The sequence below is a fragment of the Lysinibacillus sp. FSL W7-1291 genome (genome assembly GCF_038593415.1).
GTDB lineage: Bacteria > Bacillota > Bacilli > Bacillales_A > Planococcaceae > Lysinibacillus > Lysinibacillus fusiformis_D.
The window spans coordinates 1,672,472-1,903,157 of sequence record NZ_CP151994.1; the positions used below are offsets into that span (position 1 = coordinate 1,672,472).

226 protein-coding genes, 3 pseudogenes and 2 riboswitches (2 of these 231 cut by a window edge) are annotated in these 230,686 nt (G+C 39.1%); of the genes and pseudogenes, 158 read left to right on the plus strand and 71 right to left on the minus strand.

The genetic code is table 11. The features are described from left to right. Positions 1–22, minus strand: the 5' portion of a protein-coding gene (locus tag NST76_RS07965; protein WP_342545255.1) for a chemotaxis protein CheX. The gene continues 437 nt to the left of window position 1, outside the view; 22 of the gene's 459 nt are visible here — the first part of the coding sequence; its start codon is at positions 20–22; its stop codon lies beyond the left edge, outside the window. A 418-nt stretch (positions 23–440) separates the two neighbouring features. On the opposite strand from NST76_RS07965, the gene pcp reads away from it, so the two are divergent. The 4 genes from pcp to NST76_RS07985 are packed head-to-tail and all read left to right on the plus strand — an operon-like array spanning position 441 to position 3,332. Continuing rightward, the gene (pcp, locus tag NST76_RS07970) at positions 441–1,055 is read left to right on the plus strand and encodes a pyroglutamyl-peptidase I (protein ID WP_342503981.1); all 615 of its coding nucleotides are present in this window, start codon (positions 441–443) and stop codon (positions 1,053–1,055) included. Continuing rightward, positions 1,039–1,734, plus strand: a complete 696-nt coding sequence (gene pxpB, locus NST76_RS07975; protein WP_058845109.1) for a 5-oxoprolinase subunit PxpB — start codon at positions 1,039–1,041, stop codon at positions 1,732–1,734. Before pcp ends, pxpB begins: the two co-directional genes overlap by 17 nt. Before the next feature lie 3 nt (positions 1,735–1,737). Further along, positions 1,738–2,610 carry a biotin-dependent carboxyltransferase family protein gene (locus tag NST76_RS07980; RefSeq protein WP_342544931.1) on the plus strand — a complete coding sequence of 291 codons (873 nt, stop codon included), beginning with the start codon at positions 1,738–1,740 and terminating at the stop codon, positions 2,608–2,610. Next, a complete protein-coding gene (locus tag NST76_RS07985; RefSeq protein ID WP_342544933.1) occupies positions 2,601–3,332 on the plus strand; it encodes a 5-oxoprolinase subunit PxpA in 732 nt (243 codons plus the stop codon). Before NST76_RS07980 ends, NST76_RS07985 begins: the two co-directional genes overlap by 10 nt. A 158-nt stretch (positions 3,333–3,490) precedes the next feature. On the opposite strand, the gene NST76_RS07990 is transcribed toward NST76_RS07985, so the two are convergent. From NST76_RS07990 to NST76_RS08015, 6 genes are all read right to left on the minus strand, one after another. After that, a complete protein-coding gene (locus NST76_RS07990) occupies positions 3,491–4,045 on the minus strand; it encodes a phosphatase PAP2 family protein (protein WP_058845111.1) in 555 nt (184 codons plus the stop codon). Positions 4,046–4,052: 7 nt separating this feature from the next. Then, positions 4,053–5,012, minus strand: a complete 960-nt coding sequence (locus NST76_RS07995) for an LCP family protein (protein WP_338653553.1) — start codon at positions 5,010–5,012, stop codon at positions 4,053–4,055. A gap of 19 nt (positions 5,013–5,031) precedes the next feature. Further along, positions 5,032–5,679, minus strand: coding sequence for a helix-turn-helix domain-containing protein (locus tag NST76_RS08000; RefSeq protein ID WP_036118291.1), 648 nt, complete (start codon positions 5,677–5,679; stop codon positions 5,032–5,034). A 99-nt stretch (positions 5,680–5,778) separates the two neighbouring features. Then, a complete protein-coding gene (gene ytaF / locus NST76_RS08005; protein ID WP_342544934.1) occupies positions 5,779–6,399 on the minus strand; it encodes a sporulation membrane protein YtaF in 621 nt (206 codons plus the stop codon). 635 nt (positions 6,400–7,034) lie between these two features. Further along, positions 7,035–7,355, minus strand: coding sequence for a DUF4183 domain-containing protein (locus NST76_RS08010; protein WP_036118284.1), 321 nt, complete (start codon positions 7,353–7,355; stop codon positions 7,035–7,037). 24 nt (positions 7,356–7,379) lie between these two features. Continuing rightward, the gene (locus tag NST76_RS08015; RefSeq protein WP_230593753.1) at positions 7,380–7,664 is read right to left on the minus strand and encodes a DUF4183 domain-containing protein; all 285 of its coding nucleotides are present in this window, start codon (positions 7,662–7,664) and stop codon (positions 7,380–7,382) included. Positions 7,665–8,065: 401 nt separating this feature from the next. Here NST76_RS08015 and NST76_RS08020 point away from each other — a divergent pair, with 401 nt between their 5' ends. The 5 genes from NST76_RS08020 (at position 8,066) to menE (ending at position 16,415) form a co-directional block, all read left to right on the plus strand. Next, entirely contained in the window at positions 8,066–11,677 is a 3,612-nt protein-coding gene (locus NST76_RS08020) for a dynamin family protein (RefSeq protein WP_342544936.1), read from the plus strand. A gap of 10 nt (positions 11,678–11,687) precedes the next feature. Further along, positions 11,688–12,497, plus strand: coding sequence for a sulfurtransferase (locus tag NST76_RS08025; protein ID WP_342535500.1), 810 nt, complete (start codon positions 11,688–11,690; stop codon positions 12,495–12,497). A 592-nt stretch (positions 12,498–13,089) separates the two neighbouring features. Beyond that, the gene (locus tag NST76_RS08030) at positions 13,090–13,221 is read left to right on the plus strand and encodes a hypothetical protein (RefSeq protein WP_342535501.1); all 132 of its coding nucleotides are present in this window, start codon (positions 13,090–13,092) and stop codon (positions 13,219–13,221) included. 83 nt (positions 13,222–13,304) lie between these two features. After that, on the plus strand, positions 13,305–14,879 hold the full coding sequence (locus NST76_RS08035; RefSeq protein WP_342545256.1) for an acyl-CoA dehydrogenase family protein: 1,575 nt from the start codon (positions 13,305–13,307) through the stop codon (positions 14,877–14,879). Positions 14,880–14,912: 33 nt separating this feature from the next. Then, on the plus strand, positions 14,913–16,415 hold the full coding sequence (gene menE, locus NST76_RS08040) for an o-succinylbenzoate--CoA ligase (protein ID WP_249646000.1): 1,503 nt from the start codon (positions 14,913–14,915) through the stop codon (positions 16,413–16,415). 18 nt (positions 16,416–16,433) lie between these two features. On the opposite strand, the gene NST76_RS08045 is transcribed toward menE, so the two are convergent. Further along, positions 16,434–17,045, minus strand: coding sequence for a TetR/AcrR family transcriptional regulator (locus tag NST76_RS08045; RefSeq protein ID WP_058844658.1), 612 nt, complete (start codon positions 17,043–17,045; stop codon positions 16,434–16,436). A gap of 392 nt (positions 17,046–17,437) precedes the next feature. Between NST76_RS08045 and NST76_RS08050 the strand changes: the two genes are divergently transcribed. The 3 genes from NST76_RS08050 (at position 17,438) to NST76_RS08060 (ending at position 21,874) form a co-directional block, all read left to right on the plus strand. After that, a complete protein-coding gene (locus tag NST76_RS08050) occupies positions 17,438–18,271 on the plus strand; it encodes an MBL fold metallo-hydrolase (protein WP_340808756.1) in 834 nt (277 codons plus the stop codon). A 410-nt stretch (positions 18,272–18,681) separates the two neighbouring features. Next, positions 18,682–19,884: a malic enzyme-like NAD(P)-binding protein gene (locus NST76_RS08055; protein ID WP_342544938.1), complete on the plus strand. Its 1,203-nt coding sequence runs from the start codon at positions 18,682–18,684 to the stop codon at positions 19,882–19,884. Between the two features lie 241 nt (positions 19,885–20,125). After that, positions 20,126–21,874, plus strand: coding sequence for a methyl-accepting chemotaxis protein (locus NST76_RS08060; RefSeq protein WP_036118264.1), 1,749 nt, complete (start codon positions 20,126–20,128; stop codon positions 21,872–21,874). 39 nt (positions 21,875–21,913) lie between these two features. Here NST76_RS08060 and NST76_RS08065 read toward each other — a convergent pair whose 3' ends face one another. From NST76_RS08065 to gdhA, 3 genes are all read right to left on the minus strand, one after another. Further along, positions 21,914–22,567: a Yip1 family protein gene (locus NST76_RS08065; protein ID WP_036118261.1), complete on the minus strand. Its 654-nt coding sequence runs from the start codon at positions 22,565–22,567 to the stop codon at positions 21,914–21,916. Between the two features lie 125 nt (positions 22,568–22,692). Next, the gene (locus tag NST76_RS08070; protein ID WP_340808760.1) at positions 22,693–23,379 is read right to left on the minus strand and encodes a phosphoribosylaminoimidazolesuccinocarboxamide synthase; all 687 of its coding nucleotides are present in this window, start codon (positions 23,377–23,379) and stop codon (positions 22,693–22,695) included. A gap of 215 nt (positions 23,380–23,594) precedes the next feature. Beyond that, on the minus strand, positions 23,595–24,968 hold the full coding sequence (gene gdhA, locus NST76_RS08075) for an NADP-specific glutamate dehydrogenase (protein WP_342544940.1): 1,374 nt from the start codon (positions 24,966–24,968) through the stop codon (positions 23,595–23,597). A gap of 175 nt (positions 24,969–25,143) precedes the next feature. Here gdhA and NST76_RS08080 point away from each other — a divergent pair, with 175 nt between their 5' ends. Together NST76_RS08080 and NST76_RS08085 are read left to right on the plus strand one after the other, a co-directional pair. Continuing rightward, the gene (locus tag NST76_RS08080; protein WP_036118254.1) at positions 25,144–25,617 is read left to right on the plus strand and encodes a YaiI/YqxD family protein; all 474 of its coding nucleotides are present in this window, start codon (positions 25,144–25,146) and stop codon (positions 25,615–25,617) included. Beyond that, entirely contained in the window at positions 25,607–26,935 is a 1,329-nt protein-coding gene (locus NST76_RS08085; RefSeq protein ID WP_342544942.1) for a D-serine ammonia-lyase, read from the plus strand. The genes NST76_RS08080 and NST76_RS08085 overlap by 11 nt, the downstream gene beginning before the upstream one ends. 296 nt (positions 26,936–27,231) lie before the next feature. On the opposite strand, the gene NST76_RS08090 is transcribed toward NST76_RS08085, so the two are convergent. Next, positions 27,232–28,401 carry an alanine--glyoxylate aminotransferase family protein gene (locus NST76_RS08090; protein WP_342503971.1) on the minus strand — a complete coding sequence of 390 codons (1,170 nt, stop codon included), beginning with the start codon at positions 28,399–28,401 and terminating at the stop codon, positions 27,232–27,234. A 138-nt stretch (positions 28,402–28,539) separates the two neighbouring features. On the opposite strand from NST76_RS08090, the gene NST76_RS08095 reads away from it, so the two are divergent. Then, on the plus strand, positions 28,540–29,595 hold the full coding sequence (locus tag NST76_RS08095) for a DUF1835 domain-containing protein (protein WP_340810832.1): 1,056 nt from the start codon (positions 28,540–28,542) through the stop codon (positions 29,593–29,595). Between the two features lie 27 nt (positions 29,596–29,622). Here NST76_RS08095 and NST76_RS08100 read toward each other — a convergent pair whose 3' ends face one another. Both NST76_RS08100 and NST76_RS08105 read right to left on the minus strand, forming a co-directional pair. Further along, positions 29,623–30,120: a hypothetical protein gene (locus tag NST76_RS08100; protein ID WP_230593752.1), complete on the minus strand. Its 498-nt coding sequence runs from the start codon at positions 30,118–30,120 to the stop codon at positions 29,623–29,625. Between the two features lie 342 nt (positions 30,121–30,462). Continuing rightward, a complete protein-coding gene (locus NST76_RS08105; protein WP_036118238.1) occupies positions 30,463–31,089 on the minus strand; it encodes a nitroreductase family protein in 627 nt (208 codons plus the stop codon). A gap of 215 nt (positions 31,090–31,304) precedes the next feature. On the opposite strand from NST76_RS08105, the gene NST76_RS08110 reads away from it, so the two are divergent. Then, positions 31,305–33,335, plus strand: a complete 2,031-nt coding sequence (locus NST76_RS08110) for a methyl-accepting chemotaxis protein (RefSeq protein WP_342544944.1) — start codon at positions 31,305–31,307, stop codon at positions 33,333–33,335. A 37-nt stretch (positions 33,336–33,372) separates the two neighbouring features. Here NST76_RS08110 and NST76_RS08115 read toward each other — a convergent pair whose 3' ends face one another. Continuing rightward, positions 33,373–34,473 carry a ferric reductase-like transmembrane domain-containing protein gene (locus NST76_RS08115; protein ID WP_271912891.1) on the minus strand — a complete coding sequence of 367 codons (1,101 nt, stop codon included), beginning with the start codon at positions 34,471–34,473 and terminating at the stop codon, positions 33,373–33,375. A gap of 294 nt (positions 34,474–34,767) precedes the next feature. Here NST76_RS08115 and NST76_RS08120 point away from each other — a divergent pair, with 294 nt between their 5' ends. Beyond that, the gene (locus NST76_RS08120) at positions 34,768–35,256 is read left to right on the plus strand and encodes a metal-dependent hydrolase (RefSeq protein WP_101966840.1); all 489 of its coding nucleotides are present in this window, start codon (positions 34,768–34,770) and stop codon (positions 35,254–35,256) included. Positions 35,257–35,298: 42 nt separating this feature from the next. Here NST76_RS08120 and NST76_RS08125 read toward each other — a convergent pair whose 3' ends face one another. Then, positions 35,299–36,120, minus strand: coding sequence for a squalene/phytoene synthase family protein (locus tag NST76_RS08125; protein ID WP_089932545.1), 822 nt, complete (start codon positions 36,118–36,120; stop codon positions 35,299–35,301). 229 nt (positions 36,121–36,349) lie between these two features. On the opposite strand from NST76_RS08125, the gene NST76_RS08130 reads away from it, so the two are divergent. Further along, the gene (locus NST76_RS08130; protein WP_036118224.1) at positions 36,350–37,084 is read left to right on the plus strand and encodes an SDR family oxidoreductase; all 735 of its coding nucleotides are present in this window, start codon (positions 36,350–36,352) and stop codon (positions 37,082–37,084) included. A 415-nt stretch (positions 37,085–37,499) separates the two neighbouring features. Next, positions 37,500–38,336 carry a type II pantothenate kinase gene (gene coaW, locus NST76_RS08135; RefSeq protein ID WP_036118221.1) on the plus strand — a complete coding sequence of 279 codons (837 nt, stop codon included), beginning with the start codon at positions 37,500–37,502 and terminating at the stop codon, positions 38,334–38,336. A 55-nt stretch (positions 38,337–38,391) separates the two neighbouring features. On the opposite strand, the gene NST76_RS08140 is transcribed toward coaW, so the two are convergent. Next, entirely contained in the window at positions 38,392–39,042 is a 651-nt protein-coding gene (locus tag NST76_RS08140) for a DUF3885 domain-containing protein (protein ID WP_342544946.1), read from the minus strand. A gap of 625 nt (positions 39,043–39,667) precedes the next feature. On the opposite strand from NST76_RS08140, the gene NST76_RS08145 reads away from it, so the two are divergent. The 3 genes from NST76_RS08145 to NST76_RS08155 all read left to right on the plus strand — a co-directional run bounded on the left by NST76_RS08145 (position 39,668) and on the right by NST76_RS08155 (position 40,448). Beyond that, positions 39,668–39,892: a hypothetical protein gene (locus tag NST76_RS08145; RefSeq protein ID WP_004269369.1), complete on the plus strand. Its 225-nt coding sequence runs from the start codon at positions 39,668–39,670 to the stop codon at positions 39,890–39,892. A 14-nt stretch (positions 39,893–39,906) separates the two neighbouring features. Further along, on the plus strand, positions 39,907–40,038 hold the full coding sequence (locus NST76_RS08150) for a hypothetical protein (RefSeq protein WP_255358822.1): 132 nt from the start codon (positions 39,907–39,909) through the stop codon (positions 40,036–40,038). A gap of 83 nt (positions 40,039–40,121) precedes the next feature. Beyond that, the gene (locus NST76_RS08155) at positions 40,122–40,448 is read left to right on the plus strand and encodes a DUF3889 domain-containing protein (RefSeq protein ID WP_036118210.1); all 327 of its coding nucleotides are present in this window, start codon (positions 40,122–40,124) and stop codon (positions 40,446–40,448) included. A gap of 34 nt (positions 40,449–40,482) precedes the next feature. Here NST76_RS08155 and NST76_RS08160 read toward each other — a convergent pair whose 3' ends face one another. Then, positions 40,483–41,037 (minus strand): DJ-1/PfpI family protein, encoded by a 555-nt coding sequence (locus NST76_RS08160; protein WP_036118205.1) that lies wholly within the window; start codon positions 41,035–41,037, stop codon positions 40,483–40,485. A 168-nt stretch (positions 41,038–41,205) separates the two neighbouring features. Here NST76_RS08160 and NST76_RS08165 point away from each other — a divergent pair, with 168 nt between their 5' ends. The 7 genes and pseudogenes from NST76_RS08165 to NST76_RS08195 all read left to right on the plus strand — a co-directional run bounded on the left by NST76_RS08165 (position 41,206) and on the right by NST76_RS08195 (position 49,430). Continuing rightward, positions 41,206–41,604 carry a MarR family transcriptional regulator gene (locus NST76_RS08165; protein WP_036118202.1) on the plus strand — a complete coding sequence of 133 codons (399 nt, stop codon included), beginning with the start codon at positions 41,206–41,208 and terminating at the stop codon, positions 41,602–41,604. Next, positions 41,604–42,800 (plus strand): MFS transporter, encoded by a 1,197-nt coding sequence (locus NST76_RS08170; protein ID WP_089932579.1) that lies wholly within the window; start codon positions 41,604–41,606, stop codon positions 42,798–42,800. The genes NST76_RS08165 and NST76_RS08170 overlap by 1 nt, the downstream gene beginning before the upstream one ends. A 530-nt stretch (positions 42,801–43,330) precedes the next feature. Beyond that, entirely contained in the window at positions 43,331–44,026 is a 696-nt protein-coding gene (locus tag NST76_RS08175) for a response regulator transcription factor (RefSeq protein ID WP_036118196.1), read from the plus strand. Continuing rightward, the gene (locus NST76_RS08180) at positions 44,004–46,064 is read left to right on the plus strand and encodes a HAMP domain-containing sensor histidine kinase (protein ID WP_342544949.1); all 2,061 of its coding nucleotides are present in this window, start codon (positions 44,004–44,006) and stop codon (positions 46,062–46,064) included. The genes NST76_RS08175 and NST76_RS08180 overlap by 23 nt, the downstream gene beginning before the upstream one ends. Before the next feature lie 178 nt (positions 46,065–46,242). Beyond that, positions 46,243–46,541 (plus strand): annotated as a pseudogene (locus NST76_RS08185) (IS5/IS1182 family transposase); the annotation flags it as partial. A gap of 99 nt (positions 46,542–46,640) precedes the next feature. After that, positions 46,641–47,405, plus strand: a complete 765-nt coding sequence (locus NST76_RS08190; RefSeq protein WP_271912902.1) for an SDR family oxidoreductase — start codon at positions 46,641–46,643, stop codon at positions 47,403–47,405. A gap of 771 nt (positions 47,406–48,176) precedes the next feature. After that, entirely contained in the window at positions 48,177–49,430 is a 1,254-nt protein-coding gene (locus NST76_RS08195) for an S-layer homology domain-containing protein (protein WP_342544950.1), read from the plus strand. A gap of 184 nt (positions 49,431–49,614) precedes the next feature. Here the strand turns inward: NST76_RS08195 and NST76_RS08200 are convergent, their stop codons facing one another. From NST76_RS08200 to NST76_RS08215, 4 genes are all read right to left on the minus strand, one after another. Further along, a complete protein-coding gene (locus tag NST76_RS08200; RefSeq protein WP_036127795.1) occupies positions 49,615–50,358 on the minus strand; it encodes an amino acid ABC transporter ATP-binding protein in 744 nt (247 codons plus the stop codon). An 11-nt stretch (positions 50,359–50,369) separates the two neighbouring features. Next, positions 50,370–51,026, minus strand: coding sequence for an amino acid ABC transporter permease (locus tag NST76_RS08205; protein ID WP_036127793.1), 657 nt, complete (start codon positions 51,024–51,026; stop codon positions 50,370–50,372). A gap of 67 nt (positions 51,027–51,093) precedes the next feature. Beyond that, entirely contained in the window at positions 51,094–51,891 is a 798-nt protein-coding gene (locus NST76_RS08210) for an amino acid ABC transporter substrate-binding protein (RefSeq protein ID WP_342544951.1), read from the minus strand. 243 nt (positions 51,892–52,134) lie between these two features. Continuing rightward, positions 52,135–52,527 carry a ribonuclease HI family protein gene (locus NST76_RS08215; RefSeq protein ID WP_058844683.1) on the minus strand — a complete coding sequence of 131 codons (393 nt, stop codon included), beginning with the start codon at positions 52,525–52,527 and terminating at the stop codon, positions 52,135–52,137. Positions 52,528–52,687: 160 nt separating this feature from the next. Here NST76_RS08215 and NST76_RS08220 point away from each other — a divergent pair, with 160 nt between their 5' ends. Next, positions 52,688–52,879, plus strand: coding sequence for a zinc-finger domain-containing protein (locus NST76_RS08220; protein WP_036127782.1), 192 nt, complete (start codon positions 52,688–52,690; stop codon positions 52,877–52,879). Positions 52,880–52,953: 74 nt separating this feature from the next. On the opposite strand, the gene NST76_RS08225 is transcribed toward NST76_RS08220, so the two are convergent. Both NST76_RS08225 and pepF read right to left on the minus strand, forming a co-directional pair. Then, positions 52,954–53,937 (minus strand): SEC-C domain-containing protein, encoded by a 984-nt coding sequence (locus NST76_RS08225; protein WP_058844684.1) that lies wholly within the window; start codon positions 53,935–53,937, stop codon positions 52,954–52,956. Positions 53,938–54,164: 227 nt separating this feature from the next. Next, positions 54,165–55,979 carry an oligoendopeptidase F gene (gene pepF, locus NST76_RS08230; RefSeq protein WP_342544953.1) on the minus strand — a complete coding sequence of 605 codons (1,815 nt, stop codon included), beginning with the start codon at positions 55,977–55,979 and terminating at the stop codon, positions 54,165–54,167. Between the two features lie 216 nt (positions 55,980–56,195). Here pepF and NST76_RS08235 point away from each other — a divergent pair, with 216 nt between their 5' ends. Both NST76_RS08235 and NST76_RS08240 read left to right on the plus strand, forming a co-directional pair. After that, positions 56,196–56,636: a DNA starvation/stationary phase protection protein gene (locus NST76_RS08235; RefSeq protein ID WP_036122990.1), complete on the plus strand. Its 441-nt coding sequence runs from the start codon at positions 56,196–56,198 to the stop codon at positions 56,634–56,636. A gap of 191 nt (positions 56,637–56,827) precedes the next feature. Beyond that, a complete protein-coding gene (locus NST76_RS08240; protein ID WP_342544954.1) occupies positions 56,828–57,265 on the plus strand; it encodes a general stress protein in 438 nt (145 codons plus the stop codon). A 100-nt stretch (positions 57,266–57,365) separates the two neighbouring features. On the opposite strand, the gene NST76_RS08245 is transcribed toward NST76_RS08240, so the two are convergent. Together NST76_RS08245 and NST76_RS08250 are read right to left on the minus strand one after the other, a co-directional pair. After that, positions 57,366–57,734: a hypothetical protein gene (locus NST76_RS08245; protein ID WP_058844686.1), complete on the minus strand. Its 369-nt coding sequence runs from the start codon at positions 57,732–57,734 to the stop codon at positions 57,366–57,368. Positions 57,735–57,896: 162 nt separating this feature from the next. Beyond that, positions 57,897–58,796: a DMT family transporter gene (locus NST76_RS08250; protein WP_342544955.1), complete on the minus strand. Its 900-nt coding sequence runs from the start codon at positions 58,794–58,796 to the stop codon at positions 57,897–57,899. A gap of 134 nt (positions 58,797–58,930) precedes the next feature. On the opposite strand from NST76_RS08250, the gene NST76_RS08255 reads away from it, so the two are divergent. From NST76_RS08255 to NST76_RS08265, 3 genes are all read left to right on the plus strand, one after another. Continuing rightward, on the plus strand, positions 58,931–59,809 hold the full coding sequence (locus NST76_RS08255; RefSeq protein ID WP_036123002.1) for a LysR family transcriptional regulator: 879 nt from the start codon (positions 58,931–58,933) through the stop codon (positions 59,807–59,809). 74 nt (positions 59,810–59,883) lie between these two features. After that, positions 59,884–60,558 (plus strand): phosphopantothenoylcysteine decarboxylase, encoded by a 675-nt coding sequence (locus tag NST76_RS08260; protein WP_036123004.1) that lies wholly within the window; start codon positions 59,884–59,886, stop codon positions 60,556–60,558. Between the two features lie 209 nt (positions 60,559–60,767). Further along, a riboswitch (SAM riboswitch) is annotated at positions 60,768–60,864 on the plus strand. A 69-nt stretch (positions 60,865–60,933) separates the two neighbouring features. Next, on the plus strand, positions 60,934–61,089 hold the full coding sequence (locus NST76_RS08265; RefSeq protein WP_080717081.1) for a YezD family protein: 156 nt from the start codon (positions 60,934–60,936) through the stop codon (positions 61,087–61,089). An 82-nt stretch (positions 61,090–61,171) separates the two neighbouring features. On the opposite strand, the gene NST76_RS08270 is transcribed toward NST76_RS08265, so the two are convergent. Further along, entirely contained in the window at positions 61,172–61,657 is a 486-nt protein-coding gene (locus NST76_RS08270) for a flavin reductase family protein (protein WP_036123007.1), read from the minus strand. 158 nt (positions 61,658–61,815) lie between these two features. Here NST76_RS08270 and NST76_RS08275 point away from each other — a divergent pair, with 158 nt between their 5' ends. Continuing rightward, the gene (locus tag NST76_RS08275) at positions 61,816–62,601 is read left to right on the plus strand and encodes a VOC family protein (protein WP_036123010.1); all 786 of its coding nucleotides are present in this window, start codon (positions 61,816–61,818) and stop codon (positions 62,599–62,601) included. A gap of 104 nt (positions 62,602–62,705) precedes the next feature. Here the strand turns inward: NST76_RS08275 and NST76_RS08280 are convergent, their stop codons facing one another. Further along, on the minus strand, positions 62,706–62,906 hold the full coding sequence (locus NST76_RS08280) for a cold-shock protein (protein ID WP_004269397.1): 201 nt from the start codon (positions 62,904–62,906) through the stop codon (positions 62,706–62,708). A gap of 212 nt (positions 62,907–63,118) precedes the next feature. On the opposite strand from NST76_RS08280, the gene NST76_RS08285 reads away from it, so the two are divergent. The 7 genes from NST76_RS08285 to NST76_RS08315 all read left to right on the plus strand — a co-directional run bounded on the left by NST76_RS08285 (position 63,119) and on the right by NST76_RS08315 (position 73,745). Next, the gene (locus NST76_RS08285; protein WP_089932530.1) at positions 63,119–64,798 is read left to right on the plus strand and encodes a formate--tetrahydrofolate ligase; all 1,680 of its coding nucleotides are present in this window, start codon (positions 63,119–63,121) and stop codon (positions 64,796–64,798) included. A gap of 491 nt (positions 64,799–65,289) precedes the next feature. Then, positions 65,290–67,326, plus strand: a complete 2,037-nt coding sequence (locus NST76_RS08290; RefSeq protein WP_342544957.1) for a hydantoinase/oxoprolinase family protein — start codon at positions 65,290–65,292, stop codon at positions 67,324–67,326. A gap of 3 nt (positions 67,327–67,329) precedes the next feature. Continuing rightward, positions 67,330–69,006 (plus strand): hydantoinase B/oxoprolinase family protein, encoded by a 1,677-nt coding sequence (locus NST76_RS08295; protein WP_342544959.1) that lies wholly within the window; start codon positions 67,330–67,332, stop codon positions 69,004–69,006. 11 nt (positions 69,007–69,017) lie between these two features. Beyond that, the gene (locus tag NST76_RS08300) at positions 69,018–69,770 is read left to right on the plus strand and encodes an IclR family transcriptional regulator (RefSeq protein ID WP_036123024.1); all 753 of its coding nucleotides are present in this window, start codon (positions 69,018–69,020) and stop codon (positions 69,768–69,770) included. Positions 69,771–69,792: 22 nt separating this feature from the next. After that, entirely contained in the window at positions 69,793–71,367 is a 1,575-nt protein-coding gene (locus tag NST76_RS08305) for an OPT/YSL family transporter (protein ID WP_036123027.1), read from the plus strand. A 14-nt stretch (positions 71,368–71,381) separates the two neighbouring features. After that, positions 71,382–72,425 carry a DUF917 family protein gene (locus NST76_RS08310; RefSeq protein ID WP_342544960.1) on the plus strand — a complete coding sequence of 348 codons (1,044 nt, stop codon included), beginning with the start codon at positions 71,382–71,384 and terminating at the stop codon, positions 72,423–72,425. Between the two features lie 705 nt (positions 72,426–73,130). Next, a complete protein-coding gene (locus tag NST76_RS08315; protein ID WP_036121558.1) occupies positions 73,131–73,745 on the plus strand; it encodes an HD domain-containing protein in 615 nt (204 codons plus the stop codon). Positions 73,746–74,039: 294 nt separating this feature from the next. On the opposite strand, the gene NST76_RS08320 is transcribed toward NST76_RS08315, so the two are convergent. The 3 genes from NST76_RS08320 to NST76_RS08330 form a co-directional block, all read right to left on the minus strand. Beyond that, positions 74,040–74,378, minus strand: coding sequence for a hypothetical protein (locus NST76_RS08320; protein WP_271912919.1), 339 nt, complete (start codon positions 74,376–74,378; stop codon positions 74,040–74,042). A gap of 113 nt (positions 74,379–74,491) precedes the next feature. Then, a complete protein-coding gene (locus NST76_RS08325) occupies positions 74,492–74,650 on the minus strand; it encodes a hypothetical protein (protein ID WP_155273184.1) in 159 nt (52 codons plus the stop codon). 8 nt (positions 74,651–74,658) lie between these two features. Then, positions 74,659–74,979 carry a transposase gene (locus NST76_RS08330; protein ID WP_342544963.1) on the minus strand — a complete coding sequence of 107 codons (321 nt, stop codon included), beginning with the start codon at positions 74,977–74,979 and terminating at the stop codon, positions 74,659–74,661. Between the two features lie 700 nt (positions 74,980–75,679). On the opposite strand from NST76_RS08330, the gene NST76_RS08335 reads away from it, so the two are divergent. After that, complete coding sequence (locus NST76_RS08335) at positions 75,680–76,396, plus strand: hypothetical protein (RefSeq protein WP_036121539.1); 717 nt, start codon at positions 75,680–75,682, stop codon at positions 76,394–76,396. 370 nt (positions 76,397–76,766) lie between these two features. Here the strand turns inward: NST76_RS08335 and NST76_RS08340 are convergent, their stop codons facing one another. Next, positions 76,767–77,072: a hypothetical protein gene (locus tag NST76_RS08340; protein WP_145991324.1), complete on the minus strand. Its 306-nt coding sequence runs from the start codon at positions 77,070–77,072 to the stop codon at positions 76,767–76,769. An 18-nt stretch (positions 77,073–77,090) separates the two neighbouring features. Next, on the minus strand, positions 77,091–77,303 hold the full coding sequence (locus NST76_RS08345) for a hypothetical protein (protein ID WP_036121542.1): 213 nt from the start codon (positions 77,301–77,303) through the stop codon (positions 77,091–77,093). Positions 77,304–77,646: 343 nt separating this feature from the next. Between NST76_RS08345 and NST76_RS08350 the strand changes: the two genes are divergently transcribed. The 12 genes from NST76_RS08350 to NST76_RS08405 all read left to right on the plus strand — a co-directional run bounded on the left by NST76_RS08350 (position 77,647) and on the right by NST76_RS08405 (position 91,968). Further along, entirely contained in the window at positions 77,647–79,533 is a 1,887-nt protein-coding gene (locus NST76_RS08350; protein ID WP_036121545.1) for an ABC-F family ATP-binding cassette domain-containing protein, read from the plus strand. Positions 79,534–79,545: 12 nt separating this feature from the next. Continuing rightward, on the plus strand, positions 79,546–80,673 hold the full coding sequence (locus NST76_RS08355; RefSeq protein ID WP_330493837.1) for a virulence factor: 1,128 nt from the start codon (positions 79,546–79,548) through the stop codon (positions 80,671–80,673). Positions 80,674–81,059: 386 nt separating this feature from the next. Then, complete coding sequence (locus NST76_RS08360; protein WP_342544965.1) at positions 81,060–82,292, plus strand: M20 family metallopeptidase; 1,233 nt, start codon at positions 81,060–81,062, stop codon at positions 82,290–82,292. After that, entirely contained in the window at positions 82,289–83,377 is a 1,089-nt protein-coding gene (locus tag NST76_RS08365) for a tartrate dehydrogenase (RefSeq protein WP_058844696.1), read from the plus strand. The genes NST76_RS08360 and NST76_RS08365 overlap by 4 nt, the downstream gene beginning before the upstream one ends. 1 nt (position 83,378) lies before the next feature. Then, positions 83,379–84,125, plus strand: a complete 747-nt coding sequence (locus NST76_RS08370; protein WP_036127354.1) for a glucose 1-dehydrogenase — start codon at positions 83,379–83,381, stop codon at positions 84,123–84,125. Between the two features lie 10 nt (positions 84,126–84,135). Then, positions 84,136–85,590: an aldehyde dehydrogenase family protein gene (locus tag NST76_RS08375; RefSeq protein ID WP_058844697.1), complete on the plus strand. Its 1,455-nt coding sequence runs from the start codon at positions 84,136–84,138 to the stop codon at positions 85,588–85,590. 15 nt (positions 85,591–85,605) lie between these two features. After that, positions 85,606–86,640: an ABC transporter ATP-binding protein gene (locus tag NST76_RS08380; protein ID WP_036123040.1), complete on the plus strand. Its 1,035-nt coding sequence runs from the start codon at positions 85,606–85,608 to the stop codon at positions 86,638–86,640. Next, positions 86,609–87,586, plus strand: coding sequence for a dipeptide ABC transporter ATP-binding protein (locus tag NST76_RS08385; protein ID WP_036123042.1), 978 nt, complete (start codon positions 86,609–86,611; stop codon positions 87,584–87,586). Before NST76_RS08380 ends, NST76_RS08385 begins: the two co-directional genes overlap by 32 nt. 39 nt (positions 87,587–87,625) lie before the next feature. Further along, positions 87,626–88,588 (plus strand): P1 family peptidase, encoded by a 963-nt coding sequence (locus NST76_RS08390; RefSeq protein ID WP_036123045.1) that lies wholly within the window; start codon positions 87,626–87,628, stop codon positions 88,586–88,588. A 25-nt stretch (positions 88,589–88,613) separates the two neighbouring features. Beyond that, the gene (locus NST76_RS08395) at positions 88,614–90,170 is read left to right on the plus strand and encodes an ABC transporter substrate-binding protein (RefSeq protein WP_089932510.1); all 1,557 of its coding nucleotides are present in this window, start codon (positions 88,614–88,616) and stop codon (positions 90,168–90,170) included. A 16-nt stretch (positions 90,171–90,186) separates the two neighbouring features. Beyond that, the gene (locus NST76_RS08400; protein ID WP_342544966.1) at positions 90,187–91,128 is read left to right on the plus strand and encodes an ABC transporter permease; all 942 of its coding nucleotides are present in this window, start codon (positions 90,187–90,189) and stop codon (positions 91,126–91,128) included. 12 nt (positions 91,129–91,140) lie between these two features. After that, positions 91,141–91,968, plus strand: coding sequence for an ABC transporter permease (locus NST76_RS08405; RefSeq protein ID WP_249646014.1), 828 nt, complete (start codon positions 91,141–91,143; stop codon positions 91,966–91,968). On the opposite strand, the gene NST76_RS08410 is transcribed toward NST76_RS08405, so the two are convergent. Next, a complete protein-coding gene (locus NST76_RS08410) occupies positions 91,957–93,594 on the minus strand; it encodes a PucR family transcriptional regulator ligand-binding domain-containing protein (RefSeq protein WP_058844699.1) in 1,638 nt (545 codons plus the stop codon). The two genes, NST76_RS08405 and NST76_RS08410, sit on opposite strands and share 12 nt — an antisense overlap. A 139-nt stretch (positions 93,595–93,733) precedes the next feature. Here NST76_RS08410 and NST76_RS08415 point away from each other — a divergent pair, with 139 nt between their 5' ends. Further along, a complete protein-coding gene (locus NST76_RS08415; RefSeq protein WP_249646016.1) occupies positions 93,734–95,089 on the plus strand; it encodes an aspartate aminotransferase family protein in 1,356 nt (451 codons plus the stop codon). Between the two features lie 42 nt (positions 95,090–95,131). Here NST76_RS08415 and NST76_RS08420 read toward each other — a convergent pair whose 3' ends face one another. Beyond that, positions 95,132–95,584 carry a MarR family transcriptional regulator gene (locus tag NST76_RS08420; protein ID WP_342544967.1) on the minus strand — a complete coding sequence of 151 codons (453 nt, stop codon included), beginning with the start codon at positions 95,582–95,584 and terminating at the stop codon, positions 95,132–95,134. Positions 95,585–95,708: 124 nt separating this feature from the next. Between NST76_RS08420 and NST76_RS08425 the strand changes: the two genes are divergently transcribed. Beyond that, complete coding sequence (locus tag NST76_RS08425; protein ID WP_036126584.1) at positions 95,709–96,140, plus strand: GNAT family N-acetyltransferase; 432 nt, start codon at positions 95,709–95,711, stop codon at positions 96,138–96,140. 239 nt (positions 96,141–96,379) lie between these two features. On the opposite strand, the gene NST76_RS08430 is transcribed toward NST76_RS08425, so the two are convergent. From NST76_RS08430 to NST76_RS08455, 6 genes are all read right to left on the minus strand, one after another. Then, positions 96,380–96,769, minus strand: coding sequence for an RDD family protein (locus tag NST76_RS08430; protein ID WP_036126586.1), 390 nt, complete (start codon positions 96,767–96,769; stop codon positions 96,380–96,382). Between the two features lie 63 nt (positions 96,770–96,832). Continuing rightward, positions 96,833–97,795, minus strand: coding sequence for a carbohydrate kinase (locus tag NST76_RS08435; protein WP_058844703.1), 963 nt, complete (start codon positions 97,793–97,795; stop codon positions 96,833–96,835). Beyond that, a complete protein-coding gene (locus NST76_RS08440; protein ID WP_058844704.1) occupies positions 97,792–98,679 on the minus strand; it encodes a DMT family transporter in 888 nt (295 codons plus the stop codon). Before NST76_RS08440 ends, NST76_RS08435 begins: the two co-directional genes overlap by 4 nt. A gap of 63 nt (positions 98,680–98,742) precedes the next feature. Then, complete coding sequence (locus NST76_RS08445; RefSeq protein ID WP_101966826.1) at positions 98,743–99,993, minus strand: glutamate-5-semialdehyde dehydrogenase; 1,251 nt, start codon at positions 99,991–99,993, stop codon at positions 98,743–98,745. After that, on the minus strand, positions 99,983–101,101 hold the full coding sequence (proB, locus tag NST76_RS08450) for a glutamate 5-kinase (protein WP_340833954.1): 1,119 nt from the start codon (positions 101,099–101,101) through the stop codon (positions 99,983–99,985). Before proB ends, NST76_RS08445 begins: the two co-directional genes overlap by 11 nt. 466 nt (positions 101,102–101,567) lie before the next feature. After that, on the minus strand, positions 101,568–101,951 hold the full coding sequence (locus NST76_RS08455; RefSeq protein WP_036126554.1) for a hypothetical protein: 384 nt from the start codon (positions 101,949–101,951) through the stop codon (positions 101,568–101,570). A 215-nt stretch (positions 101,952–102,166) separates the two neighbouring features. On the opposite strand from NST76_RS08455, the gene NST76_RS08460 reads away from it, so the two are divergent. Continuing rightward, on the plus strand, positions 102,167–102,790 hold the full coding sequence (locus NST76_RS08460) for a LysE family translocator (protein ID WP_249646018.1): 624 nt from the start codon (positions 102,167–102,169) through the stop codon (positions 102,788–102,790). 11 nt (positions 102,791–102,801) lie between these two features. Beyond that, positions 102,802–103,593 carry a DUF1835 domain-containing protein gene (locus NST76_RS08465; RefSeq protein WP_058844708.1) on the plus strand — a complete coding sequence of 264 codons (792 nt, stop codon included), beginning with the start codon at positions 102,802–102,804 and terminating at the stop codon, positions 103,591–103,593. 132 nt (positions 103,594–103,725) lie between these two features. On the opposite strand, the gene NST76_RS08470 is transcribed toward NST76_RS08465, so the two are convergent. After that, complete coding sequence (locus NST76_RS08470) at positions 103,726–104,310, minus strand: DUF5412 family protein (protein ID WP_342544970.1); 585 nt, start codon at positions 104,308–104,310, stop codon at positions 103,726–103,728. Positions 104,311–104,477: 167 nt separating this feature from the next. Further along, positions 104,478–105,359: a LysR family transcriptional regulator gene (locus NST76_RS08475; protein WP_089932495.1), complete on the minus strand. Its 882-nt coding sequence runs from the start codon at positions 105,357–105,359 to the stop codon at positions 104,478–104,480. A 283-nt stretch (positions 105,360–105,642) separates the two neighbouring features. On the opposite strand from NST76_RS08475, the gene NST76_RS08480 reads away from it, so the two are divergent. Both NST76_RS08480 and brnQ read left to right on the plus strand, forming a co-directional pair. Next, positions 105,643–106,395, plus strand: coding sequence for an alpha/beta fold hydrolase (locus NST76_RS08480; protein WP_036129148.1), 753 nt, complete (start codon positions 105,643–105,645; stop codon positions 106,393–106,395). A 185-nt stretch (positions 106,396–106,580) separates the two neighbouring features. Next, the gene (gene brnQ / locus NST76_RS08485) at positions 106,581–107,921 is read left to right on the plus strand and encodes a branched-chain amino acid transport system II carrier protein (protein ID WP_058844710.1); all 1,341 of its coding nucleotides are present in this window, start codon (positions 106,581–106,583) and stop codon (positions 107,919–107,921) included. A gap of 51 nt (positions 107,922–107,972) precedes the next feature. On the opposite strand, the gene NST76_RS08490 is transcribed toward brnQ, so the two are convergent. Further along, positions 107,973–108,731 (minus strand): SDR family oxidoreductase, encoded by a 759-nt coding sequence (locus NST76_RS08490; protein ID WP_058844711.1) that lies wholly within the window; start codon positions 108,729–108,731, stop codon positions 107,973–107,975. A gap of 153 nt (positions 108,732–108,884) precedes the next feature. Here NST76_RS08490 and NST76_RS08495 point away from each other — a divergent pair, with 153 nt between their 5' ends. The 11 genes from NST76_RS08495 to NST76_RS08545 all read left to right on the plus strand — a co-directional run bounded on the left by NST76_RS08495 (position 108,885) and on the right by NST76_RS08545 (position 119,589). Beyond that, complete coding sequence (locus NST76_RS08495) at positions 108,885–109,466, plus strand: TetR/AcrR family transcriptional regulator (protein WP_036129161.1); 582 nt, start codon at positions 108,885–108,887, stop codon at positions 109,464–109,466. 571 nt (positions 109,467–110,037) lie between these two features. After that, the gene (locus NST76_RS08500) at positions 110,038–110,352 is read left to right on the plus strand and encodes a helix-turn-helix transcriptional regulator (RefSeq protein ID WP_036129164.1); all 315 of its coding nucleotides are present in this window, start codon (positions 110,038–110,040) and stop codon (positions 110,350–110,352) included. A 1-nt stretch (position 110,353) separates the two neighbouring features. Continuing rightward, a complete protein-coding gene (locus NST76_RS08505) occupies positions 110,354–110,890 on the plus strand; it encodes a DUF2812 domain-containing protein (protein WP_058844712.1) in 537 nt (178 codons plus the stop codon). Positions 110,891–110,966: 76 nt separating this feature from the next. Further along, positions 110,967–111,497 (plus strand): DUF2812 domain-containing protein, encoded by a 531-nt coding sequence (locus NST76_RS08510; RefSeq protein WP_036129170.1) that lies wholly within the window; start codon positions 110,967–110,969, stop codon positions 111,495–111,497. Between the two features lie 13 nt (positions 111,498–111,510). Next, positions 111,511–112,416 carry an ABC transporter ATP-binding protein gene (locus tag NST76_RS08515; protein WP_141903045.1) on the plus strand — a complete coding sequence of 302 codons (906 nt, stop codon included), beginning with the start codon at positions 111,511–111,513 and terminating at the stop codon, positions 112,414–112,416. After that, entirely contained in the window at positions 112,400–113,644 is a 1,245-nt protein-coding gene (locus tag NST76_RS08520) for an ABC transporter permease (protein ID WP_080717166.1), read from the plus strand. Before NST76_RS08515 ends, NST76_RS08520 begins: the two co-directional genes overlap by 17 nt. Before the next feature lie 144 nt (positions 113,645–113,788). Continuing rightward, entirely contained in the window at positions 113,789–114,046 is a 258-nt protein-coding gene (locus NST76_RS08525) for a hypothetical protein (RefSeq protein ID WP_058844714.1), read from the plus strand. Between the two features lie 68 nt (positions 114,047–114,114). Further along, positions 114,115–115,284 carry a toxic anion resistance protein gene (locus tag NST76_RS08530; protein WP_058844715.1) on the plus strand — a complete coding sequence of 390 codons (1,170 nt, stop codon included), beginning with the start codon at positions 114,115–114,117 and terminating at the stop codon, positions 115,282–115,284. A 232-nt stretch (positions 115,285–115,516) separates the two neighbouring features. Continuing rightward, complete coding sequence (locus tag NST76_RS08535; RefSeq protein WP_036129188.1) at positions 115,517–116,053, plus strand: hypothetical protein; 537 nt, start codon at positions 115,517–115,519, stop codon at positions 116,051–116,053. A gap of 135 nt (positions 116,054–116,188) precedes the next feature. Next, positions 116,189–117,097, plus strand: a complete 909-nt coding sequence (gene rarD, locus NST76_RS08540; RefSeq protein WP_058844716.1) for an EamA family transporter RarD — start codon at positions 116,189–116,191, stop codon at positions 117,095–117,097. Between the two features lie 590 nt (positions 117,098–117,687). Further along, positions 117,688–119,589, plus strand: coding sequence for an endonuclease MutS2 (locus NST76_RS08545; RefSeq protein WP_342544973.1), 1,902 nt, complete (start codon positions 117,688–117,690; stop codon positions 119,587–119,589). Between the two features lie 41 nt (positions 119,590–119,630). Here NST76_RS08545 and NST76_RS08550 read toward each other — a convergent pair whose 3' ends face one another. After that, on the minus strand, positions 119,631–120,881 hold the full coding sequence (locus NST76_RS08550) for a helix-turn-helix transcriptional regulator (RefSeq protein WP_342544975.1): 1,251 nt from the start codon (positions 120,879–120,881) through the stop codon (positions 119,631–119,633). A gap of 124 nt (positions 120,882–121,005) precedes the next feature. Between NST76_RS08550 and NST76_RS08555 the strand changes: the two genes are divergently transcribed. Beyond that, positions 121,006–122,301, plus strand: coding sequence for an MFS transporter (locus NST76_RS08555; RefSeq protein ID WP_330493829.1), 1,296 nt, complete (start codon positions 121,006–121,008; stop codon positions 122,299–122,301). Positions 122,302–122,379: 78 nt separating this feature from the next. On the opposite strand, the gene NST76_RS08560 is transcribed toward NST76_RS08555, so the two are convergent. The 4 genes from NST76_RS08560 to NST76_RS08575 all read right to left on the minus strand — a co-directional run bounded on the left by NST76_RS08560 (position 122,380) and on the right by NST76_RS08575 (position 126,128). Continuing rightward, positions 122,380–123,096, minus strand: a complete 717-nt coding sequence (locus NST76_RS08560) for a lactate utilization protein C (RefSeq protein WP_342544976.1) — start codon at positions 123,094–123,096, stop codon at positions 122,380–122,382. Beyond that, the gene (locus NST76_RS08565; protein WP_342544979.1) at positions 123,093–124,523 is read right to left on the minus strand and encodes a LutB/LldF family L-lactate oxidation iron-sulfur protein; all 1,431 of its coding nucleotides are present in this window, start codon (positions 124,521–124,523) and stop codon (positions 123,093–123,095) included. Before NST76_RS08565 ends, NST76_RS08560 begins: the two co-directional genes overlap by 4 nt. A 15-nt stretch (positions 124,524–124,538) precedes the next feature. After that, complete coding sequence (locus NST76_RS08570) at positions 124,539–125,255, minus strand: (Fe-S)-binding protein (protein WP_089932483.1); 717 nt, start codon at positions 125,253–125,255, stop codon at positions 124,539–124,541. Positions 125,256–125,399: 144 nt separating this feature from the next. Then, on the minus strand, positions 125,400–126,128 hold the full coding sequence (locus tag NST76_RS08575) for a FadR/GntR family transcriptional regulator (RefSeq protein ID WP_036129236.1): 729 nt from the start codon (positions 126,126–126,128) through the stop codon (positions 125,400–125,402). Between the two features lie 499 nt (positions 126,129–126,627). On the opposite strand from NST76_RS08575, the gene NST76_RS08580 reads away from it, so the two are divergent. Genes NST76_RS08580 through NST76_RS08590 form a run of 3 tightly spaced genes read left to right on the plus strand, consistent with a single transcriptional unit; the run spans position 126,628 to position 128,276 of the window. After that, complete coding sequence (locus tag NST76_RS08580) at positions 126,628–127,338, plus strand: cytochrome c biogenesis protein CcdA (protein ID WP_058844721.1); 711 nt, start codon at positions 126,628–126,630, stop codon at positions 127,336–127,338. 51 nt (positions 127,339–127,389) lie between these two features. Next, on the plus strand, positions 127,390–127,758 hold the full coding sequence (locus NST76_RS08585) for a response regulator (protein WP_036129242.1): 369 nt from the start codon (positions 127,390–127,392) through the stop codon (positions 127,756–127,758). A 23-nt stretch (positions 127,759–127,781) separates the two neighbouring features. Next, positions 127,782–128,276: a cytochrome c biogenesis protein CcdC gene (locus NST76_RS08590; protein WP_141903053.1), complete on the plus strand. Its 495-nt coding sequence runs from the start codon at positions 127,782–127,784 to the stop codon at positions 128,274–128,276. 500 nt (positions 128,277–128,776) lie between these two features. Here NST76_RS08590 and NST76_RS08595 read toward each other — a convergent pair whose 3' ends face one another. After that, on the minus strand, positions 128,777–129,205 hold the full coding sequence (locus NST76_RS08595; RefSeq protein WP_141903346.1) for a DUF2621 domain-containing protein: 429 nt from the start codon (positions 129,203–129,205) through the stop codon (positions 128,777–128,779). A gap of 122 nt (positions 129,206–129,327) precedes the next feature. Between NST76_RS08595 and NST76_RS08600 the strand changes: the two genes are divergently transcribed. The 7 genes from NST76_RS08600 to NST76_RS08630 all read left to right on the plus strand — a co-directional run bounded on the left by NST76_RS08600 (position 129,328) and on the right by NST76_RS08630 (position 132,798). Beyond that, a complete protein-coding gene (locus NST76_RS08600) occupies positions 129,328–129,543 on the plus strand; it encodes a DUF1659 domain-containing protein (protein ID WP_058844042.1) in 216 nt (71 codons plus the stop codon). A 13-nt stretch (positions 129,544–129,556) separates the two neighbouring features. Beyond that, on the plus strand, positions 129,557–129,781 hold the full coding sequence (locus NST76_RS08605; protein WP_141903056.1) for a DUF2922 domain-containing protein: 225 nt from the start codon (positions 129,557–129,559) through the stop codon (positions 129,779–129,781). A 66-nt stretch (positions 129,782–129,847) separates the two neighbouring features. Further along, the gene (locus NST76_RS08610) at positions 129,848–129,970 is read left to right on the plus strand and encodes a YvrJ family protein (protein WP_080717186.1); all 123 of its coding nucleotides are present in this window, start codon (positions 129,848–129,850) and stop codon (positions 129,968–129,970) included. Between the two features lie 104 nt (positions 129,971–130,074). Next, a complete protein-coding gene (locus NST76_RS08615; protein WP_036129262.1) occupies positions 130,075–130,683 on the plus strand; it encodes an SCO family protein in 609 nt (202 codons plus the stop codon). A gap of 114 nt (positions 130,684–130,797) precedes the next feature. Beyond that, positions 130,798–131,313, plus strand: coding sequence for a sigma-70 family RNA polymerase sigma factor (locus tag NST76_RS08620; RefSeq protein WP_342544981.1), 516 nt, complete (start codon positions 130,798–130,800; stop codon positions 131,311–131,313). Further along, positions 131,306–132,193, plus strand: a complete 888-nt coding sequence (locus tag NST76_RS08625) for a hypothetical protein (RefSeq protein WP_342544982.1) — start codon at positions 131,306–131,308, stop codon at positions 132,191–132,193. The genes NST76_RS08620 and NST76_RS08625 overlap by 8 nt, the downstream gene beginning before the upstream one ends. 68 nt (positions 132,194–132,261) lie before the next feature. Then, on the plus strand, positions 132,262–132,798 hold the full coding sequence (locus NST76_RS08630; RefSeq protein WP_036129271.1) for a DUF1572 family protein: 537 nt from the start codon (positions 132,262–132,264) through the stop codon (positions 132,796–132,798). Between the two features lie 40 nt (positions 132,799–132,838). Here the strand turns inward: NST76_RS08630 and NST76_RS08635 are convergent, their stop codons facing one another. Continuing rightward, positions 132,839–133,393 carry a hypothetical protein gene (locus tag NST76_RS08635; RefSeq protein ID WP_058844044.1) on the minus strand — a complete coding sequence of 185 codons (555 nt, stop codon included), beginning with the start codon at positions 133,391–133,393 and terminating at the stop codon, positions 132,839–132,841. Between the two features lie 103 nt (positions 133,394–133,496). Between NST76_RS08635 and NST76_RS08640 the strand changes: the two genes are divergently transcribed. The 3 genes from NST76_RS08640 (at position 133,497) to NST76_RS08650 (ending at position 138,329) form a co-directional block, all read left to right on the plus strand. Beyond that, positions 133,497–134,330, plus strand: coding sequence for a hypothetical protein (locus NST76_RS08640; RefSeq protein WP_249646023.1), 834 nt, complete (start codon positions 133,497–133,499; stop codon positions 134,328–134,330). A gap of 155 nt (positions 134,331–134,485) precedes the next feature. Continuing rightward, positions 134,486–136,165: a methyl-accepting chemotaxis protein gene (locus tag NST76_RS08645; RefSeq protein ID WP_058844046.1), complete on the plus strand. Its 1,680-nt coding sequence runs from the start codon at positions 134,486–134,488 to the stop codon at positions 136,163–136,165. 202 nt (positions 136,166–136,367) lie between these two features. After that, positions 136,368–138,329: a methyl-accepting chemotaxis protein gene (locus NST76_RS08650; RefSeq protein WP_342544983.1), complete on the plus strand. Its 1,962-nt coding sequence runs from the start codon at positions 136,368–136,370 to the stop codon at positions 138,327–138,329. A gap of 42 nt (positions 138,330–138,371) precedes the next feature. On the opposite strand, the gene NST76_RS08655 is transcribed toward NST76_RS08650, so the two are convergent. Continuing rightward, positions 138,372–139,766, minus strand: a complete 1,395-nt coding sequence (locus tag NST76_RS08655) for an alanine/glycine:cation symporter family protein (RefSeq protein ID WP_271912976.1) — start codon at positions 139,764–139,766, stop codon at positions 138,372–138,374. Between the two features lie 240 nt (positions 139,767–140,006). On the opposite strand from NST76_RS08655, the gene NST76_RS08660 reads away from it, so the two are divergent. From NST76_RS08660 to NST76_RS08715, 12 genes are all read left to right on the plus strand, one after another. Then, complete coding sequence (locus NST76_RS08660) at positions 140,007–140,705, plus strand: aspartate/glutamate racemase family protein (protein ID WP_342544986.1); 699 nt, start codon at positions 140,007–140,009, stop codon at positions 140,703–140,705. Between the two features lies 1 nt (position 140,706). After that, on the plus strand, positions 140,707–141,765 hold the full coding sequence (locus NST76_RS08665) for a P1 family peptidase (protein WP_342544988.1): 1,059 nt from the start codon (positions 140,707–140,709) through the stop codon (positions 141,763–141,765). A 382-nt stretch (positions 141,766–142,147) separates the two neighbouring features. After that, positions 142,148–142,762, plus strand: a complete 615-nt coding sequence (locus NST76_RS08670; protein ID WP_340808789.1) for a M15 family metallopeptidase — start codon at positions 142,148–142,150, stop codon at positions 142,760–142,762. Continuing rightward, on the plus strand, positions 142,759–143,553 hold the full coding sequence (locus NST76_RS08675; RefSeq protein WP_058844953.1) for a M55 family metallopeptidase: 795 nt from the start codon (positions 142,759–142,761) through the stop codon (positions 143,551–143,553). Before NST76_RS08670 ends, NST76_RS08675 begins: the two co-directional genes overlap by 4 nt. 447 nt (positions 143,554–144,000) lie before the next feature. Continuing rightward, complete coding sequence (locus NST76_RS08680; RefSeq protein ID WP_058844952.1) at positions 144,001–145,824, plus strand: peptide ABC transporter substrate-binding protein; 1,824 nt, start codon at positions 144,001–144,003, stop codon at positions 145,822–145,824. Between the two features lie 81 nt (positions 145,825–145,905). Beyond that, entirely contained in the window at positions 145,906–146,850 is a 945-nt protein-coding gene (locus NST76_RS08685) for an ABC transporter permease (protein ID WP_058844951.1), read from the plus strand. Next, positions 146,850–147,824 carry an ABC transporter permease gene (locus tag NST76_RS08690; protein WP_089932473.1) on the plus strand — a complete coding sequence of 325 codons (975 nt, stop codon included), beginning with the start codon at positions 146,850–146,852 and terminating at the stop codon, positions 147,822–147,824. Before NST76_RS08685 ends, NST76_RS08690 begins: the two co-directional genes overlap by 1 nt. A 13-nt stretch (positions 147,825–147,837) precedes the next feature. After that, the gene (locus tag NST76_RS08695; RefSeq protein WP_082673764.1) at positions 147,838–148,893 is read left to right on the plus strand and encodes an ABC transporter ATP-binding protein; all 1,056 of its coding nucleotides are present in this window, start codon (positions 147,838–147,840) and stop codon (positions 148,891–148,893) included. Further along, a complete protein-coding gene (locus tag NST76_RS08700) occupies positions 148,883–149,830 on the plus strand; it encodes an ATP-binding cassette domain-containing protein (RefSeq protein WP_342544994.1) in 948 nt (315 codons plus the stop codon). Before NST76_RS08695 ends, NST76_RS08700 begins: the two co-directional genes overlap by 11 nt. Beyond that, positions 149,827–150,759 (plus strand): LD-carboxypeptidase, encoded by a 933-nt coding sequence (locus NST76_RS08705; RefSeq protein ID WP_342544995.1) that lies wholly within the window; start codon positions 149,827–149,829, stop codon positions 150,757–150,759. Before NST76_RS08700 ends, NST76_RS08705 begins: the two co-directional genes overlap by 4 nt. 7 nt (positions 150,760–150,766) lie before the next feature. Next, on the plus strand, positions 150,767–151,552 hold the full coding sequence (locus tag NST76_RS08710) for a serine hydrolase (RefSeq protein WP_036116855.1): 786 nt from the start codon (positions 150,767–150,769) through the stop codon (positions 151,550–151,552). Then, positions 151,549–152,379, plus strand: a complete 831-nt coding sequence (locus NST76_RS08715) for an SH3 domain-containing C40 family peptidase (protein WP_342544998.1) — start codon at positions 151,549–151,551, stop codon at positions 152,377–152,379. The genes NST76_RS08710 and NST76_RS08715 overlap by 4 nt, the downstream gene beginning before the upstream one ends. A gap of 50 nt (positions 152,380–152,429) precedes the next feature. Here the strand turns inward: NST76_RS08715 and NST76_RS08720 are convergent, their stop codons facing one another. From NST76_RS08720 to NST76_RS08730, 3 genes are all read right to left on the minus strand, one after another. Beyond that, positions 152,430–152,867, minus strand: coding sequence for a hypothetical protein (locus NST76_RS08720; RefSeq protein ID WP_058844946.1), 438 nt, complete (start codon positions 152,865–152,867; stop codon positions 152,430–152,432). A 118-nt stretch (positions 152,868–152,985) separates the two neighbouring features. Then, positions 152,986–153,711: a glucosaminidase domain-containing protein gene (locus NST76_RS08725; protein WP_230593731.1), complete on the minus strand. Its 726-nt coding sequence runs from the start codon at positions 153,709–153,711 to the stop codon at positions 152,986–152,988. Positions 153,712–153,910: 199 nt separating this feature from the next. After that, positions 153,911–155,290 carry a hypothetical protein gene (locus NST76_RS08730; protein ID WP_342544999.1) on the minus strand — a complete coding sequence of 460 codons (1,380 nt, stop codon included), beginning with the start codon at positions 155,288–155,290 and terminating at the stop codon, positions 153,911–153,913. Between the two features lie 146 nt (positions 155,291–155,436). Here NST76_RS08730 and NST76_RS08735 point away from each other — a divergent pair, with 146 nt between their 5' ends. The 10 genes from NST76_RS08735 (at position 155,437) to NST76_RS08780 (ending at position 165,913) form a co-directional block, all read left to right on the plus strand. Beyond that, entirely contained in the window at positions 155,437–156,495 is a 1,059-nt protein-coding gene (locus tag NST76_RS08735) for a MoxR family ATPase (RefSeq protein ID WP_342545002.1), read from the plus strand. Between the two features lie 3 nt (positions 156,496–156,498). Then, positions 156,499–158,295, plus strand: coding sequence for a peptidase (locus NST76_RS08740; RefSeq protein ID WP_342545005.1), 1,797 nt, complete (start codon positions 156,499–156,501; stop codon positions 158,293–158,295). Positions 158,296–158,392: 97 nt separating this feature from the next. Beyond that, positions 158,393–159,349 (plus strand): ABC transporter ATP-binding protein, encoded by a 957-nt coding sequence (locus NST76_RS08745; protein ID WP_036116868.1) that lies wholly within the window; start codon positions 158,393–158,395, stop codon positions 159,347–159,349. Continuing rightward, entirely contained in the window at positions 159,342–160,859 is a 1,518-nt protein-coding gene (locus NST76_RS08750) for an ABC transporter permease/substrate-binding protein (RefSeq protein WP_342545007.1), read from the plus strand. The genes NST76_RS08745 and NST76_RS08750 overlap by 8 nt, the downstream gene beginning before the upstream one ends. A 77-nt stretch (positions 160,860–160,936) precedes the next feature. Further along, positions 160,937–161,071 (plus strand): hypothetical protein, encoded by a 135-nt coding sequence (locus NST76_RS08755; RefSeq protein WP_256375522.1) that lies wholly within the window; start codon positions 160,937–160,939, stop codon positions 161,069–161,071. A gap of 415 nt (positions 161,072–161,486) precedes the next feature. Continuing rightward, complete coding sequence (locus tag NST76_RS08760) at positions 161,487–161,810, plus strand: multidrug efflux SMR transporter (RefSeq protein ID WP_342545008.1); 324 nt, start codon at positions 161,487–161,489, stop codon at positions 161,808–161,810. A gap of 13 nt (positions 161,811–161,823) precedes the next feature. Beyond that, complete coding sequence (locus NST76_RS08765; RefSeq protein ID WP_036116874.1) at positions 161,824–162,174, plus strand: multidrug efflux SMR transporter; 351 nt, start codon at positions 161,824–161,826, stop codon at positions 162,172–162,174. Positions 162,175–162,399: 225 nt separating this feature from the next. Continuing rightward, entirely contained in the window at positions 162,400–163,059 is a 660-nt protein-coding gene (locus NST76_RS08770) for an HAD family hydrolase (RefSeq protein WP_342545010.1), read from the plus strand. A 150-nt stretch (positions 163,060–163,209) separates the two neighbouring features. Further along, the gene (locus tag NST76_RS08775) at positions 163,210–163,641 is read left to right on the plus strand and encodes a hypothetical protein (protein ID WP_036116879.1); all 432 of its coding nucleotides are present in this window, start codon (positions 163,210–163,212) and stop codon (positions 163,639–163,641) included. 97 nt (positions 163,642–163,738) lie between these two features. Next, on the plus strand, positions 163,739–165,913 hold the full coding sequence (locus NST76_RS08780) for a YheC/YheD family protein (protein WP_342545011.1): 2,175 nt from the start codon (positions 163,739–163,741) through the stop codon (positions 165,911–165,913). Positions 165,914–166,100: 187 nt separating this feature from the next. Here the strand turns inward: NST76_RS08780 and NST76_RS08785 are convergent, their stop codons facing one another. Next, positions 166,101–167,312: an ATP-grasp domain-containing protein gene (locus NST76_RS08785; protein ID WP_036116881.1), complete on the minus strand. Its 1,212-nt coding sequence runs from the start codon at positions 167,310–167,312 to the stop codon at positions 166,101–166,103. Positions 167,313–167,452: 140 nt separating this feature from the next. Here NST76_RS08785 and murF (NST76_RS08790) point away from each other — a divergent pair, with 140 nt between their 5' ends. Then, positions 167,453–168,847, plus strand: coding sequence for a UDP-N-acetylmuramoyl-tripeptide--D-alanyl-D-alanine ligase (gene murF, locus NST76_RS08790; RefSeq protein ID WP_036116883.1), 1,395 nt, complete (start codon positions 167,453–167,455; stop codon positions 168,845–168,847). Positions 168,848–168,993: 146 nt separating this feature from the next. Beyond that, positions 168,994–170,382, plus strand: coding sequence for a UDP-N-acetylmuramoyl-tripeptide--D-alanyl-D-alanine ligase (gene murF / locus NST76_RS08795; RefSeq protein ID WP_036116886.1), 1,389 nt, complete (start codon positions 168,994–168,996; stop codon positions 170,380–170,382). A gap of 42 nt (positions 170,383–170,424) precedes the next feature. Here murF (NST76_RS08795) and NST76_RS08800 read toward each other — a convergent pair whose 3' ends face one another. The 3 genes from NST76_RS08800 to NST76_RS08810 all read right to left on the minus strand — a co-directional run bounded on the left by NST76_RS08800 (position 170,425) and on the right by NST76_RS08810 (position 173,912). After that, entirely contained in the window at positions 170,425–171,780 is a 1,356-nt protein-coding gene (locus tag NST76_RS08800) for an NlpC/P60 family protein (protein ID WP_058844939.1), read from the minus strand. A gap of 242 nt (positions 171,781–172,022) precedes the next feature. Next, entirely contained in the window at positions 172,023–172,388 is a 366-nt protein-coding gene (locus NST76_RS08805; RefSeq protein ID WP_036117818.1) for a VOC family protein, read from the minus strand. Between the two features lie 978 nt (positions 172,389–173,366). After that, on the minus strand, positions 173,367–173,912 hold the full coding sequence (locus NST76_RS08810; protein WP_036117815.1) for a hypothetical protein: 546 nt from the start codon (positions 173,910–173,912) through the stop codon (positions 173,367–173,369). 162 nt (positions 173,913–174,074) lie between these two features. Further along, a riboswitch (cobalamin riboswitch) is annotated at positions 174,075–174,267 on the plus strand. 29 nt (positions 174,268–174,296) lie between these two features. Here NST76_RS08810 and NST76_RS08815 point away from each other — a divergent pair. From NST76_RS08815 to NST76_RS08855, 9 genes and pseudogenes are all read left to right on the plus strand, one after another. Continuing rightward, on the plus strand, positions 174,297–174,419 hold the full coding sequence (locus NST76_RS08815; RefSeq protein ID WP_255358843.1) for a hypothetical protein: 123 nt from the start codon (positions 174,297–174,299) through the stop codon (positions 174,417–174,419). 63 nt (positions 174,420–174,482) lie between these two features. Further along, on the plus strand, positions 174,483–174,659 hold the full coding sequence (locus NST76_RS08820; protein WP_170829809.1) for a hypothetical protein: 177 nt from the start codon (positions 174,483–174,485) through the stop codon (positions 174,657–174,659). Between the two features lie 87 nt (positions 174,660–174,746). Then, entirely contained in the window at positions 174,747–175,391 is a 645-nt protein-coding gene (locus NST76_RS08825; protein ID WP_230593747.1) for a TetR/AcrR family transcriptional regulator, read from the plus strand. Between the two features lie 16 nt (positions 175,392–175,407). Next, positions 175,408–176,427: a 2,3-butanediol dehydrogenase gene (locus NST76_RS08830; protein ID WP_342545015.1), complete on the plus strand. Its 1,020-nt coding sequence runs from the start codon at positions 175,408–175,410 to the stop codon at positions 176,425–176,427. Between the two features lie 190 nt (positions 176,428–176,617). After that, positions 176,618–177,979 (plus strand): PepSY domain-containing protein, encoded by a 1,362-nt coding sequence (locus tag NST76_RS08835; RefSeq protein ID WP_342545016.1) that lies wholly within the window; start codon positions 176,618–176,620, stop codon positions 177,977–177,979. Positions 177,980–178,157: 178 nt separating this feature from the next. Beyond that, positions 178,158–179,636, plus strand: coding sequence for a HAMP domain-containing sensor histidine kinase (locus tag NST76_RS08840; protein ID WP_036117805.1), 1,479 nt, complete (start codon positions 178,158–178,160; stop codon positions 179,634–179,636). Next, positions 179,614–180,300 carry a response regulator transcription factor gene (locus tag NST76_RS08845; RefSeq protein WP_089932460.1) on the plus strand — a complete coding sequence of 229 codons (687 nt, stop codon included), beginning with the start codon at positions 179,614–179,616 and terminating at the stop codon, positions 180,298–180,300. The genes NST76_RS08840 and NST76_RS08845 overlap by 23 nt, the downstream gene beginning before the upstream one ends. Positions 180,301–180,442: 142 nt before the next feature. Next, positions 180,443–181,153, plus strand: a pseudogene (locus NST76_RS08850) (ankyrin repeat domain-containing protein). Positions 181,154–181,334: 181 nt separating this feature from the next. Then, positions 181,335–181,799 (plus strand): hypothetical protein, encoded by a 465-nt coding sequence (locus tag NST76_RS08855; RefSeq protein WP_342545020.1) that lies wholly within the window; start codon positions 181,335–181,337, stop codon positions 181,797–181,799. A gap of 162 nt (positions 181,800–181,961) precedes the next feature. Here the strand turns inward: NST76_RS08855 and NST76_RS08860 are convergent, their stop codons facing one another. From NST76_RS08860 to NST76_RS08875, 4 genes are all read right to left on the minus strand, one after another. Next, complete coding sequence (locus NST76_RS08860; protein ID WP_058845269.1) at positions 181,962–182,567, minus strand: response regulator transcription factor; 606 nt, start codon at positions 182,565–182,567, stop codon at positions 181,962–181,964. Then, positions 182,564–183,556: a sensor histidine kinase gene (locus NST76_RS08865; RefSeq protein WP_342545021.1), complete on the minus strand. Its 993-nt coding sequence runs from the start codon at positions 183,554–183,556 to the stop codon at positions 182,564–182,566. The genes NST76_RS08860 and NST76_RS08865 overlap by 4 nt, the downstream gene beginning before the upstream one ends. A 91-nt stretch (positions 183,557–183,647) precedes the next feature. Further along, entirely contained in the window at positions 183,648–184,817 is a 1,170-nt protein-coding gene (locus tag NST76_RS08870; protein WP_089932455.1) for a DUF418 domain-containing protein, read from the minus strand. 153 nt (positions 184,818–184,970) lie between these two features. Further along, the gene (locus NST76_RS08875) at positions 184,971–185,678 is read right to left on the minus strand and encodes a class I SAM-dependent methyltransferase (protein ID WP_342545023.1); all 708 of its coding nucleotides are present in this window, start codon (positions 185,676–185,678) and stop codon (positions 184,971–184,973) included. A gap of 157 nt (positions 185,679–185,835) precedes the next feature. Here NST76_RS08875 and NST76_RS08880 point away from each other — a divergent pair, with 157 nt between their 5' ends. Next, complete coding sequence (locus NST76_RS08880) at positions 185,836–186,078, plus strand: hypothetical protein (protein ID WP_036117161.1); 243 nt, start codon at positions 185,836–185,838, stop codon at positions 186,076–186,078. 49 nt (positions 186,079–186,127) lie between these two features. On the opposite strand, the gene NST76_RS08885 is transcribed toward NST76_RS08880, so the two are convergent. Continuing rightward, positions 186,128–187,177 carry an NAD(P)/FAD-dependent oxidoreductase gene (locus tag NST76_RS08885; protein WP_036117163.1) on the minus strand — a complete coding sequence of 350 codons (1,050 nt, stop codon included), beginning with the start codon at positions 187,175–187,177 and terminating at the stop codon, positions 186,128–186,130. Between the two features lie 145 nt (positions 187,178–187,322). On the opposite strand from NST76_RS08885, the gene NST76_RS08890 reads away from it, so the two are divergent. The 7 genes from NST76_RS08890 (at position 187,323) to NST76_RS08920 (ending at position 194,850) form a co-directional block, all read left to right on the plus strand. Further along, complete coding sequence (locus NST76_RS08890; protein WP_157492985.1) at positions 187,323–187,460, plus strand: hypothetical protein; 138 nt, start codon at positions 187,323–187,325, stop codon at positions 187,458–187,460. Between the two features lie 157 nt (positions 187,461–187,617). Next, complete coding sequence (locus tag NST76_RS08895) at positions 187,618–188,559, plus strand: NERD domain-containing protein (RefSeq protein WP_089932453.1); 942 nt, start codon at positions 187,618–187,620, stop codon at positions 188,557–188,559. A gap of 672 nt (positions 188,560–189,231) precedes the next feature. Next, positions 189,232–189,648 carry a MarR family transcriptional regulator gene (locus tag NST76_RS08900; RefSeq protein WP_036117167.1) on the plus strand — a complete coding sequence of 139 codons (417 nt, stop codon included), beginning with the start codon at positions 189,232–189,234 and terminating at the stop codon, positions 189,646–189,648. Between the two features lie 14 nt (positions 189,649–189,662). Next, positions 189,663–190,862: an MFS transporter gene (locus NST76_RS08905; RefSeq protein ID WP_089932451.1), complete on the plus strand. Its 1,200-nt coding sequence runs from the start codon at positions 189,663–189,665 to the stop codon at positions 190,860–190,862. A gap of 163 nt (positions 190,863–191,025) precedes the next feature. Beyond that, positions 191,026–191,895 (plus strand): iron uptake system protein EfeO, encoded by an 870-nt coding sequence (gene efeO, locus NST76_RS08910; RefSeq protein WP_036117171.1) that lies wholly within the window; start codon positions 191,026–191,028, stop codon positions 191,893–191,895. Between the two features lie 5 nt (positions 191,896–191,900). Continuing rightward, on the plus strand, positions 191,901–193,160 hold the full coding sequence (gene efeB, locus NST76_RS08915; RefSeq protein ID WP_036117173.1) for an iron uptake transporter deferrochelatase/peroxidase subunit: 1,260 nt from the start codon (positions 191,901–191,903) through the stop codon (positions 193,158–193,160). Then, entirely contained in the window at positions 193,135–194,850 is a 1,716-nt protein-coding gene (locus NST76_RS08920) for an FTR1 family protein (protein WP_342545025.1), read from the plus strand. Before efeB ends, NST76_RS08920 begins: the two co-directional genes overlap by 26 nt. 35 nt (positions 194,851–194,885) lie before the next feature. On the opposite strand, the gene NST76_RS08925 is transcribed toward NST76_RS08920, so the two are convergent. Beyond that, positions 194,886–195,749, minus strand: a complete 864-nt coding sequence (locus tag NST76_RS08925) for a pentapeptide repeat-containing protein (RefSeq protein ID WP_342545026.1) — start codon at positions 195,747–195,749, stop codon at positions 194,886–194,888. Positions 195,750–195,890: 141 nt separating this feature from the next. On the opposite strand from NST76_RS08925, the gene NST76_RS08930 reads away from it, so the two are divergent. The 4 genes from NST76_RS08930 to NST76_RS08945 all read left to right on the plus strand — a co-directional run bounded on the left by NST76_RS08930 (position 195,891) and on the right by NST76_RS08945 (position 201,543). Then, complete coding sequence (locus NST76_RS08930) at positions 195,891–197,495, plus strand: PucR family transcriptional regulator (protein ID WP_036117176.1); 1,605 nt, start codon at positions 195,891–195,893, stop codon at positions 197,493–197,495. A 136-nt stretch (positions 197,496–197,631) separates the two neighbouring features. Continuing rightward, positions 197,632–198,900, plus strand: coding sequence for a cytosine permease (locus tag NST76_RS08935; RefSeq protein WP_058843740.1), 1,269 nt, complete (start codon positions 197,632–197,634; stop codon positions 198,898–198,900). Further along, on the plus strand, positions 198,897–200,000 hold the full coding sequence (locus NST76_RS08940) for a DUF917 domain-containing protein (protein WP_058843739.1): 1,104 nt from the start codon (positions 198,897–198,899) through the stop codon (positions 199,998–200,000). Before NST76_RS08935 ends, NST76_RS08940 begins: the two co-directional genes overlap by 4 nt. Continuing rightward, positions 199,993–201,543 carry a hydantoinase/oxoprolinase family protein gene (locus tag NST76_RS08945; protein ID WP_342545028.1) on the plus strand — a complete coding sequence of 517 codons (1,551 nt, stop codon included), beginning with the start codon at positions 199,993–199,995 and terminating at the stop codon, positions 201,541–201,543. The genes NST76_RS08940 and NST76_RS08945 overlap by 8 nt, the downstream gene beginning before the upstream one ends. A 17-nt stretch (positions 201,544–201,560) precedes the next feature. Here NST76_RS08945 and NST76_RS08950 read toward each other — a convergent pair. Further along, positions 201,561–201,995, minus strand: a pseudogene (locus NST76_RS08950) (HAD-IA family hydrolase); the annotation flags it as partial. 497 nt (positions 201,996–202,492) lie between these two features. On the opposite strand from NST76_RS08950, the gene NST76_RS08955 reads away from it, so the two are divergent. The 4 genes from NST76_RS08955 (at position 202,493) to NST76_RS08970 (ending at position 205,999) form a co-directional block, all read left to right on the plus strand. Continuing rightward, on the plus strand, positions 202,493–202,888 hold the full coding sequence (locus NST76_RS08955) for a hypothetical protein (RefSeq protein WP_051891561.1): 396 nt from the start codon (positions 202,493–202,495) through the stop codon (positions 202,886–202,888). Between the two features lie 229 nt (positions 202,889–203,117). Continuing rightward, entirely contained in the window at positions 203,118–203,900 is a 783-nt protein-coding gene (locus tag NST76_RS08960) for a hypothetical protein (RefSeq protein WP_036117185.1), read from the plus strand. A 41-nt stretch (positions 203,901–203,941) separates the two neighbouring features. Next, a complete protein-coding gene (locus NST76_RS08965) occupies positions 203,942–205,357 on the plus strand; it encodes a hypothetical protein (RefSeq protein WP_155273167.1) in 1,416 nt (471 codons plus the stop codon). A 6-nt stretch (positions 205,358–205,363) separates the two neighbouring features. Next, complete coding sequence (locus NST76_RS08970; protein ID WP_058843737.1) at positions 205,364–205,999, plus strand: ATP-binding cassette domain-containing protein; 636 nt, start codon at positions 205,364–205,366, stop codon at positions 205,997–205,999. Between the two features lie 337 nt (positions 206,000–206,336). Here the strand turns inward: NST76_RS08970 and NST76_RS08975 are convergent, their stop codons facing one another. Further along, positions 206,337–206,558: a hypothetical protein gene (locus NST76_RS08975; RefSeq protein ID WP_036117191.1), complete on the minus strand. Its 222-nt coding sequence runs from the start codon at positions 206,556–206,558 to the stop codon at positions 206,337–206,339. A gap of 282 nt (positions 206,559–206,840) precedes the next feature. Here NST76_RS08975 and NST76_RS08980 point away from each other — a divergent pair, with 282 nt between their 5' ends. The 11 genes from NST76_RS08980 (at position 206,841) to ptsP (ending at position 217,575) form a co-directional block, all read left to right on the plus strand. After that, a complete protein-coding gene (locus NST76_RS08980) occupies positions 206,841–207,626 on the plus strand; it encodes a hypothetical protein (protein ID WP_244504810.1) in 786 nt (261 codons plus the stop codon). Further along, on the plus strand, positions 207,623–207,979 hold the full coding sequence (locus NST76_RS08985; protein WP_036117195.1) for a GntR family transcriptional regulator: 357 nt from the start codon (positions 207,623–207,625) through the stop codon (positions 207,977–207,979). Before NST76_RS08980 ends, NST76_RS08985 begins: the two co-directional genes overlap by 4 nt. Before the next feature lie 10 nt (positions 207,980–207,989). Next, positions 207,990–208,682 carry an ABC transporter ATP-binding protein gene (locus tag NST76_RS08990; RefSeq protein ID WP_036117197.1) on the plus strand — a complete coding sequence of 231 codons (693 nt, stop codon included), beginning with the start codon at positions 207,990–207,992 and terminating at the stop codon, positions 208,680–208,682. 193 nt (positions 208,683–208,875) lie between these two features. Further along, entirely contained in the window at positions 208,876–209,796 is a 921-nt protein-coding gene (locus NST76_RS08995; protein ID WP_342535542.1) for an ABC transporter ATP-binding protein, read from the plus strand. Continuing rightward, positions 209,774–210,715 (plus strand): ABC transporter permease, encoded by a 942-nt coding sequence (locus tag NST76_RS09000; protein WP_342545031.1) that lies wholly within the window; start codon positions 209,774–209,776, stop codon positions 210,713–210,715. Before NST76_RS08995 ends, NST76_RS09000 begins: the two co-directional genes overlap by 23 nt. Before the next feature lie 177 nt (positions 210,716–210,892). Beyond that, positions 210,893–212,839 carry an N-acetylglucosamine-specific PTS transporter subunit IIBC gene (gene nagE, locus NST76_RS09005; protein ID WP_342545033.1) on the plus strand — a complete coding sequence of 649 codons (1,947 nt, stop codon included), beginning with the start codon at positions 210,893–210,895 and terminating at the stop codon, positions 212,837–212,839. Between the two features lie 100 nt (positions 212,840–212,939). Beyond that, positions 212,940–214,091, plus strand: a complete 1,152-nt coding sequence (gene nagA, locus NST76_RS09010; protein WP_342545035.1) for an N-acetylglucosamine-6-phosphate deacetylase — start codon at positions 212,940–212,942, stop codon at positions 214,089–214,091. Positions 214,092–214,163: 72 nt separating this feature from the next. After that, positions 214,164–214,874 (plus strand): SIS domain-containing protein, encoded by a 711-nt coding sequence (locus tag NST76_RS09015; RefSeq protein WP_342545036.1) that lies wholly within the window; start codon positions 214,164–214,166, stop codon positions 214,872–214,874. A 24-nt stretch (positions 214,875–214,898) separates the two neighbouring features. Then, entirely contained in the window at positions 214,899–215,600 is a 702-nt protein-coding gene (locus NST76_RS09020; RefSeq protein WP_089932438.1) for a glucosamine-6-phosphate deaminase, read from the plus strand. Beyond that, complete coding sequence (locus NST76_RS09025; protein ID WP_036117208.1) at positions 215,600–215,866, plus strand: HPr family phosphocarrier protein; 267 nt, start codon at positions 215,600–215,602, stop codon at positions 215,864–215,866. The genes NST76_RS09020 and NST76_RS09025 overlap by 1 nt, the downstream gene beginning before the upstream one ends. Beyond that, entirely contained in the window at positions 215,863–217,575 is a 1,713-nt protein-coding gene (ptsP, locus tag NST76_RS09030) for a phosphoenolpyruvate--protein phosphotransferase (RefSeq protein WP_342545038.1), read from the plus strand. Before NST76_RS09025 ends, ptsP begins: the two co-directional genes overlap by 4 nt. A gap of 302 nt (positions 217,576–217,877) precedes the next feature. On the opposite strand, the gene NST76_RS09035 is transcribed toward ptsP, so the two are convergent. Beyond that, positions 217,878–218,645, minus strand: coding sequence for a sporulation protein (locus NST76_RS09035; RefSeq protein ID WP_036117212.1), 768 nt, complete (start codon positions 218,643–218,645; stop codon positions 217,878–217,880). Positions 218,646–218,875: 230 nt separating this feature from the next. Here NST76_RS09035 and NST76_RS09040 point away from each other — a divergent pair, with 230 nt between their 5' ends. Together NST76_RS09040 and NST76_RS09045 are read left to right on the plus strand one after the other, a co-directional pair. After that, a complete protein-coding gene (locus tag NST76_RS09040) occupies positions 218,876–219,610 on the plus strand; it encodes a sulfite exporter TauE/SafE family protein (RefSeq protein WP_036117214.1) in 735 nt (244 codons plus the stop codon). Between the two features lie 258 nt (positions 219,611–219,868). After that, positions 219,869–220,309: a PH domain-containing protein gene (locus NST76_RS09045; protein WP_342545039.1), complete on the plus strand. Its 441-nt coding sequence runs from the start codon at positions 219,869–219,871 to the stop codon at positions 220,307–220,309. A 50-nt stretch (positions 220,310–220,359) separates the two neighbouring features. Here the strand turns inward: NST76_RS09045 and nhaC are convergent, their stop codons facing one another. Next, complete coding sequence (gene nhaC, locus NST76_RS09050; RefSeq protein ID WP_058843728.1) at positions 220,360–221,742, minus strand: Na+/H+ antiporter NhaC; 1,383 nt, start codon at positions 221,740–221,742, stop codon at positions 220,360–220,362. 528 nt (positions 221,743–222,270) lie between these two features. On the opposite strand from nhaC, the gene NST76_RS09055 reads away from it, so the two are divergent. From NST76_RS09055 to NST76_RS09085, 7 genes are all read left to right on the plus strand, one after another. Continuing rightward, positions 222,271–222,891, plus strand: a complete 621-nt coding sequence (locus tag NST76_RS09055; protein ID WP_004229078.1) for a DUF47 family protein — start codon at positions 222,271–222,273, stop codon at positions 222,889–222,891. Between the two features lie 15 nt (positions 222,892–222,906). Next, positions 222,907–223,923, plus strand: coding sequence for an inorganic phosphate transporter (locus tag NST76_RS09060; RefSeq protein WP_058843727.1), 1,017 nt, complete (start codon positions 222,907–222,909; stop codon positions 223,921–223,923). Positions 223,924–224,038: 115 nt separating this feature from the next. Then, the gene (locus tag NST76_RS09065) at positions 224,039–224,494 is read left to right on the plus strand and encodes a hypothetical protein (RefSeq protein ID WP_342545041.1); all 456 of its coding nucleotides are present in this window, start codon (positions 224,039–224,041) and stop codon (positions 224,492–224,494) included. A 76-nt stretch (positions 224,495–224,570) separates the two neighbouring features. Continuing rightward, a complete protein-coding gene (locus NST76_RS09070; protein WP_036117256.1) occupies positions 224,571–225,269 on the plus strand; it encodes a response regulator transcription factor in 699 nt (232 codons plus the stop codon). Beyond that, positions 225,266–226,768: a HAMP domain-containing sensor histidine kinase gene (locus NST76_RS09075; RefSeq protein ID WP_330494081.1), complete on the plus strand. Its 1,503-nt coding sequence runs from the start codon at positions 225,266–225,268 to the stop codon at positions 226,766–226,768. Before NST76_RS09070 ends, NST76_RS09075 begins: the two co-directional genes overlap by 4 nt. After that, positions 226,713–227,783, plus strand: a complete 1,071-nt coding sequence (locus NST76_RS09080; protein ID WP_340810910.1) for an outer membrane lipoprotein-sorting protein — start codon at positions 226,713–226,715, stop codon at positions 227,781–227,783. The genes NST76_RS09075 and NST76_RS09080 overlap by 56 nt, the downstream gene beginning before the upstream one ends. Positions 227,784–227,792: 9 nt before the next feature. Continuing rightward, positions 227,793–228,014, plus strand: a complete 222-nt coding sequence (locus NST76_RS09085) for a hypothetical protein (protein ID WP_036117260.1) — start codon at positions 227,793–227,795, stop codon at positions 228,012–228,014. Positions 228,015–228,423: 409 nt separating this feature from the next. Here NST76_RS09085 and NST76_RS09090 read toward each other — a convergent pair whose 3' ends face one another. Further along, the gene (locus NST76_RS09090; protein ID WP_230593744.1) at positions 228,424–228,780 is read right to left on the minus strand and encodes a DUF4260 domain-containing protein; all 357 of its coding nucleotides are present in this window, start codon (positions 228,778–228,780) and stop codon (positions 228,424–228,426) included. Next, on the minus strand, positions 228,777–229,205 hold the full coding sequence (locus tag NST76_RS09095) for a MerR family transcriptional regulator (protein WP_089932420.1): 429 nt from the start codon (positions 229,203–229,205) through the stop codon (positions 228,777–228,779). The genes NST76_RS09090 and NST76_RS09095 overlap by 4 nt, the downstream gene beginning before the upstream one ends. Before the next feature lie 124 nt (positions 229,206–229,329). On the opposite strand from NST76_RS09095, the gene NST76_RS09100 reads away from it, so the two are divergent. After that, entirely contained in the window at positions 229,330–229,836 is a 507-nt protein-coding gene (locus NST76_RS09100) for a sigma-70 family RNA polymerase sigma factor (RefSeq protein ID WP_342545042.1), read from the plus strand. Beyond that, positions 229,829–230,686 carry the 5' portion of a hypothetical protein gene (locus tag NST76_RS09105; RefSeq protein WP_342545043.1) on the plus strand. It continues 333 nt past the right edge of the window, so only the first 858 of its 1,191 coding nucleotides appear in the window; it begins with the start codon at positions 229,829–229,831; the stop codon falls past the right edge of the window. The genes NST76_RS09100 and NST76_RS09105 overlap by 8 nt, the downstream gene beginning before the upstream one ends.

Here is a 230,686-nt window from a genome sequence, read left to right on the forward strand (position 1 = left end):
GAAAGTACTTCGAATTACTCATCATTACCGCATCCTTTTTCCGACTTTTCTACATCTTACCATGTAAAAAGGGTAAGATGAAAGTATGTCTTGACGAATTAACGTGAAATTTATAATATAATAATGAGAATGATTTTCAAATTCAATGAGATGGTCTGAAAGCCTAATAAAAAAATACATAATTTATATGAAAAGGAGCGGTTAGCAATGACATTCGTATTGATTGGAGCAGCTGTAGTGATCTATATTGGTGTTGGGAAATACGTCATGAAACAGGCGACTGCACATTTGAAATAATTACAGCCAAAAGAGTATGGAGCATCAGCGCTTCATACTCTTTTTACTTGCCCAAATGAAGAGAAATATTTATTTTTTCAGAAAATTGTTGTAAAATAAAGCCAATCCTTTAGGGTTATACATAAAGAAATCAGGTGACTAACATGACAAAACTATTAGTAACAGGGTTTGAGCCATTTCTTCATTATAAAATAAATCCAACGATGCAAATTGTCGCAAATTTAGATGGAGAAACAATAGGAGACTATCGCATTGTTGGACGAATTCTCTCTGTAGATTTTCAGCAATCGGCGGAACAATTAAAGCAGTATCTAGAGGAAGTAAAGCCACAAATTATTATTTCTTTAGGATTAGCAGGAGGGCGTTTTAAAATAACGCCAGAGCGCATTGCCATTAATGTGAAAGATGGCGAGCCTGATAATAATGGCTACACGCCGGTCGATGAAAGCATTGATAAGGATGGAGCGGATGCTTATTTAACGAATTTACCGATTCGCAATATGGTGAATCGCTTACAGGCAGCGGGGTATCCAGCAGAAATTTCAAATACTGCAGGTACGTACTTATGCAATAATATTATGTATGAAGGACTTGTTTATGCACAGCAACACGAAGGGGTTCGTGCTGGCTTTATTCATATTCCAGCATCATTTGACCTGGCCATCCAACATGGCAAAATTCCTGGCTGGCATATCCGAGATTTAATAGCTGCGGTAAAGCTTTGTATTGAGGAGAGCATACGTGCAACCAATCATTGAATTTCCTCATGCGATGTGGATTAGCCAACATACTATTCGCTTTGCATTCAAGGAGGAAATCTCCCACGCCAACTTTCAGGCAGTCCAAGCATTTAATCGGTTTCTGAAACAGCAGCTACAGCATAATCTCGTCGAAAGTGTTGCAAGCTATCATACTGTTACAGCCTATGTCAAACAGCCTCTAGATGTTGGTTCATTGAGAGGGGATTGGCTAGAGATGCAAACTCTCACAGCAATGGCAGAAGGAACGAAGAAAATTTTAAGAATACCCATTTGCTATGATGAGGAATTTGCCTTAGATAAGCAGCGAGTCATGAACTATACAGGTTTATCATTTGAAGACTTTAAAACATTACACTTATCGAAAAGCTATTATGTTTATGTTATGGGCTTTTTACCAGGTTTTCCTTATTTAGGTGAATTAGATACTAAGTTGTGTGTACCACGCTTAAAGAAGCCACGAGCTACTGTTTCAGCTAGTTCTGTTGGTATAGGCGGTAGGCAAACAGGCATCTACCCTGTTGAGTCACCAGGTGGCTGGAATATTATCGGGAAAACTCCTCTAGATTTATTTAATGTTGATCGCCAAGAGCCATTTTTATTGGCTCTTGGCGATGAAGTTCAATTTTATGAAATAACTAAACAACAGTTTTGGGAAATGAAAAGCAAAGGAGTGTAGCGATTGAAGCCACTTCTGCTCGTCACCAAACAAGGTGTCTATGGTAGCCTACAGGACCAAGGTAGATTTGGCTATCGGGCATTTGGTATTCCGTTATCTGGACCGATGGACAAAGTATCGTTTCAAGCAGCACAGCTAATCTTACAAAATCCTCATGACCAAACATCCTTTGAAATGTTTGTGGGTGGCTTTGAATTTGAGGCATTGGCAGATGGAGTCTATGTATTAACAGGTGGACATTGTACATGCTTGGTCAATAATACACCGATAGAGATGTGGAAAACTTTCCACTTAATGAATGGCGATCGGTTGGTGATTAGACATGTGAATCAAGGCGCGATTGTTTATTTGACACCTCTTGGCGGGTTTACTTCACAAGTTAAGCTTGGTAGTCGCTCAAACCTGTCACTTGGTCAACTAGGAACAAACATCACAAAAGGTAGCATTTTGTATGGGCAAGACTCAGCGCCATTCCATTATAATCGAGGTCTTTATGCGCCATATCGTCCAACTTTTGATCGTGCTATTTCAGTTAGAGTACTGAAAGGCCCTCATTTTCATTTATTTAGGGAAGAGAGTCAACGCCATTTTTTACAAAATGCTTTTCAATTTATTGGTGGTAATCGCATGGGCTATTACGTAAAGGGAACTGTTTTACAGCTGCAAGAAATGCAAGATATTTTGTCAGAGGCGACCCAGTTCGGCACCATTCAAGTGCCGCCAAGCGGTCATCCTATCATTTTAATGGCCGATGCCCAAACGGTAGGGGGTTATCCTATTATTGCGACGGTACATGAAGACGATTTACATAAAGTGGCTCAAATGCGTATGTTTAACACGATACGATTTGCACTGGAGGTAAGAGGATGCCAATAGATATTAACTGTGATTTAGCTGAATATGATGATGCTTTTCTAACAGGAAAAGAGGAAGAAATATTGGACTATGTCACATCCATTAATATAGCATGCGGCTATCATGCGGGGCATCATACGTTGATGCATCAAACTGTTCGCAGTGCCATTCGTAAAAATGTTCATATTGGTGCACATCCAGGTTATCCTGATCGAGAGGGCTTTGGTCGTCGAAACATGGCATTTAGCGCAGCAGAAATTTATGATATGATGGTCTATCAGATTGGTGCATTACAAGCCTTCGTTCAAATTGAAAAAGGCATGCTCCATCATATAAAGCCACATGGCGCACTCTATAATCAATGCGTAAATGATCGGGAAAAAGCGTTAGCTGTCGTCGATGCAGTCTATGATCTTAATCCACAGCTTATTTTATATTGTTTATCTGGTAGCCAAATCGTAGAGATTGCAAGAGGCAAAGGGCTTCAAGTATATGAGGAAGTTTTTTCGGATCGACGTTATAACGATGATGGCACTTTAGTGGATAGACAGGAGCCTAATGCCTTAATACAAACAGAGCAAGAAATGCTGATACATGTAAAAGGTATTTTAACGGCCAATGAAGTCTTGTCTGTGCAATCTAAAAAAATAAAAGTCGCTGCTCAAACTCTATGTATTCATGGAGATGGCCCCCGTGCGCTAGACTATGCAAAAAAAATTGCCGCGCTCAGACAGCAACTATAATAGTAAAATGGATGTCCTAAGGAGAGTTTAGGGCATCCATTTTATTTAGATAGTTTGCAGCTTCAAACACAATAATTGCAGCGGGGTTTTTTATGCAATGATGGTTGGGGCATATAAAAGTTCGCATCCATTGCGAACTTTTTAAATCTAAAGACCTCTTACTTTGCATATATTTTCTTGCGTAGCAAGGTAGATTCAAAAAGACGACCTAGTAACATAACTATGTAAGTTACCCCTAATCCAATACATGCGCCTGCTAACACATCTAGAAAGTAGTGCACACCAATAAAAATTCTTGAAATGGCCATTAAGCAGGCCAGCAGGATGAGTACAGTGCCCATTTTTCTTCGTTTCCAAAACAAAGCGAATGCCAGGGCAAATGAACCAGCAGCATGATTACTTGGAAATGAAGGGTCCAGAGTTGATTTTTCGAGTAATAATGTTACGCTATGATTGACAAATGGGCGAGGTCGAAAATACGCCATTTCTATAATTTTATCTATACCAAGTGTAAGAATAACAATCGTTAATGCATATAATACTATTTTTCTATTTTCCTGCTGATTTTGGGATTTTGAAAACCATAGCCATATAAATACCAGTCCAAATAGAATGGGTCCATACTTTGAAAACAAGAGGACAAGTTGATCTAAAATCGGATATTTTCCTGCAAACTGGTTTAGTAGTTTGAATAGTTGATAATCTATATTCATATTCTCTCTAAGATGAAACTCCTTCTAATTTAGTCACTTGTACATTGTCCTCTGATGATAAAAACTCTTCTAATGCACTTTTGTTCTTTTCCAAATCAATATCTAGCACTGCGCCTACATTTACATGTTTGTTGTCAAAAGAACTGGCGACAGGAATTCGTAAAGTATCCACACCATTAGATTTCCCATCCATTAAACCTTTCCCAATTGCAAGAATGGTTTTATTGTCAATATTAGTGTCGATATATGCCTCAGCAACACCAAGTATTTTGGGTAAATTTATTAAACTTTGAAAGCTAATTTGTTCTTTGACCTTTGTCATAACTTCCTGTTGACGTTCAACTCGCCCGAAATCACTTAAACGATCGTGGCGGAATCGTACATAAGCTAATAACTGGTCACCGTGTAAAGTTTGTTCTCCAGGAAATAATGTCATACCAATTCCATATGACATTTCATAAGGGATATCAACTTCAATCCCATTCGGTGCTAGAAGATCCACAATTTTGGGGAATCCTTCAAAATCAACGATAGCGTAGTAATTGACATCAATATCAAAATTCTGCTTAATTGATTTCCTTACAAGTTCCGGGCCTCCAAAAGCAAATGCAGCGTTGATTTTATTCATCCCGTAATCTGGGATGTCAACATACGTATCTCTCATAATCGAAACGATTTTTACATTATTCGTAGTTTGATTATAGTGTGCAATCATTAAAGCATCAGATCTACCTTCGTCTCCTCTAGAGTCACTGCCTATCAATAGCACATTAATCTCACCAAATTGCGGGTCTACACCTTTGAATGGCTCAAAAGTCTCTTCATCTTCTTTATTGATATCGTCTTCTGCCATAGCCAATCCACTATTGTACTGATATATCCAATAAACAATCCCTATTGAGATGATCAATGCAAATGCTAAAAACGAATTTCTTAGCCATCTACGGCTCGTTTTACTATGTTTCATAAATTAATTAATCCACCTATCAGTTATTTTTTAACAAACCTTTTGCAGTAAGTTGTACAGCTATCGCATCGTCCAAATAACCAATAGGAAATAGATAATCCGGAATGACATCCACTGGAATAATAAAATACAATAATGTACTTCCAATTATTGTTAATTCAAATAGTGTACCCTTATTTGTTGTAAATTTTTCATATAACTCTTTCAACTTGCTAATAAATGGTCCAACGCTACCTACACTCTGAATCTTTTCGTTAAAACTCTTATGAATTGTATTTTTTCCTTCTTCTGTTTGAGCAAATAATCCATAATCGTCTAATTTTTTTTCAACATCTTGCACTGAAAATTGATTGTCATAAACATTAGAAGCCTTAAGAAAAGTCTGTATTGCATCAACAGAAGTATGAATATCTGATTGAGACTCTTCATGTCTCTGTTCGATAGGATACCCTGCAGCTTCAACAAGATTAATGAAAGGAATACCAAGACATTCAGCGAATTTTTCTAAATGTTGAGGTGTTGCCTTTCGTTTATTATTGATAATCCGTGAAATCGTAGCTGTATCGACTCCTGTAAGTTCACTAAACTTCCGCATGGATAATGAGCGTTCTTTTAGTAATTCTTTCAACAATAAACCTAGAGTAGTACTTTCTCTATTTTCCGCCATATTCGATTCTCCCTTCTAATAGTTCCTTAATAATTGCCTAATGGAAAATTACTGTTGTACAGAAGTGTAATATTGTGTTGACGAAATGTCAACACAATATTAATAGAATGCTGCAAAAGCAAGCAGTAACATCAACAAACCACTAATTACTGTGCCAAATTGCCCTATAGTAAATGAACTAACCTGAACATCAGCGACCTTACTTCCTAATTTGACTCCTGCCCAAACAGTAATTAAGCTCCCGATTGCAGCTGTTAACGAAATGACAACAGGTGAAAGTCCGAGTAGGCCAGCGCCCACACCATTTGTAAGTGCATTTGCTGATAATGCAATACCAAGAAGTATAGATTCTCCCCAGCCGATTTCATCAGACTTATTAAAATCAGCTTCCTCAGGGTTTTTAAAAATACTTTGCCCATTTTTGGGCTGTAACGCCTCTTTTGAAGGTTCATTTTTACGTGGTTTAGCTAAAAGAATGATGCGAATGCCAATGATAAATAACAATAAGGCTCCAAAGATTACAGGAAGCATACCTGGAAGAATAGTCGAGAGCCAAACCCCGAACGTAATACCTCCCATACTCATAACAAAGCATATAATTGCTATTAATAAATTTTTCCCAAAACTAACATGTATCTTTCGAATCCCGTAAGAGAGCCCTACGCCTAAATTATCTATACTTGATGAAAGCGTAAAAGCTAAAATGATTAACCAAGTCACAGCTTACACCCCTTATTTTTTTATATCATATTATTTATGTTGACAATTGGTGCCTGTTTTCCTAAATTTGTTGACAAAAAAGCAACAGTTATGCCACTTAAAAAAACTCGTCCATTATTGAGCACTATTGTTTTGTTTCATGTACTTACAATGTATTAATTAAGTGTCCTTCGATTTTGGAATAAAAAAAGACCCAATACAAGCCTAATAGACAAAGAATCGGAGTTTTCGGTTTTCATTATTTTTTTACTTATTTTAACAGGGGAATCCAAACTACCACCTTGTACAATTTTCCGAACAGTTTCCATTTTTGTTAGAAGTATTGGTTCGAAGTCTATTTCCTGTAAATTTTTTCTTCAAGTGACTTAGATTTCTGTGAATCAATGGACAGAGCAGAAGTACCTGTTACATTAACATGACTATTGATAATGGAAAGTACCACCGATTTACGCCCTTTAGGGTCTTTATTTCATGGTGAAGCCTGTCTGTGCAATCTAAAAAATAAAAGTGGCTGCTTAAACTCTATGTATTCATGGAAATAGGCGTCATGAGCTAGACTATTGTAAGGTTCAGAGAGCTACTACAATTGTAAAATAGATGCCCTAAGAGAGTTTAGAGCATCTATTTTAGTTAGGTTAGGTAGTTGTGACTAATTCAACAGCTTCAAGCACAATTGGTGTACCAGCAGAAAGTGATGCTGTAACAGTGTTGAATGTAACTTCAGTTGCAGAAACTGTATAAGCATCACCCTCCTGTAGAACGCCATTGATATATAAATTATAGTAGCCGTTTGTAACTACTGGAAATGCAGTTGCCGCTGTACCGCTATCATCTAAAAACGTTGTAGCAGCGACTGTAGTACCATCTGTAATGGCAAGAGGTGCAGCTAAAACGTTAAAAAATCGTGTAGATGTACCTGTGACATTGACATGAATATTAATAATGGAAAGTGCCATATGATTCACCTCCTTTCTTGGATATTAATTTGTCATAAAGCCAAGCGATTCAATGATAATGGGTGTTCCTCGATACAAAGTGGCATTGTAGGGTACGATTGTTAAGGCGGCTGGTGTTATGGTGTAAATGCCACCTTCTTGCATCACCGCATTAATATAAAGATTGACGTAACCGTTTGGCGAGAAGAGGGTAAACTCTGTAATATTGTCAGCATTATCATTCCAGAAGAGAGTCGCTGGCAGCGTGACCCCATTTGTTAGATCAAGATCGGCTGTGACGATATAAAAATAGCGGTGGATAATCGGCAAAATAGTGCCCTCTGGAACGATAGGAGGAGGGACGATGGGCGTGCCGTTTGTTGCTTTGATACGGGGCCAGAAAAATCGATCCTCACAGTGACACGGACAACTTTTTTCTATGATTCGATGAGACTTAGGATTCAGCATGTGCGATCACACTCCATTCTTAAAAAATAACCTTTGCCCCGAATACATTTACTATAAAATATGAAGAAAATAGCAAGAGAACTAGTTGACCATCTATCATTTGAGGAAGATTATTTCGGATCATCAACATTTTATGATGGGACTTATTAGGATAGAAACGTTGGCATACATGCTTTTTACCGTAAATTAGTGTTATACTTTGCTAGTTGAATAAGGTAGAATACTAATTATGAATAATTAACGAAAAAGGGGTAACTGGTTTCATGAAAGATTTTGAACAACAATTGGAGGAGCTATTAAAGCAAGCTTCTTTGCAATACATAATCTATCAGCATAATGGTGATACAGAACGCATGGATAAAACCTCTCTTTTTGCTCGAAAAATTCAGCAAAAAGAGTATGTGATTGGCTTTGCGGGTCATTTCTCTGCTGGGAAGTCGAGTATGATTAATGCGCTGTCTGGTGAAAACTTACTGGCATCTAGTCCAATTCCAACAAGTGCGAATATCGTAAAAGTGCATAAATCAGAGGAAGATTTTGCAATTGTCTATATGCACAATGAGAAGCCTGTGAAATTTGAGGCAGGCTATGATTTTAAAACAGTAAAAGAGCTTAGTAAGAATGGGGATTTAGTGTCACAAATCGAAATTGGGCACAGTGCCTCTACACTACCACTAGGTGTTACTGTCATGGATACGCCAGGAGTAGACTCCACAGATGATGCACACCGTATGTCAACGGAATCGGCGCTCCATATTGCAGATATCGTATTTTATACAATGGATTATAACCATGTGCAGTCGGAACTGAATTTCCAATTTACAAAGCAATTAATGAAATACAATCCAAACGTTTATTTAATTGTCAATATGATTGATAAGCATAAAGATAATGAATTGAGCTTTGAAGACTTTAAAGCAACGGTCCATCAATCCTTTGCCGCATGGGGCGTTGTGCCGAAGGGTGTATTTTTCACATCATTGAGAGAGCCTGAACATCCACATAATGATTTTGAAGTCGTAAAGAAAATCGTGATGGACAGTATGAATGATTGGCAGGAGCAGCTTGTACAAACGGCAACGAATACATTGCGTTTACTGCAAAGTGAGCATGACAATTATTTAATGGAAGAAAGACAGGATCGTTTAACTATTGATGAAGAAATTTTAAGTGCGGACGACTGGGCACACCATCAAGATATTTTGGAGCAATACAATAAATTAAATCGTCAAGTTGAATTATTCTCCGTAGAGGCATGGAACGAAACATTTGAGGAGCAACGGAAGGAACTACTAGCCAATGCAGCCATCATGCCAGCTGATGTACGTGATCGCCTCCGCCTTTATTTAGAAAGTGTGCAGGAGGGCTTTAAAGTAGGGGGACTCTTTACAGCGAAGAAAAAAACAGAGGAAGAACGTAACCGTCGTAAAGAGGATGCATATAGTGCCTATCAAAACGTCGTTCAAGCACAAATTACTGGGCATTTAAAAGGACTTATGAAAAAAGCATTAAAAGATGTAGGTGCATTAAATGAAGAGCGTGCCTCCGTCATTGATGCCTATGTATTTGACTTACCCTTTTCATTGATTGAGCAGCAAGTTCAAACTGGTGCCCTGTTAACAGGTGATGCTGTGTTAAACTTCGCCAACCGTGTCGCGGAGGCAACGAAGCGCTACTTTATTCAGGAAACAGATAGCTGGAAAAATGCGCAAGCAACAACGCTTGAAGCTGTGGCAACAGAAACGGCTGCACCATCAAAATTAAAAATGGCGGGTATGCAAGACAAAGTGGATGCAATTAAGGCAGTGCTTGAAATCGAAGGTTATCAGCAATATAGTGCAAGCATTATGCATCAAGCGAGCAATGAAATCCGTAAAGTTGCAAATCAGCAGCTAGCCAATTGGGCACAGTCATTTAAGCAAGATTTAGCCGATATTCGTTTGTTTGATGAGTCCATGCTGAAGCCAAAAGAGCAGGTCATCGAACAAGAGGAAACGCAGCAAGCCATCAGTGCAACGACTCTCCCAATCGATGGTGTGATTAATCGCGCACTGTATACAGCCAATGCAGTCAAAGAGGTTCAAGGCTTTGCAGAAGTTGCCCATTACCTTGAAAATAAAGTGGAACGTTTACAGAAAAAAGATTTTACGATTGCTTTGTTTGGCGCATTTAGTGCAGGGAAATCATCCTTCTCTAATGCCTTAATGGGAGCAAAGGTGTTACCTGTATCACCGAACCCAACAACAGCAGCCATCAATAAAATTCGTCCAGTAACACCAGAGCATCCACATGAAACGGCCGATGTACAGCTTAAAACAGCCGAGCAAATGCTAGAGGATATTCAAGGCTCGTATGCGGCAATTGGCTTGTCTGTAGCTTCGTTGGAGGAAGCCTATAATCGTGCTGATGAAGGGCTTGCCGTTCAGTTAACGGATGAACGTTTAAATGTTCATAAGTCATTTATTCGTGCCTATAAGGAAGGCTATCCAACATTTAAATCTGAGCTTGGTACGATCATTCGTGTAGGCCGTGAAGAATTTGAAAAATTTGTGGCGCAAGAAAACAAATCATGCTTTGTTGATAATATTGATTTCTATTACGATAGCCCATTGACACGCATGGGTGTGACACTTGTTGACACACCAGGAGCGGATTCGATTAATGCTCGTCATACAGGTGTAGCCTTTGAATATATTCGCAATGCTGATGCCATCCTATTTATTACGTACTATAACCATGCCTTTGCTAAAGCGGACCGTGAGTTTTTAATTCAGCTTGGTCGTGTCAAGGATGCATTTGAACTTGATAAAATGTTCTTTATTGTAAATGCCATTGATTTAGCAACAACAGAAGAAGAACAGGAAGACGTAAAAGGCTATGTTCGCTCAGAGTTACAACGTTTTGGCATTCGTTTCCCACGACTGTATGGGGTATCAAGTCTTTTAGCATTAAAAGAAAAAGTAGAAGGTGCCGATTTAACATCTGGCATGCCACCATTCGAAAGCGACTTCCATACATTCTTAAATGATGAATTAAGTGCCTTAGCAGTACAGGCTCTTGCAGAAGAAGTCGATAAAACAGAGCAACGTTTAGCCGATTTAATCGCACAAACGGAGGAAAACTTAAAACGTAAAGATGAACGTTTAGAGGAATTAACAACACTTGAACAACATATCCAATCGAAGTTCAGCGTGCTCAATACAAGCATGCTAGAGAGTGAAACAAAGCAAGAGCTTGATGAGCTCCTGTATTATGTTCTCCAACGTGTCTATTATCGTTATCCTGAGTTCTTTAAGGAAGGTTATAATCCTTCGACATTTGCTGCGATGCCAGCACAGCAAGCATTGGAGCATGCACTGAAGGAAGTGATGCAAAGCTTGCGTTTTGATTTTACACAAGAAATGCGTGTCACAAACTTCCGTTTATCACAGTTCATAAGCAAGAAAATGCAGCAACGCTTTAAAGATGAGGTGCGTGAGCTGAAAGAGTTGAATAGAAGCTTCTCGTTCCTAACATTTGAATCTTCAGAGCCAAATTTACTGGATTTTGAAGGGCCATTCACAGATATTTCAAAATATACTAGCGTAAAATCTCACTTCCGCAATCAAAAAGCTTTCTTTGAGAAGAATGAAAAAATAAAGTTGAGCGAGGCGCTGGAAGCTGTAACAAAACCAGATGCACAAGATTATTTAGATGCACAGAAAGTTTCTCTTATGACATGGGCCATTACGTTTATTGCAGAGGAAGCCGAAAAATTACGTTTATATATTTATCATCAAGCGCTTGAACAAATTGAGACAGAAAGACTTGCCTTACAAGAAGAGAGCCGTTTAGCTTCTTGGAAAGCAATTTACGCACAATTACAATACGCATGAGGTGATTTATATGGGAAAAGTATTCAAATCAGTGGATGAAATACAGTTTGATGGCGTCCGTTTTATCGATGCTCGCTTCGATCTTCTGGACAAAGAAGCTGGAAAAAAAGCATTTGAAGAAGGACATGCAACTGGTGCTATTTATATTGATTTAGAACAACAGTTATCAGATATGGACAGTAAGGACGGCCGTCACCCGATGCCGAGCAAAGAAAAGTTGACTTCCGTATTTCAAGAATTAGGTTTACGCTATGAAGATCAAATTGTTGTCTACGACCAGGGAGCAGCCCCGTTCGCTCCGCGCGCCTGGTGGATGCTGACATACGCTGGTTTCCCAAATGTAGTGATTGTCAATGGCGGTGCCCCTGCGCTAGAGGCAAAAATTCCGTTCACCAAGGATATTATAAAATATCCCCCAACGATCATAGAATTTGATTGGAAGGATGAACTATATGCGCCACGCCAAGCGGTAAAGGCAATAGTAGACGGCGAAGTACAAGCAACCTTGCTCGATGCACGTGCAGCTGAACGTTATCGTGGCGAAATGGAACCACTGGATAAGGTAGCAGGCCATATTCCAACCGCAAAAAACTTTGACTGGGAGCAATTAAAGACAGACGGCCAATTAAAAGCGAACGACGCATTACGCCAAAAAGTTACGCCTGATGAGCAGATTGTCGTCTACTGTGGTAGCGGCGTGACAGCCTCACCGTTATATGCAGTGCTAGCAGATGAAGGCTATGAAAACATCCAATTATATGTAGGCAGCTTCAGTGATTGGATTACCGCGTATGATGTGGAAAAAGGCACAAATGAATAATTAAATTAAAACGCTCACTTCGGTGGGCGTTTTTTTAGCGCTTAGAGAAGTGGATAGAATGCATAAATTGATGGATAGAACAGAAAAAGAGGTGGATAGAAAGCTTAAAGTAAAGGATAGGCTCCATCGAGGTGGATAGAATGTGCAAAGTGAAGGATAGAACAGAAAAAGAGGTGGATAGAAAGCTCAAAGTGAAGGATAGGCTCCATCGAAGTGGATAGAAAGCATAAATTGAAGGATAGAACAGAAAAAGAGGTGGATAGAAAGCTCAAAGTGAAGGATAGGCTCCATCGAAGTGGATAGAATGTGCAAAGTGATGGATAGAACAGAAAAAGTAGTGGATAGAAAGCTCAAAGTGAAGGATAGGCTCCATCGAGGTGGATAGAATGTGCAAAGTGATGGATAGAACAGAAAAAGAGGTGGATAGAAAGCTTAAAATAAAGGATAGGCTTCATCGAGGTGGATAGAATGTGCAAAGTGATGGATAGAACAGAAAAAGAGGTGGATAGAAAGCTCAAAGTGAAGGATAGGCTCCATCGAAGTGGATAGAATGTGCAAAGTGATGGATAGAACAGAAAAAGAGGTGGATAGAATGTACAAAGTAATGGATAGAACAGAAAAAGTAGTGGATAGAACGTGCAAAGTGATGGATAAAACAGAAAAAGAGGTGGATAGACTGCTCGAAGTATCAGATAGCACGATTAAAATAGAAAAACGTACCTAGAGAATTAAAAATGAACACTGTTTACTTTTTAAATTTAAGATGATAAAATATTCTTAAAATTTAGAAAAGGAGTGTGTGTATTGGTGCATGTTGGAGAAAAAACATATAGTTTTCGAGAATTTATTGACAAAAGAGATGCTGTGAATGATTTAGATAATCCTTTTTTATTACAAGTTTTGCAACAGTTTTGTCATGAAACATGGGATGAGATGCTGCCGAGACTGGAGCCTTTTGTGGAAAAAGGATCATCGGACTGGCGGGCAATAGCTGCTGAAAGTGCACGTCCGGAAAATCAGCCTAAAATAAGACATTACAATGCATATAATGAGCGCATTGATCGCATTATTCGTTCAAACCAGATGCAACAAATGGAGAAAGACATATTTGGACAGGGTCTATTTTCTAAGGAACAGTTGAAAAATGAAGGGATCATTAAGCGCTTTTTTTTACATGGTAATGGAGAAGCTGGTATTACTTGTCCACTAGCATGTACAGACGGACTAGTTGCTTTAATCGATCATTTCGAGGAGGAGGTTCCTGATGAAGTAAAGCGTATATATGAGCATGTGACAGAAGGCTATGAGGGACATTTTGGCATCGGTGCACAGTATATGTCAGAGATTCAAGGGGGATCAAACATTCCAGCGAATGTACTAATGGCTAAGCCTGAGGGTGATCATTATCGGTTATTTGGCAATAAATTTTTCTGCTCAGCGGTGCATGCCGATTATGCTGTAGTGACTGCGCGCATCGAGCACACTGATGATATTGCGGTGTTTATTGTACCTACTTGGCTTCAAGGGGATAAGGAAAAAGAGAAAAGAAATCATCACGTGATCAATCGTTTGAAATGGAAAATTGGTACTGCAGAGTTACCATCAGCAGAAATCGATTATCAAGGAGCTATTGCTTATCGCGTAGGCCCACAAAATAGAGGTGTTGCTCTTGCTGTTAGTATTGTTTTAACCCGCTCAAGGTTGGATATCGGATTTGCTAGTGGTGCTTTTTTAATGAGAGCAGCACAAGAAGCTAAGCTATACGCAAGCTTTAGATCAGTATTTGATCGGCGCATTGATGAATTTCCAATGGCTGCAGCACAGCTTGAGGATTTAGAATATGCTGCTAAACGTATTGTAGGCTCAGCCTTTTATATTTACCAAGCGTTTCTTCAAACACAACAAGAACCTAATACTCTTGAAGCGTTCGTTGTGCGTGAATTAATTTTATTGCAAAAAATTTATGCTTCTAAAGAAGCTGTAGATAAGCTAAGGTTGGCTATTTCTATTTTTGGTGGACATGGGGCGATTGAAGATTTTTCAGTCATTCCAAGATTGTTTAGAGATAGTCTAGTGAATGAATTATGGGAGGGGCCAAGAAATGTTTTATTATCTCAGATATATAGAGATCTTGTGAAGATGAGACCGCAAATTTCTATTTATGATTTAATTGCTAGTATTCTTGTAGATAGCTCGGAGAAGGAAGTAAAGCGGTTTGCAGAGCAAATTGAACAATTAATGCAGGTGAATTTAACCGCGTTACCAAACTTTGAAAATCGACAAGCAGCAAGGAAATGGGAACAAATCTGGGAAGAGATATTTACCTTATTCCAGGAGCAAACGATAAAGGATATAAAGGATTTACCAATTGCACTAGATTAGTATGTGGACAAAAATTGTTTAGGGGTGACAATTATGAACATTAATATTGGTAAGTTATTACGGGATCGTGCAGTTTTAATGGGGGAGAAGGAGGCTTTTATTCACAAAGACAAGCGGTGGACATTTCAACAAATGAATGCGAGGGCCAATGGCTTTGCTCATTTTTTAAAGAAGCAAGGTTTTGCTAAAGGGGATCGTCTAGCGATTTTATCCAAAAACAATGAGGATTTCATTGCAGTGTTAATGGGAGCAGCGAAAATTGGTGTCATCACCGTTGTTTTAAATTGGCGTTTACAAGTGCCGGAGCTTCAATATATTGTGGAGAATAGTAAAGTAAAACTCATTGTTTATGATGTTGATTTTGCGTCAATGATGCAAGCATTACAAGTACAAGGTGTCAATACTGACATTCTATCACATGCAACTGTCCCTTCCTTGCAAGCTATTTTTGAAGAGAACAGTCAAGAACCTGTTTATGATGCAAGTAATGATGACGTAGCGCTTATTATGTATACATCGGGTACAACAGGTAAGCCAAAGGGAGCGATGATTTCCCATAATAATTTATTGGCTGCTGGGATGGGGTTATCGCAAACCATCGATTGGTGGGAGGATGATCGTTTTTTAATGGTGGCACCATTTTTTCACATAGGTGGCATCGCTCCGCTCATCACAAATATTCTGTGTGGTTGTACAATGGTACTCATGGAAGCGTTTGAACCTATGGCAGCTTGGAAAATTGTCGAACAAGAAAAGATTACGACCATGATGACAGTACCAACAATGTTAGCATACTTATTAAAAACGTATGAGGTTGCTAACGCTGACTCATCTTCTATTCGTAACATTACCTGTGGTGCTTCATCTGTGCCTGTGCCACTTATTTTAGGATTTCGTCAACTAGGTATTCCGATTCAGCAGGTATATGGTATTACGGAATACACAGGGGCAGTGACAATGTGGAAGGAGCAGATGAATAAAGATAAGTATGATTCTATGGGCAAATCGATGATGCATGGTGAAATAGCCGTAGTTGATGTGAAATCAGGCGAAGTGTTACCTGCAGGTGAGGTAGGAGAAATCCGCTTACGTGGCCCACAAGTGTTTGTTGGCTATTTCGAAAATAGGGAAGCGACAAAGCAAGTATTAAAGAATGGTTGGTACCATACTGGAGATGTTGGTTATATAGATCGTGATGGCTACTTATATGTTGTTGATCGAATAAAAGATATGATTATTAGTGGCGGAGAAAATATTTATTCTGCAGAATTAGAATTAGCTCTTGCCAACCATCCAGCTGTTGCTGATGTAGCGGTGATTGGCATGCCGGATGAAAAGTGGGGCGAGATTCCAAAAGCTTATATAGTGGTAAAACCAAACATATCGATAACAGAAGCGGACATAATGGCGTTTTGTAAAGAAAATTTAGCTTCTTATAAAGCAGTGAAAGAAGTAGAGTTTGTTGAACAGCTTCCTCGCAATGCTGTTGGAAAATTACTCAAGCATCAGTTAAAGCAGGTAGTCAAACAACCATAAAAAAATAAAAGGCAGGTATTATTTTTCCTGCCTTTTTATTGTATGGACCAAAAGATTTGTTAGTTGCTTAATATGTTGCAAATTGGAGTCTGATGAACGACCAGGTAAATTTTTATAGGTAATTAATAGGCCATTTAACGATGCGAAAAAAAGTTGAACAGTATGTTTAAGATGGTCATCAGGGAGATGTTGTCTTAAAGCTTCTCTGAAAAGTGAAAATAACTCATCGATTATGTCATGTAGCTCTTGTGAGACATTGCCATGTTGTTCGTTTTCTAGCATGAAATAGGTCATCATATGATATAAATTATCGTGCATATACATGTATTCTATATATTTTGTTGCCAGTAATTCGAGTTGATGATCTTGTCCCTCGACGGTTTGGTGCAATACGTTTAAAAGGCTGGAGCTTTCAATTTTAAATGCCGTCATAAATAAATGTTGTTGATCATCAAAATATTGATAGATTAGACCTGGAGAAACGTTTGCATGTTTAGCGATAGCCCGCATGCTCACCTCAGCAAATGACTTTGAACTAAATAATTCGATAGCGGCATTAATAATATTTTCTCTATTGATCGTTTTCTTCTGTTGTCGCTTGGATACATGCTGAACCTCTTTTGTCTCCATAAGTATTGCTCCTTTACACTTTATATAAATAAGATTCTATAAAAAACATCAGATATTGACAATCAAATTACGTGATACTCAGTGTAATAAAATTGTATTTTTTAAGATAAATGGATTTTTTTGTGTTAGCAGGGAGGTAAGCAAGCCCAGTAAACACGCAACTGTAAGAGCGTTAAAAACTTTTCATCATTGTTAGTTAGAAATTTTTACAAATGACTGGCAGGTAGTCATACATTGCTTTTGCTGACTGTCAATATATGTTTATTTCTTTATGTGTTAGCATTTCGGAAAACATGTAAAGAAAAATTCCGTTGTTGTTACCTATTCGCAAAAATGACTCGCCATTCATTATATGCTACACTTTTTTGTACAAGGGGCAAAGGGGGAAGAGGATGTTTACACGTGAGAAAAGTATAGAGATTGAACAGCATCGTGATGTACGATGTGCACATGGTAAAGTAGCAGTTCAGGGGATTGGCATGAGTGTGTACAGTTTTTTTGTGGATGGGTTACTGATTGATACAGGCTCCTATTCGCTGTCGCAGGAATTCCAATCCTTTTTTAATGAAATACCGATAGAGCAATTGGCCTTAACGCATTCTCATGAGGATCATGTAGGCAATGCTGCATGGATTCAACACCATCATAAAAATGTACCTATCTATATACACCGAGATTCAGTCAGCATTTGTGCAGTGGATGGAGATTATCCGCTTTATCGTCAGGCACTGTGGGGGGAACGACCGGCGTTTGTTGCCCAAGCAATTGGCGATACTATTCAAACGAAATCAGCTACATGGGATGTCATTGAAACACCTGGGCATACAACAGATCATTTGTCGTTTTACAATCGGGAAACAGGTGCTATGTTTACAGGAGATTTGTTTATCCAGCCAAAGACGAAGGTTGTGCTTGATGAAGAAAACATCGTACATACCTTGGCGTCTTTGAGGAAAATAGTCAACTACGATTTCGATGTCGTCTATTGCTGTCATGCGGGCTTTATAGCAGATGGGCGAACAAAAATACAGGAAAAAATTTCTTATTTAGAAGACATGGAGGGAAAAGTAAAGCAATTGTTTATGCAAGGTTATACGATTGAAGAAATGACCAAAACAATTTTTCCTCGTGATTATCCGATTACGAAAGTATCTGGGGAACAATGGTCTTCCAAGCATATTATCACGGCTTTTATCCATCACTTTACGCAGGAGTCCTTAACATAAGGGCTCTTTTTTTGTTGGTTAGCTGTGACTTACATAAATACTTTGAGATACATAATAAAAAACTTTGTGAAAAAATGTGAATAAATTGTGACAAACTCAATTAAGACAATGGATGCGCTTACATAAGTTTGTGAAAAAATTCTCATTTACATAAGAAAAATACTATGTGAAAAGATGAACAGGTGAAAAGGCTACAGTTGTACATTTTATGCGACGTAATATAGAACATTAATTATCTCGAAATAATTGATTGTGAAGTGTTTAATTTGACAGAAAAATATATTCAAAGGCATTAAATACTGTATTTTTGAAGGATAAAATAAATTGACAGAAAATTTGTTGACTATGTTTTCACAAAGTATTATGATTCTGAAATATAATGAAAAACAAAGGGAAAAGGATGGGATGGAATGGACGTAATGAAAAAAGCATTAGAAATGCATGCACACTATAGCGGAAAATTAGAGGTTATTTCGAAGGTGCCAGTACAGGATTCTTATGATCTTAGTTTGGCTTATTCACCTGGAGTAGCAGCTCCATGTGTGGAGATTGAGAAAAACCCATCACTTGTCTATGACTATACGATGAAAGGCAATATGGTAGCTGTTGTTTCGGATGGCACGGCAGTTTTAGGCTTAGGGGATATTGGACCTAAAGCGGCATTACCAGTAATGGAAGGGAAGGCGATTTTACTAAAGCGTTTTGCCAATGTTGATGCTTTTCCAATCTGTTTAGATACGAAAAATACGGATGAAATCGTCAGTATTGTGAAGGCGCTTGCCCCGACATTTGGTGCTGTGAACTTAGAGGATATTTCAGCCCCTAGATGCTTTGAAATTGAAGATCGCCTACGTCAGGAATGTGATATTCCAGTATTTCATGACGATCAGCATGGAACAGCGATTGTTGTAGGAGCAGCCATGATTAATGCCAACCGTATTGTGAAGAAGGATGTTGCAACGATGAAGGTTGTGATAAATGGTGCTGGTGCTGCGGGGATTGCGATTTTACGAATTCTTGTACAAATGGGCTACAAAAATATTTATATGTGCGATACAAAAGGCATTATTTATGAGGGACGTACAGAAGGGATGAATCAGATTAAAGAAGCAGTAGCTCATTTAACTAATCCAGAAAAACTGCATGGCACACTGGAAGATGCGCTAACAGGTGCGGATGTCTTTATTGGGGTTTCTGTCGCAAATTTATTAACAGAGGCACACATTGCATCCATGAATGAAAATCCAGTCGTCTTTGCCCTAGCCAATCCAAATCCTGAAATTACCTATGAAAATGCTAAAGCTTGGGGTGTGCGTATTATGGGCACGGGTCGTTCAGATTATCCAAATCAAATTAATAATGTTCTAGCATTCCCTGGTATTTTCCGTGGGGCCTTAGATGTGCGAGCAACGGATATTAATGAGACGATGAAATTAGCGGCAGTTGAAGCCATTGCTTCTCTTGTAAGTGACGCCGAATTAACAGAGGAATATATTGTACCGAAATCTTTAGATGAGCGTGTTGTGGCAATCGTTTCACGAGCTGTAAGTGGCGCTGCTGTTGAATCGGGCGTATCGGAACTATTCCAACAAAGTACAGCTCTATCTGTCTAGTGAATAACCCCTTTCTAAACAGATAAAGAAAAGTGATAAACTTTTCTTTATCTGTTTTTTTTGTGATTTAATGGCGAATATGCTCGAAAAATGTTGTTGTTTGATTTTTTATGTAATAAAATGAATATGAATAATGTAATAATTTACATTTTCTGTTTTAGAGGAATAACTGCTTAATTTTTCAATTTTATTGTGAAAATTAGGTCTAAAGTACATATAAAATGAAAGAGGTGTTGGCCATATGAAATCATTATTTCAATTTCGATCCATTAAGGCGAAGCTGATTGCTTTCTCTTTGCTGCTTTTATTGATTCCCCTTATTATTCTTGGCTTTTCAAGCTATCAACAAAGTAAAGCAAATTTAGAGACAGTAGGAAAAGAGAATTTACGAAACAGTGTAGAAATGACCATTGCCATGATTGAGCAATTCAATCAACAGGTAGAGGCAGGCAATCTATCCTTAGAGGAAGCGCAAGAAAAAGTAAAGATTGCGATTTTAGGTGAGAAGGATAGCGAAGGAAAACGACCGATTAATAAAGAGATTAAGCTAGGCGATAACGGCTATATATTCGTCGTAGACCAAAAAGGGAACTCCATCGCACACCCTAACATAGAGGGCTCCAATGTCTGGGATGAGCAGGATGATAGTGGCTTTAAATATATGCAAGAAATCATTGCCGTTGGGAATGATGGTGGTGGCTTTGTAAGCTATGAATGGGCATTACCAAATACAGATCAATTGGAAGAAAAGGGTGTTTATACAGAAACAGACCCTTATTGGGGATGGGTCATTGGTGCGAGTACTTATTTAATGGATTTCAATAAACCAGCAGAAAGTATTTTAAAATTAACAATCATTGTGATTGCTATTGCGGTTATTGTGGGCATATTTGTGATTTGGCAATATGCAAGTAGTATGGCAAAACCGATTAACCGAGTGGCTCAAGCTATGGAACAGTTTGCGCAGGGTGATTTATCTCAAGACAGCATATCTATTCGATCAAAGGATGAAATAGGCAAGCTGGCAAATGCAATGAATCAAATGCAACAGAAATTGAAGGATATGATTCATAATATCGCGCAAGCTTCTGATTTGATTAATACTTCTAGTAAAGAACTGACACAATCAGCAAATGAAGTGAATATGGGAGCGGAGCAAGTGGCGATTACGATGCATGAATTAGCATCAGGTGCAGAAGGACAAGCTCATCATTCGAATGAATTAACATCCTTGATGGAACGCTTCACGGCGGATTTACAGGAAACGAATCAGCATGGTGCTCATATTCATCAATCCTCTGTGGAAGTATTAGCATTAACAAATGAAGGAAGTCAGCTAATGACATCCTCCAATTCTCAAATGGTGAAGATTGATAGCATTGTGCAAAATGCGGTAGAGAAAGTGAAAAATTTAGATGCCCAAGCTCAGGAAATTTCAAAGCTGGTCGTTGTTATTAAAGATATAGCAGATCAAACGAACCTGCTGGCTTTGAATGCTGCCATTGAAGCGGCTAGAGCTGGTGAGCAGGGCAAAGGATTTGCAGTGGTGGCAGATGAAGTACGCAAGCTGGCAGAACAAGTAGCGTTTTCAGTTAACGACATTACATCAATTGTCACGAACATTCAGCAGGATTTTGATGTTGTCACAACCTCTTTAGAGGATGGTTATCAAGAGGTTAAAGAAGGAACGAATCAAATAAAAGCTACTAGCGAAACGTTTAATACAATTAGTTATTCCATCAATGATGTAGTAGAAAGTGTTAAACTAATTTCAACGAATTTATCGAAGGTTACAGAAGACGGCCGTAAAATGAACAACTCGATTCAGGAGATTGCTGCGGTAGCAGAGGAATCTGCTGCAGGTGTTGAGCAGACAACGGCTACAACGGAAGAGACAAGTAGCTCTATGGATGATATGGCAGGAAAATCTGCCCAATTATCAGAGTTAGCCTTACAATTGAAAGCGTTGATTGCCCAATTCAAACTATAGCCAAAAATCTCCCGCTCTCTTCAGAGAGGGGAGATTTTTTTAAATCATACCAACACCGATAATGCCGATGAGAATGATAAAGAAAAGAACAAACAATACAACGAAAAGAATAATTCCTGGAATAAAAATAGTGAAGAAGGCCATCCAGTTAGAGATTTGATGTGCTTCGGCAACAACACCTACTGAAATAACAAAAGACCAGATACTAACAACGATGGTTACTAAAATAGTTGGCCAAAAAATCCACGGCAATGAACCGATAAAGTTTGGGTCTAATAAAGAATCTGGGGAAGTTATTAACCAAATTAAATAAAGTGGGATTAGTACAATAAATGGAATGGCTGTAAGGCTCAATCCTTTAAATAAGTCCGAATAAGTACCAGTGCCTTTGAATAATTTACCAAATAGCCATGAAATGAGGGCGGAAAAAGCCGTACCAATAATCCCAGCGATTGGCGCAAAAATAACACATAATAAGGCTAAAATCCATGGTGAGAGATTAGGGAATAATTCCGAATCAATCAGCCCTGACATAAGAGAGCCGATATAACCAATAGACAAAACCAAAATGGCAAAGCCAATCGATTTTTCATTAATCATATAACGAGCTGCTTGTTTTGGATGCATCCAAACTGCTAAAAACGGATTTAGTTTAGGCCTCTCTTCTTTCGGTGTCTCCGTATAGTTTTCCATTAAACTACCTCCAAAATTATAGAATAATTGCTTATTACAATAGTTAATATACGAGTGGTGGAAGGAAAAGTTTCGTCAAAAATAAAAAAAGAGCCGCAGCCGACTCTTTTTCATAATTGCTTCTATTATTCAGCTAACATCATTTTTTCAAGCTCTAACGGTTCAATATATTCTTCGCCTTTGTAAGCACGCATATTACCGCCAGAAATTTCATCAATTAATAAAATATCATTTGTTTTAGCATCACGACCGAATTCTAATTTAATGTCATACAGTGTTAAGCCTTTTTTAGCAAGCTCTGCCGCCACAAATTTTGAAATTTCAATTGTACGTTGTTTTAAAATGGCGTATTCTTCGTGAGTTAACAGGTTTAACATAGCTAAAGCATCTTCAGAAATAGGGGGGTCTAAACGATCATCATCTTTAATCGTTACTTCCACAAAAGAGTCCAGCTCCTGTCCTTCCTTTACATAAGCACCATAACGGCGTAGGAATGAACCGACTGCCTTGAAGCGGCAAATGACCTCTAAACCTTTCCCAAAAACAGTTGCTGGTTTCACGGTCATAGTGGCATCCTCAAAGTTTGCGTCAACATAGTGCGTAGGTACACCTTGTTGATTTAATTTCGAATAGAAATAAGAAGTTAAGCGCAAAGCAGCTAAGCCCGCACCGTCAATCGTTAAACCAACAGTATTAGCACCTGGGTCAAACACACCATTTTCTCCTGTAACATCATCTTTAAATTTTAATAAATAATGGCCGTCTTCTAATTTGAACACATTTTTTGTTTTACCTGTATACAATAATTCCACAAAAAAACCTCCAATATTTCATAGTACTCCAAAATTATAACACGAATATTTCAAATGTTTAATAATAAAAACGTTCGTTTAAAACGTTTATTTATATGTTTTATAACGAAATTTCTAATAAAAAATAAGATGATAACGAATGTTCGTTACCATCTTGCGTGAAATTAAGAATATTCCCAATTCAAATGTTAGGAAACTGTTAAAAAAGAATGTTATTAATAGACACCTTCAGTAAGCATGCCATCTGCTACTTTGATAAAGCCAGCGATGTTTGCACCAACTACTAAGTTCCCTGGGAAGCCATATTTTTCAGCTGCTGCTTTACTGTCTGTATAAATATTTTTCATAATTTGGTGAAGTTTCGCATCTACTTCTTCAAATGACCAAAATACGCGACTTGAATCTTGTGCCATTTCAAGAGCAGATACAGCAACTCCACCAGCATTCGCCGCTTTTGCAGGACCAAATAAAACCCCTGCATTTAGGAATTCATTGATGGCTTCAAGGTCTGATGGCATATTTGCACCTTCACCAATTGCTTTAACACCATTTGAAATTAATGTACGAGCTGACTCTCCGTTAATTTCATTTTGCGTAGCACATGGTAGGGCAATGTCACAAGGAATTGTCCAAATACCTGTACAACCTTCTGTAAAAGTAGCATTTGGTCGGTAATTAACGTAAGTTGAAATACGGTCACCTTTAACTTCTTTGATTTCTTTAATAGCTTCTAGATCTAAGCCCTCTGGGTCAAAGATATAGCCTGAAGAATCCGAACAAGCAACCACTTTTGCACCATATTGTTGTGCTTTTTCAATCGCATAAGTAGAAACGTTACCAGAACCAGAAACAACTACTGTTTTTCCTTGGAATGAATCGTTCGCATCTTTTAGCATTTCATTAACAAAATAAACCGTGCCGTAACCTGTTGCTTCTTTACGTGCTAAAGAGCCACCATAGCCAGGCGTTTTACCCGTTAATACACCAGATTCATTTGCTTTTGTTAAACGTTTATATTGGCCCCATAAATAACCTACTTCACGAGCACCAACACCAATATCACCAGCAGGAACATCGACATCTGGACCAATATGACGGTATAATTCAGTCATGAATGCTTGGCAGAAACGCATAATTTCTGAGTCTGATTTGCCTTTCGGATCGAAGTTTGAACCTCCTTTACCACCACCGATTGGTTGCCCTGTTAAAGCATTTTTAAAGATTTGCTCAAAGCCTAGGAACTTAATGATGGATTCATTCACGGAAGGGTGGAAACGAAGACCGCCTTTGTAAGGTCCCATTACATTGCTGTATTGAACGCGATAACCACGATTTACCTGTACTTGGTTGTGATCATCTTGCCATGCTACACGGAAAGAAATAATGCGATCTGGCTCCACGATACGAGATAAAATATTGGCCTTGATATATTCAGGATGCTGTGTGAATACAGGTACTAATGAGATGAAAATTTCTTCAGCTGCTTGTAAAAATTCCGCTTGATGACTGTTCTGTTGTTTAAGTTGCTCAAATACGCCATCTACGTATTCTTTTGCTAATTGCTCGTTGCTAACAGTTGTCATTGTCATAGTTAAAACCCCCATTTAGTTGATAGGTGTATCGTATATCTATTTTTCAAACTATTCAATAAAATACTTTTTAAGTTTGTGAAAAATTGAGCAAGAGAGGTTGCGAAAATAATATATTAAAATAATTTTATTTAAAGTGATTTATCTAATTATGAGAAAGGAATGATGCTTTATTGTGAAGGTTCTAATTGACGCAGATGCTTGTCCAGTCGTGGATTTGGCGCTATCTATATCATCTGAATTTGAGATTGAAACTATCTTGTTTTGCGATACATCCCATCGGGTGGAACGTGATAATGTAATAACAATTATTGTACCCAAAGGTCCAGATTCAGTTGATTTTACGCTAGTGAACGCGCTTTCAAAACACGATATTGTTATAACACAGGATTACGGATTAGCTGCAATGGTTTTAGCAAGAGGAGGCTATCCAATTGATCAAAATGGACGAGAAATGTCTGATGAAAATATCGAACGTTTGCTCGATATGCGTCATGTTGGTCAAAAAATTAGACGGGCAGGAGGAAGAACAAAGGGACCTAAAAAAAGGACACAAGAAAACAATAATTCGTTTGAAATGAAATTTCGACAAATTTGTGAACGAGCAATTTTAGCTCATAAAATGGAGGAATCTACAGGTGAAAAATGAACGTAAACGCGAACTATTTCAGCAATATCCACAGCTAAAGGAAATAGCAAATAAGGGCACTGTATTGTGGGAAAATACAAATTGGATGGAAAAACCAGAAACAAGACTCTTTACTATGGCCGAAGTCGAGGATGCGGAAAACACACTACAACGATTTTCTTCTTATTTAAAAGTGGCATTTCCTGAGCTCGTAGAAAGTGATGGCCTAATTGAATCCACGATTCAGGAGATTCCAGCGATGAAAAAGGCACTTGAACAAAAATACGGTGTGTCTATACCAGGTCACCTGCTATTAAAATGCGATCATGCGCTACCCATCTCAGGCTCAATCAAAGCACGAGGTGGGATTTATGAAGTATTAAAACATGCAGAAAGGCTAGCGGTGGCAAGTGGAAGGCTCAAAGTAGAGGATGATTATGCACTTTTAGCAACAGAGGCATTCCAGTCGTTTTTCCAGCAATACACGATTGCAGTAGGCTCCACAGGAAATTTAGGTTTAAGTATCGGCATTATGGGCAAGAAGCTCGGCTTTAATGTCGTTGTACATATGTCGAGTGATGCCAAGGAATGGAAAAAAGCCTTGCTCCGAGAGAAGGGAGCTACTGTAATTGAATATGAGGCTGATTACAGTGTAGCCGTAGAACAGGGTCGACAAGAAGCTGAGCAAGATCCGATGTGTCATTTTATTGATGATGAAAATTCAAAGGATTTATTTGCAGGCTATGCAGTAGCCGCAAAACGATTAAAAGACCAGTTAGAAAAGACGAATATTACAGTCCATGAAGAGCAGCCATTGTTCGTCTATTTACCATGTGGTGTCGGTGGAGGACCAGGGGGGGTGGCCTATGGATTACGGGAAATATTCGGCGAGCATGTGCATATTTTCTTTGCTGAGCCAGTCGCCTCTCCTTGTATGACGATTGGTCTAATGACTGGTTTACATGATGCCATTAGTGTGGAGGATATTGGCCTTGACAATAAAACAGAAGCAGACGGTCTAGCTGTTGGTCGTGCATCCAAGTTTGTTGGCAAAGTGATGGAAACCTATATAAGTGGCTGCTATACAGTGTCAGATCAAGAATTATTTACATCATTAGGGTTAGCTATGGACAGCGAAGCATTGTTTTTAGAACCATCGGCAAATGCCGGAATGTTTGGCGCTATCCGCTTACTCCAAAAAGGTTCGTCCTATTTCGAAAAGCACAACCTCGTCAGCCACCTATCGCAAGCCACACATCTTGTGTGGGCAACAGGTGGCAGTATGGTCCCTGCCACAATGCGTGCCGCTTATTTGGCGAAGAGCAGGGAGTTGGATTAAAGGCAGTGCTTTGTTTTTATTGGGGGGATGATGGTAGTAGATTCGCTCCATTTTGATGGAGGAAGTGGGAATGCCTGTAAAATGTACTGGACCCGCTCAAGAGGAGAGTCAAGTGCTCAAGAAGTATACTGAACCGCTCAAAAAGAAGGTCACAATGCTCGCCAAGATGTTACCTCACTCAAAAAAGGAAAAGCCCTCACCAAGTATAACTAGAACACCGCTCACTGCAATTTCAAAATAATTTTGAACCTAACCAAAAAACAGGTGGAGAAATTTTTCTCCACCTGTTGGTTGTTTTAACGTTGCAGTGCTTTGCGTTGTGCTGCTAGAAATACTTCGTGTGCAGCAAGGACGCCTGCCCCTGGCTCAAAATCGTAGGAGAAGTCTTGGAGGGCAGCTTCCATTAGGGAAACGGCTTGTAAAATGTCACTTGGGAAGCAGTAGCCCATATGACCGAATCTGAAAATTTTCCCTTGTAGATGACCAAGCCCGCCAGCAAAATCTAGATGATAGTGCTGTTTCAGATGGGCTAAAAATTCGCCAAGATCGATTCCTTGAGGGGCCTTGATTGCTGTAATGGTTGGTGACGCGTATTGGTCCTCTGTTAATAGCTCAATGTGTAAGGCTTTCATAGCGCTACGTACCATATTTTTCATAAGTTCATGACGATCTACAGTTTGCGCAAAGCCGCCTTCCTGCTCAATCAGTTGACATACTTCGTGCAATCCATAGATCAGTGTGATGGCTGGGGTATTTGGCGTCATGCCCTTTTCGGCCCAGCTTCGATAGCTTAATAAGTTTAAATAGTAAGCGGGTGTTTGATTGTCCTCGATGACTTTCCAAGCTCTTTCGCTGACGCTGATAAGGGAAAGTCCTGGAGGTAGCATCATAGCCTTTTGAGAGCCTGTCACCAAAATGTCGATGCCCCAAGCATCCATTTCAGCAGGGGCACCACCAATACAGCTTACGCCATCTACAATAACAAGGGCATCTGTTTCGTCGCGGATTACCTGCGCTAAGTCAGCAACGGGGTTTATAATGCCTGTAGATGTTTCATTGTACGTAACAAAAACGGCTTTAACGTTGTGCAATGGCTGTAAAAATGCTCGTAGTTCCTCGGCTGTGCAAGCTTGTCCCCATTCTTTTTCAAGCTTATGTACATGGAAGCCATATTGCTCACAAATGGACACGAAATAGTCACCAAATGCTCCAACGGTAATGACCACAACTTCATCACCCGCAGTGACGGTATTGACTGCCGCAGCCTCCAAGGCAGCTGTTCCACCTGATGGCAAAAGTAAGATGTCTTGTGTCGTACCAAAAACAGGTTTTACTAATTCGATTGTTTCTCGGTATAACGTTACAAATTCTTGACTCCGATGACTAAAAATATCCCGATTCATCGCCAACTGAACCCTTTTTGGTATCGGCGTTGGCCCTGGGTGTCTTAAAATATTTTCATACACATTCATCAATCCCTTTCGTTGTGAATTCGAAATTTTCTAACTATAATAATACCATATTTATGATGATAGCTAGCTGCTATTTTAAAAAATGTTGGAAGAGATTAACATTAAGATGCAATAAAAAAGGGGACTGAACAGATGGAAACAATCATGCATTATCCATATATTTATTTTTTGTACAAACCAAATCAGGTATTGGTATATAAAATTCAAACATTTGAATATATCAAGCTAGCGGATGTGATGGAAAAGGGTGAATGGACGAGCTATGCACTGCAGCCATCTGAATCATTTACAGCTTTTCACCATGAACAACGTCAGCTGCAGGAGGGTTGGACCTTTTGGATGGAGCAGGAACAGCTTTATTTTTTGGTAGAAATGATTAATGACTATATTCAGCAGGTCATGATCACAACTACTGCACAAGCGGTACATATTGTTTGCTCTGAAGCTGTAGCTGGCTCTTTACGAGGGGCCCTTGCTCCACCGAAATATGTTATCGGGTTTCCAGAGGATTTGTCGATCGGCCCTCTCTGGAAACTCGATGAAGAAAGAGGACAGGCATTTCGTCATGAATGGTTAAGGGAAAATATAAATGATGGGTTGGACGATTTTGTCAATGACAATCATTTTAAGAATACGATAAGAGAAATACAGGATATTCCAAGTCATCTACCCATCTATATTTGGTATGGACATAATGCAGAAGAACAATGTGGCCTTCGTTTTTTCCTTTGTTTATTGCGCGATAAAAGCAATGACATCATGCTCATTAACACGGGTGAACAGAATGTGATTAATCGTCAATGGGACATAGCGCTATATGACAACAAGCCATTGACTACTAAAGAACACCTGATGTTTCAACAGCAATGGCAAGATTTGGCCCAAACAAAGGATGTATGCCGTTTATGGCGGCATCAGCGAATACAAGGAGTGTCAGAGAATCACTATGATTCCGTCATTATTTCGATGCTAGGACAACTTCATCATGAACAAGGAAGTATCGATTTTATACAAACAGGCGTATTCCTTTCAGAGCTACTTGTAAGAATGGAAGAACCACCAAATATCTTCTTTTTAGAGTATAGAATTCGAACTTTAGTCTATAGTGGGGAGTTTGAATTAAAGGGGATTCCTAAATCCATGCGACATTATCAGGTGAGATTACGTCAAAAAACCTCTTTAGCCTGAAGGCATAAAGAGGTTTAACAAGTTGTATTAAGCGGCAACGAATGGTTTGTTCATACGCATTAAACCGTAAATGGCAAAGAATAATCCGCCCGTAATAACCGTTAAAATTGTGTATAGTACAGCCTTACCTGTTTCGCCACACCAGCGATAGAATAGACGATACATGAAATAAATTGAAAAGCCTACCATACCTAGAGAAGCGAGTATGCCGAGAAATGGAATAAACGAAACGATGAACATGCCCGCATAAATAAGCGTATTTTTTAACGCTGTGGCACGTACCGTTTCCCGATTATCCCCACCAGCAGTCAGTAGGAAAAGACTGTATACATTAATAATAGGAATCCAAGCGATATAGGCTACATCTCCAAAACCATTTGTTTTAGACGTCATAAAATAAATGAGTGCACTAATAATGTAGGCGATTAAACCAAGAACAAGAGCTGCTAAAATAAGTATTATAAACAGACCACCCATAGCTGCATCCCAATCATTAGAGTAATAAGAACTATCGTAATTATACATCAGTGAAACCTCCCTTCATTTGAAAATACCAACTAATCATAACAAGCCTAGCCTGTTTAAGCTACAACGAATTTAATGTAATATTTAGTAGAAATCGCACGAATGTACTAGAATATAATTTATTTTTAAGTCTTTGATGATGATTTTTTGAGTAATAAATACAAAAAAAGCAAAAAATATCCTTGTGAAAATTATTGTGCTAGTTTTGGAGAACCATTTTTAGTGTTTTTCATTTGCTTTATACAAAACATTACTATCCTATGATGATAGAAGGTCAGAACATGCCATTGAATTCTAAAAAAAGCCATCCTACTAAAATATAGGGTGGCATTTTTACTTGGATTAAATGAATTTAGCGATATGCTCTAGCTCAATACGAGAAGAATTATATGCAGGAGCTGCTGCTTTACCAATCGCAATTAAAATGACGGGTACGATATGGTCTTCTAATGCAAAGTGTTGAGCGAAGGCTTCTTTATTAAATCCGCCCATTGGGACTGTATCATAGCCCATGTCTTTTGCTAAAAGCATAATTTGCATAGAAATTAGACCAGCATCAAATGTAACGATATTCTTTAACACTTCTTGTGGAAGCTGAGAATATAAGTTTATCGAGTTATTGATCATTAAATCTTTGGTTGCTTCATCAATATAACCAAGATCAAAGTTTTTCGTATAAACAGCCTCGGCATTTTCGTACATTTTTGTATCGCCTAAAACGGCAATAATCGCTGAGGATGTTTCGATTTGTTCTTGATTGTTTGCGATGGCACGTAATTCTTTTTTGATTGCCTCGTCTTGAATTACTAAAAAGCGCCAAGGTTGTAGGTTGCTAGATGATGGAGCAGAAGTCGCTTCTACAAGTAATTGTTCTAATTGCTCTTGTGGAATTTTATAGTTTTCGTCGTATTTACGAACAGATTTACGTTCATGCATAATTTTATTTAAAGAACTTTTTGTCACTGTCATAATTTTTTGTCTCCTTCATTATATGATGCGTTTTTTACTATACGATAAACGCATTCATTTTCCAAGTAAATTGCTCGAATTAAAGAGTCTTGAAAACAGGATTTATTATCTGCCTATCATTTAAAAAGTTACAAAAAAATATATTTTTATAGAGGTAATCCATTTATACTAGAAGGTAAATAGAGCAAAAATAACAGGTATGGAGTGACAGACAGATGAAAAAACTATTGGGAAATTTAAAGATTATGGCAAAAATAGGGATACTTATTCCTATTATTATTGTTTTTCTAGGTGGTATGTCCTTCCTTAATTATTTGAGTGTATCACATGAACTTGAAAGCTCTATTGAAAATGAAATGTCTTTACTGGCAGATGATGTAACGGGCTCTGTTGAGAGCAAATTACATGCGCATATTCAGTTGATTTATAGTGCAAAGACAACGATAGAATCAGCTGACAGTATGATGACGAGAGAGCAATTTATTCGCTATGTACAGCAGCTATTGCCATACAATAAGGAAACTTATGGTATGGGGTTATGGCTAGAGGAGGATGTGGCAAAGGGGGAAATTTTTGGCCCGTATGCCTATAAAGAAGGAGAAAAAATTGTCTCTACGGATACGTATGAAGATCCAGCCTATCATTTTCATGAGCAGGAATGGTACCGCAACAGCATCCACTCGAATAGCATTGTCCATACAACACCTTATTTTGATGAGGCTTTAGGAGAAATGTTTATTTCATTTGGCACACAAATTGTGAAAGATTCTAAGCCAGTGGGGGTTATTACAGGGGATTATGTGTTAGATTCTATCCAATCCATTGTCTCTGATGTGCAAATTCGACAGAGTGGCTATGCCTTTTTAATAGATGATAGTGGGAATTTTTTAACGCATCCTGATGTAGATAAAGTAAATAAAGAGACGATTCAGCAATTTTTAAATATTCCTGTTGAGCAGCTAGCTGAGCAGAAAAAGCTAATACAGACAACGATTGATGGGAATGACTTTACGCTACAATATCAGCAAATTCAGAACATGCCGTGGAAATTGGTTTTACTTGTTCCTACAGATGAGCTTTACAGTGAGGTACAGGCGATGCTTCAGCAGCAAATCGTGATTAGTGTGGTGCTTATTGCCCTGATCACCATCATTATTTATTTCCTTGCTCGCTATATACGTACGGAAGTGAAAACGATGAATACATATTTAGGCTACCTTGCTACGGGTGATTTAACGAAACAAATGGCCATTCATACAAAGGATGAATTTGGTGAAATGGCACAGTACTATAATGAGTCTGTGGAAGGGTTAGGGTCTATGATACAGCGCATTGTTGCTGAAACGGAGACAGTTGCCTCCACTGCCGAAGAATTAACAGCCAGTGTACAAGAGGTCAATAAAACCGTGACGGAAGTAGCTGTTTCTATGCAAAATGTGGCTGAAAATACGAGTTCACAGCAGCAGGTGAGTGGTCAATTAACAGGTGTCACAACACAATTAGGTGATGACATGAAGACTGCCATGGACGATTTACAAGAGGCAGTGCAACAGTCGGTAACAACCTCTCATCTAGCTACAGGGGGCTCGCAAAAAATACGGGCTTTTGTGGATGACATTGTCCAGCTTCATGCACAGGTAGACAGCAGTGCTAATCTGGTGAGTAGCCTGAAGGTGCAATCCGCTCAAATTGAGCAAATGAGTCAGCTTATTTCTGCTATTACTGACCAAACCAATTTATTATCTCTCAATGCGGCTATAGAGGCGGCACGAGCAGGCGAGGCAGGAAAAGGTTTTGCCGTTGTAGCTGGTGAGGTTAAAGCACTTGCTGAACAGACAAGTAGAGCCTCTTTAGACATTGCGAAGGTCGTGCTGACGATTCAGGACCAAATGAATGAGGCGGTGGACATGATGGAGCAAAGTCGAAAAATTGCTCACCAAGGTATTGGTTCTGTCCAGCAAGCAGGTACTACCTTTGATACGATTGCTAGTGCCATTGAAGGGCTCCAGATGACGATACGAGAAACGAGTAATACAACAGCAGATGCTTTTAAAAACTTGCAGGAAGTGACAGCACAAGTGCAGATGATTAACCAACAGGCGATGGCAACAAATGATCATACATTAAATGTTTCGGCCATCACTGAGGAACAAGCCTCCACCATGAATGAAATGGCTGTAGCCTCTGAGCAGTTAGCACAGCTTGCTCAAAATTTGCAGGAAGAAACAGCTGAATTTACTGTCTAATAGTAGGGCGTACATCGATAGGAAGATGTACGCCTTTTTAGGATCTAAATGAAAAAGCTTCCCACTCCACGCTTTTTGTAGGCAGAGCCGATTTGAATTGTTTAATCATTTTTGGGGGTCCACAAATATAAACACTTGTTTCAGCAGATAGTGACAGCTGATGGAAGGATAGCTTTTCTTCATGAGCTGTATTAATAAAGGTGACAGTGAAATGATCGTTCATTCGAGCATAGCTCTGTAGAAAATCTTTGTAGATGGCATTGTCTTGACCATGGAAGGAATAATACAAGTCAATTTTCTTATCAGGCTTTGTTTGTAAATAGGCAAGAAAAGGTGTAATGCCCATGCCACCAGCAATCCAAATTTGCTGATTGGCCACTCGATCAAAGTCAAAATGACCATATGGCCCAGCTATGGCAACTGGTGTATTGAATTGAAGATCGTTGTAGAGCTGTTTCGTATAATCTCCAATGGCTTTGATTGTTACCGTGATTTGTTCGCCATTACCACCAGTAATAGAGAAGGGGTGTGGCGCTTTTTCGATACCCTCTTGAAAAATTTTTAAAAAGAGAAATTGTCCTGGTCGATAGTCGAGTTTTTTTGTGAGTGTCAGTTCAACTTCAATCACATGGGCGTTCAGCTTTTGAATGGCTGAAACATGACCTGTATATGGAAAGAACATATCTTGATACATTGTCAACATATACAGAGCAGACATAAAACCAATCGTTGTTGTCAGTGCTGTGAAAATGCCTAAAGGAGAAGGCTGTAATAAATCATATTGGCTAGAAAAATAAGCATGATAAATACCGAAAGTATAAGGTACAAGTAGTAAACGATGTAGCCAGCGCCAATGCTCATACTTTAAAAACTTTGCAATGAACGCTAGGACAATCAGGGCAATAAAGCCATATTGGGCAAGCTCACCAAGGTCATTAGCGAAGTCTTTTAGTGAGGTTTCTTGTATGACTGCCTCATTAGGAATCATTTTTTGCAACTGACCATGCAAGAGGATGAATCCAAGTGAAAGGATTGCGAGTAATTTATGATAAAAATAAACATGCTCAAGACTAGAAAACCAACGCTCTAACAGTTTCATTCTGGTAGCTAATAAGAACACAAGAAATAAACTAGTCATGGCTAAGCCTCCAATGAGATGGCTTAGTATGTTCAATGGGTGGATGGGCTCCATAGGTGTAGCGGCATACCAAAGGAAAGCACTAGTGCCCATTATGCAAAAGATAAGAAGTAGTCCTTTATAAGCTCTCATATATAACCTCCATCCCTATTTTTATCCATATTCTATATCGCTATACAAATAATGAGTTGAAAAATATTTTCGAGCGTATGTTCGGAATGTACGTTCCCTTTCGGGCGGAATTATGGTACAGTAAGAAGGAAAAAATAGAGAGAGAAGGAGTGGAAGTAATTTATGCAAGGGAACACCCATATTGTTGGGGGCATCACAGCAAGTCTCGCCTTTGCACAGTTTTCAAATGATAACCCACTTGTCTTAGTAGGGGCAGGTGTTATCGGTGCATTACTTCCAGATATATGTCATAGAGGTAGTAAAATCGGTCGAACATTTCCCATCCTAGCGAAGCTGGTTAATACAGTGTTTGGACATCGTTCCTTTACACATAGTTTGCTTTTCCTATTGTTCGTTATGGTGGCGTTACATACTTTAGTTCCTTACAAAGCAATTTCCATTGGGATTATTATAGGGATGGCTAGTCATATCCTGCTTGATATGTGTACAAAAAAGGGCGTTAAACTATTTTTCCCAGCGACTGTATCCATTCGTTTTCCACTTACAACGAAAACGGGTAGCAAGGTGGAAGGGATCGTACTTATGTTGCTTTCGATGCTGTCCATCTATTTGAGCTATGAATTGATTGTCAAATTTATAGATTCGATATAAATTAAGAAGAGCCCCAGTATTGGTTTACTGGGGCTTTTGATGTTAGTCAGCTTGTACCTCTTCCACAGTCTGCTCTACTTCGGCGCGCGTCATTTTTTCTCGACCTTCTTGCATCGCCTTCAACGTTTTGTGGGCTAAGGCAAGTGGTAGGCGGCAAAACAGCAGAATGGTACGTTTATTAATATCTTTCATATAGAGGTCTGCTTTGGCTAAATTTTCTTCAGCATAGACAAACAAATCTTCGCGTGTCCAGCCATCAGGCACGAAGTTGACACCACGTTCATCTAAATCCTCATGCTGATTACGTAAGATGTTGACAGCCTGGAGTCCACGACCATAGCCTATTGCTAGCTCACGATCAGTTTGAACGTTGGCACCCCACGCCCAAAGCTCAGACAGCATCGTCCCTACAAGCCCTGCCACGTAGTATGTATAATCATCCAAATCCTCGCGTGTATGCACCTGCCAATTGGCCTTTGCCCATTTGGCCATACCAAAAGCCATTTCGCTTGTGGAAGCCTGAACAATTTTTCGCGATTCCTCAGGACAAAATGTTAGCCAATCTGCTAATCGAAGGGATACTTCTGGCAGTTGATCGGCATAAGGTGCTAATAATGCTTGATAAGCTTCTTTATTAAATGTGTCCTTTAATAATTCACTTGTTGCGGACAATAAATTAAATTTCACATCATTCGAAAGCTGTTCATGATCTTCAATTTCATCAATGGCACGCATGGCTAAATAGGCAGCAGCCACCGATATCTTTAAATCATTTTTTAAAAAAGTAATAGGTATATAAAACGTGCGGCTTGTATCTTTTAAAACCTGCATCGCTTCTTTGTAAAGTCTTTTTTGTTCGTTCACTTGTATTCCTCCGTTCAAATGGTTCCATATCTATAGTATATCGTATCGTAAAAAAAGGGAAAGATAAAACAGATTGTTCATATTTAGAGAGATATTCTTTGAAAACGATTACTACAAATGATATAGTTTAATAATAAACTATTTAAATCTATACTTTTATGGTGGTCAATAAGAGTGGATTTATACTAGTATAGCTACATCAATTTCAAATGAGAGGAAGTTTAATGAAATGGGACGTTTAAATAATAAAATTGCTATGATTACAGGCGGCGCTTCTGGTATGGGTGCAGCGATGGCTAAACTGTTTGCACAAGAAGGTGCTACAGTAATTGCAGCTGATATTAATGAAGAAAACTTAGCAAAAATTTCTGAGCTAGAAAATGTAGAGGGAATGAAATTAGATGTTTCCTCTGACGAAAACTGGGCAGATGTAACAAAAGCAATTGTTGAAAAATATGGTCGCATTGATATTTTAATTAACAATGCGGGTATTTCATCAGAAAAAGGACCCGATCAAATTACACAGGCAGACTGGTCAATTATGCATAATATCAATGCATTTGGACCATTTCTTGGCATTAAACATGCTGCGCACTATATGAAAGAAGCAGGCAAAGGCTCCATTGTTAATACATCGTCTTACACAGCGATTATTGGGGCAGGCTTTAATGCCTATACAGCCTCTAAAGGTTCTTTACGTGCGATTGCTCGTGCAGCAGCTTCAGAGCTTGGTGCTTTCAATGTCCGTGTGAACACGGTATTCCCTGGTGTCATCGAAACACCAATGACAGCCAAATTATCAGAAGCAAAAGAGGCAATGGATATGTTAGTAAGAGCTACACCAATGGGGCGTCTTGGTCAACCAGAGGAAGTAGCAAATGCTATTTTATTTTTAGCATCAGACGAGGCTTCTTACATTACGGGTGCCGAGCTTGTCATTGATGGTGGCTATTCAGCACGCTAGTTAAATATAGTAATTGAAAAGTGGAAATGCCTGTTCAAGCAGTGCATTTTCACTTTTTTTGTTTTTTTAGTAGAATGATGATAAAGCTTTAGAAATTCGTCAAAAAACAGCTATTGATTAGATAAATTTTGATATTTTTCGTGATTTTTTCAAGAAAGTGTACGAAGTTATTGCACAATCATTTCAACAGCGTTAAAGTTTAGAAAGGGCAAAATGTCATTACACGATTTGGGGGACTGTACTGAGCGTTTAGCTTTTGTACGAACAAAATCAGGAGTCAGGATTTTGGCATACATAACTCCTTGCAAAATCCTGGATACCAAAGAGGGCATGAATTTGATGAATTGCCTGAATCATAGCGTAAACCGTCATCATAGTATGAGAAAATTACGTAATAAAAACAAAGGAGAATTGTATGCCAAAGGCTATAGGTATTGATGCAGGCGGCACATTGACAAAGGTTGCTTATTTAGATCAAGACAATGAACTTGTGTTAACAACCTTTCCGTCGAATGATTTGCAATCTGTCACAAAATGGATTATTGATCATCCAGATATTGAGGATATTGGTGTTACGGGGGGACGTACAGAGCAATTACTTGATGTCATTAAAACAATGAAATCGATTCATTATATAGTGGAATTTGAAGCTACATTAAAGGGTGTCCGATTTTTGCTTAATAAAGAAGGCTACTTTTTTGAGCGCAGTATGATTACCAATATTGGGACAGGTACGTCCATTCATTATATGGAAGGTAATACACATATTCGCGTTGGTGGGACAGGCGTTGGTGGTGGGACACTAATTGGTTTGTCAGCGCTTACAACGGGCATTACAGATTACAATGAAATCCGTGAAATGGCTGCCAATGGCAATCGTGAAGGAATCGATTTATTGGTCAAGGATATTTATCAAGGCATGGATACACCGATTGACGGTCATTTAACGGCTAGTAATTTTGGGAAAGTAGGCATTACAAAGTCGATAAAGCATCCTGCTGAGGATATTATTGCGACCGTTCAAGGACTAGTAGGCGAAGTCATTACAACACTCAGCATTCAATATGCGGAGGAAAAAAATGCACAGCATATCGTTTATATTGGCTCCACATTAAGCAATAATGATCATCTTACCCGAGTGATTGCAAATTATACACGCACGAAAAAGCATACACCTGTCTTTATTAATGACCATGGCTTTTCTGGTGCTGTCGGAGCATTACTTAATATTACAGAATATACAATTGTCTAACGATTTAAGGACATAACATATTGTATGACAACTAGTTATGTCCTTTGTTATTCAACTACAATAAGAAGTTATTTAAACACTTTATTTTGTCTTTATCATAATCTAATATCCAGTCATTGTATGTATAATAAATGTCTCGTATAGATTCAGGTGAGGTAGCAAGTAAATCACAGCCTCTATCATCGTAAACGTGAAAAATGGTTTTCTTTTTGATATTTAAAAAATATATCCTATGAAAAATACTTGGTTGGATTCCTAAATCTTGATTACATACTGCTTTTAACAATGGAATGTACTTCAAATCAGATGTTTTACATGCAAGTGTAAACCTATGTGTTTTATATTTTCCGTCCTCATCATCTTCGGGGAAAATAGAAGACATTTCTGTATGCTTCAATTTATATAAGACTGATTTATCATAGATATATGGAGAAAAAATTCTCGCTTTGTGCTGATAGGTTTTTCTACCTCCAAGATCATTGATATCTACTACCATAAAAATTTCCTCGTCTTGTAAATGTAGTGCTTCAAACAGCGTGACAGCCCTTTTATAAACCTCCTGTATATAAAGACGATCTTCATAATCGTATTCTCTAGCTCGCTCTACCCCTAGTTCGAACCGTATGCCAATTTCCCAGTTATAAAACAAAGGTGGTCTAAGAAGTAAGGAAGGAAAATTTTCATTCATATAGTCATTTAAAAGCATATTTGCACCTCAACTTTATTTTTAAAATTTTACCTTTAACAAACCGCCAGAATAATAGTCAAAGAAGAAAATGACTCTACCCATTAATTTAGAAATTATATTTCGCTTTCGTTACTGCATTGGGGTAGATGATCAATTTGCCAGTTAGCATCTACAAATTCAATATTACTAATATATATAAGCATTTATCAATTTTGTTTTACCTGAACCTATTCCACCATTTAAAAATTGAACTAAGAAAGTATTGATAACGCCTCCGTAAGCTACTATTAACAGCTTCCATGCTACTAACGATTTTTACATAATCCATTCATAACACCATCATTTAATCCAAACGCTTGTAAATACATAACCATGAGAAATCTCACCATTGGGATTTTTAAGATAATCAATTGGTGTCGAAGAATTAATTGGTATTATATACCATTCGTCATAACTCATTCCTGTTGTAGTTTTAAACCTTACTTCTCCTTTTGTTCTCCTGTATTATACATAATATTCCGATTATTCTATATATATTTAACATCAAATTGATCATGTTCATTTTTTTTACAAATAGCGAAGAAACTTACCTACATGAAAACATCTCGAACTGAACAAATTAGGTAGTAGGAGGTGAAGCTACGTGGGAAAGCGTAATAATCGAAACAACAGTAAAACCATGAATATGAGAACACATAATCCTTTTGGCACTTACAAAAGCAAAGACCTCGATCGAAGTAATAGCAATAATAACAACCCAAATGATAACTTGAATGAAGAGTTCGCGGCAGAATTTGATGCAAAGGCTAAAAATAAAAACAATAAAACGAATCATGATAAAAACCAACAGTCGAATAAAACAAAATAGTGGAGGTACAAATCATGGCAAAAAAGAATAAGACAAGCTTTAAAAAGAAAAAGAAGGAAGATACACACAAAAAGAATGATCGTGAGGAATATTCAGCAGAATTTAATCAGGTCATTCATAATAATCCCCAACAGCCAAAGCAATAAACACAAGCTGCTCCAAAGTCTTTTGGAGCTCTTATTTTTTACTGTTTGTGCTGCTTTATACAGTCAAAAAGGGAGTGATTCAAGTGAGAAAATTTTATTTACTTGGGCTTCTTTTTGTTTCTCTAGCTATGTTTATACAAATACCAGTGGTTGCCAATGCACAACAAGAAACACCAGCTTATGCAAAATGGGGACAGCTGGCTATCAAAGAGGTAAAGGCGAAATATCCTACGGCTAAAATTGTGGATTATTTGCATGAGGGCAAGGAAGTACAGGGGGCATCAACCATTGAGAAATTTAAGCTTTGGCTCAAGCAGCCTGACAAGGAATTTGGTGTTCATGTCAGAATCAGCTACCAAACGACAACGCAGGAAGTAGAAAAAATTGAATTTCAAGAAAGTACTTCATAAAATAAGGATGCCCTATTTTAGGCATCCTTGTTCTTTAACCCTCTAGCTTTTGAATAAATGCACGCATTAAGCCTGGTAAATCAGGCCATGCATGCCCACTTATTAAATTACCATCTGTGTGAAGGTTGGCATCAATGTAAGTTGCTCCTGCCACCTGCACCTCAGGCTTGCAGGCAATATAGGCTGTTAGCTCACGCCCTTTTAGCACTTCAGGAATGGTCGCGAAAATTTGCGCTGCATGACAAACGGCTGCAATTGGTTTATTCGTTTCAAAGAAGTGGCTTACTAGTGCTGGGACATGCTCATTCAAACGAATGTATTCAGGTGCACGTCCACCAGGAATAATGAGCCCATCGAATTGTGTTGGATCAATAGCAGCAAAAGCAGCGTGGGCCTCTAATCCATAAGCAGGACGCTCGATATATGTATCGACACCCTCTACAAAGTCGTGTAATACGGTTTGTAATTTCTTAGCGGATGGTGCTGCAATTGTGACATCATACCCTGCTTCAAGACAACGATAATAAGGATAAAAAATCTCTAAAGCCTCTACTGCATCTCCTGCGAGTATTAAAACCTTTTTCCCCATGCTTCCATCTCCTTTACATTGTAAATCTACTAAGTTTTATTCGACACTTGCAAAAAATTTCCTGCTTACAGTAGGGTTACCTTTCCAAATTCCTTGCTTTACAAAGAAAAAAATGAAGCGTATAGTATTTATTTAACTAGGTAAATAAATTCGCAGGAGGTAAACAATATGAATCCAATATTTCATGCTTTATTCCAAAAAAGTCGGTATTTAACGAACTGCTTAAATGAAGTATTAAAGCAACATCATTTATATAGCTCCCAATGGGCCATTTTATATTGCTTACATAAAAACGGGCCAATGACCTTAACACAAATTTGGAAATATTTAAATGTGGAAGCGCCCAGTATTACAAGAGCTATTACACGACTAGAAACATTGGGCTGGGTCCAACGATTAGATGGAGAGGATAAGCGAGAAAAAATTGTGACTCTTTCCGCTCTAGGGGAGGAGCGCTTACCAGCGATCACCGTAACCATATTAGCATTTGAGGAAGAAATGGTGGGCTCTTTAACTGTTGAGGAGCAGCAGCAATTTCTGAAGTTATTGGAAAAAATGAAAGGTTGATGGACATGCAGCAAGAAGAAAATACACAAATATGGACGAAGCGTTTCATTAGCCTCTTTTTAACGAATATCTCTGTATTTTTTGTTTTTTATGGACTTGTAACGACTTTACCACTCTATGCGATTGGTGAACTACATCAGACAGATAAGGAAGCGGGCCTATTATTGTCAGGCTTTTTATTGTCAGCTATTATTGTACGCCCGTTTTCAGGTAAGTTATTAGATGTTTTTGGCAAGAAAAAACTGTTAGTCCTATCTATAGTGGGCTATTTTATCTGTACCGTTTTATATTTATTTATTCATCCGTTTGGACTTTTACTTGGTCTTCGCTTTATTCAAGGGATTTTCTTTAGTATTATCACAACAGCTGCAGGATCTTTAGCGGCTGATATCGTTCCTGCTAAACGAAAAGGGGCAGGGCTAGGCTACTTTACGATGTCTACGAATCTAGCTGTCGTCATTGGACCATTTATCGGCTTATTATTAATTCAATATAGTACCTTTAATGTCTTATTCATAGTCATGAGTATATGTATTCTAGCAGGAGGGATTTTAGCATTAACGGTCAATACAGATGATTTACCGAAGCCAGTGCATGAAGGAAAACTAACTTTTAAATTGAATGATTTATTTGAGCGTAAGGCGCTTCCTGTTGCAGCAATTGCCAGCCTCGTCGCTTTTTCGTATGCCAGTGTGCTATCCTTTTTATCGGTCTATGCACAGCAAAAGGATTTAATGGCTGTAGCTAGTCTCTTTTATGCAGTATTTGCAGCGGCAATGCTCATTACACGTCCATATACAGGAAAACTTTACGATACGAAGGGACCGCAATTTGTCATTATTCCTGGCATTATTTCCTTTGCCATCGGTCTAGTCATGCTAGCATTTGTTGAAGGACCAATGTTATTTTTAAGTGCTGCTATTTTTATAGGCTTTGGCTATGGAGCTGTAACGACTAGCTTGCAAGCATTAGCAGTTCAATCCACTGCCATTCAACGAAGCGGCTATGCAACAGCAACCTATTTTACCATGTTTGACCTGGGTATCGCACTAGGTTCGTATATTTTAGGAATGGTAGCTGTACAGGCAGGCTATGCTTCTGTCTATTTATCGGGGGCAGGCTTACTGGGGGTTGTCTTTATTATTTATCTATTACGCCTTGCAAAGATGAAACCGAAAAAAGTAGTGCATATATAGTCAAACAGTTGGGGTTGTGCCCAACTGTTTTTATAATTGTCCCAGACTCATCAAAATAAATTTTGTTCATTTATAAGAAAGATACGATTTATAAAAAGTTTTAATGAGCTCTTTTTCAAAATGAGTATTACTTTTGTCCTTTTTAAATCTAACGAAAACTACTTTTTGTTTACTTATCTTTAATAATGTTGACAATTGTCGGAAATTCTAATCGATTTCTTAAAACGCAGTACTGGTATTGGATTCATGATAAAAATTATATAATAGACGATTAAAGGAGAGCCACCCAAGCATGCTCTCCATTTTTATATTCTTATTTCTTTATCCTAGTCCAACATTAAAGCCTGCAGCTTAACTAAATTTTTCATTTCAAGCTTTTGTATTTAGCATAAAGAATGCATAGAGAAAAACACTAAGAAAATCTTAAGAATTGATGTCGGAGTTTGTTAAGATTTAATTAGTATTATATCCTTATACGAATCCTATAGGGGTGATGACATGAACCTAAAGTGGTGGAGGAGTGAATGTAGTTGAACATTTTGATTTGTGATGATGATAAAGAAATTGTTAGGGCGATTAGCATTTATTTAGAAAATGAGGGCTATCATGTATTCAAAGCTTACAATGGTATAGAGGCAATCGATCTTATTCGGGATCACGTTATTCATCTTATTATTATGGATATTATGATGCCAAAAATGGATGGGATTACGGCGACGATGAAGATTAGGCAAGATAATATGATTCCGTTAATAATGCTTTCTGCTAAATCGGAGGATTATGACAAAATACTCGGATTAAATATTGGAGCAGATGATTATATGGCTAAGCCGTTTAATCCATTAGAACTTGTGGCTAGAGTGAAATCACAGCTAAGAAGGTATACGACATTTGGGAGCCTCGAGATGAGCAGTTCTGTATTTCAAACGGGCGGGCTTGTGATTGATGATGAACAAAAAGTCATTACTGTTGATAAACAAGAGGTTCATTTAACACCAGTGCAATATAAAATCTTAAAGCTTCTGACAGCCAATGCTGGTAGGGTGTTCACGATTGAAGAGATTTATGAAAAGGTATGGAATGTCAGGGCTATTAATCCTGAAAATACGGTTTCGGTTCATATTCGAAAGATTCGAGAAAAAATTGAAATTAATCCAAAAGAGCCAAAGTATTTAAAAGTTGTATGGGGAGTTGGGTATAAGGTTGAGAAAGTTGAGAAGTATTAGTCATGCACTTATAACGAAAATAGTTGTGTTTCTAATTGCCATCGCTTGTTTAATTGGTATAGCGAGGGTAATGATCGACATGGAATTTAATGGAATTCATCTTAGTAGTTTAAATCAAGATAATTATTTTGAAAGCCGAGCATTCGCTGATGAAAGTTACAGCATTATGGCTCCTTTAGCGCAATTAATCGGGAAATATAAAAGTGAAGAATATATTTTAAGTGGTAAAACACTAACAGAAGAGGATAATAGAAGAATCGAAGAGGAATTATATTATGATTTTCGTAATTCTTACAGATATAATTCGAATTTGAGTGAAGAGGAAAATAAGCATATCTATCAAGAAAAATATGCAAATGACATTGCTAGAACAAAAGATGAAAGCATAAATGAACAGGTAAGAAATTTTTATCAGTTACGTAGTACGTTAGAAGCTTATGAAGGAATTGTGTTTTATGCGAGTGACGGTGAACATGAATTTTCCAATAGTGATCTCAAGAAGAAAGAACAATTTAAATCCTTTGATGCATATATGCTATTTGAGGATTACCAACAAAAGCTTTATCCAAATGAAATGAAAGAAAGTCAATACTTGGGTTACATTACACACGAAGTTGACACGTTGAACCCACAGACAGATGTTATGTATGTGGCGTTTAAAGATTCTTTCTTACAACAAAAAATGGCGGAATGGGAAAAAGATAAAGAGAATGCCCAAAGTTTTCTGAATGAATTCATGGTATTTTTAGCAGGGTTTATTTTATCTTTTGTTTATTTAATCATAGTTATTGGAAGAAGGTCATTTAAAGATAAAGAAATTCATTTCCATGTCATAGATAAACTCTATAATGATTTCAATATTGTGCTAGTTGGTTGCTTAACAGCGATGTGGATCACCATGATTGTTGAAGTGTTCCATGATATGTACATGTTCTTCACCGTGCCTATTTTTATCATTGCCTTACTATTGATTTTATCGCTCGTAAAGCATATTAAAAATAGATCGTTATTTCAGCATACACTGCTCTATCAAGTTTTCAAAAAGCTATTTATTTGGGTGAAACATGTTTTTAACAGTGGTAGTACAGGCGTGAAAATTGTGCTACTAGTCATTGGCTATCCATTAGTTGTAGCGGCAACATTTTTTATATTTCCCATTACGATAGGTGTAGCTGCCTGGTTGGCGATGCGAAAGGTGAAGTCATTTAATCGCATTAAAGAGGGCGTAGAGCAAATTAAGAATGGGGATCTTCATCATCGAATTGAAGTCGATGGAAAAGGGGAGTTTAGTCAACTTGCAGAAAATATTAATCGTATTACAGATGGGTTAAAAAAGGCAGTGGATAGTGAAATCAAGAGTGAGCGTTTAAAAACAGAGCTTATTACGAATGTTTCGCATGATATCAGAACGCCTTTAACATCAATTATTACGTATGTCGATTTATTAAAATTAGAAAACGATCCTGAAATGATTGCTGAATATGTAGACGTGTTAGATCAAAAGTCGAAAAGACTCCAGCACTTAACGGATGATTTATTTGAAGCGGCTAAAGCATCAAGTGGTAGTATACCTGTCCAGTTAGAGCGGATTGATATCGTATCATTACTAACACAAGGAATCGGAGAAATGGATGAAAAAATTGAAGCCTCGTCATTAGATTTTAAGTTAGCCCATCCAACAGAAAAGGTGTATGTGAAGGCTGATGGTAAACTTCTATGGCGTTCCATCGAAAACTTATTCTCGAATATTTTTAAATACGCACAGCCTACATCAAGGGTATATATTAGTGTTGAAGATTTAGGGAATGAAATACTTGTGACATTTAAAAATATTTCAGCATACGAATTAAATATCACAGTCGATGAGCTAATGGAACGTTTTAAACGAGGAGATGAATCGAGATCAAGTCAAGGTAGCGGATTAGGGTTATCGATTGCTGAAAGCCTTATTCACATCCAGAACGGCAAGTTCTTAGTTCAAGTAGATGGCGATTTATTTAAGGTCATGATTTATCTACCGAAATTTCCAAATGAATAATGTCCTATTCCTTTATGACTGTAGACAAACTCAACGAATTTTGAGTTTGCTTACAGTCTTTTTTCTTTTACAATGAAATAAAGTAAAGCCGTTGATTTCCACTACGGGCGGGGTCGAGCTGCTTCCCTCGCTTCGTTACTGTCGCTTCGCTTTCGTACAGAAAACATCCGCTCAGTCCATTTTCTATCGTATATTAAAAGAGATTATGCATCAGAGACTCCTCCTGCAGACCATCTATTTATGGATTCTACGCATGTGAAAGCGAGTGCGAATAAACGGAAGTATGATAAAAAGGTTGTGCGAAAAGAAACACAGGCTTATGAAGAGAAGCTTCAATTAGAGTTAAATATGGATCGTGAAGAACACGGAAAAAAGCCCTTTCCCCCAGAGAAGTTTGAAAAGGAAGAATAGAAAGAAATAAAGGAAAGCACGACAGATTCTGAAAGTGGCTATTACGTGAAGGATGAACGAACGAAACACCTCCTTGAAACCGAATAAGAGAGCAACATTTCAAATGATGTTCCTTGATATAATTCTCTATGTAATATAACTATGTTTGAACAAGGAGATGGAAGCATGAGTAAGTTAACAGGGAAAATCGCTTTAGTTACAGGATCAAGTCGAGGAATTGGCCGCAGTATTGCACTGCGTCTGGCACAAGAGGGAGCCTTTGTCGTCGTCCATTACGGGAAAAGACGTAATGAGGCAGAAGCAGTTGTTCACCAGATCGAACAAAGTGGAGGAAATGCTTGCGTGATTGGTGCTGACCTTAGTACCTTAGATGGTATTCAAGATTTATTTACTACTTTGGATGATACTATTCGGGAATATATGGGCGGTGGCGGATTCGATATTCTTGTCAACAATGCTGGAATTGGTCAAATTATTAGTTTAGAAGAGACGACGGAAGAATCATTTGATGAGGTAATGAAGATTAATGTTAAAGCACCACTTTTTGTTACTCAGCAAGCTTTGCCACGTTTAAAAGATGGAGGACGTATTATTAATATTTCATCTTTTGTGACTCGTGCAGCCTCGCCAAGTGTCTTCACGTACAGTATATCCAAAGGTGCTATCGACACATTTACGCGACTTCTAGCCAAACAACTAGGGAGCCGTAATATTACGGTAAATGCCATCCAGCCTGGAATTATTAACACAGAGATGAATGCTGAGACATTGGAAAATCTTGATGGACAAAAATATGCTGCTGGTCTTTCCATTTTCAACAGATGGGGTGAACCCGAGGATGTGGCAGATATTGCCGCCTTTCTTGCTTCCTCAGACAGCCGTTGGGTAACAGGTCAGCTGCTTGATGCAAGTGGAGGATCTCATCTATAACAAATTTATAAGGAACTTCAAATGAAGTGACCCCAAAAAGTTAGACACATATTTTAAACAGTTATTGAGGAATGAACTCTGTATTGGGCAGGTCTCATTCCTTTTTGCGATAAATTTCTCAACACGTATTGTTTCTGTGCTTGCATTGTTATTTACTTTTGCACAAGAAAGTAAATAACAATGCCTCGCCAGCATGTAAGATGGTTTACTTTCATCACTTGGCAAATCGCCTTTGAAGCAATTCGTATTTACTTATATACATGGATAAACGTTTTTTTAAATATTGTAAATTTAATAACTCTGGATAGAAACAACGAGTAAAAGAGTTCAGCTATTTAAGAAGTATATTCAAAAATGCTTATTAGTTATATGAAAGAGGAGCCCTCATTGAAATCTAAGAACATTGTCAATATAACAATTCTTTTTCAACAGCTTAATTACAAAGCTTTCAATATCCCCTTTGATTACGTTACTTATCTTTAATACCACCGAACTTATTATATTTTTTCTAATCAAGATTGTTTAATTTTAAAAATTATGAAAGCATAGTAGTAATTTAAATAATGGGAAGAACCCGCTTCAAAAATCACTATTTGTCGTAACTATTTTGTTATGGCTACTTGATGGTGTTTTGAAGCGGGTTCTTTCATTTTATTAAAATCTTTTTCAGGAATGAGGGGACTAACTAATGACCTTCGGGAGTTTGATAGATCCTCTAAAAATAGTAAAATTAGATTATACAAGAATCTAATTCATTTGGAGGGAATAAATATGAAACGTGGTACTTTTAGAAAGAACTCAAACAAATTATTACTTGCGACTTTAGCTCTAGCTGTGGCGACTCCCGTGTATGCTATATCTGCTACTTATACTGTTGCAGAAGCGGCAACGAAAACGACATTTAAAGATGTCCCTAAATCGCATTGGGCATATGAGTCAATTAAACAAGTAGCAGAAAAAGGGCTTGTGGCAGGCTACAGTGACGGTACATACAAACCATCTGCACAGGTAACACGAGCAGAGTTTGCAACATTCCTATCACGCGTATACGACGGAAACGACCGTACACCATCTAAATTTTCAGATGTTGGAGCTTCACATTGGGCAAATGACGCTATTCAAGAAGGACTAGCAGTTGGATTCATTAAAGCTAGTGATTTCTCAAATAACAAATTTGAACCAAACAAAGCAATGACTCGCGGTGAAATGTCTCGTTGGTTAGCAAATGGTTTAGCACATGCGAACGCTGATTATGGTAAAGCGATTGAAGAAATGGCAAATTCAAGCCTTACAATTATTCCGATTCCAGAATTTTATGGTGGAGGGGTTAATAAGAAGGATCTTCCGTATATTGGGGTAGCACTTGGTACTGGCTTGCTATCAGGCTATGAAGATTTCACATTCAAGCCAAATGGCAATACAACACGTGCAGAGGTAGCAACCATCCTTATCCGCTTCATGGATGCAATGAAGAAAGCACCATCCGACTTCACAGGGTTAAAAGAACTTCGTGAGGTTTCTGAAACAGGAACAAACATTTTAACTATTTCTAACTTCAAGAAATCAAAATATGGTGGATATGAAGATATTCTTGGTAAATCTCATACGTATTTAAATAACACAGGTGTCGCTACAATTGAACATGCCATTTTTGTGGATACGACAGGCACTAAACCAAAAGGTATTTTTAAAGATATGTTTTTTAATGAAAAAGGTGAAGATAAAATTCTACTGAATAAAGGGATTTATGCAATCTACTATGAATACACATTCAAGCCAAGTAGGGACGTAAGTGTTCAAAGTGTTAAGAATGGCTCTGATATGAACTTTGCTTCAAACTTATTAGTTGATAAAAGTAAAATTGCGCTGTTTAATTTATCATCCCCAAAAAGTACATCTAAAAATGAATTTTTAAAGGGTGAAACATATCGCTATTGGGCATCTAACGGAGTATTGCCTAAACCTGGTGAAATGTTTGGTAGCAGAACAGATGATGATAGCATGTTCTATTATGAACTGAAATAGGAGTTGATAATTTAATTGAAACTATTAAAAAAAGGTACGATTGTGATCGTATCTTTTTATAGGTCTTTACATGTCAGTAGGGAAATATAGGGATTTTAAAAAACTTAACGAGTTTATAAACAATTTATTTCGAAGCATACACAAGGAAGAAAAATAAAAAGTAGAGCGACATAAACACGCTCTACTAAAGATTCTTCTGTAAAAATGCCTTGGTGCGGTCGTTTTGTGGGTTTGTAAAAAAGTTGTCTGGATGATTAGATTCAATGATCTGACCATCATCCATAAAGACGACCTTGTTCGCTACCTCACGCGCAAAGCCCATTTCATGTGTGACGACAATCATCGTCATATGGTCTTCAGCTAAGCTTTTCATGACCTTTAAGACTTCTCCTGTCAGTTCAGGGTCTAGGGCAGAGGTTGGTTCGTCAAATAATAAAATTTGAGGATTCATCATCAAGGCACGGGCAATGGCTACACGCTGCTTTTGACCCCCAGATAGATTGGCAGGATAGGCCTTTGCTTTGTCGGCAAGTCCAATTTTCTGCAGTAAATCCTGACAGCGGCTCGTAATAGCCTCCGCTGATTCTGTTTTTAATAAGCTCGGCGCCATTTCGAGGTTTTGCTGGACTGTTAAGTGGGGAAACAGATTGAAGTGTTGAAAGACCATCCCCATTTTAGCTGTTATCGCTTTGATGTGCTGTGGTTTAGCATACTGACCGTTTTGAACAAGAAAATCGCCATCAATCACTATACTGCCACCTTCAATTTCTTCTAAATGTATTAAGCTGCGAAGCATGGTACTTTTCCCAGAGCCAGACGGGCCGATGACAGCAATGACATCGTTTTTCTCCACTGTAAATGTAATTTGTTTCAGCACTTCCACCTGATCAAAAGATTTCTTTAAGTTTGTTACTTGCATCAATGCCATATGTGTCACCTCTATTCAAATGTAAAACGTTTTTCAAGCCATTTAAAGAACATCGTCAAGACAAGCGTCATAACTAAATAAATAGCACCCGCGATAAAGAACGGCGTAATCGTGAAGTCACGATTTACGGCTGTTTGCGCAAAATGGAGTAATTCAGGCACAGCTACTGCATAGAGTAGGGCTGTATCCTTAATAAGTGTAACGGATTCATTTGATAATGCGGGTAATGCGACGCGGAACATTTGTGGCAAAATTACACGCGTCGTCGTTTGCCACTTGGATAAGCCAAGTACCTGAGCTGCCTCATATTGTCCTTTATCAATGGCAAGAAGACCGCCACGGAATATTTCTGCAAAGTAGGCAGCATAATTTAAAATAAAGCCAAGGCAAGCGGCCACAAAACGATCAAGTACTAAGTATTCACCGATTACTGGCAGCATAGGTAAACCAAAGCAAATTAATAATAATTGTAGTAATAGTGGTGTACCACGCATGATATAAATATACGTATGTGCAAGCCAAGAGATTGGTTGAATGCGACTTTTTACTGCGAGTGTTAGTAAAAAGCCTAATGGAATCGAAACCAGAATAGCGATGAAAAACAGTAACACTGTCGTTTTCGCACCTTCTAGCATCGGCCATATCATAGTTTGCCAGTAATCCGCCATAAAGATGTCCCTCCAAAAAGAGTAAGAGTTTCACAAAGGAAACTCTTACAAATGATGTGTCCTGTCATTACTTTAATACTTTATCTTCACCGAACCATTTGGTAGAAATTTCAGCAGCTGTACCATCTTCGTTCATTTTGTCTAATGCGGCTTGTAATTTGTCCAATAGGGCTTCATTGCCTGGTTTCACGCCAATTCCATACTGTTCTGGTGCAAGTGATTCCTCTAATAATTTAAATGTATCAGGCTCCTGTGTCATATAATATTCTGCAACAACCGCATCGATAACAACGGCATCAACACGACCTGTTTTTAAGTCGGATAAAGCTAAAACATTATCCGCAAACTCTGTAATTTTTTTCACTTCTTTATGAATTGGATGCCCGTTTAGTGCATCTGCCGCAGAAGAAAGAGATTGAATACCTACTTCTTGTCCAGCTAAATCACTTAGTTTCAAAATCTTTGAATCTGCTTTTGTCATGACAACTTGAGCGTTTTCAAGATAAGGCTTTGTAAATAGTACTTTTTCTTTACGCTCATCTGTAATGGTATAACCGTTCCAAATTAAATCAATTCGCCCACTTAGTAATTCTGCCTCTTTTGTTTTCCAATCGATTGGTTGAAATTCTGCTTCGACGCCCATATGCTCAGCTGCCGCACGGGCTAAATCGATATCGAACCCAACGATGTTGTTCTTGTCATCACGGAAGCCCATTGGCGCAAATTTATCGTCAATGCCAATAATCATTCTTTCTACATCAGCAGCTTTGTCATCTTTCTTTGCTGCATTTTCTTTCGATGTACCACACGCTGCTAAAACGATCACAGCTGTCAGCATCATGAATAAAGTCAATACTCGTTTCATTTTGTTTCCCCCTATAATCTATCGCTTTCGTTTGCTAAACTACTAATGTGTTAAAGGATATCATCGTGATCTAACAATGTCAATATCGTTTTGGATTAATCAGAAAATTAGCTGCATTTCCTAGCATTTTTTGAATGAAGCTTATTTTCATAAAAAGTTTGAATAGGGGGAATAGTAAACAACGGGAGAAAAAGGGGAAAAGAAAACGAGACTGTACATGACGGACAGTCCCATGAAATAGGATTAAGTATTTTTACTTTGAATTGCTTTTCGAGCCAAAGCATCGGCAGCTTTATTTTGTGAGTCGGGCACCCATTTAATAAAGAATAAATCAAAGCTAGTGGCTAGGGCTAAAGCTTTTTCAAGATAAGGTTTAAATTCCTCGTTTTTAACATATTCTTTTTCCATAGAAGCGACAACGATTTTAGAATCCGAGCGTACGGATACTAGTGTTGAGCCTAGCTTTTGTGCTTCTTCAAGACCGCGAACTAATGCAGTGAATTCAGCGATATGATTATTTGTTTCGCCAATATACTCACTAATTTGGATATGATGGCCTTCACCTTTAATAAATAGCCCGATCCCACTTGGACCAGGATTTCCTGCACTGGCAGCGTCTATATAAACTTCTAACATACCATCCCTACTTTGCAATGTGACTTCTCTATAATTGTACAACAAGGATCAGAATCATAGTCTGTAAAAAATGGAACAAACAAAATAGTTGCTTGTTCAAATTGAACGCTTCATAATAATAAGAAGTGAATTTTGGACGTGAAAGGAGCGGGGGCTCAACATGGATAAAGTGACGGTTATGAGGGATATTGACGAACTGCATGATACGTATTGTGCGGATTGCTTGGTGATTAAGCAATTACGTAAAGAACGTGGTAAACCAGGAGCTCACCGTTTCTGTATTGAGGCGTGTTCAGTTGGAGAAAAGTTACAGTTTTTGGGAGAAGAGCTTTTGAAAGTGTATAGTAAATAAAATACGAACCTCATGAGAAAAAGCTACATTGATTAGCAATCCGCTGGTCAATGTAGCTTCTTTCATTATTACTTTTATTTTGTTTCAGCATAACTGCTTAGGTCTTGATAATATTTTGTCAGAGACGAAGCAGAAATATCAAAAGTTGCAGCAATTTCCTTTACGGTCATGGATAGGGACTCGAATAGCTCTTTTTCCTGACCATAACGAATCGCACCAGCTGCAATAGCCGCTTCTTTGCGAGCAGTCGGTTGTCCTTCGATTAAATAGTCCTCTAAAAGTTCAAGCATCGGAGCTGATTCACGCTCATTTTGCTCTAAGAAATCTTTTACTTGTGTCAGGACATTGCTTTCGAAGTTTGAAAACTCCTCACCTTTATAGCCATTCGATACTAATAGTTCCCAGAATGTTAGATGCTCTTCTTTTAAGAATGAGCTTACCTTCTTCTCGGATGCCTCATAGTTTTTCTTAAATTCTTCAAATACTTTTGCATGATCCTCAGGGAAGAAAATTAGGGTAGACACAGCTAAATAATGTGTCGATTTCTTCGTTCCATCTGGTAAGATAAAGGCAAATACATGCATACCTTCAGGAATCGGTTTATTATTTTCACGACGAATAGAAAGCTCTTCATTCGTAAGTAAATGATTAGCCTTGAAATATTTTTCCTCAACAACAGACACCGTACCAATAAATAAAGCCGGCTGAGACCAGTCTTCAAGTACCTTGACAGTAGATGGTCTTACTGCCTTTTTCTTCGTTTTCTTTAAGTAACTTTTCCAAATAGATGGCTCTTGATGGAAGAAAAAGTCGTCTAAAGCGATTGCTTCAATGAGCTCACGCTGTAGCACACTCTCTAATTTAGGCTGCCATGTGCCGACATGCTCAATATATGCACGAACATCTTTACGTTCGGGATATTCTAAGTAAAAAGTTTGTAGCACACGCTCTAATTCTTCGATTTGTACTGTTTCCACTGTTACTTGCTGTTTGCCTTCACAACATTTTTTATATTTTTTGCCGCTACCGCATGGGCATGGATCATTACGTTTTACCATAATTAGAACACTTCCTTTAATAATTGTTAATCGTATATTGCTAAATAATTTGCGTACTCTTAATAATAACGGTACTTTTGTATGAAGAAAAATGATTGTCTATTTTGAAATATCTAAAAAATGTAGAGGGACGCCCTGATTCTATTATATGTACGTATTTTTCCACTTAGAACTAAAAAAAGAAAACGATCTGCACCTTTAGCATGCAGGACCGTTTTCTTGCTAGATTATTGCTGAACCGCTTCAATTTCCAAAGTTAGGCGTTCAAGCTCATCAATCAAATGACCGATATAGGCAATCGTATCACGAAGCGGTTGGTCTGTTGTAATATCGACACCAGCCATTTGTGCTAACTCTACTGGTGATTTTGTGCCACCAGCCTGTAAGACAGCTAACCATTCTTCAACAGCTGTGTCACCCTCTTTTAAAATACGTTGAGACACTTGTGTAGAGATGGTTAACCCAGCACTATATGTGTATGGGTAAAGACCCATATAATAGTGAGGTTGACGCATCCATGTAAGTTCTGCACCTTCAGAAATGTCGACTGTATCACCCCAGAAATCTTCTAGCACAGAGCGTTTTAATTGATTTAAAATTGTTGCATTAACAGCTTCACCAGCATCAATTAATCCATACACTTTACGTTGATAGGCTGCTTCTAGTAAATGAGTGACAAAGTTATGATAATACGTTTTCGACACAATATTTGAAATCACCCAACGTTTAAACCGTAAATCATCGTTATGTGTTAGTAAATAATTCGCTAACAGCATTTCATTCATTGTTGATGGTGCTTCAATAAAGTATAGAGAAGGTCGGCTATTAAGATAAGATTGATGTTCATGCGTATTCGCAAAATGCCCTGCATGACCAAGCTCATGAATAAGAGTAAAGACTTCATTCATGCGTTCGTTCCATGACATTAAAATATAAGGATGGCTACCATACGGACTTGAGCAAAATGCCCCTGTAGATTTTCCTTTGTTTGGTGCATAGTCAATCCAACGTTCATTGAAGGCTCTATCCATTAAATGATTATAGTCTTCCCCCATAACAGCTAATGCTTTTTCAACATATTCTTTCGCCTCAGCCATCGATAATTTTGGATCATAATCAGAATCAAGCGCTATTTTTAAATCTGCAAATGTCATTTTATCGATATCGTTCGCTTTTTGAATTAAAGCTGCATAACGACGCATATGTGGGGCAAGCTCTGTCGTAATTAAATCAATTTGACGATTATAGAGCGAACGATCGACGTCCTGATCAAAGAGTAGATAATCAATGACCGAGTTAAAGCCTCGTAGGTCTGCCATTGTTTTTTCCTGCTGAATATGCGTGTTATACACTTGTGCTGTTGTATGCTGGTAATCGCGTAGCTTGCTTGAAAAGGCTTTAAAGGCAGCGCGGCGTATTTCTGTATTCGCTTCAAACTCCCAGTCATTTTCGTAAAGGACGAAGCTAAGTGGATGCTTTTCACCATTGGCTTCAAATTGACCAAAGTTCATGTCTACTAATTTCGTCGTATTGTATATTTCATATGGTGCATCGAATGTAGCACTAAATGCGGCCAATGCTTTTTCGACTTCAGGATGTAGCTGGTGAGGCTTTTGCTTTAACAGTTCCTCTAGATAACGTTTGTAAAGAGGGCTTGATGCTGCCGCTTCTTGTAAAATAGCTTCATCCAACGCTAGTAACTCACTGCGCACGAAGGAGAGAGCGCTGCTTACCTTTCCAATAGCTGTAGCAAATTTTGCAGCCCGCATTTGCGCTCCATCATTTGTACGATCTGTTTCAAGGTTTAAGCTGGCATACGTGCCAATCGGAACAAACCTTTTCTGTAGCTCTTCAAAAGCAGATAGCACGTCAATAACTTTTTGTGCATCTGTAATCGTTCCTTGGTATTGCTGCTCGAAGCTAAGTGCGTCTTCCACCAATTGTGCTAAAGTAGGTTCAAAATCAGCATCATGGCTCAATAAATCTGTTAAATCCCAAGTTTCTTCTACTGCTACATCTTTTCGTAATGGTAAAACTTCCATTCATAGACACCCCTTTACATGTAAGTGATTTCATTATAACGAAACTATTTCGGAAAGTGAAATAATTTCATAGAATAGTTGCAATATTCTTAATGTATATCGTTTGTCGAAGACATGTTTGAAATATTGTCGGGCGGGAACAATAGATGTATAGCCGACATCATTTGTTACACATATTAAAGGCTAGAACAAGACATATTGGAGGAGAAAGTGATTATGACACAAAACTTAAACAAACAATTAAATAAGCTAGTGGCTACATGGTCTGTACTTTATACAAAGCTGCACAATTATCATTGGTATGTGACAGGACACTCATTCTTTACACTGCATGCAAAATTTGAAGAGTTGTATAATGAAACAACCTTGAATTTAGATGAAATTGCAGAGCGTATTCTTTCAAAGGATGGCAAGCCAGTCGCAACATTAAAAGAACATCTAGAGCTTTCCTATGTAGAGGAGGCGGCAGGAAATGAGACGACAGAGGAAATGGTCGCTACGATAATTTCGGATTTCCAAAAGCTCATGAAAGCATTAAATGCCACAATGGAGCTAGCAGCAGAAGAAGGGGACGATCGTACAGAGGATTTACTTAACGCCATGTACCAATCTCTTGAAAAGCATACATGGATGTTAAAAGCCTTTCTTGACAAGTAAAAACGACAGTTACAGCATGTTGGAGATATTAAGTACTCTGGCATGCTTTTTTTCTGCAATTAATGCTTGATGTCAAAGCCATAACATGTATTAAGGGTTCATAACAATTATGACAGTTTGGTAAAAAGCGTTTGCTTGTGTACAGCAAGGGTAATTATCTAGTAAGCCATATAAATTAGGAGGAATTGAACATGATGAATGAACAAAACCCACAAATTGAGGTGGCCCATACGAGGGATGAAATGCTTCACATTTTAGAAAGTATGCGGTTAGAAGGTTATCAACAAGAGGATATTCATATTATTGCGAAAGATTCCGAACAGTTTGAGGATGTAAAATGGGATGCTGATGTCCAAACACATGAGGCTGGTAATTGGGTGGACCAATTTAAGTCTTGGTTTACAGGTGACTCGGCTGTGACAGAGGGCTTAAAACGATTTAATCTATCAGAGGGACAAATCGCTTATTATGCACATCTTGTGGAGCAAGGTAGTATCGTCTTATATGCGGAACGTGAGGATGATGTAGATCAGCTACAAGCACATTCTGAGACAGTTGCCGAGCAAGAGGCACGTTTAAAACAGCAAGAGCGTATGATAGAGGCAGAGCAATATAGAAGGTTTTTATAATGATCAAACCAGTGAGATATGGCTCTGGCTTGCTGGTTAAAATATAGACAAAGTCGTTTTATTCGACTTTGTCTATTATTTTATTTAATATTGTTGTCCTTTAAATCCCATATCTATATTTAGCAATGTTATCCTTCGCATTTAAAATCGAAAGTATCGGGTCACTTGTAGGCTTTTCAAATGGCTGCTTAAACAGGTTATGAGGCATAGTATGTAAATGGCTAGCTTCTTTATTGTCATGGCTTTGTTTAGTTTCCATCAGGAGTACTCTTTGTCCATTTGGTTTAACAAGATATTGACGCACATAGCCATTTTCGTGTCTGACTTCAATTTTCGATTTGTTCTTTTTGGCGTCTTCCTCTTCACTGCCATCCACATATTTAAGTAAATCCAATAGGTTTTCTGTTTTAATAGGTTGATTGACCTTAGCTGGTAAATAGTATGATGTATTTCGGGGTTGAATTTGCATAGATGACTCTCCTCCAATTAGTTTCTGTAAAAAATAGACTGTATAGTAAACTATTTTACATGTAGTGATGCTATAAATTCAATACATAGTAGAAAAGGAAGCTTGAGATATAACTCTCAGCTTCCTTTTTCATTCGTAAATGAAGTGACATGACACACTATTTTATTGTATGACTTTTTCCTGTGCTTCTTTTTTAATAAAACGTAACGCATGGAAGTGCTCTAATTGAGCCACTAAATTACCAATAAGGATAAAGCTACCGCCAATCACTAATTTCACTGTTAAACTTTCACCAATAAACATCATGGCAAACATGGCTGCAAAAATTGGTTCTAATGAAAAAATAAGTCCTGTATGTGTAGCAGAAGTATACTGTTGTGCAACAGTTTGCCCAACAAAGCAAAATGCACTACAAATGATACCGAGCCCTAAAATAGCCAGCCAGGATGACATTGAATTTGGCAATGTCGGTGTTTCAAATATAAATGTTAAGACAAGGGCATAGATACCAGCAAAGCCGAGCTGATAAATTCCGTATGAAATGGATTCAACATTTCGTGTAAATGAGCTATTCAGTAGTAAATAAATGGAATAGCATAGTGCTGCAATGGCTACTAATAAATCCCCTTTATGGAAGGTGAATGAGCCATGTGCTGTTAAGACTGTAATACCAATCATCGTGCAAATGACCGCAAAGCTAACGGCTCTCGATGGTAATTTTTTTTCAATGAAACTGCTGAAAATCGGCACTAATACTACGGTTAGGCTTAAAATAAAGCCTGCATTTGAGGCAGAAGTAGACTGTAAACCAAATAAACTTAACGCGAACACAATGAATAATAAAAATCCTTGAATAGCCGCATATTTTAATGTTTTACCATTTACTTTGATTATCCGTTTATAAAAAATAAGTCCTGCTACGAAAAATGCAATGATACAACGCAATGCCACCACATTATAAACTGCCAATGTTTCAAGCCCCATGACCATAAAGGTATAAGATAGTCCCCAAAACATTGTGACAATAACCATCAATACATTTGCTTTTCCTTGGATACTCATTATGTTCACCTACCATCTGTGTACTAAAACAGTTTTTATACTAAAATTTACTATATATCTTGTATTGTGATTAGTAAAACGAATGTTTATAATGAATAGGATTAAAAAAATTCATGTATATAGAGGGATGACGGATGAGCTTAGTTAAATATGAGATTTTAACAAAGGTGGCAGAGGTAGCAAGCTTTACAAAAGCAGCGGATGCACTAGGACTAACGCAGTCTGCTGTGAGCCATGCCGTGTCTAGTTTAGAAAAAGAATTTGGCTTTGCTCTCATTCATCGAAGTCGTGCAGGTGTAACACTGACGAGTGAGGGGCAGACCATGCTAAGGGCGATGCGTCAGGTTCTGGATGCCCAGGAATTATTGCAGCAGGAAGCGGCCCATATACTGGGTGTAACACGCGGGAAAGTTCGAATTGGCGTTATTTCAAGTATTTCCTCGAATTGGATGCCAGAAATTGTTCGTATTATGGATCATCAATTTCCAGGTATACAAGTAGAGTTACGAGAGGGAGATTATTACGAAATTGAACAATGGCTGTTAAGTGGGGAAGTCGAAGTAGGATTCTTGAATGGTCAAAAATCAGAGCAATATCAATTTATGGAATTACAACAAGACCCTTTATTATGTATTGTTTCAGATAAAAGCCCTTTATTTCATAAGACAGAAATTGATATTGTTGACCTAGAAGATATGCCTTTTATCATGACTTCCTATAAAGGGACAAATGATGTAAAGGTACTGTTGGAGCAATATCATGTAAAGCCCCATATTCGCTTTGAGCTTTCTGAGGAGGTAGGGATTCTTTCAATGATTTCCCATCATTTAGGCATTAGTATTTTGCCTCAATTGGTCATTCAACATTTACCATCAACGTTAAAAGCAATCCCGCTAAAGCAAGGAGGCTACCGTACCATTGGAATTGCGATGAAGCACCACGCTTCCCCTGTTACTAAGAAATTTGCGGAAATATTAAGTGCTTGGTTAAAAGAGCAAAATAGTACGCTATGATTGTGGCTATTGAAGCACATCCTTACATTACGTTAAAATAGTATTTGTATATATTGTAGAAAATAGGTGAGTGTATGGGGACATTACAAGGCAAAACCGTACTCATTACAAGTGGGGGAACACTTGAAAAATGGGATCGTGTACGAGGGCACACGAATTTATCAAAAGGGACAATGGGCTGTTATTTAGCAGAGGCCGCATTGGCTAAGGGTGCGAATGTAATATATATGCATGGCTACTTTGCACAGCTTCCAGCAAATCACGACAAAATGACATTGGTAAAATTTGAAGGTATTGAGGATTTAGGAGAAAAGGTACGTCATGCGGTTCAGCTACAACAAGTCGATATTGTTATTATGGCTGCTGCTGGCTCCGATTGGGTTATTGACAAGGTTTATGATCAATCCGGTAATTTAATGGAGGAAGCGGGGAAAATGCCTTCTGACGAACCACCTATTATCCATTTTAAAAAGGCACCAAAAGTATTAGGGCAAATCAAGGGCTGGCAACCGAATGTAACGCTAGTGGGCTTTAAGCTAGAAGCTACAAATGATGAGGATTTTTTACTCGCTCGTGCAAGACTGCGTATGGAAGCCGCGCATGCTCAATTTATGGTTGCAAATAGCTCGCAGTCTTTATATGGCGGGGATGAGCCTCATTGGATCGTGCCTGCTGAGGGACAACCAATTAAGGTGATGGGCAAGCAACAGACAGCACAAACTTTAATGGAATGTTTGCATAGGGAATAACGTGATGAACTGTGGAGAAGGTCATACTTCTACACAGTTTTTTCTTTGCCATTGTGGTTAGATAGACTGACATAGCATACAATACGATAGGATTATGAGTGAATTGTAACAGAGAGGATGCTATTACAAAGTATTCAACTAGGTTTTCTAATATTTTATATTGACATTCGGTTAACAGAATTATAGAATTATTTTCAAGAAACGCAGTACTCTTATCAAGAGAGGTGGAGGGACTTGGCCCCATGAAGCCTCGGCAACCGAGAAGATAGGTGCCAAGTCCAACAGATGGTGTCTGAGAGATAGGAGGGGCTATCAATCGGTTTGATGCGTTGGCCTCTTTTGTACAACTAGGAGAATAAAGAGGGGGTGTATCGTATGGCTCAATCGGCAAAGGTAGATGATAAAAAATTAGAGGCAATTGCTAAGGCAATTCAAAATCTTGAATTTGGTGAAGTGAATATTACGATTCAAGATGGTGTGATTGTGCAAATTAATAGGCTTGAAAAGCAGAGATTTCCACAGAAGAAATAATGCTCATTTCAGTTGAACGATGTGAAAAGGCCACTAATAAGCATGGTTTCCATTGCTTACAAGTGGCTCTTTTTTATGGAAATTAGCTATAAAAGCTTTTTGGAATTGGACCGATATGACGACGATGATAGAGAAGGGGTTCTTTTTGAGAATTTGTAATGTCTAGCACTTGCCCAATAAAAATAGTATGATCGCCTGCATCTATTTGCTGAAATGATTTACATTGTAAAATAGCTGCTGTATCATGTAAAATCGGTAGCCCAAAAGTAGAAGTAGACCATTTAGCTTGAGCAAAGCGATCCGGGACTTTACTTGCAAATAATGTACATAAATGCTCTTGATTACTCGCTAAAATATTGACAGCGAATTTTTCCGCACCCATAAAGTAAGAATGGAGCTGAGATTTTTTATCAAGTGACCATAAAATAAGTAGTGGGTCAATGGAAACAGATGCAAAAGAATTGACTGTTAAGCCAATTGGATTCGTTTCATGACATGCTGTCACAACCGTTACACCTGTAGGATAGTTACCTAATGCCAATTTAAAAGCAGCTACTTGATCTGTCATTCAAATCACCTCTTTATAGTTAGTCATAAATTAGTTAACGGAGTTAGTAGGTAAATTGCACTTTTTTTCATACCATATAGTAACTCCTTTTCTTAAGTAAATTTTAAATCAATTAAACATCCAGGTAAAGCTAATGGGGGAAAGAAAGGGGAATTGCCATGACTTTATATTTTGATCATCTGGTACATCAAGTAGAATCACCAGAAAATATAAAGGTTTTCTTCAATAAACGAAATGTCCGTACAGTGAACGGTGGTCAACACACGATGTGGGGGACTTATAATACGCTAAGCTATTTTGGCTTAAGCTATATTGAACAAATCGCTATTTATGATCGTGATTTATTTGAGCAAGCGGCTTTGTACCCTTATTCCCTACATTATACGTTTAAACGTGATCGTGAGCGCCAAGGATTTTCACGAATTGCCTTGCGCACCAAAAATATTGAAGACGAGGGTCAACGATTGCGTGCATTGGGCTTTGAAGTATATGGTCCCGATGCTTGTAGCCGAACAAGACCAGATGGCACGACACTAGAATGGAAGCTATTGCATTTTGGCATGCCCAATCTTTCATTGGATTTTCCATTCTTAATTGAATGGGCAGATGAAGATGAGGAACGTTTGGCACAATTAAAAGCTAGTGGTGCAATCGATGAAAATCAAGCCATCACAATGGAATCTATTCAGTTTTTTGTCAAGGATGTGGAGGAGACGGTTCAGCTTTGGCAAAAGGTATTACAGCTACCTGATTCTGAGCAGCATGAGCAATTTGTGTCACTACAGCTACCAAATATGCGCTTGGATTTTTATGAGGAGGCGGCAGCATCTGCCATGACGCTAGGGCATTTAAAAGAAGGACCCATCGGTGTAACATTGAAAGATCCACACCGAACAAAGGAAACATTAGTTTGTCCAGGTGCTTTTTATTGGATTAATAGATAAATTAAAAATCCACTTCAACAGTTGAAGTGGATTTTTATGTGCAAACATGTCAAAAAGCGGATTGAGCACTATTCATCTACCTCATCCACTTTCAATTTTGGAGCTTATAATTTTACAACATTTGATGCCTGGGGTCCTCGATTGCCTTCCACAACATCAAATGACACCTTCTGACCTTCTTCAAGTGTACGGAAGCCTTCCTCCTGGATGCCCGTAAAATGTACAAATACATCTTCTCCATCATCACATTCAATAAAGCCATAACCCTTTTCATTATTGAACCACTTTACGATCCCCTGTTGCATAAGCATTCGCCTCCAATGCGCTTGAATGTAAAATAAAGTTAACTAAGTTGTGCTATCATTGAGAAAATGTGAAAAATTGCATTTTCTCTTAGAACATACATGAATTGAACAAAGATGTCAATTGATTGTCGAAATGCTTGTGTATCTGGCTTTCTTTTTTTTCACAATTAAGACTATAATGGAAATGAACAACATAGAAAGTAGGATGCCAAATGACAACGAAAAATCAACCATTATCAGATTTAGAAATCGCTAGTCAAGCAGTAATCAAACCGATTACGGAAATTGCCAATGCTGCGGGTATTCCAGAGGATGCTCTTGAGCAGTATGGACGCTACAAAGCAAAAATTGATCCTTTAAAAATTACAGCTCAGGGTGAGGACGCAAAGGTTGTGCTAGTTTCAGCTATTAGTCCAACACCAGCAGGTGAAGGGAAGTCGACGGTTACTGTAGGACTAGCAGATGCTCTTCATCAATTAAATAAGAAAGTAATGGTCGCTTTACGTGAACCGTCATTGGGTCCAGTTATGGGCGTAAAAGGCGGGGCAACTGGCGGCGGCTACGCACAGGTTGTACCAATGGAGGATATTAATTTACATTTCACTGGCGACCTTCATGCGATTACAACAGCCAACAATGCTTTATCCGCATTCATTGATAATCATATCCATCAAGGAAATGCATTAAACATTGATCCACGACGCATTATTTGGAAGCGTGTGATGGACTTAAATGATCGTGCCCTTCGTAAAGTAGTTGTGGGATTAGGTGGCCCTGTTCAGGGCATGCCGCGCGAGGACGGCTTTGATATTACAGTGGCCTCCGAAATTATGGCGGTGTTCTGTTTAGCGACAAGTATTGAGGATTTACGTGAACGCATAGCTAGTATCGTGGTTGGCTATACATTTGAGCGTGAGCCTGTCTTTGTACGTGATTTACAAGTAGAAGGTGCCTTAACATTATTATTGAAAGATGCCTTCAAGCCAAACTTAGTTCAAACATTAGAAGGAACACCAGCTATTATACATGGTGGTCCATTTGCTAATATTGCCCACGGCTGTAATTCCATTATGGCGACACAAACTGCTCGCAAGCTAGCGGACATTGTCGTAACAGAAGCGGGCTTTGGCTCCGATTTAGGTGCTGAAAAATTTATGAATATTAAAGCACGTAAAGCGGGCTTTAAACCAAGTGCAGTCGTTATCGTAGCAACGATTCGTGCCTTAAAAATGCATGGTGGTGTACCGAAAACGGCACTTGTTGACGAAAATGTGAATGCCCTGCTACAAGGAATTGAAAACTTAGCTAAGCATGTTGATACGGTACGTACATTTGGTGTTGAACCGATTATTGCGTTAAATCGTTTTATTACAGACTCAGAGGCGGAGCTAGAGGCTGTTCTGAACTGGTGTCAGGAAAATCAAGTTCGTATTGCCCGTACAAATGTCTGGGAAGAGGGCGGGAAAGGCGGATTAGCGCTAGCTGAACAAGTATTAGCTGTGCTTGAAGAAGAAAACAACTTCTCTCCTTTATATGATGTAACGGAGTCCATTGAAGAAAAAGTGCGTACGATTGTGCAAAAGGTATATGGCGGAAAAGATGTACAATTCACTGATCAAGCCAAAAAACAAATTGCTCAAATCGAAAAATTTGGCTGGGACTCTCTGCCAGTTTGTATGGCGAAAACACAGTATTCTTTATCCGACCAACCAAGTTTACTCGGTCGACCAGAAGGCTTTACGATCACAATTCGTGAAGTTATTCCAAAGCTTGGTGCAGGCTTCCTCGTTTGTCTGACAGGCGATATTATGACCATGCCAGGACTACCTAAAACTCCAGCTGCCCTTCGCATGAATGTTGATAATGAAGGCCATGCGGTAGGATTATTCTAATAACTTCTTTAAAGCTGCCCAACTTAAATGGGCAGCTTTTTTTAATGGATAAAGGGGAAAACTTGGTTCCTAGATGCTCTCTGCATAATTTGGAAGAGAACTACTATTTATTTTCCGCACGACTCATCGTCTATCTATAATTCAAGCATGGCATAAATGTGAAATTTTAGTTGATTTCTTCATCTACTACATGAGTGAAAATTCATAAAAATTAATTTTTTTTAAAAGATTTTAAGATTCTAGTGAAAACTAGGATCTTTTTTATGTTGCAAAAAAATCATGAGAACTTTCCTTATATAAATGTGTTTGGCATTTTTTATTAATAGTTCTCTGATTTTGGAAAGATAGAGCGGATTTTTACAACGCAGATTAATTGTCAAATGAATTTTTATTTAAAAAATACATTGAATTTTCTTTTTCTTTTAAATATAATTTACTTAATTCTAATTCGGAACACTGTTCCGATAATAGGAACACGGAGGGATGCAGTCTTGAAAATCGCAACAGATATTGGCGGTACTTTTACCGACTTAGTTTTCACAGATGAAAAAGGAAATCTTCATTTTGATAAGGGACATACAACACCTGGTCACTTTGAGGATGGCATATTAAATGTATTAGGACGACATGTTACAGAAGAATCTCTGATTGAATCATTTATTCATGGTTCAACGGTTATTATCAATACATTAACGGAAAGAAAAGGGGGCGTAGTTGGGTTAATTACAACTAAAGGCTTCCGTGACGTCATAGAAATTGCACGTGGGAATCGACCGGACTTATATAACTTTAAATATAAAAAGCCACAACCATTTGTAGAACGTTACTTACGACAGGAAATGGATGAACGCATCGATTTTAAAGGAAATATTATGAAAGCGCTTAACACCGAAGAAGTCGATGAAATCGTTCGTAAATTTAAAAAATTGGGTGTTGAGGCGATTGCCATTTCATTCATTCACGGCTATAAAAACCCTATTCATGAACAACAGCTAAAAGAGGAAATTTTAAAAATTTGGCCTGAGGTGTATATCACACTTTCAAGTGAAACCATTAAAGAATATCGTGAGTATGAAAGAACGAATACAACGGTGTTGAATTCTTATGTAAAGCCGATTGCCCATGCCTATTTAAAAAGCTTAAAAGAAAAATTAAGTACGATCGGTATTACAGACCATTTAAAAATTATGCAATCAAATGGTGGGACGACAAGCTTTGATAAAGCAATGGAGCTACCGATCAATTTAGTGGAATCTGGTCCTGTTGCGGGGATGTTTGGGGCAGCCAAATTAGGGCAGCTACTCAATGAATCGAATATTATTGCGTTCGATGTTGGTGGGACGACGGCAAAATGCTCCCTTATTACAGATGGCAAAGTAAATGTGACAACAGATTACTATATCGAAAGAAATGAAAAATTTGCGGGTTATCCAATTAAAACGCCTGTAGTGGATATTGTTGAAATCGGTAATGGCGGCGGTTCCATTGCACGTGTAGATCCATTTGGCTCGTTAAAGGTTGGTCCAGATTCTGCTGGTGCAAATCCAGGGCCAGTGGCATATGGCTTAGGCAATACACAGCCGACGATTACCGATGCAAATGTGTATTTAGGAAGATTATCATTAGAAAACTTTGATAATCCAGTATCCATTGACAAAGTAGAGGAGGCTCTAGTGGAAGCCATTGCGAAACCGTTTAATGTAACGGCAGAAGAAGCGGCTCAAGGTATTTTAGATATTGCGAACTCTAATATGTTAAATGCACTGAAGTTGATTTCGATTCGTAAAGGCTATGATCCAGAAGACTTCACAATGGTAGCATTCGGTGGTGGTGGCCCACTACATGCGATTAACCTAGCAGAAGAATTAGGTATGAAAAAAGTGATTATTCCATATGGTTCTTCCGTCTTTTCAGCATTAGGTATGATGATGACAGAATACCGACAAGATTATATTCAAACAAGTTTAATGAGCTTTGATGCCAACCATCTTGCGGCAATTCAAGAAAATATTGATCAGGCGATTGCCAATGCCTATGCGGATGCCCCTTTATCAAAGGATCATTATTATTTTGAGATTAATTATGATTTACGATACAAAGGACAAGAGCATGCAGTGAAATTGAACGCATCGACTAGCACGATTACAGAAGAGGGGCTACGCGAATTAGCGGAGGATTTCCATGTTAAACATAAACAAGAGTTTTCATTTGATTTACCAGCTACGCCCATTGAGTTAGTCAATTTACATCTTACAATCTACGGAAAAGATGAGGCAGTTCAGTTTAAGGAACTAGACTTCTCACAGGTCGACGCTTCCACATGTATCAAAGCACAGCGTAATTTATATGTGAAGGGAACAGGTTGGGTAGAGGTCAATGTCTACGATCAACAAAAGCTCGTACCAGGTTATGTCATTGCAGGTCCTGCTATTGTGGAAAATCCAACATCTACGGTCGTAATCAATGACAAGCAATCCATTGAAATTGATAAATATGGCAATTTGATTGTAGAGATGGAGGGGAAATAAAACATGAAAAAAGACGTTTTTGCAGTAGAAATTATTCAAGATTCATTGCTAGCCATAGGGGACGAAATGTTTGTGGCTCTAGCACGTTCATCCATGAGCCCAGTTATTTATGAAGTATTAGACTACGCTTGTGGTTTAACGGATGCCAAAGGTAATTTAATTAGCCAAGGGAATGGTGTCACAAGCTTTATTGGGATGCTAAGTCCAATGGTGCAACGTGTTATTGAAAAATTCGATAATGGAAAGTTGCATGAAGGCGATGTCATTATTATTAACGACCCATATGTTGGGGGTGGATCGCATTTATCGGATGTGGGCTTAGTATTACCGATTTTTTATAAAGGTGAAATTATTGCTTACTCTGCCAATAAAGCACACTGGACAGAGGTAGGAGGGATGGACCCAGGTTCGTTTACAAGTAATTCTAATGAAATCTATCAGGAAGGTTTACAGCTACCGGGTGTCAAACTTTATCATAAAGGGGAGTTGAACGAGGCGGTCTATGAAATTATAGCAACGAACGTTCGTTTACCAGAGCTTTCAATTGGCGATATGTTTGCACAAGTGGCAGCCTTAAAAACAGGTGAAAAACGCATTGCAGAGCTTTGTCAGAAGTTTGGTGCTGAATCGGTGAAATTGTCCATTCAAAGATTATTGGACAAGGGGGAGAAAATTGTAGAGCTTGAGCTTCAACATTTACCAAAAGGTGAATTTTATGCGGAAGACTTTATTGAAGGGGATCCATTAAAGGGCGGACCCTATCCAATTAAAGTGAAAGTAACGATTAGTGATGAAGAATTTATTTGTGATTTTAGAGGCTCGCATCCTGCGGTCAATGTGCCAGTGAACTGTTCACAATTTGGTTTAATGGCAAGTGTGCGCGTTATGTTCTTAGCTTTACTTGGCGATATTGATGTAATTAACGAGGGTGTCTTTAAACGCTTAACGATTATCACAGATGAAAATTCGATTGTTTCCGCTAAACGTCCACATCCTGTATCCATGAACTTTGAGGCGCGTATTGGGGCTGCGGATTTAATTTGGAAAGCTCTTGCACCGCATTTGCCAGAAAGATTATCGGCAGGGCATTTACAGTCCGTTTGTACATTTATCTTAACAGGTAAAAACCCTGAAAATGATGAGTCGTTCCTAATTGTTGAACCATCTGTTGGTGGTTGGGGAGCAGCAAATGATGATGATGGTCAAAGTGGGCAATACTGCATGGGAGATGGTGAAACCTATAACCTTCCTGTGGAAATTGCAGAAACAAAATACGGTATTCAAATTGACGAATATAGTTTAAACTGCGATGGTGCTGGTGTCGGTCAATTTAGGGGTGGCTTAGGTGTACGTCGTGTCTATACAGTCAATCATGATGGTCAAAAGGTTTCTGTGAACCTAGGCAGACATCAATTTGCGCCATTCGGTTTAAATGGTGGTGGGGAAGGCTCTCACAACTATTTAATCGTTCATAAAAAGGATGGAACGAAGGTTGGACCAGTAGGTGTACTTGCCAATTATGAATTGCAAAAAGGAGACCGTATTGAGCTTGTTACAGCAACTGGCGGTGGTTACGGCAATCCATTAGAAAGAAGCACGGAAGCCATTGAACGTGATTTATTAAATGAATATATTTCTGAAGAAGTGGCGAGAAAGCAATACGCTTATCAAAACGCTTAAGGGAGAAATAAATGACTGTCAAGACATTAAAAAACTCATTGGATATACTAGAATGCTTTGCTACGACAGAAAACGCATTAGGTGTTCGTGAAATTTCACGCATGATGAAGTTGCCGACAAGTGTTGTGCAAAGAACCATTAATACATTTACAGAAGCGGGTTATTTAATACAGGATGAATACACTAAAAAATATAAATTAGGTTACAAAATGTACCTTTTTTATGATGTGCTATCGAATTCAAAAGACCCACACTCGACCATTTATGAATTAATGCAAAATCTTGCTAGTGAAATGAATGAATCAGTATTTCTTACTTATATGGACAATGAATATGGTGTCACAACAAAAATAGCCGAAAGCAATAAAAATGTAAAGTATGCGGTGTCTTTAGGAACGAAGACACCCCTTTACATCGGTGCCTCCTGTAAGGTGATGTTTGCCTATTTAGAGGAGAACAGACAGCTCGAATTAATAGCCTTCTTTCAAGAGGAACAATCGAAAGAAGAACATAAGTCCTACCTTGAATCATTAAAGGGAGAGCTGCAGCAAATCCGTCGCAACAACTGGTGTGGAACGGTTGGGGAGTATAATGAACATGCATTTGGCATCAGTGTACCATTATTTAACTATAAAAAAGAAATCATCGCATCTCTTACAATTTCTGGTTTGGTATATGATTTAAATGATCAAAGGGAGAAATATATGCTTGAACAGTTAGTGAAAGTAGCTCAGCAAATACAATCACACATTTCAAAACTATAACAACAATAGGGGAGCTGTCACTATGAATAATAAAGTATTACATCCTAGGGCTTTAGAGCCTGTAACGTTACTAATGATCGTCTTAACATCTGTCGTTGGGGCTATTATTGGGATTCAACTGATTACAACTTTAGGGATTTCTGCTAATACATCGATCGTTGGGGCAATATTTGCGATGATTCTCGGAAGAATACCAATAGGAAAGCTCATTGCATTCAAATCCGTGCACAGACAAAATATTATTCAAACGGCGATTTCATCGGCTACATTTAGTGCAGCAAGTAGCTTAATGCTGCCAATCGGTATTCCATACGTTTTAGGTTATGAAAATTTAGTTTTACCATTATTTATCGGTGTTATTTTAGCGATGTTTGTTGATGCTTTATTATTATATAAATTTTTTGATACAAAGATTTTCCCCGCAGCAGGTACTTGGCCACCAGGGATTGCAACTGCTGAAGCTATTAAAGCTGGCGATAAAGGCGGTAAAAATGCAAAGGTATTAGTTGGTGGTGTATTAATCGGTATCGTGGGAGCTGTTCTTAAAATTCCAATGTCAGCTTTTGGGGTGGCGTTCATCGGCAATATTTGGGCGCTGACGATGTTTGGAATTGGTCTTTTACTAAGAGGCTATTCTGTTCAATTATTTAATGTTGATTTAAATGCCTATTATATTCCACATGGTATTATGATTGGTGCCGGAATTGTGGCTCTTTTCCAAGTAGCATTTACGTTAATGAATAAACGCTCTGCTAAAAAGTCAGAAGAGTTAAGCTATTCAAAAGATGCTAAAGAAATTCGCCAAGGTTTTGGTGTAGGTTTTATTGCTTATTTAGTCATTGCATTATTAATCGCCCTTTTAGGCGGAATAATTACACATATGTCATTCGGTATGTTAATAGGCTTCATCATTTTCGCAACAATTGCAGCATTTGTCCATGAGCTAATCGTTGGTATTGCAGCGATGCATGCAGGTTGGTTCCCAGCATTTGCAGTGGCATTTATTACACTAATTGTTGGTATTTTAATAGGTTTCCCAGCACCAGCACTTGCTTTATTAGCAGGCTATAGTGCCGCTACGGGGGTAGCATTTGCCGATATGGGCTATGATTTGAAAACAGGTTTCATTTTACGTGGAAATGGTAGTGACCCAGCTTTAGAAAAAGAAGGACGCAAGCAGCAAATGATTGCGGGTATGTTAGCCTTCTCGATTTCAGCAGTAGTTGTTCTACTTTCCTATAAATCTTATTTTGCACAAGGTTTAGTAGCACCTGTGAATCATGTCTATGCAGCGACAATTCAATCAGGTGTTACAGGCGATGTAGCGAAACAATTAATGATTTGGGCGATTCCTGGTGCATTGATTCAATTAATAGGTGGTTCAAAACGACAAATGGGTATCCTGTTTGCTACTGGTTTATTACTGATTAACCCGATTGCTGGTTGGGCTGTATTAGTGGGTATCTTGCTTCGTGTTATTTTCACGTATATGACGAAAGGCAAGAGAGAATCTGAAATGACGGTCTTTGCAGCGGGTGTCATTGCTGGAGATGCGTTGTATAGCTTCTTCTCTTCTATTCTAAAAATAGGGAAATAGAAAGGAGTAAGGAAATGGCAAAAGTATTATCATATGAGGATGGGATTGCTGCAGTTTATGGAGGAGCAATCCTTGGTGGTGGCGGAGGTGGTCTCCTAGAGGAAGGGCTCAAGCTAGTGGAGGAAATCTTTGCTGCTGGGACACCTCAATTAATGGATATCTCTGAATTAAATCATGAGGACTTAGTGGCATGTGTAGCAATGGTCGGCGCACCATCAGCAGCCGATCAATACATTTCTAGCGAGCAGCTTTGTTGGAGCTACCATAGTATGAATCACTATTGCGATCAACGTCTGAAGGGCATCATTACGAATGAAAATGGTGCCAATACGTCGATTAATGGCTGGTTACAGTCGGTCCTATTAAATGTCCCAGTCGTTGACGCTCCTTGTAATGGTCGAGCACATCCGACAGGTATTATGGGTTCTTTAAATCTACATGAACAACCAAATTATCAATCCGTACAATTTTACGCAGGAGGAAAAGCTCATTTTGCAGTTCAAGGCTTTGTGGAAGGAACTTTACACAATACGGCAAAAACAGCACGTCAAGCCTCTATTTTAGCGGGTGGGCTTGTAGGCGTAACAAGAAATCCAGTGACGATTGACTATCTACAGAAGCATGGTGCACCAAATGCCATCACAATGGCCATTGAGCTTGGCTATGGCTTTTTAAAGGGACAAACTTTTGAAGAAAAATTAGCTCATGTTTTACAGCAATTGAATGGGGTACACATCGTTTCAGGTACAGTAAAGAAATATTCATTAACGAAGGAAAATGGCTTTGATGTTGGGAAATTAGCAGTTGGTGATTATCACCTAACTTTCTGGAATGAATATATGACGTTATCGAAGGAAGGACAGGTGCAATCGAAATTTCCAGATCTCATTATGACATTCGATATCGAAAAAATGATTCCTGTGCCAAGCGCAAGTATTCAAGAGGGGATGCATGTAGCAGTAATCCACGTAGACCAAGCTAATTTGAAATTAAGTTCAACGATGCAAAATGAAGCCCTTTTACAGGAAATTGATGCAATCATTCAAGACGTACTGTAAAGAAAAAAGACAAAACAGTAAAAGCTGCCATCATCTACTTGATTGTAAGATGGGCAGCTTTTATTTGTCCTTCAGCGGGAGGGTCATACTTTTTATCAAAATTGTTCCTACTTCCTTTATCGCTTCATACATTTATGGCTTACATGTTTTTCATTCTAATGAGCACAACTCATTGAACATGGTGTTCACAAGCTGTAAACAAGGATCGTGCACGATTTTCATTAATGGGAGGAGCTACGTTCATACATACTCAAATAATTGACTAGAAGAAGGTAACAACCATTAATAAAAAACAATTCACTTTTGCTACATCTAGTGAAATCCTTTTGGTCATGCATCAAACTAACTTGTTGTTCATATTTTTTGGCATGTACATATGGCTATGCGGGTTAAACAAAGAATTTCTAAGGGAAAGTGTTCACTTTTATTTGTTTAGATGATTGGTTTTCAATACGCACGTCATCTTTAAAACAGGTTATTCAATTGTAAGCCCGCTGAAGTTGATGTTCCATTTGTCAAACACATAGCTGTTGTACACGACTAAAAAAATATGAGATACAGAACAAATAGATTGTTCTGTACGTTTATCATATAATATTCAGAAAAATTTGTCAATTGAAATGATGTTGTTTTTTTATTTTACTACATTACCTTTTACTCGAAAAAGTACAGTATAATCTTATAGGAAAGGAATGAGAGTACATGATGGATCATTTAATGAATAAAGTACGTGAAGTCTATGCACAATTTGATGCTAGTCATGATTTTCAACATATTGAACGCGTTTATCAAAACGCATTAGCTATCTTACATACCGAGCCTACAGCAGATGTTGAGGTGGTCAAAATAGCGGTGCTTTTGCATGATGTTAGTGACAAAAAGTATACTGATAGCAAGGAACAGGAAGAACAGCTTATTGCAGAGTTACCTGTTAGCGAGGAAAAAAAGCGGCATATTCGAGACTGTATCGCACAAGTGTCGTTTAATGGTGGAAATGAGCTAGAAGCAACCTCATTGGAAGCAAAAATTGTTCGAGATGCTGATCGTTTAGATGCGATTGGGGCTATTGGCATCGCTAGAACATTTGCTTACGGTGGAGCAAAAGGTCGCAAGCTATATGATAAGGACGAAGATGCACGTACAAATATGTCTGAGTCAGAATATCGTCAAAAAAATACTGCATCTGTTACGCATTTTTATGAGAAATTACTACTACTAAAAGATTTAATGGTGACAGAAAAGGGCAAGCAAATGGCCTTAGAGCGTCATCAATTTATGGAAAGCTTTTTAAAGCAATTACAGCACGAAATCGGTCAATAGCACAAAGAACCGCCTTTGAATTTACCCCTGTCAAGTAGACTGTTTTAAAAAGACTAAGCAGCTATCTGATGTCGATATTCTATCGGTGTCAGATGGTTGAGTAGTTTTTGGAAGCGTTTATAGTTATACTGTTCAACAGCTCGGATCATTTCCTCTTCAGAATGATCTTGTAAAAGATACAAACATTCTCTTTTAAAGTGTGAGAAGAATGATTCAATGCAGGTGTTATCGTGGCAATTACCTTTGCGGGAATGGCTGCCAATCATGCCAAGTTGTTCAATTGTTTGATGATATTTAAGGGATGTGTATTGAAAGCCTTGATCTGAGTGGATGATGCTTCGATAACACATTTCTTTTTGTTGTTAACCCGCTTAATGTGTCCATCATCAGCTGTAAATCATTCCATTTGCCTACTTGCCAAGCCACAATTTCGTTGTTGTTTAAATCTTGAATGGCAGACAGATATAGAAAGCCTGTTTCTGTCGGTAAATACGTAATGTCTGTGACGAATACTTCATTCTTTGCACGGTCTTTAAATTGGCGTTCTAACACATTGTCAAATGTACGTGATACTTGATTTTTCCACACGCGACGTTTCTTACGGATGATGGATTGGATGCCTAATTCGCTCATTAATCGATACACTTTTTGTGATTCACCTTAAATCCTTTATCACGTAAAGCGATTTTTATGCGTGGATAACCATACATTTTATTTGTTTGATGAATGGTTAAAATGTGTTCTTTTCAGAGGATATCATCCTGTTTCCGCAACGATACCTTGCTATTTTTCAACCACTTATAATAGCCGGAACGTTGGATTTTCGCCATTTCTGCAAGCCACGTAATCGGATAACGGTCTTTCATTTCTTCAATTATTTGATAACGATCTGGATAAGTGGGCATTCCTCCATTTACAGATTTGGGTACTGCTTTTTTAAGTATTCTATCTGTGCCTTGTAGTAGTCACGTTCTTCTTCTATATCCTTGAAGTGAATCCGTTTGCCTTTGAACGGATTTTTTACGTCTTTTGCCCCTGACCCTGAAGATGGAAGACGGTTAAACGCTTCAATCGATTCTACTTCTTTAAATTTTCTCAACCATACCTTTACTTGTGAAACATTACGAATCTCGTATTTTTCCACAACCTTTTGCATACTTTCTTCTCCCGCCATATAAGCCTGTGCTACTTCTAATTTCAACTCATTTGAATACGTATTATTTTTTCTCGACATAGAAAAACCCCCTTAAAGTAAACTGTTATCTACAGCGTACTGTAGTTTTTTTAACATTGTCTACCTAAAGGGGATAATATCACCTTAGAAATTATTGAAATTAGCCATTATGGTTTTCAACATAGTATCACTTTTATTTGCCATTCCTAAAATTTTTATCAGTTCATTATTCCTATTTTATATTTAGTTATTTATAACCACTTTACTTACAGATATTGATAATAAAATTTATATTATCACATTTGAATCAGGAGGCAAAGCGCTACTGTTAGACCACACCCTATTGGTAGGAAATGGAGTTACCACAATTCTATAAATCCATCTTTTTTAAGTTCTTAGACTTCCTTTAGTATTAAATATATTATAAACAGTAATAAAGTTACTATGCCAATTTCATATACTATTCTCACAATATCAAGCTCATAAATTGGATAATAATCATCAACTTGGAGTTCCTTAGATTGTAATTGCCATAAAGGAACATACCTTTTATCATAAAATTCAAGTTGAGGCCCCCACTTTAATGATACTGGTACAAATAATATGCCAATGCAGGAAATTATTACGAAATATACAGAGAGTAAAAATTTTTTCAACAATACCAAATCCTTTCTAATAAATGCATTATTTACATATTTTACTTTAAAAGTATATATATATGCATTATAATATGAGTGAATTACAAAAAGGAGGTAATAAAATGTTTGAAAAAGCTTTTGGTTCATTATTTTTAGCGTCAATTTTTTGTTTTTCAATAGTTCCAACATCTTTTGCGAGTACCTCTTCATCCGATTGTAAGGTAGATGGTATGAAGATTGAAAGCGAAGATACTATGACTTCAAAAATACCCATTAGCCTAGAGATGCAAACGCAATTACAGTCCTCTGAAGGTGTATCATCTGTAATTATTACAGATAAGTCAGTATTGGAAGAAATTGCAGTAGAACAAGGTTTAGAAGAAGTTCCTGTTAGAATTGAATATGAATATACACCTTCAGAAACAGACTTTAGTAAACCAGACCAAGAAGTTACTCCGTATGCGAAGGGCGAAATATGTTATGTAAAAGACTTAGGGTCTGGCTGGTATAACGAAAATTACCCATATAAAACCTTCTTTATAGATGGTCCAGATACCTTTAAAATATCAGAAAAGAAAAGTTTTAAATCAACTTTTGACGGAACTTTTGGTGCCTCTAAAGCTGGTCTCGAAGCTAAAATCGGATTTAAGTTGGAGCAGGATTTCACTGTTGAGTTCACAAGTAATACACCAATCAAAGCAGATGAAAGCATCTATTTCGAACTTTTCACAACTCACCACAAAGTTCAGTATGCTGTAGATACTGGTTCTACATGTAATTTCGGACATGCTTATAAACCAGATGGTACTTTCATTAAAAAAACCGTTTATAAAAAATAAGATTAATCACCACAAAACACAAAATCCCATGGGAAAGCAGACAGGTTTGCTTTTCCGTGGGATTCTTTTATCATTGTTTGACTAAACTTAACTTTTTTGAAACATAAATATGAGCACTAGCGTCGCATTAAAATAAATCAACGCTTTTTTAAAAAGTAAACTCGAATAAAAATTTTTTGGACTTACCCCTGTCAAGTAGACTGTTTTAAAAAGACTACGCAGTAATTTTACCCCTTAATGCATGACGATTATTGATGTTTTTTTCTAAAATGAACACAAAGTTAGCAATAGTTAAAACTAAATTTTTGACGACTGCTAACTCCATAAAAAAACCCCATTAAAAAATAGGATAGTTGTTGACATAACCCTGTTATTGTAATAAATTAGTTGAAATTTTTTTAATAAAATCGGCCGTACTTGCATATTGAGCAATTTCAGCACCCGTAAAATGTATCGAATTATCTGAACTCTCTTCTATAAAGCTGTATCGTTTTTCAAATAGCATAAATATCGTGTTGAACTCTTCTTCTAGGTGGCTATTTGCCTGTGTTAAGCTATGGTCCTTGAAATAGATTTGGACAAATATATTCGTGCATTTGCCCTTGTCATTTGTTGCTCTACATTTGAACCAATAATCATTGTATTTTGAATCAAACGTAAAACGGCGATTTTGCACTTTTTCTTTTTCTGCAACTCATTTTTTATTTTCATAAAAACTAGCAACTTCCCAATTTGATTTCTTGATTGAAACTAATAATTCTTCCTTTATGTCTATGCTCTCAGCAAGCATCATATCAAAGCCAATAGCAGTACTTTGGCTAACTTCTTTCCTATCTGTTACGTTTACATGGTCAATGTTTGCCCCACTCTGTTTGACTAACTTTAGTAATTCAAAAAAACGATCCAAGTCTTGTTCCTCAAAATACGCAATGTCTAACGCAGTAAGGGAATAAAGATTTGCCCAAATATTTTTATCAGAAATAAATAGTAATTCATCATCGGTAGAAACGGCAAACCATTGCTTGTATTACATTCGTATCTAAAACCACAGGACATAGAACAAGGAATCATCAAGCTTTGTCAGCTTATGCACACGAATTTACAGGACATTCACCCATCGTAAGTACGGGTTGTTGTTCTTTGTTTACCTGTCAAATGATGTTATGATGAATAATGGATATCAATAATCGTCTACATAAAAATCGTGTGGGCATGAACAATACCTAACATGAAAGAGATGGAATAGTGGAATGAGTCATTTAATCGTACAAAATCTAACCAAAACGGTGGGCGATAAAACGCTTTTTCAAAATATTGAATTTACCATTTATGAAGGAGAGCGAGCAGGCTTAATCGGTATTAATGGAACGGGCAAATCAACCCTGTTATCCATTTTAGCTGGAGATATAGAAGCAGACATGATAACAGTCGATCGTCCGAATAAATACCGTGTTGCCTATTTGCCACAGGAGCCGACATTTAATGCTGGAGAAACGGTTTTACAGGCTGTCTTTGCAGGCGATTCACCGATTTTACAACTCAATCGCCAATATGAAGATACAGTAGCTGCACTAGCTGTCAACCCAACATCCGAAAGTTTACAAAAGACATTGTTTAGTCTGCAACAGCGCATGGATGAAGAGCAGGCATGGGATGTTAATGCCCTTGCGAAAACGGCATTAACGAAGCTAGGCATCGAAACATTCGATAAAGAGGTGTTAACGCTATCAGGTGGTCAGCAAAAACGAGTTGCCTTAGCCAAAGTGTTAATTGAGCCTGCAGATCTTTATTTATTGGATGAGCCTACCAACCATTTAGATGTGGAGTCAACGGAGTGGCTTCAAGAAATGGTGCTACGTCTAAAGGGTGCAGTCATTTTCATCACCCATGATCGTTATTTCCTCGATGAATTATCGACACATATTTACGAGCTTGCAGATCAAACGTTGTATCGTCATACAGGAAATTATGGTGATTATTTAGAGTCACGTGCTATTCGTGAGGAAATGAAGGCTGCCTCTGCCCAAAAGGATCGCAACCGTTATCGTTCAGAGTTGAAATGGATTCGTCGTGGTGCGAAGGCACGTTCAACTAAGCAAAAAGCGCGTATTCAACGCTTTGAAAAGCTGGAGGATAACCTAGAGCGCAAATCAGAGGATGTTTCATTGGAATTGGGCCTTGCAACTACACGCCTTGGTCGAAAAGTACTGGAGGCTGAAAATATTTCGAAAGCCTTCGGACAGCAAAAAATTCTTGAACACTTTTCATTTTTACTACAGCAGGGGGACCGTATCGGCATTATTGGTGCGAATGGTGTAGGAAAATCAACTTTATTGAACATGCTGGCAGGGGAGCTAACACCCGATCAAGGTGAAATTCTTGTAGGGTCAACAGTGAAGCTGGCACATTTCAAGCAAACATTGCCGAAAATGAATGAAAATGAGCGTATGATTGAATATATACGTGAGGCTTCTAATGATATTACCGATGCAGAGGGCGTTCGCTATTCAGCGGCTCAAATGTTAGAGCGCTTTTTATTCCCGCTGCACGCCCATGGTACACCAATTGGAAAATTATCTGGTGGTGAGCGCAAACGTCTTCATTTATTACGTTTATTAATGGAGCAACCAAATGTTTTATTACTTGATGAGCCAACCAATGACCTGGATATTGAAACATTGGGTGTGTTAGAGGATTTCATTGAGCATTTCCCTGGCGTTGTCATCACGATTTCCCATGACCGTTTCTTCCTAGACCGAATTGCGAAAAAGTTATGGATATTGGATGGACAAGGACAGGTAGAGGAAACGCTGGATCTATACAGTGAGTATTTAGAGAAGCGCGAGCAGGCAGCTACTGTCAAAGCAGAGGCGCCAAAAGTCGAAAAGGCGAAGACCGAAAAGCCAAAATCAGACAAGAAAAAGCTATCGTTTAAAGAGCAAAAGGAATGGGAAACGATTGCAGATGACATTGAAAAGACGGAAACAGCCATTATGGAGACCGAAGACGGAATCGCGAATGCGGGCTCAGATTTCACGAAATTACAGGAATTAACAGCTAAGTTGGATGAGCTAAATGCTCACTATGAGCATCTGATTGAAAGATGGTCTTATTTAGATGAAATTGTCAACGGATAAGGAGCGATAGACATGAAGATTATTACAATTGAACCGACGCCAAGTCCCAATTCGATGAAGATTGTCGTTGATACAGAGCTACCGTTCGGGAAAAGCTATAATTTTACAAAGGATAATAAAGACGAGGCAACTGGCGAGGCTGCAGCCATTTTAGCTATTGAAGGGGTAAAGGGCGTTTACCACGTAGCCGATTTCTTTGCTGTTGAGCGTAATGCCAAATATGCATGGGAAGGTATTCTCGCAAGCATTCGTCAAGTGTTAGGGGAAGATGTTCAAACACAGGATGAAACCGTTGTAGCCAATGAATTTTATGGTGAGGTTTATGTGCATGTACAGTTTTACAAGCAGGTGCCACTACAAGTAAAAGCTTTTGATAATCAGCGCGAACATCGTGTTAGCTGTGGCGACCGCTTTGTTGATGCCTTTAATCAAATTATTGAGTCGGCAGTAGATGAAAACTATATTTTCCAACGCAAATGGATTGATTATGGTGTACGCTATGGCGAGCTTGAGGATATAGCAGAAACAGTCAAGCAGGAGATCGATGTCACGTATTCTGCGGAGCGTTTAGCAGAAATTGTCACAGCTATTAATAATGATGATGAAAAAGCAGCTATTAAAACAGCTAAAATAAAAGTGACAGTGGAGCAGTTCAATCAACCAGAATGGGAGAAACGCTTCCAGTTGCTCGACCAAATGGCTGATCCAGAGCTAGATGATTTACCATTACTTGATTTAGCCTTACAGGATGAACAGATGTCCATTCGTCGACTAGCGACTGTCTACTTAGGCATGATTGAAGATGTGGCTGTTGTGCCTTATTTAGAAAGAGCCTTACAGGATAAAAGTGCAGCAGTACGTCGAACAGCAGGCGACTGTATGAGTGATCTTGGCCTTGTAGAATTTGAAGAAGCCATGCAGCAAGCCTTGCAAGATAAAAACAAATTGGTTCGCTGGCGTGCAGCGATGTATTTATATGAGGTCGGCACGGAGCAATCTTTACCAGCACTAAAAGCGGCTGAGGATGATAAAGAATTCGAAGTGAAATTACAAGTGAAAATGGCTATTGCTCGTATCGAACAAGGTGAGGAAGCAAAAGGCTCGGTCTGGAAGCAAATGACCGAATCCCGTCAACAATAAACAGGAAAAAACCAGCAGCTGCTGGTTTTTTTCGTTTTAGGAGGGGATAGGGTGGTTGTTCGCTCTCAAATAAAAGAAAAGGTCGCTCATAAGTAGCGTGAGGCTCAGCTCTAAAAGGAGAACAAGTCTTTCAAAAGTAGGATGCACCGACTCACTCACTATAAAATCAAGCACCCCAAAATCGAACCATAAACTCTTCTTTATTCAAAAAATCTATCAAAAATTCACGTAAAACAGAATAATTTGTCATTTTCTAGCGTTTTATTGCTAAACAAAAAGTTAAGGTCATTCTAGGAATCATTAACATATTGTCTAGTTTCATAGAGAAAGGACAATGATAAAATAACATAAATTCAGAATATTCTCTAAAAATAGGGGGCCTTTGCATGACAGTAACTAGTTTGAAAGCAACGAAATCGTATGTGCGTGATCGTGAGGCGGTCATTGCATTAACACAGAAGCTTGTGCGAATTGAAAGCGTTTACCGTGAGAACGATCCGAAGGGTAATGAGCAAGAGGTGGCAACTTTTGTAGCCTCTTATTTACGAGATATTGGCATCGAAACGCATGTAGAGGAAGTTGTGCCAGGGCGACCGAATGTAATTGGCATTATTGATTCGGGCAAGCCTGGGAAAACATTACTTTTCGAAGGACATACAGATGTCGTGACAGAGGGCAATCGAGAGGCTTGGGCTTATGATCCATTTGGAGCAGAGATTGTGGATGGGCGTATGTATGGCAGGGGAACGAATGATACAAAGGGGAATCTGGCTTGTATGATTACGGCTTGCCAGTCATTGCTGCTAGATCGAGAGGAGTTTACTGGCAAGATTATTTTATGTATTCCTTGTGATGAAGAGGGGCTAATGCTTGGCATTAAGCATTTTATTAAAAATGGCTGGGCTGATGGAGTGGATGGCGCGATTATCTGTGAGCCACAGGAAAATAATGTATGTATTGCACAGCGTGGGGCCATACGTTTACAAGTAGATATTTTCGGTAAAATGGCGCATGGTGCTATTTCGTGGAGCGGTATAAATCCAAACTGGCGCATGGCGCGTTTTATCGTAGAACTTGAAAAATTGGAAAAAGAGGAGCAAGCACGATTAGGGCGTGATCCGATGCTGAATTGGCCATCTATCACACCAACGATTTTACGTGCGCCGGTTAAAGGTGATGCACAAATCAATGTCATTCCAGATCATTGTATGACGACGCTCGACATCCGCACAGTGCCTGCTCAGGATCATGATGAGCTATTAGGCAAAATCGAGGCCATTATTAAACGGTTACAAGCAGATGACCCTGATTTTAAAGTCGAACTAACGGTGCTTGATAATCGGCCGGCTACTGCAACGGCTAAGGAAGATCCTGTGGTACAGGCTATTTATGAGGCGGTGGCAGAGGTGACGGAGAAAGAACCGAAATATAATGGTGTTCCGGGTGCGACAGATGGTACGTTTCTTCATGTTCATGGCATCCCGATTGTGACGGTCGGTGCTGGAGATCGCGAAATCCCTCATCAAATCAATGAATATGTAGAGCTTGAAGAATTAGCAGAAACAACGGCTATTTACCGTTTAGCAGCATTAAAATTTTTGGCGGGTGATGAACAATGACGTCAATAAAAATGGCCGTCATACCAGGGGATGGCATAGGAAAAGAGGTAATGCAGGAAGCATTAAAGGTGCTGACATGTTTGCAGGAACAGGACAGTTCCTTACACATTGAAACGACCATTTTTCCTTGGAGCTCTGATTATTATGTGCAGCACGGCTGTATGATGCCCGAGAATGCATTGGAAACACTTCAAACATATGATGCGATTTTATTTGGTGCAATTGGCGATGCTCGTGTGCCAGATGATGTCACGGTTTGGCAATTAATTATGCCTATTCGGAAACATTTCCAGCAGTATGTGAATTTCCGTCCTATTAAATCGTTGCCAGGGATAGCATCTCCTTTAACGAATGGTAAAGACATTGACTTTGTCATCTTCCGTGAAAATGCGGAGGGCGAATATTCGGATAGTGGTGGTCGACTGTATCAGCAGCAGCCACAGGAAATGACCATTCAAAATACCATTATGACGCGGATTGGCATTGAAAAAATTGTCCGAGCTGCCTGTAATTATGCCAAGCAACATGGTAAAACCAATATCACCAGTGCGACAAAATCGAATGCCATTATTCATTCGATGAAATTTTGGGATGAACAGACAAAAAAAACGGTGGCACAAAGCTCATCAGACCTACAGTTGAAATCCATTTATATTGATGCTTTGGTAGCCTATTTTGTCGAACGTCCACAGGATTTCGAGGTGGTTGTGGCGTCCAATTTATTCGGCGATATTTTATCCGATTTAGGCTCAGCTATTGTCGGGGGACTTGGTCTGTCTCCATCGGCAAACCTGAATCCAGAAAAGGATTTTCCATCGATGTTTGAGCCTGTTCATGGGTCTGCACCAGATATTGCTGGTAAGGGCATTGCTAACCCCATTGCACAAATTTGGTCGCTTGCCTTACTTCTTGGACATCAAGGTAGAAGCGATTTAGAACAGCTCATTGTTAAGGCGATTACAACAGTGCTACAGGAAGGTATCGTAAAGACAGCAGATATTGGTGGACAAGCGACAACGGCACAAATGGGCGATGCAATTTGTCAGGAAATCATTAATAGGACTTTAACAGCAGGAGGTGTTTAGGATGGCAATCGAGCAAAAGGTGGTCGTAGTTACAGGTGCAGGAGGCGGTATGGGAAAAGCGATTATTCAAGAGCAGCTAAAGCAGGGTAATCAGGTTGTAGGGCTTGATTTATCAATAGATGCACTATCAGATATCGCCCATGATTCATTACAATGTGTTGAAGTCAATGTATTGCAGGAGGAACGTGTTCAAAGCATTTGCCAACAGGTTTTTGACAAGTATGGCAGAATAGATGGCCTTGTCAATGCACTAGGAATTGCCCAGTCAGCGACACCGATTGAGCAGGTCACGATGGATGAGTGGAACCGTTTAATGGATGTCAATGTAAAAAGCTTGTTTATCACGACAAAAGCAGTTGTTCCTTTTATGAAAAAACAGCAAGGGGGCTCCATTATTACAATAGCCTCTATTTCTGCCGTGCGTCCTAGACCAGGCTTACAGGCTTATATTGCCTCAAAGGGGGCGGCAGAAAGCTTTACAAGAGGGCTTGCAATTGAACTTGCATCAAGCCAAATTCGCGTTAATACGATTCATCCAGGCCCAGCTGACACACAAATGCTTGGTCAATTTGCTGCACAGGATGCTGATATAGAGCAAACGAAGCAAAATGTGTTTGTGCAGTCTGTCCCACTTGGGCGCTTAGTACAGCCAGCGGATATAGCAGGGGCAGTCAGCTATTTATTGTCTGATGCGGCAAGTATGGTCACTGGAACGACATTGCATGTAGATGGTGGTCGTGGATTATAGGAGGGGTACGATGAGAAAAATTCCTATGTTAATTAATGGGGAGTGGGTTCATGGTGAAGAAGAGACACACCTAGAAGTTAAAAATCCCTCGACAGGGGAAGTGATTGCACAAATTAGCAATGCAAGTAAAGCGCATGTGGAACAAGCAGTACATTCAGCCCGTCTAGCGTTTGAAGGACAAGACTGGCGTCAATGGAAGGCCTATGAACGGGGGCAGTTATTAATTGAATTTGCCCATTATATTCGACAGCATGCAGAGGAATGGAGTTTACTAGAATGTCGAGACGTAGGAAAGCCCTTATCACAGGCAAGAGCAGATATTGAAGCAGCGGCTCGCTATTTTGAATTTTATGGTGGTGCAGCGGATAAGGTGATGGGGGATACCATTCCGATTGAGGATGGACTATTAAATGCGGTAGTGCTAGAGCCAGTTGGCATTACGGTACATATTGTGCCATGGAATTATCCGATTCAAATTACGGCAAGAAGTGTCGCAGCGGCTATAGCAACTGGTAATGCTGTGATTGTGAAAAGTGCAGAGGATACACCCCTGACAACACATGCCATCGCTGAATGGTTTGCCAATAAAGTGCCGAAAGGGATTTTCCAGCATATTACAGGATTGGGGCGAGAGGTTGGGCTCTATTTAACGTCACATCCCGATATTAATCATATTACGTTTACGGGTTCTGTGCCGACAGGGATAGCGGTGATGAAGGCAGCAGCAGAAAATGTTGTGCCTGTGACATTAGAGCTTGGAGGAAAATCGCCTAATATTGTGTTTGCAGATGCCGATATGGAGCAAGCATTAGAGGGGGTTGTACGTGCCATTATTCAAAATGCCGGTCAAACTTGCTCTGCAGGGGCACGTTTACTCATTGAAGAAAGTATTAAAGATACATTCATTGCACAACTAGCACAAAAATTTCAAGCGATACAAGTTGGACCTGGGGAAGCGGATATGGATATGGGACCGCTATTAAATGAACGCCAATATACGAAAATCACGGCATTATTACAACAAGCAAAGACAGATGGCTATGTGATTACGGGTGGCGAACCAGTGACGATAAAAGGCTATGAAAAGGGCTTTTATGTACAGCCAACTATACTGGATGGCGTTGATCCAAATGATCCATTAGCGCAGGAAGAAATTTTCGGCCCTGTCTTAACCGTCCTGCCATTTTCCAGCGCAGACGAGGCTATTGCATTAGCCAATAGCACTGACTACGGCTTAGTTGCTGGTGTTTGGTCACAGCATATTGATACGGCTCATTATGTGGCAAGTCGTGTGCAGGCTGGCCAAGTATTTGTCAATAATTATGGGGCTGCTGGAGGTATTCAAATGCCATTTGGCGGCTATAAAAAAAGCGGAATTGGTCGAGAGAAGGGCTTTGTTGCACTGCGAAACTATACGCAAATGAAAAACATCGCTATACGCTATGCACCACCTAATCAACAGTGAGATGGAGGGACGCATATGGAACAGCCAAAAGAAAAAGAAGTGCTTTTAGAGGTCAATCAATTATCCATCCAATTCCAGTTGAAAAATGGCAAAGAGGCGAAGGTTGTTGAAGATGTAAACTTTACTATTCATAAAGGAGAAACCGTTGCACTGGTAGGTGAATCAGGAAGCGGCAAAAGTATCACATCCTTAGCGATTATGCGTTTACTGCCCATACCACCAGGTGAAATTACAGCAGGTTCCATTGCCTTAAACGGTAAAAATCTACTCGCCTATAAACAGAAAGAGATGAGCCGTATTCGTGGTAATGAAATTAGTATGATTTTTCAAGAGCCTATGACCTCTTTAGATCCCGTCTTTACGATTGGCAATCAAATGATTGAGGGCATTCGCAGACATCAAAAGGTATCGAGAAAAGAGGCATGGAAGAAAGCATTACTACTTTTACAGGAGGTAGGGATTGCCAATGCAGAAAAGGTGATTGCTGAATATCCTCATCAACTATCAGGGGGAATGCGGCAACGTGTCATGATTGCTATTGCGATGTCTAATAATCCGCAGCTATTGATTGCAGATGAACCAACCACAGCACTGGATGTGACGGTACAGGCACAAATTTTAAAGCTGATGCTGAAAATGAAGAAAGAGCATCAGTCGGCCATCTTATTTATTACACATGATATGAGTGTTGTTGCAGAAACAGCCGATCGTGTCATGGTGATGTATGCAGGGCAAATTGTCGAGGAAGCTCCAGTGAGAGAGCTCTTTTTAAATCCGCAGCATCCTTATACAACTGCTCTCTTAAAAACGATGCCTAGCCTTGATTCAGATGTCAAAAGGCTGCCGTCGATCCCTGGCACCGTACCACCAGCGTATGCATTGCCTGATGGCTGTCGCTTTGCCCCACGCTGTCCACATGCGATGGCACATTGTCATGTGGAGCAACCGGCTATCCATTACATTCAAGAGGCACATAAAGTACGCTGTCATTTATTCACAGAGAAAGGGGAGCTGGCTCATGATGGAGAAAGAAGTTTTGCTGGAAATTAATCATTTAAAAGCCTACTTTCCTGTGAAACGCAAATCGATGAAGGAAGAAAAAAAGGTCATCAAGGCGGTTGACGATATTTCAATAGAGATTTTTAGAGGAGAAACATTGGGCATTGTAGGAGAATCAGGCTCAGGCAAATCAACCTTTGGGCGAACGATTTTAAAGCTCGTTGAACCAACAGCAGGGGAAGTATTGTATAAAGGGCAGCCAATCCAGCATTTAAAGGGCAGTAAGCTACAAAGTTATCGCAATCAAATGCAAATGATTTTTCAAGATCCCTTTTCCTCCCTTAATCCTCGGATGCGGGTCGGCTCTATTATCGAGGAACCGATGAAACTGCAATTAACATTGACGAAGGAACAACGAAAAGAGCGTGTGAAGGAGCTCTTACAAAAGGTAGGGCTACCTGAGGATGCCATGCATAAGTTTCCGCATGAATTTTCTGGTGGGCAGCGACAACGAATTGGTATTGCCCGAGCATTAGCGATACACCCAGAATTCATTATTGCTGATGAGCCGGTATCTGCTCTGGATGTGTCGGTGCAATCGCAAGTTCTTAATCTCATGATGGATTTACAAGATGAATTTCAATTAACCTATTTATTTATTTCACATGACTTAAGTGTTGTGAAGCATATTAGTGACCGTGTGGCAGTGCTGTATTTAGGAAGAGTTGTGGAGATTGGGACAAAGAAGGAGCTCTACGCCAATCCATTACATCCCTACACACAAGCATTGCTATCTGCTATACCAGTCGTTAATTTTGATGAGCCGAAACAAGAAATACTTTTACAAGGTGAATTACCAAGTCCAATGAATCCACCTGTTGGCTGTGTCTTTCATACCCGTTGTCCATTTGTGATGGAAAGATGTCATCAGGAAAGACCGATGCTTCAACATGAAAATAATCATCAACGAGTGGCTTGCTTTTTATATGATAAATAATCAGAAAATTAAATTTATTTTGGAGTGGAGGTGTTGCAGATGTTTGGCAATATAACGGATGTGCCAGGTGTCAAAGTCGGACATCGTGAAAATAAGGAAGGGATTACAGGCTGCACGGTGCTATTAGTAGGAAGTGGGGCGGTGTGTGGAGTGGATGTTCGAGGCTCTGCACCAGGCACTCGTGAAACAGATGCATTAGACCCTATTAATGAAATTGATCGAGTCCACGCCATCTGTTTAGCTGGGGGCAGCGCCTTCGGATTAGATGCTGCCACAGGTGTCATGCAATTTTTAGCCGAGCAAGGAATTGGCGTTGATGCAGGTGTGGCAAAAATACCGATTGTGCCGAGTGCTGTTCTCTTTGACTTATTTATCGGTGATCCTCATGCTCGACCTACTGCGCAAATGGGCTATGAAGCGGCACAAGCAGCACAAGTTGGCCCATTTACCAATGGCAATATAGGTGCTGGCTATGGCGCAACTATTGGCAAACTAGCAGGACCTAATTTTGCGATGAAGGGTGGGCTTGGTAGTGCTTCCTATGCGGGGAAAGATGGTCTCGTAGCAGGAGCCATCGTGGCAGTGAATGCCGTGGGAGATATCAAGGACCCTGCTACACGGCAAATTTTAGCAGGAGCCAGAGATGCGCATTCTGGTCAGTGGGTGGATTGCTGTGCCTATTTAGAGCAGCATGCACAATCAGAGGCATTAGCTGGCACTAATACAACGATCGGTGTGGTAGCAGTGAATGCCAAGTTAACGAAGGCAGAGGCTAAAAAAATTGCACAGCTTACGCAAAATGCTTTAGCACGAACGATTTATCCCGTTCATACCATGCTGGATGGCGATACGATTTTTGTGCTAGGGACAGGCGATCAACCTTATGCACTTGATTATCTAGGACATTTAGCAACAAAGGTAATGGAGGAAGCCATTCTCGCTGGCATTAAAGGCGCTGATAAATTGGCAGATGTTGAAAGCTATACAAGCATTCAAAGATAGGCATATGGGAAAAGGGGGAACGACTATGCAATGGAAAAAAAGAGGACTGATGCTCGTGACATTGTTATTAGCAATTATCATGACAGCATGTTCAGGTGATGGAAAGAAAAATACGACAGGTTCAAGTTCTACAGATGGTCAAACAGTAGCCGATGTTCCACAGGAAATCGTTGTACGTGTCAATGACGATCCAGATTTTTTAGATCCACATAAGGCTACAGCGTCTATTTCCTATCAAATGATACTTAATCTGTTTGAAGGGCTTATGGCACCTGAAACGGATGGTTCCTTGAAAGAGGGGCTTGCAGAGAGCTACGACATCTCGGAGGATGGTTTAACGTATACGTTTAAAATACGCCAAGGTGTGAAGTTTCATAATGGTGATGATTTAACGATGGAGGATATCCAATATTCCTTTGACCGTTTAATGGGGAAAAATGGTGGGGAGAAAATGTCTAATAACTTTGATAATGTAGCATCTACAGAGGCACCTGATGCGACTACATTTATTATCAAGTTAAAAGAGCCGAACTCTAATTTCTTGTATTCATTAACAGCAAGACAATCAGCTATTATTCCTAAAAGTAATGATGGTAAGCATAATGAAAACCCAATTGGGACAGGACCATTTGCCTTTGTAAAATACGCACCTGGCACCAATTTAGAGCTCAAGAAAAATGAGCAGTATTGGCAGGAAGGATTGCCTTATTTGAATAAAGTAACCTTTGCCTTCCAATCAGATGATCAGGCAGCCATTATGAGCTTGATGGCGAATGAGGTAGATTTAACGAGTGTTCCTTGGCATCGTGTTGGTGAGGTAGAGGGTAGCTATAATTTATCCCATCAAAATAATAACTCATCATTAATCGTTACTTTTAACGAAACAAAGGCACCTTTTGATAATGTGAAGGTTCGTCAAGCGATCAATTACGCCATTAGTAAATCCGATATTATTGATTCTGTATTTGCGGGCTATGCTGTTCCTCTTGGATCTAATATGAGTCCAGCAATGGGAGACTTCCAAAAGAAGGGCTTAGAAAGCATGTATGAGCGAGATGTGGAAAAAGCGAAAGCCTTATTAGCGGAAGCGGGTTATCCTGATGGCTTTAAAACAAAAATAACGGTGTCTTCACATAATGATATTTACTCAAATATTGCCCAAATTGTAGTGGCTAATTTGCAGGAAATTGGCATTGATGTAGAAATTGAAGTAGTTGAATGGGGTATCTGGCTAGATCGTGTGTACTTTGGTCGCGACTATGAGATGACAACGATTGATTTAACAGGTCGTGCATCTGCCTTTGAAATTTTGAATGACTATATCTCCACAAATGATAGTGAAAACTTCTTCCTGTTTAAAAACGAAGAATACGACAAAATTATGGCTGATGTCTTGAAGGAAACTGATCAAGCTAAACAAATCGACTACTACCATCGTGCACAGGAAATTTTAGCAGAGCAAGCTACTGCGGTTTACATTGCTGATTATCAAATCGTGTGGGGTACTGACAAACAAGTGACGGGGCTTAAGAGTTATCCATTCTGGTTCCATGATATGTCTGAGGTTAAGTTTTCAAACTAGAAAGGGATGAATGCTTATGATGTATATCCTACGTCGAATCATCCTGTTAATAATCACCATCCTTCTAGTATCCATCATTACATTTGGCGTTTTTCAAATATTACCTGGTGATCCGGTTCGCACGATGTTAGGGACGGAGGCGGATCCCACACAAATTGAAAATTTACGATCTGAGCTCGGCTTGGATCGTCCTCTTTATGAACAATATGTAGATTGGATGAAGGGCTTATTGACAGGGCAATTAGGGAATTCCATTCGATTTTCCATGCCAGTAAAAGAATTATTATTTGATCGACTTCCTGTCACCATGTCATTAGCAGGGCTTACCCTTATTATGGTCTTAATCATTTCCTTACCTTTAGGGATGTTTGCTGCAAGAAGACAAAATAAATTAAGTGATGTGTCATTATCCACTATGACGCAAATTGGGATGGCAGTACCATCCTTTTGGCTAGGGATGATGCTTATTCTTTACATTGGCTTACAGTTTAGCTTCTTTAAAATTAGTGGCTATATTCCTTGGACCCAAAGTATAGCAGGAGCACTTAGCACGCTTATTCTTCCAGCTTTAACGATTGCCATTCCACAAATTGCGGTGAATTTCCGTTATGTCCGTACAGCTATTCTAGAACAAGTCCAACTCGATTATGTCCGTACAATTCGCAGTAAAGGGATGTCTGAACAAAATGTAATGTATAAGCATGTATTAAAAAATTCGATGATCCCGATTTTAACGGTTTTTGGTTTGATCATGGCAGAGGTAATAGCAGGAACGATTATTGTGGAGCAGGTGTTTTCCTTGCCAGGTATCGGTCAGCTACTAATTACGGCTATTAGTAATCGTGATTTTCCACTTGTGCAGGGGATTGTCATGTATATTACAGTAGCTGTCGTCATGATTAATTTTATCGTTGATGTTTTATATTCTGTGTTGGACCCTAGAATTCGATTACGTTAAGAGGTGGCTATCATGAAACAACTACAGCGCTATACTAAAAAAATCAATTTAGTCATTGGTCTCCTCGTTATTGTCGGCTTTTTGCTCGTCATGCTTGTTAGTTTCTTTTATACACCACATGATGTCAATGCGATGAATATACCTGAAAAATTGCGTGGACCTGGTGGTGCCTATATGTTTGGAACAGATGAATTCGGGCGTGATATTTTTAGCCGCATTATGAAGGGGACACAAACAGCCTTTGCTGTGGGTCTATTAACCGTGGCAATTGGAACGGTGTTTGGCATTCTTATCGGTGGTATTGCGGGCTATATTGGTGGCTGGATCGATGAAATCTTTATGCGGACGATGGACGCTTTAATGGCTTTTCCAGGCATTATTTTAGCCTTAATGCTTGTAGCAGTATTCGGTCCAGGGATTACAAATACCGCTATAGCGCTTGGCATTATCGCTATTCCAGCTATTGCAAGGATTGCACGTAGTGGCTTTGTGCAGCAACGTGACTCGGAATATGTACTGGCAGCGAAATTAATCGGGGTCAAGCCTTATAGCATTATGTTCCGCCATATTTTACCGAACATTTCGTCGCAAATTATTGTGGCTGCAACCGTGACATTTGCGACGGCGATGCTAGCCGAGGCAGCACTAAGCTATTTAGGGCTTGGAGTACAACCACCAAACCCTAGCTGGGGCAGAATGTTAAAAGATTCACAAGCCTATTTAATCGGTGCCCCTTGGTATACGTATGCGCCAGGAGGAGCCATTACCATTCTTGTTCTTGGTTTATATATGCTCAGTAATGCTTTACGAGATTTTATGGACCCACGTTCAAAATCGTAACACATCAGGTGCTGTTTTTTGTAAGAGTTCATATGCCTTAACAGCCATTTCAATATTGAGGCGATGGGGAGCTTGTAAAAAATCAGCACCTAATATACTTTCTAGCCGTTCAATTCGTTTATAGAGTGTTTGACGGACGATAAACAGCTGTTCTGCTGTATCATTTTTAGCCCCGTTACAGGCCAAATAAACAGCTAATGTTTGAAATAAATCAAGGCTACTTTTTTGATCTAATAACAATATCTCTTGTAAATAATCTTTCACAAATTGTAGGAGAGCTGTCTGATCCTGCTGTAATAATAATCGATAGACACCTAGATCCTTATAGTAGATGGAGCTAGCCAATTGCTGATGTTGCATTTGAATGGCCGATTTCGCCTCTTTATAGCCAAGATGAACACTTTCAATCGACTGATAGACATTGCTAATGCCACAGCTAAGGATAAGCTGTTCAAAAAACTGTGCTGCTTTTCTCGCTATAATCTGTGAAATGGCTTGATCGAAGGAATCACGATTGTCTTTCATATAATCTGCGGCAATAAAAAAGGCTAAAATAATAATCTCATGCTGTCGTACCGAAACAGTAGGGAAAAATCCGAGCTTTTTTAAAATTGAGCGAATATACATGGCATTTTGGAGCTGTATTTCCTGCCACTCTTCTTCAGACACTGTATTAGCTTTATCATGAAGATTGAATACGACGACTCGGTAAAATAAATTACGACTCTCGATTGGCAAATAGCTTTGATAGTATGGTATATCAACGGGCTGTCCTTGAATTAAGGCAAGGATAAATTCATCCTCACGGCTTTGCTGTCGCTCCTGCAGCATGCGATTACGCATTAAAATATGGGCTATTGACATCGTAGCCCGTTCTAGATTCAACAAGGTGTAATCACTCGGCTTTGGCAGTCCAGAATGCATACATAAATAGCCCCAAACTTGTCCAAGTCCATTCACAGGGATGATGACAAAATGATCCTTATCAATGGATAAAAGGTGTAGAGGCTCTTGTATTTCTAACTGCTGACAATGCTCCTCCATAACACGCAAGTATTTTTTAGCCTCCACAGGATAATAAAAGCTTTTTGTATCTTCTGAGACAAATAAAAAGGGCGCATCCGTATCTTGGTGGAGAACTTGTAATATTTTTAAAATTCCATTTGGCATTAACGATAATTCCATAAATGTTTTGGAGAGTGTATCTAGCTGTGTTAGTGCCTGCTGGTGTTGATTAATTATGTACGTGTGTAAATCTTGCGTAATATCGATAAATCGTACAATGTCTTCAAAAATAATAATTGGGAAATGATGGGCGTTCGCCATAGCAATCAATTCTACAGGGACATGATCGAAATAGTCTCCAATTTCTATACAAAGACCAGCAGCTTCATTGCGAATAAGGTTTTGTAAGTAGGCGATTTGTGTTTCACGTTCGAGCTGTAAACCAACACCAGTAGTTAAAATCAATTCACCACCATTAATTAATGTATCAAAATCTTTGATTTCTAATATATGTGTCCATAAAACTTGGCGATCAAGACCATGCTGCCCAGCGATAAGCTTCGCTGATTCAAAATGCTTGCGCTTGAGGACATCACGTACGAGTAGAGGATGTTTCGCCATCAATTAGCACCTGCCCTTCGAATGTACAATGTCTATTTCATTATGTTAGAGAAATCAGAAAATTTCAATATTAACTAGTTTAATAGGGAAAATGGTGATAGATAAAAAGACATCGATGATCACGATTGGAGGTCATGATATGGAGCAGAACGATCAATTCACACATGATTTACAGCAAAAAGACCATGAAAATGTTTGGCATCATATGTCTATGTACAATGACAATGCGCCCCCTATTATTGAACAGGGAGAAGGAGCATGGATTACCGATAGTTTAGGCAACCGCTTTTTAGATGGCATGTCAGGCTTATGGGCAGTGAACGTAGGCTATGGCCGTGAGCGTCTTGCTAAAGTTGCGTATGAGCAACTGAAAAAGCTATGCTATGCCCCTTTAACCCAAAGTCATGAACCGGCCATCAGACTCGCTGAAAAAATGAACAGCTTACTAGAAGATGACTATATGATGTTTTATTCCAATAGCAGTTCGGACGCGAATGAAGTAGCCTTTAAGCTAATACGTCAATACCATCAACAAAATGGGGAAGGAACTCGTTATAAAATCATTGCTCGTTATCGAGGTTATCATGGCAGTTCACTGGGGGCATTGGCAGCCACAGGACAGGCCTTACGTAAATATAAATATGAACCCTTAACACCAGGCTTTTTGCATGTTGCCCCACCTGATCATTATCGTCGACCAAAAGGGCAGCCCGTGGAGGCGTATAGTTTAGCATGTGCTCGTGAAATCGAGGAAAAGATCATTTGGGAGCAAAAAGAAACAATAGCGGCCGTTATTATGGAGCCACTGATTACTGGTGGTGGCGTTCTTATTCCACACCCTACTTATGTTAAGGAAGTCGAGCGCATTTGTAGACGACATGGGGTATTACTTATCATTGATGAAGTCATATGTGGCTTTGGACGAACAGGGATGCTATTTGGTCATCAGCATTTTGACATTCGACCAGATGTCATTACTATGGGAAAGGGGTTAACAAGTGCCTACCTACCGTTATCCATCACGGCTGTACGCAAAGACATTTATGAAAAATTTAAAGAGATGGACGGCTATAGTCATTTTCGGCATATTAATACGTTTGGTGGTAATCCAGCAGCCTGTGCAGTGGCTTTAGAAAATATAAAAATCATAGAAGAAGAAGGGCTCGTACAGCGCGCAAGAGATTTGGGTATACAATTGCTACATGATTTGCAAGACTTATTGGAGCTACCCTTTGTTGGAGATATACGAGGGCTTGGGTTGCTCATAGGCATCGAGCTTGTCGAAGATAAACCATCACAAGCACCCGCAAAGCCAGAGCGAATAGCGAAAATTATAGCTGATTGTCAAGCAAACGGGTTAATTGTTGGGAGAAATGGCGAAACAGTAGAGGGCTATCATCATATCATTATATTAAGTCCGCCACTTTGCTGTACTGATGAAGATCTTGATTTTATGGTAGCCGTGTTAAAAAGAGTATTGGCAGCCAATGTTTAGTACGTGGCGATTCCAAACATGTGGAAATACAAGGAATCGCCTTTAATAGTGTCGTTTATGCCCCTTTTTTACATCCTCCCAGTCAATCTCGATGTTATGCAAAACACGCGTTAGTAGATTGTTGATGCTGTCAATCTCTTCAGTGGAAAAACCTGCAAGTGCACGAGCATTGGAATATTCGCCCTCTCGTTTCAAGAAAGGATAAATCTCTAAGCTTTTTGCTGTCGGGAAGAGCAATTTATTTTTTTTATTTCCTTGTTCAATACGCTTTTCAATAAAGCCCTTGGTCTCTAATTTTTGAATAGCCCGTGAAGCAGTCGTACGATCCACCTTTAATAGCTCTGCAACTTTTTCTTGAATGATACCAGGATTTTCACAAATTCGGATGACATATAAATATTGTCCCTTTGTTAAATCCAACTCCTTAAATTCAATATTACTAATTGAGTCTAATGCCCGTGCAATAGCACCTATTTCACGTAAAATTTCTTTCATGGTCGATCCTCCTGAAATTTTTATTGTATTTGCAATAAAAATTATTCTATACTAATAGTATCATCTTCGAAGTGAAATTGCACCTAGTGAAGATGGTCAATAGGAGAAACTAGGAGGAATATTCATGAGCATAAAAAAAGTGACAACTGAAGAAGAATTACAAACAGCGTTCGATTTTCGTCGACATGTTTTTATTGAAGAACAACAAGTACCTGAGGTAGAAGAGTACGATGAATTTGATTCGCTCGATGCACCATGTGATCATATTCTTGTGTATTACAAGGAGCAACCTGTTGGAACAGGCAGGCTTCGCATTGTGGAGGGCTATGGCAAACTAGAACGTATTTGTATATTGGAACAATACCGTAAATTTGGCCTGGGGAAAGAAATCATTATGGGCTTAGAGCAAATCGCTCGAGACAAAGGCTTAACAAAAGCAAAGCTGAATGCCCAGTCCTATGCAGAAGGTTTTTATGAAAAATTAGGCTACCAGCGTGAAGGCGAAGAATTCATGGATTGTGGCATCCCACATATTTTAATGAAAAAATATTGGTAGTGGACGAAAGCGTCTTTTCAATAACCTTCCTCATTAGTGCTAGATTTTGTCACTTAGTATTCGTTTGCAGGGAGAAGAGGGAAGATCTGCTTTCGATAAAGTATACAATTCGATGGCACTACTTATGTTTAGCTGCCATTAGAAAGGCTCCTCCTTAGCTAAGGGGAGCCATTTTTTGCACGACGGATTCTAGTTTCAATTAAAAACTACCTTCATAAAGAAAGTTGGGCAGCTTTCAATTATTTTTCTTTGACAATCGTACCTGCGAAATTGTCATGAGGTAGACATTGTCCATGCTGTTGCTCAAAGGTCTGGCGATTTTTTAGATAATCAAACGTACTGAGGGTGTCTCGATAAGCCATTCGTTTAATTATTTGACCGTCTGATAGTGGATGGCCATCTTCATTTTCAAGTGCCAGTTTCATTGCTTTGTAGCCAATGGTTTGTCCATTTTGACGGAGCTGTGCATATTCTAGTGCCCATAGCACGGCTGTTGGCGTAACGAGCGCATGAACGACTTCGTTTTTCACTTTTTTTCGTAGGAAATATTCAACACCCAACGTGACTGCGGTTGATATCGCTGTATCGATTAAAAATGCTGCTGTTCGTCTTTTTGTGATCGACTCCATGTATGTCCTCCTTTATTACTCTGTCACTAGTACATACGAAACATAAGGACAAGAAGTTTCGCGTTAATCTTGATTTATTTCCAATGGCAATACGGGATAAGAGGGAATGGCCCCATGCTTCGTTGTCGAAATCCCTGCATAACGGTTTGCAAAAGTGAGCAGGGACATCGCATGCTGTTCGCAATAGGCTTCAACATCAGCTACTGCTAGTTGATGTTGAAGGAATTTACTTAAAACAGCCCCAATAAATGCATCTCCAGCCCCTGTTGTATCGACAGTTTGTACCTCCTTAGCAGGAGCCTTTACATGGAGCTTTTTCGTATATAAAGTAGCCCCAGCAGCGCCATGTGTAATGATGATGACGGCTACATGCCCCTGAAATAATGCTTGGACGGCCGCCTGTTCCTCCTCTAATGCTGTTAAAAACAATAGCTCCTCCTCTGAAAGCTTCACAATATGTGCTTTAGGTAGAAAGGCGAGGATGGTTGCCCGACACGCAGTCTCATCCTGCCATAAAGGTAAGCGCACATTCGGATCAAAGGAAACAAGACTACCTGCTTGATGTGCCTGTTCAATAAAAGCAAGATGTGCTTGCTTCATAGGGCTTTCCACAAGATTAACAGAGCAAAAATGAACGATATCTTGTGCAGTGAGTAATTGTAAGGGGAGATAGTCTTGCTTGTACAATAAGTCCGCTGCATGTCGGCGATAAAATTGAAAATCACGCTCACCGTGACCATTTAATGAGACAAAAGCAAGACTTGTTTCTCCATCAGTTGTTTGGCGAATGTACTGCGTGTTTACACCTGTTTGCTGTAACGTTTTTATTAGGAAATCGCCAAAGGCATCCTGACCGACCTGTGTTAGAAGAGCTGCCTGCTGACCTAGCTTTGCACAGACCGCAGCTACATTTGCAGGTGCACCACCCGCATGCTTAGTAAAGTGCTCGATATCGGCAAGGGAGCCATGCTGCTCTGTTGGCGTAAAATCAATTAGTAATTCCCCTATAGTAAAGAGCTTGCTCATGAGGATGCCTCCTGTGGCAGCCGCTTTTTCTTCGGAATGTAAACTGTATAGAAAATACCTCCGAAAATAAGCAGGATACCTAACGTTTGCATAATGCTTGGCATAAAATCAAGCAACAGCATATCCAGTAAAATCGCGACAACAGGGTCAACGAACACTAATACGGATACAAGAATGGTTGTAAGGTTGCGAATACTATCAAAAAATAAATAGTAAACAAATCCTGTATGAATAAAGCCTGTGCCCAAAATATAAAACCAATTGGAAGTGGTTAATCCTTCAAACAAGGAGAAGTCGATGAAAGGCAGTAGTATGACGATACCAACCGTTGTTTGAATATAGGTTAACGCATAGGAGCTAAGCTTCGTAATGGTTTTGCTTGTTAGCATGGTAAGGGCATAAAATACCGCTGACAGTAATGCCCACACAAAACCAGATTGCATAAACTCTGAGAAAGACACAAAATTATGGAGACCAATGATGAAAATACTACCGATAAAGCAAGTGATGGTTGCTACAAGTGCTTGAATGGTCATTTTTTCCTTTAAAAAGATAGCGCCTAAAATTAAGACAAAAATAGGGGCTAAATTATAGATGGAAATGGCAATCGAAATCGACATTTCTTCAAAGGCTTTAAATAAAAATACCCAGTTTAAAACGATAAAGACGCCACAAATAATTGTTTGGAGAATTTCCTTCTTATCCCAAACCTCTGATTTATGCCCCCCTGTAATAAGCCACATTCCTCCTAGAAAGAGGGTGGCACAAATGCATCGAACAAAGACAAGCTCTGTAGCAGGAACACCAGTATGAACCGTAAAAAAGCCTATGGAACCAAACAGTGCCATGGAGACGGTTAGTTTAATCATTGCGGAGATGTTCATACGACACCTTCTTTCTATTTTTTGTAAAATTATTAAAGCAAATAAGTAACGCGCGGCTTCCTTTTATTCACGAATTTGGCCGTTGCCATATATGAAATATTTAGTTGAGGTTAACGCGGGCAAGCCCATTGGCCCACGAGCATGTAGTTTTTGCGTACTAATGCCAATTTCTGCACCATAGCCAAATTCAAAGCCATCCGTGAAGCGGGTAGAGGCATTATGATAAACAGCGGCTGCATCGACATTATTTAAAAATGTTTCTGCGACCAATTGATCTTCTGTAATGATCGCTTCAGAATGATGTGTGCCAAAGCGATGAATATGCTCAATTGCTTCATAGACATTTTCCACCAATTTAACACTTATTGTTAAATCAAGATATTCCATCGCATAGTCTTCCTCCGTAGCTGGAAGAGCAGCCTCAAATAGCTGACATACTTGTTCATCACCGATGATGGTCACACCTGCGTCATGTAGTGCTGTTAACAGTTGCATACCATGAGACTTAAACCAAATAGGATGAATGAGTAAGCTTTCTGCTGCATTGCAAACAGAAGGGCGCTGCGTTTTAGCATTCAGGCAAATTTTTTCTGCTTTTATGTAATCCGCCATTTGATCCACGTAAATGTGACAGTTGCCCGCACCTGTTTCAAGTACAGGGACAGTTGCTTCCTTCACAACTAAATCAATAAGCGCTTTGCCGCCACGAGGAATTAATACATCTAAGTACTCTTTTAAATGAAATAATTCTTTCACCGTTTCACGACTTGTATCCTCAATTAATTGCACAGCCTCTATAGGAATAGATGTTTTAGCAAGTGCACGGTGGATACTTGCCACTAGGGCGGTATTTGAAAATTTAGCTGAGGAGCTGCCACGTAAAATGACGGCATTGCCTGTTTTCAGAGAGAGAGTCGCTGCATCTACTGTGACATTTGGGCGTGCCTCATAAATCATACCAATGACCCCAAGTGGTACAATCCGCTTTTCGATGTGTAAGCCATTCTCTTTATCAATCTGCTCAATAACTGTGCCTACTGGATCTTGTAGGGAGACAAGTAAATGAATGGCATCGGCCATTGCCATTATACGTTCTTCATTGAGCATCATTCGATCTAGTGTAGAAGCAGGCAAGCTCTGTTTCTCACCCAGTGCTAAATCTTTGGCATTTTCAGCCATAATAGTATGCTGGTCAATGATTAACTGTTCTGCAATTTTTGTTAGCGCCTCATTCTTTTCACAGGTCGTTTTAATATTTAATATGTAGCTGGCAGCCTTTGCCCGTTGTCCTTTTCCTTGAATTTCACTTGTCATTCGTCATTCCTCCCTCATTCGTTTGAATTTTCAGCCATTTATCTCTGTGTATCACCTCAATAGGGCATTTCGACAATGTATCCGTCCGTTTTCCCATTGCTACAGTTAACTCTAGGGAAGAGTACAGTACTTCGCCACGTCCTAATAAACCTTGTTCACTATAAACTTCTACAACATCCCCATTGTCAAAATCACCTTCTACACGATATACGCCAGCGGGTAATAAGCTTTTGCCATTGTCCATTAACGCCTTTTCGGCACCACTATCTATAAAAATTTTACCAGAAACTTCCGTAAGTGCAATCCACTGTTTATGATTTGTTAAAATCGCAAGTTCATCATGCTCGACATAGGTGCCATCCCCATGGCCTGCTAAAATAGCAAGTAGTTTATGTGCACCTTGACCTGTTCCGATAAATACTTTCACACCTGCACGTAGCGCTGTTCGGGCTGCCAATAGCTTAGATGCCATGCCACCCGTGCCAACCTTTGAACCTGTACCATCAGCAAAGCTTAACATGTCATCGGTAATAGCTGTTAACCGATCAATACGTTCCGCCTGCGGATTTTTAGCAGGATTGGCATTATATAAGCCATTGATGTCTGTTAAAATGATGAGCTGATCTGCATGGACAAGACCACTTACAAGTGCGGACAGCATATCATTATCCCCAAATGTCAATTCACTAATAGATACTGTATCGTTTTCATTAATAATTGGTAGCATGGAACGTTCTAATAATTCCTCGAAAGTAGCATAGGCATTTTTATAGCATTCTTTTTTAGAAAAATCTGTGCGTGTCAGTAAAATTTGAGCAGGCGTTATATCGTAAATGCTAAATAAGGCACTGTATGTTTGGATCAGTAAGCTCTGTCCAACAGCTGCCGCGGCCTGTTTTCCTTTTACCGTTACAGGACGAGCAGGGTAGCCAAGTTGTTTAAAACCAGCGGCTACTGCACCCGATGATACAAGCAAAACTTCATGACCCTGCCTCTTTAATTCGGCGATTGCCTGCACATGATCCATTAAACGAACTTTATCGATTTCGCCTTTTGCATTTGTTAAAGAGCTACTGCCAATCTTCACAACAATCCTTTTTCTCTCCATCACACTACCTCCAATTGTCTTATGTTCGTCATTGCTTTGTTAAATAGAGCAATGACGTTTCATCTTTGACACCAAAATTTTGCTGAATCAAGATAAAAAAAGCCTTTTCATCCTAAAAATTAGGACGAAAAGACTTGCCTTCCGTGGTACCACCTACATTGAACATCATGCGACATTCCACTTTTCTCATAACGCTAGAGACTGCGCCTAGTTTGGCCAGGACGTTTTACGAAGTAGGTTCATCAGTCTTCCTTGTACAATGCCTTACAGCCGATGGGCATTGCTCTCTTTTCAAGCAGTGGCTAACTACTAGTCTCCGTTCGTTTTCTCATCATGGAGTTGGTAACTATTGACTAAAGAATGCACTACTTCCTAAAGTCTGTCAAGCTGAATAGTGAAATTACTTGAAAGTTTTGATAAATTAAGAAGGAGAGATTCAAAAATGCTAAAGAGGCAACCTATTCGATTATTTAAACCACCAAATGGCAATGAACAGGGGAAGCATAGCTAAAACAATGACAAAAAAACTCCAAATAACTTGTTTACCTGTTGACATATTTCTTGGTTTAATACTCATTTGTTCATAAAGCTGGTTAATGGCACGTTGCTCTTTCGAATAAAGCATTGCTTGAAATTCTTCGTAATCTTGAATATAGCTGGAGGGGGGACGTGGACTAAAGCGTAAATTTCGAATGGAGTCCGTAATCTCTTGATCGCCCATCCAATAGGTGATCACTGGAGCGAGACCTGCGTTTTGTGCGGCCTTGACGTCAATGTCATGTGATTTCATTTTATAGTAAATCTGTCCATGCTCATCCTCATACTGCGTAACAATATCACTTACTGCCATTAACAATCACCTCTTATGGAAGTTATCTATTTTTTCATGAGTTTCTACTATTATAATGGATTAGGGGAGAAAAGTATCGCATGAACGAGCAGAATTTGTGAAATGAAAATTTGTGAAAAGTTTTTGATAAAGTCATAAACTTACAGCTAATGAGTACAACGTCATGTAGTATAATGTAAATAGTTTTTTAAAAGAAGTTGAAAGAAGGGAAAGTTTTGGAAATTTCAACGTTATTCGCGTTTTTAGGGGCTGCTATTATTTTAACCATTATGCCAGGGCCAGATAATTTATTTGTACTTGCCCAAAGCATTACACAAGATAAAAAGGCTGGTATTGCTACATCCCTTGGTCTATGTACAGGGCTCCTTGTCCATATTAGTGCAGCAGTACTTGGTATATCTGCGATTATTTATCAATCCACAATCATTTTTTCAATTGTCAAATTTGCTGGAGCAGCCTATCTATTATATTTAGCTTGGCAATCATTTCGAGCCAAGGGAGATCCATTTACCTTACAGCAGCAAAATACACAAGCTTATATTACATTATATAAAAAAGGAATTTTAATGAATATTTTAAATCCAAAAGTATCATTATTTTTCTTAGCGTTATTACCACAGTTTGTGAATCCCGCACAGGGACATGTTGCGTTTCAAATGCTTATTTTGGGTATAGTATTTTTAGTGCAAGCACTCGTATTATTTTCGTTATTTAGTATATTTGCAGGGAAAGTCAGAAAACTCATTATTGGTCAACCTGCAATTGCCAAGCGATTAAATATGATTCAAGGTATCCTCTTCACATTTATCGGGATACAAATTGCCATCAGCAAACAGTAGGAGGAATGGTCATGGCTATTTTACATATTACCTTTAGCTTAGCAACGCAGGGCTCCCTGAAGTTTGCAATTCGTCAGCATCATTTGCAGCGTAATGAAACGGTTTTAAGTGTCCATGATGATTTCTCAATTGGACCACTTCAACATTTAGAAGAACGTAAAACTTGGTTAAACACTCATATTTTTAAGGATAATGAAGATCAGCAATTGTATGATGATATGTATGAGAACTGGATGAAAAAAATCGCAAGTTTACCTTGTGATTTGGATGTATGGATTTGGTATAGTCAAAACACACACGAACAAATTGGCCTGCGCTGTGTGATGAGTGAGTTGATTCATAAATGTAGTATGGTTTATGGAATTGATACAACTGAGGGTTTGAAACGATTGCAGCCTAATATGAGTATTCGTCATACAGGGGAGCTTTCCTCCAATATGCTCATGAAGCTTCGTCCTGAGGCCAAACGATTTTCTGTCCAAGCATGCCAACAACTCGCGAAGGAATGGGAAGATATCAAAAAACAGCCAAGTACGTTGCGATTGTGGAAAAATGAGCTAGTGCATGTAGAGGAAGATGCGCTGGATGCACTCATTATGGCTAGTGCAAAAGAGTTGCAGATCCAGTACAAGGAAGAATGGCTGATGCCTACACATATTTTGGCTCAAACATTTGGGGCAATTGATCATTATGTCGGGGATGAATTTGTAGAGTATCGCTTAAGGACCCTCGTCGAGCAAGGATTGTTTGAGATTCAAGGTGATATAACGGACATCTTTTCATATCAGGTTAAAGTACGTTAGGATATGGAAAATAACAACACAACTAAATGAACGAGCAATAAAAAAGATCAGGAGCGCAAAGCCTGATCTTTTCTATTGCTTCAAATTCATGAAGCAGTTGTTCTATGCATAACAGGATATTTAAGTCTCTATCTAGTTATACGAAGTGCTTTCATGTTGATAGCACGTTACATATTCATCTTTCATTAACAAACTTTTACAAGCCAAACCATTTTCGTGATAAATCTCTTTATCCACATTTAATTCTATACTTCTATTTGAATTTGTATACTTAGACTCATGATTAACAATAGATAATTTAACCTCGTCTAGCCATTCCATTGAAAATTGACTTTTTGCAGCTGCATAATAGATGGTTTTGATTGTATGATTCTCGTTATTTGAAATTTCTACCCATACATTGACACCACTACTTGGACCTGCACCACCATAGGGTTCATAATAAGCGTTCGCTGTGTATTTTCCAGAAGGGGATGATACAGATTCGGGTCCTTTTTGTATCAGTTTTTTATCTATAGTTCTAAATGTAAAAAAGTATTGGATAGATATAAATAGGCCAAAAAACAGGACTAAACCCGCCACAAATGCTGTTAATGTTTTTTTAGGGAAATGATTCCGCTTAAAAAAGAAAATGATTAATTTGCTAACAAAAATGAAAAATAATAGCAATGTAAATAAAAATACAAAGAAGCCAATCGTGTTAAGGTATAAATGCAAATTATTACCTCCTTAGTATGATGAACAGGTTAATAGATTGTATAGTTGTAATTAGAAATTTAACATGTTTTTCTACAGTTATCGTTAAAAATCTTTATGTTCAAACCAAAAATCAAAATAAAGCGAGTAACATTGACACCGAGGTGATGTTGTTACTCGCTCTTTTTCTATTTTTTTTCATAAAAATCGAAGACAAACTGTTTAAATTGGCGTGCAGAGGGGGGGAGATAGCGATTGTCAATCCAAGCCATGCCGATAATTCGTTCACATACCATATCCTCAACATGGATTTTAACGATTTTCTTCGGATTTAAATCCTCATCATCTGGAAGTAAGGAAACGCCCAGCCCCGCACCTACAAAACCAGCAATGGTCGATACTTCGTCCCCTTCATAAGAAATTTTAGGCTTTATGCCAGCAGCATTTAACAATCGATCAGCAGAGCGGCGCAGTGCATAGCCCTTTTTCATGAGCACAAAGTTTTCATGCTCCAGCTCTTTCATTTTAATGCTTTTACGATGTGCAAGCGGATGATCAATCGGTACCATAATAAAAAGCTCATCTCGCCATAATTCCTTCCAACATACTGGCGGCTCTGTATCAATGGCTGCCAATAAGCAAAGGTCTAATTCACCAGCCAACAATTGTTTTAATTGTGAGTGAGAGTAGTTTTGCGTGAAATGAAAACGGATATGGGGGTGTTTCTGACGAAAAGCACGAATCAAGTCTGGTACGATACTCGTTCCAAGCGTATGTAAAAAACCGAGTGATACATCGCCGAGCTCTGGATTATTAAGCTCTTGTAATTCTAAAACTGCCTTTTCATATTCTTTGCGCATTCGCAGTACACGATATAAAAACAGTTCACCATATCGGTTAAGCATAATTGAGCGCCCTTGTCTGTCGAAAAGCGGTACACCTAATTCTTCTTCCAGCTTTGAAATAGAACGACTAAGTGCTGGTTGTGAAATCGCTAATGCTTCAGCAGCTCGTGTCATATGCTCTAACTTTGCCACGGTTACAAAATATTCTAATTGTTGCCACTCCATTTTTTCACCTCTTTTCTCGTTATTTTTAAGTTATCTGCATTATAACGGGAAACAGAGTGGAAGTATAGGTTGCAAATTATTTTTAAAAGGACGTTGTATTTTATTAGCAGAATGGAAAAGTTAAGTAGCAAAAGTGTGATAGCACAGCGGTTAAGTTGACATCATTCATGCATGGTACACATTGATTTGATAAAAACTATAAATTATACATTATGAATAAAGGGTGGTAAGATAGACACATAAAATACACAATTATAAATTTCCGTGAAGGGGATATCATAAAATGAAGTTAACTAAGCCACAACCTCTAACTATTGAGGGAGGCAAAAAAGCCGTACTATTACTGCATGGATTCACAGGTAGCACAAAAGATGTGAAAAAACTAGGAGAATTTTTATCTCAACGAGGTTATACCGTTCATGCACCAATTTATAGTGGGCATGGTGTAGAACCAGAAGCATTATTAGAAACAAAACCAGAGGACTGGTGGAACGATGTAGTGGAAGGATATAACTTCCTCCAAGAGAATGGCTATGAAGAAATCGCCGTTGTTGGGATTTCACTTGGTGGCGTCTTCTCATTAAAAGTAGCAGAGACGTTTCCAGTGAAAGCGTGTGTAGCGATGTGTGCACCAATTACACGTGATAATTCAAAAGGCTTATTTACACGTTTGTACCATTATGCTCGTTTATATAAACACTTTGAAAATAAATCAAAAGATCAAATCATTTCAGAATTACATGAATTACGCATTACACCAAAAGATTCTTTGGATGGCGTAACACGTTTAACAACTGAAACTCGTGAGGAATTATCAACGATCAAAGCACCTACACTTGTGTTACAAGGTTCACTAGATGATGACCTATACCAAGAAAGCGCACCTTTCATTTTAAATACAGTAGAAACAGACGACAAAGAAATCATTTGGTATGAAAATTCTGGTCACATTATTACATTAGATAAAGAACGTGATAAAGTGTATGAAGATGTTTATAAATTTTTAGATCATATTGAATGGTCAGTTGCAAACTAAGGAGGGGCTGTCAGCAGGCAGCTCTTTTTTTGTTCAATCAACTGAACTTTGTAGCATTCATCTAGATAAACGAAAAAACTATTGTAATTATAATAAATGCTTGATAACATGATGAAATTATAGTGAAAAATCATTCGATTAAAATAATTTGCTATGGTCTAAAACTTCTAAGGAGCACATCAATTATGCAACAAAAAATACCTTTTTCAACCTATGCAGTCATCGGAACAATGTTATTTGGACTGTATTTTGGAGCAGGGAACCTCATTTTTCCTATTCAAATGGGCCAATTTGCTGGAACTAATTTTTGGTTTGGGTTAATCGGATTTTTAGTTACTGCCATCGGGCTACCATTCCTCGGAATTTTAGCGATTGGTTTATCAGGTAGTAATGGTTTACGTGATTTAGCGAACCGTGTTCATCCTATATTTGGCATTGTTTTTTCATTGGCACTGTATTTAACAATCGGTCCGTTTTTTGCCATTCCACGTACAGCAACCGTACCATTTGTTGTAGGCTTTGAGCCATACATTCAACCACAACATGCAACGCTGCTACTAGCAGTATTTAGCTTTGTATTTTTTGCCGTTGTCTATTATTTCTCTTTAAATCCAGCAAAAATTATGGATTACATCGGTAAATATTTAACGCCTGCTTTTTTAGTCGTCTTATTTATTATAATTATCACAAGCATCATCAAACCAATGGGTGATTTCCAGCAGCCAGTCGGTGATTATTTGGATGCTGCTTTTATGACGGGCTTTAAAGAGGGCTATAATACGATGGATGCCCTAGCATCGCTGGCATTCGGGATTGTTGTTATCAATGCTATTAAAAGTGCAGGAATTACAGATCGCAAGGAAATAGCCAAGGCTACATGGACATCGGGTATTTTTGCGATGGCTTTAATGACACTTATTTACGGCTTAATTACGTATATGGGAGCTTCTAGTATTGATGCTGTTGGTACTTTTGACAATGGTGGTTTAATTTTTGCCGCAGTAGCAGATCACTATTTTGGCTCTTTTGGGGCCATTTTATTGGCGCTTATTATTGTCCTCGCTTGTTTAAAGACAAGTATAGGGTTAATTACGTCCTGTAGTGAATTTTTCCACGAAGTGTTTCCAAAAATCAGCTATAAATGGTTTGTGTTTTTACTTTGTCTTGTGTCCTTTACGATTGCAAACTTCGGCTTAAACAATATCATCCAATTTGCGATCCCTGTTTTAATGTTCTTATATCCACTAGCCATTGTATTAATTTTGCTTGCTCTTTGCTCATCCTTCTTTAAGAATAAGCAAACAGTTTATGCCATTGCGATGATTTTTACATTTTTCATCAGTTTAATTGATGGCTATAAAGCCTTGGTGGAAAGTGTGCCAGGAGCGAACTTAGGCGTTTTGGACGCAGTGGAGAAGCTGTATTCAACGATCCTTCCTTTTTATGACATCGGATTAGGTTGGATACTACCAGCTCTTGTAGGAGCAGTGATTGGGAGCTTGTTCCCGTCTAGAAAAGTCATATAAATGAATAACCACGCACAGACATAATTCACTGTGCGTGGTTTTTTTTATGGCTTAATAAGCTGTCCAGCCACCATCCACCGCAATCACTTGTCCATTCACAAAGCTTGCTTCGTCTGAACCAAGAAAAATAGCTAATTGTGCGATTTCTTCTGGTTGACCAGCACGAGGATTAATCGATAGTCCAAGTGATTGGCGTGCAGCACCCGCTTCACTCATACTAGTCATAGAAGAGGCGATATTAGTCATAACTGCTCCTGGTGCAATCCCATTACAACGAATATTTTTATCAGCATACATAAACGCTGTGTTTTTTGTTAAACCGACAACGGCATGCTTCGAAGCTGTATAGGCTGCCCCTGCGCGTGCCCCGTATAAGCCACCAGCAGAAATATTATTCACAAAGACACCATGCCCTTGCGCAAGGAAAATTTCTGTAGCCATACGCATAGAGCGCATAACGGCTGTAGTATTCACGGCGAATACTCGATCCCAACGTTCATCAGAAATTTCACCAACTGGCTCCATCCCATCCATAATGCCCGCATTGTTCACTAAAATATCTAATTGACCGTAGTTCGTGTTCGTTTCGTCAAATAAACGTTGTAAGTCTTCTGTTGATGCGACATTTGTTTGAATGGCAAATGCTGTACCCCCAGCTGCTTGAATACCGTCCACAACTGCTTGGGCACCCTCTAAATTTAAGTCTGAAACGACAACCTTAGCGCCCTCTTTTGCATATCCTTCAGCAATGGCTTTCCCCATGCCTGAAGCTGCACCTGTCACAATGGCTACTTTACCTTCTAATCTCATCTCAAAGACCTCCTCATGTATGTCGATAGTTATTGAACATCTGTTCATTAAAATCATATAATAAATATGAAAGCGATTTCAATATGCAAATTATCATGATGTGTTGAGTATTCAACACTTTTGGAAAAACTGTTGAATAAGGAGCTGAAAAAATTGCGTACAACCGATTTACGGATTATTAAAACGAAACAAGCCCTGCACAACGCCTTATTGACCTTGCTCAGTCAAAAGCCATTGGAGCAAATATCGATTGCAGAAATTTGTAGAGAGGCGAAGATTAATCGAGGAACATTCTATTTACATTACGAGCAAAAAGAGGGGCTCTTTGAAGAATACTTTCAGGAAATTATGGAGGATTTATATCAATCCTATGAAGAACCCTACCGTGCCGTCCCAACCTTGGACACCCATCAACTCGATCCAACAACCATTCGGATTTTTCATCATATTGAACGCTTTAAAATGTTTTATCGTATCGTATTTTCTAAAAATGTCCCGTTGACCTACTATTACATGCTATTTGACGGGATTTATTCACTGTTAAAGCGAGACATTACTACACACCATGAGCATCAAATAGCGGACCATATTTCGATCGACTATTATAGTGCCTATCAAGCGAACGCCATCATCGGACTCATCATCCAATGGTATCGCGGCGATTTTAGCGACAGTGTAACAGTTCTAAACCAGCAACTAGCTTCGATTTTAAAAAATGTTCGGAGTGAAGGGTAGAGAGACAAGTGTAGGATAGAACAAGAAAAGCGAAGGATAGCCTGCTGAAAGTGTAGGATAGGAAAGGAAAAGCGGTGGATAGAACGCTCGAAGTGAAGGATAGGGAGAGAAGCGAAGGATAGCCTGTTAAAAGTGGAGGATAGGAAAGGAAAAGCGGAGGATAGAATGCTAAAAATGAAGGATAGAGAGAGAAGTGTAGGATAAAACCGGAAAAGCAGAGGATACTCTGCTCAAAACGAAGGATAGCTTATCTCTTTCAAAGTGATAAAGCGATGGGCTACTAGCAACGTAGCCCATCGCTTATTTGAATTATGGAATTGGAGCAGGTTTCAGAGCGACAACGATTGTCACAAGGATGATGAGCTGTATAGCCCTTTTCACTTATCAATTGTAGAGCAGCTTCGATAATTCGTTGTGCAGTTCCTTTCGTGCAAGTAATTACTTACATGCTAACGAAGTATATTTTTATTTGCAACATAATGGAAGAGCATTGACAACTATATCGACTGCTGATATATTTTAATTGTATCGACTGACGATATATTGATGGGCGATATAAGGGGGGATTTAGATGACACAGGAACATCCGCCATTAACAGAGGGCGTTTATTATATTTTATTAGCATTATACGAGGCTAGGCATGGCTATGGCATTATGCAATTAGTGGAGGAAATGAGCAATGGGCGAGTGCGTTTAGGCGCAGGTACCATTTATGGTGCGATTAAAACATTGCTAGAACGAGGCTGGATAGAGGCGCTTGATGAAGATGGGCGAAAGAAAGAATATATCATTACCGCTACTGGAAAAACGGTCATTGAATATGAAATTTTAAGATTAAGGGAACTTTTTGACAATGGTATCCGTATAACGAAAGGAGTTGAATAATATGCATAAATATCGCTTGATGATTAATCCCTATGCAATAGAGAAGTGGGTTAATGACATGGCTTGTCAGGGCTGGCATTTAAAAAAATTCACATGGATTCGGTTTACGTTTGAACGAGGAGAACCAGGTCGCTATATTTATCGCCACGATGAATTGGAGCGATTTGGCAGTCACTATGAAGAGGACTACCTGGAATTTCTTCAATCCTCTGGCATTGAACAGGTTGATCGCTCTGGCAATTTTGTGTTTTTTAGAAAAGTAGCACAGGAAGGTCCATTTGAACTCTATACAGATAAAAAAACCAAAATTGGCAACTTGTCAAAAAAGATGACACTGTTATTTTCCCTTATTCTACTTAATTTGTTCATTGGTATCATCGGTTTAATGGGCGATTTTTCGGAGCAAACGACTGACTGGGTTGGTTTCACATTGAATACGTTGAATCTAGTTGTTGTCGTATTATTCTCTCTCCCACTCTATAAGCTTATGCGTGTACGTAATCGATTAAAGAGAGAATTAAATGTATTTTCAGATTAAAAAGCGAGCATTATTTTCCGGGAAATCAGAAAATAATGAAAATTTAAGCATGACTTCATAGTAGAGGTGAGATTAGATGAAAAAAAGGATGTATCGTTTTTTTATGGATTACGAAAAGGAAGAACGATGGGTCAATGATATGGCGGATCGGGGGTGGAATCTAAAAAAAACAGTGGCAGGTTACTTTGTATTTGAAAAAGGCACACCAGAACTATATATTTATCGAAATGAATTTGTGAATAGAAAATCAAAGGATTATTTTGAGTTTCTAGACGCGATGAATATTGAGTGTGTGTCCAAATTTGGTGGATGGGCCTATTATCGAAAACTAAAATCAGAGGGACCCTTTGAAATATTTACAGATACCACTTCCAAATTTAACTATATAAAATCAATGAATCGCTTTTTTATACTCGTGTTACTGTTAAATTTAATGACTGGTATTTATAATATAGCGCTAGGTTTATGGGAATCTGCTGCAGGACTAGTGAATACTAGTGTAGGATGCATGAGCTTGATCGTAGCCTTACTGCTGGTCATTCCTATTGTGAAAAATGAAAACCGCAAAAAGGGCTTAAAACAAGACTTACATATATTTGAAGGATAAGGAGGATGACAACATGACATTACAGTTACAGCGTGTTACAAAGAAGTACAAGGATTTTACAGCTGTGGATGATTTGAATTTTACCATTGAAAAAGGTGAAATTTTTGGTCTGATTGGACAAAACGGTGCAGGGAAGACAACGACATTCCGAATGATTTTAGATTTACAGGAAACGACGGCGGGTACAATTACTTGGAGTGGTCAGCCAGTCAATGCCATTAACCGAGATATCCTTGGCTATTTACCCGAGGAGCGGGGTATTTTCCCAACGATGAAGGTAGAGGAGCAGTTGTACTTTTTTGGTGAGCTACGTGGTATGAAAAAAGCAGCGCTAAAAAAAGAAATAGATTTTTGGATTCAACGCTTTGAACTGGAAGAAAAACGTAAAGATAAGGCAGAAACATTATCAAAGGGGAACCAGCAAAAGGTTCAGCTCATTGCAAGCTTTATCCATAAACCAGCGTTTTTAATTTTAGATGAACCATTTAGTGGACTAGATCCCGTTAATAAAGATTTACTGAAGGATGCGATTTTACTATTAAAAGAGCAGGGTACAACCATTTTATTCTCCAGTCACCAAATGGATAATGTGGAGGAGCTTTGTGATCATTTGTGCTTATTAAAACGAGGTGTCTCTTTATTTTCTGGAAGCTTACTAGATTTAAAGAAACAATATGGTAAAACAAAGCTTGCAGTTCGTACGGATTGGTCAACGACACAGCTATTGGCACTAGAAGGCGTCAAGGATGTGCGTGTAGAGAAGGAGCAAACGGTTCTTACATTAGCAGACGAAAGCTTTGCCCAAAGTATTTTTGAGCAGCTGTCCAATGGGAAATATATTGAAAAATTCAGCTTGGATTATTTATCGTTAGATGAAATCTTTAAAGACAAGGTAGGTGGCCATGTTGTCGAAGTTTAGTTTACTAATGAAGCAATTATATAAATCTAAAATCAAGTCCAAATCGTTTATCTTAATGACCTGTTTATATGTCCTTGTCATGTCTGTAGCTGTATTCTGGTCAGAAATTAAAGAGCTATTTACGGGTGATGATGAAGCACAGCAAATCGCCATTATTAATGAAACTTCTGCAGATTTAAGTGGAATCTTTGTCTCCAATGGGGATATGGCCTTTATTCAGGATGAACAGGATGTTTCAAAACTTGAAAAAAAAGTAAAGGATGGCAAGCTTGATGCGATTGTGACGATTAACGATCAAGATGGTCAGCTACAAGCAGAAATAGCGACGTTCACACCATTGAAATTGAACGATCAATCCACATTGTCATCCTTATTGCAGTATGCTGGTCAGCATTATGCCGTACAGCAATTATCGTTATCACCTGAGCAAGCAGCACAAATTATGGCAGCTCAAACAACGATTTCAACGAAAAACTTAAATGAGGAATCAGCAGGTGGGAAAAGTGAGGAAGAAAAGCAATCAGGGTTAGTTGTTTCCTATGCTGTCGGCATTTTAATCTATTTCTTCATTTCTACATTCCTATCGATGATTACGACTGAAATTGCCTCTGAAAAAGGCTCACGAGCAATGGAAATGCTCCTAGTAAGTGTCAAACCAGCGACACATTTTAAAGCGAAAATTGCTGGTGTATTATTGCTGGCTTTAACACAGATGGGTATTATTGCAGCAGTTTTCCTCATCTATGCGAAATTTATTAAAGGTGGCATGGTATGGGATGCGGCTGCTAGCATTATCAAGGAGTTATCTATTGGCTATGTAATCTATGCTATCGTATTCCTGTTGTTAACGGTCATTCTGTATTTAATCATTGGTGCATTATTTGGTTCATTGGTATCAAAGGTAGAAGAAGCGGGTCAAGTTTTAATGCCAGCGATGATTATTACGATCATTGGCTTCTATGTCATGCTTACAGGCATGGGGAATCCGGATACATTAATCATTAAAATTTTTTCTTATATCCCGTTAACTTCTGGTATGATCATGCCAATGCGAATTGGTGCTACAGATATCGGAGGTATTGTTCCACTATTATCCTTAGGTATTTTAATCGCAACGATTGTTGTCGTGTACCTATTTAGTTTATCGTTCTATAAACGCAGTGTATTGACATATAGCTCTGGTGGTGTCATTCAAAAAATTAAAACGGTATTAAAGGTAACAACATAACACAAGACCAAAAGCAGCTACATGGATGATGTAGCTGTTTTTTTGGTCATTAGATGCCATTGCTAGCAAACAATGCAAAGGAATTTACGGAATCAGTCGAATTTTGTATAGAAAGAAGCTATAATTTAAAAAAGGGGTGAGACTATGTTAACTAAATCAGAGGTGGACGCGCTTCTTGCCCTAAAGCCAAAGTGTCGTTTAACAACACCTGAGGAAAAAGCTCAGTTCTTTCAAAAACTTCAACAGCGATGTCCCATCAATAAAGAAATGGAAGACATTCTCCTTCATCGTGCCCAGATAGAGGTTTTTATTCATAATGCTCACCCTAACCAATATAGCTTACAATATGGGCTTCACCAGAATGACTATAATGTAACAAACTCGTATTTTTTCATACTGTAGGAAATGAAACTTTTTTACATGGTAATCGTAAGTAATTTAGTAGAGATAAATTGCAGGGGGTAAAACGTATGTCTGAATTCAACAATGATCTTTTAAAATCCAAGGACCCATTCGCTTCAGAAAATCCTTTATTACAGCCAAATCCACTAGTTCAACAGGCATCTGAGCAAAAGCCGGTACTTGTGTCAGAGCAGGAGTTATCGCAAATTGCACAAAATCAGCTGGTGTTAAAGCAAGATCCTGAGGTTCATGCACTGGCACAAAAAATTGATGTGAAAGATCAAATTGCTATGCTTGAGCTTGGTAAAGAAACAGCAAGTGGCATTTCTACCTTTTCAGATAAAATGCTCGCAACGATGAAAGCCAGTAAGCTGGAAGAGTCGAGTGTGCTATTAAATAATCTTAATAAAATTATGGATAAGTTCGATCCACAAGATTTTGCGGAAGAGAAAAAGGGCGGTTTCATCTCCAAGCTCTTTAATAAAGGGAAAGAGCAATTGGAAAGGTTCTTATCTAAATATGACAGCATGAACAAAGAAGTAGATGTTATTTATCGTGAAATTCAAAAGTATGAAGGTGAAATGAAGCGTAATACCATCGACCTTGAAAATCTGTATGACCAAAATTTAAACTACTTCCAGTCATTAAGTAAATTTGTTGCAGCGATTGAAGTAAAAACAGAAGAGGTTCGCGCATCATTACCTGCACTTGAGCAAAAGGCACAAACAGGTGATCAACTGGCAGCAATGGAATATGAAACAATGCTACGCGCTGTAGAATTATTAGAGCAACGTCGCTATGATTTAGAAATGGCACAGCAAGTATCATTCCAATCAGCACCTCAAATTCGCTTAATGCAGCAGGGGAATAACCATTTAATTGGTAAGATTAACTCTGCCTTTGTAACGACGATTCCCATTTTTAAACAAGGGTTAATTCATGCAGTCACATTGAAACGCCAAAAGCTAATTTCCGATTCGATGGTTGAACTGGACCGTCGTACAAACGAAATGCTTGTTCGCAATGCTGAAAATATTAGTAAAAACAGTGTGAATATTGCACGTCAAGCTGGTAGCCCGAGCATTAAAATCGAAACGATTGAAACAACATGGCAAACGATTATGGCTGGTATTCAAGAAACGAAGCAAATACAAGCAGAAACAGCTAGAAACCGTGAAGAAGGTCGTAAACGAATTGAACGTTTGCAATTGGAATATGAAAAACTGAAAAAAATGTAAGTCTAAAGCTTCCTGCAATCATTTTGCAGGAAGCTTTTTCTATGCCATGTATGACGTGACTCTGTCTCAAATGGAAGTATTACGCCAAGTGAAAATTGTTTTTTGACAAAAAGCAAAATACTGATTATGATAAAATTAAATGAGAATGATTATCAAATGAAAAAGGAAGCGGATAAATGTTACTTCAAGCAATAGGATTACATGAATTGATTCGTGGAGGAGTGAAAAACGAATGCCAAATAAACTAAAGCCCTCTACATTGTCGTATGAGCCTTTTAAAGATGGCACGATTGCTCTCTATACGACAGATAGCTTAATGATCGTTCCGCAAAGCCGCTATTTAGAATTGTTGCATATGGAAGAACTGTACAATACTATGCATACAGATTTAGATAACAAGCAAACAAGTTTAGAACGAGAACGAAAAATGCTAAAAAAACAAAATGCTCAGCTTACAGAGGATTTGCAAAAGGTCAAGCAGCAAAATATGGTGCTACAGAAAAAGGTAACCGAATACAATTGTGTGATAGAGGAGATGAAGGTGCTCCGCCAACAAAATACGGAGCTACTGATTGAATTAAGTAAATATACAGCTATGTCTAGAGAGTCACTGACGGGTCCTTTGAAGTCGATGATTCGAGATATGCGTGAACAAGGGGTTGGAATTAAAGAAATCCATATTCGCATCAAACGCCAGATCAATCCAGATATTAGCTATAGCACCGTGCGAAGATACATTTCCGAGCTAGAATCTGAGCCAAAAGGCTAACAGCTATTGTCAGGCACTTGAAATTTGGCATTTACAGTTGCCGCACAAAGTCCTATAATGGGTCTATTCTTTAACTAGTTTAAGAGTATGTGAAGTCGTTCATCGATTTCAATAAGAGTAGGAGCGTTATTGGCCATGTCAAATGAGAAAAAAGGGGTTTTGGCTGCTATTTTAGCCTATGCCTTTTGGGGAGCATTCCCTTTATATTGGAAACTACTTGAACATGTACCAAGTATGGAAATTTTATTATCCCGTGTCATTTGGTCTTTTGTCTTTACAGTACTGGCTGTCATCGTCTTTCGAATGCGGAAGGATCTTGTTGCAGATTTAAAATATTTATGGTCTCATCAAAAGCATTTTTGGCAGCTTGCGGGTGCATCCTTTGTTATTTCAATGAACTGGTATTTGTATATTTGGGCAGTCACACATAACCATTTAATTGAAACGAGCTTAGGCTATTATATTAATCCGCTCTTGTCTGTTATTTTTGGGGTGATTTTCTTTAAAGAATCGCTAAGTCGTGCACAATGGGTAGCGACGGGAATTGCTTTTATTGCGGTAATTATTTTAACGATTAATTATGGCTCTGTGCCATGGGTAGCATTGTTGATCGCGCTATCTTTCGCTATTTACGGTGTACTGAAAAAGAAAATTACACTGGACCCTACAAGGGGATTAGCGATTGAAACATTATTGATTTTACCGTTTGCATTAGGCTATTACATTTATCTGTTTACAACCCATCAAGCCTCATTTTTACATGTCGATGTCAAAACAGACATTTTGATGATCTTCAGTGGGTTAGTCACAGCTGTGCCGCTTATTTTATTTGCGAAGGGCGCACAAAATATTCCTTTATATTTACTAGGCTTTATTCAATATGTGGCGCCAACCATTGTCTTGATTTTAGGCATCGTGCTATACAAAGAGCCGTTTAGTCAAGTAGAGTTCCTCGCATTCAGCATTATTTGGGCGGCTTTACTACTATTCTCAGGGTCTAAAATCATAGAAACAAGGAAGGCCCATCATAAATCCGTTTCGTAAAAGACTTGTAGAGTTTCTACAGGTCTTTTTTGTGATGGAATTATGACGTCCACGATAACAATAATGGAGAAGTAGAAAAAGAGGTGTTTTAAATTGGAGGAACTTTTCCTTTTCAACCTTTACTTCCATGCTAGCATATAGTAAAATGTCAATAATTAGATAACAATGATAATTTAATGCGAGGTGCATGTTTGTGAGTGCGGTAGGTTCTAACTAGGTAAAAATTGAATGAAATAAAGGCTATGACGACAGGGGATATATGTCATGAACACACCCCTTAATTTGTCATGGATTTATTTCAAAAACCTATGTAGATACCTACAATACTTTATGAAGCGTGGCACACATGCTTGGAACTTCAATTAGATGAGGTTTTATTTGTGATGCTAAAAAACTCGCCTTTTAAAGATGAAGCTGTGGGGAATCCTCACAGCTTTTTTATGTTGCTGTACCCATATGCTTTTGTGCCGAAAGTGAAGCGTCCATTACTTAGAGACGCAATTGCTATGTTTAAAAAACCATCATTGCTATCTAATATTGGGTAGGTATCTTCATGTATGATAAAACATTACAATGAGGAGCATAAACAAATGAATAGTATGACTCTTGATAAATTACAATATGATGAATTAAAAGATATCGTTAAATCCTACTGTGTTAGCGGATTAGGAAAACAACTTTTAGATAAATTAATGCCCAGCTCAAGCTTAAAGGTAGTCAAAACGCGCTTGAATGAAACAACAGAGGCTCGTGCGATTTTAGATGCAGAGGGTCATGTACCCTTTTTAGGGGTATCGAATATAGAGCATTTGATGACGAAGCTTGAAAAGGGCATGATTTTAGATCCAAGTGAGCTAGTCAGTATGTCAGACTTTTTACGAGGCTGTCGTAACATCAAAAAATTCATGCTGGATAAGGAATTTTTTGCACCAGTTCTTTCATCTTATGCCCATTCCATGGCTGAATTTAAAAGCGTTGAAGAAGAAATTAATTTTGCAATCAAAGCCAATCGTGTGGATTCGGCTGCTAGTCGCGAATTAAAGCGTATTCGCCATCATATGGAGACGACAGAGGAAAAAATGAAAGAACGCTTAACGAAATTTTTGAATAACAGTGCCAATAAAACATACATTCAGGAGTTTTTTATTAGTCAAAAAGATGATCGTTATACGATTCCGATAAAGGCTTCTTATAAAAACCATGTACAGGGGACAGTAGTGGAAATTTCCTCAAAAGGGGCAACCGTTTTTATGGAGCCGAGTGTAGTGGCTAAATTAAATGTAGAATTGGCGACCTTAAAAGCCGAGGAAGCGGTAGAGGAGTATCAAATTTTAGCAACTTTATCTGGGCTTTTAATGGAACATCTACAAGCCATCCATATTAACATGGAGTTAATTAGCCAGTATGATATGGTCTTTGCCAAGGCAAAGTTCAGTAGACAAATTGGTGGTATGGAGCCACGTATTAATGATTATGGCTTTATCCAATTAATCAATGGCAAGCATCCTTTACTACCAGGAAATGCAGTACCTCTACAGTTTTCTATCGCGAGGGACTACCGTAGCTTAATTATCACAGGACCAAATGCTGGAGGGAAAACGGTCGTGTTGAAAACAATTGGTCTCTTAACATTAGCTACGATGTCAGGCTTTCATATCGTGGCGGATAAAGGAACTGAAATGGCGATATTTGATCATATCTTTGTTGATATTGGCGACAATCAAAGTATAGAAAATGCCTTAAGTACGTTTTCGTCCCATATGAAAAATCTGTCCGACATTATGAGCGCAGCAAATAATCATACACTTTTACTGTTCGATGAAATAGGCAGTGGAACAGAACCAAATGAAGGAGCTGCACTGGCAATTGCAATGCTAGAGGAATTTTACCAGATGGGCTGTATCACCGTAGCGACAACACATTATGGCGAAATTAAACGATTTTCAGAGATGCATCCTGATTTTATGAATGCGGCAATGCGCTTTAATAGTGAAACACTAGAGCCTTTGTATCAATTACTAATTGGCACGTCTGGAGAGAGTAATGCCCTATGGATTTCTAAAAAAATGAATGTCCGTGAAACGGTTTTACAAAGGGCAAAGGATTATTTGAATAATAAGGATTATCAGCTAATGCTTGTTCAAGACAGCAAAATTCGTAAGCCACAAGCAGAGAAAACGAGCATGGGGGCGACGTATGCCTTTGCCAAAGGCGACCGTGTAAAATTATTGGATTATGATGATGTAGGCATTGTCTACGAAGAAATGAATCCATACAATAATGTCAGCGTATTCTATAAGAGGCAAATGCTAGAGGTGCATGTCAAACGACTTACCTTGGAATTACCAGCAGAGGAGCTATATCCTGAGGGGTATGATCTCGAGACATTATTTGTAGACTATCATGAACGCAAGCTTCAGCATGATATCCAACGAGGCTCCAAAAAGGCGTTGCGTAAAATCCATAAACAAATGAAGAACGATCGTCAGTAGTAAAAATAAGGGATTGCACGAGGCTGTGCAATCCCTTTATTTTAGGATATGGAATCAATTTGTGCCTTAATCGTCCGATAGACTTCCTCAATTTTGTGTTTATAGGGTAAATCAACTAATTCCAGTGAATCCGTGTAGGCCATTTTCGCAATGTCATAGGCTGTTGTCAGCTCCCCAAAATGGGCATAGCAAAGGGCTTTATAGGAAAAGCACTCATTTAAAGCTAGGATGTCATACGGATGGCTAATAAAGATCGGTTTTTTTGTAAAGTGTTCAAATGCGGCCTTCGCTTCCTCATAATGACCAAGTAAATAGCAGGACTTTCCTTTTTCAGCATAATAATAGTTTGCATCCAAAATTTCAAAATCTTCATGTATGAGCTCATTAAAACGCTCTATTTCTATCAGAGCCTGCTCATAATTAAGTTTGTAATTATTATAATAATGTGCTCGTAAAATAAAAATTAAAGCATCTACTTGAACACGTTCGGCAAATGCCCGATACTGTTCCAACTTCATAAACATATGCTCCGCTTGTTCAAAGTCATGGTCAATCATGGCACAATACGCACCAATACGATACATATCATCAATTTTATAGAACAGTTGGTTTTTATGTGCGTTGGCAATTGTCTCGTTTATTAACTTTTTCCCTTCCTCATGCTCCCCAATGGCAAGCTGTAAAACGCTTGAATAATAAGTCATTAACAGGGCATCCCGTGAATCAAGCTGATAGTCCTCTTGTTCAATGATTTCTTTTGCCTGTAAAATACAGCTATAAGCCAATTTATATTGACGTTTTTCAGCGAAAATGGTCATTTGTAGAACGAAGGTTTTAAACCAATGGCTCAGTAAATTAATTTCTTTAAAGATGATACGTGCTTGTTGAAGTGGGGATTCCCATGTCGTTAATCCCGCTTCATACTGTGCATCAGCGTAAATATACAATAAACGGCCTGCTTCATAACTAAGCAGAAGCCCCTCTATAGACGGCCTAATCAAATCTACAATTTTTTGATGATGGTCTGCATCACCACGTTTTACTTCTGCAAATAAAATTTCAACCTGCTCTAAAAGCTGGCGAATGGAGGATGAGGTTACTTCTTCCAGTAACTCACTAGCCTTTACACCTAAACGCTCAGCAATATAGTCAAGGCTTTCCATTGAAGGCTTGGCCTTATCATTTTCTATTTGACTTAGCATTCCTTTTGTTAGACGGTCACCAGCAAGTGCTTCTAATGTTAATTTTTGTTCTTTCCTTAATTTGCGAATGCGTGTGCCTAAAGAGTCCATTGCCTCGCCTCCTTTTGTTTAATTATATTAAACTTTTTATTGCGTGAAAAGGGGAAGTTGTGGTATATTTTGTTTAATATAATTAAACTTTTTTAATTTAGTTAAAAAACGGAGGGATTTATGGATGAATGAAGCGGATAAATTAAAGAAGGCGACCTACCATTTATGGACATTCACGGCAAGCAAAATGATTGCCATGCTAGGAGCGAATGTCATGGCGTTTGGCTTCAGCTTGTATATTTTAGCGATGACAGGATCGGCGATGAGCTTTGCAACGAATATGATTTGTTCTGTATTACCACGTGCACTTGTAGCCCCTTTAGCAGGCTATGTTGCGGATAACTTTTCGAAAAAACGAACGATTTTAATCGCACAGGCAGGGACTATTTTGACCGTAGGGGGTTTGCTGCTCTATACAGAAACAGTAGGAATGTCTGTTTATGCCATTTACATAGCTACTGTTTTTAATACGATTTGCTCAGCATTTTCTGGTGTAACGTTCTCATCTGCCATTGCAACGCTAGTCAATCCAGAGCGTTTACAGCGTGCGATGTCCTTTAATCAATTGTCGATGTCTGTGGCTGCGATTGGGGGACCAGTCATCGGTGGTATGATGTATGGATTTTTTAACATGGATGTATTTTTAATGGTCAATATGGTGGCCTATACGATTGCCTTTTGTTTAGAGGCTACGATGGATTTTAATCTTTATAGTACAAGAGGGGCAGATGTGATAAAAGAAAAGATGTGGGATGGACTGAAAAATGGGTTTCATTACATCAAGCAACGTACAGTTATTAAAACCATTATGTGGGTGGCATTATGGATTAATTTGTTCTTTTCTGCTATCGCTGTAGGGGGAACATACATTATTATTGAATTGCTAAAAGTAAAATCCATGCATTTTGGTTTTATTGAGGCTTCAGGAGCAGCGGGTATGCTTGTGGCATCCCTTTATTTCGCAACAAGACCAGAAGTGAAGGTGCCGTTACGCTTTTCGAAAATGAGCTTATTGCTATTGGCTGGAAGTGTTGCCTTAGCAATTATCCCATTACTCACAAGCTTTTCCTATATAGCCATCATCATCTTTTATTTAATCATCTACTTTATTTTCGCAATTTTCGAAATGGGCATTAATATGCCGATTGGGGTGTATATGCAAAAAATTATTTCAGAGGAGTATCGTGGGCGTGTCTTTGGCTTAATGGAGACAATGGCGATGTCCATGATGCCAATTGGTATGGTGGTCTATGGAATGTTATATGATACATTACCAGCAACTATTATTTTACCAGTAACAAGCATCATTATTATTATCCTTTCGCTAGCACTGCTACGTCCATCTATCTTGAAGGAAGCACATCCAGAGTATTATGAAAAAGAAAACTCAAGTGAAAACGTTCCAAATACAACAACATAGCTCGAGGAATTGAAAACCCAAACAATCAAAAACACTTCAGCGTTTTGTAGATCGTTTGGGTTTTTTGATGAAGCCATTTCAACGATCCTCAATAACCAAATAAGTAGCTTGAATAGGGCCATGTACACCAACGATGAGAATCATTTCAATATCTGCTGAGTTGCTGGGACCTGTTATAAAGTTAATGCAGGAAGGAATGTTGTCACCACGACGGATTTTTTCGCTAATCCAACGTGCCGCTTGTGTCATACGAGGGACAATCGTACTTTTTGGGATTAAAATAATCGATTTTTCTGGTAAAAAGCTAACGCTTCTCCCTCGATTCTTACTACTAAAAAGCACAGCAGTTCCTGATTCCGCCAAAGTCATTTCACTTATCGTAATGCCAATATTTGCTTTTTCTGCTTGCCTAATATTTTCCTCAGGTTGCTGTGCATTCCATTCATAGAGTTCGATATTGGCTTGTGGCCATTGTTCGGTCATTAGTGGAGATAGTCCATAATCTTTCCATCTTTCGTCCTTCCATGTAATGACGGACTGACCACCATAATGGTCAACAATAGCTTGTAAATCCTGGGGAAGTGTGGACGTACTAGATATTTTAATATCCGTATGAATGTTAGCACATTGCTTGATTAAAACCTCTACTAATTCATCCTGTGTCGCCTCCTTGAGCACACGATCTTGTGGCTGATACTGCCAAGTTGGGCGTGGAAGTTCTGTGTTAGGAGAACGTCCAAGCTGTTTAGCAATGTTAGCTAAAAAGCTCTCTCGGTGTTGAATCATACTTGTCATTCGTGCTTACCTCCTTTTGTACGCTGCTGCATCCAATCTCGGAAACTATCTTTATTTGGTGCTGGGAAATCCCTTGCTTCAGTCCAAGCCTTTAATGGGCCTGGCCCCTTTGAAATGGTATGGTCCTTCGTAAAAGGGGACATAGCTGGAGCAGCTATTTTTGTTGCCATTTTATAGAGAGTAGGGGAGGAAGCCCCTAAACCGAAAGCCTTCATTAAAAGCTTTTCAGACATGGGTGCTTTGCCTTCATTCTCTACAATAACTTGACGATGTCGATGAATCAGCTGATGTAAAGGAATTTTAACAGGGCATGCATCCGTGCAAGCACCACACAATGTAGAAGCGTATGGCAGTTCTTTAAAATCATCATAGCCTCCTAATAACGGAGACAGGACAACCCCAACAGGACCAGAATAGATAGAGCCATACGTATGCCCGCCAACATGTCGATAGACTGGACAAGCATTGACACAGGCAGCACAGCGAATGCATTGTAAAATAGGTTGAAATTCGCCACCTAAAATCGCAGAGCGCCCATTATCAACTATGACTAAATGGAATTCCTCAGGTCCATCCGTTTCGCCCTCGCCTTTAATCCCTGTTAGTGTGGTAATATAGCTTGTTAGCTTTTGACCAACCGCACTTCTAGTCAGTAAGCTAACAAGGACCTCCATATCTTCAAATGTAGGAACAATTCTTTCCATCCCCATGACTGTGATTTGCGTTTTCGGCAGCGCTGTTACTAAATCCGCGTTGCCCTCATTTGTGACGAGTGTAATCGAACCACTTTCTGCGATAGCAAAGTTGCAGCCTGTAATACCGATATCTGCGGTTAAATATTCCTGTCTTAATTTTTCCCGCACATAGAGAGCAAGCTCCTCAGGCTTCTCGGTTTGACGATAGCCTTGTTTTTCTTTAAAAACATCGCGAATTTGTTCCTTATTTTTATGCAAGGCTGGCGCCACAATATGGGATGGCGGCTCGTGATCTGCGACCTGCAAAATATATTCGCCTAAGTCTGTCTCAATCACTTCACAACCAAGCGCCTCTAAAGCCGTGTTTAAGTTAATTTCTTCTGTCACCATGGATTTTGACTTCACAATTTTTGTCGCATTCTTTTGTTTCGCAATACTTTGAATGTACGCTGTTGCTTCTTGTGCGGTTTGGGCAAATAAAACATGTCCACCTCTTTTAGCAACATTTTCACTTAATTGATAGAGGTAATAATCTAAATTAGCTAAAACATGCTTGCGAATTTCCTCACCATGCGAGCGCCATTCTTCCCAATGTCCCAATTCTCTTGTTTGTTGAAGGCGGCGTGTTTGGAAACGTTCTTGGGCACTCGAAACAGCATGACGCATAAATTGATTTTCCAGCTCTTTCGTTACACGTTGATGAAAGCGATCATCACTTGTTTTCATAGCCATTCTAATTTCCCCCTCTTAACGGCAGTTTAAGACTTCTGCAATATGCATCACTTTAATCGGCTTGCCTTGACGGTGAATGCGGCCACCAATATTCATTAAACAGCCAGCATCTGCCCCAATTAAAATATTTGCCCCTGTTTCTTCCACATTGTGTACTTTTTCATTGACCATTTCTCCAGAAATATTGCCCATTTTGACTGAGAATGTACCACCAAACCCACAGCATCGATCTTTGCCAGGGAGGTCCACATAGTGTAAGCCCTTGACATTTTTTAATAATTGAAAAGGTGCATCTGTTACACCAAGCAATCGTGTCATATGACAGGATGTGTGATAAGTAGCTTTGCCTTCTAAATGAGCTCCGACATCGTTTATCTTTAAAACGTTGACAATAAACTCTGTAAATTCATAGGTTTTATCTGCTAATGCTTGTGCCTTTGTTGCCCAGATCAGGTCTTCTTTAAAAACCTCAGGATATTCTTTTAACATATAAGCACAAGAACCTGAGGGGGAGACGACGTATTCAGCATGCTCAAAGGCTGTAATCATTTTTTTCATCGCATTTTTCGATTCCTTCACATAGCCGCTATTGTAGGCAGGCTGACCACAGCAAATTTGATCCTCTGGAAAATCAATCTCACAGCCAAGTCTCTCTAACACCTCAACAACGGCTTTCCCTACATCCCCTTGAAACAAATCCACTAGGCAAGTGGCAAATAGTGTGACTTTCATCTTTATCGCTCCTTTTAAAAAACAACTGGTCATCTGATGACTTGTCGATGATTTTATCATACAACAAATTTTACAGAGAATAAAACTATTTTTCATGAATTTTCGGAAAATAAAAAAACTACCTAGTGAGTGCTAGGCAGTTTACTATGATTGAGACTCAGTTGTTTCAAAATATTGTAAGAGCACTTTTTCAACATTGCTTAAATGAGACGCCATGGCATGTTTGGCTAGCTCCTCATTTTGTTGTTTAATTGCGAGGAAGATTTGCATATGTTCGTCATATAATTGTTCACTCGTTGTTTTCTGGGAGTACAACCATATTCGTCGCGTTTCTTTCATCGTGTCTATCATTAGGCCAGAAATTTGATCTAAGATTGTAGCGAGTAGAGGGTTTTGTGAGGCAGTGGAAATAGCTGCATGGAATTGATAATCTACTTTTTCACCGAGTTCACCATCCCCATGTGCTTGCTTCATGTTCTCTAAAATTTGTAACATCGCTTGTACATCCTGTTCTGAACGATGGATTGCTGCACTTGCTGCTGCTCCTACTTCAATTATTTTACGCACCTCTAATAAATGCGCAATATCCTGTTTATTTGTTAACATGGCAGTGGATAAAGGAAAATCAAGTTGCTTGGCTGGTACACTTTTGACAAAAGTTCCAGAGCCTTGCTTGATTTCAATTAACCCCATAGCTTTTAATGCAGAAAGCGCTTCTCGAACGGCGGATCGACTCACTTGTAATTGTTCGGCAAGCTGTTCTACAGAGTCCAGTCGATCGCCTGGTTTTAGGACACCAGCCCTGATTTTTTCATGCAGGATTTCGGATACTTCTTCATAAATCTTTTTTGGTTTAATTTTTCTTAATTTCAAGGGCTACACCTCTTTTTTTCGATCCATTGCACATCGGTTATCAATATTATACATGAAAAGTAGTCATATACTCATGGTTAACATGAACACTTTGTGGAGTAGGGGATACTTGTCGAAATGTAAGATAATAATATTGTTAATGTTACCTTATAATATGGTCATCTGATGACTTGGTGTTATGATGAATCTGTTCGTCTGAATAGTTTCTTACAATAATTATGAGGGTTTCACTACTAAAGCCTCTTTCAACAATAACGGCAAGCAATCGACAATGTCAAGGCTAGAGGAAAGGAGTGAGCGATAACCTCTATAATAGGGTAGAAGAATGGCGGATTATGTTGACAGAAAATCAAGAGGAGGGCATAATGCAGAAGGAGCTTGATGGAACTTCTTAAAAACCTCATTATTTTGCCATGAAACGTTCACAAACAGAAAGGACGCTTTTTAGCCTTTTTTTTGGTACGATGAATGCAGTAACTGTAAGGAGCGATTAAAAAATATGGGATCTGATATTAACGTATTTTTAGCTTTTGGTGCAGGGTTTTTAAGTTTTATTTCACCATGTACTCTTCCACTATATCCAGCATTTTTATCGTACATAACGGGTATGACACTAGATGAGCTAAAATCAGAAAAAGGCATGCTTCAAAAACGTGCCATTTTCCACACATTATTCTTTTTACTAGGATTTTCAATTATCTTTATCATTATTGGACTAAGCGCTTCATTTGCGGCAGAGTTTTTCCTAAATTATCAAACTTTATTACGACAGGTTGGCGCTATTTTAATTGTAGTATTCGGTTTAATGATTGTCGGATTATTGCAAGTAGACTTCTTAATGAAGGATCGAAAGTTCCAATTTAAAAATAGACCGTCTGGCTATTTTGGATCTGTCTTAATTGGTATTGCCTTTGCGGCAGGTTGGACACCATGTACGGGACCAATCCTTGCGTCTATTATTATGTTAGCTAGTACAAATCCTGGTGCGGGCTTTAGCTATATGCTTGCGTATTATTTAGGATTTGCGATTCCATTCTTCGTGCTATCTTTCTTTATTTCACGTATGACATGGATTCGTACACACAGCCAAAAAATTGTGAAAATCGGTGGTTATGTCATGATTGCCGTGGGGATTTTATTATTCTTTGACGGCTTAACGTATATTACCCGCGTTTTACAGCCTATTTTCGGTGGATTTACAGGCTTTTAATTTGTTAAACTAAAAGGCATACCGAACTTTAACGCGGAGGGAGATGAACATGTGCCTACAGTTTTAGTAGTGGATGATACGCTATTCATGCGTGTTGCAATCAGTAATATGTTTTCAGAATGGGGTTATGAGGTAGTCGGTAAAGCAGCAAATGGCAAAGAAGCTGTGGCGATGTATCGTGATTTACAACCAGATTTAGTCACAATGGATGTAACGATGCCCGTTATGACCGGTATTGCGGCAGTAAAAAAAATCGTCCCAGAATTTCCAAATGCAAAAATTATTATGGTGACAGCATTAGGTCAGCAAAAATTAATCGTAGAAGCGATTGAAAGCGGCGCCAAGGATTTTATCACAAAACCTTTCGAGCCAGAAAGATTAAAGGCTGTCGCCGATCAATTACTTGGTCAAAATTGCTAATTAGACATTAGAGGAGGATTTTTATGTTGAGCAGTATCCCTTCTCACTATTATGTTATAGGGTCAACTATCATGGCCATTCTTATGGGCGGCTTTGTGATGATCATACGAATGAGAGCTTCCAAAAAGCCGACAAATGAGAAGAAAATTATTATCCCGCCAATTGCCATGTCTTCTGGCGCACTCATGTTTTTATTTGAGCAATTCCGCGTGCCAGCCATGCAAATTTTAGAAGCAGCCGCGGTGGGCATGTTGTTCTCGACAATCTTAATTGCTACTTCAAAATTTGAAGTAAAGGGACGAGACATCTATTTAAAACGTTCCAAAGCCTTCGTTTTTATTTTATTCGGTCTGTTAATATTCCGAGTCGTAGCGAAAATGATTTTAAGTAATTCCATCGATGTCGGTGAATTAGCAGGTATGTTCTGGATACTAGCCTTCGCCATGCTATTACCTTGGCGAATCGCTATGCTGATCCAGTTTAAAAGAGTCAAAAAAACAATCCCACAACTACACTAGTGCAGAAGCTAGTGTAGTTTTTTTGTGCTTGAATAGCAAAAGTGTGGATAGAAGCTTAAAAGAAGAGGATAGAATTTTGAAGTGTGGATAGAAGCTCAGAAGTGGTGGATAAAACAGCAAAAGTAGCGGATAGAATGAGGAAAGCGAAGGATAGCTTTGCGAAAGAAGAGGATAGAACCTAGAGCGTGGATAGAAGCTCAGAAGTGGTGGATAAAATAGCAAAAGTAGCGGATAGAATGAGGAAAGTGAAGGATAGCTTTGCGAAAGAAGAGGATAGAACCTAGAGCGTGGATAGAAGCTCAGAAGTGGTGGATAAAACAGCAAAAGTAGCGGATAGAATGAGGAAAGCGAAGGATAGCTTTGCGAAAGAAGAGGATAGAACCTAGAGCGTGGATAGAAGCTCAAAAGCGAAGGATAGCCTTTCAAAAGCAGCGGATAGCCACGAACACCCACATTATAAATAAGAAAAAACGCTGCACATAGCTTCGTGCAGCGTTTTTTTAATCAAATAAATGTTCGTAGGGGGCGATGTCAATGTGCATTTGTTCTAATTTTTTGCGTAAAAATTTGTGATCGCGTTTTGGTGTGGCCTGGATATATCCACGAATAATAAGGTCATTATTGATGGCAGCAGCTTTTTCTTCTAATGCGAGCTCGCCAATTTTTCCTGCAATTTTTTCCTTTGCTACTTGTCTAAAGAGCTCAGGTACAGGGCTTACTAGCTCATAGAGTAAGTCTTTTTCAGCTTGTCCCCATAAGTGAATCGTTCTATCTAAATAATATTCTTGCCAATCTAAATCTGATTTTCCATCTTGTTTAGGGAGTGCCTTTAAAAATTTTCGGAACATGAAGAATCCGCCAATAGCCATCAATGAAATGAGGACGACAACCCAAAATAAAATAAACCATAAAAACCAACCTTGTAACAAATCGTTCACCTCTTTGCCTTCTCTCATTCTATTATAAGAGCTTCCGAAAAAAAATTCATCCTATAATGTCCCTTTTTTAGCAATTCGCCATTATATAGTGTGCAGAAGGGAGGTGAGACTCGATGGTAGACGTTCACTTTTTAAATGCAACACTGCGTCTTAAGTATGTGACGGGCTATGATGAACAAAATGAACCAATATTCATCACAAAATCATATCGAAATATTAGCCCCTCGCATAATGAGGGCGACTTAGTAGCGGTTGCACATGTCATTGCTAGTCTTTCATCACAGACATTGGCTAGTATTGTCAAGCAAGAAACAAACGAGTTATCTTAAGGAGGAATCAAACATGACACAAGTTTTAGAGTTACTCTTTGCAACGACTGATGGGAAAACGACAACACTTACAATTGATGCACCAAAGCCGCATATCACAGCGGCTGAAATACAGCAGGCTATGACATCGATCATAGGTAAAAATGTCTTTGCTGGACAGACTGGTGCTTTATCTTCCATCAAGGGTGCACGCATGGTAGATCGCCAAGTAACAGAATTTGATGTAGCAACAGAATAATTCAAAACTGGTCTTTGCAATGAAACCGCAAAGACCTGTTTTACTGTAGGAGAGAGGGGGAGACAAATGGAACCGTGGCTGAACATGATATCCGATATCGGTTTTCCGATTTTAGTGTCATTTTATTTATTGCACCGTGTGGAAGTAAAGCTCGATGCGATTCATGCGGCGCTCGTTTCGTTAAAATGAAATTTATTTCACAAAGATGTACGAAAGCTGTCACGTAGAAGTTCTTGTCAACGTTTACAACCTACGGTAGGATGAGGGTAGTGTAGGTTAGGGAGAGTGTTGACATGAAACGTAAGTTAATAGGGCTAGTTCTACTTTTAGCCTGTGCATCTGTGCTTGGCGCATGTGGAAATTCAAAATTTAAAGCAGACTACAGCCTCGAAATACCCGATTTTGAACATATTAATCAACGTGGTGAAACCGTTTCGCTCGAAAGTTTAAAAGGTAAGCCTTGGATCGGTATGTATATTTTCACGAACTGTATATCGATTTGCCCGCCGATGTCATTGAACATGGCACAAGTGCAGGAAAAGCTCCAGAAAAAAGGAGTAGAGGATTATCACATCGTTGCCTTTTCAGTAGATCCAGACGTTGATAAACCAGAAGTGTTAGCTAATTATATCAGTAAATACAATGTGCCAGATGAATCTAAGTGGAATCTTCTGACAGGCTATTCACAAAAATATATTGAACAGTTTGCAGTGAAAAATACAAAGATATTAGTGAAAAACGACCCTAACAGTGACCAAGTCATTCATGGCAATCAATTTTTCTTAGTGGACAAAGATGGTGTAATGGTCAAAATGTATAATGGCTTTGCTGAAAATATTGAAGATGTACCAATTGATACGATAGCTTCCGATATCGAAACATATATTGATGAAAATTTATAAAGAAGCAATAAACCGTCTCGAATTTTAGAGGCGGTTTTTTTATGTCATTTTAAGCTGGAAAAATAATCTTTTTCTGGTTGGGAATCGTTTATAGTGTGGAAGGAGGGAAATTACATGTCAAATAACGAAAAATTAGAGCAGCTAATGGCTATACACACGGAGCAAATGTTTCGAATTGCTTATTACTATACGAAGGATTTACAAATAGCCGAAGATATTGTGCAGGACGTATTTATTAAATTTTATCATCAAAAGGATTATGAAGAGAGAGGGGAGATGAAAGCATATCTTGCCCGCATGACAATCAATAAATGTAAGGATTACTTAAAAAGCTGGGCATACAGAAAAATTACAATGCAGCATAGATTTTTTACAAAGCAAAAAATGGTCTTACAGGACACACTGATTCGTCAAGATGAGCAAGCCTTACTAGATGAAGCGATTTTACGCTTACCAATCAAGCAACGCGAAGCAATCGTTTATTTTTATTTAGAGGAGATGACGATTAAAGAGATTGCGGAATTACTTACAATTCCTGAAGGTACTGTGAAATCTCGTTTAAAGAAGGGGAAGGAGCTATTAAAAATAGATTTGCAACATATTGAATGGGAGGTACTTTTCCATGGATAAGCATACAATGCAGGCGTTACAAGATGTTTCAGCACATAAAGAAGCAATCATACATAAGGTTCGCCAACAAATTCAGCAAGAGCCTTATCCGTCCAAACCAAAGTGGACGTATCGTGCAGTTACCATCATGATGACATGCTCTATTTTATTTTTCATTGCCTGGCAAGCAGCCAAACCGTCTAATCAACTGACGACACAGGTAATGAATGAAGAAGAAAAACCTCCTTTTACGGATTTGTTTCAAACAGAAGTGGAAGGAACAGATACAACATACAGTCAGTTTTTCCCGCTAGCCAATTTTTTAAGTCAGGCAAAAAATATCAAATATTATGCACCACTTCAGGGTTTCGTGGCTATGCAATCAGTAGCAACCTCACTGGGCAATGTCGTTCATCTTACTACACCGGAAGAGTTGCCATTTCAACCAAATATTCAGGAGGTCTATGCGGTATCATCCAAAATGGATGATGGCAGTCAACAAACGCAATTTCAATTTAGCTATAAAGAAAAATCCTCCACTGGCAGGGATCTACAATACATTAATTTCTCAGTGACAAATGTAGATCGTAATCCCTTATCAACATATATTAAATCGAAAGATATTGAGGAAACTTTAGGGATTAAAGTTTCAAATGTAGGTTTAAATTTTATGAATCCTTTATATTATCGGGAGATGACACCAGATCGAGGTTTTGTTTACATTTACTATAATTACGATGAAACAGATAAGCGGATCTTTCAAATGACTACAAATGCCAATGAATTTTATACGTACTATAACGGCTATGTCTATCATATTGGTTATCAATTAGATGGCGACCCACAAGAAGTCCAAGAAAAAATGGCGACCATTGTAAGAGCGTTTATTCTTGGCGATTAGTAAAGCACAGATGAGACAATCCCTTTGAACTATTATAGAATGATAGAAAAGAGGGGATGGGTACAATCATGACAATCGCACACACTTATTTACAAGTTGTTCAAAAAAGATTTAACAATGTGAAAGAGCAAGGGGATAAGGCGCTTGCCCAATTAGAAGAGGCACAGTTACATTGGGCGTATAATGAGGAATCCAATAGTATCGCAGTTATTGTGAAGCATGTTAGTGGCAATATGATTTCACGCTGGACAGATTTTTTAACGACGGATGGTGAGAAGTCTACGCGTAATCGAGATGATGAGTTTATGGATAGTCTTCACACGAAAGAGGCCATGCTCGTAGCTTGGGAAAAGGGTTGGCAAGTGTTTTTAGACGCCTTAGCGAGTTTAACAGAATCTGATTTGCAGCGATATGTCACAATTAGAGGAGAGCAGCTAGCAGTCATTGATGCCATTGAAAGACAGATGGCGCATTATGCACAGCATGTCGGTCAAATTATTTATATTGCGAAACAAGTTAAGGGCTCTGCTTGGCAAACGCTTAGTATTCCAAAAGGACAGTCACAGGCTTTTACAGAATCCATGCTAGATAAACAGCAACGTTAATAAAGAAAGATCGTAGCCAATAACATGTGCTACGATCTTTTTATGTTAAATATAGCTTGTACATGGCCGTTTCTGCATCAATAGCTTGGGCGAGTTCGAATGCTTCCTGCTGATTTCTTTGATTCGTGATGATCTCATAGAAAAAGCGAATAAGAAACATGAGATTCGCGTTACCTTCTATATAATCATCGGGTGCTAAATAGGAGTGACAGCCACTTTCTAAAAAGGCTGTCGCTAGCTGTTGCCAGCCTAATGTACAGCCAGCTGCTATCACCTTGACATCCTGTAGCTGACAATAGGATAGGACATCCTGTCGTTCAAAGTAGATACTTTTAGGTTCATTGTCTTCATATACATCTTCGCCTAACTCGGGTAAACAAAAGCGTCCCTCATTACCGTGGAAGTTTAAAATAAGATAGTCCATTTTGCTTGGTAGATCCTCTCCAGACAAGACATCAATCAAATCATTTGGTCTTCCGATTAAATGAATTGTCACCCGTGCATCAAAGGATTCTAGTGCCGCTCTGATGGCCATGGATTCGAAATCACAATCAGGTCCAATGACTAAATGTACGTATAATGCTGGTTTACTCATATTTGCTTCACCTCTATTATTAATATAGATGAAACTTATTGGGAGTGTAAACCGTATATTACAATAATTACTATATATAAAAGTCTGTAAAGGAGGCGTAGGGATGCACAAGGGAGGCCATATTTATACACTGTTACTAGGCATTATTCTTAGTATAAGTACACTTCTACTTTTCAGTTACAATGAAAGGCAGCGAGAGGAGCTAGTATCCCTGCATCATAGTGAATTTCAAACAATTCAAGAGGCTTGGTATTTGTCTGGAAGTGATAGCAAGGAGCAATATTTGTATCCATTAAAGCAAGTGTTCTACATCAACCGTTATGAGGTGAAAGACAAGGAACATCTCCAACAAGCATTACAGTCCCAAAAAAATCCGGTTAGTCGACCAGCTAATGCTACTACGGTAAGCGACTTATATATACGTCTTTATAATGGCAAGGAAATGGCCGTGAAGGTGATTAGCAAGGATGAACGATTATTCCTAATGGATCAGAAAACGATGCAGTATTATGAACTAAAGGCACAAGATATGGTGGATTATTTTCATTTGTTGAATGAAGAAAGTAGAATGCCGTTTCTATTATTTATTGTGTATACAATTATATTTTTCAGTCTAGCCTTTATGCTAGCAAAGAAACTTACAGGGGCTAAATCGATAGAAAAAGAAACGGCTCCTCCCATATATTTAAACAAAGCGAAGAGCAAGAGACCGTTAGCAGATTTTATTTTTCCAGCCGCCTTGCCATTCGTTATTACATTTTCTTTGCAGATCTATGGGGCTCAGCATAGCTTATTGTTACTAAGTGCCATTATGCTTACTTCAGGCATTCGAGAATATGTTGAAAAAAGAGGGCTTTTTCTTAAAATGGTTCTGTTACTCCCACTCTTTTGGGTTTACCTCTACGGTTTCCAAATGCTTTCTACCTATTTAAACTAGCGATATAGTGGATATTATTGTCAATAGATTGAGCGTGGAGTTCTTATTTTTGTTAAATTTTAGCGATAATTCATGAGGATGGATACATATTATATAGGTTAATAGGTTTAGGTAGGCTATACTCAATATGATTATAGTAGAATTGAGGGAATCATATGAGACTAACTGTGGAACGAAAACTACAAATTGCTTTTGGCATTGTACTCGTCTTCCTACTGCTTATTTCAGGTATTGCATTATACTACTTGAATCATAATAATCAGACTCTAGCAGAAATTGAAGACAAGACAGAATTTATTCATTTATATCAAGATATCTCGTTCCAAACAGTTCGAGCAAATGCAGCTATTCGTGGGTATATATTATATGGCAAGGAAGAAATGCTTAACAACCACCATGAAATCCGCGAGACCTTACATACGTCGATTAATCGTCTCCAAGAAAAAGGTGATAGCAATGAAGAGTTTGAGCAGTTTTTACAGCAACTAGCCGATTGGGAAAAGGCGATAGATGGGCAGATAGTGCCACTTTATCAACGAGGAGATCATCAACAAGCCCAACAGCAAGCATTGCCAATTTTAGGTGAAGGTTCTCTGAAGTTAGTTGTCTTTGGTAAGACGATGGCAACGGCTCAACAGGAAGAGATGCAAGCTCATATTGAAGCAACCAAGCAAGAAGGAGAAAGAAGCGGGGTAGAAATTACAATACTAGCCGTTATTTCTTTGATTGTTAGTATCATCATTGCCACAGTATTTGGAAGACGAATCGCTAAAAACATTCAGCAAACTGTAATAGAAATGGATAAATTCTCTGAAGGGAATTTGCACACGCATTTACAATTTAAAACCAAGGATGAATTCGCCCATTTAGCCGAATCCTTTAATAGTATGTCACAAAAGCTTCGACAGATGATGAAACAAGTAGGCAACTCCTCCGAACAAGTTGCAGCCACATCAGAACAACTGACAGCTAGTAGCATGGAGGTTACACAGGCGACAGAAGTGGTGACGGCATCTATTCACGATATTGCACAAGGAATTGACCAGCAGGACACTTTAACAAGCGATGTACGGAATTTATCAGCTCATATTTTAAAGAAAATGAATGAAATTTCTACAAGTATCCATAACGTGAATCATGCAACCGTCGAAACGAAAAATATGGCGAGTATAGGGCGTTCTTCTGTGCATGATGTGACGGAACAAATGAATGAAATTTCTGCCAATACAAGCGAGTTAAATACCCGTGTGCAAGATTTAGATGACAATACAGCGGCGATTGTAAAAGCCGTGAATGTCATTAAAAGTATTGCGACACAAACCAATTTACTGGCAATCAATGCCTCAATTGAAGCGGCAAGAAGCGGCGAACATGGCAAAGGCTTTGCGGTTGTTGCAGAGGAAGTACGTAAGCTAGCAGATGAGTCCAATCTTGCAGCAGGGGACATTGAAAAAGTAGTGGCACAAATTACCGATAGCACGAGAGTCATTGAAGAGGATATGGTCAATAGCAATGATTCGGTCCATGTAGGACGTGAAAAGGTCAATGTGGCAAGAGATAATTTTATACAGATTGATGATGCCATTAATGATGTACAAGCACAAACTGAGATAGTGACAACAGCCATTCGGACTATTCATCAGGATGTAGAAAAGTTAGTCAAAGAAATTGATTATATTAGTGAAGTCTCAATGAAATCGAGTCGCCATGTACAAAGTGTTGCAGCCTCTTCAGAAGAACAAAATGCAGCAATGGAGGAGGTAGCAGCTTCCTCTACACATCTAGCGAAAATGGCGATAGATTTGCAAGAGTCTATACAGTCATTTAAATACTAAGGAAACACTACCTCTGTATATTTACAGGGGTTTTCTAGTTGTCTGCAAAGCCTGAATAATAAGAAATTCAAAAATATGTTTGAAAAATAATATTTCATCCGATAAAAGCTTTGGGAGAAATGTGAAGCAGATAAAGAGAGGGAAATACTGTGGAAAATAGCTTGCTATTTTTTCACGACAAGAATCAAAAGGAGATTGATATATGAAGAAACTATTTAGCAGTTTTAAGGGCAAGCTTTATACTTTATTTGCGCTAGTATTACTAATTCCTGTCATTTCTGTTGGGAGTTTATCTTATTTATCTGCCAAAGACTCAATAGAAGAAGAAATATTATTTAGTGCCAATGAAAGTGTGGGCATTTTAAATAAGCTTATTGATAAAACCATTAGCGAAAAAATGGATGATATCAATGTATTTAGCAGTGAATTAGATGCAGGAAAATATCAGCAATCCCAAGCCTCTATTGAGACGAATTTGCATCAGTATGTAGAGCTAAATCCAGATGTGCTAAGTATTTATATTGGCATGAACGATGGCTCCTTTACACAAGAGCCAAAATTAAATGATGCAGACTATAATCCACTAGATCGAGATTGGTATAAAGAGGCAACAGCCCTCAAAGGAGAAACGTTAATCACAAATCCTTATAAAGATGCAGGAACTGGCGATATGGTTGTGACAGTTGCCAAACAGATTAAGGATCATACTGGGGTTGTGGCTATTGATATTAAACTGACAGACCTTCAAAAAATTGCAGATTCCATTCGAATCGGGAAAAATGGTTATCCTTCTATTTTTGGTGAAGAAAATATGGTTATCTCACATCCTACGCTTGAAGCTGGAGGAAAACTAAAAGAAAGCTTCCTCGATCAAATGTACGAAAATCCTTCTGGTACCTATAAATATGTCTTTGACGGTGATAACCGAATCCTGTTCTATACAACAAATGAACTGACTGATTGGAAAATCACAGGGACCATTTTTGCCAAAGAAATTGATGAATCGGCATCTAAAATTTTATACCATACGATTTTAGTGCTGATTGCGGCTATTGTTATTAGTACGATTGTCTTTTATTTTGTTATGAGGGCTGTGTTAAAGCCAATTAAAGCTTTAAAGGATAGTGCTGTGACGATCAGTAAAGGCGATTTGACAGAAACGGTGACAGTTACGTCGAAGGATGAGATTGGTCAATTAGGACAAGCCTTTAATGATATGCAAGAAAGCTTACGGACACTTATTCAAAAAATTGAGCAAAATGCAGAGGAAGTGGCTTCGTCAGCAGAGGAGCTAACAGCCAACGCGAATCAAACAAGCATTGCAACGGAAAAAGTGGCGATTTCTATTCAGGATGTTGCCTCAAGTGCTGATTCGCAAACGATCAGTGCCAATAAAAATGCAGAATCACTGCATGAGCTTTCAACAGCTATTTTGCATATTGCCGAAATATCCTCTGCTGTGACAGACCTTTCGCAGCATGCAACATCACAAGCAGATGAGGGTGGACAAGCTGTGCAGAATACGAAGGATCAAATGCAATCCATTCATTTATCTGTAGCAGATTCCAATGCGAAAATTCAAACCTTGCATGAACGATCTCAGCAAATTACGTCCATCTTAGATGTCATTACGAGCATTGCCGATCAAACGAACTTACTTGCATTAAATGCAGCTATTGAGGCGGCAAGAGCAGGTGAGCATGGGAAAGGCTTTGCCGTTGTGGCAGATGAGGTTCGCAAGCTAGCAGAACAATCACAAGAATCGGCCAAACAAATATTTGAGCTTATTCGAGGTATTCAGCAAGAGACGGAGCAATCTGTCAGTATTATGGCGAAGGTAACGGAGGATGTGCAAAGTGGTCTGCATATTTCGGATGAAGCCATTGCAAAATTCCAAGTCATTATGGCAAGCATGAATGAAATTACACCTAAAATGGAGGAAGTCTCTTCAGCCTCTGAGCAAATGTCAGCAGGCGTCCAAGAGGTGGCAGCCGTAACAGAAGATTTGGCATTCTCTGCAAAAGGCAATGCTTCTGCATCCGAGGATGTAGCGGCATCAACAGAGGAACAATTAGCCTCAATGGAAGAAATCAATGCCTCGGCACAAGCACTCGCACATATGGCGGATGAATTAAAGCAACTGATTAGTCAATTTAAATATTAAAGCACAAACGCCACTCCTATCAAAAGGAGTGGCGTTAGCTGTTTATCGATTTTCTTCCCAACAGTCTGTATTTTTTAAGGTTGGAATTGATTTTGCATAAAAGACAGGATTTTTACCAGCTTTACGTTGCTGTGTAAAGTCGTCTAATACAAGGAAGGCAATTTTACCGAGAATAATAATAATGGCTATATTGATGAGCGCCATTAGACCCATAAATAGGTCAGCTAAATTCCATACAAGCTGTACCTGAGCTACAGAGCCAAACATGACCATAGCTAACACTAATATACGATAGCTAAACATCCAACCTTTATGCGCATCCATAAACTCAATATTGGATTCACCATAATAATAGTTTCCAATGATCGAACTGAAGGCAAAGAAGATGATGGCGATAGCAATAAAGTAAGGAGCCCAGTCCCCAACTTGGACAGCTAAAGAATTTTGCGTCAAGATAATGCCGTCACTTTCGCCTTTATCATATAAGCCAGCTAAAATAATGATAAAGGCAGTCGCTGTACAAATCATGATCGTATCAAAAAAGACACCTAAGCTTTGTACTAGCCCTTGTTTGGCAGGGTGTGAGGTATTGGCAGTTGCCGCCGCATTAGGTACACTCCCCATACCAGCCTCGTTGGAAAATAAACCACGACGGACACCTTGCATAATAGCCGCCCCAATTGCACCACCAGCAGCTTCCTGTAGGCCAAATGCATGTGTGAAAATTAAGTTAAAAACATGCGGGATTTCCGAGAAATTTGTCACTACAACAAAAAGGGCTACAAGTAAATAGAAAATCGCCATGACAGGTACAAGAATTTGCGTCACCTTCACAATTCTATGAACACCGCCAAAAATAATTAAGGCTGTTAAGGCGACAAGTATTATCCCAATGATCGCTGGTTTGATATCAAATGCTTCTCCAACTGACGTGGCAATTGTATTGGACTGTACAGCATTAAAAATAAACCCAAAGCTAAATGTTAATAAAATACTAAAAATAATTCCTAGCTTTCGTTGACCTAACGCTTTTTCCATGTAGTAGGCAGGTCCACCCCGGAATGTATTACCATCCTTCACTTTATAAACCTGTGCTAAGGTACTTTCAATGAAGGCAGTAGCCATCCCTAAAATAGCGATGATCCACATCCAAAAAACAGCACCTGGCCCTCCTACACCAATGGCTAAGGCAACACCTGTAATATTCCCTGTGCCGACACGTGAAGCAGCACTAATAGTAAAAGCCTGGAACGGTGATACACCTGATTCGCCCTCTCTTTTTTCTACAATTAAACGAAACATTTCAGGAAACAGACGAATTTGTACAAACTTCGTACCAAATGAAAAATATAGTCCTGCTACGATCAGTAAAATAATTAGGATATATGTCCATAAAACATTATTTCCACTATTTACAATACTTGAAATCCATTCCATAAGTTGTCCTCCTTTCACAATACGCTTTAGTCTACACTGTTTTTTTATAATAAATCAACATTTCTAAAATAATGGAAATAATCGTAATATTTTGCGATTTTAAAATATTTAAATGGATAGAGTTGCTTTAAATACTATTTTTCTGTCATATTCGATAGGGAGATAAAGCGTTGAATTTGGAAAATTCTCTTATTTTATTGCGAGTTATGCGTATAATAATAGAAAAGGAGTGTGATATTGATGAAAACAATCGGCTTAATTGGTGGGATGAGCTGGGAATCCTCCGCTGCCTATTACAGGCTCATGAATGAGCAGGTCAAACAGCGACTAGGAGGCTTACATTCTGCCAAATGTATTTTATATAGTGTGGATTTCCAACAAATTGAGCATTTTCAAGCGAAAGGAGAGTGGGACAAGGCGGGGAATGTTCTGGCACAAGCAGCGCAATCACTTGAGCGTGCAGGTGCAGATTTCGTTATTATTTGTACGAATACGATGCATAAGGTCATTGATGTTATAGAGGCAGCGATTACCATCCCGATTTTACATATTGCGGATGCAACGGCTAGACAAATTAAAGAGGCAGGTCTACAGAAAATAGCCCTTCTTGGCACGAAGTATACGATGGAGCAGGCGTTTTATAAAGCAAGAGTGGAGGGCTTTGGTATTGAGGTTATTGTGCCAGACAGCCACGAACGAATGGAAGTAAATCGGATTATTTATGAAGAACTGTGTTTAGGTATCATTAAGCAAGACGCCAAATCGTACTATATCCAAGTTGTTGAGGAGCTTGTGCAAGCGGGGGCACAAGGAGTGATTTTAGGCTGTACGGAGATTGGTTTATTGATTCAGCAGGAGGATATTAGTGTGCCAGTGTTTGATACAGCAGCCATTCATGCACAAACTGCGGTGTCCATGGCGATTCAGGAGGAGTTGTAATATGCCAGGCAAGGTACGACAAATGGGCATCAAAATTGGCAAGTTACCAGTTGGACCAAAAAACTGTATGACCGATGTAGCGGGAGTTCAGGTGGGACATGTCACATTGGATGAGCCATTAGATCAGGACGGTGCTTATGCGTGTACAGGAGTCACAGCCATTTTACCGCATGGTGGTAATTTATTTCAGCAAAAGGTAACGGCGGCAAGCTATGTGTTAAATGGTTTCGGAAAAACAACGGGGCTTGTGCAAGTCAATGAGCTTGGTGTGATCGAATCACCTATTATGTTAACGAATACCTTTGGCGTGCCAGCCGTTACACAAGGAACATTAAGCTATATGTTGGACTTGAATGAAGATATTGGGCTCATAACAGGAACGATTAATCTTGTTGTAGGCGAATGTAATGATAGTTATTTAAATTCGATTCGAGCGTGTCCCGTGACACCAGAACATGCAATAGCAGCCATTCGTCAAGCCTCTACGGATATAGCACAGGAAGGAGCCGTTGGAGCAGGGAAAGGTATGATGTGTTTTGGCTATAAAGGGGGGATTGGTTCGTCTTCTCGCCTTGTTAAAGTTGAACAACAGGAAATTAGCTATACAGTAGGTTGTCTAGTTCTCAGTAATTTTGGTCAAAGCACTGAGTTTTTAGCCGAGCGTTACAACGCTTCCAATAGGCAAAGCCAATCAACATTATCTCCTAAGGATGGTTCAATACTTATTATTCTTGCAACGGATGCCCCGTTGAGTAGCCGCCAATTGCTGCGCGTCATTAAACGCTGTGGTATCGGTCTCGGTCGGACAGGTAGTCACTTTTCACATGGTAGTGGGGATGTAGTCATTGGTTTTACAACGGCACACAGTATTCCTCATACGACAGATCAGCTGATGGAAACAAGAACACAGATACGTGAGGATCATCCCGTCATGAATCAGTTGTTTGTCGCCGCAGCTGAAGCGACAGAGGAAGCGATACTTAATTCATTATCTCAGGCCCAGACTACAACGGGACGCAATGGCCATACAGTGGAAGCTTACGCTTTTCATAAGGCATAACGATTAAAGCTATTGAGACATCATCCATGTTTCGATAGCTTTTTTTGTACTTCGTTAGCATGAGCGAGCAATGTGATGAATAAAATCCTTAACTAGAGGACAAAAGTGATTTTTCGACAGTGTTTTGCTGGAATATGGATCATTATAAAAGAAAAACTATTATATTGTAATTATTCCTTTTTTATCTAGTCAATGCTAGAGAGATATGATAACATTCATTTTAAAAAACTGAATTATCTAAAAATTAAGGAGGTGTGCCAATATCATCAACCTATTTCAACCAATAGCGGCAGCTATAAATAGGAATCCACCTCTATCTCCGTTTGTTCGTGAAAACGGTGAGCCGCTTATCCAGGTCACAGCTACACATCCGAGACTATTCATGGAGCCTATCTACTATCAGCAACAGATTCCTGATAGTTTGCAAGTTATTTATGTGCGAGAAGGGGTCTATAAGCGTTTGCAGCAGGCGTTAACGTTATTACCACAGGAATATAGTCTCTTACTTTATGATGGGTATCGTCCGTTTCAAGTACAGCAATATTTGTTTACCCATTTTTCAAAGCAATTAGCACAACAAATGCCACAGGCAACACCACAGGAGCTTGTGCAGGCTACGAAAAAATATGTAGCTTTGCCAAGTGAAAAATTCGCCCATTTAGCCCCACATTTAACAGGTGGTGCAATTGATGTCACGCTGGCTGATGTCCACGGTAAAGCATTGGATCTTGGTACAGCTTTTGACGAAATGCATGAAAAATCTGCGACACGTTATTTTGAACAGCACTTGAAGGAAAATCCGCTAGCCTGTCAGCATCGGCGTCTGCTGTACAACTGCTTGTCACTTGCTGGATTCACGAATTATGCAGAGGAATGGTGGCATTACGATTATCACAATGTGGCATGGGCAAGACGTGTGCAAGCGCAGGTAGCCCATTATGGAGCAGTACACGCAACAATACAAAATCATAATGTAAAGGAGTTGCGATTTCTATGAAGGTTTATATTAGCGCAGATATTGAAGGGATTACAGGTACAACATCATGGAGTGAGACCGAGTTAAACGCACCGGACTATCTGTTTTTCCAAAGACAAATGACACGAGAAGTAGAAGCAGCCATTGAAGGAGCGATAGCAGGAGGCGCCACAGAAATTTTATTAAAGGATGCCCATGATTCTGCTCGCAATCTCGACATTTCCAATTTACCAATCAATTGTAAAGTCATCCGTGGCTGGACATATGATCCAATGTGTATGGTGGCAGGTCTCGATCAAAGCTTTGACCGTGCCATTTTTATTGGCTATCACAGTAAAGGAGGAAGTGAGCGCAACCCACTTGCCCATACACTTTGCACATATGCCGACGTCAAAATTAATGGTCATTATGCAAGCGAATTTTTAATCAATACGTATGCGGCGGCTTTACATGATGTTCCTGTATCCTTCGTTAGTGGGGATGTGGGGCTAACAGAGGAAATACAGGCCTTGAATGAACACATGATTACATTTGCCACAAAGGAAGGCATCGGAAATGCAACGATTAGTGTCAGCCCACAGCTAACCATTATGGAAACCAAACGTCTGGTAGAGTCTGCAATGAAAGTGCCACGTGCTGATTTGCAGGTAGCGTTACCAGAACGCTTTGTGGTGGAGATTATTTATCGAGACCATACACGAGCTTATCGCAATTCTTTCTATCCAAATGCCACATTCAAACCACATAATACCGTAGAGTTTATCACCGATGATTTTTATGAGGTGCTTCGTATTTTACAATTTTTAACATAATGCTACTGAGCTTGCTTTATCAATGAATGATCAATAGTGATAGCTTCGTTCCAAAATAGGAATAGAGTGCTCATCCAGGAAAAGCCTTACAAAGTGCTCATCGAAGCGATGAGCTCGCTCAGAAAGAGGAGAGGCGCTCACCCGAGTGAAAAATTTGCTCAGTAAAGCGCTTGCCCCGATCACAACAAGGCAAAATCGCTCATTCCAGCGAAGCCACCACTCAAAGATGTAGTCAAAAAGCAGTGGGACACGCTGTCCAATATGTTTGATTTGATAGAACCTACAAATTTATCTCATTACCGTGACAACGAGCATGGAATCGTTGTGCATTTCATCGATAGTGGGTCGATTTAGAAGGACCTAGCTTATGTTTGAAAGATCCTATTGAAGGTGCATCCGTCCTTGCAATAGGATTTTCATTATAAAAAGATGATTAGGGGGATGCTTGTGAGAAAGTCTTGGTTGCTGTTCATATGTCTGGTCGTATTGTTTTGTGTAGCCTGCAATGATGAATCATTGAGTGAAAAGGCATCGGAATATCGTGTTGTGTATTCGGGAGAAATTAAAACGTTAAATTATTTAAAGACGTCTGAAACAAATGAATTTGCGGTGGCCGCAAATATGGTGGATGGACTCATAGAATACGATCAATATGGAGTCGTTCAGCCAGGATTGGCGAAGGAATGGTCTGCTAATGAGGATGCTACTGTTTGGACGTTCAAGCTACGTGATGATGCTAAATGGGTCACACATGAGGGGAAGGACTATGCAGATGTTGTGGCACAAGACTTTGTGGATGGCTTACATTATGTGCTTGATGCTAAAAATGAATCATCGACGTCTTGGATTGCGACGGTCGTAAAAAATGGGGAGGCCTTCTATAACGGCGAGTTGGCTGATTTCAAGGAGGTTGGCATAAAGGCGCTAGATGAACATACAGTAGAATATACTTTAGAAGCCCCGACACCCTATTTCCTTTCTATGTTGAACTATGTTTGTTTCTTCCCGGTGAATGGCAAGTTCATTGCCGAGAAAGGGAAGGATTTTGGTACGACGCGTGAAAATTTCCTTTATAATGGCGCTTATCTTTTAGATAAATTTGAACCGCAAAATGAGCGTGTTCTTGTGAAAAATGAGTCGTATTGGGATAAAGACAAGGTGCTGATTGATCGCATTCGCTATAAATACAATAAAGAAGCGGCAACAGTGGCACCAGAGCTGTTTTTACGTGGAGAAATTGATTCTGCTAGTATTCCAACCTCTATTATTGATGAATGGTTTAAAGACGAGAAGAAAAAATCCCAGGTTCGTCAAACACAAAATAACTTCTATACCTACTTCTATGCACTTAACTTTAATCCACAATTTGACGCCCAATATGAGCCAGATAACTGGAAGGTTGCAGTCAATAATAAAGATTTCCGTAAATCCTTATTCCATGCACTGGATCGGGTGTCCGCAATGCTGACGGTTGAGCCTTATAATCCAGCAGATTTGCTGAGCAATACTATTACACCGAAAAACTTTGTCGATGTGGAAGGGGTGGATTATACCCAATTAGCGCCACTTACGACCATTTCCAATGAAGATTCCTTCAATAAAGAGCTCGCTCTAGAGTACAAAGAAAAAGCGAAAACAGCATTAGCAGGTAAAGCCACGTTCCCTGTAAAAGTATTAATGCCCTATAATGCAGGCAGTCCAGATTGGGCCAATCGTTCTCAAGTAGTGGAACAGCAGATTGAAAAATTACTAGGGACAGATTATGTCGACATTATTGTAGAGGCTGGTCCATCGACAGGCTTCTTATCAGAGGTGCGTCGTCCTGGCAAGTTTGCGCTTTTAGAAGCGAACTGGGGTCCTGACTTTGCAGATCCCTCTACGTATACAGATCCATTCACAGTGGACGGTACTTACAATAAACCAGAATTAGCAGAAGGCTATAAAGAGGCAAATGGCAAAACGACGTACCAAAACCTTGTGGATCAAGCGAAAGAAACGATTGATGCTGCAAAACGCTATGAGCTATTTGCAAAGGCAGAGGCCTTTTTAATTGATGAAGCCTTTGTGATCCCTTATTCAGTAGGGGGGAGTGGCTATGTGGCGTCTAAATTAAATCCATTTGAGGCGCAATATTCGCCATTCGGTGTAACGGCAGAGAAATTTAAAGGACAGCAAGTGCTGGAGAAGCCAATGAGTAATGAAGAATTTAAAAAGGCGCTCGCGCAGTGGGAGCAAGAACGTGCGGAAGCGTTAGCGAATGCTGAAAAGTAGTATGGCTTCGTAGAGGAAAAGGAGATACCGAAAGAATAGTCGGCATCTCCTTTAGTCTTTTGGATAAAGGAGGATAGCGCCATGTTGCAGTATATAGGAAAACGTCTCTTACAATCCGTGTTCACCCTTTTAATTATCATCACGATCGTCTTTTCATTATTACGATTAATGCCGGAGGAAGGATATTTAGGAGCGGCAGCCGATAAAATGTCACCGGCTCAGCAAGAAGTTTATTTAACAAATCTTGGCTTGCGTGATCCATTGCTTGTTCAGTTAGGAAATTTTTATAAAAATTTGTTGCAAGGGGATTTAGGCAAATCGGTCACTTATCGTACGGATGTACCGGTTGTGACGATTATTGCGGATAAAATTATGTATTCTCTGCTCTTTGGTTTGGGGGCAGTAGCTTTATCGCTACTCATTGGTGTGCCGTTAGGGATTTTGATGGCCTATCGTAAGGGGCGTTGGCTAGATCGGCTAGGGACAGGCTATATCGTCTTTGTCGTTGCTGTCCCTGCAGCAGTCTACTACTTAGTCATTCAAATGTATATTACGGAACTCTTTCAATTACCGATGCTGTTTGATGCGTACAGGCCGATTACTTGGATTTTGCCACTTACCTCCATGGCGTTGGCGCCGACAGCCTCCTATGCGATGTGGATGCGACGATATATGGTAGATGAACTGAACAAGGACTATATTAAGCTAGCAAGGGCGAAGGGTGTGAAGGAGCGGACATTGATGTTCCAGCATGTACTGCGAAATGCCTTTATTCCAATGGCACAATACTTACCTGCCACCATTCTATTTACGATTACAGGCTCTATTTATATCGAATCGCTCTATTCCATTCCAGGGATGGGGGGCTTGCTCGTGGATGCCATTCAGCGTCAGGATAATACGATTGTGCAAGGTTTAGTGCTAGTGTTCTCTTCTCTTGGCATCATCGGACTTATTTTAGGGGACATTGCCATGGCACTTGTCGATCCACGCATTAAATTAGGCAAGGGAGGGGGTGTACGCTAATGGGTATGTATACAGATGAAATCAATAATATCTCGAATAAGTCCCGTCAAACATTGTTTGAATTTGCTGAAGTTGACGCAAGACAGGCAGAGGAAACTGGCTATTCCAATTACTCTTATTGGCGGTCTACATGGCAATCCTTTTTAAAAAATAGACTAGCCGTTTTTTTATTAGTGGGAGTGTTCATTATTGTCAGCTTCACCATTCTCCAGCCCTATTTACCAGCACAAAAATCACCAACTGAAATTTACTTGGATGAACAAACAGGGATGCAGGCACGCAATATTACCCCCAATGCAGAGTTTTGGTTTGGCACGAATTCCATTGGTCAGGATTTATGGTCTCGTATTTGGGCGGGCACAAGAACATCTCTCTTTATTGGCTGTGTCGTAGCCTTGGTAGAGGCAGTAGTCGGTATTACAATCGGTACACTGTGGGGCTTTTCACGAAAATTAGAAGCATCGATAACGCAGCTATATAATGTTGTCGATAATATCCCCACAACCATTGTGCTCATTTTAATGTCTTATATTTTACGCCCAAGTATTTCGACGATCATTATAGCTATGTGTATAACGGGATGGGTGGAAATGGCGAGATTTATTCGCAATCAAATTGTTATTTTACGTGACCGTGAATACAACCTAGCCTCAAAATGTTTAGGCACTCCTGATTACCGTATTATCTTAAAAAATTTATTACCTTATTTAATTTCAGTGATTATGTTGCGTATGAGCCTCGCTATTCCCTTTGCGATAGGAGCCGAAGTATTTCTAACATATATCGGTTTAGGGCTACCAATCAGCGAGCCGTCCTTAGGAAATTTAATTAATGAAGGACGCGTACTCATGATGTCACCAGATTTACGTTATCAGCTGATTTTTCCAAGTATTGTGTTAAGTGTCATCACGATAGCATTCTATATTATTGGTAATTCTTTTGCAGATGCAGCAGATCCGAAAAACCATGTGTAAGGAGAGGAAATAAGTGACATTGAAAAAATCGCGCATATTAGTCATACAAAATTTAATCATTCAGTTTACGCTACGGGGTCGTGTCTTAACAGCTATCCGCGATATTTCACTCGACCTTTACAAGGGAGAAAGCTTAGCCATTGTTGGTGAATCAGGTTCGGGAAAATCGGTGCTGATGAAATCCATTATGGGCTTGCTAGATAAAAATGGCAGCATTCAGCAAGGACGAATCATTTACAATGCACAGGATGTAACTCAGTTTACGACAGAGCAAGAATGGTTGCGTATTCGAGGTAAGGAAATTGCGATGGTAACGCAGGACCCAATGACATCGTTGAATCCGCTCAAAACCATTGGGAAGCAAATTGAGGAATGTGTCGTCATGCATCAAGGCTTAAGAGGCAAGGAAGCCTATGAAGAAACATTAAAGTTGCTAACAGATGTAGGTATTACAGATGTGAAAAAACGCTATAAGCAATACCCACATGAATTTTCGGGAGGCATGCGCCAACGTATTGTCATCGCTATTGCGATTGCCTGTAAACCGAATATTTTAATTTGTGATGAACCAACAACCGCTTTAGATGTGACCATTCAAGCTCAGATATTACAACTATTAAAGAATCTTCAGCAGAAATATGGCTTATCCATTGTCTATATTACGCATGATTTAGGCGTTGTCGCAAAGGTGGCTGATCGTATTGCCGTGATGTATGCGGGTGATGTCATTGAGGTCGGGGAAACGCATGAAATTTTCTTTAATAGTAAGCATCCTTATACGTGGGCACTCATTTCCTCCTTACCTCAGCTTGGCTCAAAGGGGGAACAATTATATTCAATTAAGGGCACGCCACCGAATCTTTTTCAGGAAATAAAGGGTGATGCCTTTGCACCACGCAATCCATATGCATTAAAAATTGACTTTGTAGAGCGTCCACCTTTTTTTCAGGTCAGTGACACCCACTATGCGCGCACATGGTTATTAGATCCACTTGCACCAAAAGTAGAGCCGCCAGCCGCTTTACAAGCATTTTTTGTAGAGGGGAGGCAGTATGCTAATGACCGATAAAGAAGTGCTAGTAGAAGTGCAAAATGTATCCGTCGTATTTGGTAAAGGGAAACATAAATTTACAGCGATTGATGATGTCAGCTTTCATATTTTTAAAGGTGAAACATTTGGCATTGTAGGTGAATCAGGATCTGGGAAAACAACGGTTGGTCGGGCTATTATGCGTATTAATGAGGTGACAGAAGGACAAATTTTGTATCATGGCAAAAGTATACAGGGCAAAATTTCGAAAAAATGGGATAGAGAAATTACGCAGAAAATCCAAATGATTTTTCAGGACCCGATGGCCTCCCTCAATGAGCGAGCAAAAGTGGATTATATTATTTCGGAAGGATTATACTCTTCAAAGAAATATAAGGATGAGGCAGACCGTCAGCAAAAGGTTCGCAATGCTTTATTAAATGTAGGCTTGCTGCCAGAGTTCTCTAGCCGCTTTCCTCATGAGTTTTCAGGAGGACAACGGCAGCGTATTGGCATTGCTCGTGCTTTAGTGATGGACCCCGAGTTTATTATTGCAGATGAGCCTATCTCTGCCCTAGATGTGTCCATCCGAGCACAAGTATTGAATTTATTAGCTAGTCTGCAACAGCGTAATCATTTAACGTATTTATTTATTGCCCATGATTTATCAATTGTCCGTTTTATTACCGATCGGACAGCGGTCATTTATAAAGGGAAAATGGTTGAGCTGGCAGACACAGAAAAGCTATTTACTCATCCGCTGCATCCTTATACAAAGGCACTGTTATCTGCAGTACCAGAGCCGAATCCCTATAAGGAACGAGGGAAAATCGTTGAAGTGTATGATCCGTCACAGCATCGTTATGAGGAAAATCCTCCTTCATTTGTTGAAGTAGAGGAAGGTCATTTTATTTTGGCCAATGAAGAGGAACTAACGCATTATCGTACTTCACTGAAAATGGAGGGAAAAACATGATTTGTCCAAAGGCATTGAAAAAAGGTGACACTATTGGTCTTATTAGTGCTTCTGGGGCAACACCACCAGAAAAGCTGCAGCCTGCTATTGCGAGTATTGAGAAGCTAGGGCTCAAGGTGGTCGTTGGGGAGACCTGTCACGCAAGGCATGGTTATTTAGCAGGTGCTGATGATGTGCGGGCGGCAGATGTCCATCGCATGTTTGGTGATCCGACCATTGACGGCATTTTTTGTATACGTGGAGGCTATGGGGCGACGAAGATTTTAGCACAATTAGATTTTGAGCTGATTCGAGCAAATCCTAAAGTATTTGCAGGCTATAGTGATGTGACTGCCTTACATATAGCCTTTCAACAGCTATGTGGCTTTGTTACGTATCATACCCCGATGCCATCCACGGAATTTATTAGACAGGAAATGGACGACTACACATGGCAATCCTTCAGGCAGCAGATTATGGACAATGACAAAACGTCGTTCTACTTAGAAAATCCCTCTAACCAACCCATGTCAACACTTGTCAGCGGGAATGCTACAGGTCAGCTAATTGGTGGTAATTTAACATTGATTACAGCGTCACTTGGCACACCCTATGAAATTGATACAAGAGGTAAAATTCTGTTTTTAGAAGATGTCGATGAAACGCAACAACGGGTCGATCGTATGTTGACACAATTAAAACTGGCGGGGAAGTTGGATGACGCGGCAGGTATTTTGTTAGGAGCATGGACTAATTGTGGGCCTGAAAATCTGCAAAGGCCAGAGCATAGCTTATCACTACACATGATTTTCCAAGAAATACTAGTGCCTCTAGGTAAGCCAATTATAGCCGAAATGGCATGTGGTCATTGCTTACCAACGATGTCGCTGCCTTTAGGAAGAACGATCTCAATGGATGCGGACAACCAGCGAATCCATGTGATTGAGTAGGTATTATATGGAGCAGATTATTGAAAAAATGGTTCAGGAATCCCCTTACAACGTACATCTATTTGTTCATAATCTCACAACCAATCAATTGCTTACGAGTCATCAGCTAGAGACTGCATTTTCTAGTGCCAGTGTCATAAAAGTTCCAATTCTAATAGCCTTGCTCTCATATATAGAGCATAACAAATTATCACTTGATACTACGCTGCCGATTTCACCAGACGATTGGGTGGGTTTTAGCGTGATAAGTGAGCAACGGCTTACCCAAAGCACTTTATATGACCTTCTTGTATGGATGATTATTACGAGTGATAATACAGCTACGAATGTCTTAATTGATGAAGTAGGGATGAGCTTTTTGAATGACTATTTTCGACATATTGGGTTACAGGACACGGTGTTACAGCGAAAAATGATGGATGTAGAACGGCTAGCTCAGGGCATAGACAATCGCACGTCAGCACGGGATATGGCGCATCTTTTTACGCGTATCTATCGGCAAGAGCTACTAACAGCCCCTTACAGTCAACTGGTCATTGATATCTTAAGCCGTCAGCGTGTGCACGACTCCTTAAAGCGTTATCTTGTGGAGGATGTGAAGCTGGCACATAAAACAGGCGGGCTTGATACGGTCGATCATGATGTCGGGATTGTTTATAGTAGCACAATCGATTATAGTATCGGTGTTTTTATGACAAACGTGATGGATAATGAGCAGGCTCGCCAACTAATCGGTCGTCTATCAAAGGTTGTTTATGCGCAGTTGGTGGAGGGAAAGGAGGGACACAGTTGAAGGCTATCGTGACAGCAATGGTTGCCAATTTACAGGCCAAGCCAGATGCAGCTTCTGAATTAGTCGATGAGGTACTTTATGGGATGACAGTAGATATTGTCAAAGAGGTGAATGAAGCTTGGGTATATGTCCAAACAGCCTATCGCTATGAAGGCTATTGTCAGAAGACAGATTTACTGTTAGATGCAGCAATCGCCTCCACGTGGCAATGGGAAGCACAGCATGTCATTCGTCAAAGCTTTGCAGATGTTTTGCAGCAACCGCGTATCCAAAGTATTAAACGACTCACGCTTGTAAAGGGCTCGTTCGTCAAAGTCATGTCTTTAAAGGATGTACCAGAAGAATGGTCGGCCATTCAACTCGTATCGGGACAAACAGGGTATGTTCGGACAAAATGGCTGCAGCCGAAAATTTCAGTTCAGGCATTATCGGAGGCACAGTTTCGAGAAAACGTTGTGGAAACGGCACTTAGCTATTTAACAGCACCCTATCGATGGGGTGGTAAATCGCCTTTAGGGATTGATTGCTCTGGCTTATGTTCAATGGCCTATCTGTTCAATGGCGTTTATATTTTTCGAGATGCCAAAATAGTAGAGGGCTTTCCGATTGTCAAAATAGACCAAGACCAGATGCAAAAGGGTGATTTAATCTATTTCCCTGGTCATATTGCTTTATATATGGGCGATCAGCTTTATATCCACTCATCACTAGGAGGCAATGAAGTGACCATTAATAGTCTAGATGAAAAACATCCGCTCTTTCGACAGGATTTAGCTACGACGATAGTAGCAGTAGGTACTTTTTTTCAGGAGAAGCCAAATATTTAGGCTTCTCTTTGAGTTTTTATAAGAGAAAAATCGATGGCATGTCTGTCCAATCAACAATGAGATTTAAGTCGATCCAGTTTTTTTAAGGACATCCCAATTTTGGTGATAACTAATGTACTAACATTCACAAGCAGTAACGCTATTAGCTGCCACACACCGATAAAAAAAGTAATCATACATAAATCAAAGGCTGCTTCACCTGGGGGCATGTCTGGATAGGGCTCTAATTGCCAATAATGCAACACAAAATAACAGGCTAAAGCTGTTCCTTGACCGACATAGATAAAGATCCAATGGATAGAGGATGCTATTTTGAGTCGACAACACCAAAGCGCTAAATTTAGCAAAAGGATAAGTAGCGGAAACAGCAACAGTTGAAACATACTTTCAGCTATGGTCGTAATGAAAAATAGGTTATAGCTTAGCTGAATGACTGGCAAAAGGATTAAGTTGACGGTGATAACACTGAGCAGTTGTATGCGCGTCATGATATGTCTACCCTTTCCGTATTTTTACATAAAGACGTTTTGACAAAAGAAAGGGTTTCGTCCACTATAAGAAACCCTCCATACGCTTGTTTGTTGGCTGAGTACGGAGGGTTTTGGATTAATAATGATAGATATTAAGTTGTTGGCCTGCTTCAAGGCGATCTGATCGCAGCTGATTCCATTGTTTAATTGATGTCACCTTTACATTATAGACCTCTGCAATCTTCATAAGTGAATCCCCATCAGCCACCGTAATCGTTTTCTTATCTTTCACAGGGGTGTCATATTGTTGTAGATCATATTTTGCAATTAGTGCATTTAATTTTTCACTGTATGATGAATCAGTAGCATAGGAGCCTGTTAAAAACGCCGTCGCATCTGTATAGACTTTTGTGTTGCTTTTGAAAACGCCCGCGTAAAAATCCTTGTTCCATGAAACGCCATTACGCATTAACTTTACATAATCTTGCATGGATGCCTCATAGGAAGGGTATTTGCGGAAGGCAGCCATGATTGTGGAAAGATTACCTGAACCATCATCCTCTGATGTTTCGAGTGTTACGGAATCATTTTGGTAGCTGCCTTTCATGCCAAATAAATTATAATTGGGTGCAGAACCTAGTCCACTTTGACCATGCTCACTTTCTAGAATCGCTTGGGCAATCATGACGGATGCGTATAGGTCATTATCAGCACCAAGGTCCCGAGCAGTTTCGGCGATTTCACCAATAAACTCCTCCACACTTGGGCCATTATCAATGACGACAGGCTCTTCTCTGTCAGTCGTATTCAATAACTGTGTTACCATATAAAACGAAATACAAATAACAACAATGGTAATCATAAGTCCTTTAAAAAAGTTTAGCACGTATTTCATTGTAGCTGGATGTTGGTCGTGACCACATCTCCCTCCCTTCTATTAAAAGTTTAGCTATCTCTCATTATTACAGAGAGTTTAAAAGAAATAAAGAGCAGTCTAAATAAATAGATTTCATCATTAATAGAACGCTACCAGTGCTAATTAGTTCCTCGTTATTGCTCACTTATACTTTAAAATTTTGGGACATAAATTGTTTGAATCTCTCAAAATATTGCTCGGAGGCTTCCCATTGTCTAGTGTTCAAATAAGATAGCTCTTGAAGACCATAATAATGAGGAGGCTGATAATAACGGGAAACATAGGATTGATTTTCAAGTGTATAAAAATAATACGCTTCGTCAGGCGTCTGAATTTCAATGCGAGCATGTATCCTATCACCATCCTCATCCAGATAGGCTTGACGGAAACTATAGCATTTGGAACCATCCCAGAAACCATCATGGTCTTCTTCTAATTCTTGGATTGCTGACTGCTGGAAAATTTGTCGTACATATTGTATCTCGATAGTATGCAAGTAAAGCTCTGCTACATTGATGCACGTTAAAAGCATGAGCCAGTGATCGTGAATATCCACTAAATGCGCCTGCGATGATTCTGTAATATCCCACCATTCAGCTTCTTCCCCTAGTGTTTTTCTCAAGAGGGAGACGGATTGATCCTCATTAAGCCAAATAAAATAGTGATACTGAGAAGTCTTCATATAAACACTATCATTGCGTTTGTCTCCATCAGCATTGGTATGTGCGTGCTGGATCATGAAATAAACATCCTGTTCCGTCAAATCAAAAGAAGGCTTGTCTGGTGTCATCAAAATACATGTAGTCAGTTTCAGTATGTTTTCCGCATTAATCGAATGGTGCGTGAAATAAACAGAAGATGCTATCGTCCTTTGAGGAACGCTTGTAAAATGAGTGAGTGCGGAACGTCCTTCTTTAAAAATTTGCACCAGTGAAGCGAATGAAAAGCCGACCTCATCCTCATCCTCATCCTCGTCTAAAAATACTTCATCGATTAATATGTCCTGAATACGAATGGGGAGTTCTTGAAAAATACCGTCTCCGTGCCAAATATTTACGATACACTGAAGCGACCTCTGGCCATTTACATTGATGCGATACTCGTCATCCTGAACTAATGTTGCTGCTTGAAGATTGCCGTTAACAATAGCTTCTCCATGATTGTATGAGCCACATAAAATATTCTCGACCGTCAGATTTCCATGTACATAGATTTCCTGACCACCGACCGCTATATTTTTAGCCATTAAATTGCCCATCACCATCAGCCCAATTGCACCATCTGTTTCTAAATTGTATAGGATGTCAACGGTTAAATGGCCATTGATGAAAATAAGAATGGTTTTATCTTGCTGTGGAAAAGGCATACCCCAATCCAAATCAAGAGAGGGAAGTGTCAAATCGCCCTCATAGTACGCTACTAGATCATCCTCACTAAAATCCTTGTAAAACTTTGCCCACCAAGAGTCTGCTGGAAATCTTTCAGCTAGTTGGGAAATCGCCATGAATTGATAGACATTGTGCATACGTCACGACCTCTCTATTGCTATTTTTTTTATCTTCTCACAGCGAGTAATTGGCAGTCAATTTCATAGATTGGTAGAGACAAGCACAATTTAATAGAAAATGGTATTATGAACCTTTAAAATGATTAGTTGAAAGGAAGTTTTGATTGAATACGATTTTTAGTGTTACACAAAAACAACTATACGATTTTTTACTGAATGTAGCGACGATACGACCTGTCTTTATTTGGGGAGCACCTGGCATAGGGAAATCAGCGATTGTTGAAAATTTTGCTAGCGAATTAGGCTTGCCCTGTGTTTCGTTATTGGGCAGTCAGCTAGCACCCGAGGATATCATTGGCGTTCCGCAAATTAAGGATGGCTACAGTGTTTTTTGTCCACCCAAAATGATTGCGCGCAATGAGCCTTATTGCCTTTTTTTAGATGAATTAAATGCTTGCTCACAGGAAGTACAAAAAGCTTTTTATAGTCTCATTCATGAACGCAGAATTGGAGAGTTTACGTTGCCAGAGGGCACGATTGTCATTGGCGCAGGCAATCGTGCTCAGGATAATGCGATTGTTAAACCGATGTCCTCAGCATTAATCAATCGTATGGTCCATGTTCAGCTAAGGGCATCGCACAAAGATTGGCTTGAATGGGCCTATGCACATGAAATACATCCCTATGTGATTGAGTATATTCAAATGCGTCCCGACCATTTATGGAGCGAACCGCCGAAAACAGAGGAACCATTCTCTACACCACGTTCATGGCATATGCTAAGTGATTGCTTGTATGCATACGGCAATAGCTTGCCAGAACAAACAATCGATCTATTAGCAAGCAGCTGCCTATCTGCACATATTGCCAGTCAATTTAAAGCCTTTATCAAACAAGTGCAAAGTAAATATGATCTAGCCAAAATTATCAATGGTGAATTGCGTTGGCCAGATCGACCGGAAGAAAGAGATTTGCTTTATTTCATGGCGCAATCCTTCCGTGCGCAGTTACTGAAGGAGCTTCCAAACGAGCATACGACATTGAAGGGGAATCAACGACAATTAGCCTTTCGTGCCAAAGATTTGATCAAGGACTTAGCGTCCATTAGCTTAGAAATTGCACAGATGGTTGTGTCAGAGCAAAAGGGTGAAGCTTTACCCACTTGGTTTATGCTGGAGGTTATTCGGGATTTACCACGTTTAGTAGCCAAAAAGGACGGTTAACATATGGCCAAAAAAAAGAAAGCATCACAGCAGGAGCAGAAAAATGAGAAGGCGATCGCGCGTGGGCATGAGATTGTTTGTACACATCCCTTGTTCGAGGCGTTATGTCATGCTGTGTACATGCAATATGAAAGTATGCCACAAAAGGATTGGGCTTACGTCACAAGCGCGGGTGTCATCTGTGTTAATCAAGATAAAAAAGGACAGCCCAACGAATGGGCCTATGTCATAGCGCATTGTTTGCTACACCTTGGCTTACATCATCATCAACCAAAAGAGCAGCAGGAACTGTGGAATATCGCCTGTGACTGCTATATTACAAAGTTTTTAGCAGAGCTAAAATTTGGTCAAGCACCTAAAGAAATGAGTAATCCGCTTTTTGAAGCTTTTAGCTCAGAGGAAAAATTGTATGACAGATTTTTACGCGAAGGTGTGCCAGACGATTTGAAAGGTTATAGTACAATGCCAGGACAAGTGGACTTTATTATTTCACAAAATAAAACGAATGTTCTTTATAGAGGAGCTAGCAATTACGCTGCGTTATTTGCAGAAGGTTTATCGAAAGCAGTGCAAAACGCCATTCGTGTAGCAGGTGGGGTAGAAACCACATTTGGAGGAACAACGAGGGTAACACAAGCACAACGCGCAAAGGCTTGGTTTATGAGCTCATATCCCTTATTTGGTGCTTTAGCTGCGGATTTTACGATAATTGAAGACCCACTTGTTTGTACAAGAATGGATATCTCGGTTGCCGCCATCGCAGTGGAAACGAAGGAGATTTATTTGAATACGGCTGTAGGCATGACCGATGAGGAAATGCGCTTTTTAATGGCACACGAACTGCTGCATGCGGGATTAAGCCATGCTACGCGCAGACAAGGACGTGATCCCTATCTATGGAATGTTGCTTGTGATTATGTCATCAATGGCTGGCTCATCGATATGAAAATTGGCGAGATGCCAGCATTTGGCGGGCTATATGATCCAGCCTTAAAAGGGCTCTCGGCAGAATCTATTTATGATCGCATTGTTACGGATATCAGGATGTATCGCAAATTAAGAACCTTTCGAGGGCAAGGCACAGTAGATATGATTGAAACGAATCCACCAGACTTTTGGGAAGGTAAGGCAGGTGTGGATTTGGATGCTTTTTATAGAAGAGCATTGAGTCAAGGATTAAGCTATCATATGGCACAGGAGAGAGGATACTTACCACAAGGACTCATTGAGGAAATTCGTAGTCTAGCACAGCCACCTATTGCTTGGGATGTGGCCTTAGCCAAATGGTTTGATCGCATGTTTCAGCCAATAGAAAAGGTCAGAACGTATGCACGACCAAGTAGAAGGCAAGCATCGACACCTGATATAGCTAGACCAAGATGGGTTCATCAAAGCGGAGAGGAAGATGGGCGTACTTTCGCAGTCCTTATTGATACCTCAGGCTCTATGGATCGTCTCTTACTAGGAAAAGCACTCGGCACAATCGCGAGCTATAGTATTGCCAGAGATGTTCCCCTTGTACGAGTGATATTTTGTGATGCCGTTGCCTATGATGCAGGCTATCTAGCACCTGAAGAGCTATTGTCTAAAGTGAAAGTAAGAGGCAGAGGAGGCACGGTGCTACAGCCTGGTGTCCGTTTACTAGAAGAAGCGCAGGATTTTCCAAAGGATGGTCCTATCCTTATTATTACGGATGGTCAATGTGATCGTTTAACCATAAAAAGAGAGCACGCCTTCGTATTGCCACAAGGGGCCAAGCTACCGTTTGTGCCAAAAGGCGAAGTATTTAGAATGAAATAGCCAAACCTACCTGCACATGTTTGAAAGAACTGTTGTTGGTGAAATATAGAAGTGAACTTATTCTCATTTCATTCGCAAATTTAAAAGGAGATGACAGATGATTACATTTGACAATGTCTCAAAAAAATATGATAACGACCATACAGCTGTCAAAGCTCTAAATGTCGAAATTAAAAAGGGTGAATTTTTTGTCATTATCGGCCCTAGTGGATGTGGCAAAACTACTTTATTGAAGATGATTAATCGATTAATTCCATTAACAGAAGGAACGATTTGGATCAATGGTAAAAGAATCAGTGACTATAATATCCATGAGTTACGTTGGAGTATCGGTTATGTATTACAGCAGATCGCCCTGTTTCCACATATGACGATTGAAGAAAATATTGCGATTGTGCCAGAATTGAAACATTGGCATAAAACAAAAATTCAAAAGCGTGTGGAGGAACTGCTGGAGATGGTTGGGCTTGAACCAGAAAAATATCGCCAGCGTAAGCCACAGGAGTTATCAGGTGGCGAACAACAAAGAGTGGGCGTTATTCGTGCCTTAGCGGCTGACCCATCGATTATCTTAATGGATGAGCCGTTCAGTGCCTTAGACCCCATCAGTCGTACAAAACTCCAGGATGATTTACTGGAGATGCAACGTACGATAAGGAAAACCATTGTATTTGTCTCACATGATATGCAGGAGGCACTGAAGTTAGGGGATCGCCTCTGTATTATGAAAGATGGCGAAATTGTCCAAATAGGTACGCCACAAGAATTGATACAAAACCCTGCCAATGACTTTGTACAACAGTTTATTGGTAGCAAGCATCAGGTAGAGCATGCGTTTACTATCCATGCCATCATGCAACCAATCATGACAACAAGCGAGTTCCAGGATACGATACTTGTGGATGCTTCACTTGCGACAATTTTTGACAAGCTAGCCCAGCATGACTTATTAGGTGTCGAGGAGGATGGCAAGCTCATCGGTATGGTGACAAGAGCCTCTATGCTGCACTATTTAGCAAAGGATTCAAAGGAAAGAGGTCTTGCGCATGACTAATGTGATGGAGATGTTTCAAGAACGGAAGGCACAACTGCTAGCGGCATTGCTAGAACATATCCAACTATCCTTCATCGCTTTATTTTTTGCTGTTCTCATTGCCATTCCTCTAGGTATCTATTTAACCAATAAAAAGAAAATAGCTGAAAGTATCATTGGCATCAGTGCCGTTTTGCAAACGATCCCTTCATTAGCTTTACTGGGCTTATTAATACCTCTATTTGGCATTGGGAAAGTTCCCGCCATTATTGCGTTAGTCGTCTATGCGCTATTGCCTATTTTGCGAAACACCTATACGGGCATTAATGAAGTCGATCCATCATTAAAGGAAGCGGCATTAGCCATGGGGATGAATAGAACGAAGCGTTTATTGAAAGTAGAATTACCACTGGCCATGCCTGTCATGATGGCAGGTATTCGAACAGCGATGGTGTTAATTGTGGGGACCGCCACATTAGCTGCTTTAATTGGAGCTGGAGGATTAGGAGACATCATTTTACTTGGAATTGACCGTAATAATACAGCCCTCATTTTAATAGGAGCTATACCGGCAGCCATGTTAGCATTGATTTTTGATGTGTTGCTCAAAAAATTAGAATCCCTGTCCTTTAAAAAAACATTGACTACATTGAGTCTCGTTAGTTTGACGGCATTCATCATTATTTTCTTCCCGCTATTTAGTAATAAACCACAAGATGAAATCGTGATAGCAGGAAAGCTAGGCTCTGAACCTGAGATACTCATCAATATGTATAAATTATTGATTGAACAGGAAACGGACTTAACTGTGCAACTAAAGCCAGGGCTTGGTAAAACCTCGTTTGTATTCAATGCGTTAAAATCGGGGAGTATTGATATTTACCCTGAACTTACGGGCACAGCTATTACGGAATTTTTAAAAGAGGAAGCGATCAATCATAACCAAGCCGATGTCTACCATCAGGCAAAAGATGGCATGCTGGCGCAATTTGATATGGTCATGCTAAGCCCCATGAACTATAACAATACGTATGCATTGGCCGTATCACAGGATTTGGCGGAGACGTATCAATTGCAAAAAATTTCTGATCTGCAAGCGATAGAGCAGAAGGTGAAGGCAGGCTTTACATTAGAATTTAATGACCGTGAAGATGGCTATGTTGGCATTCAAAAACGTTATGGGATTGTGTTTCCAACACTTGCAACGATGGAGCCAAAGCTTCGCTATCAGGCGATACAATCGGGCGATATCAATTTACTGGATGCCTATTCAACGGATAGTGAAATTCGTCAATACAAGCTACATGTATTGGAGGACGATCAAGCATTGTTTCCACCCTATCAAGGAGCACCATTACTAAGAAAAGAAACGCTAACAAACTATCCAGAGATTGAAAAGGCATTAAATCAACTAGCAAACCACATTACAGACGATGAAATGCGAGAAATGAATTATCAAGTAAATGTGGAAGGAAAGCTCGCAGCAGACGTAGCAAAAGCATTTTTAGTAGAGACAGGATTATTAAAATAAAAGCCAGGCCCTCTAGCATTAGAGGGTTTTATTTTTATCGATAATTATTGATAGGGATAAAAAAGGAAGGAAAGGGGATGCTGATTTTTGGCTTGACGATGCTTGTGATTCTTTTGGTAGGAACAATGAAGGTATCAGAACAATTAGTAGCCAAGGGGAGTATGGCGGCTTCTATTCATTTTAAAGGGTTGGAAATGCTGTTGTCCGATTAGGTAGGCAAGGATATGCATTATGCAAAAAAGATGTCATGACCCTTTTATTTACTGCTACAATATACATAGCTATTGTCTTATTGATTGTTGTCTAATTTACAAAAGGTATCCTATTTTCGTTAGCTAATAGTGAAAATGGAAATAATTTCATGCTGTGTGATCGTGTTGAGCTTGATAGCTAATGCATTCCATACCTATTTCCCCTATCTGATGATGCAACAGCTTAGGAAGTGAGAACATGACCATAATGATTCGCTTAGATTGTATGCAAGCGGATCGTAAAATGCAGCTAGGTGATGGTCAATCTCTCTAATTTAAAAACGGGTAAGGTAATACGATTGGTAAAGCGCAATCTATTGGAGTATGTTGAGGAAGAAGATGACAGATAGAAGTGAACTAGAAAGGATTTTCAAGAATGATGGTTTTTAGTTTTTTATTGATCGCCATTGTAGCAGAGGTTTTTGCAAGCTCCATGCTAAAGCGCACAGAAGGTTTCACGCGCATTTGGCCATCTGTTGGTGTGGTGGTTGGCTACGCAGCGGCATTTTATTGTTTAGCCTTGACATTACAGGTTATCCCTATCGGCACAGCCTATGCCATATGGGCAGGTTTAGGGACAGCGTTAACGGTTATTGTCGGGGTTGTCCTTTATAAGGAACAATTTAATCGCAAGAAGGTCATAGGGATACTATGTATTATTTTGGGTGTCGTAGTACTCAATCTTGCAGGTGGACATTAGGAGGCTGAACAGCATGAAGGGCTATTTATTTTTAACATTATCGATTATAAGTGAGGTTTTTGCGACAACTATGCTCAAGCTTTCTGAAGGCTTCACCGTGCTGGGTCCCTCTTTAGCGGTGGCACTTGGCTATGGCATTTCATTTTATAGCTTATCCTTATGCCTAAAAACATTGCCATTAAGCCTAGCCTACGCTATTTGGTCAGGTGTTGGGACAGCTTTAACCGTTCTCGTAGGTATGATTATTTGGCACGACATGTTTAATCTCTACTCGGCACTTGGCATAGCCCTCATCATTGGCGGCGTGATTTTGTTAAATCAAGGGGATAAACGTGACAAGGTGATGGATAGTTTGCAGGAGTAGGTGGATAGGGTTGTGAAAGTGATGGATAGAGTTATAAAAGTACTGGATAGCAGGAAAAGAAGGATAGAGTTGCAAAAAAGGTGGATAGAACAGTGAAAGCGGTGGATAGAAATGCAAAAGTAATGGATAGAACAACAAAAGCAACGGATAGAACAGTAAAAGCAGAGGATAACATGCTGTATAGAAGTATGATAGCGTTGGATTAGTTCAAAGGGGGAAAGTAGGATGTTGAAAGCGATTGTTTTTGATTTTGATGGTACGATTATTGATACAGAAACGGCGTGGTATACCGTTTTCAAGGAGGCCTATGCTCATTATGGTGTTGTGTTATCGTTGGAAATGTATGCAAAATGCCTTGGTACAAATCTTCAAGCCTTTAATCCTTATACATATCTTGTTACACATCATCACATCAAATTGGATGTGGAGGCATTTCGAGCATCTATTCAACAAAGTCATGCACAATTAATGGAAAAGGAAACGCTCAGACCGGGTATATTAACACTGCTGCAGCAAGCAAAGGAAGCGGGTTTACAAATTGGTCTTGCTAGTAGCTCGAGTCGTCAATGGATTGATCAGTATGTTGATAAGCTTGGCATTCGAGATTTTTTTGATTGCTATTGTACCGCGGACACAGTGACAAATGTTAAGCCTGATCCAGAGCTATACTTGCAGGCGCTTAAACAATTAGGTGTAAAGGGCAAGGAAGCGATAGCGATTGAGGATTCACCGAATGGCGCACAAGCAGCTGTGGCGGCGGGCCTTTATACAGTGGTTATCCCAAATGCTATTACGAAGCAATTACCATTCGGCACAGGGCATCATACAATGGATACATTAGAACCGAATAATGTACAAGAACTGCTGACATGTTTCTCTCAATGATCTCATGAAGAAAGCCTCTCCATTCTATGGTAGAGGTTTTTTTAGTTTCTGTGTGAAAAAGTCGTCATATTTTTTGTCGCTACATATTATAACGAGAGGGCAACTTACATGGACCAACAGACATATTCAAACTAGAGAGGGGGCTACAATTTGAACAGTGAGAAGAAAAGAAATCACTTTTTATGCGAAGCTTTAAGTGATTTGAAGGATCTTCAGGATATTATGATGAATTTTCATTCTAAATATTTCGGTCAGCTACTTGTCAAAATAGTCGGTAGTGATACGATTCCATTTTTTTTAATTACACATAGTGGCGCTCATTTAAGGTTAATGGATACAGTGAAACAATTTGAAACGGAGTATTTCCGTATCGAGGCGATTGATAAAGAGCGTTGCCGTGGCACAGTGTCGTTGTTGCGCGCTTTTGATTATGAAGGAAATGATACTAATTCGATTGCTGACGTGGTGAGGTTAGAAAAAACAAGTACGCACAAATCGATTGAACTTAGTGGGATATCGGCGATTCAGCTCTTAAAGCCAGACATGTTGAAGGGGAAATTTATCATTGAGCCTAAATGGTAGCGCCATATTAAACTACTAAAGCTAGAGCATCTGTCTATATGTGAGGGATACAAAGTGAATGTAATAGAGAGAGAATCTAATGAAAGGAAGTTTAACTATGACGATTATTGGTATGCTGCATCATCGACTTGATCCAACTACAGTTCTCAAGTCATATGCCTATGCAGCAGTTGCGAAAGCAGAAGGGGCACAGTTTTTTTACTTCACCCCTAAAAGTGTTGACTTTGCCAAACGCTCCATTCAAGCAAAGATCTATGAGAATGGCGAGTGGCAGGAAAAAACGATGCCCTTTCCTGATGTGATCTATAATGCGGGGAGCCCAGAGAAATTATCTGTTTCCAAAGATATTATCGATCGTTTAAAAGAAGAGATTCCATTTACGACCCATTCGATAGGGAATAAATGGAATGTCATGAAGCGATTGAAGGAAGCAAAGGAATTTGAACAGTATTTGATTCCATCGGAAATTGTAAAGGATGTCGATTTATTTCACAAGTTCATTAATTATTATAAACGGGTTGTCTTCAAGCCGATTGATGGACGTAAAGGGAAGGGCATTTATTTTATTACGAAGGCGGGAACTAAGCATTTCGAGGTTCGTAAGGATAGCACCAATACGGCTTATTCAAAGCCTCAATTAGATGCATTGATAAAGGAGCAGCTTGCGTCTGGTACGTTTATTATGCAGCCCTATATTCAATCGGTCACAAAGTCGGGTCAGGTTTATGATTTCCGTTTGCATGTTCAGAAAAATGGTGAAGGAAAATGGGTAGTGACGACAGTGTACCCACGAATTGCACCAAATGGTTCCATCATACCGAATATTAATAATGGGGGCTATACGAATTATTTAGATCCATTTTTAGAACAGGAATTTAAGGAAGAGGCTTATAATATTCGGCGAATGCTGGAGCATTTCTCCTTAGCGCTAGCTCATCACCTGGATGAAATTCAAATAGTGAAGTTTGGGGAAGTGATTGATGAAATTGGGATTGATGTTGGCCTAGATCAGCAGCAAAAAATTTGGATGTATGAGGTCAATTGGCGACCAGGCTGTCCTCCTGCCTTTTACTTGGAGCTAGATGTGGTCATTCATTCCATCCGCTATGCGATGTATCTTGCGAAAAATCAAAAACCTCTAAAAAAGAAAATTGTCCAACAAAAAAGTAAGCAACAGGCTGACAAGAAAAACTTGCCGATTATTGCCATTACGGGAAGTGCAGGCAAAACAACAACAAAGGCATTTGTCGGCTCGATTTTATCGAAAAAGTGGAATGTTTTTGAGTCGAAGGATTATTGGAATACGACTGAGCATACGAAAAAGCATAAGGAAGAAATCAATGATACACATCAGGCTGTCGTATTAGAGTATGGTATGGCCTACCCAGGTATTATTACCAACCACTGTAGTATAATTCAGCCGAATATTAGTATTGTAACGAATATTGGCTTAGCGCATGTGGGGAACTTTGATGGGGATGTAAGAGGCGTTGCCAAGGCGAAATCCGAATTGATTCATGGTATGGATCAGCAGGGCTTACTCATTGTCAATCAAGATGATGACAATTCCAGATACTTAGAGACAGAGCAATTTAAAGGGAAAATCTTGACGGTGGGTATTAAAAAAGAAGCCGATTATCGTGCCTATGATTTGCAGTATAAGGATATTGGCATGTCCTTTAAAATGAAGCTACATGGGGAAGAAATCGAAATGTATATTCCAATTTTAGGGGAACATCATGTTTACAATGCGCTCAATGCAGTGGCAGTGGCAGATCTTTTAGGGTTCACGCCCTTTGAAATTCAGGCGGGGCTCAACTTTAAAAAACCACCAAGACGTTTAACGATCTATAACTTGCGTGATGATATTACGGTCATTGATGATACGGTTCACTCTCATCCACAAGGGGTTCGAGCTGCGATTGATGTACTAACGAATATCGCGAAGGAACGGAAAGTAGCGATTATTGGACAAATGCGAGAGCTCGGCGTCTTGAGGGAGGAAGAATATAAAAAGGTTGGGGAGTACATTTACGAGGTAGGCATTGATGAATTCATTACCTATGGCTTTAGGACGGAAGAAATGAGCAATGCCGCCATTGCGAAGGGCATGGACCCATCCAAGGTACATCATTTTATCAATAAAGACGAATTGCATGTCCTACTAGAAACATTGGTAGAGCCTCATGATACCATTCTTGTAAAAGGTGCTAGTAAAACGAATATGTTTGAAACTGTGAAATTTTTAGACGAAACGTTTAAGGAAGAATGAAGTATGCTCTGATGTAATTGCGGCTGACGCTTCGCTTCCGTGCAGATACAATAATGCGTCCAACTTCATATTGAATAATGAACAGACCTGCATCGTGCAGGTCTCTCTTTCATGATATCTGTCAAATCAAGAAAAAAAGCCCGAGTAACTGTCCACTGGCAAGCGGCAATTATTCGGGATATTTTTTTCAAACTCTCAAAATAAATTTAATTTCTTTTGCTGCATTTGTTGCATGATTTCTAGCTTCCCTCAATGTTGACCCTTCTGCAATTACATAAGCATAACGATGTCCCATCGATAAAGGTGGCATTAGCAGTGTCCCTTTTCTCGGTTTGACATACACTTCTACGACACCTGTTGATCTTGTCGCTCTTGCCTTGCCAATCACCTTCTCTAAAATGCCTTTACTTTCCACAATAACATATTTTGTATAAACAAATTTTTTATGTCTTGGCTCGAGATTAGGCTGTTCACCAAGTAATAGTTTCAATGTTTCTTCCACTAAACTAAATCCTAGTGCTGCCTGTAGCATATTGTTCATGGCACCACCAGAAATCCGTGGATTGATTTCGATAAGCTTCCAACCATTTTGCGTTAATCGAAGCTCTAAATGGAGTGCTCCATTTTCGATATCAAAGGCCTTCACAATGGAATGGAGTACCTCTTCGATTCCTGATTGGATGTCTTGCGGAGCTTTCACTAAAACACCGTAGCCTGTAATAATAAATCGTTTTCCTTGCGTAATTTCCTGTTCAATAATGCCAATGACATGTGGTTGTTGTTGGTACACAACCGCTTCTACTAAATATTGTGGACCATCCAAATATTCTTCAATCATGATGGATTCGTAGGGATTTTTACTGCGTAATGCTTTGAGGTGATGATTAAGTTGCTCTGCATCTGTTGCTAATAATACATCTTTTGAACCTGTTGATTTTGGTGATTTTACGATTAATGGGAAGGTCAAATTTTTAGCAATAGGTTCCTGGGGCTTCAGAAGCGAAAACTTTGGTGAGTATGGTTGGTCTTTTAAAAAATTTCTTGTTTTCTCTTTATCCTCCATCATTTCAATAGCAGTGGAGGATGCATAGTTATGACAAAATTCATCACATAGCATAGAAGCAACATGGACAAATGGATCAACAAAACTAACGATACTTTTAATCTCTAATCCGGTTTTCCCTAGTTTATCAATTTCCTCTTTCATTCTCTCTATATTCAAAGTATCAATGAGTATCATTTTGTGGATGTCGGGGTAGGCACGTCGCTGCTGAAGTTGTTTTTCATTATTTGTGAAAAGTACTGTGAAGTAGCCTAGTTTTTCTGCTGCTCTTGTTGCTTCACGACTAGACCCGGATTTGTTTGTACCGATAAATACAATGGCTTTCAGGTATATCACTCCTTCTATTGGTACTTAGATACTTAATCACCTTTATATATATGCAGTGAAATAGTTTTCTTCTAGTTATGTATCTTGTCTACATCCAAGCAACTTTTAAGAGGTTACATATACTAGAAAAGAAAGGAGGGAGAAAAGATATGAAGCCTCTTTCGGTGAAAAATTTAGCAATGATTACGGCAGGCTATCTAGTGCAAGGGTCAGAGGATGTACTGATTCAGCATGGGGCTTATCGATTAAAACAAGTGAAAAAGTCCAATACGGCACTATTTACAAGTAAACGTATTGTGAATTGGAAAAGTCTTGAGCCGCTTTCTCCTCTAGTGCTAGTGACCGATAGAGCTTATCGGCCAAATGACATTCCAAACCAAGTCATTATGATACAGGTAGCGAATGCAGAAGAGGCCTATTGGAAATTTGTTCATTTTTATCGCAATCAGTTTCATATTCCGATTGTAGCGATTACAGGTACTTCAGGTAAAACAACGACAAAAGAGATGATTAAACATCTTCTTTCTGCTGATCGGAAAGTGACAGCAACGACATTAAGCAGTAATTCTAGAACCGCTTCATTGCAATATTTATTGGGCATTGAGGAAGAAACAGAGGCAGCTGTCTTTGAAACAGCAGTTGGCTCGCCAGGAGATGTCACGAATGCGGGAAAATATTTTAAACCGACCATAGGGATTATTACTAATATCGGAGCTCACCACTTAAACTATTGCAAAACATTAGAAGGCTATATACAAGCAAAGGGAGAAATGCTAGATATCATTCACCCCAAAGGTACATTAATTATTAATGCGGAAGATAGCAATACGCAGAAGCTAGATATTTCTAGATTCCGTGGTCGTTTGCTTAAAGTAGGGAAGCATGAGTCCTGTGATTTTCGAGCAAGTCATATCCACTACTATCAAAAAGGGATGAAATTCGTTCTTCAGCACAATAAAAAAAACTATGACATTCTTGTGCCAGGATTTGGAGAACACCAGGTCTATAATGCGCTTGCTGCCATCGCAGCCGTCTATGACATGGGAATGCCCATTCCAGTCGCAGCCAAACTACTCCAATCATTCCGTCAATTGAAAAAACAATTACAACTTTTTGAGGGCATCAATCATTCCATGCTATTGGATGATACCTGGAGTATTACAACCACTTCCTTGGAGGCAGCCTTAAAAGTGTTGAATGAGCTAGGAGATGGCAAGAAAAAGATTGCTGTCATTGGTACGATTACCGACTTAGGTTCATGGGGTTATATTATTCACGAGCAAGCGGGGGAATTAATAAAACGCATTGGCGTGGATGTCTTGATTACCATAGGGGAGCATGCAAGGATTATGGCTGATCATGCAGTCAAGTTAGGATTTAGCGAGTCTGTCTATACATTTAAAAATAGTACACTCGTCTATCCGTTATTGCAGAAGATTGTCGATGACAATACGATTGTGCTCATAAAGGGAGATATGTATAGCAAACAGATTTCTAAACTAGCAGCGGAGCTAAAGCTGAAACCTACCCCACCTGCTGATTAGTCAGCTTCTTTCTATATAGGATATTGACTGTGCCACATAGAAGAACATTCTAATAAGGTATAGTAATTGATCAGAATATAACACGCTGAATCAAGAGAAGGAGTAAGTCATATACAAGATTGATAAAGAGAGGAGGCGCAGTACACTTGCAACCCATTAGTGTGCAAAAACTTAGAACCGTTCTACAAGGAAAGCTCATTCATGGATCAGAACAATGGTCTGTGCAGCAGGCCATTTACTATAATCGGCATGACCTAACAAAAAGTCATTCCCTCATGTTTGTTAGTCGAAACGATAAAATCAACTGGCAAGAGGTTGATCGGAAGGGACCGTCTTTAATCATCTCCGATAAACCGTCTACAGAATTGAAAAGCGCTTTAGCTAATACAACCGTTTTACAAGTGAAAAGTGTTGCACAGGCCTACTGGACATTTATCGAGTATTATCGTGGTCTTTTTCAAATTCCTGTTGTGGCTTTAACAGGAACTTGTGGTAAAACAACGACAAAAGAGATGCTAAAACATATCGCTAGTAAGCATTGGCAAGTGCAGGCATCCGTTAGCAGTAAAAACGAGCCAAGGCAATCATTGCCTTATTTAACGGGGATTGAAGAAAAAACACAAGCCGCTATCTTTGAATTAGGTTTAGGCAACACAGGGAATATTAAACATCAGTGTATGATCTATCAACCGACTATTGGTATTATTACAAATATTGGTGTGCATCATTTAGATGGCTGTCTCAACCTAGAAGGCTATATAAAGGCCAAGGCAGAAATTGTGGAAGGCATTAAGGAAGATGGTACGTTAATTATTAATGCCGATGATACCAACATCAAAAAAATTTCGCTGAAAAAGTTTAAGGGGAAAATTATTAAGTTTGGTTTACATGAGACGGCAGATTTTAAAGCGTCGAATGTAGAGTTTGCCAATACGGGCATGAAGTTTACTTTAGAAGTAGATGCTATCACGTACAATGTATTTGTCCCTGGCTATGGTGAGCATCAAGTCTATAATGCATTAGCCGCGATTGCAGCTTGTCGTGAAATGGGGCTGACAATTCGTCAGGCTATAGCTGGGTTACGAACGTTTAAACAGATGGCAAGACATTTAGAATTTACGACAGGGCTTGGTGACAGTACGATTATTGATGATACGTGGACAAATAACCCGACATCTGTAGAGGCAGCTCTAAAAGTGCTAGATACGGTAGGAAAAGAGAAGAAAGTCATTCTCGTTCTAGGGGATATTAAACGATTAGGTAATTTTGAAGAAAAATACCATCGCGAAATTGGCTCCATGGTAGCAGAAAGAAAGATTGATACATTAATTACCATCGGCAAAAGGGCGGAAAAGATTGCCGATCAAGCTCAAAAAGATGGAACCAGCGCAGAGGTTCATACGTTTAAAGAGGTAACAGGCGTTTTAGAATTATTGAAACCAAAGCTCGATGCAGACACAATTGTCCTAATAAAAGGACCGATGTCGAGTAGATCAATGATTGAATTTGCCAATACGCTTAAAAACTCATCCTAGCAAAAAAGGGTGTCTCAACATCATTGAGACACCCAACCATTCTTATTTTAAAACACGTCGAGCTGTTACAAAATTCTTTTGTGCCCAAGTGGAAGAAATGTTTTGTTTCACAATACCATTAGTAGTCATACTAATATATTGATTATTTCCTAAATAAATACCAGTTTGCGTGATATCTTGTCCACCATTATTCGTTGAGAAGAACAGTAAATCACCTTTTTGAAGCTGTGATTTTTGGATACGTGTCCCTACTAAAGCTTGCTTACTTGCTAGCTTATCCTTTAAATCAATACCATGCTTTTTAAAGACATAGTACGTAAAACCAGCACTTGTAAAAGTCAGTGCACTTTCGTTGTACGTATAGCCGAATTTTGCTTTGCTTGTTAACCCGGTAGCTGTTGCAATAATTTGATTGGCTGAAGTACTAGCTGAAGGTGCACTTACACTGGGAGATGAGTTGGAATCAGAGAAAACGCGCTTCGCTGTAATATAATGTTCAGTATAATAATCTACAAATAACACTCTTGTCATCACACCGTCTGAATTAGGAATGATGATTCGATGATCGCCCGCATAAATCCCTACAAGCGAAGGTGTCTTAGAGCCTTTAACACTATTAAAGAAGACTAAATCGCCCTTTCTCAAATTAGCACGAGCCACTGTTGATCCTTGGTTCATTAAATTGCTTAACGTAGTAGCGCCGAGTGTCACGCCACTTTTACGATAGATGAAATCAACAAATGCTGGAGCTGTGAAGCGTAGGCTTGACTCGCTTGTTGAAGTGCCAATCGTTACTTTGTTTTTATACGTCAGGGCATTCTCTACAATTTTATCGCCTTTTGTTGCAGGATTGGCTGATAGTAGGGTAGGCAATACTCTACGTGCAGATACATAGTTTTCTGTATAATACGGCTTACTGTTTAAATCAGAAATGACAATATTTTGTTTGGAATCAGCCATGTGGATGATTTTATTGTCACCGATATACATGCCGACATGATCGGGGTCAGTCCCTGTTTTTTTACTTTTAAAGAACACTAAATCGCCTTTTTGTAATTGGTTCCTTGCTACATATGTCCCTTGCTGAATCATATAATTTTCATTATATGTCCCAAGGTCTACACCATTTTTCTCAAAGATGTACATTAAAAATGAAGCACAAGAAAATTTATATGGATATGTAGACTTGTAAACCGAATTGCTATATGTCGCTTGACCCATTAAGCTTTTCCCTGTCTGAATGAGTTGATCTGCTTTCGCTGCAACAGCCTGTGCGTTGTTTTGAGCATTTGTTGTAGCAGCCTCGACCTGTATCGGCTGGATGGCTGTGTGCACCATTCCGAATGAACTGAAGCCAATTGTTAAGGCAAGTGTTGTAGATAAAAATCGTTTATTCATGTTGTTATAACCTCCTGAAGCATCTAGTAGAATTTCTCCTGTATAGCTTTGCCATGGAAATAATCGTAGCATGAAAATAGAGGGCTTCCGGGAGGTAAATGTTACCAGGGTAACTAGAGGGAGGGCTTCAACACTTGCTATAAAAGGCTTTATCAAGGGAATTTACAGTTTTATTACAAATGTTTCAGCAAGATGTAATATGGAACAGTCCCATGAAAAAACTGCCCTAATAGCAGGGCAGTTTATCTTAATTTTTGAATCATTTCGACGCGATTACCAAACGGATCTCGAAATTCAAATCGCTCATAATGAGGGATTGGCACAGAATCCAGTATGTCTATTTGATGTTCTGCTAGTTTCCTCTTCCAGTACTCAATATCTTCTACTTGATACGCAATATGCGCCTTTGTTGTCAAGCGATCAAAGCCATCTTCCGTGCCCACATGAACCTCCTGCTGACCAAGCTGTAACCAGAATCCGCCTCGTCCCTTCAGCGACTCAGGCTTCTCCAATTCCTGCAAACCTAAAACCTGACAATAAAAAGCTTTCCCCTGCTCCTCTGATCCTTGTGGAATGGTAATTTGCACATGATGTAAACCGATAATCATCTCATAATGCCCCCTTTTTCTTTAAGTATAGTTTAATTTTTGAATATTTAAAATGTTGGCGGATAGCAATGGGAAAGTGATGGATAGCTTTTCAAAAGAGGAGGATAGAATCTTCGAAGAGAAGGATAACCTTCAAACAGAAGGAAAGCCCATTAAAAGTGATGGATAAAATCTCAAAAGAGGTGGATAGAACCTTCTAAGTGCAGGATAACCCATCAAAAGAGGTGGATAAAACCTGCAAAGAGAAGGATAACCCTCAAACAGGTGGATAGAACCTTCTAAGTGCAGGATAATCCATCAAAAGAAGTGGATAAAACCTGCAAAGAGAAGGATAACCTTCAAACTGGTGGATAGAATCTTCTAAGTGCAGGATAACCTATCAAAAGTAGTAGATAAAACCTGCAAAGAGAAGGATAACCCTCAAACAGGAGGATAGCACCTTCGAAGAGAAGGATAATCCATCAAAAGAAGTGGATAAAAACTTCAAAGAGAGGGATAACCTTCAAACAGAAGGAAAGCCCATCAAAAGAGGAGGATAGAATCTTCTAAGTGCAGGATAACCTATCAAAAGTAGTAGATAAAACCTGCAAAGAGAAGGATAACCCTCAAACAGGGGGATAGCACCTTCTAAGTGCAGGATAATCCATCAAAAGAAGTGGATAAAACCTGCAAAGAGAAGGATAACCCTCAAACAGGGGGATAGAACCTTCTAAGTGCAGGATAACCCTCAAACAGGAGGATAGCACCTTCGAAGAGAAGGATAACCTATCAAAAGAGGTGGATAGCACCTTCGAAGAGAAGGATAACCTATCAAAAGTAGTGGATAAAACCTGGAAAGAGAGGGATAACCCATCAAAAGAGGTGGATAGAACCCCTGAAGAGAAGGATAACCCTCAAAGTATGGATAGAACTCAAAAAAGGGGGATAGAGCCCCCAAAAAGCAAAGGATAGTCACTCATACAACACCTACATATTCGCTTATTCTTCAGCTCCAAAAAGATTCAAATTATACTTTTCTGAAAGGGATATGATAGTATTCCATGATTTATTTAGTTCCTGTAAAGATTGCTCATACTCTTCTTTAGCATTTACTCTATCAATTTGGTATGTTGCATCGACTAATCTAATAGTTGGAAAATCATGAGAGCTTTTTTTTTCTTTAAAATCAATTATCGCATTATAGAGTTCTTTTTCTTCTGGGGAGCTTGTTTTAGGTTTGAAATCTATTTTATTATGTGAATAGTCTATCGCATCTTCATAATATGCTTGCTGTTGTGAGAGTGCTTTTTTTATTCCATCGCTGGAATGGGCCATTGAATATGTTTGTGATTCATATAAATTATTCAAGTTATTTATATTATTTTCTTCTATGTTTTTATATTTCGCTTCTACTTGAATATAGTCTTTTAAATCAGCGATAAATTGATCATCGAAGCCTGTCTCATTTTCTTTACTACAGCCAGATAAAAGTAAGATAAAGAGTAAACTTTTCAATAGTAGTATTGCGGTTTTATTGCGTTTCATATGTATTCCTCCTGAAATCTATGTTTCTTTATATGGTAACATAGTAATAAAATAGAAGAAAGTTAAGTGTAAATGGAAGTGCCGATCAAGTCATTACATCTATCACAGTATTTTATGAAGATCGGGTCTGTGCACACAAATCTTTATGGTATAATAATAAAAACGGAATAATAGGATAGAGGTACAAATCAGATTTTAGGATTTGTTTAAAAGGGAAGATCGGTGTAATTCCGACGCTGTCCCGCAACTGTAAATGGGAGCACTTTTCAAAAGGCCACTGTTACGTGTCGTAATGGGAAGGTGAAAGGTGTGATGAACATAAGCCAGGAGACCTGCCTTTATCTAGTACAGCCAAAAAACCTACGCGGATAGGGGGTGTTGAGTGTGACTAGAGAAATTCTCCTGCATGCTCATAGTACGATGACTGCTAAAAAGGTAGCTTCTATGTTGAATAGAAAGCTTATTTCCAGCTGGCAATCACCGTATTATGTCATGTATTTGTCATAGTAGACATCTTTCTAATAAGAGAAAGATGTCTTTTTTATGTAAAACATTAAAGGAGCGGTCCACATGAATCCACAAGTTGTTGAGTATTATGAGAGCCTATTAAAAATTGAAATTATGCAAGAGCCTTATGCTGCAAAGCCTCTAAAGGAGCTTGTTGAACAATATGTTGGGCATGATGCTGCACATGAGCAATCCATTTTAGCAGCGTATACCAATGTTTTAAAAGAATTACTTGGATAGAATGGTTTTGGCTACTTCGTTTTTCGAAGTAGCCATTTTTAATAAGCGCATGCTTTGACAATTAATAAGAGAAGGCGTAAAATTTCGTTGAACAATTGTTTTGAACGTTTGTTCAAAAAAGAGGTGAGTACAGTCGATCAGAAAGAGAACGTATCAAAAGAAAAAAATAAAGAGGTAAAGGATCAAATTTTACAGGCCGCGAAATCGTTGTTTTCGTCCAGAGGCTATGATGGGACGACGGTGAGACAAATTTGTGATGAGGCAAATGTGTCACTTGCGCTTGTTTCCTATCATTTTGGTGGCAAAGAAAATGTATTTAATGCATTGTTTGAACCGCTACGCCACACCTTTATGAATGCCCATTATGATATCCATGATTCACTTGGTGCACTTCGTAGCTTTTGCCGAAACTTTGTGCTTTATCGCATTCATGAGCATGAATTAATTGATATTTTACAGCAAGAGATTGTTATGAATAGTCCTAGGTTAGAGATGCTTAAAGATGTTTTTTTACCTTCCTGGGAGCAACTTCGGAAGATTTTATTAGCTTGTCAGGAGCAGCAGACCATTCGCTTTGAGTCGCTTGACGTTGCGCTGAATTTTATTATGGGGACGTTAATGTACTCCTTGAACAATCCATTTTTAAATCGTTCTTCCTTACAATCAACACCTGAACAAATTGCAGAACATGCAGTCAACTTTGTGTTATACGGTCTTCAAACTAAATCATAAAAAGAAGGTAATTCTAATGAAAGCAGCAAAATTTTACGGTATTCAAGATATTCGGGTAGAGGAAGCACAATTGCCAGCACTAGAACCAGGCATGGTAAAAGTAAAAGTCGCATTTGCAGGAATTTGTGGTAGTGATTTACATGAATATGTAGGGGGTGCCTATGCATTTCGTACACAACCTGTATTAGGTCATGAATTTGCAGGTGTTGTTGTAGAGGTCGCAGCAGGCGTTACTCAAATAAAAATAGGGGATCGTGTAGCAGTGGAGCCACCGATTCCTTGTGGTAAATGTAATAATTGTCGACGTGGGTATACTAACTTATGTAAACGTGGACAATCCTATGGTTATACGATTTCAGGTGGATTTGCTGAATATGCTATTGTGCAGGAAGAAAATATTCACCACCTTCCGGATGATATGAGCCTAGAGCTAGGCGCACTTGTTGAACCTACAGCAGTAGCCGTTCATGCAGTGCGTCAAAGTCAATTAAAGCTGGGCGATACAGCAGCTATTTTTGGCGCAGGTCCTATTGGTTTATTAGTCTTACAGGCTGTGAAGGCAGCGGGGGCAAGTGAAATTTTTGTCGTGGAGGTTTCTGATGAACGACGCCAAAAAGCACTTGAATTAGGCGCAACCTATGTCATCAATCCAATTGACACAGATGCTGTCACGTTTATTCGTGAAAAAACAAAGGGTGGGGTGGATGTTGCGTATGATGCAGCAGGTGTGCAGGCAACGTTTACAAGTGGTGTCAATGCGGTACATCCAGGCGGCGAATTTAAAATCGTTAGCGTCTGGGAAAGACCAGTAGAATTTAATCCAAATGCGGTCGTTTCTCCGGAAGTGAAAATTAGTGGCTCCTTTGCTTATGTTAATATTTTCCCCGAAGTAATTCGTCTACTCGCTCGTGGGGTCATTGATGGTCAAGCTGTTATTACAAGCCAAATCGCTTTAGAGGATATTGTGGAAAAAGGTTTTGAAGCATTAACGAAAGACCGTAGTCAATGTAAAATTCTTGTCAATATGAATCTATAAATCTTACTGAAAATCGTAGCCAAACTTGCGTTAAAACAGGTTTGGCTACCATTATTTTTGGTCTATTAAATAGCATAATACCAATTGGATTACATTTATTTGTCATAAAACTGTCTTTAGGACTTCATTCATATTTCACTTTTACTTTATATAATAAATTTGCTATTTATAAATAGAATGGAGATCAAATATGAAAAATCTGCTTTATTCAAGGTTTTGGCGATTGCATTTTTTCGCAGCACTTTTTATTACACCATTACTGCTGTCTCTCACATTAAGCGGGATTGGCTATTTATTTTTCACAGATGTAGAAAATCGATTATATGATGATTACTTCTTTGGCGAAAGCCATAAAGAAGAGGTTTTAACGATTGATGAAGCCGTGGAAAAAGCGGAAGCGGCATTTGCAGGCTACTCCACTACGAAAGTTATTATGCTGGAAGAGCCTTATAATACGCGTTTAACTTTATCAAATGGCAAAGAACAGAAGTACGTATTTTTAGATGATCACAATCAAATGGTTGGTAGTCAGGATGCGAATTATACATTTTCTAATATTATGAGAAATACACACAGCTCCCTATTTATTGGCGGTACTTTTGTCAATTATTTAGTGGAACTAGCGGCGTGCTGGACGATCTTTTTATTATTGTCAGGACTTTATATGACATTTAAAGGAAATCTTTTGAAGAAGCCAAAGGCAGAGAATAAACGACAAAAAAGTAAGAGATTGCATGCACTCGTTGGGACAATCATTACAATTCCAATGGTGCTGTTTATTTCTACAGGGCTATTATGGTCTGCTTTTCAAGGGTCGATTCTTGTGAATATAGCTTCAGAAAGTCCAACTTTTGGTTACCCATTATTACAGCAAAAGCCACCAACATCGGATGTCTCTGAAATTCCTTGGGCCACTCGACAATTAGAGGCGCCTATATCAGAAGGTGAACATGCGCAGCATCATGGAGGCGGAGCTGTCCGTTATACAAATGACAGCCAAATTTCGATTGCTGATCTTGAAAAAGAAATCAATGTCATGAATATCGCAAAACCTTATTCGATTATTTACCCGTCAAATGAGGAGGGCGTATATATAGTGGCGAAGGCGAGTAATTCAGGTGTGACAGGTCTGGATGTGAAGCCTTCAGCAGAAGCAACGATGTATTTCGATCAATATAGTGGGAAGTTTATCGATCAAGTAAATTATGCTGATTATGGCATGTTGGCTAAATTCTTTACATGGGGCATTCCTTTACATGAAGGTCACTTATTTGGCTGGCCTAATAAGATTCTAAACTTAGTGGTTTGTCTAGCCTTTTTAGCCGTCATTATGTGGGGCATTCGCACATGGATTTTACGTAGAAAAAAAGGGGAGCTTTCTGCACCACCGCAAATTTCTCATAAAATGTCCATGCCGTTTATCATTTTCCTTGTTATTTTAGGCATTATAATGCCGTTATTTGGCGCCTCCTTGATCGCTGTCGTATTGATGGAGCTCATCATTATAGGCTGGCAAACAAAGAAGAAGTTAAGAGCAGAAGAAACTAAATAATGCGAATGGATACGGTACAACAGGATTGTGCCGTATCTTTTTTGTTTATTTCGTTTATATGAACGCAATACTATACTGAAGCTGCAAAAATGTTTATAGATTTTTCAGCCCAATTTTATAAAGTTTTAAGATTTGTATGGTACATTGCTAGTAGTTTCAGCTTATTGGGGGAGTGTAGATGTCAATTAAAACGAGGTTTTTGCTATCTTATGTGGGTGTTATTATCATTGCTATCACGCTTTTACTTGCAGCCGTTTTTCTTTTTTCCTTTGCGATTACGGGTGATATCAAAGCAATAGAGCATTTTTATAAAAAATCCTATGTACAAAAGCCTTTGACGACGGTAGAAGAAAACGCTTTTCTAGATTTAAAATTACTAGCTAAAAATAATCCCCAGCAGCTTTTAGATCTCGAACAGCTAGAAAAAATCAATGCACCTTCGATTGAGATTGTGGTACGAAAAGATCATCAAATTGTTTATTCAACGCAGAAAGAGCATGAACAATTATTACTTCAAAGCTTACCTGGCTTTGAAGCGACCAATATTAATTCGCGTGATACCATCATGATTAATCAAGCCTTTTATACGTATGTAAAATTTGATTTTTATTTTCCAGATAAAACCGAGGGAAGTATTTTCGTTTTAAGAGAGGTTAGTTCTCATGCGGAAGTAACGCGTGAACTGTTGCCCATTCTTTTAGGAATCTTATTTGTACTATTTATGATGATTATTGGCTTATTAAATTATTTAGTTTCAAGAAGTATTATTAATCCAATCTCAGCTTTAAAGGATGGGGCTGAACGCATTAAATCGGGCGACTTAGATTTTGAAATTACGTCTCATTCCAATGATGAAATTGGTCAGTTGAATCGATCGTTTGAGGAAATGAGAGTTAAGCTAAAAGAATCAATCCAGCTTCAGCTTCAATATGAGGAAAATCGGAAAGAGCTATTATCGAATATTTCCCATGATTTAAAAACGCCTATGACTTCCATTATCGGCTATGTAGAGGGCATTAAAGATGGCGTGGCTAATACAGAGGAGAAGATGGATAAATATTTAACAACCATCTATACAAAAGCAAAGGATATGGATGTATTAATTGATGAGCTGTTCTTATTTTCTAAATTGGATTTAAAAAAGGTTCCATTCCAAATGGAAAGCGTCAATCTCCAGCAATATATGCATGATTATGTAGAGGATGCGAGCTTTGATTTTATTGCACGAGACATTCATTTACAATATATATCAGCAGGTTCGCCTCTTTTGGCCATGGCTGATCGTGATAAATTAAGACGTGTCCTGTCAAATTTACTAAGCAATAGTGAGAAATATATGGATAAATCCTATAAGCAAATTATTATTTCGTTGCACGAGCGAACTGAGGATGCGATTATTCAGGTAACAGATAATGGTACGGGCATTGATCCTGCTGCGTTACCTCATATTTTTGATCGTTTTTACCGTGCGGAGCCTTCCCGTAATTCGCAAACAGGGGGCAGTGGCTTAGGGTTAGCGATTGCGAAACAAATCGTCCTTGAAATGGGCGGCGACATTTGGGCGAAGAGTGAATTAACGAAGGGAACGAGCATATTCATTTCATTGAAAAAGGCTGAGGAGAAGGGGAGTCATCATGAAAAAAATTCTGTTAATTGAAGATGAAGTGAGCATAGCAGAGCTCCAACGAGATTATTTAGAGATTAATGGTTTTTCAGTAGATATCCAGCATAACGGAGACGATGGCCTGAAGCAGGCACTAAAAGGTGATTATGCTTTAATCATTTTGGATATTATGCTGCCTGGGATGAATGGCTTTGATATTTGTAAACAAGTTCGAGCAGTGCACAATATGCCCATTTTATTTGTTTCAGCCAAAAAAGAGGATATTGATAAAATTCGTGGCCTTGGTCTAGGGGCAGATGATTATATTACGAAGCCCTTTAGTCCAAGTGAGCTAGTAGCAAGAGTCAAGGCACATTTAGCCAGGTATGAGCGCCTCGCTACGAATCAGCAAACAAATCATACGATGTCCATTCATGGCATTACGATCGATACATCTGCTAGAAAGGTTTTTGTCAATGGGGATGAAATTGCCTTTACAACAAAGGAATTTGATTTACTCGTTTTTTTTGTTAAACACCCAAATCAAGTATTAAGTAAAGAGCAGTTATATGAGCGAAACTGGGGCTATGAATCAGCTGCAGATGTTTCGACCGTTACCGTTCATATTCGCAAGCTACGTGAAAAAATTGAACGTGATCCCGCACAGCCAAAGTTTTTGGAAACGGTATGGGGAGCAGGCTATCGTTTCAATGTTTAAGAGCAAAATATCTCGTCCATGTGGCGAGGTATTTTTTTGGCAAATTTTTAGACTTTTTTAAGAAATGGTTAATGGAATATTTAGCATTACTACTTACACTAAAATAAGGAAGACAGAAATAAAAGAGAGTGTGGTGCAAGGGGTGAAAAAAATACAAACGGTTATGATCGCATTATCATTTTTGCTTCAAGGATGTGCCTCCAACGAATCAGAGGCGATACAGCTTGATAAAGGGGAGAGTGAAGTGGTGAAATCAAATTGGAAGAGTGAACTGTTTAAAGCAGCCGAAATGGGAGATATGGAAGCGTTACAACGTGCTTTGGATCAAAAAGTTGATATCAATGTCCAAGATTCAAACAGCAGAACAGCCTTGATGATTGCAACCTATAATCAGAATGTCGAGGCAGCACAATTAATAATAAATGCTGGGGCCGATGTCAATATACAGGACAATAGGCAAAATACGCCCTTTCTTTATGCTGGAGCAGAAGGCTATCTGGATATATTAAAGATGACGATTCAGGCTGGTGCTGATCCTACTATTTTGAACCGATATGGAGGAACCGCATTAATCCCAGCTGCAGAGCATGGTTATGTGGAGGTCATCGAGGAGTTGTTGCGTAACAGCGACATCGACGTCAATCATGTGAATCATTTAGGATGGACAGCGCTGATGGAGGCGATTGTGTTAAATAACGGCAATCCAACACAGCAAACGGTAATTTAGTTATTGATTGAGCATGGTGCTGATGTGAATATTCCGGATCAAAATAATGTGACACCATTACAACATGTGAGACAGCGAGGATTTAACGAGATTGAACAAATCCTGATTGCAGCGGGAGCGAAGTAATGCAAACTGTAGGGATTTTTATGAAAGCCCATTACAAATTTTGTAGTGGGCTTGGAAACATTAATTCAGTATACGTATTACCAATTGGAGTTGCAGTTTCAGTACGTCTTTTTTTACACCAACACGGCTATATTTATTAGGATACAGCGATAACGAAGATTTTAAAAAAGGTGGCATAAGAGTGGTGAAAAACAGGCGGATTTTTTGTGCTTTACTTGGACTAATGTTTACGCAAACGGCTTGTAGCAACGGTGTGAGAGTTGATTATGAAGAGGAATTTGTAATTTCGGAAACCGCGCAATTAGAAAATGTAAGAGTACTAGAACTGGACACTAATGACGAAGATAATCAAAAGGTACTTAACGTATTTAGAGGAGACTTAAAAGATGGCGTTTATGCTTATGACGAGAATAAGCATAAAACCTATATCTTGATAAATGCCAATACTAGGAATTATGCTGATTATTCGTTTAAATTAGATAAGGAAAATAAAATTCTAACACTTTTCTATACAACTACAGAAGGAAGTGTTACAAATAAAAAAACGCTATTCCTTATAGAAAGTAAAAATAAGCATCCATTTGAGGAAATAAAATTGATTAACAACGGTAATGATGATGGTTTTATAGGAGTGTATACTAATTAAAGAAGGTCTGACATCATTTATAATTATCCATTGATTGTGTGGCTAAAAATAGCCCCACTTCAAACCAACAATTGCGTGAAGTGGGTAAACTATTAATAATCAAGCGAAGTATCTTATTTTAAAATGGTGAAAATCTCGTCACGGCTGTGGCGAGATTTTTTGTTATAGCCAGCCTTTGTCACTTGCTATCTGAGCAGCCTGCTGTCTTGATTCCACTTGCAGCTTTTGAATAGAGGTAGATAAATAATTGCGAATGGTACCCTTTGTTAAAAACAATTGCTTGCTGATTTCATTTGTGGTCAAACCCTCTTTGACAAGCTGTAGTACTGCAATTTCTCGTTCGTTTAAAGGGTTTTGCTCCTTCATAAACAAGGTAGCGGCTAGATCCTTACTAACCACCTTTTCTCCCTGCATGATTTTTCGAATGGTAGCGATTAAATAATCGATCGGTTCATCTTTCAATAGATAGCCGTGTACCTCGCAATCCATAGCCTTTTGTAAATAGCCAGGACGAGCAAAAGTTGTGACAATCATCACTTTACACGGTAGGTTAGCCTGTTTAATTTTTTCAGCTAGCTCTAGCCCAGACAGATGGGGCATTTCAATATCTACGAGGCAAACATCTGGTAGCTCCTGTTGGATGTAGTCCCATGCTTTTAGCCCATCTGCCACCTCGGCTATGACTTCAATATCTGGTTCAAACGATAAGAGCGATGTTAAGGCACCGCGTAGCATTTGTTGGTCCTCCGCTAGTAATACACGTATCATGATGTGGGCTCCTTTCCGTCTTGAATTGGTAGCGTAAGAGTTACGCTCGTGCCTGTAGGTGTATGGCTGTTAATTGTGGCATAACCTTGTAGGATATGCATTCTTTCCTTCATCGAATGGATGCCATTGCCAAATCCTTTTTGCTGTAAGCCTACGCCATCATCTTTCATGATTAGCGTGTATTGTCCCGTGTGATATTGAATGATGATGTGGCATTTTTTTGCCTGACTGTGCTTGAGTATATTGGTCGTAGCCTCTCTTACACATAATGCGAGCATCGTTTCCTCCACACTAGAAAGAACAATTTGAGGGCATTGATTGTGAAGGCTTGTTGTGATATTTGCACTTTGTAAAAGCTGTTTGCAATGCACTAGCTCCGTCTGTAACGAAATGAAATTCATATCAGATACTAGCTCACGCACTTGTTTTAAGGCTGTACGTGTAGTGGCTAATATATCATCCAATTCTTGCTTCACCTTTGAAGGATCTCGGTCAATTAGTTTTGTCGTTAGTTCCGTTCTAATCTTAATCATTGTGAGTGTATGACCAATTGTATCGTGAAGGTCTCTAGCAATACGCTGTCGTTCTTCCTGCTGAACAAGCTGCATATTGACGTCTGCCAATTCAGCTTGCAGATTTTTCGACTTTTCCACAAAGTAAATAAGAATTGGCAATACTAGCTGAAACATCATGATAGGTACTAACACCTGTGATTCCTTCTGTAAAAAGGAGTTTGTCGCCAGATACATGACCGTCAAAAACATGATCGCGATGGCTAATATTCCACAGCCGATATGCCATTTTGATTTCGCCCGTCCAAGTAAATCGGCAAAGGTAAAGCCAAAAATAAGCATAAAGGGCTCTATATAAATGCTTAGTATAGTGATGACGATGAAGCCTACTAATGATGCGACAAGGAGTCTCCCATTTTTATGCCATAAAGCATTATAGAAAGCTCCTAAGTATAAAAGGAGCAATGTTATTTTCATAGCTAGAGGAAGTGATCCAGACCATAGTACTATTGTGATGAGAAAAATCACAGAAGCTACATCGATGATTAAATAATGCTTTATTTGTTCTCTAGGATATATTTTTATTGCCTACACCTTCCTTTGTTGCAAATTGTTGCGTCATTGCTCGAATGGATTTTTGACGAATCCATTCCATCGGACCCAATTGAAAATGCTGTAACCAAATAGACGCCATGACCAGTTGTAGGAATGACAAAGTTAGCCAAATGCAAATGACGATCACGCTATTGACATGCCCTCCTAAGCCAAGGCCCCAACCATAAAAAATAAATGATGCAAGTATGTTTTGAAGGACATAACAGCTTAAAGACATTTTACCGACTTGTGCAAAACGTTGCCAAAGCCAATTGAACCTCTTATATTCTACCAGTTTCCCTAAAATTCCAATATAGCCAATCGAAAGAATAGGGGCACATAAATAGCGAACAGGAAAATCAAAAAGTCCACCTGGTATAAAGATAAGTAGATTGAGGGGAATGCCAATGTATATACCAATCGTAAACAGCTTTTGGCGTATTTGCCGTCCTCTGTCTGTTTGTGAAAATACATCGTTGCGCATAAGCTTCACACCAAGTAAAAATAAAAAGATATTCATAGGGATAATGAAAATAGCCTCTGATCGATAGAATAAAAAATTTGTCAGACGATGCTGTACTTGTGTTAGCCATGAGCCGTTTTCATACAATGTGGCAATGCTCTCCATCCCATTGAAGGAAACACCAACACCTTGTAACGTACTGATAAAAATAAGGAGGATCAGTAGGACATGAAAGCTGCCAAAAAGATAGAAAGCCCAGGTCATGGCTTTGTTACTTAATCGGATGAGAAAGGCAACGATGAAGGCTGTAGCAGCATAGCTCATTAAAATATCGTATTCCATGACAAGGGTATAATGAAGCAGTCCCTCTAGCCCTAAAAAGACGATTGTCCAAAGGTAGACCCCAGGCCAAGCATTGCCTCTGCGTAAGGCTTGCTGATATTTTAATTGTAAACCTACCCCAAACATAATCGTTAACAAGCCCAGTAGCTTACCGTTGACGAAAAATAAGACTACCATTCGTAAAAAATCCTGGAAGGACCACCAACCAGAGTAGTTGCTTGTTGTGATATACGATAAATCACCTAAATAAGCAAAAATCCAAATATTGGTGCCGAGCGTTCCTAAAACGGCGAAGCCTCTTAACATATCGATAAAGGGAAGTCTTTGTTGCATTTGCATATGTTCAATCACTCTTTCTGTATTTTCTTACCTTCAGGATAAGAAAATACGAAGAAAAAACCTATTCACACCAGTCAAAGGAATTTTATGACAGGTGTCATAAAGTGATTGGGACCACATAAAAAACCAGCAACGCTTTGGGTGCTGGTTCGTTTATTTCGTACAAGTATAGATGCGATAGTCTAAAAATGGCTGATATTTTTCGTTCATGGCAAGATGCTGATCCATGACCTCATAAAACTCGGATTCAATCGCTGCGGAAACATCAAATTCAGGCTTGGAGGAGATGGATTGATTTTTTTGTATGCGAATATCGTGAAAACCAGCCTGTTGCAGTAGCTTTACCCAATCCTTTTTCATCAGGAGGGACTTGAATCCGTAAAATTGTTGGATGTCGTCTGCTAGCTCAGGGGGGAGAGTTGTAGGTTTGGTGAATTCAATAGCAATGAAGCGTCCACTTTTCTTCAATAAACGATAAATTTCTTGCAAAGCCTGTTGCTGATTTACAAAGGCTAGTACTGATTCAGCTAGAATCAAGTCAAATGATTCATTTGGTAACGAAGTTTTTTCAATTGAGCCTTGCAATAGACGGACGGGTAAACGCGCTTTTTGCATTCGTTTCTGCGCCTTTTTGATCATGACGGGGTGAATATCGATGCCTGTGACACTAGCTTGATAGGCAGTCGCCAAATAAGCAGCCGTTTGTCCTGTACCACACCCTACATCTAAAATATCGGCGCCTGGCGTAATATTCTCTGTTGAAAAGAGAGCCTTTGATAGATTAATTCCTCCTGGATGCGCCCCTCCAATGCCGAATTGAGCTAAAAAGGCAAGATAATGTGAGCCTTGAATGCGTATCACCTTCTTTTTTCTTATAGTATGACAGGGAAACTAGTCTTGTTCCCTCAAACATCTTGAGTGGGCAAGAGAATATTTTTACAGCCTTCTTCAAAAGTCTATTTCACTACTAAAATTCCCACATATACTAGTTAGAAGCTTTCAGACAGGAGGTGTATAAATGCCATATTTTCAGCCGAATGCTAGAAGGGGTCCCTATCCGCCAAGCAATAGACAATATTTTGGCCCACCTTTTCGAGGTAGAATGGTGCAACCTTACTATTCTCCCTATCAACAACAACAAGGATCCAGATTAGGCAGTTTGCCAGATCATTTAAATACGATTATGGGGCATGCTGGGACGATTACAAATGGAGTCAATATGTTGAGGCAGATGGGATCGTTACTAAGTTTATTTAGATAAAGCTAGAAACCCTCTTAAGAAAATATCTTAAGAGGGTTCATGTTCGTGCTTAATCGGCTTGGACAAGTTGTTTTTCAATAATCGAGCGATTCTTTTCTTTAAATAGCTCATTATGAGACGATACCATGCCATGACGATAGGCTGTTGGCTCCAAATACGTTTTAATGGAGTTGACCGCATTGGCTGCATCTTGGAATGTTCCTAGTAGCAAGTGGATTTTTCCTTCAAATGATAAAATATCACCAGCCGCAAAAATACCTGGCTGTGCCGTTTCACCTGTTGCTTTCCCTTCAAAATAATAATCATCCTTTTTGGGAATAGCAATGGCTTCATCAAATGCGAGAGATGCCTCACGGTTATAGCCATGACTAACGATCACCTCATCGATTTGACGGGTATAACTTTGCTGCGTTTTCGTATTTTCACATGTTACTAATTGAATAGCCGTTTTATCAGCATTCGCTGACAGCTTTGTAATCGTCGTATTGCACTCTATATTTACTCCCGCATCAAGTGCTTCCTGTACCGTTGCTTCATGCGCTGATAAATGCTCTTTACGGTAAACTAGGGTCACGCTTTTAGCAATTGGGCTTAACTCAACAGCCCAATCGATGGCTGCATTACCACCACCAGAAATCATAATATCTTTGTCGACAAAACGTTTATAGGATTGAACGGTATAATGTAAATTTGACATTTCATATTTTTCAGCGCCCTCAAGCGTCAGTTTTTGAGGGTTAATAATACCACCACCTACAGCTAGCAGCACCGTTTTAGAATAATGCTTTTCACCAGCTGCTGTATGGATAATAAAAACATCATTCTGGCGTTCAATCAAATCTACTTTTGTATCTGTCAAAATGGTAGGATCGAATGTTTTGGCTTGCTCGATTAATTGTTTGACAAATTGCTCGCCTAAAACAGGAGGATGTCCGCCAATATCCCAAATCAGCTTTTCAGGATAAAGTAATACTTTTCCGCCAAGCTGTGATTGACTCTCAATCAATTTTGTTTTTAATCCACGCAGACCGCTGTAGAAGGCACTATATAAGCCAGCAGGGCCGCCACCAATAATTGTCACATCATATACATGTTGCATTTTTATTGCCACATCCTTAAAAAATAGTAAAAAGTAATTGACAAATTCTTATCAGAAACTAGACTGAATCTAGTGATAATGATTATCATTTTAAGCTGTGAATAGCATAGCATGGAAAGATGTAAAAAGAAAGAGAGGCTCCGATTTGCAGGATGCGCTAGTGACTGCTGCTGTCTCTATAACAGATGGTGTAGCCTTGTTGGTTCATATTGCCACTTTTCAGTGGAGCGAGCTTGCTGAAATGGTTATGTCGGCACACTTCTTGTATTTATTGAATGACTAGAAAAGTATTAGCAAATGTTAGTTGCTGCTCGAAAGAACAGACTTTTGATCTAATAAAAACTGTGAAAAATTAATTTTACAACATCGACCTTTCAAGTTTTTGAGAACCTCATTTGTTGTGGTTCTTTTTTTATATAATCAGGGCAGGAGGTGAATACATGATTCTATTAGCACGGCAACCATCAGATTCGCAGAAAATACTGGAGGCGATGCTACAAAGATTGCCTCAGACACACAAGGAATACGCGTATGTACGAGAGCGTTTAGGACGTGTCAAAGCAGGGCTCGCTGGTGAACAGCGTGTCGATGCAGAATGGCTTGAGCTGGACTTACCAACCCCCCATTATTTTCTCCATGATTTTCAAACAATGAATGACTTCGGTTCAACACATCAAATGGACACCATCTTTCTCTGTCCCCATTTTTTACTGATCCTAGAAATCAAAAATATAACAGGCATTCTCTCATATGATGCTTCATACGCTCAACTAACACGCACGACCATAGAGGGTACGGTCGAAGGGATGGTTGATCCATTTCTTCAACTGGAGCGGCATGTGGCCTGGATGAAAAAATTATTACAGCGTGAACGTTTTCATTTACCAATTGTGCATGCAGTTGTACTGGCAACGAGAAATGGAATTTTAACAAAGGGGTTTGAGGGGCAGCCTATATTTCATGTGACGGGGCTGCGTTCTTGTATCCAAAGATGGACAGAGATGTATCAACCCGTAAAGGCAGAAACCCTCTTACCCTTTGCGACACGTTTATTGTCGATGCACACAAGGTTAAAAAAAGAGATGACTGTGCCTTTTAAGGAAATGATGAAAGGCGTAGTATGTCCTCATTGTGGGAATGGACAGCGATTACAGTATCACTATAGAAAATGGACTTGCCCTCGCTGTGGATTGGTGGATCACAATGCATTAAATCGAACATTGGAGGACTACCGATTACTAGTCGGACCACAGCTGACCAATCGAAGCTTTCGTGAATTCTTCGCCATTGAATCCCCAAACCTAGCGTACAAATTGTTGCAGCAACTACCTTTGAAAGCGGAGGGTGAAAAAAAGCATAGGAAGTACTGGATTATAGATTAAGGATTTAAAAGCCCAGCAACCATTCAAGCGGTCTGACTGTGTTGCTTTGTGGATAGAACGCGCGAAGTGATGGATAGAGTGGAGAAAGAGGAGGATACGCGTGAAATTGGTGGATAGGAAAAGAAAAGTGTTGGATAAATTTGAGAAAGTAGTGGATAGAACGCGCAGAGTGGTGGATAGAGCGGAGAAAGTAGAGGATACGCATGAAATTGGTGGATAGGAAAAGAAAAGTGTTGGATAGAACAGAGAAAGTAGCGGATAGAACGCGCAGAGTGGTGGATAGAGCGAAGAAAGAGGAGGATACGCATGAAATTGGTGGATAGAACAGAGAAAGTAGCGGATAGAACGCGTAGAGTGATGGATAGAGCGAAGAAAGAGGAGGATACGCATGAAATTGGTGGATAGGAAAAGAAAAGTGTTGGATAAATTAGAGAAAGTAGCGGATAGAACGCACGAAGTGATGGATAGAGTGGAGAAAGAGGAGGATATGCGTGAAGTTTTTGCATAGAACAAAGAAGCGTATACGCTTGCTTCAATTGGACAGGATAGAACTCACAAAAAGAGCGCTATAACCTGTCTTGCTGAGCAAGGGTTCGCTTATTTCCTACTAGACAAATGGATTTTTTAAGTATATAGTTAGCTAGGCTAACTAATTTAAAAGGAAGTGATAGTGTGACAATTGAACAGGAATTTTTTAATCAGTACCGCTTAATGTATAGGCCATTTATTAATCAGCTGAATGTGCAGCTTGAACCTTATCAGTTATATAGCTCGCAGTGGGCAGTGCTTCGTTTCTTGAAGGATAAGGGTCCACATTCTTTTGTAGATATCGCTAACTTCATGTCTATAGAGAAGCCAAGTGTCACGAAGCTTGTACATAAATTGGTGGAGCTAGGCTATGTGGAAACGATGACGGGCAAGGATAAGCGTGAAAAACTGGTACATCTATCAAAGCATGGGGAAGAGCTTGTGCTGGAAATAAAGTCGCATCTAAATCCGTTTTTTGTGCAGGCATTGGCAGGTGTGCCGAAGCAAGATATTGACATTGCGACACAGGTTTTAGCAAGAATTTGTATGAATATCAATTAGTAGGAGAGAGTAACGTGGAAGCAACTAGAAAGAAACTATGGACAAAGGATTTTTTAATTGTCTCACTTATTAATTTTACCATTACGTTAATCTTTTATTTATTAATGGTGACCATCGCGGCTTATGCTGTGGAGCATTTTAATGCTTCTACAAGTACAGCGGGGCTGGTATCGAGTATTTTTATTATTGGAACATTGTTAGGGCGGCTTGGTACAGGGCGTATTATTGGTGATTGGGGTAGCAAAAAAACATTGTTTTGTGGCTTGCTGTTATTTATGTTATCCACGATGTCTTATTTTGTAGCAGGCAATTTACCGCTGCTTATGGTTAATCGTTTAATACAAGGGATTGCTCTTGGAATTGCTAGTACAGCAACGGGAACCATTATTGCACAAATTCTACCGCCGGAACGACGTGGCGAAGGGATTGGTTATTATAGCTTAAGTGCGATTTTAGCGACAGCTATTGGTCCATTCATTGGCATTTTATTAACACAATTATTTGAGGATTATCGCATGATCTTTGCAGTCGATTCGGTTTTAGCTATTATTTGCTTTTTTATGTACTTCATAGTGACCGTACCAGATGCACCGAAAAAAGCGACGGATACAGCTGTGAAGGCAGGCTTTAAGGTGACAAACTTTATTGAAATGCGTGCGGTGCCGATTGCCTTTGTGGCACTTGTTATTGGCTTTGCCTACTCAGGTGTCATGTCCTTTATGACGTTTTATGCAAAAGAGCTACATTTAGTATCAGCAGGAAGCTATTTCTTTATTATTTATGCCATTGTCATTTTGGCTACCCGCCCATTTACAGGGAAATTATTAGATACGCGAGGGGCTAATATTATTATCTATCCTTGCTTAGTGCTTTTTGCAATTGGCATGTATGCCTTTAGTTCAGCGACAACAACGATCGCCTTTTTAATCGCTGCTGCCTGTATCGGGGTTGGCTATGGAAACTTCAACTCCGTTGCGCAGGCGATTGCTATTAAAGTGACACCGAATGAGCGTTTAGGACTTGCGACATCCACGTATTTTATATTTTATGATTTAGGTTTAGGTGTTGGGCCTTATTTCTTAGGGTTATTTGTTCCTTCTATGGGCTACAGTGCGATCTTCTTTGCTATGGTCTTTGTCATTTTTGTATCGATTGTGCTTTATTATTTCTTACATGGAAAACATGAAAATTTGAAACAAGCAAAAATCTTGTAGATTAGAATCATTATATTGTAGAAAAAACGTTATTTTTCTAGTTGTGTATACAGATCAACTGAAAAATGACGTTTTTTTCTATTTCAAAAAATAGTTGTTGCAATAGATGATGATAATCATTATCATCACAAATATAAAACTAATTCGGAAGTAGGTACTAAGTATGAAAAACAGATCATTTTTGTCGGTATTAGTAGCAGGGGGCATTTTAATGGCTGGCTGTGGCAATACAGAAGAAGCTAAAAAAGAGGATAAGCCGGCAACAGAACAGGCAGAGCAAGCGACACAAGAGGTGGATTTATCTGCTGAACTATCAGCCTATCAGCAATTTGCTTTAGAGCAAATGGATCAATTTTTACTGGACACAGAAAAATTCGTGAATTTATTCAAGGCGGGCGATATTGAAGGCGCTAAAGCAGCGTATGCGCCAGCACGTATGTATTTTGAGCGCTCAGAGCCAATCGCAGAAAGCTTTGGTGATCTTGACCCTCGCATTGATGGACGTTTAGCGGATATTCAAGAAGAAGGAAAAGGCGAGGAAGAATGGTCAGGCTATCATAAGCTTGAGTATGCATTATGGGAAGAAAATACAACTAAAGGTTATGAGGCTGTAGCAGATCAACTGCTTGCGGATGCGAAGGAATTACATGCACTAGTGCAAACGGTGGAAGTGACACCTGATTTAATGATTACTGGTGCGGTAGATTTATTAAATGAAGTTTCAACATCTAAAATTACTGGTGAGGAAGAAATTTACTCACATACAGACCTGTATGATTTTAAAGCGAATATTGAAGGCGCAGAAAAAATCTTTGAAATTTTACGTTCAAAATTAGAAGCGAAAGATTCAACACTAGTGTCAACACTTGATGAAAAATTTAAAGCGGTGGACGATTTATTAGCGCAGCATGCAACGGCTGATGGTGGTTATGTATCCTATGAGGAATTAACGGAAGACAATACGAAAGCACTTGCGGCAGCGGTGAATCAGCTTGGTGAACCATTAAGTCAAATGGGGATCATTTTGGAGTGAAAAAAATGACAACGTCCAATGAAGAAAAATTGATTAATAAAAAAATTTCTAGACGTGATATGTTGAAGCTGACAAGCATCGGTGTGGCAGGTGTTGCCATCGGTGCCTCCGGTTTGGGTGGTGTCATGAAAGCGATGGGCTATGATGTTTTTGAGACAGCAGCAGATAGCACGACGGCTAGCAATAAGATCAATTTCTATGGCGAGCACCAGTCGGGTATCGTGACACCTGTTCAAACGAATATTTATTTTGCTTCTTTAGATGTGTTAGTGACATCGAAGAAGGAACTACAAGAGTTGTTCCAGCAATGGACACCTCTTGTTGTGCGTTTAATGAATGGTGAATTAATGGTCGATGTTTCGACGAATACGAGAGTACCAACAGGTGATACAGGAGAGGCAGAGGGCTTAGATGCAGCCAATTTATCGATTACTATCGGTGTAGGTCCTTCACTATTCGATAAACTGGGAATGCAGCATGTAAAACCAGCGGAGCTAAAGGATTTACCACATTTCCCTAAAGATCAGCTACAGAAGGAATATACAGGTGGTGATCTGTGTATTCAAGCCTGTGCAGATGATCCACAGGTGGCATTCCATGCAGTGCGCAATTTAGTACGAGCTGCTTCTGGTAAAGTAGAGATTAAATGGTCACAGGCTGGCTTTAACTCGTTTCCAGCTGGTGGAGGGACACCTCGAAATCTCTTTGCCTTCAAGGATGGTACGGTGAATCCAGCCATTACGGATGAAAAAGACTTAAATAAGATTGTGTGGGTGGATAAAGGCTGGCTAAAGGGCGGCTCTTATTTAATCGCACGAAAAGTTCAAATGCATCTTGAAACATGGGATCGCACATCATTGAAAGATCAAGAGGCTACATTTGGTCGTTATCGTGACAGTGGTGCACCATTTGGCAAAACAAAGGAATTTGATGATTTTGATGTAGAGGCAAAGGATGACAAGGGCAATTATATTATGCCTGATACGTCACATGTTCATTTAGCACGTAAATCGGGTGCACGTGTTTTACGACGTTCTTACTCGTATGCATCGGGTGTCATGTCGAATACAGGAACCCATGATGCAGGGCTAATCTTTATTTCTTTTCAAAAAGACCCAGCCCAATTTACAACAATCCAAAATAGCTTAGGGCGTATGGATAAAATGAATGAATACATTACCCATCGAGGCAGTGCCGTGTTTGCTTGCTTCCCTGGTGTACAAAAGGGGAGTTATTTAGGTGAAGCACTTTTTAACGCGCTGTAGTATTATCATTGCCTTAATCCTAACTTTAGCTCTACCTGTGCAGGCAGCGCAATCTTATAGCCATTTATATATTGCGATTAGTGATGCACTGATGAATACGAAGCAGGATAAAGAGACGGAGGCCAAGCAGGCGCTCGAACAATTTGCTGCGGACTGGGCTAAAGTTTCTTCAGAGCAGAAAGATGCCAAAGCAAAGGTCGATGAAATGCTTGCGCAGGCTACTGAAGCAACATCCAAAGACGAGCGTTTAGAGGCGTTGTCGGCACTGTCGAATGCATTACGTGCCCTAGAAAAACTTGAAAATCCAGTGGACGAAGTGGCACAGCGAGCAGAGTTTGGGCAAAAGTTTAAGCCAATCATGGCAGACTTCGAAAAAGCTTTAGCCAGTGGGGACATTCAGTCTATTGATGAAGCCTACAAAGATTTTAATAGCAAATGGAATAAAAATGAGCGCCCTGTGCGTGAGCAAAGCATTGCGATGTATGGGCAAATCGAAACACAAATGGCGTTTCTACGTATCGCCATTTCGGCAGAGGAGCCAGATATAGCCCTTATGCAATCTCAATTTGAGGATTTGCAGCAAACGATTGAGGATTTTGTGGCTGGTAACGAAACAGCTGAAGTGGTTGAAGGGGACTATTCGTTAGCGACATTGATTGCTTATATCGATGAGGCAAAGGACTTTGTTGATGCTGGTGATTATCAGGCGGCTTCTGATAAAATACGTGAGTTTATTACCATTTGGCCAAGTGTAGAGATTGAAATTTCCACACGTAATGGCAGTCTTTATACGAAAATCGAAAGTGATATGCCGATTATCGCAAGTGATTTATTAAAATCCAACGTCGATCAGCAAGCAATCACAAAAAAATTAGATACTTTCCGTACTGAAATCGAACTGATTCAAGGGGATTCAGATTATACAATTTGGGATGCTGCATTAATTTTGCTGCGTGAGGGACTAGAGGCGTTACTGATTATTTTAGCCTTAGTATCATTCCTCAATAAATCAGGACAGAATAAGATGCGCAAATGGATTTATGTTGGAGCGTTTGTCGGCGTTCTATTATCAGCCATTGCTGCCATCCTCATGTCCACGATTTTGAATTCAGCAACAATTGATACGAATCGAGAATTAATGGAAGGTTATGTTGGGCTAGTTGCAGCAGCGATGATGATCGGTGTTGGTATTTGGCTGCATAGTAAATCAAGTGTAGTCAGTTGGAATCGCTATATTTCGAAACAAATGGGCAATGCCATTTCTAGTGGTTCTATTTTTGCGATGGCTGCCATTAGTTTCTTATCGGTCTTCCGTGAAGGAGCCGAAACACTAGTCTTTTACGCGGGTATTGCACCGAAAATGGAGACTTCGCAATTTATTCTTGGGATTGTTGTAGCACTGCTTATACTTGCTGTACTGGCTATTGTATTATTTAAAGCAAGTGGCAAAATTCCCATTCATAAATTTTTTGCTGTCGCAACGGTGCTTATTTATGTATTAGCCTTTAAAATTATTGGTGTCAGTCTGCATACATTGCAGCTCACGGATAATCTGTCCACGACGATTGTTGATGGCTTACCTGTCATTAGCCTGATTGGCTTCTATCCAACAGCGGAAACCATCATTGGGCAGGCAATCTTACTTGTGTTAGTGGCAGCTACTATAATCTATAAAAAGAAACGAGCCTAACGATAAAGGGTAGATGAGCGTACGTAAACCGCCATCTACCTTTTTGATTGCCAATGGGCAGGTCGTTTCAGATAGGAAGGTAATTTAGTAGAGCGGTCACCTTGTGCGGCGTTTATTTGCATTTGTGTTAAAAACAGACTTGTCGAAAGGTCAGCCCCACGTAAATTGGCATCACGTAAATCAGCCCCGATGAAATCTACTGCTTGTAAATTAGCATCTTGAAGATTGGCTGCGATTAAATAGCTACCCCTTAGATCAGTCGCTCGTAAATCCTTGCCTTTTAAATTTTTGCCCATCCAATCCGCTCCACGCTGATTCAAATGTCGAGTGATTTTGCCTTTCAGCCTCTGTTGACGAATTTGTTCGCTTGTTTGTAGTAATAGCGCATTGACAGGCATACGAATAGCCATCATATCGAGTGCTAATAAGGCATTGGCATCAAGTGATTTTGCTTGTTGTAGCTGCTCCAATTGCGTTAGAAGCTGCTCATCAAGCGTGCTGTTCACCTGATAGGATAAGGCCTCAGCTACATAAGCAAGCATTTCGTAAAGCTGTTCCATGATTGGGAAAACCCGAAACATCTTGTCAGCATGCTCACGGGATTGTCGCCAATCTTGTCCATGAAACGTGACCTGTGACACTTGCTGCCCAGCACCCAAACAATCATAAACCGTACAGCCTTTAAAGCCTGTGTCTCGTAGCTTGCTATGGATATGACAGCTATAGTCATCCTGTAAATTAGGGCATGGTGAGCCAGCTGGTTTATTGATGGCAAAGTCACTGGAAGCAACGATATTTAAAGCGGTACAGCACAAGCCGAAACAGCTTTGGCAATCCGCCTGTAAGCTTTCACGGATTTTTTTGCCAACAGAGGTAGCTCTTTTTGTCTGATGTGACATCCTCATTGTCCTCTCTTACCTCATTCATATAGTTAATAGTTTATTATTAAAGACAGGCTAGCAGTTAAAATAAGGATAAAACTGTATTTTGAAAGATCGTAGGGGATATGGTATTCTTCTTCAAAAGAGTTGTGAAGAAAAGTGGTGGTGAAGCATGGGGTAACGGTCAATGAATTATTACAATTGCCATCCTTTCGGGGGGCAGAGGTGCTAACAGGTCGAAATAATTTACATCGTACGGTATCTTCCTTATCTGTATTAGAGGTATCCAATGTTGATTTTTATTCTAAAATTATTAATCGTGTGCAAGAGGAATGGTATGCAGAAGAGATTGTCATTAGCTCTTTTTACTCCATACGAGATAGTGTGGAGCAGCAATGCGAAACGATTCAGCATTTACATGATTTAGGAGAGCTTGGTCTTATTTTATATTATGTCGGTATTGTCTTGCCCGATATTCCAAAGGAAGTGCTTGACTTAGCGGAGGCGCAAGGATTTATTATCATTTGTATGCCAAGAAATGATTATTCACTGCGTTATAACGAGGTAATTTATGAGGTAATGGAGGCAATTGTTAGCAATCAAGGTGTGAATGATCATTTTGTGAAAGAAACGTTGGAAAAGGTATCCTTACTGCCAGAGCATTTAAGAAGTGTTGAAATTACGCTGAAAATGCTCTCAGATCGTTTGAAAGCCAATATTGTGCTCACAAATAATCATTTTGATATTGTGAATCAAGTGATGTGGCCACGAAATTCATCATTAGATGTAGCGAACGTTATTGAAGAATGCTCGCAGGCCAACTTCCAGCACGAAACAGGAAAGCTAGAGCTAGAAAGAAGTGATGTCTCCTGTGTCGTTGACTATAAAAGAGTGCATCAGAAAAATGGCGAGCCCCTCTTTTTATTCTTAATTAAAGAAAATACAAAACTGCCTGCCAAAACGATTGAAAAAGTAAGTGAGGTTGTGCAAGTAGCCATTAATTTATGGGGGGACAAGCATGATGAGGTAAGTGAGTATGCCTTAGTGAAAGCCATTATTAATGATGAAAGTGAAAAAATGAGAAGATTAGCGAATCTCCTTCATATAGATGTTTCCGCCATTCAAATGATGTGGCTCGTCTACATGCATGATTTAGCGGACGAAAAAAGAATTCGCGATGAATTAGAAGAGCAGCTGTCCAAGTATTACCAAACAAGAGTGATACAATGCATTGATCATTGTATAATTGTGTTACTAGGGAATTGTTTGTATAAACATCATGAATTTGAAATTGCCACTGAATTTAACGATACTACAAGCTATACTGCTCAAATAGCGGAAATTGTTTATGCGCCCAAAATGAGAAATACAAAGTCTGTTCGTCAAATGTATCAATTGGTCAATCAGGTGGGGGACAAGGCCCATACCATTTATCCAATGCAAAAGCTGTTTACGGCAGCGGAAGTACGCTCCATGAAAAGGGCGATGGATGTCAGTATACAGGGAGAAGAAATGATTGAAGAGTATTTGTCTGTCATTGAACCTATCTTGCGCGATCATGATTCCTTACAGACCTTAATTACCTTTTTATTAGACGCAAATGCTAGTGTGGAGCGCTGTGCAGAGCTACTTTATATTCATAAAAATACAGTGAAATATCGCATTAAAAAAATTAGTGAGCTGATTGGCACAGATGTCACAGTATACGCAGAATTTTACGATGTGTATATGGCTTGTATGCTGTATCGATTAATTAATGATTGATTAGAATAATCTGAAATTTTGTCATTTTGAACAAAATTTCAGATTATTTTTTTCATTTACGCAAAAGACGTGAAACCACCCTTTCTTTTATAATGAAGAACATTAACCAATCAAGCAATAACAAGGAGGGAGTCATATGCAAAACGAAAACAAAGGTCAATCATGGTATAGCTTAGGCATTATTTGGGCGGGTGCCATGATTTGTATTCCCAGTTTATTAGTAGGTAACGCACTCATAACAAATATGAGTCTATCAAAGGCACTTGCTGTCGCTTTTGTAGGCTACGCGATTGTCGTATTCATTATGATTTTACAAGGAATGCAAAGCAGTGATTTAGGAAAACCAACTGTTCATGTGGCAGGGCAAGTGTTTGGTAAAAAAGGCTCTCGTACTATTTTGTCCATTATTTTAGCCATTGCTTGCTTAGGCTGGTTTGGTATTCAGGCCAATGTTTGTGGCGTTGCCTTAGCGAATTTACTAGCAATCTATCATTTGAATATACCTATTCCGCTTGCTTCATTGATAAGTGGTATGGTGATGGTCGTATCCGCTCTTTATGGAATGAAAGTGTTACGTGTATTAAGCTATATCGCCGTACCATTACTTGTCATCATTTGCCTTTACGGTTTAGGGCAAACATTAACGGGCGATCAGCTACAGCTTATTCGAGACTATCAGCCACAGGGGAATATGAACTTTATGGATGGTTTAGCTGTAACGATTGGATCTTTTGCTTTAGGGGCTGTCATAGCGGGAGATTATTCGCAATTTTCCAAAAAACGTTCAGATGTAGTCAAGGCCGCTGCATTGGGCATTATTCCAGCTGGTGTACTAATGATTGCAGTAGGAGCCATCTTAACGATTGCCTATCAAACAAGTGATATTACAGCTGTCTTTCTGCATATCGCAACACCGTTTATTGGCGGGGTTGGCTTGATTTTAGCGACATGGAAAACGAATTTAGTCAATGCCATTTCTGGCGGTATCGCTTTAATTAATGTATTCGATGTTGCCAAAAACAAAGAGCGCTTAGCGATTGGAGTTGCAGGAACAATTGGCACAATTTTAGCGGTAGTTGGGATATTAAATTATTTTACACCTATTATGTCGATCTTATCAGCCATGATTCCACCTGTTGCAGGGGTGATGATTGCCTCCTATTGGGTCATTCATAAAGGCAAAGCAGATAGCTGGCATGAGGTGGAAGGGGTCAATCGATTAGGCGTATTTTCTTGGTTAGTAGGGGCTATGATTGCCTGTATGCCAGTGGTATTCTCTTTATTCCCTGAGTTGCCATCACTGCCAAATCAACCGATGATTGGCATTATTATTTCATTCGTTATTTATTATATTGGGTATCGTCTATCCATACAAAAAACGGTCATACTGGAGGAACATAGATGAGATATTTAGATCAAGCAGCTATTGAACATATTGCCATTGGTGCAGCATTTCTAGGAACAGGTGGAGGCGGAGATCCATACATTGGGAAACTTATGGCGCTTTCTGCCATCGAAAAAAATGGGCCTGTGAAGTTGTATTCGGTGGATGAAATTGGGGATGATGACTTTTTCATTCCAGCAGCGATGATGGGTGCACCTTCCGTGTTAGTAGAAAAATTTCCACGTGGGGATGAATTTGTCAAGGTATTCCAAAAGCTTGCTCAATATTTAGGAAAAGAAAAAATTGCAGGCACTTATCCAATGGAAGCGGGCGGCGTCAATTCGATGATTCCGATTGTAGTAGCTGCACAGCTTGGATTACCGCTGATTGATTGCGACGGGATGGGTCGTGCATTCCCGGAATTACAAATGGTGACCTTTAACCTAGATGGAATTTCGGCAACCCCAATGGCCATCACAGATGAAAAAGGGAATATTGGTATTTTTGAAACGATTGATAATAAATGGACGGAGCGTCTCGCCCGAACTGCAACGGTAGAGATGGGCGCTAGTTCTCTAGTGAGCCTGTATCCTACGACCGGTGCACAAATTAAGAAAAGTGGTGTTCATCATATTGTGACGCTTTCTGAAAAAATCGGTGAAATTATTGCCTCTAAAGATCAAGAGGTGAACGATAAGCTAGAAAATCTTTTAACGCTTGTAGAGGGCTATGAGCTATTCCAAGGAAAAATAGTAGATGTTATTCGTGAAACAAAAGGTGGCTTTAATCTAGGTAAAATGAATCTTGAAGGGATTGATTCCTATAAAAACGATCAAATGAAGGTTCATTTCCAAAATGAAAACTTATTAGCAGAGAAAAACGAGCAGGTTGTTGCGATGACGCCAGACTTAATTTGTTTGGTGGATTATGAAACATTATTGCCTGTTACAACAGAAAGCTTAAAATATGGTAAACGTGTGCGTGTGATTGGCTTACCAGCACATGAAAAGTGGCGTACAGCAAAAGGCATTGAAACAGCAGGACCAAGATACTTTGGCTATGATTATGATTACATGCCAATTGAGGAAATGGTGAAAAAGGAGGTAGCAAAACATGTATAAAATTGGAATTGATGTAGGCGGAACAAATACGGATGCCATCCTTTTAGATCATAATAGTCAACTTATTTACAGTGTGAAATCACCAACAAGCTTAGATATTAAAACGGGTATTGAAAAGTCCTTGCAACAATTACTCAAGGGTGCAAATATTGATAAAGCAAAAATAACACATGCAATGTTAGGGACAACCCAATGTACAAATGCCATTGTTGAACGTAAAAAGCTAGCAAAAGTCGGTGTTATTCGGTTAGGCTATCCAGCAACGGCATCAGTACTTCCTTATACAGCTTGGCCAGCGGATATGATTGATCAATTGTCGGGTCATTATGCGATTGCACATGGTGGCTATGAATACGATGGTCAATTATTAAGTGCTCTTAATCAAGAAGAAATTAAAAAACTATTAGAGGAATGGCACGACCAAGTAGAATCGATTGCAATTGTTGGTGTCTTTTCTTCTATTAAAAACGATCAAGAATTACAGGTTCGTGAATGGATTCAAGAGGTCTATGGCGAGGAATTTCCTATTTCCTGCTCCTCATTAATTGGTTCTGTCGGGCTAATTGAACGTGAAAATGCAACGATCCTCAATGCGGCATTATGTAAGGTCATTGAGACAACAACACAGGGCTTTGTCCAGGCGCTTCAAACGGAAGGTATTTTTAATGTAGACGTTTATTTATGTCAGAATGACGGTACGTTAATGTCCATCGATTATGCAAAACAATTCCCAATTTTAACGATTGCCTGTGGGCCAACAAACAGTATTCGTGGAGCGTCGTATTTATCCCAAATTCAAAATACAATGGTGCTGGACGTTGGGGGAACGACTTCAGATATAGGCGTATTACAGGATGGATTCCCACGAGAATCTTCAGTTGCTGTGGAAGTAGGAGACATTCGGACAAACTTTAGGATGCCAGATATTATTTCAGTTGGTCTTGGCGGTGGTAGTATTGTTCGTGTGAACGGTGACAAAATTACCGTTGGACCAGATAGTGTAGGCTATCAAATTAGTGAGGAGGCACTTGTCTTTGGTGGCTCGACTTTAACAACAACGGATATCGCTGTCCGTCTAGGCTTAGCAGAAGTAGGCGACCCCACTTTAGTCGGACATATAGATGAAGCATTTGCCAAAGCCGTTCAAGAAGAAATTTCTTCCTTACTGGAACAGGCCATTGATAAGATGAAAACCTCCTCAGAAGATGTGTCACTGGTCTTAGTAGGCGGTGGGGGTATTATCGTGCCAGAGCAGATTCGAGGCGTTTCCACTATTGTGAAAAATGAATATGGTGGTGTGGCGAATGCCATCGGTGCCTCTATTGCGCAAATTAGCGGTCAATATGAGCAAATTTATATTTATGCCAAGGAACCTCGCGAGGAATCATTAAAGGATGCCCAAAGTAAAGCGGTAAAACAAGCAGTATTAGCAGGAGCCATTAAAGAGACGATTGAGCTGGTAGAAGTAGAAGAAACACCACTAGCCTATCATCCAGAAAATGCAACAAGATTAAAGGTAAAAGTAGTAGGGAAAATGGTCTAACACATAAAGGAAGAGTCCTAATCAAACAGGGCTCTTCCTTTTGCTAATGGATCAAACGAATGAATCTCTGCATAGGGTCTGATGTCAGTATCATTTTTGTGCCTATATGGATTGAACCATATACCCTTGATCTTTGCATGCTGACAGCCGCCGATATCCTTTTCTAAGTCATCTCCAACGAATAATGCATCTTCTGGTTGCACTTGAAGCTTGTTTAAGGCAAGTTCAAAAATGCGCTTGTCAAGCTTGCTGTAGCCCACTTCCTCAGAAATAATGAGGAGATTGAAACAGCTAGTTAAATGAGTGTGCATGATTTTTGCTTTTTGTCTCTGAGCCGACCCGTTTGTGATAATGCCAACTTGTACATGCTTTTTGATAGAATGGATAATATTCAACGTATTTTGATTGATAGAAAAACAACAAGGAAACTGTCGATTCCAAAAGTCTTCGATTCAGTAATGTATCGTCTAAATCAAATAGCATCGCTTTCAACTAGCTGTGAATTTGTAAAAATTTATTAAAAATCATTTCAGCTTCGTAGATTTCTGAAAGTGAAATAGTTTTTTGAAGTTGCTATAAAGATTGTGAAGAAAGATATTGAAACGAACCAAAGCAGATTTGCTGAATAAGGTTACACAAAAGTTTTTAAACTTTCCCTCTAAAATTTTCAAGATATTGTTAGGCAGTAAATAAATGTCTCAAGTTGTAACCTCCAAAATATAATATTGTAAAAAATATGGAATAATGGTATATTCAAATAGTAATGGGTTTTTTATGCAGATAAGAGGTGAATATATTTCCTTTATAATGAGGAAAATTCCATTACATTAAGATATTTAATTTACTATTTTCTCAAAAGTTTTATCCTTTACTCATTCTAGAGATTGAAAATTTACCGAGTTATAGTTGAATTAAGTGGAAAAACTACTAGTTGGAGGGAGAAGTTAAGATGAAAAAAAATAGCAAAGTAATAGCGGGAGTACTTTCCTTGGGTCTTTTAACAACTGGCGTGTTAAACGTACAAGCTCTAACAGAGCCCCGTAACATCAATGCGTCTGTTCCTGGTTTAAATCAATCATCAGCTGATGGATATCAACAGAAATCTATCTCAGATAAGGATGGATATTTATTTATTGATTCTATCTCTAACGAGAGTAAACTAGATGCAAGAGCAGAGACGGCAAAACTTACAAATACGGGTCCTTGGGTACGTTTATCTCATGTTAATAAGGGCTATCTATTAGAAAATTCAATTAAAAAAGATAAATATATACAAGCAAGATTCAGTTCTGATGTAACATCATTTTTACCTATCACCGTTACTGGAACATTCCAAGGTAACTAATTCACGGATTTTGTCAACCTGTTTAAACAGATTTAAAGACCATGAGGATTTTAAATCCACATGGTCTTTGTTAATAAGTAAACTTTATTTTTTATTTTACTCCTTTCATTAATTACTATTTAATCTATCTTTTTTAGAGTTGATACTATTAATTAGGGAAACTAGAATTTTGTAAAGTTACCGTTATTTTAGATGTTTGTTATTTTAAGTCGAAGAATAGGAGAGAGAGATGTTAAAACAACAAATAGGGGTTGAATTTAAGCAAATACTTACGTTTAATAGAGTTCTAACTTGGTTTCTTATTATTATTTTACCCGTATGGATACAATATTTAATAATCCATGAAGGCTATTCCTTCACTGACAATATTGATCTCTATGGGCGTTTGCTCAATGGTATTGGAGCAATGATTTTTCCAATTTTAGTATTATTCGTTTTTGCAGATACAATCATTCATGAGAGAAATAATAATTATTTAACATATACCAAAATAAGAATAGATTTTAATATCTATTTGAACGCTAAAATCATAGTAAATGCACTTCTTTCATTTGGGGTTTCATTTTTGTATGCGTTTTTACCATTCCTCTTTGCTCAATATATAAACCCCCAATTTGCATTCATCACTAATATTGGAGATAGTGGGAATATGCCTGGTACGGTAACATTCGATCAACTCTTAGTTTACGGACCTTTTATGTATGGATTTATATACTCCCTCTGGGTAGGTATCAATGGAGTTTTATATGCTACTTTACCTTTAATTTTATGCTTGATCTTAGATAATTCCTTTGTTGCTTTATCGATACCATTTGTATGGTATCAAGCAATGAGCTTTGTTTCTGCTGTGTTAGGTATTTCGAAGTTTGCACCATTATATACAGTTTTTCCGTACTCTATAATGCAACAAGACTTATGGACTGTATTTGTACCATTTATGTTTTTATTAATAATTGTGATTGTGAGTTATGTATATCTTAAGAGAAGGAATTCGACAGAATGGTTATTTTGAGAAGTCTTATCAATGAGTTGCTGCAGTTAAGGTGGAATGTGTTGGGTTTCGTTATTTTTATTTATTGTTTTGGAATAAGAAGAACAATTATTGAAAGTTATGCACCTGTTAATGCTTGGGATCTACTAATAATATTATTAAGTGATGTTAACTTAATTATTTATTTCGTTTTACCATTCCTCTTATATTTCTATGTAACTTTTTTAGTAAAAGGCTTTGAATATCATATATTGATCAGATTAGGCTCATATAAAAAGTGGGTACTCATGGCTTCTAAGAAAATTTTATTGTATTTAGCTTTGACGATTATAGTTTGGCTATTAGTTGCATTCATCATGAGTATAGGGCTTCCCTTTGCAAGTGAATGGAGTTCTGGAAGTAAATTATTCGAACCTACTGCCATTATGAGACAGTATTTTGATCTCCCTCTTCTTGCTCTTTTATATCAAATAGTTATGTTCGTTATTACTACATTTATTATTTTAATGTCGGTTACTACTATATATGTCTTTCTTCAGTCATGGAGATGGATAAGCTTTGTTGTTACGGTTCTATATATATTTTCTTTTGTATCCTGGAAACTTTTCCCTGAGTATTTAGCGAAATTGTCTTTATCAAACTATGTTGTTATGTTCCAAACATTAAATCTTTGGAATAACACATTAACTATCCCTTTAATAGCAATTGTTTCTCTTGGATTAATCTATTTAGCCGTGCAATTTAAAGATGGAAAACAAATAGTCAGCTTTACTTCTTTTCAGACGGGCATAGTAGTATACCTTTTTGTATTAGTATTAGGAACTTACTTTATGGCAGATACCCGAAGTAATACTGTAATTGATCTATTTCTCCTTAATTTTTTCGGTACATCATCTGAGGGTTATACTTTTTTGTCGTATTTGTATTACATAGTAATTTTCTTCGGCTTTTTATATTTGGCACAAATCTATTTAGCAAGTGAGTTTTCTGAGTTGAGCTACTACAAAATTATTCGCTACAACTCTATGTTTAAATGGATGGGCGAATGGTTGCGTAATATTTTATTAATGGCAATATTGTATTTGTTTTTTATATTTATATTGACTTTAACAGTGGCATATTTTAAGGGCATTGAATTTTCCTTTCGAGTGACAGTAGTGGAAGATATGAAATTTACTTCTTTGCTATATCACTTTTTTATCAATGGCTTTCTACAAATAAGCATTTACATTCTGCTGTCGATTACATTACAAATAGTTTCAAAGAGCAGTTCAACCAATTTGGTTACTATAGGCATCTTTATCGCATTATTATTCCCTGGTTATAAATACATTCCAGTGGGTTTAAATGGGTACAGCCATTTGATATATGGCACATCACCAATGATCGTATCATTGTATTTGATCCTTATAGTATTAGTTGAAGGGGTATGTATATTTTATTTACTTAACAAAAAATATATATTTGAGGGAGTATGACTATATATGAGCCTTATTGAAGTAAGAAATGTCAAAAAGTCCTATAAGGGCTTAACTATATTTCAAGATATAGATTTAACTATTGAAAAGGGGAAAATATATGGAATTGTAGGTCCTAACGGTTCTGGGAAATCTGTATTATTTAAGTTGATTTGTGGATTTGTTAGACCCGATCATGGTGAAATAGTAATCAGGGGAGAATATTTACATAAGGATATAACTTTTCCTAAGAACTTTGGAGTCATAATTGATAGGCCAGGATATTTAGGAAATAAAACGGGTTTTGGAAATCTAAAATCTCTGGCTATGATACAGAATAAAATTGATGATGAGCAAATCATTAAAACAATGGAATTAGTTGGACTTCAGCCCACAGCTGAACAGAAAGTACGGAAGTATTCACTAGGCATGAAGCAAAAGCTAGCTTTAGCACAAGCATTTATGGAAAATCAAGAAGTATTAATATTAGATGAACCATTTAATGCTTTAGATTTTGAAAGTGTAGAAAACTTACGTAGCCTCTTACTTAATTATAAAAAGGAAGGGAAAACAATTATTATGACCAGTCATAATCAAGAGGATATCGATCTTCTTTGTGATGAAGTTTATAGAATAAATAAATTTAAGTTAGAGAAGTTATAAAAGTAATATTATTAACAATTTAACTCAGAAGCTATAATTAGAAGGATCAACTTCTAAAAGCTATAAGTGAATAGAGGATCTTTCTCAAATAGCAATTGATTATAAGTGTCCAAAACATGATGAAGATTTTTACAGACTATGGTATTTTAATAAATTGAAGAAGCATTAGAAGCTCATTTAATTGATTAAATATTCTTATAAAAATTCCATACTTAGTTAGAAAGATTAACTCCATTTTGATCATTTTTTTCAAAATGGAGTTTTTGCATTTGCTGATAAATAAAGGATGAAGGGAATTTTTAAATCAAAAGCAATACTAGCTCCATATCCTTTCTTATTACTCATTAAGAGTGCTTCGCTTATGCTTTTCAGTAATAATTTTCTTATTGAGGATTTGCACCTTATCTACCATAAGCAAGCGCATATCTTCCACAATATACTTTGCTAGCTCTTCGTCCGATATATCATCTCCATTAAGATCAAGACGGAATTCCTGCCCTTGTATGCCACCTCCATTTGTAAACTCAATTTCAAAGTCAAAGACAACTCTTTTCTCCATTCATATACCACCTTATCTCTTAGAATGCTATCAATATATTCTGTTTTTCACATGCGAATACCTTCTTTCGAGAAGCAGCGTTTTGAAAAGAAGTGTTTCTGCATGCACAAATGAGCCCCGTTCATTCAATCAAATATTCATTCATATTGCAAAAGAATAAAGGAATGGAAGGCTTTTTAAAAGGACAGACCTAAAGAAAAAGTTTTTTCCTTTTTCTTGTATTTGCCACTTGAAAATTAAAAAGTCATAGTGTACTATTTGACTAGTACACTATGACATGAGGTGTTGAGGTTGAAAAGTTTTGCAGGGCTTTTAAAAAAAGAATGGGTACTTTACCGATCATGGTTTCTAGTGGGGATATTTATTGGTCTCATGTTATCTTGGATCGTTCCCTATGTATTACATCAATATGTTGATCTCTTTGCGCATGAGAATCAACTAGCATTTGCCTTTACGATGCTCGTCCTTGCTCTAGGCGGATTTTATTCTGTCTTACAATTTTTAGCGACGTTGCGTTTGGATATTAAAGCAAAGGAGAGCTGGTTACATTCAACAAGCTCTATCACGAAGCTTATCGGTGCAAAGTTGGTTTGCTCGTTAATAGGCTATGTCCTCTTCAATACACTTTTTACGAGTATAGCCATCTACAATATTAAAGATGAACTGATTGTAAGTACTGGACAAATTTTATTGACTTTGGTATTAGTTGTTATTGTGTTAATGATTTTCCAATTAATGCTATTTATCCTTCTTTTATTCTTTTTAGCTTTTTATTTGCAGTTGAAGCGCGTAATAGGACGTTTTTCGATTGTGCTGACAATGGCTGCATTTTATTTAACGACAGCTGGTTGGGTGCGAATGACGGAAAGTGAGCTGTACCAAACGATCTTCCTCCGTGGAGAAGTTTCGCTTCGCCATATCGAACAGTACTTACCAAAAGGGAAAGAGATGACAATGGAATGGATGCTAGGCTCGTTTTATGTTGTCGAAGAAGTGGCAATGACATTATTCATGCTACTGCTCTTTTTAGCAGCATCCAAATGGCTTGAAAAGGTGGTATTACGATGACAATGGATTTTTCACGTGATAAACCGATTTATAGCCAGCTTGTCGATCGAATTTGTGGGGACATATTGAAGGGAAAGTTACGGCTGGGAGATCGACTGCCGTCCGTTCGAGAATATGCAGTTGAAACAGGTGTGAATGTCAATACGGTGCAACGTGTCTATAAGGAGTTAGAGGCGATGAAGATAACGGAAACCAAACGAGGTCAGGGTACATTTATTACAAGCAATGAGGAACGCATTGAATTATTACGAGAAGAAATGAAAAATCAGCTAGCTGAAAACTTTTTAACATCGATTGAGGCATTAGGCTTTTCAAAGGAAGAAATGCTTGATGTTTTGAAAAATAAAGCGTGAGGTGAAGGGTATGTTAGAGCTATCAAATGTGTCTTTTCAATATAAGAAACAGCCGATTTTACAGGATATATCCTTTTCCTTCCCGATTGGACAAATCATTGGGCTTGTAGGGGAAAATGGAAGTGGTAAATCTACGCTAATGAAAGTATTAGCGGGTTTATTACGACCTTCTGCCGGTAAAGTCACACTGAATGGCAAGCCTGTCACACGTAGAAGTGCGGACCAAATTGCTTATTTACCCGATACTGATTTGTTTTTTGAGTATTATACGGGCGAACAGCTATTCCAGTATTATGCCTCTCAATTTGAAGATTTTTCCTATGATAAGGCCTGTATCGTCGCACAATTTTTACAGGTGGATAAAAATACGAAGCTACGTCAATTATCAAAGGGTAATCGTGGTCGGATGAAAATGGCTGCTACGCTTGGTCGAGAGGTTCCTTTTTATGTCATGGATGAGCCATTTGCTGGGCTTGATCCCATTGTGAGAGAACAGCTGATTAAGGGCTTAATTCAATTTACAGATATCGAAAATCAAACGATTTTGCTATCAACACATGAATTATATGAGGTAGAACCTATTTTAGATCAAATTATTTTATTGCAGGCGGGGTCCATCACGGCTTATGAAGAAGTTGAAACCTTACGCGATGTGGCGAATAAGGACGCAGTCGAGTGGATGAAGGGATTTTATCGTCTTTGAGTACAAGATACCGACCTCTCAAAGTGAAGAAAGGATCGTCAGTAAGCATTTTTAGCAGTGTTGCTTCAATAGCATCCACTGATTGAGGATATAGTCGCTGGCAGATGTCATAGATTTTGATCGTGGAAGAAGTACCATCAAAATCTGGACGCCATTATGCCAAGGCGAAATGGATAAGAAAGGGTGAAAAAATATGACAGAACCAATTGTACAATTGCAAAATTTATCGAAAACAATTCGAGGCAAGCAATTAATTCAACAGTTAAACATTGATTTATATCCAGGGCAGATTACAGGATTTTTAGGACCGAATGGAGCGGGGAAAACAACAACCATACGAATGATGACCGGGCTGATGCATCCAACAGAGGGCAATGTCATTATTGATGGACTTTCCCTACAAGAGCATTATGAGGAAGCCATTAGTAAGGTTGGCGTAATTGTCGAAAATCCAGAGATGTATAAATTTATGTCAGGCTATAAAAATTTACTCCATTTTGCACGTATGCATAAAAATGTGACGAAAGAACGAATTCAAGAGGTCGTTCAACAGGTGGGTCTTGAAAACCGTATACATGAAAAGGTTTCTACGTATTCACTAGGGATGCGCCAACGACTAGGATTAGCGCAGGCGCTGCTACATCGACCGAAGTTTTTAATTTTAGATGAACCAACAAATGGCTTAGACCCTGCTGGTATTCGTGAGTTCCGTATGTACCTGCGCAGGATTGCTTCGGAAGATGGCGTATCCGTTTTTGTATCGAGTCATTTATTATCTGAAATTGAGTTAATGTGTGATCGCGTGGCAGTGATTCAAAATGGGCAACTCATTGACCTCCGTGATATTCATAATGAAAGCTCATCCTTTTATTATGTGGAGGCACAGCCAAAAGAACAGCTGTCTGCTCATTTTGAACAGCATGATTACCATTTCGTTGCTGAAAATGATGGCTATGTAGTGGAAATGAAGAAAGAGGATGTTCCAGCATTGACGACTCAATTAGTGCAAGCGGGTATGCAACTATTTGCTGTACAGCCACATCAAAAAACATTAGAGGATCAATTCTTAGAAATGACTGGAGGCGGACAAATTGCTGAAGCTAATTCAAAATGAGTGGATGAAATTATGGCATAAAAAGGGAACCTGGGCAATGGTGGCGATGCTCATTCTTGTTATTCTTGTTCCTGGTGCTATCATGAAATATTATGAAGTAAAATCAACAGATGAAGGCTCCTGGCAGGAGCTGGAGCAGCAAGCAATCCAAGCGAACAAGGAGATGCTTGCAAGTGATGATTTAATGGAGGAAGATAAGGCCCGTTATGAAGAGCAAATCGCTATTTCTGAATATCGTTTAGCCAATGATGCGCCTAGTCAAAAGGATAATAGTCTTGCGAGCTTTATGTCCTTTACAAGTGGTATGCTCACACTTGTTACGTTATTTACGGTTATTACAGCGGCTAGTATTGTGTCGAGCGAATTTTCAACGGGTACGATTAAAATGCTGTTAACACGTCCGATGTCTCGTGCGAAAGTGTTAACGTCCAAACTACTGTCAACCTTCCTATTTGGTTTATTCTTATATGCTGTGAATGTGGTGGTAAGCGCTCTTGTGGGCTTGATCTTGTTTGGTATGGGAACAGGTGTCGAATTAGAAATCGTCAATGGTCAAGTAGTTGAAAAGGCTGTATGGGGGGATTTAGCGTATCATTATCTACTTTCTAGTGGTGATTTTGTTATGTCTACATTATTTGCCTTTTTAGTAGGTTCGGTGTTCCGTTCAAGCTCATTAGCGATTGGTTTAACGATGTTCCTCTCCTTTACAGGTGGCATGATTGTTATGTTCTTGAGTAGATACGACATTGTCAAATACATTTGGCTCACGCATTCAGATTTAACACAGTATGAACATGGTGGTGGCTCCATGATTGCGGATGTTACGATGCCTTTCTCTTTAACTGTGCTTGCTGTTTATGCATTCTTGTTCCTTGTGATTAGTTATACAACCTTTATGAAACGTGATATAACTGCATAATCTAAAATAAGAACTGTGCCCTAATTGAATTAGGGTGCGGTTTTTTTATTGGGCAACACGAAATATTAAAAAAGTATTTATTTTTTTTTGAATTGCGCCTATAATAATAGCAACTTAGTGAAAACGCTTTTTTTTTACTAAAGTGGTCTAGACAACTATACCAAAGGGGGATAAATAATGTTTGCTTTCTTACAAAAAATCGGTAAGTCTCTCATGTTTCCAATCGCTACATTACCAGCAGCAGCATTACTATTGCGTTTAGGTTCAGGGGATATGCTTGGAGCCGTACCGAATGAAGCAATCCAGTACATTGCTAGTATTATGGCCGCTTCGGGCAATGCTATACTTGGCAATTTACCAATCATTTTTGCGATTGGGATTGCGATGGGATTTGCACATGATAGCAGTGGGGGCGCAGCACTTGCAGGTGCAATTGCTCATCTTGTATTAGTGGCCGTTTTAGGAACTGTTAATGAAGAATTAAATATGGGTGTGTTTGGTGGTATTATTGCCGGTATTACGGCAGGCTTATTATATAACAAATATTATAATGTGAAATTTCCAGAATGGTTATCATTCTTTGGCGGACGGCGCTTTGTACCGATTATTACGTCCATTACCATGGCGATTTTAGCTAGTATTTTAGCGATTGTGTGGGCACCAATTCAAGGTGGTATTGATTCTGTCGGCAATTGGATGATTGGCGCAGGATCACTTGGTGTTGGAATGTATGGTTTCTTCAACCGTCTATTAATTCCAGTTGGTTTACACCATGTCATTAACACGGTCATTTGGTTTGATTTTGGTGAATTTACGAATGCTGCGGGCGAAGTGGTGAAAGGGGACATCCACCGTTTCTTAGCGGGAGACCCATCAGCTGGACATTTCCAAGCTGGTTTCTTCCCAATCATGATGTTTGGTTTACCAGCAGCATGTTTGGCGATGTACTTTGCAGCGAAAAAAGAAAAACGTCCTGTTGTTGGTGGGATGTTCTTTTCCATCGCTTTGACAGCTTTTTTAACAGGTGTTACAGAACCGATTGAGTTTTCATTTATGTTCTTATCACCAGTTCTATATGGTATTCATGCTGTACTAACAGGTATAGCACTCGCTGTGGCCTATATCGTTGGATTCCGTGATGGCTTTGGATTCTCGGCAGGTTTAATTGACTATTTATTAAACTTAGGTCTAGCAGATAAACCATTGCTCTTACTGCCTTTAGGCTTAGGCTTTGGTGCGATTTACTTTGTTGTATTCTATTTCTTAATCAAAAAATTAGACTTAAAAACACCTGGACGTGAAGACGACGAGGAAGAGGATGGAGAAGCAAATGCTGCCATTTCTGACGATGTTGATTTACGTGCCTACTATACAATTGAAGCATTAGGTGGAAAAGAGAACATTCAGCAAGTGGATTACTGTACAACTCGCTTACGACTGTCTGTACAGGATGCCAATGTTGTAGATGAAAAAACATTGAAGCAAACAGGTGCACGAGGGGTAATGCGCATTAGTAAAACGAATGTTCAAGTGATTATTGGTACATCTGTTGAGTTTTTAGCAGAGGCTATCAAAGATCGTTTGAAAAAAGGCAATCCAGCACCTACAAATACACAAGTGCCAACAGCACAGCCTGTAGTGCAAGAAGCAGTCAAAAATGAAACAACGAACTTCCATGATTTTGAAATGCCCATGACAGGTGATTTATTGCCATTATCAGAAGTGCCAGATGAGGCATTTTCGGCAGGGTTGATGGGTCCTGGGTTTGGTATTCGTCCAATGGATGGCACAGTTTATGCACCGTTTGATGGGGAAGTGGTGATGATTTTCCCAACGAAGCATGCGATTGGCTTGAAATCAGATGCAGGTCTGGAAGTATTAATTCATGTTGGTTTAGATACAGTCAAACTTGATGGTAAAGGCTTTGACCTGTTCGTCACGGATGGTCAAAAAATTCAGCGTGGAGATATGCTTTTAAAGGCTGATATCAATCAGATTAAAGACCAAGTACCTTCTGTGATCACACCAGTTGTTTTCACAAGTTTAATGGGTCAAGAGATTACACTCGGAAAATCTGGCTATCAACGAGCGGGCTCTACCAATATTATTGCAATGAAAAAGTAACAACAAATAGGGCTGTTTGCAAAAGCTACACATAGGCAATAGGAAATTGCAAATGGACACCTTTTCAACAGCCCTTGTTCAAGAAGAGGAGATGTTTTTCTTGAGTTTAATAATTCGGAACATCACAGTGGTCAACGCAAATGGTCGAGATGAGCAAGTGGATGTGTGGATGAAGGATGGCAAAATTGCACAAATTGCTACACAGCTCAATGTCAATCATGTGGAACAGCTAGATGGTTCAGGGAAATTTTTATTGCCTGGATTTATTGATATGCATATTCATGGGTCCGCTCAAATGGATACAATGGATGCCTCAGATGAGGGACTTCATATAATGGCACAATCGTTACTCAAAGAAGGTACGACAAGCTTTTTAGCAACAACTATGACACAAAGCTATGACAAAATTGAGCGGGCCATTGCCAATGTGGCACAGTTCCAGCCACAGTCAGATGAGGCGGAAATATTGGGGCTTCATATTGAAGGACCATTTGTTTCAAAAGAGCGGGCGGGAGCACAACCTCTTGACTATATTGTCCCGCTTGATATGGCTATATGGACAAAATGGCAGGAATTAAGTGGCCATAAAATTAAGCAAATTACGCTAGCACCAGAGGAAACGAATGGCATGGCAGCAGTGCAAAGCATTTCTGCAAGCGGTGTCATCGTATCGATTGGTCATTCAGATGCAACATTTGAGCAAATGCAAGAAGCGGTTCAATTAGGTGCTTCACAGGGGACACATTTATACAATCAAATGCGTCCATTCCATCATCGTGACCCAGGTGTCGTTGGTGGCGTCTTGTTGCTAGATGCCATCAAGGCTGAGCTCATTGTTGATTTTATTCATATGCATGAAGGGGCAGTGGAAATGGCCTATCGGTTAAAGGGAGCAGACGGTCTTATATTAATTACTGATGCGATGCGCGCAAAGGGTATGCCATATGGAGCGTATGATTTAGGCGGCCAAATGGTTCATGTGACTGAAGCGGGCGCTCATTTATCAAACGGTGCTTTAGCGGGTAGTATTTTAAAAATGGATCAAGCTATACGAAATATGCGTCATATTACGAAATGTACAATGGAGGAGCTTGTGAAAATGTCAAGCTTCAATGCTGCTCAGCAATTAAAATTAAACAATAAAGGGCAGCTTGTGCAAGGCTATGATGCAGATGCTGTGATTATGGATGAACATTTAAAGCTTCATCAAACAATTAAGGCAGGCAAGGTCTTATATGATGCCATGCAATAGGCGATGACCGTTAACGTCAGAAGGCATGCAAACATCTAGCATGGAACGATCGAAATGAAAAGGTGATAGAACATGAATACCTATTTTCAACAAGTCAATCGATATTTAACAATGGTGGCACAGCAGGAAAGTGAACAAATTAGACATGTTGCCCAGCAAAGTGTTGAACGTCTCACAAAGGGAGGCATTATCCAGCTGTTCGGCTCTGGTCATTCCATGTTATTAGCACAGGAATGTTATTACAGAGCGGGTGGCTTAGTGCCTGTTAAACCGATACACATTGAATCGTTAATGCTGCATCAGGGTGCACGGCAATCCTCGCAAAATGAAAAAAAACAGGCATTTTTAGCCTCATACAAGGATCAGCTACAGTTTGATGACCACGATGTTTGTATCATCATTTCGACATCTGCCAATAATCCAGCGCCAATTGATATGGCTATCTACGCTAAGGAAGCGGGTGCTTTCACCATATCCCTGCAATCACTGGAGTATCAGCAACAGCCATCACGACATCCATCAGGTAAGCGTTTAGAGCATGTGGTCGATGAAGTATTGAATACGCATGTTCCATTAGGGGATGGTGTGTTAACTGTTAATCAGTTGCAATATGCACCTGTGTCCACCGTCTTAGGTGCGACATTATTAAATGCTTTATTCGCACAAATTATTGAGCTAATGCATGAACAGGGTGCAAATATACCAGTGTTTGGTAGCAATAATCTAGGTAAAAATAATAACGATGCGCTCATTGATCAATATGGTCAGCGTATTCATTTTTAAGGCACGAATGAAGGAGGATGAACGGTGAGATTAAAAAGATTTTCCTCAATTGATGATTTATATGCACAAGCCGTGACAACAATCGTTGAAGCTAAAAATAATGGGGCGACAACTTTTGGATTGGCTACTGGTGGAACAATGGAACCGTTATATGCTAAAATCTGCAAAACAGATCTCGATTTTTCACATTGCATTAGCTTTAATTTAGATGAATATGTGGGGCTTGAGGCAACTCACGAGCAAAGCTATGCCTATTATATGAACAAACATTTATTTCAGCAAAAACCATTTCGAGCATCCTATTTGCCAAATGGTCTAGCAGCAGATCCTTTAGTGGAGGTAGCTCGCTATGAAGCCTTACTGCAACAGTATCCCTTAGACTTCCAATTGCTTGGGATTGGTCAAAATGGTCATATCGGCTTTAATGAACCAGGCACGTCATTTGCTTCCTTGACGCATCTTGTCACATTGGAAGAATCTACTCGTCAAGCCAATGCTCGTTTCTTTTCATCCATTGATGAGGTGCCGACACAGGCATTCACGATGGGGATTCAATCAATTATGCGTGCAAAGTGCATTTTGTTAATCGCAGTGGGAGAAACTAAGCGTGAGGTTTTAGAGCGCATGCTGGCATCTGATTATACAGAAGATGTTCCAGCAAGTGTGTTGTCCAAACACCCAAACGTTATCATTTTGACAGACTTACAAGAAGAGGAGAATATATAATGAAAACACAACAATTTACAGTAGTCGATCCTTTAGGAATTCATGCACGTCCAGCAAGCCAACTTGTGGCAAAAGCAACACCATTTACTTCATCAATTGAAGTGCGTACAGAAGAAAAAGCAGCTAATTTAAAATCCATTTTAGGTGTGATGGGATTAGCCTTGAAGCAAGGCTCACAATTTACACTTGTTGTAGATGGGGAAGATGAAGAGCAAGCATTAACAGCTTTAACGACACTCATAACAGAAATGGGGCTTGCACAATGACACAACTCACTGGTATTGCCGCTTCAGACGGCATTGCCATTGCCAAAGCATATCGTTTTGTCCAACCAGATTTAACATTCACGAAAACAACGGTTCAAGATATCGAGGCTGAGCAACAACGTTTAGCAGCCGCTCTTGCCAAAGCAGAGCAAGAGCTGGTGGTCATTCAACAGCAAACATTGAAAAAATTTAGTGCTGAAGATGCTGCGATTTTTGAGGCGCATTTATTAGTGGTGAATGATCCAGAATTAATTGGGCCGATCAATCAAAAAATTGCAGATGAGGCGGTTAACGCAGAGTATGCCTTACATGAAGTATCGTCTATGTTTGTGGCATTATTTGAAGGTATGGACAACGAATACATGAGTGAGCGTGCATCCGATATTAAAGATGTGACAAACCGCATATTAGCACATTTGCTCGATGTACATATTCCAAATCCAAGCAGTATTAACGAACAGGTGATTATTGTTGCGAATGATTTGACCCCTTCAGAGACAGCCCAATTAGACCGTAATTATGTCCTTGGTTTTATTACGGATATCGGTGGTCGTACATCCCATTCAGCCATCATGGCACGCTCGTTAGAAATTCCAGCAGTCGTAGGGGCAGGGACGGCAACGACAACGATTCAAGATGGCGATTGGTTAATCGTCGATGGTTTATCTGGTCAAGTGCTTGTAAATCCAACAGCAGATGTCATTGCTAATTATCAAGAAAAGGCACAACATTATCGTACACAGCAGGCGGAGTGGTCTACATTAGTAAACGAACAAACTGTGTCCAAGGATGGCGTACATGTTGAACTAGCTGCGAATATTGGATCACCAAGTGATTTGGACGGTGTGCTGCGTCATGGTGCTGAAGGAATTGGCCTGTATCGTACAGAGTTTTTATATATGGGTCGAGAAAACTTGCCATCAGAGGACGAACAATTCACCGCATACAAAACAGTCATTGAAGGAATGAAGGGTAAGCCAGTAGTTATTCGAACACTGGATATCGGTGGTGACAAACACTTACCATATTTGCCATTGCAAGAAGAAATGAACCCATTTCTTGGTCATCGTGCTATTCGTCTATGCTTAGAGCAACAAGAGCTATTCCGTACACAATTACGCGCTTTATTACGGGCTTCTGTATATGGTAACTTAAAAATTATGTTCCCAATGATTGCGACCATCCAAGAATTTCGGGAAGCAAAAGCCATTTTGCTGGAAGAAAAAGAGAAGCTTGTAGCGGCATGTATTGCTGTAAGCTCAGACATGGAAATCGGAATGATGGTTGAAATTCCAGCCACAGCAGTAATGGCAGACATCTTTGCGAAAGAAGTGGATTTCTTCTCCATTGGTACCAATGATTTAATTCAATATACAATGGCTGCGGATCGTATGAATGAAAAGGTTTCTTATTTATATCAACCGTATAACCCAGCCATTTTACGCTTAATTCAAATGGTTATCGAAGCTGCCCATAAAGAACAAAAATGGGTAGGGATGTGTGGTGAAATGGCAGGCGATGAGTTTGCTGTTCCACTATTGCTAGGATTAGGCTTAGATGAATTCTCCATGAGTGCTACATCTATTTTAAAAACACGCTCCTTGCTGAAACAATTATCTGCCACAGAAATGCAAGCTTTAGCAGCACAAGCCCTCCAATTAGCAACAGCCGAGGAAGTGTTGGAAAAAGTAAAGCAGGCTGTGAAATAAGATAGACCAAAACCCATCTACCTATACACAATTATGGTAGATGGGTTTATGTTGTTAAAAAATAACATTAAAAACCATTATAGCAAGGCTAGGGGTCGATTTCCGTTCCACCAGCGTCCTTTCCAGTGAGCACGTAGAAGTTATATTGCACTCTAATCAACCATGCTACCAAAATAATCGAGAAAGGATTAGACATAACATCAATAAAATAAGTAGTTTTTTACCTTTCACAATATTTCTATTCTAAATAGAATTTAAATAAAAAGTAGCTGAAGATAAGCTTCAACTTCTTTTTTAGTGAATTATGCATGTTTTGAAATGATTTGCTGAAGCTTAGCTTGCAGTGTCGGTAAGTCATGCATCGTAATCGTTGTTCTGACATAGCGTTCATCCATATCTAATGCCTCTGCAAAAAAGCTACCAATGCCTCTTACCTTGCGATCAATTTGCATTAAAATTTCCGCTGAATGATTAGACTGGGAGAGGAAAACGATTTCCAGCTCATCTAAATGCCCTCTATATTGTCCAGTTGGTACAAATTCAAATTCCTGTACAAATGGATAGTAGCCACGGAAGCGGGAAGGGGCTTGTTCGCATTCAGCTTCCCGTAAACGGAAACCTAGGCCTTGAATTGTATCCAATATATGCCCTGCAAGCGTTGTTGGCTCCACACGAATATAATCCTTATCACTTGGATCGACAGCATTTTTAATATCGAGGCCCGTTTGAATCCAAACCTGTGTTTTACCAGCACTAATCGGTGTTTCAAATGGCAGTGTTATCGAAATAGGAAAGGCCTTTTCTTCACCAGCCGCCAGTGTGAAAGGCTCTGTTACTTTGACTTTTTGTAGAGCAGCAACCTCTGTATGTTTATGATCATTGGACTCGCGAATATAGGTCGTATTAACTGACAGATAAATAGCATCAACTTGTTGGTCAATTTGACCGCCACGCACGATGATTTCCCCCTGCATAACCTCTCCAGCGCGATAAGTATCCTTTGCCAATCTTGTATCCACTGTTGCTGCACCTATTCCAAAACTTGCTAATGCTTTATGAAAAAAAGACATCTTTCATTCCTCCTACTGACATGGTTAGCTATACATACGCTCGTGTTGAAAAAAGGTTTCAAGACTGGCAAATTTTTCGCTATACTAGTTGGAAAATGAAATTTTTAAATGCGTGTTGTTTTTGTAAGAATACTAAGGTAAGTAATGGTTTCTGCACCGATTATTCATATTTAGCTTTTATACTAAATGAATGTAGGTCTTCCTAATGATGAAAGATAGAGGGTGTTGAAATGTATAGTGTGATGTCCACCATTAGTCAGTTTATTAGTGAGCCAATTACGCAATTATTACATGGCTATGAGCATTCTGCATGGATGATGGCCGTTCTGCTTGGCTTGATAGGTGCACTTGCTCCATGTCAAATAACAGGGAATATGAGTGCCATTACGTTTTATGGCAGTCGAACGCTTCATAGGAGCAGTATTTTGCAGGAGATTATGTTTTTTATGATGGGCAAAGTGGTTGTTTTTAGTGGGCTTGGACTGCTAGCTTGGCTGTTGGGTCAATCGTTTGAAACGAAGATGACGCTATATTTTCCAATCTTTCGTCAGGCAATCGGACCAATGCTGCTATTAACAGGATTCGTGCTAATCGGTTTAGTAAAATTCACCTTTCTGCAACGCTTGTCATCGAAATTACCACCTATAGTAAAAGAAGGGAAATTGGGTGCCTTTTTGATGGGTGCTAGTTTTTCGATTGCCTTTTGTCCGACCATGTTTGTCTTGTTCTTTGTGTGGCTCATGCCCGTTGTAGCAAGCACTTCCTATGGCTTCATCCTACCAAGTATTTTTGGCGTGGCAACGGCTGTACCGCTTATAATCATGCTCCTCTTGCTATATGTTTTTAATGCCAAACGTCTTATTGTACGGACAAGCATGAAGATGGGGAGAAGTATGCAAATGATTGCTGGTTTATTATTACTATTAGTCGGCATGATAGACACGATTACATATTGGGGATTATAAGGATAAAGAGAACATAGCCGAGTGTTTTTGCTTGGAAACAATAAGGTAAATCGTCTGTGCCAAAGTGACATCTTACAATATACTCGATTTTTGCAGAGCTAGATTTTCGATTAAACATATACCCAATTTGGCAACGAAATTTAGTTTTTCACCATATCACGTCATCATCTTTGCGTATGCAGATGCTGGCAATATACCGATTAGTCTCTTCATGGTAATTACTAATACGATGGTTGAGTGAAAGGGAGATGAATGGTTATGGTATATCCTGCAAAAGTAAACAAGGTTCCGGTTATATTGAGCTTCTTAATGGTCTGGCTCATGGCGGCTATGGCACTGTGGCTCTTCGCAACATCTTTAATGGTCATGATTATGTCTGTGTGTTTTATTCTTTCAGCAAGCGTCGTCTGGTGGTACGCCACATCTATTCAGTTTGTTTTTGATGAAGAATATCTATTAGTGAAAAGTGGTCCATTTAAAAGTAAAATCCCGTACCAAGGCATCGCAAAGATTGCTCCTACAACTGCCGAATTTACGGGTTATCAGATTTCTACAGCTGATAAGGGATTAGAACTTTTCTATCAAACGCCAGCTCAAGGGAGTGTAAAGATGTTGCCACAGGATAAATGGGCATTTCTTAGTGAGCTAACAAAGCGATGTCCCCATGTACAGATTCCACAAGCCCAACATTTCAAGTAATGCTAGATAAGTTAAAAAAGGTAGCTGATGTGTTGATCAGCTACCTTTTGTTATTGATCAAGCTTTGTTAACGTTTTGCCGCTCCAACCAAAAATAATCGTTAGAATGGGACCTAGTAAGCAGAAGAAGGTGAAGGGTAGATAATCCAGTGTGGAGATACCGAGGACACTTGTGATGAAAATACCACAAACACTCCAAGGGACTAGCGGATTGACGACCGTACCAGCATCCTCCATGACACGAGAAAGGTTTTTCGGCGCAAGACCTACCTTGGCAAATTGCGCTTTAAAGGCTTCACCAGTTAACAGAATGGATAAATACTGCTCACCGATTAATGTATTGACACCAATGCCCGTAATCGCAGCACCTGTTATAACGGAGCCAGCACTTTTAAATAAGCTTTCAACTTTCCCTAAAATACTTTGAATAATGCCGAGTGTAAATAATAATCCACCCATTGTTAAAGCAAGTAAGACAAGCGCGATTGTAAAGAGCATACTATTCATGCCACCACGCGTTAGCAAGGCATCTACTTCCTCATTACCAGTTTGAGAGACATAGCCATCAAAGAGAATTTTGAAAACATCTGCAGCTGGTAACGGGTCAAGCATATAGGAAAGACCTACACCGATAATGGATACGACTGCCAAAGTAATGACAGCAGGTGCTTTATAAAAGGTCATGATTACAAGGACAACAATTGGCAATAATGTATACCAATGAATCAATCCTGTCGACAGTAGTCCTTCTTTAAATAGCTCCACGGTCTCAAACGATGTTGAAGCACCAGATGGCGATAAAATAGCGTACAGCACAAAGGAAATGATGAAAGCAGGAATAGTGGTCCAGCCCATATTTTTAATATGCTCAAAAAGATCTACCCCAACCGTACCTGAAGCAAGATTGGTTGTATCCGATAAAGGAGACATTTTATCACCAAAGAAGGCACCAGAAACAATCGCTCCAGCCGTGATCGTTAATGAAATGTCCATCGCACCAGCAATGCCCATAAATGCCACACCAACTGTTGCCACCGTTGTTAACGAGCTCCCAACAGAGATGCCGACGACGCTACATATAAGGAAAACAATCGCAAAGAAAAAGTTCGGTGAAACGGTTAAAAAACCATAGTAGATGAGCGTTGGGATCGTTCCACCCATAATCCAGCTCGAAATTAAAATACCAATGAAGAAGAAAATAAAAACGGCACCAAGTCCAGCACTAGCACCAGCAATCATACCGCCTTCCAGGTCACGAAAAGATACTTTCTTCCATAACCCATAAGCCAGCAAAATGGCAATCACTAAAAAAATCGGGATGTGGGGTGCTGCTTTTAAATAGCCAATACTATAAGCCATTGTGATAATAATTAACAGTATAATAAAGAATGCCTCTATAAATCGAGGGTTACTCTTTGCTTCTATTCGAAACATGTGAATCCTCCTAATACGAATAAATACTTCTGCGCTTCAATGCGGTGAAGCCCAAAAGTATTATAGCACGCTAATATTTTTTGTCAATTGACTGAAAACAGAAGGCCCACATGTTTTCATGCATTTATTGTATAAGCAACTCTAAGGACGAGCATAACAAGAAGGAATACGTTTGCGCGTACGATAAAATACAAAAAATAACAATGAAATTCCAGCATTTTCATGTAAATTTCGTTTACAATTCCTTAACATTTCACATCATAAACAAATAAGCGAAAAAAAGTTTATTTCAAGTATTTTTATAAAAATAACAGAAAAAACGGTTATATTTAAAGAAAAAACGGTGATTTTTAATATTTGATTTCCAACGTTTGCAACTTGAAAAACAGCTTAAAAATAAATGTGGCAAAATTTATATTACATTTTTGTAAAATCAACATCTGCATGTTTAAAATTTTGTTGAATTGTGTAAATGTTTTGTTATGATGATTCAGAAATCGACAATATTTATTTCACAGGAGGAACAGGATGTTCAACTCAAATAAGCAAGATCCATTTTTTCAGTCATTATTAAAAATCGCAAAAAACGTGAATGAAGGTATTTATTATGCACATAATGCCCGCATTCAAGATATAGATGCGTTAAAAGAAATTGCCGATACAATGAAGCAATATGAAACAAGTGGCGATAAACTAATTCATGAACTTATTGTGATGCTAAATAAATCTTTTATGACGCCTATCGAGCGTGAGGATATTTTAGCATTAGCGAATAAGCTAGATGATGTGATTGACGGAATGGAGGGCTGTATTGCTCACTTCAATATGTACAACTTAACGGAAGTGACTGAGCCAATGCGCCAATTCCTCACATATATTGCAAAAAGCACAGATGAAATGGTACAAGCCATGGAACTGTTAAATAGTAAAAAGCTTGTAGAAATGCGTAAACATGCTATTCAAATTAAAGATAATGAACGTGAATGTGATGAAATTTTCCGTTCTTCCATGAAACAGTTATTTATCCAAGAAAAAGATCCAATGCGTCTGATTGTTTTCAAGGATATTTATGAGCAATTTGAAGATATTGCCGATAGCTGTCAAACAGTAGCTAATACAATTGAAACAATAATTATGCGTAATGCGTAAGATGGAGTGTACGAAATGGATACGATATTATTAATCACCATACTAGTCGTTATTTTCGCACTTGTGTTCGATTTTATTAACGGCTTCCATGATACAGCAAATGCCATTGCCACTTCTGTATCAACCCGTGCCTTAAAGCCACGTACTGCGGTTTACATGGCAGCGGTAATGAACTTCGTCGGAGCCATTACCTTCGTTGGGGTAGCGAAAGCATTAACAAAGGATATTGTGGACCCGTTTACTTTAAATGCCTATGACGGCGATATTACAGGTTCTGTAGTGATTTTAGCAGCTTTATTATCTGCCATCACATGGAACTTGTTAACATGGTACTTTGGGATTCCATCCAGTTCTTCTCATACATTAATTGGTTCTGTTGCAGGCGCAGCCATTGCCGCTGCAGGATTTGATATTTTGAACTATGCTGGGTTTATTAAAATTCTTCAAGCACTTATTTTTTCACCATTGCTAGCATTCGCAGCTGGTTTCCTAATGATGACAATATTGAAGATTATCTTCAAAGATATGAATTTATATCGCACAAATAAAGGCTTCCGTACCATGCAAATTGGGACAGCTGCCTTACAGTCTTTTACACACGGAACAAATGATGCTCAAAAAGCGATGGGGATTATTACACTAGCTCTAATCGCGGGCGGCCTACACCATGGGGACGATATCCCATTCTGGGTACGTTTTGCAGCAGCAACAGCGATGGGTCTTGGTACATCGGTAGGTGGCTATAAAATCATCAAAACAGTTGGTGGTAAGATTATGAAAATCCGCCCAGTAAATGGAGTAGCGGCAGATTTAGCTTCTGCTTCTATCATCTTTGGTGCGACGTTGATCCACTTACCAGTATCTACAACACATGTTATTTCTTCATCCATCATGGGTGTAGGAACAGCGCACCGCGTCAAAGGCGTTAAATGGGGCATGGCACGCAAAATCGTCACAACTTGGGTCATCACAATGCCAATCTCAGCCGTTATGGCAGCCTTGATTTACTATTTTTTAAGTTTATTTTTCTAGTACGATAAGAGGAATGCACAGCAATTGTGCATTCTTTTTTTATTTGCGTAGATAAGTGAAGGATAGCGAGAGCAAGAAACAGGATAAAGGAGAGGAAGAGGATAGGAAGAGCAAAGTGGAGGATAGAACGAGAAAAGCGGTGGATACAACGTTTAAAGTGGGGGATAGCGAGAGAAGAAAGCAGGATAGAGGAGAGGAGGTGGATAGGAAGAGTAAAGTGGAGGATAGAACGAGGAAAGTAGTGGAAAGAACGCTTAAAGTGGAGGATAGCGAGAGAAGAAAGCAGGATAGAGAAGAGGAAGTGGATAGGAAGAGCAAAGTGGAGGATAGAACGAGAAAAGCGGAGGATAGAACGCTTAAAGTGGAGGATAGCGAAAGAAGAAAGCAGGATAGAGGAGAGGAAGTGGATAGCAAGAGCAAAGTGGAGGATAAAACGAGAAAAGCGGAGGATAGAACGCTCAAAGTAGAGGATAGCCTGAACATAGCGGTGGATACAACGCGCAAAGTAAAGGTTACACCTAGTAGAATGCTGGGAACATTCCTACTTGTGCGAGGAGCGGATTCCCTCTAAGGTTAATTATAAAGAAAGTATAAACTTCGGAGAAAATCACTTTTTCCATAGTAAGGTGGAAACAGGAGGAGAACGAATGAAGGAAAAGTTACTACTGATTGAGGATGATGTCGCTATTGGTCGGATTGTCAAAGAGACGCTAGAGCAGGAGGGGTACGGTGTGGCGTGGGCGACTACGGGCCTTGAAGGGTTAGCAGATTTTCAGGCGGATTCCTTCGATTTAGTGTTGGTTGATTGGATGCTGCCAGAGATGGATGGGCTTGCGGTTTGTCAGAATATACGCTGGGAAAGTGATGTGCCGATCATCATGATGAGTGCTCGTAAGGAAGAAGCGGATAAGGTGGAGGGCTTGCAGGGGGCAGATGATTATATTGCAAAACCGTTTAGTTTAGAGGAGTTGAAGGCACGTGTGGCTTCCCATCTTAGGCGCTGGAAACGTTATAACAAGCTAGAGGAAGTAGAAGATCGGACTGCCTATGCCTTTGGATTAATGATTGATTGGCAACGAGCGATAGTGAGTGTTAATCAGCAAGAGCTAGCGTTAACCCAAAAAGAATTTGCTCTTTTCAGGCTACTTGCTAAAAATCCGAATCAAACCTTCACAAAGGAGGAACTGTATCAGCATATTTGGCAGCAGGCGAGTATAGAGGACACACATACGGTCACAGTACATATCAAGGCATTGCGTGAAAAGCTCAATGATTCTGTGAAAAGCCCCCATTTTATTCAAACTGTATGGGGCAAGGGATACCGTTTTATAGGTGAACCATTATGAAAATTAAAACATGGTTACTCCTTACTTTTTTTCTTGTCATGGTGTTACCGATTGCAGGGGCATACAGCCTTTATGTATGGATAAATGCTTATTATCAAGATAAAAATGTTGCGGAATACTTTGATAAGTGGACTGAGCTGAACCAAATAAAAGCAACCATTGACAATCCAGCGCTCTATCAAAAAAACGCGGATTTACAAGAGTTAGAAGAGCTGACAAATGAGCAGCTAGGAATTACCCTTTATACAAAATCTGGCTTTATTTTATATTCCTCCAATCCTTTGTTATCAGGCTATGTTGGAAAAGAGCGCATGTTTAAAGGATTATTTGATTTACAACAAACATACAACGCCTTTACCTATAAGGAGCCTGTCTATCAACAGGGCGATTTATTGGGTGTCTATGAAATTCAATTAGTTAGGGCAGATTGGGTAAAGGGTGTTGAAAATCGTTCATGGCTTGTTATAACAGGTTCCATTCTACTATTCCTTGTCATCTATTTAGCTGTCCTGTTCGTGCTTAACCGTAGACTAAATCGACCATTAAAAGAGCTGATGCAGCAAATGCGCATTTTTGCAAAAGGTGGTCATGTGGAAACAAATCTTAGCGCAAGAAAAGATGAAATTGGAGAATTAGCTCAATCATTTGTGGCCATGCAGAATGAAATTGAGAAGACAAGAGCTTCCTTAAAAGAGGAGCAGCTACAAAAAGAGTTGATGATTGCAAGTATTTCCCATGATTTAAAAACGCCCCTGACTGCCATTCAAGCCTATGCAGAATCTTTACAAAGCAGGGGGCTTACAGAACAGCAACAAGAGGAATATCAGCAGGTCATCGTAACGAAGGCTGATCGGATGAAGCATATGCTAGAGGATTTACTCATGTATACATTGCTCCAATCAACGAATTATGAATTAGAGCTGGTTGCTGTTGATGCTGCAGAATTTTTTGAGATGGCATTGTCTGACTATGAACCATTATGTGAGGAACAAGGATTTACTTTAAACGTTTTCTGCGATGTAGATGGGCTATATGCGGTTCACCCGAAACAATTACAGCGTGTGATTGATAATTTAATGAGCAATGCTTGGCGCTATGGTGACATCGGTACATCTATTGGCTTAGCGGCCGTCAATGCTGGGAGTTATCCAGTATGGAGTTTTGATTTCCTGAAGTCAACTTTGAACAAGCAAGAAGGTGTATATATCATTGTACAAAATAGTGGTCAAGGTATTTTGCAGGAGGACATCACAAAATTATTCGAGCCCATGTATCAAGCAGATCGTGCAAGAACGAAGGCTGGAGAACGAGGGACAGGTCTAGGTTTAAATATTACAAAACAAATTATCGAAAAACATGGTGGTACAGTAGAGCTGTTTTCGCAGGAGAATATCGGAACAGCTGTAGTATGCTGGCTACCACCTTTTAAAGGAGCAATTAAAAATGAAATGGAAAAAAACATGCCGAACAGCGGGCTTAATTGCTGTGATGACATTTAGCTTAGTGGGCTGTAATACGGAGGCATCGTATTCACCACAGGAAATTATTGAGCAAGCACTACAAGAATCCAAAGAACCACTAACTTATTATGGCGAATACACGTTAGATATGGGGGAGCTTGGTGGCAAAGCCCAAGTGAAAGAGTGGGTCAAGGATGGCAATAGACGTATGGAGATGACAGGTGACAATGGTGAACACGTCATCTCAGTCATGACTGATTCACAAGTGATAAGCTATGATGTTGCTGAAAATACAGCCTATAAAATGGCCTTTCCACAAGGCGGACTAGATGGGCTTCAATCACCTAGAGATCAAGTACAGCTTATTTTTAAGTTAATCAAGGATACACATGAGATTAAGATCGCAGGTGAGGAAAAGGTAGCTGGTAGAGACACGTATAAAATTGTAGCCAAAACGAAAAAAAGCGAATCGTTATTTGGGGATATCGAAGTATGGATTGACAAGAAAACATGGCTGACATTAAAAACGAAGACAGATAATGCAGGAAATCAAATGATCACGGAATTTACAAAGATGGAGGAGGGTAAAAAAATAGATGACCAACAATTTACACTAGATCTACCTAAGGATGTAACGATTGAAGAAATTAGTGGGGAGGATACTTCAGAATCTGTTTCGTTAGAAAGTGCCAAAGAAAAACTAGGAGCTTTTTTAGTAGTCCCACAAGAAAATGATCTTACGCTAGACAAGATTTCCATGGCTAAAGGATTAGAAGATCGACCTGAATATTCGTTTGACTATGGATTAGATGGGCAGCCAGCATTTTTTGTTACTATTTTCAAGGCAGATCCGAGTTTGGCAGAAATTGAGCCAATATTAAATGAAAAAGAGATGGTTATTCGAGGGCAAAAAGGAACTGTTATGGATGATGAAAATTTCCGTTCCATTTCTTGGCAGGAAAATGGCTATCAATACAATATCGTTGGGGAAAATCCAGCGTTAACGCTTGAGGATCTTTTAAGCTATGTGCAACAAATGACACTTGTTCAATGAGGTGATGCTATGAAAAGAGCAGAAGGGCTGAAATGTCTTGCATTGTTTTTATTTACCACTATTTTCTTATATGGAGTAGGGGAAACCTATGGAGTATCTTGGCTACAATTTCACTTTTTAGGTCAGTATGATGATGCAGGTTTTTATTTTAGTTTTACATCCCTGATTCCCATCGTGATTGGCCTATTTATGGTAGGGCTTTATGAATCCATCTTAAAACGTTTCATCTAAATAGAACAGTGGTAGGATCACAGATGGATGATCCTGCCTTTTTATGGTTTAATTTAAAAAAGGAGGTTTTTGACGATGTCTACATTTATAGTTGGCGTACTCCAACAATTGACCTCACCCCTGTTGATGGTTGTATGCTTTTATTTTACATTAACTTATTTTCATCATCTAAAGATAGGTGATGACAGGGGCATCAAGAACACAAAATGGGCAGCGGTGCTGTGCTTAGCGCTTGCTTTGATATTACCGTTTATTTACAACTTTCTTATCTTCATCATGAGGGGATAAAGTGATCCGTACATAGTAAATGTAGCAGGTTTATGATTTATAAATAGATGATCTATTAGTTTAAAAACAACCACTCTATACGGTCACCGAACCATGTAGAGTGGTTGTTTTTTTGTAATACTTACGTAATTTGCTGTAAATGTGTTTTCTGAAAGGCTTCCTCATATTTTAAACCGTAGCCAAGTGCGCGATCTAAGAAAATATGTGCGAGCCAAATTAAAGCAACCATCAGAAATATAGAGCTAGACATCATAAAGCCTATTACTAGAAGGAGGGCAGGCAATACAAAGCTATGCCCAATATTATAGAAAACAGCGCCTATTTTCGGATTGAGGAGATAGCCGATCATAGTGATGTCAGGGAGTAATAAAAACACCATAAAATACAGCCATGAAAAATCCAAGTGCCCATAGAAAAAGACGGTGATAATCAAGGCAATCACATATTCTAAAGAGATGATTTTACGTAATTTCATCATAAGCCACGACCTTCCAATAAATTTTGATACATCCCCTCTATGAGAGAGGCAATTTTTTCTTGATTTTTTTCATATTGTCCGTCAGCCATTAATGTTTTAGTCAATTGTAATGATTGCAGTGCGTGCTGATAAAAACGTAGTTGTTGCTCGATTTGTGCTATTTTGACTGAAAATAGCTGTACGGTTTCTTCATTACAAGCTGTGGAGATAGGTTTTTGTTCCAATGTCAGTAAATGTTTAATTTCTTGTAAGGTAAAGCCGAGTTGACGTAAGACGATGATGAATTTCATTGTCTGCTCACATGCGGCATCATACACACGATAGCCATTGTCCTGTTTTCGGGGATGTAAAAGACCCTCTTTTTCGTAGTAACGGACTGTATCAGTTGTGAAGTGAAATTTTTCGGCGAATTGTTTAATTTTCATACGAGCACCTCCTAAATTAATCCTAACATTGGAGTATGCTCCAAGGTCAAGGTTCTTTTTTGACAATAGTTAAAAAAATGAAACGGTTATTTAGTGGCAGTCGTTTATAGTGTAAGAAGGGGAGGTGGACGGCATACTTGAAGAAATAATTGATGAACATGCAGAACATTTATTACGTCTCGCCTATTTTTACGTGAAAAACCGGCAAACAGCCGAGGATATTGTACAAGAGGTCTTTATTAAATTTTCTCAGCGTGGCTATGAGGAGCGAGGGCAGCTACGTGCTTATTTATCCACGTTAACGATTAATCAAAGCAAAGATTATTTAAAAAGCTGGCATTATAGGAAATTACTATTCCAAGAAAAACTATTTCCGCTACAGGGGCATAAACAGCGGGATGAGCTCGTTGCAGCAGAGGAACGATCTCAGATTGGAACAGCCATTTTAAAATTGTCCTTAGCCTATCGTGAGCCCGTCATTCTTTATTATTTTGAAGAAATGAAGATTCGTGATATTGCGCAGCTACTAGGAATTGCAGAAAATACGGTGAAAACAAGGCTGAAACGGGCAAGAGAAGCATTAAAGCCCCATCTAAAGCAGGAGGAATGGGAGGTGCTAGGGCATGAATGATATACAGAAGGAATTAGTCAATGTAGCAGGGGATGTGACAGTGAGCAAAGAAAGAGTCAAAAAACATGTGTTACAACAGCCGACTAACAGAAAAAAATCTGTACGATTCACGCTATTAACGGTTGTGCTCACTCTTTGTGTTGTGGGTTTTATAATGATGCAGCTTTTAACGAATGAAACAAAGCAGACGACCGCCCTATTCCATGAAAGGCAACTGGAGCACTTTGAGCGTATTAGCCATATGATACGGTCAGGGCAAGAGCAGGCATATTATAAAGAGGAGGCGTATTTTTCATATGAAAAACTTGTTGCCTCCTACTATTTTGCGAAATCATTAGGGGTTACCTATTCTAAGGAAGAGTTAGAGGCAGAAAGAAAGAAACAGGTTGAGCAATTGGAAATGCTACAGCAATCGCCTGAATCTGAAGCTCTTTTTCTCGGACTAGAGCCGAAACAATATGCGAAAACATACCTTGAACCCCTCCTGCCAATGTATACAGCTAGGACGAAGCTGTATACGATATATCAAGAAAAATATCCAACCTTTTATGCTTATCAAGAGGTAGCCAATATTGATGCCAAACGGTATTTCCAAGCGCATTTTGCTGAGCAGGCAAGAACCTTTCAAAAGGAGCATAACATCGAAATACGTACCAGTGCACATGGCTCTTCAATGGTCGGCACAGTTGCGAAGGTCGAATCGAATGTTTTCTTATTTATAGAAGGAGTGATTCCTGAGGATCTTAATCATATGACGGAGGGACAGCTTGCGGAAAAATATGAACAAGCCGATTGGTATCCTGTGCTGGATGAATTTCCTGTCAAGCAGGGGGATTATATTACTTTCACT

Coding starts and splice junctions, on each gene's coding strand:
- NST76_RS07995 (WP_338653553.1), bottom strand. CDS start 5,012: ATGAAACATAGTAAAACGAGCCGTAGATGGCTAAGAAATTCGTTTTTA.
- NST76_RS08270 (WP_036123007.1), bottom strand. CDS start 61,657: ATGACAGATCAAGTAGCTGCTTTTAAATTGGCATTAGGTAACTATCCT.
- NST76_RS08350 (WP_036121545.1), top strand. CDS start 77,647: ATGAGTCATTTAATCGTACAAAATCTAACCAAAACGGTGGGCGATAAA.
- NST76_RS08665 (WP_342544988.1), top strand. CDS start 140,707: ATGCCAGGCAAGGTACGACAAATGGGCATCAAAATTGGCAAGTTACCA.
- NST76_RS08895 (WP_089932453.1), top strand. CDS start 187,618: ATGATTCTATTAGCACGGCAACCATCAGATTCGCAGAAAATACTGGAG.
- NST76_RS08955 (WP_051891561.1), top strand. CDS start 202,493: ATGAAAAAAAATAGCAAAGTAATAGCGGGAGTACTTTCCTTGGGTCTT.
- NST76_RS08960 (WP_036117185.1), top strand. CDS start 203,118: ATGTTAAAACAACAAATAGGGGTTGAATTTAAGCAAATACTTACGTTT.
- NST76_RS09055 (WP_004229078.1), top strand. CDS start 222,271: ATGTTCAACTCAAATAAGCAAGATCCATTTTTTCAGTCATTATTAAAA.
- NST76_RS08385 (WP_036123042.1), top strand. CDS start 86,609: ATGATGGAGAAAGAAGTTTTGCTGGAAATTAATCATTTAAAAGCCTAC.
- NST76_RS08420 (WP_342544967.1), bottom strand. CDS start 95,584: ATGAAAGAAATTTTACGTGAAATAGGTGCTATTGCACGGGCATTAGAC.
- NST76_RS08685 (WP_058844951.1), top strand. CDS start 145,906: ATGTTGCAGTATATAGGAAAACGTCTCTTACAATCCGTGTTCACCCTT.
- NST76_RS08360 (WP_342544965.1), top strand. CDS start 81,060: ATGACAGTAACTAGTTTGAAAGCAACGAAATCGTATGTGCGTGATCGT.
- nhaC (WP_058843728.1), bottom strand. CDS start 221,742: ATGTTTCGAATAGAAGCAAAGAGTAACCCTCGATTTATAGAGGCATTC.
- NST76_RS08630 (WP_036129271.1), top strand. CDS start 132,262: ATGACAATCGCACACACTTATTTACAAGTTGTTCAAAAAAGATTTAAC.
- NST76_RS08220 (WP_036127782.1), top strand. CDS start 52,688: ATGGATAAAGTGACGGTTATGAGGGATATTGACGAACTGCATGATACG.
- NST76_RS08925 (WP_342545026.1), bottom strand. CDS start 195,749: ATGTCACATCAGACAAAAAGAGCTACCTCTGTTGGCAAAAAAATCCGT.
- NST76_RS08705 (WP_342544995.1), top strand. CDS start 149,827: ATGATTTGTCCAAAGGCATTGAAAAAAGGTGACACTATTGGTCTTATT.
- NST76_RS08120 (WP_101966840.1), top strand. CDS start 34,768: ATGCAAGGGAACACCCATATTGTTGGGGGCATCACAGCAAGTCTCGCC.
- NST76_RS08275 (WP_036123010.1), top strand. CDS start 61,816: ATGACTTTATATTTTGATCATCTGGTACATCAAGTAGAATCACCAGAA.
- NST76_RS08365 (WP_058844696.1), top strand. CDS start 82,289: ATGACGTCAATAAAAATGGCCGTCATACCAGGGGATGGCATAGGAAAA.
- NST76_RS09090 (WP_230593744.1), bottom strand. CDS start 228,780: ATGATGAAATTACGTAAAATCATCTCTTTAGAATATGTGATTGCCTTG.
- NST76_RS08810 (WP_036117815.1), bottom strand. CDS start 173,912: ATGAAACGCAATAAAACCGCAATACTACTATTGAAAAGTTTACTCTTT.
- NST76_RS08390 (WP_036123045.1), top strand. CDS start 87,626: ATGTTTGGCAATATAACGGATGTGCCAGGTGTCAAAGTCGGACATCGT.
- NST76_RS08245 (WP_058844686.1), bottom strand. CDS start 57,734: ATGCAAATTCAACCCCGAAATACATCATACTATTTACCAGCTAAGGTC.
- NST76_RS08370 (WP_036127354.1), top strand. CDS start 83,379: ATGGCAATCGAGCAAAAGGTGGTCGTAGTTACAGGTGCAGGAGGCGGT.
- NST76_RS08020 (WP_342544936.1), top strand. CDS start 8,066: ATGAAAGATTTTGAACAACAATTGGAGGAGCTATTAAAGCAAGCTTCT.
- NST76_RS08605 (WP_141903056.1), top strand. CDS start 129,557: ATGACACAAGTTTTAGAGTTACTCTTTGCAACGACTGATGGGAAAACG.
- NST76_RS08750 (WP_342545007.1), top strand. CDS start 159,342: ATGACTAATGTGATGGAGATGTTTCAAGAACGGAAGGCACAACTGCTA.
- NST76_RS08445 (WP_101966826.1), bottom strand. CDS start 99,993: ATGACAAGTGAAATTCAAGGAAAAGGACAACGGGCAAAGGCTGCCAGC.
- brnQ (WP_058844710.1), top strand. CDS start 106,581: ATGCAACAAAAAATACCTTTTTCAACCTATGCAGTCATCGGAACAATG.
- menE (WP_249646000.1), top strand. CDS start 14,913: ATGAACATTAATATTGGTAAGTTATTACGGGATCGTGCAGTTTTAATG.
- NST76_RS08835 (WP_342545016.1), top strand. CDS start 176,618: ATGAAAAATCTGCTTTATTCAAGGTTTTGGCGATTGCATTTTTTCGCA.
- coaW (WP_036118221.1), top strand. CDS start 37,500: ATGCCAAAGGCTATAGGTATTGATGCAGGCGGCACATTGACAAAGGTT.
- NST76_RS08325 (WP_155273184.1), bottom strand. CDS start 74,650: ATGCCCACTTATCCAGATCGTTATCAAATAATTGAAGAAATGAAAGAC.
- NST76_RS08435 (WP_058844703.1), bottom strand. CDS start 97,795: ATGAGCAAGCTCTTTACTATAGGGGAATTACTAATTGATTTTACGCCA.
- NST76_RS08310 (WP_342544960.1), top strand. CDS start 71,382: ATGGCAAAAGTATTATCATATGAGGATGGGATTGCTGCAGTTTATGGA.
- NST76_RS08880 (WP_036117161.1), top strand. CDS start 185,836: ATGCCATATTTTCAGCCGAATGCTAGAAGGGGTCCCTATCCGCCAAGC.
- NST76_RS08025 (WP_342535500.1), top strand. CDS start 11,688: ATGGGAAAAGTATTCAAATCAGTGGATGAAATACAGTTTGATGGCGTC.
- NST76_RS08425 (WP_036126584.1), top strand. CDS start 95,709: ATGAGCATAAAAAAAGTGACAACTGAAGAAGAATTACAAACAGCGTTC.
- NST76_RS08885 (WP_036117163.1), bottom strand. CDS start 187,177: ATGCAACATGTATATGATGTGACAATTATTGGTGGCGGCCCTGCTGGC.
- NST76_RS08700 (WP_342544994.1), top strand. CDS start 148,883: ATGACCGATAAAGAAGTGCTAGTAGAAGTGCAAAATGTATCCGTCGTA.
- NST76_RS08105 (WP_036118238.1), bottom strand. CDS start 31,089: ATGACAGTGACAAAAAGTTCTTTAAATAAAATTATGCATGAACGTAAA.
- NST76_RS08740 (WP_342545005.1), top strand. CDS start 156,499: ATGGCCAAAAAAAAGAAAGCATCACAGCAGGAGCAGAAAAATGAGAAG.
- NST76_RS08755 (WP_256375522.1), top strand. CDS start 160,937: ATGCTGATTTTTGGCTTGACGATGCTTGTGATTCTTTTGGTAGGAACA.
- NST76_RS08440 (WP_058844704.1), bottom strand. CDS start 98,679: ATGAACATCTCCGCAATGATTAAACTAACCGTCTCCATGGCACTGTTT.
- NST76_RS08805 (WP_036117818.1), bottom strand. CDS start 172,388: ATGATTATCGGTTTACATCATGTGCAAATTACCATTCCACAAGGATCA.
- NST76_RS08720 (WP_058844946.1), bottom strand. CDS start 152,867: ATGACGCGCATACAACTGCTCAGTGTTATCACCGTCAACTTAATCCTT.
- NST76_RS08050 (WP_340808756.1), top strand. CDS start 17,438: ATGTTTACACGTGAGAAAAGTATAGAGATTGAACAGCATCGTGATGTA.
- NST76_RS08000 (WP_036118291.1), bottom strand. CDS start 5,679: ATGGCGGAAAATAGAGAAAGTACTACTCTAGGTTTATTGTTGAAAGAA.
- NST76_RS08055 (WP_342544938.1), top strand. CDS start 18,682: ATGGACGTAATGAAAAAAGCATTAGAAATGCATGCACACTATAGCGGA.
- NST76_RS08690 (WP_089932473.1), top strand. CDS start 146,850: ATGGGTATGTATACAGATGAAATCAATAATATCTCGAATAAGTCCCGT.
- NST76_RS08645 (WP_058844046.1), top strand. CDS start 134,486: ATGAGACTAACTGTGGAACGAAAACTACAAATTGCTTTTGGCATTGTA.
- NST76_RS07990 (WP_058845111.1), bottom strand. CDS start 4,045: ATGAATATAGATTATCAACTATTCAAACTACTAAACCAGTTTGCAGGA.
- NST76_RS08475 (WP_089932495.1), bottom strand. CDS start 105,359: ATGGAGTGGCAACAATTAGAATATTTTGTAACCGTGGCAAAGTTAGAG.
- NST76_RS08760 (WP_342545008.1), top strand. CDS start 161,487: ATGATGGTTTTTAGTTTTTTATTGATCGCCATTGTAGCAGAGGTTTTT.
- NST76_RS08620 (WP_342544981.1), top strand. CDS start 130,798: ATGTCAAATAACGAAAAATTAGAGCAGCTAATGGCTATACACACGGAG.
- NST76_RS08555 (WP_330493829.1), top strand. CDS start 121,006: ATGAATGAAGCGGATAAATTAAAGAAGGCGACCTACCATTTATGGACA.
- NST76_RS08215 (WP_058844683.1), bottom strand. CDS start 52,527: ATGTTAGAAGTTTATATAGACGCTGCCAGTGCAGGAAATCCTGGTCCA.
- NST76_RS08250 (WP_342544955.1), bottom strand. CDS start 58,796: ATGAGTATCCAAGGAAAAGCAAATGTATTGATGGTTATTGTCACAATG.
- NST76_RS08650 (WP_342544983.1), top strand. CDS start 136,368: ATGAAGAAACTATTTAGCAGTTTTAAGGGCAAGCTTTATACTTTATTT.
- NST76_RS08410 (WP_058844699.1), bottom strand. CDS start 93,594: ATGGCGAAACATCCTCTACTCGTACGTGATGTCCTCAAGCGCAAGCAT.
- NST76_RS08770 (WP_342545010.1), top strand. CDS start 162,400: ATGTTGAAAGCGATTGTTTTTGATTTTGATGGTACGATTATTGATACA.
- murF (WP_036116883.1), top strand. CDS start 167,453: ATGAAGCCTCTTTCGGTGAAAAATTTAGCAATGATTACGGCAGGCTAT.
- NST76_RS09070 (WP_036117256.1), top strand. CDS start 224,571: ATGAAGGAAAAGTTACTACTGATTGAGGATGATGTCGCTATTGGTCGG.
- NST76_RS08150 (WP_255358822.1), top strand. CDS start 39,907: ATGGCAAAAAAGAATAAGACAAGCTTTAAAAAGAAAAAGAAGGAAGAT.
- NST76_RS08170 (WP_089932579.1), top strand. CDS start 41,604: ATGGACATGCAGCAAGAAGAAAATACACAAATATGGACGAAGCGTTTC.
- NST76_RS08765 (WP_036116874.1), top strand. CDS start 161,824: ATGAAGGGCTATTTATTTTTAACATTATCGATTATAAGTGAGGTTTTT.
- efeO (WP_036117171.1), top strand. CDS start 191,026: ATGAAAAACAGATCATTTTTGTCGGTATTAGTAGCAGGGGGCATTTTA.
- NST76_RS08600 (WP_058844042.1), top strand. CDS start 129,328: ATGGTAGACGTTCACTTTTTAAATGCAACACTGCGTCTTAAGTATGTG.
- NST76_RS09085 (WP_036117260.1), top strand. CDS start 227,793: ATGAAAAGAGCAGAAGGGCTGAAATGTCTTGCATTGTTTTTATTTACC.
- NST76_RS08100 (WP_230593752.1), bottom strand. CDS start 30,120: ATGTATAATTACGATAGTTCTTATTACTCTAATGATTGGGATGCAGCT.
- NST76_RS08820 (WP_170829809.1), top strand. CDS start 174,483: ATGAATCCACAAGTTGTTGAGTATTATGAGAGCCTATTAAAAATTGAA.
- NST76_RS08610 (WP_080717186.1), top strand. CDS start 129,848: ATGGAACCGTGGCTGAACATGATATCCGATATCGGTTTTCCGATTTTA.
- NST76_RS08725 (WP_230593731.1), bottom strand. CDS start 153,711: ATGATTACCATTGTTGTTATTTGTATTTCGTTTTATATGGTAACACAG.
- NST76_RS08030 (WP_342535501.1), top strand. CDS start 13,090: ATGTACAAAGTAATGGATAGAACAGAAAAAGTAGTGGATAGAACGTGC.
- NST76_RS08710 (WP_036116855.1), top strand. CDS start 150,767: ATGGAGCAGATTATTGAAAAAATGGTTCAGGAATCCCCTTACAACGTA.
- NST76_RS08560 (WP_342544976.1), bottom strand. CDS start 123,096: ATGACAAGTATGATTCAACACCGAGAGAGCTTTTTAGCTAACATTGCT.
- NST76_RS08380 (WP_036123040.1), top strand. CDS start 85,606: ATGGAACAGCCAAAAGAAAAAGAAGTGCTTTTAGAGGTCAATCAATTA.
- NST76_RS09035 (WP_036117212.1), bottom strand. CDS start 218,645: ATGTCTTTTTTTCATAAAGCATTAGCAAGTTTTGGAATAGGTGCAGCA.
- proB (WP_340833954.1), bottom strand. CDS start 101,101: ATGGAGAGAAAAAGGATTGTTGTGAAGATTGGCAGTAGCTCTTTAACA.
- NST76_RS07985 (WP_342544933.1), top strand. CDS start 2,601: ATGCCAATAGATATTAACTGTGATTTAGCTGAATATGATGATGCTTTT.
- NST76_RS08305 (WP_036123027.1), top strand. CDS start 69,793: ATGAATAATAAAGTATTACATCCTAGGGCTTTAGAGCCTGTAACGTTA.
- NST76_RS08095 (WP_340810832.1), top strand. CDS start 28,540: ATGGAAACAATCATGCATTATCCATATATTTATTTTTTGTACAAACCA.
- NST76_RS08935 (WP_058843740.1), top strand. CDS start 197,632: ATGCAAAACGAAAACAAAGGTCAATCATGGTATAGCTTAGGCATTATT.
- NST76_RS08865 (WP_342545021.1), bottom strand. CDS start 183,556: ATGAAAATAACATTGCTCCTTTTATACTTAGGAGCTTTCTATAATGCT.
- NST76_RS08315 (WP_036121558.1), top strand. CDS start 73,131: ATGGATCATTTAATGAATAAAGTACGTGAAGTCTATGCACAATTTGAT.
- NST76_RS08235 (WP_036122990.1), top strand. CDS start 56,196: ATGACACAAAACTTAAACAAACAATTAAATAAGCTAGTGGCTACATGG.
- NST76_RS08225 (WP_058844684.1), bottom strand. CDS start 53,937: ATGGTAAAACGTAATGATCCATGCCCATGCGGTAGCGGCAAAAAATAT.
- NST76_RS08320 (WP_271912919.1), bottom strand. CDS start 74,378: ATGAGCGAATTAGGCATCCAATCCATCATCCGTAAGAAACGTCGCGTG.
- NST76_RS08545 (WP_342544973.1), top strand. CDS start 117,688: ATGAATAGTATGACTCTTGATAAATTACAATATGATGAATTAAAAGAT.
- NST76_RS08255 (WP_036123002.1), top strand. CDS start 58,931: ATGAGCTTAGTTAAATATGAGATTTTAACAAAGGTGGCAGAGGTAGCA.
- NST76_RS09095 (WP_089932420.1), bottom strand. CDS start 229,205: ATGAAAATTAAACAATTCGCCGAAAAATTTCACTTCACAACTGATACA.
- NST76_RS08640 (WP_249646023.1), top strand. CDS start 133,497: ATGCACAAGGGAGGCCATATTTATACACTGTTACTAGGCATTATTCTT.
- NST76_RS08200 (WP_036127795.1), bottom strand. CDS start 50,358: ATGGCATTGATGCAAGTAACAAACTTAAAGAAATCTTTTGATCAGGTG.
- NST76_RS08550 (WP_342544975.1), bottom strand. CDS start 120,881: ATGGACTCTTTAGGCACACGCATTCGCAAATTAAGGAAAGAACAAAAA.
- NST76_RS09040 (WP_036117214.1), top strand. CDS start 218,876: ATGTATAGTGTGATGTCCACCATTAGTCAGTTTATTAGTGAGCCAATT.
- NST76_RS08530 (WP_058844715.1), top strand. CDS start 114,115: ATGTCTGAATTCAACAATGATCTTTTAAAATCCAAGGACCCATTCGCT.
- NST76_RS08580 (WP_058844721.1), top strand. CDS start 126,628: ATGGGATCTGATATTAACGTATTTTTAGCTTTTGGTGCAGGGTTTTTA.
- NST76_RS08415 (WP_249646016.1), top strand. CDS start 93,734: ATGGAGCAGAACGATCAATTCACACATGATTTACAGCAAAAAGACCAT.
- NST76_RS08375 (WP_058844697.1), top strand. CDS start 84,136: ATGAGAAAAATTCCTATGTTAATTAATGGGGAGTGGGTTCATGGTGAA.
- NST76_RS08490 (WP_058844711.1), bottom strand. CDS start 108,731: ATGAGATTAGAAGGTAAAGTAGCCATTGTGACAGGTGCAGCTTCAGGC.
- NST76_RS08355 (WP_330493837.1), top strand. CDS start 79,546: ATGAAGATTATTACAATTGAACCGACGCCAAGTCCCAATTCGATGAAG.
- NST76_RS08060 (WP_036118264.1), top strand. CDS start 20,126: ATGAAATCATTATTTCAATTTCGATCCATTAAGGCGAAGCTGATTGCT.
- NST76_RS08430 (WP_036126586.1), bottom strand. CDS start 96,769: ATGGAGTCGATCACAAAAAGACGAACAGCAGCATTTTTAATCGATACA.
- NST76_RS08400 (WP_342544966.1), top strand. CDS start 90,187: ATGATGTATATCCTACGTCGAATCATCCTGTTAATAATCACCATCCTT.
- rarD (WP_058844716.1), top strand. CDS start 116,189: ATGTCAAATGAGAAAAAAGGGGTTTTGGCTGCTATTTTAGCCTATGCC.
- NST76_RS08395 (WP_089932510.1), top strand. CDS start 88,614: ATGCAATGGAAAAAAAGAGGACTGATGCTCGTGACATTGTTATTAGCA.
- NST76_RS08010 (WP_036118284.1), bottom strand. CDS start 7,355: ATGGCACTTTCCATTATTAATATTCATGTCAATGTCACAGGTACATCT.
- NST76_RS08985 (WP_036117195.1), top strand. CDS start 207,623: ATGACAATGGATTTTTCACGTGATAAACCGATTTATAGCCAGCTTGTC.
- NST76_RS09080 (WP_340810910.1), top strand. CDS start 226,713: ATGAAATGGAAAAAAACATGCCGAACAGCGGGCTTAATTGCTGTGATG.
- NST76_RS08210 (WP_342544951.1), bottom strand. CDS start 51,891: ATGAAACGAGTATTGACTTTATTCATGATGCTGACAGCTGTGATCGTT.
- NST76_RS08830 (WP_342545015.1), top strand. CDS start 175,408: ATGAAAGCAGCAAAATTTTACGGTATTCAAGATATTCGGGTAGAGGAA.
- NST76_RS08285 (WP_089932530.1), top strand. CDS start 63,119: ATGACAACGAAAAATCAACCATTATCAGATTTAGAAATCGCTAGTCAA.
- NST76_RS08860 (WP_058845269.1), bottom strand. CDS start 182,567: ATGATACGTGTATTACTAGCGGAGGACCAACAAATGCTACGCGGTGCC.
- NST76_RS08845 (WP_089932460.1), top strand. CDS start 179,614: ATGAAAAAAATTCTGTTAATTGAAGATGAAGTGAGCATAGCAGAGCTC.
- NST76_RS08660 (WP_342544986.1), top strand. CDS start 140,007: ATGAAAACAATCGGCTTAATTGGTGGGATGAGCTGGGAATCCTCCGCT.
- NST76_RS08570 (WP_089932483.1), bottom strand. CDS start 125,255: ATGAAAGTCACACTATTTGCCACTTGCCTAGTGGATTTGTTTCAAGGG.
- NST76_RS08280 (WP_004269397.1), bottom strand. CDS start 62,906: ATGCAACAGGGGATCGTAAAGTGGTTCAATAATGAAAAGGGTTATGGC.
- efeB (WP_036117173.1), top strand. CDS start 191,901: ATGACAACGTCCAATGAAGAAAAATTGATTAATAAAAAAATTTCTAGA.
- NST76_RS08190 (WP_271912902.1), top strand. CDS start 46,641: ATGAGTAAGTTAACAGGGAAAATCGCTTTAGTTACAGGATCAAGTCGA.
- NST76_RS08515 (WP_141903045.1), top strand. CDS start 111,511: ATGACATTACAGTTACAGCGTGTTACAAAGAAGTACAAGGATTTTACA.
- pepF (WP_342544953.1), bottom strand. CDS start 55,979: ATGGAAGTTTTACCATTACGAAAAGATGTAGCAGTAGAAGAAACTTGG.
- NST76_RS08265 (WP_080717081.1), top strand. CDS start 60,934: ATGGCTCAATCGGCAAAGGTAGATGATAAAAAATTAGAGGCAATTGCT.
- NST76_RS08520 (WP_080717166.1), top strand. CDS start 112,400: ATGTTGTCGAAGTTTAGTTTACTAATGAAGCAATTATATAAATCTAAA.
- NST76_RS08635 (WP_058844044.1), bottom strand. CDS start 133,393: ATGAGTAAACCAGCATTATACGTACATTTAGTCATTGGACCTGATTGT.
- NST76_RS08335 (WP_036121539.1), top strand. CDS start 75,680: ATGTTTGAAAAAGCTTTTGGTTCATTATTTTTAGCGTCAATTTTTTGT.
- NST76_RS08800 (WP_058844939.1), bottom strand. CDS start 171,780: ATGAATAAACGATTTTTATCTACAACACTTGCCTTAACAATTGGCTTC.
- NST76_RS08970 (WP_058843737.1), top strand. CDS start 205,364: ATGAGCCTTATTGAAGTAAGAAATGTCAAAAAGTCCTATAAGGGCTTA.
- NST76_RS08045 (WP_058844658.1), bottom strand. CDS start 17,045: ATGGAGACAAAAGAGGTTCAGCATGTATCCAAGCGACAACAGAAGAAA.
- NST76_RS08870 (WP_089932455.1), bottom strand. CDS start 184,817: ATGCAAATGCAACAAAGACTTCCCTTTATCGATATGTTAAGAGGCTTC.
- NST76_RS09025 (WP_036117208.1), top strand. CDS start 215,600: ATGAAAACACAACAATTTACAGTAGTCGATCCTTTAGGAATTCATGCA.
- NST76_RS08840 (WP_036117805.1), top strand. CDS start 178,158: ATGTCAATTAAAACGAGGTTTTTGCTATCTTATGTGGGTGTTATTATC.
- NST76_RS08205 (WP_036127793.1), bottom strand. CDS start 51,026: ATGGCGGATTACTGGCAAACTATGATATGGCCGATGCTAGAAGGTGCG.
- NST76_RS08160 (WP_036118205.1), bottom strand. CDS start 41,037: ATGGGGAAAAAGGTTTTAATACTCGCAGGAGATGCAGTAGAGGCTTTA.
- NST76_RS08505 (WP_058844712.1), top strand. CDS start 110,354: ATGCATAAATATCGCTTGATGATTAATCCCTATGCAATAGAGAAGTGG.
- NST76_RS08525 (WP_058844714.1), top strand. CDS start 113,789: ATGTTAACTAAATCAGAGGTGGACGCGCTTCTTGCCCTAAAGCCAAAG.
- NST76_RS08670 (WP_340808789.1), top strand. CDS start 142,148: ATGGAGCCTATCTACTATCAGCAACAGATTCCTGATAGTTTGCAAGTT.
- NST76_RS08615 (WP_036129262.1), top strand. CDS start 130,075: ATGAAACGTAAGTTAATAGGGCTAGTTCTACTTTTAGCCTGTGCATCT.
- NST76_RS08975 (WP_036117191.1), bottom strand. CDS start 206,558: ATGGAGAAAAGAGTTGTCTTTGACTTTGAAATTGAGTTTACAAATGGA.
- NST76_RS08730 (WP_342544999.1), bottom strand. CDS start 155,290: ATGCACAATGTCTATCAATTCATGGCGATTTCCCAACTAGCTGAAAGA.
- NST76_RS08500 (WP_036129164.1), top strand. CDS start 110,038: ATGACACAGGAACATCCGCCATTAACAGAGGGCGTTTATTATATTTTA.
- NST76_RS08995 (WP_342535542.1), top strand. CDS start 208,876: ATGACAGAACCAATTGTACAATTGCAAAATTTATCGAAAACAATTCGA.
- NST76_RS08655 (WP_271912976.1), bottom strand. CDS start 139,766: ATGGAATGGATTTCAAGTATTGTAAATAGTGGAAATAATGTTTTATGG.
- NST76_RS09045 (WP_342545039.1), top strand. CDS start 219,869: ATGGTATATCCTGCAAAAGTAAACAAGGTTCCGGTTATATTGAGCTTC.
- NST76_RS08195 (WP_342544950.1), top strand. CDS start 48,177: ATGAAACGTGGTACTTTTAGAAAGAACTCAAACAAATTATTACTTGCG.
- pcp (WP_342503981.1), top strand. CDS start 441: ATGACAAAACTATTAGTAACAGGGTTTGAGCCATTTCTTCATTATAAA.
- NST76_RS09015 (WP_342545036.1), top strand. CDS start 214,164: ATGAATACCTATTTTCAACAAGTCAATCGATATTTAACAATGGTGGCA.
- NST76_RS08295 (WP_342544959.1), top strand. CDS start 67,330: ATGAAAAAAGACGTTTTTGCAGTAGAAATTATTCAAGATTCATTGCTA.
- NST76_RS08115 (WP_271912891.1), bottom strand. CDS start 34,473: ATGACTAGTTTATTTCTTGTGTTCTTATTAGCTACCAGAATGAAACTG.
- NST76_RS09075 (WP_330494081.1), top strand. CDS start 225,266: ATGAAAATTAAAACATGGTTACTCCTTACTTTTTTTCTTGTCATGGTG.
- NST76_RS08565 (WP_342544979.1), bottom strand. CDS start 124,523: ATGGCTATGAAAACAAGTGATGATCGCTTTCATCAACGTGTAACGAAA.
- NST76_RS08465 (WP_058844708.1), top strand. CDS start 102,802: ATGGCTATTTTACATATTACCTTTAGCTTAGCAACGCAGGGCTCCCTG.
- NST76_RS08625 (WP_342544982.1), top strand. CDS start 131,306: ATGGATAAGCATACAATGCAGGCGTTACAAGATGTTTCAGCACATAAA.
- NST76_RS08130 (WP_036118224.1), top strand. CDS start 36,350: ATGGGACGTTTAAATAATAAAATTGCTATGATTACAGGCGGCGCTTCT.
- NST76_RS08780 (WP_342545011.1), top strand. CDS start 163,739: ATGACGATTATTGGTATGCTGCATCATCGACTTGATCCAACTACAGTT.
- NST76_RS08065 (WP_036118261.1), bottom strand. CDS start 22,567: ATGGAAAACTATACGGAGACACCGAAAGAAGAGAGGCCTAAACTAAAT.
- NST76_RS08330 (WP_342544963.1), bottom strand. CDS start 74,979: ATGTCGAGAAAAAATAATACGTATTCAAATGAGTTGAAATTAGAAGTA.
- NST76_RS08945 (WP_342545028.1), top strand. CDS start 199,993: ATGTATAAAATTGGAATTGATGTAGGCGGAACAAATACGGATGCCATC.
- NST76_RS08535 (WP_036129188.1), top strand. CDS start 115,517: ATGCCAAATAAACTAAAGCCCTCTACATTGTCGTATGAGCCTTTTAAA.
- nagE (WP_342545033.1), top strand. CDS start 210,893: ATGTTTGCTTTCTTACAAAAAATCGGTAAGTCTCTCATGTTTCCAATC.
- NST76_RS08110 (WP_342544944.1), top strand. CDS start 31,305: ATGAAAAAACTATTGGGAAATTTAAAGATTATGGCAAAAATAGGGATA.
- NST76_RS08590 (WP_141903053.1), top strand. CDS start 127,782: ATGTTGAGCAGTATCCCTTCTCACTATTATGTTATAGGGTCAACTATC.
- NST76_RS08480 (WP_036129148.1), top strand. CDS start 105,643: ATGAAGTTAACTAAGCCACAACCTCTAACTATTGAGGGAGGCAAAAAA.
- NST76_RS08990 (WP_036117197.1), top strand. CDS start 207,990: ATGTTAGAGCTATCAAATGTGTCTTTTCAATATAAGAAACAGCCGATT.
- NST76_RS08405 (WP_249646014.1), top strand. CDS start 91,141: ATGAAACAACTACAGCGCTATACTAAAAAAATCAATTTAGTCATTGGT.
- gdhA (WP_342544940.1), bottom strand. CDS start 24,968: ATGACAATGACAACTGTTAGCAACGAGCAATTAGCAAAAGAATACGTA.
- ptsP (WP_342545038.1), top strand. CDS start 215,863: ATGACACAACTCACTGGTATTGCCGCTTCAGACGGCATTGCCATTGCC.
- NST76_RS09060 (WP_058843727.1), top strand. CDS start 222,907: ATGGATACGATATTATTAATCACCATACTAGTCGTTATTTTCGCACTT.
- NST76_RS08745 (WP_036116868.1), top strand. CDS start 158,393: ATGATTACATTTGACAATGTCTCAAAAAAATATGATAACGACCATACA.
- NST76_RS08455 (WP_036126554.1), bottom strand. CDS start 101,951: ATGGCAGTAAGTGATATTGTTACGCAGTATGAGGATGAGCATGGACAG.
- NST76_RS08940 (WP_058843739.1), top strand. CDS start 198,897: ATGAGATATTTAGATCAAGCAGCTATTGAACATATTGCCATTGGTGCA.
- NST76_RS08140 (WP_342544946.1), bottom strand. CDS start 39,042: ATGCTTTTAAATGACTATATGAATGAAAATTTTCCTTCCTTACTTCTT.
- NST76_RS08675 (WP_058844953.1), top strand. CDS start 142,759: ATGAAGGTTTATATTAGCGCAGATATTGAAGGGATTACAGGTACAACA.
- NST76_RS08240 (WP_342544954.1), top strand. CDS start 56,828: ATGATGAATGAACAAAACCCACAAATTGAGGTGGCCCATACGAGGGAT.
- NST76_RS08165 (WP_036118202.1), top strand. CDS start 41,206: ATGAATCCAATATTTCATGCTTTATTCCAAAAAAGTCGGTATTTAACG.
- NST76_RS08300 (WP_036123024.1), top strand. CDS start 69,018: ATGACTGTCAAGACATTAAAAAACTCATTGGATATACTAGAATGCTTT.
- NST76_RS08260 (WP_036123004.1), top strand. CDS start 59,884: ATGGGGACATTACAAGGCAAAACCGTACTCATTACAAGTGGGGGAACA.
- NST76_RS08510 (WP_036129170.1), top strand. CDS start 110,967: ATGAAAAAAAGGATGTATCGTTTTTTTATGGATTACGAAAAGGAAGAA.